Annotated in this window: 242 protein-coding genes, 10 tRNA genes and 1 pseudogene (2 of these 253 cut by a window edge); 98 read left to right on the top strand and 155 right to left on the bottom strand. The window is 51.3% G+C overall.

The genetic code is table 11. From position 1 onward, the window contains the following. Positions 1–772: the 3' portion of a TatD family hydrolase gene (locus IG193_RS06960; protein ID WP_192818460.1), read on the top strand. It extends 62 nt beyond the left edge of the window; the window shows 772 of its 834 coding nt (coding positions 63–834); its start codon lies beyond the left edge, outside the window; it ends in the stop codon at positions 770–772. Further along, positions 735–2,201, top strand: coding sequence for an acetyl-CoA carboxylase biotin carboxylase subunit (locus IG193_RS06955; protein ID WP_192818459.1), 1,467 nt, complete (start codon positions 735–737; stop codon positions 2,199–2,201). The genes IG193_RS06960 and IG193_RS06955 overlap by 38 nt, the downstream gene beginning before the upstream one ends. 3 nt (positions 2,202–2,204) lie before the next feature. Here the strand turns inward: IG193_RS06955 and speE are convergent, their stop codons facing one another. The 3 genes from speE to IG193_RS06940 all read right to left on the bottom strand — a co-directional run bounded on the left by speE (position 2,205) and on the right by IG193_RS06940 (position 4,599). After that, a complete protein-coding gene (gene speE, locus IG193_RS06950; protein WP_192818458.1) occupies positions 2,205–3,125 on the bottom strand; it encodes a polyamine aminopropyltransferase in 921 nt (306 codons plus the stop codon). A gap of 314 nt (positions 3,126–3,439) precedes the next feature. Further along, complete coding sequence (locus tag IG193_RS06945) at positions 3,440–3,667, bottom strand: winged helix-turn-helix domain-containing protein (RefSeq protein WP_192818457.1); 228 nt, start codon at positions 3,665–3,667, stop codon at positions 3,440–3,442. A 17-nt stretch (positions 3,668–3,684) separates the two neighbouring features. Next, positions 3,685–4,599, bottom strand: coding sequence for a metal ABC transporter substrate-binding protein (locus IG193_RS06940; RefSeq protein ID WP_192818456.1), 915 nt, complete (start codon positions 4,597–4,599; stop codon positions 3,685–3,687). A 78-nt stretch (positions 4,600–4,677) separates the two neighbouring features. Here IG193_RS06940 and IG193_RS06935 point away from each other — a divergent pair, with 78 nt between their 5' ends. From IG193_RS06935 to IG193_RS06925, 3 genes are read left to right on the top strand one after another with little or no spacing between them, the layout of a single operon-like run. Beyond that, a complete protein-coding gene (locus IG193_RS06935) occupies positions 4,678–5,445 on the top strand; it encodes a metal ABC transporter ATP-binding protein (RefSeq protein ID WP_192818455.1) in 768 nt (255 codons plus the stop codon). A 9-nt stretch (positions 5,446–5,454) separates the two neighbouring features. Continuing rightward, positions 5,455–6,255 carry a metal ABC transporter permease gene (locus IG193_RS06930; RefSeq protein ID WP_192818454.1) on the top strand — a complete coding sequence of 267 codons (801 nt, stop codon included), beginning with the start codon at positions 5,455–5,457 and terminating at the stop codon, positions 6,253–6,255. Then, the gene (locus IG193_RS06925; RefSeq protein ID WP_192818453.1) at positions 6,252–6,644 is read left to right on the top strand and encodes a CopG family ribbon-helix-helix protein; all 393 of its coding nucleotides are present in this window, start codon (positions 6,252–6,254) and stop codon (positions 6,642–6,644) included. The genes IG193_RS06930 and IG193_RS06925 overlap by 4 nt, the downstream gene beginning before the upstream one ends. Here IG193_RS06925 and IG193_RS06920 read toward each other — a convergent pair. The 3 genes from IG193_RS06920 to IG193_RS06910 are packed head-to-tail and all read right to left on the bottom strand — an operon-like array spanning position 6,625 to position 8,619. Beyond that, a complete protein-coding gene (locus IG193_RS06920; protein ID WP_192818452.1) occupies positions 6,625–7,221 on the bottom strand; it encodes a tRNA(Phe) 7-((3-amino-3-carboxypropyl)-4-demethylwyosine(37)-N(4))-methyltransferase in 597 nt (198 codons plus the stop codon). The genes IG193_RS06925 and IG193_RS06920 overlap by 20 nt on opposite strands. Next, a complete protein-coding gene (locus tag IG193_RS06915; protein ID WP_192818451.1) occupies positions 7,218–7,949 on the bottom strand; it encodes a purine-nucleoside phosphorylase in 732 nt (243 codons plus the stop codon). Before IG193_RS06915 ends, IG193_RS06920 begins: the two co-directional genes overlap by 4 nt. Before the next feature lie 7 nt (positions 7,950–7,956). After that, entirely contained in the window at positions 7,957–8,619 is a 663-nt protein-coding gene (locus IG193_RS06910) for a metallophosphoesterase family protein (protein WP_192818450.1), read from the bottom strand. Positions 8,620–8,723: 104 nt separating this feature from the next. Here IG193_RS06910 and IG193_RS06905 point away from each other — a divergent pair, with 104 nt between their 5' ends. Then, entirely contained in the window at positions 8,724–10,280 is a 1,557-nt protein-coding gene (locus IG193_RS06905; RefSeq protein WP_192818449.1) for a gluzincin family metallopeptidase, read from the top strand. Here IG193_RS06905 and IG193_RS06900 read toward each other — a convergent pair. Continuing rightward, a complete protein-coding gene (locus tag IG193_RS06900; protein WP_192818448.1) occupies positions 10,251–10,490 on the bottom strand; it encodes a ferredoxin in 240 nt (79 codons plus the stop codon). The genes IG193_RS06905 and IG193_RS06900 overlap by 30 nt on opposite strands. 68 nt (positions 10,491–10,558) lie before the next feature. Between IG193_RS06900 and tatC the strand changes: the two genes are divergently transcribed. The 3 genes from tatC to IG193_RS06885 all read left to right on the top strand — a co-directional run bounded on the left by tatC (position 10,559) and on the right by IG193_RS06885 (position 15,320). Then, positions 10,559–11,365 (top strand): twin-arginine translocase subunit TatC, encoded by an 807-nt coding sequence (gene tatC, locus IG193_RS06895; protein WP_192818447.1) that lies wholly within the window; start codon positions 10,559–10,561, stop codon positions 11,363–11,365. A 140-nt stretch (positions 11,366–11,505) separates the two neighbouring features. Next, positions 11,506–14,703 (top strand): isoleucine--tRNA ligase, encoded by a 3,198-nt coding sequence (ileS, locus tag IG193_RS06890; RefSeq protein ID WP_192818446.1) that lies wholly within the window; start codon positions 11,506–11,508, stop codon positions 14,701–14,703. A 38-nt stretch (positions 14,704–14,741) separates the two neighbouring features. Continuing rightward, on the top strand, positions 14,742–15,320 hold the full coding sequence (locus IG193_RS06885) for a hypothetical protein (RefSeq protein WP_192818445.1): 579 nt from the start codon (positions 14,742–14,744) through the stop codon (positions 15,318–15,320). Here the strand turns inward: IG193_RS06885 and IG193_RS06880 are convergent. Together IG193_RS06880 and surE are read right to left on the bottom strand one after the other, a co-directional pair. Then, on the bottom strand, positions 15,274–16,623 hold the full coding sequence (locus IG193_RS06880) for an FAD-dependent oxidoreductase (RefSeq protein WP_192818444.1): 1,350 nt from the start codon (positions 16,621–16,623) through the stop codon (positions 15,274–15,276). The genes IG193_RS06885 and IG193_RS06880 overlap by 47 nt on opposite strands. A 38-nt stretch (positions 16,624–16,661) precedes the next feature. Continuing rightward, positions 16,662–17,417 carry a 5'/3'-nucleotidase SurE gene (gene surE, locus IG193_RS06875; protein WP_192818443.1) on the bottom strand — a complete coding sequence of 252 codons (756 nt, stop codon included), beginning with the start codon at positions 17,415–17,417 and terminating at the stop codon, positions 16,662–16,664. A 146-nt stretch (positions 17,418–17,563) separates the two neighbouring features. Here surE and IG193_RS06870 point away from each other — a divergent pair, with 146 nt between their 5' ends. The 3 genes from IG193_RS06870 to IG193_RS06860 are packed head-to-tail and all read left to right on the top strand — an operon-like array spanning position 17,564 to position 19,387. Then, on the top strand, positions 17,564–18,256 hold the full coding sequence (locus IG193_RS06870; protein WP_192818442.1) for an endonuclease III domain-containing protein: 693 nt from the start codon (positions 17,564–17,566) through the stop codon (positions 18,254–18,256). A gap of 28 nt (positions 18,257–18,284) precedes the next feature. Continuing rightward, positions 18,285–18,800 carry a dCTP deaminase gene (gene dcd, locus IG193_RS06865; protein ID WP_192818441.1) on the top strand — a complete coding sequence of 172 codons (516 nt, stop codon included), beginning with the start codon at positions 18,285–18,287 and terminating at the stop codon, positions 18,798–18,800. Positions 18,801–18,802: 2 nt separating this feature from the next. Then, positions 18,803–19,387, top strand: coding sequence for a DUF429 domain-containing protein (locus tag IG193_RS06860; protein ID WP_192818440.1), 585 nt, complete (start codon positions 18,803–18,805; stop codon positions 19,385–19,387). Here IG193_RS06860 and IG193_RS06855 read toward each other — a convergent pair. Further along, on the bottom strand, positions 19,314–20,507 hold the full coding sequence (locus IG193_RS06855; protein ID WP_192818439.1) for a DUF72 domain-containing protein: 1,194 nt from the start codon (positions 20,505–20,507) through the stop codon (positions 19,314–19,316). The two genes, IG193_RS06860 and IG193_RS06855, sit on opposite strands and share 74 nt — an antisense overlap. A gap of 82 nt (positions 20,508–20,589) precedes the next feature. Between IG193_RS06855 and IG193_RS06850 the strand changes: the two genes are divergently transcribed. From IG193_RS06850 to IG193_RS06835, 4 genes are all read left to right on the top strand, one after another. Further along, positions 20,590–22,170, top strand: a complete 1,581-nt coding sequence (locus tag IG193_RS06850) for a GTP-binding protein (RefSeq protein ID WP_225876067.1) — start codon at positions 20,590–20,592, stop codon at positions 22,168–22,170. 65 nt (positions 22,171–22,235) lie between these two features. Next, positions 22,236–22,760, top strand: coding sequence for an inorganic diphosphatase (ppa, locus tag IG193_RS06845; protein ID WP_192818438.1), 525 nt, complete (start codon positions 22,236–22,238; stop codon positions 22,758–22,760). A gap of 41 nt (positions 22,761–22,801) precedes the next feature. Further along, positions 22,802–24,370 (top strand): DUF5752 family protein, encoded by a 1,569-nt coding sequence (locus IG193_RS06840; protein WP_225876066.1) that lies wholly within the window; start codon positions 22,802–22,804, stop codon positions 24,368–24,370. Then, positions 24,339–24,656 carry a hypothetical protein gene (locus IG193_RS06835; RefSeq protein WP_192818437.1) on the top strand — a complete coding sequence of 106 codons (318 nt, stop codon included), beginning with the start codon at positions 24,339–24,341 and terminating at the stop codon, positions 24,654–24,656. The genes IG193_RS06840 and IG193_RS06835 overlap by 32 nt, the downstream gene beginning before the upstream one ends. On the opposite strand, the gene IG193_RS06830 is transcribed toward IG193_RS06835, so the two are convergent. Together IG193_RS06830 and IG193_RS06825 are read right to left on the bottom strand one after the other, a co-directional pair. Further along, positions 24,633–25,853: a cytochrome c biogenesis CcdA family protein gene (locus IG193_RS06830; protein ID WP_192818436.1), complete on the bottom strand. Its 1,221-nt coding sequence runs from the start codon at positions 25,851–25,853 to the stop codon at positions 24,633–24,635. The two genes, IG193_RS06835 and IG193_RS06830, sit on opposite strands and share 24 nt — an antisense overlap. 11 nt (positions 25,854–25,864) lie before the next feature. Continuing rightward, entirely contained in the window at positions 25,865–27,622 is a 1,758-nt protein-coding gene (locus IG193_RS06825; RefSeq protein WP_192818435.1) for an NEW3 domain-containing protein, read from the bottom strand. Between the two features lie 46 nt (positions 27,623–27,668). Here IG193_RS06825 and IG193_RS06820 point away from each other — a divergent pair, with 46 nt between their 5' ends. Beyond that, the gene (locus IG193_RS06820) at positions 27,669–28,409 is read left to right on the top strand and encodes a DUF72 domain-containing protein (protein ID WP_192818434.1); all 741 of its coding nucleotides are present in this window, start codon (positions 27,669–27,671) and stop codon (positions 28,407–28,409) included. Here the strand turns inward: IG193_RS06820 and IG193_RS06815 are convergent. The 5 genes from IG193_RS06815 to IG193_RS06795 all read right to left on the bottom strand — a co-directional run bounded on the left by IG193_RS06815 (position 28,406) and on the right by IG193_RS06795 (position 35,729). Further along, positions 28,406–29,353, bottom strand: a complete 948-nt coding sequence (locus IG193_RS06815; protein WP_192819761.1) for an ABC transporter ATP-binding protein — start codon at positions 29,351–29,353, stop codon at positions 28,406–28,408. The genes IG193_RS06820 and IG193_RS06815 overlap by 4 nt on opposite strands. A gap of 47 nt (positions 29,354–29,400) precedes the next feature. Next, positions 29,401–30,372, bottom strand: coding sequence for an ABC transporter ATP-binding protein (locus IG193_RS06810; RefSeq protein ID WP_192818433.1), 972 nt, complete (start codon positions 30,370–30,372; stop codon positions 29,401–29,403). A 9-nt stretch (positions 30,373–30,381) separates the two neighbouring features. Further along, entirely contained in the window at positions 30,382–31,812 is a 1,431-nt protein-coding gene (locus tag IG193_RS06805) for an ABC transporter permease (RefSeq protein ID WP_192818432.1), read from the bottom strand. Between the two features lie 7 nt (positions 31,813–31,819). Next, positions 31,820–32,884, bottom strand: coding sequence for an ABC transporter permease (locus IG193_RS06800; protein WP_192818431.1), 1,065 nt, complete (start codon positions 32,882–32,884; stop codon positions 31,820–31,822). A 151-nt stretch (positions 32,885–33,035) separates the two neighbouring features. After that, positions 33,036–35,729 (bottom strand): ABC transporter substrate-binding protein, encoded by a 2,694-nt coding sequence (locus IG193_RS06795; RefSeq protein WP_192818430.1) that lies wholly within the window; start codon positions 35,727–35,729, stop codon positions 33,036–33,038. A gap of 156 nt (positions 35,730–35,885) precedes the next feature. Here IG193_RS06795 and IG193_RS06790 point away from each other — a divergent pair, with 156 nt between their 5' ends. Continuing rightward, positions 35,886–37,340 (top strand): hypothetical protein, encoded by a 1,455-nt coding sequence (locus IG193_RS06790; protein ID WP_192818429.1) that lies wholly within the window; start codon positions 35,886–35,888, stop codon positions 37,338–37,340. Here the strand turns inward: IG193_RS06790 and IG193_RS06785 are convergent. Beyond that, entirely contained in the window at positions 37,273–37,770 is a 498-nt protein-coding gene (locus IG193_RS06785) for a methylated-DNA--[protein]-cysteine S-methyltransferase (RefSeq protein WP_192818428.1), read from the bottom strand. The two genes, IG193_RS06790 and IG193_RS06785, sit on opposite strands and share 68 nt — an antisense overlap. After that, a complete protein-coding gene (locus IG193_RS06780) occupies positions 37,767–37,970 on the bottom strand; it encodes an alpha/beta hydrolase family protein (RefSeq protein ID WP_192818427.1) in 204 nt (67 codons plus the stop codon). The genes IG193_RS06785 and IG193_RS06780 overlap by 4 nt, the downstream gene beginning before the upstream one ends. 65 nt (positions 37,971–38,035) lie before the next feature. On the opposite strand from IG193_RS06780, the gene IG193_RS06775 reads away from it, so the two are divergent. From IG193_RS06775 to IG193_RS06740, 8 genes are all read left to right on the top strand, one after another. After that, positions 38,036–39,181 (top strand): glycosyltransferase, encoded by a 1,146-nt coding sequence (locus tag IG193_RS06775; protein ID WP_192818426.1) that lies wholly within the window; start codon positions 38,036–38,038, stop codon positions 39,179–39,181. An 89-nt stretch (positions 39,182–39,270) separates the two neighbouring features. Beyond that, on the top strand, positions 39,271–39,837 hold the full coding sequence (locus IG193_RS06770) for a hypothetical protein (protein WP_192818425.1): 567 nt from the start codon (positions 39,271–39,273) through the stop codon (positions 39,835–39,837). A 17-nt stretch (positions 39,838–39,854) separates the two neighbouring features. Beyond that, positions 39,855–41,399: an acyl-CoA carboxylase subunit beta gene (locus IG193_RS06765; protein WP_192818424.1), complete on the top strand. Its 1,545-nt coding sequence runs from the start codon at positions 39,855–39,857 to the stop codon at positions 41,397–41,399. Between the two features lie 3 nt (positions 41,400–41,402). Further along, complete coding sequence (locus IG193_RS06760) at positions 41,403–41,570, top strand: hypothetical protein (RefSeq protein WP_192818423.1); 168 nt, start codon at positions 41,403–41,405, stop codon at positions 41,568–41,570. 4 nt (positions 41,571–41,574) lie between these two features. Further along, positions 41,575–41,931, top strand: coding sequence for a biotin/lipoyl-containing protein (locus IG193_RS06755; protein ID WP_192818422.1), 357 nt, complete (start codon positions 41,575–41,577; stop codon positions 41,929–41,931). A 42-nt stretch (positions 41,932–41,973) separates the two neighbouring features. Next, positions 41,974–42,618 (top strand): MBL fold metallo-hydrolase, encoded by a 645-nt coding sequence (locus IG193_RS06750; protein WP_192818421.1) that lies wholly within the window; start codon positions 41,974–41,976, stop codon positions 42,616–42,618. A 36-nt stretch (positions 42,619–42,654) separates the two neighbouring features. After that, the gene (locus IG193_RS06745) at positions 42,655–43,704 is read left to right on the top strand and encodes a phosphoadenosine phosphosulfate reductase domain-containing protein (RefSeq protein WP_225876131.1); all 1,050 of its coding nucleotides are present in this window, start codon (positions 42,655–42,657) and stop codon (positions 43,702–43,704) included. 4 nt (positions 43,705–43,708) lie between these two features. After that, entirely contained in the window at positions 43,709–44,338 is a 630-nt protein-coding gene (locus tag IG193_RS06740) for an endonuclease (protein ID WP_192818419.1), read from the top strand. Here the strand turns inward: IG193_RS06740 and IG193_RS06735 are convergent. Beyond that, positions 44,331–44,750, bottom strand: coding sequence for an Lrp/AsnC family transcriptional regulator (locus tag IG193_RS06735; protein WP_192818418.1), 420 nt, complete (start codon positions 44,748–44,750; stop codon positions 44,331–44,333). The two genes, IG193_RS06740 and IG193_RS06735, sit on opposite strands and share 8 nt — an antisense overlap. A 74-nt stretch (positions 44,751–44,824) precedes the next feature. Then, positions 44,825–45,388, bottom strand: coding sequence for an HD domain-containing protein (locus tag IG193_RS06730; RefSeq protein ID WP_192818417.1), 564 nt, complete (start codon positions 45,386–45,388; stop codon positions 44,825–44,827). A 79-nt stretch (positions 45,389–45,467) separates the two neighbouring features. Here IG193_RS06730 and IG193_RS06725 point away from each other — a divergent pair, with 79 nt between their 5' ends. Both IG193_RS06725 and IG193_RS06720 read left to right on the top strand, forming a co-directional pair. Then, positions 45,468–46,355 carry an ArsA family ATPase gene (locus tag IG193_RS06725; RefSeq protein ID WP_192818416.1) on the top strand — a complete coding sequence of 296 codons (888 nt, stop codon included), beginning with the start codon at positions 45,468–45,470 and terminating at the stop codon, positions 46,353–46,355. A gap of 46 nt (positions 46,356–46,401) precedes the next feature. Beyond that, positions 46,402–49,098 carry a cation-translocating P-type ATPase gene (locus IG193_RS06720; RefSeq protein WP_192818415.1) on the top strand — a complete coding sequence of 899 codons (2,697 nt, stop codon included), beginning with the start codon at positions 46,402–46,404 and terminating at the stop codon, positions 49,096–49,098. A 59-nt stretch (positions 49,099–49,157) separates the two neighbouring features. Here IG193_RS06720 and IG193_RS06715 read toward each other — a convergent pair whose 3' ends face one another. Continuing rightward, positions 49,158–49,583 (bottom strand): MarR family transcriptional regulator, encoded by a 426-nt coding sequence (locus tag IG193_RS06715; RefSeq protein WP_192818414.1) that lies wholly within the window; start codon positions 49,581–49,583, stop codon positions 49,158–49,160. Between the two features lie 137 nt (positions 49,584–49,720). Here IG193_RS06715 and fbp point away from each other — a divergent pair, with 137 nt between their 5' ends. Then, a complete protein-coding gene (fbp, locus tag IG193_RS06710; RefSeq protein WP_192818413.1) occupies positions 49,721–50,827 on the top strand; it encodes a fructose-1,6-bisphosphate aldolase/phosphatase in 1,107 nt (368 codons plus the stop codon). 18 nt (positions 50,828–50,845) lie between these two features. Here fbp and IG193_RS06705 read toward each other — a convergent pair whose 3' ends face one another. After that, on the bottom strand, positions 50,846–52,117 hold the full coding sequence (locus IG193_RS06705) for a Clp1/GlmU family protein (RefSeq protein ID WP_192818412.1): 1,272 nt from the start codon (positions 52,115–52,117) through the stop codon (positions 50,846–50,848). A gap of 44 nt (positions 52,118–52,161) precedes the next feature. Here IG193_RS06705 and IG193_RS06700 point away from each other — a divergent pair, with 44 nt between their 5' ends. Continuing rightward, positions 52,162–52,725, top strand: coding sequence for an ADP-ribose-binding protein (locus IG193_RS06700; RefSeq protein ID WP_192818411.1), 564 nt, complete (start codon positions 52,162–52,164; stop codon positions 52,723–52,725). On the opposite strand, the gene IG193_RS06695 is transcribed toward IG193_RS06700, so the two are convergent. Then, positions 52,707–53,135, bottom strand: a complete 429-nt coding sequence (locus tag IG193_RS06695) for a phosphate-starvation-inducible PsiE family protein (protein WP_192818410.1) — start codon at positions 53,133–53,135, stop codon at positions 52,707–52,709. The genes IG193_RS06700 and IG193_RS06695 overlap by 19 nt on opposite strands. Positions 53,136–53,204: 69 nt before the next feature. Between IG193_RS06695 and IG193_RS06690 the strand changes: the two genes are divergently transcribed. Continuing rightward, positions 53,205–53,822: a molybdenum cofactor guanylyltransferase gene (locus IG193_RS06690; RefSeq protein WP_192818409.1), complete on the top strand. Its 618-nt coding sequence runs from the start codon at positions 53,205–53,207 to the stop codon at positions 53,820–53,822. Here IG193_RS06690 and IG193_RS06685 read toward each other — a convergent pair. Further along, positions 53,802–54,227 carry a Mov34/MPN/PAD-1 family protein gene (locus IG193_RS06685; RefSeq protein ID WP_192818408.1) on the bottom strand — a complete coding sequence of 142 codons (426 nt, stop codon included), beginning with the start codon at positions 54,225–54,227 and terminating at the stop codon, positions 53,802–53,804. The two genes, IG193_RS06690 and IG193_RS06685, sit on opposite strands and share 21 nt — an antisense overlap. A 305-nt stretch (positions 54,228–54,532) precedes the next feature. On the opposite strand from IG193_RS06685, the gene IG193_RS06680 reads away from it, so the two are divergent. The 6 genes from IG193_RS06680 to IG193_RS06655 all read left to right on the top strand — a co-directional run bounded on the left by IG193_RS06680 (position 54,533) and on the right by IG193_RS06655 (position 60,149). After that, positions 54,533–56,383, top strand: coding sequence for an aldehyde ferredoxin oxidoreductase family protein (locus IG193_RS06680; RefSeq protein WP_192818407.1), 1,851 nt, complete (start codon positions 54,533–54,535; stop codon positions 56,381–56,383). 47 nt (positions 56,384–56,430) lie between these two features. After that, positions 56,431–56,703, top strand: coding sequence for a MoaD family protein (locus tag IG193_RS06675; RefSeq protein ID WP_192818406.1), 273 nt, complete (start codon positions 56,431–56,433; stop codon positions 56,701–56,703). Between the two features lies 1 nt (position 56,704). Next, entirely contained in the window at positions 56,705–57,046 is a 342-nt protein-coding gene (locus tag IG193_RS06670) for a winged helix-turn-helix domain-containing protein (RefSeq protein ID WP_192818405.1), read from the top strand. Between the two features lie 102 nt (positions 57,047–57,148). Beyond that, positions 57,149–58,075 (top strand): carbamate kinase, encoded by a 927-nt coding sequence (gene arcC / locus IG193_RS06665; protein WP_192818404.1) that lies wholly within the window; start codon positions 57,149–57,151, stop codon positions 58,073–58,075. Positions 58,076–58,098: 23 nt separating this feature from the next. Continuing rightward, on the top strand, positions 58,099–59,094 hold the full coding sequence (locus IG193_RS06660; RefSeq protein ID WP_192818403.1) for a transglutaminase-like domain-containing protein: 996 nt from the start codon (positions 58,099–58,101) through the stop codon (positions 59,092–59,094). Continuing rightward, on the top strand, positions 59,091–60,149 hold the full coding sequence (locus IG193_RS06655; protein WP_192818402.1) for a hypothetical protein: 1,059 nt from the start codon (positions 59,091–59,093) through the stop codon (positions 60,147–60,149). The genes IG193_RS06660 and IG193_RS06655 overlap by 4 nt, the downstream gene beginning before the upstream one ends. A 3-nt stretch (positions 60,150–60,152) precedes the next feature. Here IG193_RS06655 and IG193_RS06650 read toward each other — a convergent pair whose 3' ends face one another. Together IG193_RS06650 and IG193_RS06645 are read right to left on the bottom strand one after the other, a co-directional pair. Then, positions 60,153–61,487, bottom strand: a complete 1,335-nt coding sequence (locus IG193_RS06650) for a TldD/PmbA family protein (protein ID WP_218042130.1) — start codon at positions 61,485–61,487, stop codon at positions 60,153–60,155. Further along, positions 61,484–62,932, bottom strand: a complete 1,449-nt coding sequence (locus IG193_RS06645) for a TldD/PmbA family protein (RefSeq protein ID WP_192818401.1) — start codon at positions 62,930–62,932, stop codon at positions 61,484–61,486. Before IG193_RS06645 ends, IG193_RS06650 begins: the two co-directional genes overlap by 4 nt. Positions 62,933–63,070: 138 nt before the next feature. On the opposite strand from IG193_RS06645, the gene IG193_RS06640 reads away from it, so the two are divergent. Then, positions 63,071–63,718 (top strand): adenylate kinase, encoded by a 648-nt coding sequence (locus IG193_RS06640; protein WP_192818400.1) that lies wholly within the window; start codon positions 63,071–63,073, stop codon positions 63,716–63,718. Here the strand turns inward: IG193_RS06640 and IG193_RS06635 are convergent. The 5 genes from IG193_RS06635 to IG193_RS06615 are packed head-to-tail and all read right to left on the bottom strand — an operon-like array spanning position 63,702 to position 67,561. Beyond that, a complete protein-coding gene (locus IG193_RS06635) occupies positions 63,702–64,172 on the bottom strand; it encodes a hypothetical protein (protein WP_192818399.1) in 471 nt (156 codons plus the stop codon). The genes IG193_RS06640 and IG193_RS06635 overlap by 17 nt on opposite strands. Then, on the bottom strand, positions 64,165–65,385 hold the full coding sequence (locus IG193_RS06630; RefSeq protein ID WP_192818398.1) for a DUF58 domain-containing protein: 1,221 nt from the start codon (positions 65,383–65,385) through the stop codon (positions 64,165–64,167). The genes IG193_RS06635 and IG193_RS06630 overlap by 8 nt, the downstream gene beginning before the upstream one ends. 4 nt (positions 65,386–65,389) lie before the next feature. Beyond that, entirely contained in the window at positions 65,390–66,337 is a 948-nt protein-coding gene (locus IG193_RS06625; RefSeq protein WP_192818397.1) for an AAA family ATPase, read from the bottom strand. Between the two features lie 34 nt (positions 66,338–66,371). Beyond that, the gene (locus IG193_RS06620) at positions 66,372–66,677 is read right to left on the bottom strand and encodes a hypothetical protein (protein ID WP_192818396.1); all 306 of its coding nucleotides are present in this window, start codon (positions 66,675–66,677) and stop codon (positions 66,372–66,374) included. Then, positions 66,677–67,561 carry a DUF4129 domain-containing protein gene (locus IG193_RS06615; RefSeq protein ID WP_192818395.1) on the bottom strand — a complete coding sequence of 295 codons (885 nt, stop codon included), beginning with the start codon at positions 67,559–67,561 and terminating at the stop codon, positions 66,677–66,679. Before IG193_RS06615 ends, IG193_RS06620 begins: the two co-directional genes overlap by 1 nt. 71 nt (positions 67,562–67,632) lie before the next feature. Between IG193_RS06615 and IG193_RS06610 the strand changes: the two genes are divergently transcribed. Continuing rightward, the gene (locus IG193_RS06610; protein WP_192818394.1) at positions 67,633–67,941 is read left to right on the top strand and encodes a hypothetical protein; all 309 of its coding nucleotides are present in this window, start codon (positions 67,633–67,635) and stop codon (positions 67,939–67,941) included. On the opposite strand, the gene IG193_RS06605 is transcribed toward IG193_RS06610, so the two are convergent. From IG193_RS06605 to IG193_RS06590, 4 genes are all read right to left on the bottom strand, one after another. Then, positions 67,938–68,714 carry a PAC2 family protein gene (locus IG193_RS06605; RefSeq protein WP_192818393.1) on the bottom strand — a complete coding sequence of 259 codons (777 nt, stop codon included), beginning with the start codon at positions 68,712–68,714 and terminating at the stop codon, positions 67,938–67,940. The two genes, IG193_RS06610 and IG193_RS06605, sit on opposite strands and share 4 nt — an antisense overlap. Before the next feature lie 362 nt (positions 68,715–69,076). After that, positions 69,077–69,823, bottom strand: a complete 747-nt coding sequence (locus IG193_RS06600; protein ID WP_192818392.1) for a TatD family hydrolase — start codon at positions 69,821–69,823, stop codon at positions 69,077–69,079. Further along, the gene (locus IG193_RS06595) at positions 69,798–70,667 is read right to left on the bottom strand and encodes an inositol monophosphatase family protein (protein ID WP_192818391.1); all 870 of its coding nucleotides are present in this window, start codon (positions 70,665–70,667) and stop codon (positions 69,798–69,800) included. The genes IG193_RS06600 and IG193_RS06595 overlap by 26 nt, the downstream gene beginning before the upstream one ends. A gap of 6 nt (positions 70,668–70,673) precedes the next feature. Beyond that, positions 70,674–71,177 carry a metallophosphoesterase gene (locus tag IG193_RS06590; protein ID WP_192818390.1) on the bottom strand — a complete coding sequence of 168 codons (504 nt, stop codon included), beginning with the start codon at positions 71,175–71,177 and terminating at the stop codon, positions 70,674–70,676. Between the two features lie 45 nt (positions 71,178–71,222). Here IG193_RS06590 and IG193_RS06585 point away from each other — a divergent pair, with 45 nt between their 5' ends. Further along, complete coding sequence (locus IG193_RS06585; protein WP_192818389.1) at positions 71,223–71,558, top strand: SWIM zinc finger family protein; 336 nt, start codon at positions 71,223–71,225, stop codon at positions 71,556–71,558. Here the strand turns inward: IG193_RS06585 and IG193_RS06580 are convergent. Beyond that, on the bottom strand, positions 71,555–72,649 hold the full coding sequence (locus IG193_RS06580; protein ID WP_192818388.1) for a lysylphosphatidylglycerol synthase transmembrane domain-containing protein: 1,095 nt from the start codon (positions 72,647–72,649) through the stop codon (positions 71,555–71,557). The genes IG193_RS06585 and IG193_RS06580 overlap by 4 nt on opposite strands. A 219-nt stretch (positions 72,650–72,868) precedes the next feature. Continuing rightward, the gene (locus IG193_RS06575; protein ID WP_192818387.1) at positions 72,869–73,042 is read right to left on the bottom strand and encodes a hypothetical protein; all 174 of its coding nucleotides are present in this window, start codon (positions 73,040–73,042) and stop codon (positions 72,869–72,871) included. 68 nt (positions 73,043–73,110) lie between these two features. Here IG193_RS06575 and IG193_RS06570 point away from each other — a divergent pair, with 68 nt between their 5' ends. Then, positions 73,111–74,166, top strand: a complete 1,056-nt coding sequence (locus IG193_RS06570; protein WP_192818386.1) for a glycosyltransferase family 2 protein — start codon at positions 73,111–73,113, stop codon at positions 74,164–74,166. A gap of 118 nt (positions 74,167–74,284) precedes the next feature. Further along, complete coding sequence (locus tag IG193_RS06565) at positions 74,285–74,704, top strand: single stranded DNA-binding domain-containing protein (RefSeq protein WP_192818385.1); 420 nt, start codon at positions 74,285–74,287, stop codon at positions 74,702–74,704. Positions 74,705–74,737: 33 nt separating this feature from the next. Here the strand turns inward: IG193_RS06565 and IG193_RS06560 are convergent, their stop codons facing one another. The 5 genes from IG193_RS06560 to IG193_RS06540 all read right to left on the bottom strand — a co-directional run bounded on the left by IG193_RS06560 (position 74,738) and on the right by IG193_RS06540 (position 80,454). Continuing rightward, a complete protein-coding gene (locus tag IG193_RS06560; RefSeq protein ID WP_192818384.1) occupies positions 74,738–76,087 on the bottom strand; it encodes a glycerate kinase type-2 family protein in 1,350 nt (449 codons plus the stop codon). A 64-nt stretch (positions 76,088–76,151) separates the two neighbouring features. Beyond that, a complete protein-coding gene (locus IG193_RS06555) occupies positions 76,152–77,972 on the bottom strand; it encodes a glycoside hydrolase family 57 protein (RefSeq protein WP_192818383.1) in 1,821 nt (606 codons plus the stop codon). A 45-nt stretch (positions 77,973–78,017) separates the two neighbouring features. Continuing rightward, positions 78,018–78,293 (bottom strand): DNA-binding protein Alba, encoded by a 276-nt coding sequence (gene albA / locus IG193_RS06550; RefSeq protein WP_192818382.1) that lies wholly within the window; start codon positions 78,291–78,293, stop codon positions 78,018–78,020. Positions 78,294–78,354: 61 nt separating this feature from the next. Next, complete coding sequence (locus tag IG193_RS06545) at positions 78,355–80,163, bottom strand: ribosome biogenesis/translation initiation ATPase RLI (protein ID WP_192818381.1); 1,809 nt, start codon at positions 80,161–80,163, stop codon at positions 78,355–78,357. Between the two features lie 15 nt (positions 80,164–80,178). Then, the gene (locus IG193_RS06540) at positions 80,179–80,454 is read right to left on the bottom strand and encodes a DNA-directed RNA polymerase subunit M (RefSeq protein ID WP_192818380.1); all 276 of its coding nucleotides are present in this window, start codon (positions 80,452–80,454) and stop codon (positions 80,179–80,181) included. An 80-nt stretch (positions 80,455–80,534) separates the two neighbouring features. Here IG193_RS06540 and IG193_RS06535 point away from each other — a divergent pair, with 80 nt between their 5' ends. Continuing rightward, positions 80,535–81,131, top strand: coding sequence for a THUMP domain-containing protein (locus IG193_RS06535; RefSeq protein WP_192818379.1), 597 nt, complete (start codon positions 80,535–80,537; stop codon positions 81,129–81,131). On the opposite strand, the gene IG193_RS06530 is transcribed toward IG193_RS06535, so the two are convergent. Further along, entirely contained in the window at positions 81,081–81,614 is a 534-nt protein-coding gene (locus IG193_RS06530; RefSeq protein ID WP_192818378.1) for a hypothetical protein, read from the bottom strand. The two genes, IG193_RS06535 and IG193_RS06530, sit on opposite strands and share 51 nt — an antisense overlap. 44 nt (positions 81,615–81,658) lie before the next feature. On the opposite strand from IG193_RS06530, the gene IG193_RS06525 reads away from it, so the two are divergent. Next, positions 81,659–82,489, top strand: a complete 831-nt coding sequence (locus tag IG193_RS06525; RefSeq protein WP_192818377.1) for an SAM hydrolase/SAM-dependent halogenase family protein — start codon at positions 81,659–81,661, stop codon at positions 82,487–82,489. Positions 82,490–82,495: 6 nt separating this feature from the next. Here IG193_RS06525 and rtcA read toward each other — a convergent pair whose 3' ends face one another. The 9 genes from rtcA to IG193_RS06480 all read right to left on the bottom strand — a co-directional run bounded on the left by rtcA (position 82,496) and on the right by IG193_RS06480 (position 90,538). Further along, complete coding sequence (rtcA, locus tag IG193_RS06520) at positions 82,496–83,545, bottom strand: RNA 3'-terminal phosphate cyclase (protein WP_192818376.1); 1,050 nt, start codon at positions 83,543–83,545, stop codon at positions 82,496–82,498. A gap of 6 nt (positions 83,546–83,551) precedes the next feature. Next, positions 83,552–84,127, bottom strand: a complete 576-nt coding sequence (locus IG193_RS06515; protein ID WP_192818375.1) for a CDP-alcohol phosphatidyltransferase family protein — start codon at positions 84,125–84,127, stop codon at positions 83,552–83,554. A gap of 83 nt (positions 84,128–84,210) precedes the next feature. Continuing rightward, positions 84,211–84,576, bottom strand: coding sequence for a nascent polypeptide-associated complex protein (locus IG193_RS06510; RefSeq protein ID WP_192818374.1), 366 nt, complete (start codon positions 84,574–84,576; stop codon positions 84,211–84,213). A 3-nt stretch (positions 84,577–84,579) separates the two neighbouring features. After that, positions 84,580–85,293 carry a DUF434 domain-containing protein gene (locus tag IG193_RS06505; RefSeq protein WP_192818373.1) on the bottom strand — a complete coding sequence of 238 codons (714 nt, stop codon included), beginning with the start codon at positions 85,291–85,293 and terminating at the stop codon, positions 84,580–84,582. Further along, the gene (gene alaS, locus IG193_RS06500; RefSeq protein ID WP_225876130.1) at positions 85,277–87,985 is read right to left on the bottom strand and encodes an alanine--tRNA ligase; all 2,709 of its coding nucleotides are present in this window, start codon (positions 87,983–87,985) and stop codon (positions 85,277–85,279) included. The genes IG193_RS06505 and alaS overlap by 17 nt, the downstream gene beginning before the upstream one ends. A 45-nt stretch (positions 87,986–88,030) precedes the next feature. Continuing rightward, positions 88,031–88,921, bottom strand: a complete 891-nt coding sequence (locus IG193_RS06495) for a 50S ribosomal protein L10 (protein WP_192818371.1) — start codon at positions 88,919–88,921, stop codon at positions 88,031–88,033. Continuing rightward, complete coding sequence (locus IG193_RS06490) at positions 88,918–89,583, bottom strand: 50S ribosomal protein L1 (RefSeq protein WP_192819759.1); 666 nt, start codon at positions 89,581–89,583, stop codon at positions 88,918–88,920. Before IG193_RS06490 ends, IG193_RS06495 begins: the two co-directional genes overlap by 4 nt. 8 nt (positions 89,584–89,591) lie before the next feature. Then, on the bottom strand, positions 89,592–90,098 hold the full coding sequence (locus IG193_RS06485; protein WP_192818370.1) for a 50S ribosomal protein L11: 507 nt from the start codon (positions 90,096–90,098) through the stop codon (positions 89,592–89,594). Between the two features lie 14 nt (positions 90,099–90,112). Continuing rightward, the gene (locus tag IG193_RS06480) at positions 90,113–90,538 is read right to left on the bottom strand and encodes a 30S ribosomal protein S19 (protein WP_192818369.1); all 426 of its coding nucleotides are present in this window, start codon (positions 90,536–90,538) and stop codon (positions 90,113–90,115) included. A 316-nt stretch (positions 90,539–90,854) separates the two neighbouring features. Here IG193_RS06480 and IG193_RS06475 point away from each other — a divergent pair, with 316 nt between their 5' ends. Continuing rightward, on the top strand, positions 90,855–92,024 hold the full coding sequence (locus tag IG193_RS06475; RefSeq protein WP_192818368.1) for an NAD(P)/FAD-dependent oxidoreductase: 1,170 nt from the start codon (positions 90,855–90,857) through the stop codon (positions 92,022–92,024). Between the two features lie 133 nt (positions 92,025–92,157). Here IG193_RS06475 and IG193_RS06470 read toward each other — a convergent pair whose 3' ends face one another. The 22 genes from IG193_RS06470 to IG193_RS06365 all read right to left on the bottom strand — a co-directional run bounded on the left by IG193_RS06470 (position 92,158) and on the right by IG193_RS06365 (position 107,175). Further along, positions 92,158–92,901, bottom strand: coding sequence for a 50S ribosomal protein L2 (locus tag IG193_RS06470; protein ID WP_192818367.1), 744 nt, complete (start codon positions 92,899–92,901; stop codon positions 92,158–92,160). Next, on the bottom strand, positions 92,902–93,165 hold the full coding sequence (locus IG193_RS06465) for a 50S ribosomal protein L23 (RefSeq protein ID WP_192818366.1): 264 nt from the start codon (positions 93,163–93,165) through the stop codon (positions 92,902–92,904). Then, positions 93,165–93,968 carry a 50S ribosomal protein L4 gene (gene rpl4p, locus IG193_RS06460; protein WP_192818365.1) on the bottom strand — a complete coding sequence of 268 codons (804 nt, stop codon included), beginning with the start codon at positions 93,966–93,968 and terminating at the stop codon, positions 93,165–93,167. Before rpl4p ends, IG193_RS06465 begins: the two co-directional genes overlap by 1 nt. 6 nt (positions 93,969–93,974) lie before the next feature. Beyond that, a complete protein-coding gene (locus tag IG193_RS06455) occupies positions 93,975–94,982 on the bottom strand; it encodes a 50S ribosomal protein L3 (RefSeq protein ID WP_192818364.1) in 1,008 nt (335 codons plus the stop codon). Between the two features lie 85 nt (positions 94,983–95,067). Next, entirely contained in the window at positions 95,068–95,910 is an 843-nt protein-coding gene (locus IG193_RS06450) for a putative RNA uridine N3 methyltransferase (protein WP_192818363.1), read from the bottom strand. 166 nt (positions 95,911–96,076) lie between these two features. Further along, a complete protein-coding gene (locus IG193_RS06445) occupies positions 96,077–96,289 on the bottom strand; it encodes a FaeA/PapI family transcriptional regulator (protein ID WP_192818362.1) in 213 nt (70 codons plus the stop codon). A gap of 121 nt (positions 96,290–96,410) precedes the next feature. After that, positions 96,411–97,853 carry a preprotein translocase subunit SecY gene (gene secY / locus IG193_RS06440; protein ID WP_192818361.1) on the bottom strand — a complete coding sequence of 481 codons (1,443 nt, stop codon included), beginning with the start codon at positions 97,851–97,853 and terminating at the stop codon, positions 96,411–96,413. Then, entirely contained in the window at positions 97,850–98,302 is a 453-nt protein-coding gene (locus IG193_RS06435) for an uL15m family ribosomal protein (protein WP_192818360.1), read from the bottom strand. Before IG193_RS06435 ends, secY begins: the two co-directional genes overlap by 4 nt. Positions 98,303–98,396: 94 nt before the next feature. Next, on the bottom strand, positions 98,397–98,867 hold the full coding sequence (locus IG193_RS06430) for a 50S ribosomal protein L30 (protein WP_192818359.1): 471 nt from the start codon (positions 98,865–98,867) through the stop codon (positions 98,397–98,399). Between the two features lie 5 nt (positions 98,868–98,872). Next, positions 98,873–99,484, bottom strand: coding sequence for a 30S ribosomal protein S5 (locus IG193_RS06425; RefSeq protein WP_225876062.1), 612 nt, complete (start codon positions 99,482–99,484; stop codon positions 98,873–98,875). Between the two features lie 45 nt (positions 99,485–99,529). Then, entirely contained in the window at positions 99,530–100,120 is a 591-nt protein-coding gene (locus IG193_RS06420) for a 50S ribosomal protein L18 (protein WP_192818358.1), read from the bottom strand. Further along, on the bottom strand, positions 100,113–100,559 hold the full coding sequence (locus IG193_RS06415; RefSeq protein WP_192819757.1) for a 50S ribosomal protein L19e: 447 nt from the start codon (positions 100,557–100,559) through the stop codon (positions 100,113–100,115). Before IG193_RS06415 ends, IG193_RS06420 begins: the two co-directional genes overlap by 8 nt. 2 nt (positions 100,560–100,561) lie before the next feature. After that, positions 100,562–101,008, bottom strand: a complete 447-nt coding sequence (locus tag IG193_RS06410; RefSeq protein ID WP_192818357.1) for a 50S ribosomal protein L32e — start codon at positions 101,006–101,008, stop codon at positions 100,562–100,564. A gap of 13 nt (positions 101,009–101,021) precedes the next feature. Beyond that, a complete protein-coding gene (locus IG193_RS06405; RefSeq protein WP_192818356.1) occupies positions 101,022–101,411 on the bottom strand; it encodes a 30S ribosomal protein S8 in 390 nt (129 codons plus the stop codon). Between the two features lie 10 nt (positions 101,412–101,421). Next, a complete protein-coding gene (locus IG193_RS06400; RefSeq protein WP_192818355.1) occupies positions 101,422–101,586 on the bottom strand; it encodes a 30S ribosomal protein S14 in 165 nt (54 codons plus the stop codon). Positions 101,587–101,592: 6 nt separating this feature from the next. Then, the gene (locus tag IG193_RS06395; RefSeq protein WP_225876061.1) at positions 101,593–102,144 is read right to left on the bottom strand and encodes a 50S ribosomal protein L5; all 552 of its coding nucleotides are present in this window, start codon (positions 102,142–102,144) and stop codon (positions 101,593–101,595) included. 5 nt (positions 102,145–102,149) lie between these two features. Then, complete coding sequence (locus IG193_RS06390) at positions 102,150–102,893, bottom strand: 30S ribosomal protein S4e (RefSeq protein WP_192818354.1); 744 nt, start codon at positions 102,891–102,893, stop codon at positions 102,150–102,152. Beyond that, positions 102,890–103,273: a 50S ribosomal protein L24 gene (rplX, locus tag IG193_RS06385; RefSeq protein ID WP_192818353.1), complete on the bottom strand. Its 384-nt coding sequence runs from the start codon at positions 103,271–103,273 to the stop codon at positions 102,890–102,892. The genes IG193_RS06390 and rplX overlap by 4 nt, the downstream gene beginning before the upstream one ends. Positions 103,274–103,344: 71 nt before the next feature. Further along, the gene (locus tag IG193_RS06380; protein ID WP_218042127.1) at positions 103,345–104,625 is read right to left on the bottom strand and encodes a Cdc6/Cdc18 family protein; all 1,281 of its coding nucleotides are present in this window, start codon (positions 104,623–104,625) and stop codon (positions 103,345–103,347) included. Positions 104,626–104,741: 116 nt separating this feature from the next. Then, a complete protein-coding gene (locus tag IG193_RS06375) occupies positions 104,742–105,206 on the bottom strand; it encodes a hypothetical protein (RefSeq protein WP_192818351.1) in 465 nt (154 codons plus the stop codon). Beyond that, positions 105,188–106,300: an o-succinylbenzoate synthase gene (gene menC / locus IG193_RS06370; protein WP_192818350.1), complete on the bottom strand. Its 1,113-nt coding sequence runs from the start codon at positions 106,298–106,300 to the stop codon at positions 105,188–105,190. The genes IG193_RS06375 and menC overlap by 19 nt, the downstream gene beginning before the upstream one ends. Beyond that, entirely contained in the window at positions 106,291–107,175 is an 885-nt protein-coding gene (locus IG193_RS06365; RefSeq protein ID WP_192818349.1) for a GNAT family N-acetyltransferase, read from the bottom strand. Before IG193_RS06365 ends, menC begins: the two co-directional genes overlap by 10 nt. A 122-nt stretch (positions 107,176–107,297) precedes the next feature. Here IG193_RS06365 and IG193_RS06360 point away from each other — a divergent pair. The 6 genes from IG193_RS06360 (at position 107,298) to IG193_RS06335 (ending at position 111,434) form a co-directional block, all read left to right on the top strand. After that, a tRNA-Ser gene (locus tag IG193_RS06360) sits at positions 107,298–107,396 on the top strand. A gap of 327 nt (positions 107,397–107,723) precedes the next feature. Continuing rightward, on the top strand, positions 107,724–108,194 hold the full coding sequence (locus IG193_RS06355) for a 30S ribosomal protein S13 (protein WP_192818348.1): 471 nt from the start codon (positions 107,724–107,726) through the stop codon (positions 108,192–108,194). Between the two features lie 10 nt (positions 108,195–108,204). Then, complete coding sequence (locus IG193_RS06350) at positions 108,205–108,723, top strand: 30S ribosomal protein S4 (RefSeq protein ID WP_192818347.1); 519 nt, start codon at positions 108,205–108,207, stop codon at positions 108,721–108,723. 2 nt (positions 108,724–108,725) lie between these two features. Further along, a complete protein-coding gene (locus IG193_RS06345; protein WP_192818346.1) occupies positions 108,726–109,163 on the top strand; it encodes a 30S ribosomal protein S11 in 438 nt (145 codons plus the stop codon). 151 nt (positions 109,164–109,314) lie between these two features. Next, positions 109,315–110,136, top strand: a complete 822-nt coding sequence (locus tag IG193_RS06340) for a hypothetical protein (protein ID WP_192818345.1) — start codon at positions 109,315–109,317, stop codon at positions 110,134–110,136. 125 nt (positions 110,137–110,261) lie between these two features. Then, positions 110,262–111,434, top strand: coding sequence for a pyridoxal phosphate-dependent aminotransferase (locus IG193_RS06335; RefSeq protein WP_225876060.1), 1,173 nt, complete (start codon positions 110,262–110,264; stop codon positions 111,432–111,434). On the opposite strand, the gene IG193_RS06330 is transcribed toward IG193_RS06335, so the two are convergent. The 6 genes from IG193_RS06330 to IG193_RS06305 are packed head-to-tail and all read right to left on the bottom strand — an operon-like array spanning position 111,431 to position 116,158. Beyond that, a complete protein-coding gene (locus tag IG193_RS06330; RefSeq protein WP_192818343.1) occupies positions 111,431–111,805 on the bottom strand; it encodes a roadblock/LC7 domain-containing protein in 375 nt (124 codons plus the stop codon). The genes IG193_RS06335 and IG193_RS06330 overlap by 4 nt on opposite strands. A 44-nt stretch (positions 111,806–111,849) precedes the next feature. Next, the gene (locus IG193_RS06325; RefSeq protein WP_192818342.1) at positions 111,850–112,401 is read right to left on the bottom strand and encodes a GTP-binding protein; all 552 of its coding nucleotides are present in this window, start codon (positions 112,399–112,401) and stop codon (positions 111,850–111,852) included. After that, the gene (locus IG193_RS06320) at positions 112,364–112,780 is read right to left on the bottom strand and encodes a roadblock/LC7 domain-containing protein (protein WP_192818341.1); all 417 of its coding nucleotides are present in this window, start codon (positions 112,778–112,780) and stop codon (positions 112,364–112,366) included. Before IG193_RS06320 ends, IG193_RS06325 begins: the two co-directional genes overlap by 38 nt. Positions 112,781–112,795: 15 nt before the next feature. Beyond that, on the bottom strand, positions 112,796–113,563 hold the full coding sequence (locus tag IG193_RS06315) for a hypothetical protein (protein WP_192818340.1): 768 nt from the start codon (positions 113,561–113,563) through the stop codon (positions 112,796–112,798). Positions 113,564–113,600: 37 nt separating this feature from the next. Beyond that, positions 113,601–114,779 (bottom strand): HIT domain-containing protein, encoded by a 1,179-nt coding sequence (locus tag IG193_RS06310; protein ID WP_192818339.1) that lies wholly within the window; start codon positions 114,777–114,779, stop codon positions 113,601–113,603. Between the two features lie 5 nt (positions 114,780–114,784). Then, the gene (locus IG193_RS06305) at positions 114,785–116,158 is read right to left on the bottom strand and encodes a hypothetical protein (protein WP_192818338.1); all 1,374 of its coding nucleotides are present in this window, start codon (positions 116,156–116,158) and stop codon (positions 114,785–114,787) included. Between the two features lie 104 nt (positions 116,159–116,262). On the opposite strand from IG193_RS06305, the gene IG193_RS06300 reads away from it, so the two are divergent. The 4 genes from IG193_RS06300 (at position 116,263) to IG193_RS06285 (ending at position 119,493) form a co-directional block, all read left to right on the top strand. Next, the gene (locus IG193_RS06300) at positions 116,263–117,363 is read left to right on the top strand and encodes a M24 family metallopeptidase (protein WP_192818337.1); all 1,101 of its coding nucleotides are present in this window, start codon (positions 116,263–116,265) and stop codon (positions 117,361–117,363) included. 10 nt (positions 117,364–117,373) lie between these two features. Then, positions 117,374–117,967, top strand: coding sequence for an endonuclease dU (locus IG193_RS06295; RefSeq protein WP_192818336.1), 594 nt, complete (start codon positions 117,374–117,376; stop codon positions 117,965–117,967). Positions 117,968–117,997: 30 nt separating this feature from the next. Next, positions 117,998–119,035, top strand: coding sequence for an S-methyl-5-thioribose-1-phosphate isomerase (gene mtnA / locus IG193_RS06290; RefSeq protein WP_192818335.1), 1,038 nt, complete (start codon positions 117,998–118,000; stop codon positions 119,033–119,035). Positions 119,036–119,112: 77 nt separating this feature from the next. Continuing rightward, positions 119,113–119,493: a hypothetical protein gene (locus IG193_RS06285; protein WP_192818334.1), complete on the top strand. Its 381-nt coding sequence runs from the start codon at positions 119,113–119,115 to the stop codon at positions 119,491–119,493. 17 nt (positions 119,494–119,510) lie between these two features. Here the strand turns inward: IG193_RS06285 and IG193_RS06280 are convergent, their stop codons facing one another. From IG193_RS06280 to IG193_RS06265, 4 genes are read right to left on the bottom strand one after another with little or no spacing between them, the layout of a single operon-like run. Then, positions 119,511–120,749, bottom strand: a complete 1,239-nt coding sequence (locus tag IG193_RS06280) for a replication factor C large subunit (RefSeq protein ID WP_192818333.1) — start codon at positions 120,747–120,749, stop codon at positions 119,511–119,513. Continuing rightward, on the bottom strand, positions 120,749–121,738 hold the full coding sequence (locus IG193_RS06275; RefSeq protein ID WP_192818332.1) for a replication factor C small subunit: 990 nt from the start codon (positions 121,736–121,738) through the stop codon (positions 120,749–120,751). The genes IG193_RS06280 and IG193_RS06275 overlap by 1 nt, the downstream gene beginning before the upstream one ends. 51 nt (positions 121,739–121,789) lie before the next feature. Next, on the bottom strand, positions 121,790–122,398 hold the full coding sequence (locus tag IG193_RS06270) for a 30S ribosomal protein S7 (RefSeq protein ID WP_192818331.1): 609 nt from the start codon (positions 122,396–122,398) through the stop codon (positions 121,790–121,792). Between the two features lie 37 nt (positions 122,399–122,435). Continuing rightward, positions 122,436–123,884, bottom strand: a complete 1,449-nt coding sequence (locus IG193_RS06265) for an RtcB family protein (protein ID WP_218042126.1) — start codon at positions 123,882–123,884, stop codon at positions 122,436–122,438. Between the two features lie 72 nt (positions 123,885–123,956). On the opposite strand from IG193_RS06265, the gene IG193_RS06260 reads away from it, so the two are divergent. Beyond that, positions 123,957–124,340 (top strand): HVO_A0114 family putative DNA-binding protein, encoded by a 384-nt coding sequence (locus IG193_RS06260; RefSeq protein ID WP_192818330.1) that lies wholly within the window; start codon positions 123,957–123,959, stop codon positions 124,338–124,340. Here IG193_RS06260 and IG193_RS06255 read toward each other — a convergent pair. Genes IG193_RS06255 through rpsB form a run of 4 tightly spaced genes read right to left on the bottom strand, consistent with a single transcriptional unit; the run spans position 124,337 to position 127,492 of the window. Then, entirely contained in the window at positions 124,337–124,765 is a 429-nt protein-coding gene (locus IG193_RS06255) for an archease (protein WP_192818329.1), read from the bottom strand. The two genes, IG193_RS06260 and IG193_RS06255, sit on opposite strands and share 4 nt — an antisense overlap. Beyond that, complete coding sequence (fni, locus tag IG193_RS06250) at positions 124,752–125,855, bottom strand: type 2 isopentenyl-diphosphate Delta-isomerase (RefSeq protein ID WP_192818328.1); 1,104 nt, start codon at positions 125,853–125,855, stop codon at positions 124,752–124,754. The genes IG193_RS06255 and fni overlap by 14 nt, the downstream gene beginning before the upstream one ends. Positions 125,856–125,864: 9 nt before the next feature. Next, a complete protein-coding gene (amrB, locus tag IG193_RS06245; protein WP_192818327.1) occupies positions 125,865–126,719 on the bottom strand; it encodes an AmmeMemoRadiSam system protein B in 855 nt (284 codons plus the stop codon). Between the two features lie 44 nt (positions 126,720–126,763). Next, the gene (gene rpsB, locus IG193_RS06240) at positions 126,764–127,492 is read right to left on the bottom strand and encodes a 30S ribosomal protein S2 (RefSeq protein WP_192818326.1); all 729 of its coding nucleotides are present in this window, start codon (positions 127,490–127,492) and stop codon (positions 126,764–126,766) included. A 143-nt stretch (positions 127,493–127,635) separates the two neighbouring features. Here rpsB and IG193_RS06235 point away from each other — a divergent pair. Continuing rightward, positions 127,636–127,731: transfer RNA gene (locus IG193_RS06235), tRNA-Val, on the top strand. Positions 127,732–127,854: 123 nt separating this feature from the next. Here the strand turns inward: IG193_RS06235 and IG193_RS06230 are convergent. From IG193_RS06230 to IG193_RS06220, 3 genes are all read right to left on the bottom strand, one after another. Then, positions 127,855–128,022: a hypothetical protein gene (locus tag IG193_RS06230; RefSeq protein ID WP_192818325.1), complete on the bottom strand. Its 168-nt coding sequence runs from the start codon at positions 128,020–128,022 to the stop codon at positions 127,855–127,857. 53 nt (positions 128,023–128,075) lie between these two features. Then, positions 128,076–128,216: a hypothetical protein gene (locus IG193_RS06225; protein ID WP_192818324.1), complete on the bottom strand. Its 141-nt coding sequence runs from the start codon at positions 128,214–128,216 to the stop codon at positions 128,076–128,078. A 186-nt stretch (positions 128,217–128,402) separates the two neighbouring features. After that, positions 128,403–129,050 (bottom strand): hypothetical protein, encoded by a 648-nt coding sequence (locus IG193_RS06220; RefSeq protein WP_192818323.1) that lies wholly within the window; start codon positions 129,048–129,050, stop codon positions 128,403–128,405. Positions 129,051–129,167: 117 nt separating this feature from the next. On the opposite strand from IG193_RS06220, the gene IG193_RS06215 reads away from it, so the two are divergent. Further along, entirely contained in the window at positions 129,168–129,392 is a 225-nt protein-coding gene (locus IG193_RS06215) for a DNA-directed RNA polymerase subunit N (RefSeq protein WP_192819754.1), read from the top strand. On the opposite strand, the gene IG193_RS06210 is transcribed toward IG193_RS06215, so the two are convergent. The 11 genes from IG193_RS06210 to IG193_RS06160 are packed head-to-tail and all read right to left on the bottom strand — an operon-like array spanning position 129,389 to position 140,289. Continuing rightward, complete coding sequence (locus IG193_RS06210) at positions 129,389–129,787, bottom strand: 30S ribosomal protein S9 (protein ID WP_192818322.1); 399 nt, start codon at positions 129,785–129,787, stop codon at positions 129,389–129,391. The two genes, IG193_RS06215 and IG193_RS06210, sit on opposite strands and share 4 nt — an antisense overlap. After that, on the bottom strand, positions 129,784–130,242 hold the full coding sequence (locus IG193_RS06205) for a 50S ribosomal protein L13 (RefSeq protein WP_192818321.1): 459 nt from the start codon (positions 130,240–130,242) through the stop codon (positions 129,784–129,786). Before IG193_RS06205 ends, IG193_RS06210 begins: the two co-directional genes overlap by 4 nt. An 11-nt stretch (positions 130,243–130,253) precedes the next feature. Further along, entirely contained in the window at positions 130,254–130,613 is a 360-nt protein-coding gene (locus IG193_RS06200) for a 50S ribosomal protein L18e (RefSeq protein ID WP_192818320.1), read from the bottom strand. Between the two features lie 33 nt (positions 130,614–130,646). Next, complete coding sequence (locus tag IG193_RS06195) at positions 130,647–131,543, bottom strand: DNA-directed RNA polymerase subunit D (RefSeq protein ID WP_192818319.1); 897 nt, start codon at positions 131,541–131,543, stop codon at positions 130,647–130,649. 4 nt (positions 131,544–131,547) lie between these two features. Beyond that, the gene (locus IG193_RS06190; RefSeq protein ID WP_192818318.1) at positions 131,548–131,991 is read right to left on the bottom strand and encodes a 30S ribosomal protein S12; all 444 of its coding nucleotides are present in this window, start codon (positions 131,989–131,991) and stop codon (positions 131,548–131,550) included. A 50-nt stretch (positions 131,992–132,041) separates the two neighbouring features. Continuing rightward, positions 132,042–132,497, bottom strand: coding sequence for a NusA-like transcription termination signal-binding factor (locus IG193_RS06185; protein WP_192818317.1), 456 nt, complete (start codon positions 132,495–132,497; stop codon positions 132,042–132,044). After that, positions 132,494–132,808 carry a 50S ribosomal protein L30e gene (locus IG193_RS06180; protein WP_192818316.1) on the bottom strand — a complete coding sequence of 105 codons (315 nt, stop codon included), beginning with the start codon at positions 132,806–132,808 and terminating at the stop codon, positions 132,494–132,496. The genes IG193_RS06185 and IG193_RS06180 overlap by 4 nt, the downstream gene beginning before the upstream one ends. Then, positions 132,805–134,022 (bottom strand): DNA-directed RNA polymerase subunit A'', encoded by a 1,218-nt coding sequence (gene rpoA2 / locus IG193_RS06175; RefSeq protein ID WP_192818315.1) that lies wholly within the window; start codon positions 134,020–134,022, stop codon positions 132,805–132,807. Before rpoA2 ends, IG193_RS06180 begins: the two co-directional genes overlap by 4 nt. After that, positions 134,022–136,673, bottom strand: a complete 2,652-nt coding sequence (gene rpoA1, locus IG193_RS06170) for a DNA-directed RNA polymerase subunit A' (protein ID WP_192818314.1) — start codon at positions 136,671–136,673, stop codon at positions 134,022–134,024. The genes rpoA2 and rpoA1 overlap by 1 nt, the downstream gene beginning before the upstream one ends. An 11-nt stretch (positions 136,674–136,684) precedes the next feature. After that, positions 136,685–140,029, bottom strand: coding sequence for a DNA-directed RNA polymerase subunit B (locus IG193_RS06165; protein WP_192819753.1), 3,345 nt, complete (start codon positions 140,027–140,029; stop codon positions 136,685–136,687). A gap of 17 nt (positions 140,030–140,046) precedes the next feature. Beyond that, positions 140,047–140,289, bottom strand: a complete 243-nt coding sequence (locus IG193_RS06160; RefSeq protein ID WP_192818313.1) for a DNA-directed RNA polymerase subunit H — start codon at positions 140,287–140,289, stop codon at positions 140,047–140,049. A gap of 195 nt (positions 140,290–140,484) precedes the next feature. Here IG193_RS06160 and IG193_RS06155 point away from each other — a divergent pair, with 195 nt between their 5' ends. The 5 genes from IG193_RS06155 to IG193_RS06135 all read left to right on the top strand — a co-directional run bounded on the left by IG193_RS06155 (position 140,485) and on the right by IG193_RS06135 (position 143,291). Then, positions 140,485–141,993 (top strand): glycine--tRNA ligase, encoded by a 1,509-nt coding sequence (locus tag IG193_RS06155; protein WP_192818312.1) that lies wholly within the window; start codon positions 140,485–140,487, stop codon positions 141,991–141,993. A gap of 41 nt (positions 141,994–142,034) precedes the next feature. Beyond that, positions 142,035–142,136, top strand: a tRNA-Lys gene (locus tag IG193_RS06150). Between the two features lie 370 nt (positions 142,137–142,506). Beyond that, a tRNA-Val gene (locus IG193_RS06145) sits at positions 142,507–142,606 on the top strand. A gap of 105 nt (positions 142,607–142,711) precedes the next feature. Further along, positions 142,712–142,813, top strand: a tRNA-Thr gene (locus IG193_RS06140). Positions 142,814–142,943: 130 nt separating this feature from the next. Continuing rightward, on the top strand, positions 142,944–143,291 hold the full coding sequence (locus tag IG193_RS06135) for an arcadin 1 (protein WP_192818311.1): 348 nt from the start codon (positions 142,944–142,946) through the stop codon (positions 143,289–143,291). Here the strand turns inward: IG193_RS06135 and IG193_RS06130 are convergent. Further along, positions 143,288–143,572 carry a DNA-directed RNA polymerase subunit K gene (locus IG193_RS06130; protein ID WP_192818310.1) on the bottom strand — a complete coding sequence of 95 codons (285 nt, stop codon included), beginning with the start codon at positions 143,570–143,572 and terminating at the stop codon, positions 143,288–143,290. The two genes, IG193_RS06135 and IG193_RS06130, sit on opposite strands and share 4 nt — an antisense overlap. Positions 143,573–143,634: 62 nt before the next feature. After that, positions 143,635–145,275, bottom strand: coding sequence for a thermosome subunit alpha (thsA, locus tag IG193_RS06125; RefSeq protein WP_192818309.1), 1,641 nt, complete (start codon positions 145,273–145,275; stop codon positions 143,635–143,637). Between the two features lie 77 nt (positions 145,276–145,352). On the opposite strand from thsA, the gene IG193_RS06120 reads away from it, so the two are divergent. The 3 genes and pseudogenes from IG193_RS06120 to rimI all read left to right on the top strand — a co-directional run bounded on the left by IG193_RS06120 (position 145,353) and on the right by rimI (position 147,017). Further along, positions 145,353–145,784: a signal peptidase I gene (locus IG193_RS06120; protein WP_192818308.1), complete on the top strand. Its 432-nt coding sequence runs from the start codon at positions 145,353–145,355 to the stop codon at positions 145,782–145,784. Between the two features lie 103 nt (positions 145,785–145,887). Next, a pseudogene (locus tag IG193_RS09255) lies at positions 145,888–146,477 on the top strand (TATA-box-binding protein). A gap of 78 nt (positions 146,478–146,555) precedes the next feature. Continuing rightward, positions 146,556–147,017 carry a ribosomal protein S18-alanine N-acetyltransferase gene (rimI, locus tag IG193_RS06105; RefSeq protein ID WP_192819752.1) on the top strand — a complete coding sequence of 154 codons (462 nt, stop codon included), beginning with the start codon at positions 146,556–146,558 and terminating at the stop codon, positions 147,015–147,017. Here the strand turns inward: rimI and IG193_RS06100 are convergent. Beyond that, positions 147,014–148,285 carry an ABC transporter substrate-binding protein gene (locus IG193_RS06100; protein ID WP_192818305.1) on the bottom strand — a complete coding sequence of 424 codons (1,272 nt, stop codon included), beginning with the start codon at positions 148,283–148,285 and terminating at the stop codon, positions 147,014–147,016. The two genes, rimI and IG193_RS06100, sit on opposite strands and share 4 nt — an antisense overlap. 173 nt (positions 148,286–148,458) lie before the next feature. Here IG193_RS06100 and IG193_RS06095 point away from each other — a divergent pair, with 173 nt between their 5' ends. The 3 genes from IG193_RS06095 to IG193_RS06085 are packed head-to-tail and all read left to right on the top strand — an operon-like array spanning position 148,459 to position 151,406. Then, positions 148,459–148,614: a 50S ribosomal protein L40e gene (locus IG193_RS06095; protein WP_192818304.1), complete on the top strand. Its 156-nt coding sequence runs from the start codon at positions 148,459–148,461 to the stop codon at positions 148,612–148,614. A gap of 52 nt (positions 148,615–148,666) precedes the next feature. Beyond that, on the top strand, positions 148,667–148,879 hold the full coding sequence (locus tag IG193_RS06090) for a hypothetical protein (protein WP_192818303.1): 213 nt from the start codon (positions 148,667–148,669) through the stop codon (positions 148,877–148,879). Positions 148,880–148,883: 4 nt separating this feature from the next. Further along, on the top strand, positions 148,884–151,406 hold the full coding sequence (locus IG193_RS06085; protein WP_192818302.1) for a DNA-directed DNA polymerase I: 2,523 nt from the start codon (positions 148,884–148,886) through the stop codon (positions 151,404–151,406). Positions 151,407–151,412: 6 nt separating this feature from the next. Here IG193_RS06085 and IG193_RS06080 read toward each other — a convergent pair whose 3' ends face one another. The 4 genes from IG193_RS06080 to IG193_RS06065 all read right to left on the bottom strand — a co-directional run bounded on the left by IG193_RS06080 (position 151,413) and on the right by IG193_RS06065 (position 152,934). After that, on the bottom strand, positions 151,413–151,715 hold the full coding sequence (locus tag IG193_RS06080; protein ID WP_192818301.1) for a hypothetical protein: 303 nt from the start codon (positions 151,713–151,715) through the stop codon (positions 151,413–151,415). A 216-nt stretch (positions 151,716–151,931) separates the two neighbouring features. Then, on the bottom strand, positions 151,932–152,300 hold the full coding sequence (locus IG193_RS06075; protein WP_192818300.1) for a hypothetical protein: 369 nt from the start codon (positions 152,298–152,300) through the stop codon (positions 151,932–151,934). Positions 152,301–152,640: 340 nt separating this feature from the next. Further along, positions 152,641–152,714 (bottom strand) — tRNA-Ile (locus tag IG193_RS06070). A 109-nt stretch (positions 152,715–152,823) separates the two neighbouring features. Continuing rightward, a tRNA-Asp gene (locus IG193_RS06065) sits at positions 152,824–152,934 on the bottom strand. 219 nt (positions 152,935–153,153) lie between these two features. Between IG193_RS06065 and IG193_RS06060 the strand changes: the two genes are divergently transcribed. Then, positions 153,154–153,293 (top strand) — tRNA-Trp (locus IG193_RS06060). Positions 153,294–153,784: 491 nt separating this feature from the next. On the opposite strand, the gene IG193_RS06055 is transcribed toward IG193_RS06060, so the two are convergent. Genes IG193_RS06055 through IG193_RS06040 form a run of 4 tightly spaced genes read right to left on the bottom strand, consistent with a single transcriptional unit; the run spans position 153,785 to position 157,826 of the window. Next, entirely contained in the window at positions 153,785–154,273 is a 489-nt protein-coding gene (locus IG193_RS06055) for a DUF371 domain-containing protein (RefSeq protein ID WP_218042125.1), read from the bottom strand. 4 nt (positions 154,274–154,277) lie between these two features. Continuing rightward, the gene (fen, locus tag IG193_RS06050) at positions 154,278–155,318 is read right to left on the bottom strand and encodes a flap endonuclease-1 (RefSeq protein WP_192818299.1); all 1,041 of its coding nucleotides are present in this window, start codon (positions 155,316–155,318) and stop codon (positions 154,278–154,280) included. Beyond that, on the bottom strand, positions 155,308–155,580 hold the full coding sequence (locus tag IG193_RS06045; protein WP_192818298.1) for a hypothetical protein: 273 nt from the start codon (positions 155,578–155,580) through the stop codon (positions 155,308–155,310). Before IG193_RS06045 ends, fen begins: the two co-directional genes overlap by 11 nt. Before the next feature lie 2 nt (positions 155,581–155,582). Next, on the bottom strand, positions 155,583–157,826 hold the full coding sequence (locus tag IG193_RS06040; protein ID WP_404813128.1) for a CDC48 family AAA ATPase: 2,244 nt from the start codon (positions 157,824–157,826) through the stop codon (positions 155,583–155,585). Between the two features lie 153 nt (positions 157,827–157,979). On the opposite strand from IG193_RS06040, the gene IG193_RS06035 reads away from it, so the two are divergent. Continuing rightward, positions 157,980–158,768 (top strand): peptidylprolyl isomerase, encoded by a 789-nt coding sequence (locus IG193_RS06035; RefSeq protein ID WP_192818296.1) that lies wholly within the window; start codon positions 157,980–157,982, stop codon positions 158,766–158,768. Here IG193_RS06035 and IG193_RS09280 read toward each other — a convergent pair. Continuing rightward, positions 158,686–159,153 carry a UPF0179 family protein gene (locus tag IG193_RS09280; RefSeq protein WP_225876128.1) on the bottom strand — a complete coding sequence of 156 codons (468 nt, stop codon included), beginning with the start codon at positions 159,151–159,153 and terminating at the stop codon, positions 158,686–158,688. The two genes, IG193_RS06035 and IG193_RS09280, sit on opposite strands and share 83 nt — an antisense overlap. Before the next feature lie 66 nt (positions 159,154–159,219). Between IG193_RS09280 and psmB the strand changes: the two genes are divergently transcribed. Then, entirely contained in the window at positions 159,220–159,825 is a 606-nt protein-coding gene (psmB, locus tag IG193_RS06025) for an archaeal proteasome endopeptidase complex subunit beta (protein WP_192818294.1), read from the top strand. Positions 159,826–159,899: 74 nt separating this feature from the next. Then, positions 159,900–161,810 (top strand): beta-CASP ribonuclease aCPSF1, encoded by a 1,911-nt coding sequence (locus IG193_RS06020; protein ID WP_225876127.1) that lies wholly within the window; start codon positions 159,900–159,902, stop codon positions 161,808–161,810. Here the strand turns inward: IG193_RS06020 and IG193_RS06015 are convergent. Both IG193_RS06015 and IG193_RS06010 read right to left on the bottom strand, forming a co-directional pair. Then, positions 161,807–162,310, bottom strand: coding sequence for a PUA domain-containing protein (locus IG193_RS06015; RefSeq protein ID WP_192818292.1), 504 nt, complete (start codon positions 162,308–162,310; stop codon positions 161,807–161,809). The genes IG193_RS06020 and IG193_RS06015 overlap by 4 nt on opposite strands. Continuing rightward, positions 162,261–162,863 carry a hypothetical protein gene (locus IG193_RS06010; protein ID WP_192818291.1) on the bottom strand — a complete coding sequence of 201 codons (603 nt, stop codon included), beginning with the start codon at positions 162,861–162,863 and terminating at the stop codon, positions 162,261–162,263. Before IG193_RS06010 ends, IG193_RS06015 begins: the two co-directional genes overlap by 50 nt. Positions 162,864–162,958: 95 nt before the next feature. Between IG193_RS06010 and IG193_RS06005 the strand changes: the two genes are divergently transcribed. Beyond that, complete coding sequence (locus IG193_RS06005; protein WP_192818290.1) at positions 162,959–163,486, top strand: MogA/MoaB family molybdenum cofactor biosynthesis protein; 528 nt, start codon at positions 162,959–162,961, stop codon at positions 163,484–163,486. Beyond that, entirely contained in the window at positions 163,483–163,935 is a 453-nt protein-coding gene (moaC, locus tag IG193_RS06000; RefSeq protein ID WP_192818289.1) for a cyclic pyranopterin monophosphate synthase MoaC, read from the top strand. The genes IG193_RS06005 and moaC overlap by 4 nt, the downstream gene beginning before the upstream one ends. Here the strand turns inward: moaC and IG193_RS05995 are convergent. Both IG193_RS05995 and IG193_RS05990 read right to left on the bottom strand, forming a co-directional pair. Next, positions 163,922–164,614, bottom strand: a complete 693-nt coding sequence (locus IG193_RS05995) for a molybdenum cofactor biosynthesis protein (RefSeq protein ID WP_192818288.1) — start codon at positions 164,612–164,614, stop codon at positions 163,922–163,924. The two genes, moaC and IG193_RS05995, sit on opposite strands and share 14 nt — an antisense overlap. Before the next feature lie 2 nt (positions 164,615–164,616). Further along, complete coding sequence (locus IG193_RS05990) at positions 164,617–165,843, bottom strand: M20 family metallopeptidase (protein WP_192818287.1); 1,227 nt, start codon at positions 165,841–165,843, stop codon at positions 164,617–164,619. Positions 165,844–165,906: 63 nt separating this feature from the next. Between IG193_RS05990 and IG193_RS05985 the strand changes: the two genes are divergently transcribed. Together IG193_RS05985 and IG193_RS05980 are read left to right on the top strand one after the other, a co-directional pair. After that, complete coding sequence (locus IG193_RS05985; RefSeq protein WP_192818286.1) at positions 165,907–167,172, top strand: DNA double-strand break repair nuclease NurA; 1,266 nt, start codon at positions 165,907–165,909, stop codon at positions 167,170–167,172. A 56-nt stretch (positions 167,173–167,228) separates the two neighbouring features. Then, positions 167,229–168,923, top strand: coding sequence for an ATP-binding protein (locus IG193_RS05980; RefSeq protein ID WP_192818285.1), 1,695 nt, complete (start codon positions 167,229–167,231; stop codon positions 168,921–168,923). On the opposite strand, the gene prs is transcribed toward IG193_RS05980, so the two are convergent. Both prs and IG193_RS05970 read right to left on the bottom strand, forming a co-directional pair. Next, entirely contained in the window at positions 168,903–169,790 is an 888-nt protein-coding gene (gene prs, locus IG193_RS05975; RefSeq protein ID WP_192818284.1) for a ribose-phosphate diphosphokinase, read from the bottom strand. The genes IG193_RS05980 and prs overlap by 21 nt on opposite strands. An 8-nt stretch (positions 169,791–169,798) precedes the next feature. Continuing rightward, positions 169,799–170,470 (bottom strand): VTT domain-containing protein, encoded by a 672-nt coding sequence (locus IG193_RS05970; protein ID WP_192818283.1) that lies wholly within the window; start codon positions 170,468–170,470, stop codon positions 169,799–169,801. Between the two features lie 122 nt (positions 170,471–170,592). On the opposite strand from IG193_RS05970, the gene IG193_RS05965 reads away from it, so the two are divergent. Together IG193_RS05965 and pyk are read left to right on the top strand one after the other, a co-directional pair. Then, on the top strand, positions 170,593–173,706 hold the full coding sequence (locus IG193_RS05965; protein WP_192818282.1) for a DEAD/DEAH box helicase: 3,114 nt from the start codon (positions 170,593–170,595) through the stop codon (positions 173,704–173,706). Between the two features lie 64 nt (positions 173,707–173,770). After that, the gene (gene pyk, locus IG193_RS05960; RefSeq protein WP_192818281.1) at positions 173,771–175,156 is read left to right on the top strand and encodes a pyruvate kinase; all 1,386 of its coding nucleotides are present in this window, start codon (positions 173,771–173,773) and stop codon (positions 175,154–175,156) included. Here pyk and IG193_RS05955 read toward each other — a convergent pair. The 6 genes from IG193_RS05955 to rpiA form a co-directional block, all read right to left on the bottom strand. Next, positions 175,153–175,794, bottom strand: coding sequence for an RNA methyltransferase (locus tag IG193_RS05955; RefSeq protein ID WP_192818280.1), 642 nt, complete (start codon positions 175,792–175,794; stop codon positions 175,153–175,155). The genes pyk and IG193_RS05955 overlap by 4 nt on opposite strands. A gap of 61 nt (positions 175,795–175,855) precedes the next feature. Beyond that, positions 175,856–177,310 carry a tagaturonate epimerase family protein gene (locus tag IG193_RS05950; RefSeq protein ID WP_192818279.1) on the bottom strand — a complete coding sequence of 485 codons (1,455 nt, stop codon included), beginning with the start codon at positions 177,308–177,310 and terminating at the stop codon, positions 175,856–175,858. Positions 177,311–177,340: 30 nt separating this feature from the next. Beyond that, positions 177,341–177,913 (bottom strand): ASCH domain-containing protein, encoded by a 573-nt coding sequence (locus IG193_RS05945; RefSeq protein WP_192818278.1) that lies wholly within the window; start codon positions 177,911–177,913, stop codon positions 177,341–177,343. Beyond that, positions 177,910–180,339 carry a valine--tRNA ligase gene (locus IG193_RS05940; RefSeq protein WP_192818277.1) on the bottom strand — a complete coding sequence of 810 codons (2,430 nt, stop codon included), beginning with the start codon at positions 180,337–180,339 and terminating at the stop codon, positions 177,910–177,912. Before IG193_RS05940 ends, IG193_RS05945 begins: the two co-directional genes overlap by 4 nt. A 56-nt stretch (positions 180,340–180,395) precedes the next feature. Further along, positions 180,396–181,151 (bottom strand): protein disulfide oxidoreductase, encoded by a 756-nt coding sequence (gene pdo / locus IG193_RS05935; RefSeq protein WP_192818276.1) that lies wholly within the window; start codon positions 181,149–181,151, stop codon positions 180,396–180,398. A 38-nt stretch (positions 181,152–181,189) separates the two neighbouring features. After that, positions 181,190–181,879, bottom strand: coding sequence for a ribose 5-phosphate isomerase A (gene rpiA, locus IG193_RS05930; RefSeq protein WP_218042124.1), 690 nt, complete (start codon positions 181,877–181,879; stop codon positions 181,190–181,192). 101 nt (positions 181,880–181,980) lie between these two features. Between rpiA and IG193_RS05925 the strand changes: the two genes are divergently transcribed. Both IG193_RS05925 and IG193_RS05920 read left to right on the top strand, forming a co-directional pair. Then, positions 181,981–182,277: a hypothetical protein gene (locus IG193_RS05925; RefSeq protein ID WP_192818275.1), complete on the top strand. Its 297-nt coding sequence runs from the start codon at positions 181,981–181,983 to the stop codon at positions 182,275–182,277. A 363-nt stretch (positions 182,278–182,640) separates the two neighbouring features. Beyond that, positions 182,641–182,892 (top strand): 50S ribosomal protein L35ae, encoded by a 252-nt coding sequence (locus tag IG193_RS05920; protein ID WP_192818274.1) that lies wholly within the window; start codon positions 182,641–182,643, stop codon positions 182,890–182,892. A 97-nt stretch (positions 182,893–182,989) separates the two neighbouring features. On the opposite strand, the gene IG193_RS05915 is transcribed toward IG193_RS05920, so the two are convergent. From IG193_RS05915 to IG193_RS05905, 3 genes are all read right to left on the bottom strand, one after another. After that, a complete protein-coding gene (locus IG193_RS05915; protein ID WP_192818273.1) occupies positions 182,990–183,343 on the bottom strand; it encodes an ATP synthase subunit C in 354 nt (117 codons plus the stop codon). A 35-nt stretch (positions 183,344–183,378) separates the two neighbouring features. Then, on the bottom strand, positions 183,379–186,207 hold the full coding sequence (locus IG193_RS05910) for a V-type ATPase 116kDa subunit family protein (RefSeq protein WP_192818272.1): 2,829 nt from the start codon (positions 186,205–186,207) through the stop codon (positions 183,379–183,381). Between the two features lie 67 nt (positions 186,208–186,274). After that, the gene (locus IG193_RS05905) at positions 186,275–187,783 is read right to left on the bottom strand and encodes an acetate--CoA ligase family protein (protein ID WP_192818271.1); all 1,509 of its coding nucleotides are present in this window, start codon (positions 187,781–187,783) and stop codon (positions 186,275–186,277) included. Positions 187,784–188,060: 277 nt separating this feature from the next. Here IG193_RS05905 and IG193_RS05900 point away from each other — a divergent pair, with 277 nt between their 5' ends. Continuing rightward, positions 188,061–189,974, top strand: coding sequence for an anaerobic ribonucleoside triphosphate reductase (locus IG193_RS05900; RefSeq protein ID WP_192818270.1), 1,914 nt, complete (start codon positions 188,061–188,063; stop codon positions 189,972–189,974). A gap of 3 nt (positions 189,975–189,977) precedes the next feature. Here IG193_RS05900 and IG193_RS05895 read toward each other — a convergent pair whose 3' ends face one another. Then, positions 189,978–190,814 carry a metallophosphoesterase gene (locus tag IG193_RS05895; protein WP_192818269.1) on the bottom strand — a complete coding sequence of 279 codons (837 nt, stop codon included), beginning with the start codon at positions 190,812–190,814 and terminating at the stop codon, positions 189,978–189,980. Then, positions 190,807–191,073: a hypothetical protein gene (locus IG193_RS05890; protein WP_192818268.1), complete on the bottom strand. Its 267-nt coding sequence runs from the start codon at positions 191,071–191,073 to the stop codon at positions 190,807–190,809. The genes IG193_RS05895 and IG193_RS05890 overlap by 8 nt, the downstream gene beginning before the upstream one ends. Positions 191,074–191,241: 168 nt before the next feature. On the opposite strand from IG193_RS05890, the gene IG193_RS05885 reads away from it, so the two are divergent. After that, positions 191,242–191,592: an EamA family transporter gene (locus IG193_RS05885; RefSeq protein WP_218042123.1), complete on the top strand. Its 351-nt coding sequence runs from the start codon at positions 191,242–191,244 to the stop codon at positions 191,590–191,592. On the opposite strand, the gene IG193_RS05880 is transcribed toward IG193_RS05885, so the two are convergent. Further along, positions 191,584–191,739, bottom strand: a complete 156-nt coding sequence (locus tag IG193_RS05880; RefSeq protein ID WP_192818267.1) for a hypothetical protein — start codon at positions 191,737–191,739, stop codon at positions 191,584–191,586. The genes IG193_RS05885 and IG193_RS05880 overlap by 9 nt on opposite strands. A gap of 32 nt (positions 191,740–191,771) precedes the next feature. Between IG193_RS05880 and thiI the strand changes: the two genes are divergently transcribed. Then, the gene (gene thiI / locus IG193_RS05875; protein WP_192818266.1) at positions 191,772–193,250 is read left to right on the top strand and encodes a tRNA uracil 4-sulfurtransferase ThiI; all 1,479 of its coding nucleotides are present in this window, start codon (positions 191,772–191,774) and stop codon (positions 193,248–193,250) included. Here the strand turns inward: thiI and IG193_RS05870 are convergent. Further along, on the bottom strand, positions 193,207–194,460 hold the full coding sequence (locus tag IG193_RS05870; protein WP_192818265.1) for a M28 family metallopeptidase: 1,254 nt from the start codon (positions 194,458–194,460) through the stop codon (positions 193,207–193,209). The two genes, thiI and IG193_RS05870, sit on opposite strands and share 44 nt — an antisense overlap. A gap of 46 nt (positions 194,461–194,506) precedes the next feature. Here IG193_RS05870 and hypF point away from each other — a divergent pair, with 46 nt between their 5' ends. Further along, positions 194,507–196,783: a carbamoyltransferase HypF gene (hypF, locus tag IG193_RS05865; RefSeq protein WP_192818264.1), complete on the top strand. Its 2,277-nt coding sequence runs from the start codon at positions 194,507–194,509 to the stop codon at positions 196,781–196,783. Between the two features lie 99 nt (positions 196,784–196,882). Here the strand turns inward: hypF and IG193_RS05860 are convergent, their stop codons facing one another. The 5 genes from IG193_RS05860 to IG193_RS05840 all read right to left on the bottom strand — a co-directional run bounded on the left by IG193_RS05860 (position 196,883) and on the right by IG193_RS05840 (position 201,961). Then, positions 196,883–197,785, bottom strand: a complete 903-nt coding sequence (locus tag IG193_RS05860) for a V-type ATPase subunit (protein ID WP_192818263.1) — start codon at positions 197,783–197,785, stop codon at positions 196,883–196,885. A gap of 3 nt (positions 197,786–197,788) precedes the next feature. After that, the gene (locus IG193_RS05855; RefSeq protein WP_192818262.1) at positions 197,789–198,388 is read right to left on the bottom strand and encodes a V-type ATP synthase subunit D; all 600 of its coding nucleotides are present in this window, start codon (positions 198,386–198,388) and stop codon (positions 197,789–197,791) included. 13 nt (positions 198,389–198,401) lie between these two features. Next, the gene (locus IG193_RS05850; RefSeq protein WP_225876055.1) at positions 198,402–199,817 is read right to left on the bottom strand and encodes a V-type ATP synthase subunit B; all 1,416 of its coding nucleotides are present in this window, start codon (positions 199,815–199,817) and stop codon (positions 198,402–198,404) included. Beyond that, positions 199,810–201,612: a V-type ATP synthase subunit A gene (locus tag IG193_RS05845; RefSeq protein ID WP_192818261.1), complete on the bottom strand. Its 1,803-nt coding sequence runs from the start codon at positions 201,610–201,612 to the stop codon at positions 199,810–199,812. The genes IG193_RS05850 and IG193_RS05845 overlap by 8 nt, the downstream gene beginning before the upstream one ends. Before the next feature lie 94 nt (positions 201,613–201,706). Beyond that, on the bottom strand, positions 201,707–201,961 hold the full coding sequence (locus IG193_RS05840) for a histone family protein (protein ID WP_192818260.1): 255 nt from the start codon (positions 201,959–201,961) through the stop codon (positions 201,707–201,709). Between the two features lie 150 nt (positions 201,962–202,111). On the opposite strand from IG193_RS05840, the gene IG193_RS05835 reads away from it, so the two are divergent. The 3 genes from IG193_RS05835 to IG193_RS05825 all read left to right on the top strand — a co-directional run bounded on the left by IG193_RS05835 (position 202,112) and on the right by IG193_RS05825 (position 202,932). Then, on the top strand, positions 202,112–202,381 hold the full coding sequence (locus tag IG193_RS05835) for a 30S ribosomal protein S17e (RefSeq protein ID WP_192818259.1): 270 nt from the start codon (positions 202,112–202,114) through the stop codon (positions 202,379–202,381). Positions 202,382–202,431: 50 nt separating this feature from the next. Continuing rightward, positions 202,432–202,537, top strand: a tRNA-Leu gene (locus IG193_RS05830). Between the two features lie 86 nt (positions 202,538–202,623). After that, positions 202,624–202,932 carry a 50S ribosomal protein L21e gene (locus IG193_RS05825; protein ID WP_192818258.1) on the top strand — a complete coding sequence of 103 codons (309 nt, stop codon included), beginning with the start codon at positions 202,624–202,626 and terminating at the stop codon, positions 202,930–202,932. On the opposite strand, the gene IG193_RS05820 is transcribed toward IG193_RS05825, so the two are convergent. From IG193_RS05820 to IG193_RS05810, 3 genes are read right to left on the bottom strand one after another with little or no spacing between them, the layout of a single operon-like run. Continuing rightward, on the bottom strand, positions 202,929–204,206 hold the full coding sequence (locus IG193_RS05820; RefSeq protein ID WP_192818257.1) for a tRNA pseudouridine(54/55) synthase Pus10: 1,278 nt from the start codon (positions 204,204–204,206) through the stop codon (positions 202,929–202,931). The two genes, IG193_RS05825 and IG193_RS05820, sit on opposite strands and share 4 nt — an antisense overlap. A 14-nt stretch (positions 204,207–204,220) precedes the next feature. After that, a complete protein-coding gene (locus IG193_RS05815) occupies positions 204,221–204,862 on the bottom strand; it encodes a DUF655 domain-containing protein (RefSeq protein ID WP_192818256.1) in 642 nt (213 codons plus the stop codon). A 26-nt stretch (positions 204,863–204,888) separates the two neighbouring features. After that, on the bottom strand, positions 204,889–205,227 hold the full coding sequence (locus IG193_RS05810; RefSeq protein ID WP_192818255.1) for an RNA polymerase Rpb4 family protein: 339 nt from the start codon (positions 205,225–205,227) through the stop codon (positions 204,889–204,891). A gap of 103 nt (positions 205,228–205,330) precedes the next feature. On the opposite strand from IG193_RS05810, the gene IG193_RS05805 reads away from it, so the two are divergent. The 5 genes from IG193_RS05805 (at position 205,331) to IG193_RS05785 (ending at position 209,868) form a co-directional block, all read left to right on the top strand. Beyond that, positions 205,331–205,404 (top strand) — tRNA-Asn (locus IG193_RS05805). Between the two features lie 183 nt (positions 205,405–205,587). Further along, on the top strand, positions 205,588–207,489 hold the full coding sequence (locus IG193_RS05800) for a carboxypeptidase-like regulatory domain-containing protein (protein WP_192818254.1): 1,902 nt from the start codon (positions 205,588–205,590) through the stop codon (positions 207,487–207,489). Between the two features lie 108 nt (positions 207,490–207,597). Then, positions 207,598–208,797, top strand: coding sequence for a M48 family metallopeptidase (locus tag IG193_RS05795; protein WP_192818253.1), 1,200 nt, complete (start codon positions 207,598–207,600; stop codon positions 208,795–208,797). Between the two features lie 78 nt (positions 208,798–208,875). Continuing rightward, on the top strand, positions 208,876–209,211 hold the full coding sequence (locus IG193_RS05790) for a hypothetical protein (RefSeq protein WP_192818252.1): 336 nt from the start codon (positions 208,876–208,878) through the stop codon (positions 209,209–209,211). 33 nt (positions 209,212–209,244) lie between these two features. Beyond that, entirely contained in the window at positions 209,245–209,868 is a 624-nt protein-coding gene (locus IG193_RS05785) for a hypothetical protein (protein ID WP_192818251.1), read from the top strand. On the opposite strand, the gene IG193_RS05780 is transcribed toward IG193_RS05785, so the two are convergent. Genes IG193_RS05780 through IG193_RS05770 form a run of 3 tightly spaced genes read right to left on the bottom strand, consistent with a single transcriptional unit; the run spans position 209,861 to position 211,594 of the window. Further along, a complete protein-coding gene (locus IG193_RS05780) occupies positions 209,861–210,925 on the bottom strand; it encodes a transglutaminase-like domain-containing protein (protein ID WP_192818250.1) in 1,065 nt (354 codons plus the stop codon). The two genes, IG193_RS05785 and IG193_RS05780, sit on opposite strands and share 8 nt — an antisense overlap. 21 nt (positions 210,926–210,946) lie before the next feature. Beyond that, on the bottom strand, positions 210,947–211,231 hold the full coding sequence (locus IG193_RS05775) for a hypothetical protein (protein ID WP_192818249.1): 285 nt from the start codon (positions 211,229–211,231) through the stop codon (positions 210,947–210,949). Between the two features lie 3 nt (positions 211,232–211,234). After that, on the bottom strand, positions 211,235–211,594 hold the full coding sequence (locus tag IG193_RS05770) for a hypothetical protein (RefSeq protein ID WP_192818248.1): 360 nt from the start codon (positions 211,592–211,594) through the stop codon (positions 211,235–211,237). A gap of 61 nt (positions 211,595–211,655) precedes the next feature. On the opposite strand from IG193_RS05770, the gene tgtA reads away from it, so the two are divergent. Beyond that, entirely contained in the window at positions 211,656–213,317 is a 1,662-nt protein-coding gene (tgtA, locus tag IG193_RS05765; protein ID WP_192818247.1) for a tRNA guanosine(15) transglycosylase TgtA, read from the top strand. Here the strand turns inward: tgtA and IG193_RS05760 are convergent. Then, positions 213,283–214,020 (bottom strand): proteasome assembly chaperone family protein, encoded by a 738-nt coding sequence (locus IG193_RS05760; protein ID WP_192818246.1) that lies wholly within the window; start codon positions 214,018–214,020, stop codon positions 213,283–213,285. The genes tgtA and IG193_RS05760 overlap by 35 nt on opposite strands. 167 nt (positions 214,021–214,187) lie before the next feature. Here IG193_RS05760 and IG193_RS05755 point away from each other — a divergent pair, with 167 nt between their 5' ends. Then, positions 214,188–214,580, top strand: a complete 393-nt coding sequence (locus tag IG193_RS05755) for a 30S ribosomal protein S8e (protein ID WP_404813146.1) — start codon at positions 214,188–214,190, stop codon at positions 214,578–214,580. Next, on the top strand, positions 214,577–214,879 hold the full coding sequence (locus IG193_RS05750) for a signal recognition particle subunit SRP19/SEC65 family protein (RefSeq protein WP_192818245.1): 303 nt from the start codon (positions 214,577–214,579) through the stop codon (positions 214,877–214,879). The genes IG193_RS05755 and IG193_RS05750 overlap by 4 nt, the downstream gene beginning before the upstream one ends. Here IG193_RS05750 and gatE read toward each other — a convergent pair. Both gatE and gatD read right to left on the bottom strand, forming a co-directional pair. Continuing rightward, positions 214,866–216,767, bottom strand: coding sequence for a Glu-tRNA(Gln) amidotransferase subunit GatE (gatE, locus tag IG193_RS05745; RefSeq protein ID WP_225876053.1), 1,902 nt, complete (start codon positions 216,765–216,767; stop codon positions 214,866–214,868). The two genes, IG193_RS05750 and gatE, sit on opposite strands and share 14 nt — an antisense overlap. Next, entirely contained in the window at positions 216,767–218,110 is a 1,344-nt protein-coding gene (gene gatD / locus IG193_RS05740) for a Glu-tRNA(Gln) amidotransferase subunit GatD (protein WP_192818244.1), read from the bottom strand. Before gatD ends, gatE begins: the two co-directional genes overlap by 1 nt. A gap of 100 nt (positions 218,111–218,210) precedes the next feature. On the opposite strand from gatD, the gene IG193_RS05735 reads away from it, so the two are divergent. Further along, entirely contained in the window at positions 218,211–218,369 is a 159-nt protein-coding gene (locus IG193_RS05735; protein ID WP_192818243.1) for a 30S ribosomal protein S30e, read from the top strand. Here the strand turns inward: IG193_RS05735 and IG193_RS05730 are convergent. The 3 genes from IG193_RS05730 to IG193_RS05720 are packed head-to-tail and all read right to left on the bottom strand — an operon-like array spanning position 218,346 to position 219,470. After that, on the bottom strand, positions 218,346–218,687 hold the full coding sequence (locus IG193_RS05730) for a ribonuclease III family protein (RefSeq protein WP_225876126.1): 342 nt from the start codon (positions 218,685–218,687) through the stop codon (positions 218,346–218,348). The genes IG193_RS05735 and IG193_RS05730 overlap by 24 nt on opposite strands. 8 nt (positions 218,688–218,695) lie before the next feature. After that, positions 218,696–218,983 carry an RpoL/Rpb11 RNA polymerase subunit family protein gene (locus IG193_RS05725; RefSeq protein WP_192818241.1) on the bottom strand — a complete coding sequence of 96 codons (288 nt, stop codon included), beginning with the start codon at positions 218,981–218,983 and terminating at the stop codon, positions 218,696–218,698. Position 218,984: 1 nt separating this feature from the next. Next, positions 218,985–219,470, bottom strand: a complete 486-nt coding sequence (locus tag IG193_RS05720) for an SAM-dependent methyltransferase (protein ID WP_192818240.1) — start codon at positions 219,468–219,470, stop codon at positions 218,985–218,987. 195 nt (positions 219,471–219,665) lie between these two features. Here IG193_RS05720 and IG193_RS05715 point away from each other — a divergent pair, with 195 nt between their 5' ends. Then, positions 219,666–220,130, top strand: a complete 465-nt coding sequence (locus IG193_RS05715) for an Lrp/AsnC family transcriptional regulator (RefSeq protein ID WP_192818239.1) — start codon at positions 219,666–219,668, stop codon at positions 220,128–220,130. Positions 220,131–220,144: 14 nt separating this feature from the next. Here IG193_RS05715 and IG193_RS05710 read toward each other — a convergent pair whose 3' ends face one another. The 4 genes in view from IG193_RS05710 to IG193_RS05695 are tightly spaced (at most 14 nt apart) and all read right to left on the bottom strand, a layout consistent with a single transcriptional unit that may run on beyond the window. Further along, the gene (locus tag IG193_RS05710; protein ID WP_218042121.1) at positions 220,145–220,864 is read right to left on the bottom strand and encodes a hypothetical protein; all 720 of its coding nucleotides are present in this window, start codon (positions 220,862–220,864) and stop codon (positions 220,145–220,147) included. Beyond that, entirely contained in the window at positions 220,840–222,234 is a 1,395-nt protein-coding gene (gene cca, locus IG193_RS05705; protein ID WP_192818237.1) for a CCA tRNA nucleotidyltransferase, read from the bottom strand. Before cca ends, IG193_RS05710 begins: the two co-directional genes overlap by 25 nt. 14 nt (positions 222,235–222,248) lie before the next feature. Continuing rightward, positions 222,249–222,815, bottom strand: coding sequence for an RNA 2',3'-cyclic phosphodiesterase (thpR, locus tag IG193_RS05700; RefSeq protein WP_192818236.1), 567 nt, complete (start codon positions 222,813–222,815; stop codon positions 222,249–222,251). Further along, positions 222,808–222,901 carry the end of a helix-turn-helix transcriptional regulator gene (locus IG193_RS05695; protein ID WP_192818235.1) on the bottom strand. Its footprint extends 320 nt past the window's final position, so only the last 94 of its 414 coding nucleotides appear in the window; its start codon lies beyond the right edge, outside the window; the stop codon is at positions 222,808–222,810. The genes thpR and IG193_RS05695 overlap by 8 nt, the downstream gene beginning before the upstream one ends.

Raw genomic sequence — 222,901 nt, 5'->3', positions numbered from 1 at the left:
GGACAATGCCGTCACTGTGCTTAATGGCATCGTTACATCTGCTTTCCCCTTCGCCAGGGAGAAAAGACCTGGCTTTGAAGATGCATTTGAGGCTTTAAGCCTAAGCCAGAAGTACCCTGCCTTCGTATTCGTAACCCTAGGACTACACCCCGTGCAAGTTGCCGATATGGACGACGAGGAGATCGAGCTCTACAAGGAGCTTGTCTACCAGCACGCCAATAGAATAGTGGGGATTGGGGAAATAGGCCTCGACAGGTTCTGGGTGAAGAGCGAGGAAGAGTACGCGCGTACGAGGAGGGTTTTCCTCGAAATGCTCGAGGTAGCTGAGAAGATAGGAAAGCCTGTAGTCGTCCATAGCAGGAAAGCAGAAGAAGAGGTTGTTGACATTCTAACAAGCTTTAGCTTAGAGGAAAACGTCCTCATGCATTCATTTACCGGAAACATGACTACGGCCAAGAAGGCATTAGACATGGGGTTCTACTTCTCGGTAAATTACAAGGTGAGGGATACAAAGAACATGAGGAAGATTGCCAGGAGTTTTCCTCTAGAGCACATCCTCACGGAGACCGATGCCCCGTTCCTATCTCCACATGGTGGGGTAAACACCCCTCTAAGCGTGAAAGTCGTTATTGAGGAAATAGCCAGCCTCAGGGGTTCTCAACCCGAAGAGATAGATAAAATAACCACTGAGAACGCTATTAAATTTTACAGGATAGCCCAACAGGGGGTTACACATGGGGGATCTTTTCAGAAAAATACTCGTAGCGAATAGAGGAGAAATCGCTGTTAGAGTTATCAGGACTGCGAGAGACCTGGGAATCAAGACCGTAGCCATCTACAGCGACGCGGACAGAGACGCCTTACACGTAAGGCTTGCCGACGAGAAGGCACGTGTTGGTCCACCAGAGCCAAAACAAAGCTACCTTAACATCAAGGCAATTATACAGGCCGCCTTGAGTCATGGCGCCGAGGCCATTCACCCTGGCTACGGTTTTCTCTCCCAGAACGCCCTCTTTGCGAGAGAGGTTATCGAGAGCGGCCTCGTATGGATAGGCCCACCCCCCTCTGTGCTCGAACTAACAGGCGACAAGCTTGCCTCGAGAAAGTTCTTCGCAGAGAACGGTATTCCAGTAGTCCCCGGGACATTTGAACCCGTTGACCCAGAGAATGCCCCAGATGTAGCTGAGGAACTAGGATACCCCGTTATTGTTAAGCCTGCGGGGGGCGGGGGTGGAATCGGGATGTTTATAGCAAGCACTCCCGGCGACCTTAAAGACAAAATTGAAAAGGCTTCTAAACTGGCGTCATCTTCCTTCGCCAGATACGAGGTTTATCTTGAAAAGTACTTCCCGAGATCTAAACACATTGAGGTGCAAATACTCGGCGACACGCACGGGAAGATTGTACATCTCTTCGAGAGGGAATGCAGCGTTCAGAGAAGGTTCCAAAAAGTCATCGAGGAAGCGCCTTCTCCATCAATTACCCCCGAGGAACGTAAAGAAGTTCTAAGAGTTGCGGTAAAAGCTGCTGAGAGCTGCCGGTATGTGAACGCGGGTACGTTTGAGTTTCTCTTCGACGTCGAGGAGAGGAAGTTCTACCTGCTTGAAGTTAACACGAGGATACAGGTAGAGCATCCCATCACTGAAATGATAACAGGAGTCGATATCGTTGAACAACAGATCCGCATTGCGGCTGGCGAGCATCTAGCCTCTTCTCTGGCAATGCCGAGCATGAACGGCCACGCCATAGAGGCGCGGGTCTACGCTGAAGACCCGTGGAACAGCTTCATGCCTTCCCCCGGAAAGATAACTCAGCTAGTATTGCCAGCCGGGCCGTGGGTGCGTGTAGACAGCGGTGTTTACGAGGGATTTACTGTGCCAGAGTTCTATGACCCACTCCTCATGAAGGTAGTAGCTTGGGGTTCTAGCAGGGAAGCTGCGCGGGCCAGGCTGGTCAGAGCGCTGGAGGAGCTCAAGATTGGCGGGATTAAGACTAACCGCCTGTTTCTGATCAGTATTCTTCAGCATCCAGAGTTCGTTAACAGGACTTATACTACACGTCTACTAGAGGATAAAAGCCTCTACGAGAGAAGAGTCGAGGAGAGCGAAGAACCTGTAAGAGTGGAAGTTGGAAAAACCACCGCCCCCCAGAGGCCTCATAGGGTGAATTATTGGCGCCTGCTTGCAAGGGCCTACTCGTGAGAACTATAGGCTTATCTCAAGTGGATGGCTCATAGTCGAAATCTCTCTGTACTTTCTCATCTTCTCCTCCATGTAGCGGGGGATCTTGAAGAGGAAGTAGTAGTGGTCTAAGTCCAGGAAGCGGAGGTTGAGCTTACCAAGCCTTTCCTCTAGCTCTGCCCTGGGGATAGCTAGAGGATCCCTTGATAGCGAGCCCAGCACAAAACCCCACTCGCTGTAGAAGGCAGGGACGAAGACTTTGTAGGGCCTAGCAACCGGGAATACCGTACTGACGGTGTTATTTATGACGGAGAAGGCACGCAAGTAATACCTTGCTGAGGTCGCTTGCGTCACCATGACCCCTTCTGGGGTTAGGGCCTTCTTTACACTCTCGTAGAACTCTTTTGTATAGAGTAGAACCCCGGGAGTGTCCTTTATTGGGTCGGTAAGGTCTAGAATTATTACGTCGAATTTCTCGTTAGTGTTCTCTATGTATTCCTTCCCGTCCATGAAAACAAGCTCTACCCTCGGGTCGTCGAACGACCCCCGGTGCCACTCGTGAAGGTACTTCTTGGCGAGCTCGACGAGCTCTCTGTCTATGTCGACCATGACGACGCGTTGCACGCTCTCGTGCTTCAAAACCTCCCTTATCGTGGCACCCTCCCCGCCACCTACAACGAGAACGCTCCTAGGGTGAGGGTGTGTTAGCATCGCGGGGTGAACCAGGCTCTCGTGGTAGATGAACTCGTCCTCCTCGCTACTCTGCGCATACCCATCAAGAAAGAGTACAAGGCCGAAGGATCCTGTCCTCGCAATAGTTACTCTCTGATACTTTGTCCTGCCATCATAGATCAGCTCCTCTATGCCGTGCATGTGTGCTTCCATGGAACTTAGCCACTCTATGTACCAGAGAATACCTATGTATTTTGCCTGTGCGTCTTGCATAGGTTAAGGGTAACCAGACGGCTATTTAATCTCTACGGGTTTTTCCCTTCCTACCCCTCTCGAAGCCGTAGTGCCGCCACGGTGCTAGACAACGCTAAGAGAAAACTGTTTCTTCTATGCCGTGTTGAGAGCCGTACTGTACGAGGCCAGCAAAGAAGGAGTTTACGTGTTGCTTAAGCCCGACTTGGGATAAATTCTCGCAGAAGCCCGAGCGAGGAGTCAGGTGTCCTAGCCTACATCACCTATGTCAGCAGTTCCAGCGCTCTTCATCCTCAAAACAGAGAAACTATGGAAGTAAATAAAAACTTCTTTTTTTACGCTTTAATGGCTTCTTTACCTTTGTCTGTTATCCTGTACTTCCCCTCTCCGGCTTTTTCCACAAGGCCCTGGTTTACGAGACCCCGGATTTTGCCTGTGACCTTCCTGACATCGAGGCCTGCCTTCTCTGCTATCTCCTTGCACGAAGCTGGCTGTGTAAATGTTGCCAGGGCTTTTAGTATGTTAATGGCCGTATCGTCCAGTTTCTTTGAACCGCAGGGCATGTTTTCACCGCTTACTTCTATCCAGTTGTAGCTAATTTAGTTAACTCTTGAGATACTTTCAAGATTTTGTTCAGGGTACTTTCAGGGGATGTAGGATGGGGAACCAAGATGTAGGGAACATTGTACTTGGACGCTAACTCGATAGCCTTCTTCGCCAGTGGGGTTTCTGTGGGCCCGGCTATCACCACTAGTCTACACTCGCCGCTTTTGAGGCTGTTCTCTATTCTTGCTATGTCTTCTGGGGTTGCTGGTAAATCATGCTCCTTTATGAGGAGGTACTTGACCCTGACTCCCGCCCACTCGACAGCGTACTGTGCAGTGGGCGATGAGGCAACAGCGCAGAGATCTAACTTCTCAGTATTGGATTCTACGGCAGCAACACTACTTAGTATCTTCTCCAGATTTTGCCTGTACGCCTTAGCACATGCAGGCCTTAGTTTCTCGAGCTGCGCCTCCACGTATGTCATGTACAGCTTGTAGTTCTCGGGGTCGTATAGTGGCCAGTGGTAGTTAGGCTGCCCTGTTGCAGGGTTATTAAGTATCTTGATGCCTGGAATACTTGGTATTTCTACGAGGATTGCTCTTATCTCACCCCTACTAACGAGATCCCTTATCTGTACCTCGAATGGAGCATGTGCCGTGGAGATTATTATGTCGGCTCTCCTCAAGTTGTCGACGCCACTGGGTGTCAGCTGGTACTCGTGGGGGTCAACACCCGGAGGGGTTACGGAGAACACGGAGTCGCCGCTACAGACCAGTAGGTCAAGGTCAGGCTTAAGGGAGTAGAATGTAACTGCAACCACAACCCCCGTTTTCTCTTGAGGCGACCCACCTCGGAGTAGGGAGTACTCCGATAGCAGGGCCACCAGGATGATGACTACTAGTATAGCCGCAGCGGGCAATATTCTCCTGAACACGTGCACGCCTCCCATTGTCATCTCCTATTTTGTGCACTCTAGGATAGAGCCCATATTAGTAAACTATTTATTTGTGCACAATTATTTAAACTTATGGGTGAATTCGTGCACAATGAAGTAGTGCTACAGGTGAGGGATCTTTCGTTTGCGTACAACTCCTCGGAGTATATTTTATCCGGCGAGAATTTCACACTCGAGGGCACAGGTTTAACTACCATACTCGGGCCAAACGGCTCAGGAAAAACGACATTCTTTAAAGTCCTCCTAGGGCTTCTGAAGCCGATTAAAGGTAAAGTCCTCGTAAACGGCGAGGACGTAACGGGCAACCCCTTAGCAGCTGGGCGTCTAATGAGCTATGTACCCCAGATCTCAAACCTTAGATTCAGCTACCCCGTAACTGGGCGTGAGCTCGTAGAGGCGGCGGTTCTCGAAAAGCAGAAGTACAGGGGTCACAAGTGCAGGGATGTTGTCGAGAAGTACATTAAGGCAGTGAAAGCCGAGGAGTTCGTGGATAGGAAGCTGGGCTCGCTGAGTGGCGGGCAGCTACAGCGTATCCTCATCGCTAGAGCCCTGGCCCGGGAAACTCCTATCCTGCTCCTAGACGAGCCCTTCTCTGGTATAGACCCGAGGGGTAGGGAGGAGATAGTCTCGTTTATCCAGAAGCTATCCAGGGAGAAGATGGTGCTCTTAACTACTCATGACCCTGTTCTAACCCTGAACGTGAGCAAGTACGTCATAGTCTTCAATAGGGGTATAAAGGCTATGGGCTCACCACGAGATGTCTTCAGGCTGGACTTGCTTAGAAAAGCCTATGGAGATGGTGTTTTGATTATTGAAAAGTGCTTGCACATTCTAGCGTAGGTGGGGTCTATGTATTTGGATCCTCGCTGGCTTATCCTGATCGCCTCAACGTCCCTTGCTCTCAGCTCTCTGAGCCCGATCATAACCGTGAGGAGGCTCAACTTCTTCGCGTCAGCCTTGCCGCACACCTCTCTACTAGCTATAGCGCTGGGATACCTGTTCTCAACAGTACTAGGTGGAAACCCAACAATCCTGGCTATTTTACTCAGTGTCCCCCTCTCATTTCTGCAAATATACTTAGTTCAGAGAGGAGTAGACGAGGACACAGCAACTTCTGTCTTCGTAGCTTTTACTACGTCGATGAGTATCGCTGTAATCTACTATATACTCACGAAATACTCGGCACAGGTCAGCCTGTGGTCGTACATTCTGGGTGACCCTCTGCTTTCAACGTGGGAAGATATAGCCTATGCACTAGCTGTATCTCTAGGCGTCGCGGTTTCCAGCCTAATACTCTATGACAAAGAGGTACTAGTAGGAGTAGACAGGGACTACGCGATGCTCATAGGCATAAACGTCAAGCTGCACGACTACATTGTTGTGACGCTACTCACAGTCGCGAGTGTCGGGCTCCTCCGGGTAGTTGGTTTCGTGATCGAACACGTAGTCTTACTTCTACCTTCAGCTATAGCTTTAATTCTAGCAAGGAACTCGAGAGAGGCGCTGTGGATAAGCATAGCGGTGTCTACCGCCTCGGGATTAGCCGGCTTGTTACTAGCCGTCAGCTTTGATCTCGCTCCTTCAGCCACCTTTGGGCTCATCCTCTTCATGATATACCTCGCCGCCCTAATCCAGGGTGAGAGAACATGAAAACTTGTAAGATAAGGTTCGGAGTTAGTCTTGAAGCTAAGCTTGCCGAAGATGTTGAAAGGATAGCTGTAGCTATGGGTACGAACAGATCCCACATAGTTAACCTAGCCGTGAGAAAGTTCCTCGATGAGACCTACCACTTCACAGTTCCACATGAGTGTGAGGGCATCATGATAATAAGCTACGAACCTGAGAGAAGTGAGAAGATAGACCCAGAAATCGAGAATAGGAAGGAGGGTATTCACAGTAGGCTACACATCCACACGTCCGAGGGGTTGTGCATAGAGGTTCTCCACGTGAAGGCTCACAGCAACGACATTCTCGAGTTTGAAAGCTCAATGGCCCGCTGTGGGTGTAAAGCGTGCAAGTTCATACCGTGCCACTCCTAGTAAACGCCTCTGCAAGCCTGTTGAGTCTACTCTTCCCCCGCAAGAGTAGCTCATTAGCAGCGCTGACCAAGAGGGGGTACTTCTCAGGGGCAATAACCTCTACGCCTCCCAGTCTCAGCGGAGCCTCAATTTTTTCCATCGACATTACTTCGATAACAATCCGCCTGCCAAGGCCCTGTATGCCGCTGTGCTTAAAGCCTGAATTCCTAGCTGTTACCAGGAGCCGCCTAGCCGAGTTCATGTCGCGGGCCACAACGTGAATGATGGGCGGGTGCACGGAGAGCCACACGCTGTCCTCGTCCGTGGCGTCCATAACCACCCACAGATCCTCTGGCGTGATTGTCCTGTGCCACTTAGCTAAAACCCTCAGTTTACCCTTTTCCCCTGGGTGACGGCCCGCCACAACCTGGATTCTCCCGCTACAGCTACTCGTTGTGTAGTAGTTTGGAGAAGAGTTTATCAAGTCTAGGAGCCACACGATGTCAGCGTCGACTCTCCCCTCCAGCTTGTGGTTCTCCAGCTGGGCCAGGGCTTTCCTCCGCAGGGCATCCCACTTCTCTTCGCGCGGGGCCGTCACTGTGTACCGCTAGTTAGCGCTTCTAGGGCTATTTGAACCATTCTGAGCTCGAGCTCTTCCCTCTGCTCAGTCAATTCCTCGCCTGAAGCCATGTTGTCTACAACCAGCGCTAGAGCCCCCGTCTTGAAGCCTCTATACCTGCCGAGAGCAAAGAGAGTTGCGGACTCCATCTCCAGGACGTCAATGCCCAACGAGCCCCACTCAGGGGCTCTCTTCTCGACAACGTGAAAAGCGTCGTGTGAAAGAGCGACTCCGCGAAGGTACTTTACTCCAAGCCTCTTGGCCGCTCTCTCCAGGCTCAAGACTAGCTCGGGAGTAGCGTACGCGGGAAAGGATACGCCCGGGAAGTATGATCCCAGCGTGCCTCCTGGAGTGTACGCTGAAGCTTCAATTATCACTATTGTTCCGGCGGCCGCCTCCCTTCTAAGGGCACCACACGTTCCGGCTCTAATGATCTCCCTTGCACCGAGCATGAATAACTCTTCAAACACAATGGCCGCGGATGGCGCGCCAATCCCATGCGTAGCTAGGGTTACTCTGACACCGTTGTATTCACCAGTGATTGTGAGGAAGCCTCTGTGCTTGTTGACTATGCGAGGGTTGTCGAGTAGCCTCGACGCCTTTTCGACGCGTTGGGGGTCGCCCGATACGACGACTTTCTCCGCTACGTCACCGGGTCTCGCCAGTATATGGTATGGCCTTTTGGAGAGAGGGTGGTAGTAGCCCATAATAGGTCTAGGAAAAGACTAATCTAAAACGTTTACCGTCATACAGTACGAAGCTGTTGGACGGCCTCCTCCAGTACGGCATGCGGGAGTGCCATGTTGCGCGCCAGGAGCCTGGATTACCAAGCCTCCTCTCGTGATCTAGCCCTGGAATATGCGTGTGCCCCATAAAGAGCCAGCTACTCCTGCCGCACAGTCTCTTCCTTGCCTGCTCCTCGAGGAAGAGGCTCTTTCCAAGAATAGCCATCGTTCTATTCACGAAGTATGCTATAGCGCCGTTCGGAACGACTATGTCACCGTGAGTCAAACAGACCTCTTCACCGCCAAGCCCAATGTTTATCACTCGGGCTACGTGAATGACCGTGCCGCCAAGATTAAACTCCGCCTCACCGAGTATGGGGTCGTGGGAGGATAAGCTCGGAGTGTACAGGACGTACCTTGGCGAATACGTGCTAAAACCCAGTCTAGCCATCTCTAGGGCGAGCGTGGCCGGGTCTACGTCTACGTGAAAATCGTCGAAGAGGTCTCCGAGAATAGCGATGCAGTCGACGTTTTCCTCCTTCGCCGCGCCAAGAACCTCTAAAACTGGGCTACACGGTCTGCCTCTTTTGCAGTGTGTATCGGAGAAGATTAAAGCCCTCCTACACGGCAACGCGAGTTCCTTCCCACCCATTCTACTCCACCTCTAGGAGGCCTTCACTTGTCGACCCCCGCTCCAATCTACTCTAGACAGCTAACCTATTTAACCGCTCGGGGTATAACTACAAAGGGCCTGCTATGAGGGCTGGTTCCGCGCGTCTCTTACCAGTGTCCCTAGCTCTGATTATCGTCTTGGGTACGGTTCTGGCCTCTAGCAGGGCTAGAGGCCAGAGCAACGTACAGGTTAAGGCATTTATAAACGTGGAAGAAAGCGGCAATGCAACAGTCACCCTGGTTTTTAAGTCGCAGGGCGAGGCTTCTCTTTCATTCACGTTACCGAAATTTGAGAAATACACTGTGTGTAACAGTTATGGCAACTTCCAAGTTAAGGACTTGCCATCCTATGCATACTTCTACTACAATTCAACCATAGTACTTACGCCTGGAGCCAATGGAACCTCAATGCTGTACATATGTTACAATTTCCCGTATGCAAGTCTACTCTCGGGTAATCAAGGGTGGTTCATGAGCCCCATGCTCGTCTCGAGTCCTCCCGTACAGGTAGAGGTCTATGTAAGGATACCTAACGTCGAGGTGATCACGCTCGAATTCCCTCGTGTACTTAGCCTCGACAGGAGCGGTTACAGGGTTTACTTACTCACGCCAGGAGAGCGCCAGCTCATACCGGGTAGGGTAGTGATAGAGTATAAAACCACTAAACAGGTACAAACTGTAAACTTCACGAAAATCCGGCTAGCCAAGTTCACGATAGAATCCCCCATATACTACCGCAGTTTATCCGAGAGAATCCTAGAAATCGCGGCCCGGGCTTACGAGCGGCTCCAGGCTATCTCGGGGGTTTCAATGGATCACGTACACTTCAAGCTATATCTCCCGATGGAAAGGCTTGGCGGCATCAGCGCCCTAGGTTTTGTGATGGGTGAAGACATCAACGCTGGCGGCAGGGGACCTATAATGCTAAACCTGGCCCTGATAAGGTACGCGCCCGGCTACCTGGAGACCACCGTGATACATGAAATGATCCACTCATTTCTCGGACGCGCCGGAGTGGAGGCTAATGATCAAACAAGGTGGTTCCACGAGGGGCTGGCACAATACATCTCTATCCTAGTAGCACAGGAGATAGGTATCAACGTCTCAGATTACGCCGGAGAACTATACAATGCTTCTACCGCGCTCTACAAGTACGTCTCCGGCAATTTCTCCTTCATACAGTCCTGGCCCTCAGACCCGAACCTCATCAGCAGCGCCTACCTAGCTAGTTTCTACATTGTGAACAATATTTCATCGACGTTCGACGGCGAGGAGTTCATTAGATCTCTCTTTAATGCCATAAAATCCTATGGGAAGGTAAGAACCAGCGACGACATCGTTAATGTCGTGAACATGGCTGCCGGCAGGAACCTAGCTCCGCTCTTCAGGGCATGGGGTTTTACCGGGGTACGCGACTGGCACGGGCAAGCCGACTCACCTACGACGCCACCTGGAAACAGTGCTCAACGCCAGGCAAAATTCTCGGTTGTCGTGCTCTTCATCGGAATACTCATCGCCTTGATTACCTATACTCTTAACAACCGCGTGCAGAGGGAGCTTGAAGTCGCTAGAAGTAGGAGCGTATTTAGGGAGAAAGAAAGCGACTTAGCTTTACTCGACTTTTGTCACGTGAATTATTGATACAGGGCAGGCTTCAGCCGCGCTCTTAATGCACTCCTCTAGCTCGCCGGGTACCTCGCCCTCTCCAGGGTTGTTGCCGACCCTGTATTTGGCAACAATCTGGCTCTTCCCGTCTTCTTCGTTCATCTCGAAAACTTCGGGGCATAGACTTACACAAGCCATGTCGCTAATGCACTGATCCCGGTCTATTGTTACCTTGAACTTGGGCATCGGCTGGCACCACCCTTTTCTCCATTAAGCTTAATATAAATTTAACTAATAATTGGTGATAGATAGCCGTGTCCGAGCTCCCTGAAAAGCCACTAATGGAACACGTATACGACTTGCTAGATACTGTTAGGAAGGTCTTAGCTATCAACATCGCCTTTATCGTGCTGCTATTAGTTCTACCCGCACCCCACCTCCTACCCGAGAAATACACTCCACTCACCTTCTACATAATGGAGTACATGCGTAAGGTTGTACTCCTCCACGAAGAAAACGTAGTTCTTAAGCCCATAGCCAAGGTGTTTGGAGTCAACTCTTCAAGGGTTATTCTCATTTCTCACGGGTGGTTCGACTCGCTCACAGCTGCAGTCATCACGTCGGCAATGGTGACAATCATAGCCCTTGGGCCAGTATCGCTGTACCTCATCTACAAGTTCGTGGAGCCAGGACTCTACCCGCACGAGAGAAGAATCTTAAAGAAATATCTCGTCGCAATAGCGGTACTTTTCACCGCAGGTGCACTTTACGGCTTCTACGTGGTCGTGCCGCTGACCTTCATGATAGCTCTGTGGATAGCTGATCTAAGCGGCGCCGCGCCGCTCTTCTCCATCCAGGACTTTTACCAGAACATTCTGCTCGGCTCCCTAGCAATAGGTGTATTCTTCATGTTCCCACTTCTCGTTCTCGCACTGGGCAAAATCGGAGTAGTAGACTATACCACTCTTAGGAACAACTGGAGGTACGTCTTGTTCCTAACTCTGGCCCTACTTGCTATCCTAACGCCAGACCCAACGCCTACAAGTGCACTCGCCCTAGGGCTTCCGTTCATAGGGCTCTACTTCCTGTCAATGTGGTTGCTGAGGAAAACAAATAAATAGCTAAGGCTCTCAATGAGTGCTTAGAGGGGTGGGTGAGATGCCCTGCCAAATTCAATAGCTGGTTATAGACCGGCGAGAGGCGCGCCCTTAACCTCGCTACCCAGTAGCCTTATATTAGAGCCCACCCCTGAGGTGGTTGTATGCCTGTAGTTAGACAACTCCCTCAAGAGTTTAACCCTAAGGAGTACGAGTTAGAAATACTCCAGTACTGGTACAGCAACAGGATTTACGACAGAATAAGAGAGAGCTCTAAGGGGAGGAGGAAGTTCTACTTCCTTGACGGCCCCCCGTACGCTTCCAGCGGCGTGCCTCACGTAGGTACGCTCTGGAACAAAGTCCTCAAGGACGCCGTGATAAGGTTCTACAGATCCATAGGCTACGACGCCCACGACCAGCCGGGCTACGACTGTCACGGGTTACCAATAGAGGTTCAGATAGAGAAGAGGCTCGGCTTCAAGTCCAAGAAGGACATCGAAGACTTCGGCGTCGATAGGTTCGTGGAGGAATGTAAGAAGTTCGTCTCAGAGAACATACAGTCCCTAAGCATGCACTTCAGGGATTTTGGCGTCTCCATGGACTGGGAGAGGCCATACAGGACTATGGACGACGAGTACATCGAGGGGGCCTGGTGGCTCGTTAAGAGGGCCCACGAGAAAGGTCTGCTCGACTACGGGTTGAAGGTTGTACACTGGTGCCCCAGGTGCGAGACAACACTGGCTGACTATGAGGTCACAGAGTACACGGAGCTCGAGGATCCGTCGATATACGTGAAGTTCCCGCTGAGTGGAGGCAGGAGGCGGTACATTCTCATATGGACTACCACGCCGTGGACCTTGCCCGCTAACGTTGCAGTAATGGTCAATCCGGACTTAGAGTACGCGTGGATCGACATTGGAGGCGAGGAGATTCTAGTAGCGAAAGAGAGAGTGGAGAAGGTGATGGAGGAAGCAGGAGTAAAAGAGTACAGAATAGTAGAGGTTGTAAGAGGGTCTGAGCTTGAGGGGTTAAAGTACGAACACCCTCTCAAGGACGAGGTCAGCGTCCAGCAGAGGCTCTCCGACGCCCACAAAGTTGTCCTCTCAAGGGAATTCGTAACAGCAGAAGAAGGTACAGGGCTAGTGCACGTGGCGCCTGGCCATGGAGAGGAAGACTTTATAGTCGGAGCGAGGTACTCACTACCCGTTGTCGTTCTCGTAGACGAGAAAGGCAGGCTCACAGAGGAAGCCGGCAGGTACGCCGGGATTTACGTCAGAGAGGCGAATAAGGTCATTATAGAGGACTTAGAGAGAAAGAACTTTTTGCTGCATGCTGGAACTCTGAAACACAGGTACCCCATATGCTGGCGCTGTAAAACGCCTCTTGTCCTCCGCGGGACGAAACAGTGGTTTATCCGCGTGACCCACCTCAAGGACAGAATGCTGGAGGAGACTGAGAGAGTAGACTGGATCCCGAAGTGGGCCGGGTATGCGAGGTTCAGAAACTGGCTCGCAGGGCTCAGAGACTGGATCATATCCAGGCAGAGGTACTGGGGCACGCCTGCGCCAATATGGGTTTGCGAGAACTGCGGCGAGAGGAGCGTTGTGGGATCGAAGGAGGAGCTCGAGGAACTGGCGGGCTCGAAGCTAGACCTCCCAGACTTGCACAGGCCGTGGATTGATGGCGTCACTCTAAAGTGCCCGAAGTGCGGCGGTACTATGAGGAGAGTCCCAGACGTCCTGGACGTGTGGCTCGACTCTGGGGTCGCTTTCTACGCGTCCCTGGGCTACCCTAAGAGCGAGGAGAAGTTCAAAGTCCTGTGGCCCGTGGACCTCGTGATAGAGGGGCATGACCAGATTGCTGGGTGGTTTTTCTCGCTTCTGCGGAGTGGCTTGATAGCATTTGATAGGTCTCCCTATCTGCGCGTGCTCATGCACGGGTTTGCGCTGGACGAGCAGGGAAGAGAGATGCATAAATCACTCGGGAACTACGTTGAGCCGCGACAAGTCCTCGAGTATAAGTACGGTAGCAGAGACGTCTTCCGCTGGTTTGTCTTAAAGAACACGACCTGGGAGGATCTAAGGTTTTCTTGGAGAGGGCTCGAAGAAGTATACTCCGACCTCAACATCTTGTGGAACGTCTACTACTTTGCAAGCCTGTACATGAGCATCGATAAGTTCGACCCCGAGATGTACCCAATAGACAGTCTATTGGACAGGCTCCAGGTAGAAGACCGCTGGCTCCTCTCCCGTTTTGAGAGGTTCCTCCGGGAAACTAGAAAAGCGTTCGAGGAGCTCAACATTTACAGGGCAGCAAGGCTACTAAGAGACTTCGTAGTCGAGGACCTGAGTCACTGGTACATACGCTTAATTAGGCCACGCGTGTGGATCGAGGAAGAGGCAGAGTCTAAGCTTGCTGCATACGCAACTCTAAGCTACGTGTTGAGAAGGCTGCTCGTCGCAGCATCCCCGATCCTCCCCTTCACTATGGAGAAAATATACCTTGAAGTGTTTAAATCCGAGAGAGACCCTCCAAGCATCCACATGTTTTCCTGGCCTGAGGGCCGCGAGGAGTTCATAGACGACAGGCTTGAAAAGCATATGGAAGTTGCCCGCGAGGTAGTCGAGAGAGCGCTCGCAGTGAGAATGCGCAGGGGTATAAAAGTGCGCCAGCCCCTACCAGCTATCTACGTGTTCACTGATGACCCTGAGGTCAGGGACGCCGTAAGCAGGATGGAGCACGTGATAGCCTCACAGGTTAACGTAAAGAAGGTGGCGGTTCACGACCTCTCGTCTCTGAAGAAGTACAAAGCGTTCAAGATTGAACCAGTCTACCGCGTGCTCGGCCCAGCCTTCAAGTCAGCCGCGAATGCTGTCGTTGATGAAGTCATGCGGAGAAGCGAGGAGGTGGCTGCAGCAATAATCGAGAGGGGCTTCGCCGACGTCGAGGTAGGCGGTAACACCTTCCGGGTTACACGTGACATGGTTAATATAGTCGAGACGTGGAGAGAGGGGTTTGACGGCGAGTCTCTCAGCTGGGGGAGCGTAGTGCTAGACCTCGCATTGAGCGAGAGGGAGCTGGCGGAAGGTTTCGCCCGGGACGTCCTTAGGAGAATACAGTTCATGAGGAAACAGCTCGGGCTCGCCGTAAGTGACTACATCGTCACGACAATCTATGCTCCACGCGAATACCTGAGGCTCCTAGGTGAATATGAGGATTTCCTAAGAACGGAATCTCGATCCTCGGCAGTAGTGTATGTGGCAGATGAGAACCAGGTCAGCGGGGATCTAGTACAGGAATGGGACATAGGCGACGTCAACGTTAAAATAGGCATCAGCAGAACATCTACCAGACACTCATAGAATATTTATCGAAGGACTTGAGAGAAACACTTGTAGCTATGAAGAGTGACCGCAGTCTCCGGGGGCTTGCTGTCAAACTGATAATTACCGGCTTCACGCTACTCGCAATCGGGGTAATCCTGGCAGGCAGTGTAAGCTACCAAACGTTGCCCCGCGAGAAGATACCGGTAACAGTGAGACTTCCACTTGACCGTAGCGAGGTTTACCCCCTCCCGAGCGGCCTTTCACAGAAAACGTACTTCAACCTGTCCTACAGGGGAGACAGGTTCGTTGACTTGACCCTAATCTTCTACGACGAAAACTTCCAAGAAGTCGGTAGGTTAATCATTAGAGACGCTGCGAAAAATAACTCGGGCGTACTTTACCTCAGCGCTAGACCCTCCTTCCTGGCCATAAACTCAAGTTGCGGAAAATGCAATTCTACTGTCCGACTCTCACTCTACTTCGCCAGGTACAACCAAGAGGCTGTTAACCTCCAAAGCATAGCCTCGACCCTGCTAGCCGTAGCCGGCTCTGTAACCCTAATAGCCGGGGGATACGTGTATGTTCTATCTGAGAAGAAAGGAGAGGCTAGTGCCCCGAAATCTTCCCAAGAAGAACCCGTGCAGCGACAATAACAGGATCCCAGACGGGGGCAAAGGGGGGCGCATAGGCTAGATCGCTAAAGAAAGCGTCTCTTACAGTGGCCCGCATTGCGACGAGTGTGGCTAAGGTGTTGATTCTCGCCAGAACACCTTCTCCTCCTATAATCTGGGCCCCGAGAAGCTGTCCCGTACTTCTGTCGGCGATGAGCTTCACCGTTATCTGCGACGCGCCGGGGTAGTAGCTAGCCCTAGAGTTAGCCGTTATTGTAACCGAGACAGGGTCAAAGCCCTCCTTCCGGGCCCTCTCCTCGGTTAGACCCGTCCTTGCGACCTCTAGACCGAAAACTTTCGTTATTGCTGTGCCCACAGCCCCGGGGAAGCTCTCCTCAAACCCGGCTAGAGAAGCCCCGGCTACGTACCCCATCTTATTCGCTACTGGTGCCAGCGGGAACCAGTCTGGCTTTCCCGTAACGAGGTTTAGCGCTTCCGCTACATCCCCCGCAGCAAAGACATTTTCATGGCTTGTTCTCATCGAGGCGTCTACGCTCACTGCCCCCGTGGCCCCCTTCTTTACCCCCAACATGTCCGCAAGCGTAGTTTCGGGCGCAACGCCTGTCGCCAAGAATACCGCATCGGCCCTGTACTCCGACTTATCGGTGACAATCTTTTCGACCTTCCCGCTGCCGGCGATCTCCCTTAAAGCCTCATTCAAGTGGAGTTCAACACCGTTCCGGACAAGCTCTTCCTCTACGACACTAGCCATGTCTGGATCTAAAGTTGGCATGACGTGTGGTAACATCTCTACTACGAGGACCTTCTTACCCCTCCTAGCGAGATTATCTGCCACTTCTAGCCCAATATACCCAGCTCCGACTATTGCTATCCTCTCAGCACCGTTCAAAACCTTCTCCGCCTCCTCGCCACTCTCAAGAGTCCTCAAAGTTAACACGCCCTCCAAGTCAGTGCCCGGGACACGCGGGACGCGAGGACGGGCACCCGTGGCTATCAGCAACTTATCCCACTCAAAGGTTTTCTCAGATCCGTCTTTGAAGCGAGCCCTGACGTACCCCTCTCCAGCCTCCACTACCTCGGTCTTAGTGTAGACCTCTAGACCTCTCTCCTCGGTGAAGACACGTAGGGGGTAGTGGACTAGCTCCTCTATGCTGTCTGCGTACCCGCCCAGGTAGTACGGGAGCCCACAGGGCGCGTAGCTAACGTACTTGCTCCTCTCGAAGACGACGACCCTCCAGTTACGCCTGAACCTCTTAACTCGCGAGGCCGCAGTCATTCCGGCAGGCCCTCCGCCCACGACTATAACGTCTGCTCTCTCTGCCATTTCGACCTAGCGATATACCTCTGTCATCTTTTAAACGTTTAGCCCTCCAGGGCTTTTCTCAGCCAGTCAAGAGATCCTGTAGATGCGTAGACTATTGGCGTTAAGGCGGCGTAGCCCTGCTTGACCGCACAAACGTCGCTCCCAGGAGTTGCGCAGCTGTACGCGCTGTCAAGCGTCCACCCGCTCATGTCGCAGAAACCACCACTACAGACGTAAACCTCGTGTTGAGGAGTTGTTTCTAGGACTGTTACCCTGACTCCCTTCAGAGCCCAGGACGGGACATTAAGGTTGAGTAGGTGGGCCTCCCACTTCTCACCTGCAAGCGCCTCGAGTATGCTTATGGCGAGCCTAGCGGCAGTGTAATACGCACTGTAACTTAGTCCTTGATACTCGAACCACTCGCGTGCAACTAGAGAGACGGCCATGCCCTTCAGGCCGCGCGTGACTCCCTCCAGGACAGCCCCCACTGTCCCCGAAGACAACACGTCCCACAGGCCCAGGTTCGGCCCGCTGTTGACACCGCTGACTATGAAGTCGAAGTCTTTCCTGACGGCATCTAGAGTGACCCCGACAGCTGTAGCTGGAGTCGAGTCTACTACTAAGGCTTCGTATCTGTCGAATAGCTCCGTGACAGTGTACCGGGCTTTGAAGGTTATGGACTTGCTGGCCCCGCTCGAGTGATTGCTCGTGGTAGCGATGAATACGTCATGGCCTCTCTCCGACGCGGCGTCGGCGAGAGCTTTCAGCCCAGCACTCACCCCGTCGTCGTTTGCTATTAGTAGTTTAAGCGGCACTCTAACCCCGCAAAGCTTAGACGCGTAACGTTAAAAGCTTTTAATATTAGTTTTTAGAAGATAGCAGGAATCCGAGCCCTGGAAGAGGCCTCTTTTCGCCGAGAAAATACAAACTTGAAAAGCTGCATTGTTCTTTAGAAGGATGTATGGAGGATGGCTTCGAGCTGGGGGACATTATTCTCGAGAGGCTGAGTAGAGCGTATAGAGTCGACCCAGGAGAGTTTGCTGCCTTGAAGGCCGCGCGGGAGGGCAATCCCTTTAAAGTAATAGTTGCGACGATAATTTCCCAGGATACAACGGAAAAGAATACGTTTAGAGCCCTCCAGAGGCTGGAGGAGACTATAGGCGTAGACCAATTTAAGCTCTCCAATGCGTCAGTTGAAGAGGTTGCTTCTGCGATATCTCCCGCAGGCCTCCAGCGGCAAAAGGCAGCAGCCATAGTGTCTGTCGCGAGGCTTCTGGTGGAGAAGTACGGGGGCAGGATGGAGGAGTTGCTAAAGAGAGGAGAAGAGTTTGCCCGGCGAGAACTTAAGAGTTTGAGAGGGGTGGGCGAAAAGACAGTGGATGTACTACTAGCTAACGCTGGTTTTCCGGTAGTTCCAGTAGACACCCACGTGAAGAGAGTGGCTCAGAGGCTCGGAATAACGGGATCCAGGAGCTACCTGGGGGTGAGGAGCGACCTCCACAGGGTCTTTCGGCCTGAGCGCAGGCTAGAGGCCCACCTACTCCTCATAAAACTCGGCAGAGAGGTCTGTAAGGCTAGGAAACCGCAGTGTGGTAGGTGTCCGCTTAGAGACATCTGCAAGTACAACCTAGAAAAAGAAAAACAAGAGATATAGAAATAGGCAACCCGTACATTTCACTGGTATGCTCTCTGGTGCAGAAATTAGAAGCCTTATAGAACGAGGGGAACTAGTGATCAAGCCATTTTCCGATGAGATTATAAGGGAGAATGGGGTTGACCTGCGCATAGGCGAGGAAGTCGCTGTTCTGCTCAACAACCCTGAGCCACTCGACCCCGACAGGCTCAGGGAAGTAAACCTAGCAGACTATTACAAAGTCTTTAGGACAGATAGTTTTATCCTGCAGCCGTACATGAAGGTTCTAGTCACGACTCTCGAGTACGTCAAAATGCCCGAGAACGTTGCAGGGCTCATAGGCGTGCGCAGTACCTTCGCTAGACTGGGGGTCTCTATACCCCCCACTCTTATCGACGCGGGTTTTGAGGGAGAACTTACTATCGAAATCCATGGCGGAGCCTTCCCGATAGTTCTCAGGAAGGGGATGAGGTTTGCACACGTAGCCTTCTTCAAAATCGAGGGGCCTCCCGTGGCTTACAGGGGCAAGTACCAGGGGCAACGGGGAGTGACTCTACCTAGGTAGCTATGCTCTTAGCAGGGGTAGACCTATCGGCTTCCTCTAGAAAACCCACTTATATCTCCCTGTTAGACGAAGACCTTAGAGCCGGTATCCTCTCTGCCTCGGAGGACTCTGAAATCATAGAGGTTCTCCGGGAGGCGAAGCCAAGTATAGTGGGGATAGACGCGCCGTTGAGCCTGCCGCTAAAGGGGGGAGTTAGGGGGTGTGAGAGGATTCTTGCGTCTCTGGGCGTGAGGTTCTTCCCGCCGATGATTCCCTCCATGGCTGCTCTAACGCGTAGAGGAATCAGGCTGCGCTCAGCCCTGGAGGCCCTCGGGTTCGTAGTAATAGAAGTTTACCCCGGTGGGAGCCAGGACTTGTTGTGCATCCCGAGGAAGAAGTCCCTGTCCAGACTAAGGGAGGGGCTTGAGGGCCTGGGTGTAAGGCTTCCCCCGGGGAGGTTGAGCGGCGATGCCTTAGACGCTGTTACTGCCGCTTACACTGTTTTCCTGTACTCGAGTGGTGATTACCTCAGGATTACGTCGGAGGACTGTTCGCTCGTTCTCCCTCTCCCGAGGTGTCTGCCTCGAAGCCCCACTCGTCGATACTAGACACTATGTCGTCCAGGACTTTCAGTGCTGTGTCGCGGGGCACTTTGAGGAAGAACTTCACCATGTGCTTGCAGAACCTCTTGCTCTCCAGCTGTTTCCTCCAGTCTTCGCAATTATGGTATATCCGCCTGTCCCTCATGTTAACCTCGATGACATATTCTTTAACGCGACCAACAATACTGTCCCCTAGCACCTCTACCGAGACGTCACGGTCACTTATCTCGAGCCCCCTTGCAAACCTTTTCTCGCCTGCGAGTGCTCTCAGTATCCCCTCCACGTCGCCCGAAATTACGGCCTTCTTGGCCTCCAGCAGTTTATCGCCGGGTACAGATGAGAAGTACTCGTCCATCCGCTTCAACACCTGCCTCTTTTCCCTGTCTAGCATCCCGAGGAACGCCAACATCTGCAGGGCGTTGTGTGGCGCAAACCCCCTGAAGTGGTTGTTGAAGTATCCGAGGACGAGCTTGACCTGTTCTGCCAGCCTCTGTATCCTGGGCGCCCACTCTCTCAGCTCTTCTGGGGTGTAGTGATAGTAGTACCACGGCCTTTCTCCGCGCCCGTGCCACCTCACGTAGGCGAAGTCGGAGGTCACCACGAGGTCTGGCGGTAGTAGCGGCTCGTCGACTATCGTGTAGGCAATGTTTAGCTCTGTGAGAATTTTAAAAGTGTTCTCGTTGAGCCAGCTTCTATCTCGGAACTCCACGGCGTAGCGGTACCCTTTAGGCAACAATTCGAGGAAGTCCCGGAACCATGGAATTTCTTTCGTGTCCACAGGCGGCAGCTGGATCAGGATTGCACCAAGCTTGCCTGTGCCGCGAACGGGTTCTAGGGACTTGAAGAACAGGTCGAGTTCTTGCTCCACTGCTTTTGGATTTAGAAGCTTCTTATGTGTAACCCCCCTGTACATCTTCAGGGAGAAAACGAAGCCGCTAGGAGCTACGCGGAACAGTTTTTCCATGAACTTGCCGGTGGGGAGCGTGTAGAACGTAGAGTTCACTTCGGCAGTGCTAAACACCCTGACGTACTGGCTGAAGAGGTTTGTTTCTCGCTCGTAAAACGGGCCAACCCAGTCTTCGTAGTCCCACCCGGACGTGCCGATGTAGATGCGCGTGAAAAGCATACCCTGAAGTAGGTTTAGCCACCTGACTAATAAAACCTTAACAGTTAAGGTTACAAATAATAGGTGCTTTTAGGAGGTAGTGTTGAAGAGTGGCGTGGAATTCCCGGCTGAAAGTGACACAGGGCCTGTAGAGTACAAGTCGGCACTCACCAGGGTAAACGATGAAAGAGTCGAGAAGCTCGCGTCTCAGATGAAGTACAGGCTCTTCGAGGGAGGTGGAGAGGCGATATACGTCCTAGGATTAAATGACGACGGCACGGTACGTGGCCTCTCAAAGGACGAGGAGGAGGAGAGCGTTAGGATCCTCGATACTGTAGCTAAGAGGATAGGTGCCTGTATAAGAGTTCTGGATAGGAGAGAAGTCTCGGGAAGGTACGTCGTTAGAGTGCTCGTGAGGCTCTCCAGAGAGGAGAACCCCCCATCGCAAGTCAACATAATAGTCGTTGGGAATGTCGACGCCGGCAAAAGCACGACAGTTGGCACACTCTGCACCGGTATGCTTGACGACGGGAGAGGCAGTAACATGCGTCGAGTAGCCAGGTATGCGCATGAAATCATTACTGGTAGAACCTCCTCAGTCGTAGTTAGAGTAGTCGGCTTCGACATGCTCGGGAGGCCCGTTAACTGGGGAGTTCCCAACCCCCTCGACGAGGCGCAAATCTACCTGTCCGCGAAAAAAGTAGTCTATCTCGTTGACGTGGGAGGGCACGAAAGGTACTTGAGGACGGCTCTGCGCGGCCTCATGTCGAAATTCCCGGACTACGCCATGCTCGTGGTTGCTAGCAATACAGGCCTGCAGGTGATGGGGCGGGAGCACCTCGGGGTCTGCGTGGCTCTCCAGATACCAGTCTTCGTAGTATTCACGAAGATAGACGCCGTCAGCCCAGAGGTGGGGAAACGCTACGTAGACGAGACGCTCGAGGTTCTGAGGAGACTTGGCAAGAAGCCGCTCGTCGTGAAAAGCTCCAGGGACGTCTACGACGTTGCCCCACTCATGGCTTCGGGGCGAGTAGCCCCAGTATTCCTGGTATCCAACACTACTGGTGCTGGCGTAGAGCTCCTCACAGAGTTCATGAACTTACTCCCTCCCAGGAAAAGGTGGAGTGAGCTCGAGAAAAAGCCCCTTCTCGCGTACGTCACCGACATATATAACGTTAGAGGTGTCGGGACAGTGTTAGCAGTAGCTGTCGAGAGGGGCATTATCCGCGAAAACTCCTCCTACTACCTTGGGCCCGTGCGCGACGGTACGTGGAGGAGGATAAAAGTGAAGTCCATACACATAAACCGTGTTCCGTCGTCACTGGCCAGAGCAGGGGAGGAGGCCACACTGGCCGTAGCAGACGTGGAGAGCGGCGACGTCGAGAAGGGCCTCGTGCTCGCTGAAACCCCGCTGTACGCGGTGAGGAGCATAATCGCAGACGTGCTCATCCTCAAGCATCCCACAACTATCCGAAACGGCTACCAGACTGTCCTCCACGTCCACTCGATAAGGACTCCAGTGGAGTTCTCGTGGATGGAGAAAGAGCCCATGCGCACCGGGGACAGGGGGCTCGTGAGGCTCACTTTTATGCTACGTCCATGGTACGTGGAGGAGGGGGAGAAGTTCATACTTAGAGACTCGCGGACGCGCGCTATCGGGACGGTCATAAAGGCGGAATACTGACCCAAGCCTCTTGTTTATCACGAAAGGGTAGCGAATATATACCTCTACGCCCAGTTTTAGGAGGTATGAAGACGTTACCCGCCGGTAAAAACCCTCCTGAAGACATCTACGTTGTCATTGAGATACCGATGCATAGCAACGTGAAGTACGAAGTCGACAAGGAGAGCGGCGTAGTGTTCGTCGACAGAGTTCTATTCACGTCGATGGTGTTCCCATTCAACTACGGGTTTATACCCTCGACGCTCGAGGAGGACGGGGATCCGGTAGACGTCGTACTCTTGAGCCACGATGCCTTCGTACCAGGGAGCGTCGTGCGCGCTAGGCCGATTGCACTGCTGGAAATGGAGGACGAGGCAGGCCCCGACAGCAAGGTCGTAGCCGTCCCGCACGAGAAGATAGACAACAGGTTTAGCAGGATAAGAGACATCGGAGACATCGATGAAGGGGTGAAGGATAGAATCAAGCACTTCTTCGAGCACTATAAAGAGCTAGAGCCCGGCAAGTGGGTCAAAGTTAAAACGTGGCATGGCAGGGAGAAGGCGCTCCAGGTAATAAGCAAGGCTATCGAGCGCTACAAGAGCAAGGTTTAGTGAAACAAGTTTTTATGCTTTATAGCTGTAGTTCTTCTTAGGTGTCGTACATAAAGCACGTAGTGCTGATGTTTGAAGTACACCAGCCCTACCGCCTGGAGAGGAGGGCCCTGAGGAAGCTCACCGATGCTATTCTCGTGCGTGGAAGGCTCGGCGTAGAGGATCTCGAGGGCATCTATTTTGACCACGAGCTCAACCGCGAGGTCTTCGAAAGAGTCGTCAAGAGGTGCTACCTCCCGGCTAACTCAGTCATACTACAGCAGATAGACTTCTTTAAAGACCACGGCAAGAAGTTCAAGGTCGCGTACAGCATGTCCGGCGTCCTCCTCGAGCAGTCTGAAAAGTGGGCCCCAGAGCTCGTAGAGAGCTTTAAACAGCTCGCGGATACGGGTTTAGTCGAGTTTCTGGATCAGACGTACTTCCACAGTCTAAGCTTCCTCGTGGCCGAGGAGGAGTTCGTCGACCAGATCAGAATGCACAGAGAGACTGTCAAAGCCCTCTTTGGCATGTACCCGACTTCTGTCGAGAACACGGAATTTATCTACAACAACTACGTCGGAAGGATATTCGACAGGCTCGGCTATAAAGTAGTTTTAACTGAGGGTGTTGAGCGAGTCCTAATGTGGAGAAGCCCTAACTATGTCTACAAGGCTAAGGGAGCCAGTATCCGAGTACTCATGCGGAACTATAGGCTCTCAGACGATATAGGCTTTAGGTTCGCGAGTGAGTGGTGGAGTGAGTACCCGCTTACGGCTGAAAAGTACTCTGCGTGGCTTGCAGCTACGCCAGGCGACGTGATTCTAGTAGCTATAGACTATGAGACATTTGGAGAGCATTTCCCAGCGGAAACGGGTATCCTTGAGTTCCTGCGCTGGCTACCAGGCGAAGTCCTAAAGTGGGAGAACTTGAGGTTCTCAACTCCAACCGAGGTCGCCGAAAGTGTCCCTCCACGTGACGAGATCGATGTCCCAGAGGGCGAGACTATCTCGTGGGCTGACCTCGAAAGAGACTTGAGCGCGTGGCTGGGTAATTTCATGCAGGACTACGCTTTCGAGAGGCTCAAGGATCTCTGGCTACAGATTAAAGCCCTACAGGACGGCCGGCTGTTGAGGCTTTGGAGGCTTCTTTCTATAAGTGACCACTTCTACTACATGTCTACTAAGGGTGGCGGGCCAGGAGACGTCCACTCCTACTTTAGCCCGTACAAGTCTCCTTTCCAGGCGTACATGTACTACTTGGATGTGCTTTCAGACCTTGAGGCACGGGTACGTTTTGCATTTGTGGAGAATCCAGAGGCAAGGTACAGGTACCTGTGGATGAGGCGTGTTAAAACGGGAGAGGAGTTTGTCTTTTTCTTGTCAGAGGGCAGGCCAACGGACATTGTAGCTTGGAATGTTTTCTCGTTTATAGAGGCTGTTGAGAGGGCCCCGGAAGAGAGCATACGTTTCCACCAGGAGAGGAATGACTTTGCCAAGTGGCTCGAGAGCAGTGTGGGCGAAAAAGTGCTGGCCGAGAGACTAAGCACAATAAAGCCGGAGGGGGCGCACGACTTGAGGGCGGCGATCCTAGGTGTCCTCTATGCGCGCAGGAGGGAGCTATTCGGCTTCTGACGACATAGAGGAGGAGTTTGCATCGCTCGTCCCGAGAAGATCCCAGGGATACCTAAGAGTTTTCGTCTTCTTCGTCAAGAAGTACCTAGAGGATCCTTCACAGGCCTTCAGCGCCTACGCTGTCGAGAAGGAGGTTGCAAGCGTTTCTAGAGCACGACCCATACTCGACTGGCTCGCCAGGAAGGGGTACCTCAAGGTGGTCGAGGCCGGCCCCGTGACCTACTACAGGCTCAACACTGAGAAGAGGATAGTGAGGCTGATACTAGACCTCTTCAAGCAGTCGTAGGCCTGTCAGTACGCGTGATACCTTGGAGGCAGGTATCAGAATGCTCAGGTAAGATACGGGTTGTAGCAGTAATATGAGCACTGGCAGGATGTCCATTGGAACCAGAGGCTGGAGGTCAGTTACAAGATGTAAGAGGATGAACAGTGCTGCGAACAAGTGCTCCCTCTCGCGGCGGCCAGGGCCTGCAATCCAGGAGAAGAGCATCAACAAGTCAAGCGTGACTATGCTCTGTGGAAACACTGCCAGGATAACTGAGTACACGTGAGGTTTTGCCAGAAGAAGTCCTCCAGCAATAACCAGTGCCCTTGATGCAAGCGCTAGAGCGATGTATACTACGGTTGCATAGGGGTGTGGCTGGAAGAGCCTTATAACGTCTGAGACTCCCAGTAACAGTACGCCGGAAGCCAGTAGAGTTGGGGGTAGAGACCCTACTTTCACCCCTAGGCGTAGGAGGCTTGTAAAATAGGCGAGCACGGGTAGTAGTGAGAAGAGCACGAAGTACGGGTAGAGGTGTTGGGCAACGTGGATAGATACTAAGTCGTAGTTCTCCACGCTTAACACCGTGAGCACTCCCAGCGAGATTGTGATCAACCCGGAGAGCGTCTCGTTGTGCCTTACGAAGAAGCTTCGCGAGAGCTTCTTGCCTACTTTCTCCGCGAAAAGCCCTATTAACAGGAAGGGTGTACTAGTGCCTGAAGCATAGACTAGCACTGTAGCCATAGCACTGTTCTGGCTATTCAGGGATCCTAACCACACAAGCGAGAACGCCGCCACGAGAAAAGTTGCGGCACAAGGTGCTGCCACGAGGGAGAAGGTGAAGCCTAGCACGAATGCATTCACGAGAGAAGTCTTCTTGAAACGGGGCTGTACTGAAGGTATGGTAGAGAATAGGACTCTCGCAGGGCTCAGGACAACGACTCCTATACTGATTAAAAGGAGCCCCAGTCCCGTCGCTATACTCGGCAGGCTTGCTACTAGGAAAGACCGCAGGATACCACTACTGTACGTTGCGAGCAACCCATAGAGCACGAAGCTCGCAGTTACCCCAGCCGCGAAGAACAGGCTCGAGAGGAAAACTCTACCCTTGCTAGACCTGGCTACAAAGTTGAGGAAGATTGGTAGAATCGGGAGGAAGCACGGCGTAAAAGCCGTCTCAATACCTAGCAGATACAGCAACACAAGCTGGGCTACATCCATTTACACGTCCCCTAAGCGAACCTCTTCTTGCCGTAGAAGACCAGGAGAAAGCTCACTAGGACGAGCGAACCCATCAGGACTAGAAAACTTACGCTTGTCTCATAGCGGATCCAGACTACAAGCACTCGAGTCGACGAGACTCCATCAGCTTCCACGGTCACCTGGATGTTATAGGCTCCCTCGTGTGCGTCACTGGGAACAAAAACCTGGACGTCAAAGTAGCCGGACTCTCCTGGGAGTAACGACAATTTGTCCGGCTGGATGAAGAGCTTGAAGTTCTGGGGGGCGTAGTCTACTCTTAAAGTCACGGAGTTTAGAGGGTAAGTGCCAGAGTTATTCACGCGAATCTTGTAGAGCGCAATAGAGCCAGGAGCTGTTGCCACCAGGAAATTGTAATTCGCAACTTCCAGGCGTCGAATCCCGGTTATGCTCACTAGTAGAGTCTTCTCAGCTGTACTTGTAGTCCCATTCGCGTATACCTTTACTTCGTAAGTCCCAGGAGTAATATAAGGTGAAGCCTCCACGAGCAGGTTAACCTGCCGGGTCTCGCCCGGCAAAAGGTACAGCGAGCCGGCCGGCTGGCCCGACACCGAGAAGGTTAGTCTGAGTTCTGGCGTGTTCGGTACTGCTCTAAGCAGGATTACTGTGGGCATGTTTCCGTCATTCCGTATGATCACAGGGATACTGCTCGACGATCCTCCTGTAATGTTGAGCCTCGCCGAAGTCAAGGTCATGTTGAGCAAGTCAAATCTGCTCTCAACGGAGATGTCAAGCCTAGCCGTATAGCGGTTTCCCTCATAGTCTGCATAAACGAATACGGGGTAAACTCCTGTCCTAGTTCTCGGAGGTATATAGAGTATCAGGAAGAGCTGCCTGCTTGTACGCGGTTTTAAAGCTACAGTCCCTACGCCGAGGTTATTTGCGTCAACTATCGCGGACACCCACCCCTGGGGGGTGTCTGCCGAGAGCCGGAACTCCGAGTCTACAGGGAACGGGTTAGTTATCTGCATCGGTACCTTGAGTTGGGCTCCAGGGTAGGCCTTTAGGCTCGTGGCAGGGAAGTCAACAATATTCCACTTCCTTGGCTGGACTACAAAGACATAGGTGATTTTTTTAGAAAGGTTGCTCCAGCTTGCTACGACGTTAACTCTTGCATCGCCCGTAGCATTTAGTGGGACGCGAATGTTTAGGAAAACAGTCCGCTCTGAGCCCGCTTCGATAACAATATTTCCCACCTGAAGCCCTCCGGGCAACGCAAAGTACCCAGTCCAGCCTCCCGGCATTTCGAGCGAAAGGCGCACTGTTAGCGGGTCCAGCCCTTTGTTTGTAAGCTTGAGCGTTAAATTTAGGAAATCACCTTGATACATGGAGAACTGTGTTGTCTCGGTGTAGAGGGAAATTGCCGGTTCAAGGACTATTGTACCCAGGCTACCCGCCCTCTCCTGCGTCGCGACTAGCAGGATCTGTTGCGGCGCGTACCCCTTCAGGTAAGCTCTCAGTACGTACGTCCCAGGTGGGATTCTCAGGTTGAAACTACCGTCCTTGTCGGTGGTAGCTAGTGCCACCAGTAGATTGCCGCTGTACACGGCGATTTCAGCCCCCTGTAGGGGGTTCATCTGGGTGTCAGTCACTCTGCCGAAGAAGAGCAGGGACTGGCCGTAGCCCACCTGTGCCGTGAGCACTACTGCTATGAGCGTTGCCTGGAGTAGGCCGCTCAGCGTTTTCCCTGAGAGCCGCATGCCCCTCACATAGTTTACCCCCTTAAACATAATTAACCGTTACTAGCCTGAATAGTGAAAGCTTGAAATATGCGTAATGGTTCTTTTAGCACAGATCCGCTTGAAGCTCTACGTCGGGTCGTCGGGATGGGTCTACAGCTGGAATCCTGACGGGCTCGAATGGTACGCCAGGGAGTCTGGCTTCAACGCCGTGGAGCTTAACATGAGTTTCTACAGCTTCCCGAGGCAGAGCACCGTCGTTAAGTGGCTGGAGGAATCGGGTGGGCTACGCTGGGCCGTGAAAGTCCACAGGAGCATCACGCACATTAGGAGGCTCAACGAGAGAGCTGTGCCTTTGTGGGAGAAGTTCCGTAAGGTATTCGCCCCTTTGGAGGAGAGGATAGACTTCTACCTCTTCCAGCTCCCGCCGAGCGCCACGTTTACGGGCGAGATGAAAGATAGGCTTAGGGCTTTCGCCAGGCTATGCGACAAGATCGCCGTCGAGCCTAGACACGCCTCGTGGTTTCGCGAAGAAGTAGTGGCTTTCTTCCAGGAAAACAGTATTTATTTCGTGACGCCTGACTCTCCTCTATTCGAGGGCCTCCCGAAATTAGGCGCTGTGAACGTTAATGGAGTAGTGTATGTTAGGATGCACGGGCGGCTTGTATGGTACAATTACGGCTACCTGGACGAGGAGCTAGAGGAGGTTGCCAGAAAAGTCGTCGAGGCGGGGCCGGAGAGAGCGTACATCTTCTTTAACAACAACCATGACATGCTGGGCGATGGCAGAAGGATAATTGAGATATTCTCGGAGAAATACGGCGTAAAGCTTGCTTAGGCCAGCCCAGCATAAAGCCAGCACTTAACGAAGTGACCAGGCTCGACTTCAAACTCTGGAGGTACTTCGCGCCTACACCTCTCAGTTGCAAACGGGCATCTGGGTGCGAACCGGCAGCCGGGAGGCGGGTTGATGAGGCTTGGGGGCTCTCCAGCTGGCACTTCTCGGAAGCGCTTCCTGTTCTCGGGGTCAGGGTCTGGAATTGCTGCGAGTAAAGCGCGAGTGTATGGGTGCAGCGGATTCCTCAGGAGGGCCTTTGTGGATCCGCGCTCGATGAGGTGCCCCGCGTACATTATGAATATCTTCTCGCTGAAGTATCTTGTGGTGGAGAGGTCGTGAGTTATATAGATGAAGCTAATCTTCCTCTTCTCTTGTAGCTCTCTCATCAACGTGAGAATCTCGACTCTGACAGAGGCGTCTAGCATCGAGACAGGCTCGTCTGCGACGACGAGGCTAGGCTTGAGTATCAACGCCCTCGCAATAGCGACTCTCTGCAGCTGGCCACCGCTGAGCATGTGAGGGTACTTGAAGGCAAAGTCCTCCACAGGCGTGAGCTTGACTTCTTCGAGGGCCTTGAAGACCATCTCCTGCCTTTCCTCGTTGTCACCGACTTTATGGATTATTAGGGGTTCTTCGAGTATTCTAGAGATGGTCATGAAAGACGGCATGGCACCGTATGGGTCTTGCTGTACAAGCCCTGTCTCCCTCTTGTACCACATGAGATCCTTCTCGTCGAGGTCTGTGATGTCGCGCCCCTTAAACAGTAGCTTACCTCCGGTTGGCTTGTAGAGGCGCAGAATAGTCTTGCCGAGTGTTGTCTTGCCGCTCCCGGACTCGCCAACAACCGATACTGCCTCGCCTACGTCCAAGTCGAAAGTTACGCCGTCGACGGCCTTGAGCGGTATTGGCTCTGCGAACAGTCCTCGACGTATCTCGAACCACATCCTCAGATCCTGAACTCTCAACAAGGTTCTATTCTCGCTCACATAGCTCACCTCTTGCCCTCAACGTAAAGCCAGCACTTAACGAAAGACGCCCCCTTAATATTGTATTGCGGGGGCTCCTCGCGGAGACACCTCTCGTATGCGAAGGGGCACCTCGGGTGGAAGCGGCAACCGGGAGGCGGGTTGATGAGGCTTGGCGGTGCACCCGGTATGAACTCGAGCTTCTTGTCAGTGCGTAGAGTCGGGACACTGGCCATGAGCTTCTCGGAGTACGGGTGCTTGGGTGAGGTGTAGAAGTCATCGGCGTCGGCTAGCTCTACTATCTGGCCGGCGTACATCACTGCTACCCTGTCGGCCAGCTCGCTAGTCAGCGGCACGTCGTGCGTTATGAAGATGTAGCTAATGTTCATTTCCTGCTTAATCCTCTTGAGGAGGTTCATTATGTTCGCCTGTGTTATAACGTCTAGCGCAGAAGTGGGCTCGTCGAGGATGACTACGTCCGGGTGTGTTATGAGCGCCATGGCGATCACGGCCCTCTGCCTCATGCCACCGCTGAGCTCAAACGGGTACCTGTCGAGGAAGCTCTCGTGTATGCCGACTAGCCGTAAGTACTTTTTAGCCTCGGCGAGGGCCTCCTCCCGGCTAAGGCCTTTGTGGACTATGAGGGGCTCTGCGATCTGGAAGCCCACCTTGAGCACGGGGTTCAGGGCGTTCTGCGAGCCCTGGAACACGTAAGATATTTTCTGCCACCTTACTCTCTTCCTGAACTCCTCCTCGCTGAGCCTCATCACGTCCGTCCCGTTGAGCATCACTGTACCCTCAAACTTCTCGACGTTCCTGGGCAGTAGCCTGATTATCGCCCTTGCGAGTGAAGTTTTGCCGCAGCCTGACTCGCCTACAATCGCCAGCGTCTCGCCTTTCCTCAGTTCGAAGCCGACTCCATCAACCGCTTTTACGGTGCCTTTCCTGGTCTTAAAGTAGAGCTTTAAGTCTTTTACACTTAAAACAGTGCCAGCCATCCCCACCACCTACATTTCACGCAACCTCGGGTTAACTATACGGTCTAACGCGAAGCCTAGCAGGGCGAATGCGAGGCCTGTAAGGACGAGGAAAGCAGAGGGCTCGAGTACCCAGTAGAAATAGCCCTTGTAGAGGGCGCCCTGCTCGAAGGCGTCGTTTATGACTTTACCCCACGTTGGGAGTGAGGGGTCGCCTAGCCCCAGGAACGCTAGCGCCGCCTCTAGGAATACATAGCCCGGTACAGCCGAGATTAGTCCTGGGATAACCGGCGGGAGGATCTTCGGTATTATGTACAGGAAAATTATCCTTGTGTTGGACGCGCCGTATACCTTTGCAGCCTCTACGTATGGGTACTCCTTTATTTGCATGACGAGCGCTCTAGTCGACTTAATTCCTGGACCGAATATACTCAGGACTATTACTACGGCCAGGAGAGTCCATATGTTTATCCCGTAGAAGACAGATATGAGGATCAAGAACGGGAGGAAGGGTAGAACCATGTAGATTTCGGTTACCCTCTGGATTATGTTGTCTAGAATGCCGCCGTAATACCCGCTAATAGTTGCGATTATCAGTCCGACGAACGTCGTAACAAGAGACGCTGTAAGGCCAAAGGCGAGGGCTACCGGCGCGCCCCACAGTAGGGCTATTTCAAGTGGCCGTCTTAAGTGGTCTGTACCTGCAATCCCGTAGACAGTGCCGTAGACGACCATCTTACAGTCAATGTCTGATTCCTGGCCGAACAGCGTGGCGTCTATAATTGCCCTGTAAGTACCCTTCTCTACCTCCATTTTCCCAGTTTTCAGGGACTCACGCGTGAACTTCCCGAACAGGAACATCATGTTCGTTATAGCGTCGCTAGGGTCAACCCCGTACTGTTGCCTAACGTAGGAGACAAGAGCTCTCGTGATAGGTTCTGTGACGAAGTAGAGGTTGTATTTCTCGCCGGTAACCGTGAACTCCCCGAGGTCTATACGCTCTCCATTAGGCTTAACCCATATTATTTTCACTATAGGCGCGCCCTGCTCGCGTGTGAAGTTGCTCGTGAAGAACATGTTGAGCTCTGAAGGGAAGTCATCGTACTGGTAGTCGAAGGTGAACTCAATCCTTACTTTCTTCATGTTTGTTCCAACGACTGGGGCTGAGGACTTGGCAACATTTAGTCCTATTTTCCTGGAGTCAAACACCATTGTTTTAGGCAGGTTCTTCCCGACGAAAAACTGTATCCACTCAGGAGGGGCTACCCTAGGATTATCGAGCCACATGCTCTCCCCGCTCCTCCACATCATGATAGCCTTGTCCACCGGTATCGTGGTAACCGTATAGATTGATAGTGCCACTAGGAAGCCGAGTAGGATTATGCCTAGTATGCCGGACTTATAGGTTAAGAGTTCTCTGAGGACACTTCCTACCCTCCCACCAAACCCCCTGGAACTCATGGGCTAGTCACCTGAACTGGACTTTTATCCTGGGGTCAAGCCACCCGTAGATGATGTCCAGTATTAGAACCGTGAACATGAGCAAGTACGCGTAGATTACCGTTATGCCGACTATGACTGGCGTGTCGAAGGAAGAGATGGCGTTGAACGTGACAAGGCCCAGGCCCGGCCACTCGAACACAGTCTCGGTTATTATGGCGCCACCCCACGAGCCTATGAGGGACAAGGCGAAGCTCGTAACTATCGGGGGTAGCGTGGGCCTCAGTATATACCTCGTCTCGATTACTCGTGGCGGCAAGCCCTTAGCCTTTGCGGCCTCGACGTAGTCCTCGGTGGAGAATATCAGGAAGAACGTCCTGTTCCCGTACACCCCCAGGAAGAAGCCAGAGATAATCCATGAGAGCATCGGGAGTATCATGTGCTTCATGACGCTCAACGCGTAGTCCACGGGGTTCTCCGGCGGCGGGACGTCGACGAGGCCTCCAGGTGGCAGTACGTGTAGCCAGGAGTAGAAGATCAGGATCAGGAATATCCCGTAGAACCACCCCGGTATCACGGACGTTGGTGCAAGTGCAACAGTAATCTTGTCTAGAGGGCTACCGTAGTGCCGGGAGAGGTAGAGCCCGATGAACAGGTGCAGGAAGAAGTTTATCACGGTTACCGTCGTAAAGAGCATTACGGTGTTCGGTAGCCTCTCGAGGATGATGTTCTTGACGTACATTGAACCGGAGTCGCTCCTCAGGACGAGGGCGCGGCCGAGGTCTAGAGTTAGCGCGTCCTTCAAGTACACGAGGCTCCTGATCATGAATGGCGTGTCGAGCCCACGCCTCTTTATCTCGAGCTCTACGAGCTGGTCAATGAGCTTCGCTCTCTCCTCCCCGCTTAGACCTTTATACTGCGGGTTCTGGTTTACCATCTGCGCGATGGACATCCTGATGTCTCCAATCACTATCTCGTCGACCTTGCCCCCCATGTTCGCCACGAGAATGGTGGCGTAGATAGCTATTACCACTGTAAGGTAGAGTACTATGAACCTCTTAACAACGAATTTCACGAACCCTAGCGGTATCATCGTGTTCACTTCTACGTTTTGAAGATATCACCCTCAAGTCCTAAAAAACTTTATCATGAATAAGGGCGAGGCGAGGCAGAGAAGTGTTTTATAAAAAATCAGAGAGGGGTTCAGAAAAACCTATATTTTTACCTTTTTCAGGCTGTTAATATTAGGGCTTTACTTGAGTGCCCTCCTTTGGGGCTTCGGTCTTGGGCTTTCTGAGCGCCAACGCAAGGGCGACTATCGCTATTACCAGGCCTATAACGCTGAGCGCTAGGGCAGTGTTCACCGTGGACTCAAGGGATCCGACCCTCGCCGTCAGCGAGCTGACCTTGTTGTTGAGGTCAGTTACGCCTGCCTGCACAGAGCCAATCTTGGCCTCGAGCGAGCTCTTTGTATCTGCCAGGAGCGTCTGGAAGTACGCTATCTGCGGGATCACCGTGAACGGCTTCTCCTGTATCGACGGTATTGCAACGTCCTTGCTCAGCGCGATAACCATTATCCTGTAGCCTCCAGGCATGAGCTTGCCCGTGTCCTCGCTGCTCAGCTTGGCGACCCAGACACCATCTGCCTGTGCAGTGGCAACGCCTTTAGCGTAGACGTTGCCGGCAGCGTCGAGTACAATGTACTTCACGAAGTCGATGCGCTCTGTGGGGTACGGCTTGCCGGCAACGTTGACGTTGATCGTGAACGTTGCCTCAATACCTGGTACGACTGCATCGGGAACCTTGACGCTCAGCTCGGGTATCGGCGGCGCCGCTAGGAAGGCCCACCTGTCAGCCTTGTCGACGTAGTTCCTGTTAGCTTTGAGCACTGCTATGTGGGCGTTGTAGTCGGCCTTGTCGAGGTAGAACGGCCCGTTCCCGACCCAGAAGTGGCCGTGATCCTTGAACCAGCTCTTTAGCGCGTTGTACCTCGCCTTAGCCTCGTCGACGCTAGTGTACTTGGACATGAACTCCTTGAACGGTATGTAGCCCTCGGCGATGGACTCGTCGAGCATCTTGGATAGTATGTCCAGGCTTGGGCCGCCAATGTAGTTCATCCACTCGACGTTCTTAGCCGCAGCCTTGTCAGAGCTAAAGGCGAGCAGGCCCTTCTCCTCGGCCCTGATGCCTATAGCCAGCATGTGCCACGGGTTCCCGGGCCAGCCGGCGAAGCTAGCGACGATGTACTCGGCGTCGAGGTTTGTGTAGTTAACGTAGTACTCGATTACGAGCGGGCTCTGGCTCACAATCCTCCAGCCTTGGAACATCTGCCTCCACTGCTCGAATGGAGGCACAGCCGACTCGTCGTAGAGCGGGCTCGACTTGTCTACTCTGGCAAAGGTTAATGGCCAGCTTATTAGCCAGTCGGCAAGAGTCATCGTAGTGCCGTCGTGGTACTTTATCTTGCCCAGGACGTCGCCGTAGTTCACGACGATCTTGACCTGGGCGTACTTGGCCCCAGCCTCGCCGGACGTCACGACCTTGCCTGTCTTCACGTCGTACGCGTACCAGGCGTCAGGCGGGACTTCAACCTTGTCCACGAATGTGAGCTTCAGCCAGTCGCTGCTGCTCGCCGTGACGAGGCCCTTGACGGCGTAGACCTCCGCGCTCACGACCCTGTTGGCCATGTACAGGCCGTTGTACGGGTTGCCTCTGAAGGCGTAGTCGTTAACAGCCCAAATGAGCACTGAGTCGTAGACCCAGTTCGTGCCGGCGACCGGGTTCCAGGGGTCTACGAGCACTTCGCGCATCCCAGCCTTTATGACTCCACCTGTTTTGCCGACGAAGCGTATAGTCACGGGCCAGAGTGGGTTGTCGAAGCCCGCCGCGAGGTCTGCCGCCGCGTCGACCTCCTTCCTGTAAACCCAGGGGGCTATCTGGTCAACTAGCCACACCCTCACGGAGTCCTTTAGTGCGAGCTCTGCCGCCTTGGCTAGGAGTGAGAGCCTCTCTTCAATGGACTTGTACTCGTTGTTCCACAGCTTCGTACACACCTCGTAGAACACGGGGTCGGGTTTGTACGCCGACCATAGCGGCCCCATTGCCCCGAGCGGGGTGTAGTAGAAGCCGAAGTCCGAGCCCTGGTCTCTCGCTATGAGCGTGTATATCCAGCCGCCCGTGTAGACGTGCCATTTCCCGTCGGCGGGGTTGCCCCTCACCCAGAGTGGGGCTAGGTCTCTGCTCCTGCCGTACTTCCTTGTGACAGTGAAGCCGAGCTTCTCGAGCTGGTCTGCAACGTAGTCACCTATCTGCCTCCGCTGATCCTCCGTCCTTATGAGGAATATTATCTCGACGGGAGAGTCCTTGTAGTACCACTTGCCGTCCTTGTAAGTCGCGCCGAGTTTAACCATCTCCTCGAATATCACCGTCTTGGCTTTCTCGAAGTCGTAGCTGTACTTCGCCTCTAGCAACTTCATGACATCGGCAATTCTGGCGTAGTCCGGGAAGCTTGTGAGCAGCGGCGTCCACTTCGGCGCGGCGAGGCCGCCCATTATCTCGTTTACAATGTAGTTCCTGTCTATGAGCCAGTTCACGGCCTCACGTATCCTGGGGTTGCTGAACGGGTTGAGCTTCCCCGTGGCGGGGAACTCGGGGCCGACGGGGTTGAACGTGAGCTCGAATATGAGGCCGTAGGAGTACTTCATCGCGAGGTTGGGGTCGCCTTTAATCTTCGCCATGAGTGCGGGGTCAGCCCTTATGTCGCTGAAGTATATGTGCATGTCGCCCTTGCTGAGCATGTCTACGACTTTCGCGTAGTCCCTCTCAGCGAAGAAGTCGACCTCGTCTACCCAGGGGCCCTGTGGCTGTGCCTGGAGTAGCGGTAGTAGTGCCGAGAGCGCTACTAGGAGGAGTATTATTAATGCTACCGTGTTTTTCATGCCGGTCGTTAATAGATAAATAGAATAAAATATTTTAACTTTGCGTTGCACGGACAGCTGTTGGCGATAAGCACTTCCTCCCTGATAAATGTAAAGTTTATACTAAAAAATATTTAGATGAAGCATTATATCGGCTCCTGCCCTAGCCGTGTATTGATGAAGGCCAGTACATGCGCGCTCTTGCTGGGGTTTTTGTTAAGTGTCCTAGTTGTGGCTTCGCCGCTCGGAGACATGGGGAGGTACTCCCCTGTTGAGGGGGCGCTTCTCCAGGGTAGCATCTATGCTGGCGGATATGCTGGCTCTGTTTTTAGGCCTAGTCCCGTCGCCTTGATTGTTAACAGCTCGAGGGCTGTAGTTTACACGTGGAATGCTAGTGGCATGGTCGTGTCTGTTAGGGCTTCGGGGAGAGGTGCCATTATGAGCGGGTTTATAAGAGGCGAGGGGGGCGTGTCCGGCCTTGTCTCGGTCTTCCAGGATATCGGGGTTAGAAGTTTTGCCCTCGAGGGGGACGCGGACATTTACGTGGCTGACGGGATTTTAGACAATGGCTCTCTGGTCGTTGCCGGCTACTTCTCGCGCCGCGGCTCCCGAGACCTCGACGTTTTCGTAGCTAGAGTTACTCTCGAGGGGGGCATCGCAGGGGTTAAGTGCTATGGAAGCCCGGACTACCCTGACACGGCCAGGCGCATTATTGCTGGAAGCGATGGTTACTACGTGCTCGGGGAGACATGGGCTTACAACGTCTCGCAGAGTGATGTGCTCCTGCTGAAGCTCGGGCGGGATTTAAGCCTCAAGGATAGTCTTAGTGTGGGGGGTGCAGGCATAGACACAGGGGAGGATCTCGCTATAACGCGGGACGGGGACTACGTCTTCGTGGGGGCTACTGAAGTCGAGGGGGTAAAGCTGGGGTTCGTCACGCGCGTGTCGAGTGTGGGCGGGCTCTTGTGGCTTAGGGGCTACAGAACCCTAGGGGACACATTCTTGAAGAGGCTGTGGCTGGATCCCAGTGCTGGTAGGGTCTACGTCATCGGGTCTGGAACCTTCGAGGAGGGTAGGAGAGAGCCCTTTGTCCTTGTGCTTGACGAGCTGTGGGGCTGGGTCTTCAATGAGAGCCAGTTAGTAGTCGCCAGGACAGAGCCCTTCCTGAGCTTGTCAGGTGATATAAGTGGGGGTAGAGTTATACTCTTCAGGAGCGGTGGAGTCTCGCTTGTAGGGCCGGGTGACAGGGCTACCGACTACGTCTTCGGCCCTACTTCCCTGAATAGGACGCTTGTACTGGACGACACGCCAGAGCTACCTTACTACGCTAAAGCCATCTATGGCTGGAGGGTCTTGAAGGGGGTTGTTTCTAGTAGAGTATGCCCGGAGATAAGCGTCAGGAGGATAGATCCCTCTGTCTCGACCATCAGCATAGAGTATAGAGAGCTTGTAGTCGAGAGGAAGCCCTTTGAGAGGAGGCTCGACGTAGGGCTTGTCATAAGGAGGTTCGTCGAGAGAAATATACCAGTCTTTCTCCTGTTGCCAGTTCTCGTAGCCTTTTTAGCTATTGTTTACTCCACTCTGCGGTCAACACCGTCTGCGAGGAGAGCTGGGACGCCCTCTCCAGGTTGAGGAGGAAAGCCTTTGCAGCGACGCCTAGAGCGTACCCTCCTATCCATCCCGTTGACGACACCACCCTGTGGCACGGAACAAGTATGAGGACGCTGTTCGACTTGAGCACCATTGCTACTGCTCTGGGGCTTGTTGAGAGCTTGAGGGCAATGTCCTTGTACGTGGTCGTCAACCCATACGGGATTTTGAGAACCTCCTCTAAGACCCTCCTCTTGAAGTCTGGCCCTGATAGCACGGGTCTAAATGTAAAATCCTTCCTTGACCCCTCGAAGTACTCGCGCAACTCCTCCTTGAGGGCCAGGGCGTTTTCCCCTAGCCGTAGCCCGACGGGCTTGACCTTTTCTCTAGAGTGTAGGGCTAGCACCTCTCTGCCATCAACTATGAAGCACAGCTCGCCTATAGGCGTGTCTAGACAACCATACTCTTTCACATGTTCCCCCCGAAGTAGATTTTAATCACGTCCCCGACTACCATAACCTTGTACTTAGACTTTAGGGCTTTAATCGCAGCCGTGACTTGATCCCGCGTGAAGCCGTAGGCTTCGAGCTCGCCTATAAGCACTCTACCCACCCCGTTGTAGACGTCGCGCCGAGCTAGGGAGAGTATTATCTCGATAATGTCGCCCTCCAAGCCGTGTCCCACCCTCGCCTGGATATACGCGAAAACGATTTATTAAGGGTAGTTTTTCCGCATGTGTGCCGTCTACTGGGAGGCTTCGTAATGCGCTCGCTGACTTCCAAGAGCTAGTATCCGTAAGTGTTGTGATCCCGTCATATCGTGGGGGCGAGAAACTTGTAAGACTTGTAAGAGCTCTAGCTGAGAGTAGCTACCCGAGGCTTGAGATTATTGTCGTGGTTGACGAGCCGTCAGAGGAGGTTGTCTCTGGGCTAATGGGTATAAAGGGAGTCCATGTCATAGCTAATGGCAAGCGGTTAGGTAAGGTGAACGCTCTAAATACTGCTCTGAGGTTCTCACGTGGAGACATAGTAATATTTCTTGACGATGACGTCGAAATTAGGGATCCTCTTTTCGTCGAGAAAGTTGTCAAGGGAATTAGTGGGTGTGATATAGGTGATATTAAAAAAGTCGTCATCGGGGGTGGCATTCTCGGGCGGATGGTCTACATAGAATACGTCGCCGCGAATTTCGCCAGCAAGCTCATGGCCCGCCTAGCCGGGAGGACGCTAGCAATGAACGGAGCGGCTTTCGTAATGACTAGGAAGGCCCTCGAGGAAGTTGGGTTTTTCAAGCCAGTAATTTCTGAGGACTTCGACTTGGCCATCAGGAGCTTCTTAAGAGGCCATAAGTTCACATATATCGACAGCACAGAAGTCTATAACTATGCCCCGGAGTCGTGGAGCAAGTGGTACAGGCAGAGGAAGAGGTGGGCGGTGGGTTTAGCTGACTGGTTGCAGAGGTACTACATGGAGGGGCTTAAAGCACTAGTCAAAATACCACATGCCGTTGTCCCAGCTCTGCTCCTCCTACTGCCTTCTCTAGTGACTACGGTTACCCCGTTTCTCCTTCACAACCACACGGTCATGAAGGCACTTTACTTGACCTTGCTTTCAATGTCCTCCCTAACCGCACAGTTCGTACCGTTTACGACTATTATTTCGATCAACCTGCAGCTCGTGTATACTGTTCCGGTGCTGGCTTCTCTCCTAGTGTTTTCAGCCTGGCACTGTCTTGCCTCGAAATACGTAGGGGTGAAGTCCTACGCGTACCTGTACCCGCTGTACCTTTTCGTCTACCAACCTCTCTGGTTTACGATACTCCTAGCTGGGTTTATTAGAGTGTTAGCAATGGGCAGGAGAAATGTAGAGGACTGGGTGGTCTAAATTCTATTTTTCGACTATTGTTGAAGTAGAGATCGGCAAGGCTTAAATACCACGTGGAGCATTAGGCTTCTCAGCCGGTGTACAGCTGTATGGCGTTCGTAGTACAGAGAGCATATAGAGCCCTCCTCTCCCCACACCCGCTGGCATCACGTGACAAGTTTGCTCATGCTGTGTCTAATGTGCTCTCGCTTAACAGCCTTACGAGCCCTGCGTTCGAGCTGCGGGGTGGCGAGCTGGAGCTGGCGCTGAGAGAGAAGGCCTTGCTGGCGGTAACCGGGGACGTTGAAATTGTAGCAGATGGGAGGAAGGTAGAGCCTTGGGCCGCGTTCAACGCCAGCGAGAGTGTAAAGGTCAAAGCCAACGCTACTGCCTACGTCTCTGTTAGGGGTCTTAAGGCCACGACTAAACGCAGGCTCCCCTTGAAGAGTGGTATAACCTTTAGCTTTGACGGCCTAGACGGCCTCAACGAGAGGAGCCTGCGGGCCCTGCGCGTCCCCCATACTCTACGCGTGGTTAACGGGGACTGGCTCGAGTCTGTAGCTAGAGTTCAGAGGCACATAGGCATGGTGCTTGAAGCAATAAAGAAGGGGGCCGAGCAGGTTAAAGTTAGGGTTGGCGGGAGAGAGTTCGAAGTATGGGTTCTCGAGCTCTCTTAAGCTAGCCGGTGTCCTAAATGGATAGGAAGATCGGCGAGCTACTTGAGAAGAGAAGGCTGACGGACAGCGTCAGCGAGGAGGCCGCGAGAAAGCTCCGCGAGCAGGGAAGGCTCACGGTTCACGAGAGACTAGGCCTCTTGTTGGATCCCGATTCCTTCGTACCCCTGGGACGTTACGTTCAGCACAGGGCTGTGGGCTTCGGGATGGAGTCGAAGAAGGCCTACGGAGACGGCGTTGTAGCAGGTCTCGGAAGCGTCGACGGGAGGCGTGTGGCAGTGTACGCCCAGGATTTCACCTTTATGGGTGGCAGCGTCGGCGAGATGCACGCCTCAAAGATAGCAAGGATCATCGAGCTCGCAGTGAAACTGGGGATCCCTGTTATAGGTCTCAATGACAGCGGCGGCGCGAGGATCCAGGAGGGCGTTGACTCCCTCAAGGGCTATGGGGAGATTTTCTACAGGAACGTGATGGCGAGCGGGGTTGTCCCGCAGGTCGTCGCCATCATGGGCCCATGTGCAGGGGGGGCTGTGTATAGTCCTGCTCTAGCCGACTTCATTATAATGACCAGGAAGAGTTACATGTTCATAACAGGACCTAAAGTCGTGAAGGCATCAATAGGGGAAGAAATAACGCCGGAGGAGCTTGGGGGAGCAGGAGTCCATGCGTCGAGGAGTGGCGTCGCCCACTTCGTGGCAGAGGACGACCGCGAGGCTATAACCATCATCAAGAGGCTCCTGAGCTACCTCCCGAGCAACAATACAGAGGATCCTCCACTCGTTGAGACAGGTGACGACCCGCTTCGGGAAGACCCTTCCCTCGAGGACATCGTCCCCGACGACCCCGTGAAGCCATATGACGTCAGAGAAGTTATTCTCCGCGTGTTCGATGAGGGGAGCTTCCTCGAAGTCCACCAGCACTTTGCTCAAAACGCGGTCGTGGGTTTCGCGAGGCTCGGCGGGCACGCTGTCTGCGTCGTAGCCAACCAGCCCGCAGTCATGGCCGGGAGCCTTGACATAGACTCCTCCGACAAGATCAGCAGGTTCGTCCAGTTCTGCGACGCGTTCAACTTCCCCATAGTGACCTTCGTCGACGTGCCGGGTTTCCTGCCTGGTAGCTACCAGGAGCACCACGGGGTTATCAGGCATGGGGCCAAGATAATCTACGCCTATGCCGACGCCACTGTTCCCAAGATTACGGTTATCCTCAGGAAGGCGTACGGTGGGGCCTACATAGCCATGGGTAGCAAGCACCTAGGAGCAGACTTCGCGCTGGCATGGCCGACCGCCGAGATAGCCGTGATGGGGCCTGAGGGCGCGATAGAGATAATATACAAGAAAGAGCTGGAGAAAGCTGAAAACCCGGAGGAAATGGCTAAGGTCTTTGTCGAGAAGTACAGGAGCGAGATAGCGAACCCGTACGTGCCCGCAAGCAGGGGGTATGTGGACGACGTAATACTCCCCCGCGAGACGAGGCCGTACCTTTACAGGCTCCTCCTGTTCCTCCTGGACAAGCGCGAGAAGCAACCCAGGCCCCCACGCAAGCACGGAGTACCCCCGGTGTAAGACGTGGAGCCCGGGAAGCGCGCCGTAGTCCTAGCCGCAGTGATAGCCTATATCCATTCTAGGAGGAGGCGGGAGAAGAGCCGGGCGGCAACTCCCGGTTACCCCGTTAGGGCGTGGAGGCTTGCACGGCTCCTGGATGCGGCCGAGGAGGACGTGACGTGCCAGGGGTGAGCGCGTGAGGAAGAAGTTCCTAGTAATCCTGGACGGGGAGGCTTTTGAAGTGGAGGTAGAGGTGGAGGAGGGTAAGAGCTCCCTGGAGACTGTCCTCTCTGTTCTGCAGACAGGCGTCGTCAGAAAAGTCGAGGCGCCTCCGCTCGGCAGGGGCGTCATAACCTCGCCGATAACGGGTAGGGTGTCCAGGGTTGTGGCTAGGAAAGGAGATGCCGTGAAGGCTGGAGACGTGCTTGCAGTCATAGAGGCTATGAAGACCCTCGTGGAAGTGAGGTCGAACGCGAGCGGGAGCGTAGAGGAAGTTTACGTTAAAGAGGGGGATGCCGTGAAGCAGGGAGACCCTCTCTTCAAGATAGCGTAGGGCCAGGGGAAAGCTTATATCCCGTGCCGCCCCCTAACTATTGTGGGATCGGTAACATTCCAGGGGGTTCTCATCGAACACTTGAAACACGCCACCTTTAGGCTGTCTGCTGGAGGAGTCACAGTGTACATCGACCCCTTCGAAGTAGAAAGTTCCCCAGGAGATGGCGACGTAATAGTGTGTACACACGACCACTACGACCACTGTAGCCCGGACGACATCTTGAAAATCGCTAAGAAAGACGCCGTTGTAGTCGCAAGCGTGAATTGTAAAGAAAAGGTTAAGAGGTTGGGGCTCCAGCACCACCTCCTCGAGCCCGGCGGCAAGGTGGAAGTAAAGGGTGTGGTCGTGGAGGCAGTGCCTGCCTACAACGTAGGAAAGAAGTTCCATCCAAGAGAGTACAAAGGCATCGGCGTTATCGTGTCCCTTGAGGGAGTCAGAGTGTACCACGCTGGGGACACTGACTATATACCCGAGATGAAGGGGCTTAGAGGCCGGGTAGACGTCGCCTTGCTCCCTGTCAGCGGAACGTATGTGATGACAGCAGACGAAGCCGTGAAGGCGGCACTTGACATACAACCTAAACTTGCCATCCCGATGCACTACGGGGTAATAGTCGGCTCCCAGAGGGACGCCGAGCACTTCAAGAAGGAGTTGGAGAACAAGGTACAGGTAGCTATAATTTAAGGAGCGGCTTAGCAAAGAAGAGGGTTTTTCTCAGTGATGGAAGCCTACCCAGTAGTGGTTAACGGTTCTGTGGCAGGCTTCATTAGGACGTTCGGGGACTACGTAGAGCTGGTGAAGAGTGGCTCAAGAGACCACTACCTATGGTGGGGTGAGAGGGGGTTTTACGTAAGGGCAAAAAGCCCTTTCTACAACATTGTCTACGAGGACGCGTTTATACCCCGCGTAGAGCACCGGGAAAACTTACTCAGAGAGCGAGTACTGCAGGCTGTCGACAGGCTTAGGGACGCCCTAACGGGGAAGCTTGTTATGGCGGATCTGAGCGGAGGGAAGGACAGCACAGCGCAGCTAATCATTCTCTCAAAGCTCCGCGAGTTCGTAGACTTCAGGCTTGTAGCAGTCTACGTCCACGTCCCCTACCTTGAGCCCCTCGAGAACATAGACTACGCCGAAGCCACCGCCGAAAAGCTGGGAGTAGAGTTCTACTACACAGAGGCCAATAGGAGAATGATGGAGTTCTACCTCCTACGGGAAGGGCTCCCCAGACGTGGAGTTAGGTGGTGCACCTACCTTAAGACGAGGGCTCTAAGAGAGACGCGGAAAAAGCTGGGCGCCGACTTCGAGGCTAAAGGAGACCGCATGCTCGAGAGCGGGAAGAGGATGGGCAAGCTCCAGGCGCTCGCCAAGAGTAGTGGTTTTATACAGGGCCGCACCTTGAACCTCGTATACGACTTCTCGGCTCTAGACACAGCCTGGATAGTGAAAGAGCATGGACTGATTCACCCCCACTACCGCTCGGGGATCCCTAGAGTCTCGTGCCGCTTTTGCCCGTACCGCGGGCTCTACGAGCTCGAAGCCGCTAAGTGGCAGGAGGTTGAGGACATGGGCCTAGTTGAGCACTCAGCCATGCTCATGTACAGGCGCTATTACTCAGGCGTGACAACGTGGGACATGTTCTGGGAGCTCAGCCTCTGGCGCTTTCAGCCCACGCTAGCCAGGATGAGAGTGGGAGAACTGAAGAGTATTGACTACTCAAGGTATATAACAATAGATAAAGTTAAGGCCATGTTTCGTAGCATGTGGGAGTAGTAAGATGGCCTCTAGAAAAGGCTTCTGGACGGAGACACTTGCTTTCTACGTCCTCGAGAGCATGGGCTTCGAGCTCGTATCCTACAGGCACAGGATTGTGAAGGATGGAGTAGAGGTAGCAGAGGTCGACGCGCTCGCACGAAAGAGCGGTGAACTGTACGCGGTTGAAGTGAAGTCGGGGAGGATCTCGACTACGGATATAAGGCAGGCAGTGGCGAACGCACAGCTCTTGGGGGCGAAGCCCCTCATCGTGGCTAGAGGGTTCTCCGACAAGAGCGCCGAGGTCTATGCTAGAGAACTGGGCGTTGAGGTCGTCCTCCTACCCGACTACCTCCACTTCGTATCTACAGAGGAGTTACTCCAGCTCTTAGAGGACGCTCTCATCAGGACTATAGACAGGTTGCTGGACAGAAACATTGAGAGTCTCAGCGAGGAAGAGTTAAGAGTGCTCAGAGAGATAGCGAGTAGTCGCGACGCGGACGAGGCGTGCAGGAGGCTCGGCGTAGACAGCAGGAGTTTCTCGCAGTTGCTAGGCTCGCTCAGGGAGAAGGGCGTCATATCCGGGGGCTCGTTTGAAAAACTCAGGGTGCAGGCGCGTATAGCTCTGATTCTGAGGCGGCTCGTCGCTACTTGATTCTCTCGAGGACTATTGCTGGACAGACCTTTTTAACTCCCTCCATCCCCCCGATCTCCTCAATTATCCTCATTAGATCCGAGCCAGTCCTAGCCCAGACCTCAGCCATTATCATGTGATCCCCTGTTGTCACAAACACAGACACAACGAAGTCGCGTTTCGAGAGCTCGTGGGCCACTGAGAGAACCTTGTCGGGCTCTGTGTCTACGCCTACGAGGGCTACGCCGTTATAGCCTATCTTCTTTGGCTCCACGACGATTGTGTATTTCTTGATTACTCCATCCCTCTCCAGCTTCTGCACTCTCTTTTTTACAGCTACGTCTGTTATTCCGATAATTTTAGCTATTTCGGTGAGGGGTGTACGTGCATTGTCCATTAGTACTCTCAGTATAGTGACGTCTTTGTCGTCCATGGCTAGGTAAGCTACAATACCTGGTAATATAAGGTTTTTGAAAAGTTTGGATTTAGAATCACAGGATTCTGGTTCTAAACTTCTGTACGGAAAGCTTTGTCGACTTCATTGACTATTTCGAGCACGACTGTTTCAAAGCAGGTGCCGCTCGAGAGTTCAACAGCTTTTCTCCGTGAAGTCTCGGCAATTTCTGCTGTTCTCCTGTACCCAGTTCCCATATATCTGAGCGCTTGGAGGTAGGTAGCAATACTGTCTGCCACCCGTGCAATCCTCGACTCAACGGAGACCCCCTCCATCCACTCTTCTAAGAGTCTCTCTATTGAGGCCTCAAGACCCAGCTCTTTCAGCGCCTTCCTCTCAATGCTATTCTTCAAGTCCCCCATGGAGAGGCTCGTGTACCTCGGGATATCACCTAAGAAGCCTTCCAGCAGGTCGTGAACCAGGCCTAGCGCTGCAGCTTTGTGGGGATCCACATCAGAGCACGCGGCCTTGGCCCTTGAAGCTATCACGAACGCTATTATCCCGGCCTCCCAAGAGTGCTGTGAAACAGTCTCGGCTATAGATGCTGGGACACCTCTCATCATCCAGCCTGTGCGGGCTAACCACTTTGCAGACTCCAGGAGGCTCCACGGCTTCACAAGCGAATGTTGTGCTCCGCAGTATTAAGGCTACCGCCCCCGCGAGAAATATATCCACCGATAGACATAACGAGAACGTATGCCTGTGCTTGTTAGTTTCTGGGGTAAGGGGGGTGTTGGCAAGACAACGCTTTCTTCAGCGTTGGCGGCAAAGTTAGCCAGTGAGGGTTATAGAGTTTACCTGCTCTCGACAGACTTTATCCCATCCCTACAGGACGTCTTGGGTGTAGAGCTACAAGGGGGGCCAAGGGAGGTTTGTGATGGACTTATCGCCGAACAACTTACAGAGGAGAAAATTATCCAGCTCTGGAAGGAGAGATTCGGAGAAGAAGTCTACAGGGTGGCTTCCAGCCTATTTCCGGTGGATAGAGAGATCGTAGATTACGTTGCAGGGGCTCCAGGCATAGTAGAGGAGTTCACGCTCTACTATGTCTGGGAGAAGTTCCACAGAGTAGATGCAGACTTCATAGTTTGGGACACTATGGCAACGGGAGGGGGTATAAGAATGCTACGTATCGAGAAGGAATTCTACGAACATCTAGGTGAGGCGGCTAAGCTCTACCTCAAGTTAAAGGGTTTCTTCGACAAAATTAGGACTGGAGAGGCAGAGCCGTTGGAGCTCATCGAGTCTTGGAGGAGGCTAGCGGACAACATAATCAAGTTCCTCCAGTCTGACACTCACAGGGCCCTGCTCGTATCGAGACCACTCCCTGTAGATTTTTCCGTCGTCCGTAGAGTTTACTCTGAACTAAGCTCAATGAGTATTCCCGTGAGAGCAGTAGTGGTAAATATGATGGGCTACTCGCAAACAGAAGACAGAGTACTAGAGATGTTCATCCACGAATTTGAAGGAAGGGCGCCACTAGTCCTCGTGCCCCACGTGTCTCCACCGCCGAGTGAGTGCGAGAAACTAAAATCCCTCATCCCAAGCGACCAGATGAAGAGAGTCCTTAGAGTAATTAAGTGATGATAAAGAATTTGTACTCATGCGTGCTTTTCTGGAGGACTCAAAGATGAATAGAGAGACTCCCTGGCACGCCATCCAGGTAGACGAGGTCTTTAAAGCCCTAAGGACGACGCCGCAGGGGTTAGACGAGGAGGAGGCGGAGAGGCGCCTTAGAACTTATGGGCCGAACAGGATCGAGGAGGAGAAGAAGACTAGCCCGCTGAAGCTCTTTCTGGGCCAGTTTCTCAACCCCCTAACAGGCTTGCTACTCTTTGCAACGTTTCTCTCGCTTGCTATAGGCGAGGCCCTCGACGCTATAGTCATAATCATCCTGGTTCTTGCGGGTGCAGTTATTGGGTTCTATCAAGAGTATAGAGCCGAGCGGGCACTAGAGGCTCTCAAGAAGATGACGTCTCCTCAGGCAACAGTCATCCGCTCGGGTAAGGTAAAGACGATCCGCTCGGAGGAGGTTGTTCCAGGAGATGTGCTTGTACTGAACGCCGGAGACAGGGTCGCCGCCGATGCTAGAATCTTTGAGGCTGTAAACCTCAAGGTTGACGAGTCGATGCTCACTGGCGAGTCCGTCCCTGTTGAGAAGACGGTGGGGGCTCTCAGTGAGGACACGCCTCTCGTCGACAGGACGAACATGGTCTTCTCTGGGACGGTCGTCGTGTACGGAAAGGGCAAGGCAATAGTCGTCGCGACTGGCAGAAATACAGAGCTAGGCAGGATTGCGGAGTCTATCCAAGAAGTTAAAGCCGAGAAAACGCCCCTCGAGAGACAGTTAAGTGCTCTGGGGAGGATGCTCCTCATTCTAATGGTTGTTATCGCCTCTATAGTCTCAGTAGTGGGCATGTCCGTGTGGGGGTACAAGCCACTGCAGATTCTGCTATGGGCTCTCAGCTTGGCTGTAGCCGCAGTACCCGAAGCGCTTCCAGTAGTTGTTACTAGCTCGTTGGCTATAGGCGTCTACAGGATGGCGAAGAGAAATGCCATAGTCAAGAGGTTGCCAGCCGTCGAGACACTGGGCTCTACGACTTACATCTGTAGTGACAAGACAGGTACCATGACTAAGGGAGAGATGACTGCTGTTAAAGTCTGGGTGTACGACGTCACGTTTGAGGTCACGGGAGCCGGCTACGAGCCAACCGGTGAAATTACACTTGGAGGCAGACCGGTAAATGTCGCTCAAGTCAAGCCGCTGGAGCTCCTTCTCCTAAACGCGTATAACAACAACGACTCCGAAGTTATCAACGAGGGAGGGAGGTGGATCATAAAGGGGGACACGACAGAGGGGGCCCTGAAGGTTCTCGCCTTAAAAGCTGGAGTGTCTTCATCCCTGGGCAGATTGGGCGAAATACCCTTCTCGTCTGAGAGAAAGAGAATGAGCACGTTGCACCTTCTAGGCGGGAGAGCAGTAATGTTCGTGAAAGGGGCGCCGGAAGTCCTCGTGCCTCTCTCGTCTAGGATACTGACGCTGGACGGGGAAACGCGTGAGATAACAGAAGAGGTAAGGAGGAGGATACTTGAGGTGAATGATGCGCTCGCAAGGGAGGGTCTCAGGAACATAGCGTTCGCGGCTCGGTTCTTCGATGACGGGAAGAAAGATATTTCGGAGGAGGACGAGAAAGACCTTGTTTTCCTCGGCATAGTAGCCTTAATAGACCCCCCGCGCCCGGAAGTTAAGAACGCGCTAGAAGTCTGCAAGAGGGCTGGAATAAAGGTCTCGATGATCACAGGTGACCATAAACTCACGGCTGTATCCATTGCAAGGCAACTCGGCATGCTCGGAGAGGGGGATCTTGTCGTCACGGGTTCAGAGCTCGAGAAAATGAGTGAGAAAGAGCTTGAGGACAGTGTTGAGAGGATACGGGTCTATGCCCGTGTATCTCCTGAGCACAAGCTCCGGATAGTCCAAGCTTTGAAGAAGAGAGGCCATGTTGTCGCGATGACGGGAGATGGTGTCAATGACGCTCCAGCCTTGAAGGCGGCAGACGTCGGTGTAGCTATGGGCATTACAGGCACTGAAGTAGCGAAGGAGGCGTCGTCCATGGTGTTGGCCGACGACAACTTCGCGACAATAGTGGAAGCCATCAAGCTTGGACGGGAGATCTTTGAGAATATTAGGAAGTACCTCGCGTACCTGCTTTCAGCAAACATCGTGGAGCTAGTGACCCCCCTATTCTCTACCCTGCTAGGGCTCCCCATACCGTTCACGGCTACGCAGATACTCTGGGTCAACCTCGTAACGGACGGCGCGCCAGCGATCGCCCTCAGCCTAGAGCCTGGAGAGCCAGACCTACTAGAGCGTAAGCCGAGGAAGCCCAATTCTCCACTATTCTCCAAGGCAGAAGTCGTGGCGTTTTTCGTAGTTTTCCCCCTCTTGTTCGCGCTCAGCCTAGTCTTGCTCTTCAAGTCGCTCCTGAAGAGTGGACTCCCAGTCATAGAGGCTAGAACCACTCTCTTCACGGCAATGATCCTCGGCGAGCTGGTCTTAGCCTACTTGTTTAGGTCGCTTCGAAGCCCAGCCTACAAGCTTCCACCTTTACGCAACAAGGCTCTTCTACTCACCCTGATTCTCTCGTTTGTCCTGCAAGTACTGGTTCTTTTAATTCCGCCGATCCAAAGCGCATTGGATATTTCTCAGATATCCCTAGAGGACTTCGAGAGAGCGATAGCCATAGTATTGGTAGCAGCTGTCTCGCTTGAGGTTTCGAAGTTCATTGTTTCGAAAAGAGAACAACAAAAGCGACTAGGGGACTAGATAAGAGGGATAGAACTCTACCCTTGCGTTATAACCTGTCTTCTAAAGAGTTTCCAGCATTAGGAGACTCTAAGCTTTGTAATTACCTTTTCGATATAACCGCGCGACCTTAGCCTCTCGACGACGAGCCTCCCGGTACCGAGAGTAATACCTAAGGCTTCACATATCTCTTGAAGAGAGCGCCTGCCGTCACACATCGCGAGAATTAACCACTCAAGTGTATCCAGGTTCTTGGGTTCGGGAGCCTTGCTAGCTGGCACAGGCACCTCCAGCAAAGAGTTAACGATCCCCTTCGCTGGGGCGCTTGACCATTCTACGCGGACTACGTGTCCTTCGGCGTCTACGAAAACTATAGCCTCATGGTCTTCATGGGGGATGAGTATCGCCGCGGTTCTTAGAGGGTTTTTGCGTGCTAGCAAGATTCTCTCCTGGCTTATCTCCACATTAAATTTCCTTGAACACTTGGGGCAAGTGATTTCCGGCATGTACGTTATTAATGGCTTTGATGCAGTAGAAAAAGTTTACAGTTTCTTGCCATAGTGACTGAGCAAGCTATGCCAAGAGTTATCATACAAAATTATTCAGGTACAATTATAAATAAGCCTAGCATAGTGGATCATATATGAAGGTAACAATATCTCTTATTAAGGCAGACATCGGCAGCATCGCAGGACACGTTGTGGTTCATCCAAAACACGAAGAGTTGGCTAGAAAAAAGCTTCAAGAAGCCAAGGAGACAGGTTTAATACTTGACTACTACGTATTCCATGTAGGCGACGACCTTCAACTTCTCATGACTCACCAGAAGGGGGAGGACAGCCCCGAAATTCACAAGCTCGCATGGGACATATTTGTCGAAGCAACGGAGAAGGTTAGTAAGGTATACAAGCTCTATGGTGCGGGTCAAGACCTCTTGAGCGAGTCTTTCTCGGGTAACATAAGGGGCCTCGGCCCTGGAGTTGCAGAAATGGAGTTCGAGGAGAGGAGGAGCGAGCCGGTACTCGTCTTCGCGGCGGACAAGACAGAGCCCGGCGCCTGGAACTTCAAGCTGTACAAGATATTTGCGGATCCCTTCAACACCGCCGGGCTGGTCATCGACCCTGCAATGCACGAGGGCTTCGTATTCGAGGTCGTAGACCTACTAGAGGGGCATGCCGTGAAGCTGAAGGCCCCGGAAGAGGTCTACGACCTCCTCGCGCTCATCGGGACGACCGGCAGGTACGTGATCAGGAAGGTCTGGAGGAAGATAGACAACGAAGTGGCTGCCGCTGCCTCCGTAACTAGGCTTTCGCTGATAGCCGGCAGGTACGTCGGGAAGGACGACCCTGTCTTAATAGTCAGGGCACAGCACGGTCTGCCTGCCACAGGAGAGGTACTCGAGGCTTTCGCGTTCCCCCACCTGGTCTCAGGCTGGATGAGGGGGTCGCACACAGGTCCTCTAATGCCGGTAAGCCTCCGCGACGCGAAGTGCACCCGCTTCGATGGCCCGCCTAGGGTTGTGGGTCTAGGGTTCCAACTACACAATGGCCTGCTCGAGGGGCCTGTCGACTTGTTCGACGACCCGGCTTTTGACCACACGAGGAGGATAGCAGAGGAGATAGCAGACTATATGCGTAGGCATGGTCCCTTCATGCCTCATAGGCTCGGCCCCGAGGAGATGGAGTACACTACTCTTCCACAAGTCTTAGCCAAACTAAAGGAAAGGTTTGTGAAAGTAGCGGTAAAGTAGTGACTATAGTAGTAATATTTAAATAAACCATTTTTCTAACCCTGCCTCCTCTTCAAAGCTACTCGGATTCACCTTCTGGACGCCTAGTAACCAGAGCTTATCACTCAAGCTCTCTACTTGTGTGAGGACGGATATCTGCTTCTCGTGGGGGTTAAAGCTAGTTATGACGCCTATGCCTTCACAGTACTTCTCCCGGCTCATGAAGCCGACAACACTGTGTACAAGCTCAAAACCACTAATTATCCTTGCGTGTCTTACACCAAGGACGTTCTTTGCAAGCTCAACAGCCTGCTGAATGGGCTGCGACAAGACGACAGCTCCTAGGTGGTCGTCCGACCTCTCGGCATACAGTACGCCTACCCCGAGGATGCCCTCGAGTTTTGCCTTCTCGGATGGCGTCAGAGGGAAGCCTGTGAAGGAGAACGCGTACGCCATGTCTATGCTTTCAATGTCGACGCTTTTTACTGTGGCCCTGGACAAGTACTTCGAGTACATCCACCTCCTGTACTCTCTTCTGTCCTCCCTTCTCCTCTCAAAAACTGCACGAGGCCTGGGGACGCGAACCACCCTGAACAACTTCTTCAGTGGGCGCTCTATCTGTGCTAGTGTCCTAGGGTCGCCTACTAAGACTACGAGGTCAGGCTCGGTGAGAAATGCCTTGAAGAGCTTGAGTTCTCTACCCTCGCTGTCCGTAACCCAGCCCGTCGTGTCTATTACTGTGAAGTCGGAGAGCTTTTCGGCCTTCCGGAGTAACAGTGCCACGCCAGTAAGGCTCCTGTGGAGGATCCCCGAGGGAGTGTTAGAGCCTATGAAAAAGGCGTCGTGCATTTCAATGCTTGTCAGCGTGTACACTTGCCTGTCAGTTACGCCTAGCCCTACTGTCCCAGGGGGGCCGATGCTCTTCTGCCCAACATCTGCATCGATCACTGCTACTCTACGTCCTCCACCGGCCAATGCATTTACCAGCAACGTTACAAGAGAAGTCTTGCCGCTGTCGACATCTCCAACAACAATTACTCGCCTCAGCCCCTCCTCAAGTATGGTCTCGGCGAGGCTATACCACTCCCCCGGTGTAGTGTCTCCCTCAAACAGAGAGAAGCTACCCGTCTCCACGTGGAGCTTAGTATTCTCGGTGGCGTGCAGGGGTAAGGATCTTGTAGGCTCGGCAAAAGCTTCGCTCCCAGCGCCGAGTGTAGCGCCAAAAACATGCACAGAGCCCTCGAGTACTCTTACTCTAGCCGGTCCATGTGCTATTAGAGTGTACCCTCTGGATAGGCTTATCTCTGGCATAGCTGCGCCGGTTTTTTATAGCTCCTCAGAGGTTAAAAACTGCTATGGACGCCTGTTTTAGACTCCGTAGGGTTCTCGTTGAGCTTCGAGAAGGTGATATAACCGAGGTGGAGGCCGACGCCATCGTCAATGCCGCCAACAGTTACTTGAAACATGGAGGAGGAGTTGCACTTGCAATTGTCAAGAAGGGCGGTGACATAATACAGCGCGAGAGCGACGAATATGTTGCTAGGAACGGGCCTGTCCCGGAGGGGCAAGTCGCCGTGACTAGTGCCGGCAAGCTGAAAGCTAGATATGTAATCCACGCGGTGGGGCCGAAGTTCGGCGACCCATTGGGAGACGAGAAGCTCTTCAACGCGTTCAAGAACTCTCTCATCAAGGCTGACGAGCTCGGCTTAAAGAGCATAGCTTTCCCAGCGATATCAACTGGGGTTTACGGCTATCCCTACGAGAGGTGTGCCGAGGTTGCCGTGAAGGTGCTTCTGAGCGTCGTTGGCGAGCTTAGGAACATCGAGAGAATAATTTTCTGTCTCTACGGGGCGGAGGCGTATAGGAGCTTCCTAGAAGTCTTCGGGAGGGAGCTGAGGGGCTACACTTCGTCGTGTTGAGAGATCGACGCTCGGCTTCGTAGAGAGATGAACCAGGAGGCAAATAGTGCCAGGAATACGAGGACGTAGAGTACGAGGCGCACGTCCGAGACTATCTTCAACTCCATGGTTATCATCTCGCGGACTATGAATATGAGGGCGGCTTCCAGGACTACTATCACTGATATCTTCTTCTCAACTATGCCCCCGACTAGCGTGCGCATGAGGTCGACTGCTACGATCATGAGGAGGGATTCGTCGAGAAACGTCACGAAGTGCTGCCTGTCGAAAGTAGCCTCACCGGCAAGCTTTGCAGCCTCCATGCCAAGCTTCCAGAGTGAGAATATTACGGCTACTGCTAGAATCACTGTTATTAGAGCCTCGAGTACTACTATAAGGCCGCCCGCAAACCTCGCAACATATCGCTCCATGAGATCTCTAGGGAGGCGGAACGTAAAAAAGCGTTTCTGTCGTATTTATTATTGTAAAAGGTGTAGCTTTTGGAACTCGTCGTACTCGCGGGCGGTGCCGGCAAGAGGCTCGGCGGAGTATACAAGCCTCTAGTGCGCGTCTGCGGAAAGCCACTGATACTCATGTTGCTGGAAGAGGCGTCCAAGTACTTCGGTGAGATCACCATTGTAACGCATAACAGGCAGCAGGCGAGCGCTATCTCCAGTATCCTGGGCACGCTGGGGGGCTCTGTAAAGGTTGTAGAGGATTTGCTAGAGACTCCCTCACCTCTAACTGGCTTGTATACGGCCTCTCGTACTGTGAACAGCGAGACATTTACAGTAGTTCCCGCGGATGCTCCCTTTATAAGGGGTGGGTCGCTGGTAAAGCTCCGCCAGTACCTCACCGACGACTACGACGCCGTAGTGCCCCGGTGGCCTAACGGCTACATAGAGCCACTCATAGCAACCTACAGGCGGGGTGCTGTAAGGGATGTCCTAGGGGGCAACGACTTTCAGAGAGCCCGTGTTGCATGGCTGCTGGAGAGAATCAGGACAAGGTACGTGGATGTGACAGAAGTATCAGCAGACCCACATTACGAATTTTTCAATATAAATACGCTGGAGGATCTTGAGAAGGCAAGAGAACTATGTAACAACAAGCTCTAGTTCACGTAACTCGGACTCATAGACCCACGCTCTGACGCCGGTCTTGGATTTTATGACCCAGACCTCTCCTGGACACTCGGCCATTCTACGCGCGTCCAGCGGCGAGGGAACCGGAGGAGAATTTGCATGAAAGTGTATTAAACCGATGTACTCGAGCCCCTTCAGCCTGGCACCCTGTATAGCTCCGGCCCAGTCCCTAAAATTTATCTTGAATACTCCGTGAACATATGTACCTTCAATCCTCCTCGCCTCCTGGACGCGGTACTCGCCTCCAACCCTAGTGCCGAGCAGTATGGCTATGCACTCCCAGCGGCACTCTTGCTCGAGTTCCTCGAGTATCGAGTTCGGGACAACAACCCTCCTGACGCCGGGGCCATCAAAGTACAAGCTTGGGGAGACTTCCACATCCGCTATTCCGAAGGGGCCCTAATATTCTTTGGTTGAGTCAGCGTACTAATTCCGGGCCTCGTTTACTCCCACTACCTGGAGGGACAAGTGTGTCTTCCTGCCAGGTTTTACGGTATTCGAGGCTTTTACGACGAGTCTCTAGGCTTTAAGTGGCTTTCCCCGTGCTTGAGCAATGTTATGCAATAGCTACAGATAATCTCACTTACATACTCTAATATTTAATTAAATTTTTTCTCGATATTTTTATCTAGAAATTTCGTAAAACATTTTACCGTGGACGGGTATAATATTTTTGACCGCCAATGAAAGGCGGATACATGGGAAAAATTCTCTTCGTGAACCTCACTGATGAGACAATAAGGACAGAACCTGTAGACCCCCAAGTAGCCGAAAAGTATATTGGTGGTAAAGGGTACTCGCTGTACCTGTTCTACTATAGGTACCTAAAAGAGTACATGAAGAAGGGGATCTCCCCGAGAGACATTGACCCCCTCGGCCCCGAGAATGTCCTCGTCTTTGGCACTGGGCCTCTAACAGGTGTAGCCGGAGTACCCTCGCCCGGGAGACACTACGTCATGACGCTTAGATCCCCCTTAACAGGCTCTGTGGGCAGTGCGAACAGTGGCGGCGAGTTTGGAGCGTACATGAAGTTTGCCGGATACGACATGATAGTCGTCGAGGGGGCCTCTGAGAAGCCTGTGTACCTTGAGGTCGTAAACGGGCACGTGGAGATAAAGAATGCCTCGGATCTGTGGGGGAAGAACGTCTTCGACACGACTAGAGTCCTAAAGAACAGGGTTAAAGCCAAGAATGTGAGCGCCGCGTGCATAGGCCCGGCGGGCGAGAACCTCGTCCTCTTCGCGAACATCATGAACGACGAGCACAGGGCTGCCGGCCGTACTGGAGTTGGCGCAGTCATGGGTAGCAAGAAACTTAAGGCTATCGTTGTGGCCGGCGACGAGAAACCCCAGATCGCCAAACCAGACGAATACCGCGAGCTATCCAAGAACCTTATCGAGCGGATCAAGAAGAACCCTGTAACAGGAGAGGGCTTGCCGAAGTACGGGACAGCAATCCTAATCAACATCATAAATCAGGCTGGCATGCTGCCGTACAAGAACTGGCAGTTCGGCTACAACCCCGAAGCAGACAAGATCAGCGGGGAGACCTTGGAGAAGACTTACCTTATTGGGAGGAGGGCGTGCTGGGGCTGCCAGATAAGTTGTGGCCGTGTAACTAAAGTCCCTTCAGGCCCGTACCAGATCCTCTACAGCGAGGGACCTGAGTACGAGTCGACATGGGCTCTCGGCAATTCAACTGGCGTTATGGATCTGGCCGCTATCGTAAAGGCTAACCACCTCTGCGACGAGCTGGGCATAGATACGATTTCAATGGGCTCTACGATAGCCGCCGCGATGGAGCTCTACGAGAAAGGCTACATACCTGAGGAAGACCTCCAAGGCCTAGACTTGAGGTTTGGGAACGCTGCTGCTCTTGTCGAGGCAGTGTGGAGGACGGCGTACAAGGTGGGCTTCGGTGCCAAGCTGGCCCTAGGTAGCAAGAGGCTCGCCGAGCTGTATGGCGCGCCGGAGCTCTCAATGAGCGTGAAGGGCCTGGAGATGCCAGCATACGACCCACGCGGCGCCAAGGGTATAGGCCTGAACTACGCCACAGCGAACAGGGGCGGCTGCCACGTCACGGGTTACACTATCTCCCCGGAGATCCTCGGTATCCCGCAGAAGATTGACCCGCTGACGCCTGAGGGGAAGGCACAGTGGGTAAAGACGTTCCAGGACTTCACGAGCGTGGTTAACTCGGCTGTGAACTGCTTGTTCGTGACCTTCGAGATAGGAGTCAAGGACTACGCGGATCTATTCAACACTGTTGCAGGCTTTAACTTCACGGCGGACGATCTCATGAAGATTGGCGAGAGAATTTATAACCTCGAGCGCTACATAATGTCGCTGTACGGCTTCTCGGCCAAAGACGACACTCTACCGAGGAGGCTGACTCACGAGCCCATGCCGGAAGGCCCTGCGAAAGGCCAAGTCGTTGAGCTCGACAGAATGCTCAAGGAGTACTACCAGCTCCGCGGTTGGGTTGACGGCGTTCCCACAAAAGAGAAACTAAAGGAGCTCGGAATAGAAATTTAAAATCCTTAAAACAAAGTTTTTCTTTCACTTTTTCTACAGTTATAATTGTGGCAAGAGTTAAGATCCTTTTATTCGCCACCCTTCGCGACAAGTATGGTGTCAAAGAGATAGAGGCTGAAACCAGCGGTAGCCTTAGGGAGGCCGTAGAGAGTGCCGCGAAGAAACTTGGAGAAGACTTCGTAAATGAGGTCTTTGAGGACAACAGCTACAGGAACGATAGGATCATCCTAGTGAACGGCAGACACATACAGTTTGTGGGAGAGGCTAGCCTTAAAGACGGGGATGTGATCGCGATATTCCCGCCTTTAGCTGGTGGATGAGTTGCCTAGAATATCTGTTAGAGCTAAGGTTTGGATATCAATAGACGGAGAGCCCTTGCTCGGCGAGGGCGGCTACAGGCTTCTTAAGAAAATCGAGGAAACAAATTCCCTAGTTAAGGCGGCCAAGGAGCTTGGCGTGTCTTACAGCTTTGCGTGGAGGTACATGCACCGCATCGAGAAGCTTGTAGGGAAGAGGGTAGTTGACACGTACAGGGGTGGCACGAGGAAGGGGGGCGCTACTCTAACCGAGGAAGGCAGGCTTCTCATCCGCGTATACGAGGAGGTGCGTGACCAGGTTGATGCAATCATTAAGAAAATTGAGGAAGCCAACCTCCAACTATAACTTTGCCCAGCACGGCCTATGACGAAACATAACTCTGCCTAAAGGTTTTGATTTAAATTTATTTTGAGAATTCTTTATATTAATCCTTAAAGGCTCTCCTCTGTGAAGAAGATTTTAGTCATCGCGCTCGGGGGTAATGCTCTCATTCGTAGAGGGCAGACGGGAACCTTCGAAGAACAAGTCGAAAATGTCAGGCATATTGCCCCCTCAATAGCCCGGCTTACAAGCGAGTACAGGATCGTGCTAACCCACGGGAATGGCCCTCAAGTCGGCAACCTTTACTTGCAGCAGGAGTGCGCGAGAGAGATCCCGGCAATGCCGCTACATGCTTGCGTGGCGATGACTCAGAGCCTGATAGGGTACATGATCCAGACTGCTTTTAGCTTGTGCTGTCCTGGAATCCGCGTCAACGTTATTCCAACGAGGGTTCTCGTAGACCCTGACGACCCCGCGTTCTCCAACCCGTCTAAGCCGATCGGGCCTTACTACCCAGAGAGCAACGTTGAAAACCTCGCGAAGAAAGGGTGGAGGCTTGTATACGTGCAGAGCCGAGGCTGGAGGCGTGTTGTCCCGTCTCCTAAGCCTAGGGGTATTGTCGAGCTCGAGCAGATAAAGGCATCAGTCGAAAACTCTGAAATCACGGTTGCCGTGGGGGGCGGCGGGATCCCGGTCGTAGATAGGGGTAGGGGGCTCGAGGGCGTGGACGCCGTGGTCGACAAGGATCTCGCTTCTTCACTCCTGGCGGTCTTGCTGGACGCAGACCTGTTCGTTATTTTGACAGACGTGGAGGGCGTCTACCGTGAGTACGGGTTCCCAAACCAGGTACTTATCCGCGAGCTGTGCTGCAAGGAAGCCAAGAGGCTCCTCGAGGCCGGTTACTTCCCTCAGGGCAGCATGGGGCCTAAAGTCGAGGCGGCAGTGTTTTTTGCTGAGAAAACGGGTAGGAGAGCCCTGATAGGTAGCCTTGACAGGCTTGAAGAAGTTATTAAGGGGGAGTCTGGTACGGTTGTCCGTAGGTGTGTTTATTAGTAACCGGGGACATACGACTCTTGATGGAGAAAAGTTTAGGGGTTGCTGTCCTCCTCATCCTGTTAGCCGCGGTACTCCAGTTACCGGCCGTTGGCTCGTCCCGCGGCGTGAACACGGGCGTCCAGGTAGCGTACACGGTCAACGGGCGCTTCCTCCTAGTGAACAACAACAACGTTACGGTCAACGATTACGTGTACATCTCTGTTCCCCAGAACACGAGCTTCCAGAAAAGCTTTATTGTAAAGATAGAGCCTACGCCTATAAGGCTCTTGAGAGACGAGGACGGGAATACGTTCGCCGTGGCGCTAATCACGGCTAGTCCGCGGCAGAAAGTCTGGGTTAACGTCACCTACAAGGTTATCGTCACGTCTTACACAATAGACGAGGCTCAGAGCAGGGGCTTGTGGCCGACAGGCGAAATCCTGAGGAGGTACACGAGGTCTACGAGGTACTGGAACATCTATAACGTGACACTGGTAAAAATTGCGTACGACACTGCCTATACCGATACGCCGCTCCAGACTGTTAAGAAGTTGGCTAGCTGGGTTGTCAGCAGGGTCAGGTACACGGTGAATCTGGGGCGGAGCGGTAGCGACCACGCCTTAGTGTATACTGGTAGGGGCTACGCGATAGTGGGGGACTGCGTCGAGGTAGCGGACGTATTCATAACGATGGCCCGCTCGCTCGGGGTTCCAGCGCGCGCCGCTTACGGTTTCCTGTTAAGGAGCTACAGTGAGCACATGTGGCTTAACATGAGCACAGTAGAGTCAGAGGGCGATGCCATACTGGAGCACTGGGGCGGCCACATGTGGCCTCAAGCCTACATCGACCCGTACGGCTGGATTGACGTAGACATGTTAGACGGGATGGCGCCTAACGTCGGGCAGTTCAGCGCCAGGCACGTCATCTTCGGCTTTGAAGAAACAAAGTATTACGGGTCGTCGCTGACGAGTAGCTGTATCCCGAGCTACATGACTCTAAGCTACATAGAGTACTGGTTTAACGGTGAGATCACATGAGAAGACTCCTCCTGTTACTGGTACTCGCTATGGCTTTATCTGCGGGCGTAGCTCTGAGGGCCCAGCCGGCTTACTGGGTAGCGTTGAACTTCAGGGTCACCTTCAACGCAGATGGGACTGCAGTCGTAGACGCCAAGCTACACCCGTTTACCGTCGACGGAAGGAGCCTGCTCGAAAACAAGGAAGTCGAGGCTAGCATCAGGAACCAGACCATGCAGACGCTCAGCTACATACTACTGATGTTCTCCGACAACCCTAGGTTGCTACGCTTCAGCGTCCTAACACAGATGGAGAAGAGGTACGGCGAGTACGTCCTGTGCGACGTAGCTGGGACAGGCAGGATGACGCAGTTCCAGGGGGCCTACGTCTTCTCGGTTAAGGTGTACCTTAACACGAGCAACTACATCAGGGTGCTAAACGACTCTGTATTCGAGGTTAAACTGCGGGACAGCTTCACGAGCACGGATCCCAGGAGCTGGATAGACGTCCTGGAGGTCAGGTTTAACGGCACTGAGCCCCTCGGGGTAAGCTGGGAGCCCCTCTTCGCCCACGGCCCCGCCGTGAGGGAGCGGGATAGACTGCTGTGGATGAACTTCAACGAGCAGGAGGCGCCAGACGTATACACTTTCATCCTCAGAGTACCCGGTTTAAGGTACGTGGGCGAGCCTCCCGAAGTGACTGCTGTGATCTCGGGTGCAACCCTAGAGGACAGTGTTCTCCGGGTGAAGGTCAGCAACACGGGAAGCTCCAGCGGCTACGTGTACGTTTACGTTAGGGGCGGCACCGAGCAAGCCAGAAAGATATACCTGTTCTCTAGAGAGGAAAAAGAAGTAGTGTTCCCCTATGTTGCGTCTCGGGAGGTCACGGTCGAGCTGTACTCCGGGAGCAAGCTACTTGACGCGAAAAACGTTACCGCCGCAGAGACTGCCCAGCTACCGGCCTTTAAACGACTCAACTTGTATGGTGCGGTCGTAGTAGTTATAGCCGTCTTCGTGGCATCCCTCTTTGCATTCATTATCCTCAGGAAGAAGGAGCTGGAGAAAAAGAATACTTAAGGTTTAGGCCGTATGCTTCGATGTCCCAAGGTCTTTTACGAGGAGGTATGGCGTGCGCGTCGGTACGTCCACCTCCCACCAGTACATGTCGTAGGGCGTGTCTCCGAGCGCTACAATGTTTTGGAGTAGTCTTGGAAACGAGTCCGCAATCCTAAGTTTCCTCGCGGCCCCCGCGATTTCCCCGTCCTTTACTATAAATATTGCGTCACGTGTTATTGTGGAGAAAGTTCCCTCCACGTAGTTCTGGAGCCTTGTGTACCAGTTGTTGGTGACAATGAGGCCGTTCTTCATCTCTTCGAGGAGCTCCTCGAACTTGTAGTCGCCGCGCGGGACATTAAGTGCCCATAACCTCGGGAACACTAGCCCCGCGTTACCCGTTGTCTTAGCGCCGAATTTTGTAGCTGTCTTCGTGTTGTGAAGCAACGTCTTAAGTACGCCCTTCTCTATTATCGGCTTGTTGTACGTCGGAACCCCCTCGTCGTCGAACGACGTGGATCCGGGGAGTTCTACAAGGTTTGGGGCGTCCTCGAGCGTGAAAACTTCGGAGGCGACTCTGTCTCCAGGCTGTTTATTCATGAAGATGGAGCTCCCCATGAGGACGCTGTGGGCTAGAGCCATTTCAGCTACGTAGTTTAGCAGGTTGCCGGCGACCATCGGCGAGAGGAGTATATTGTACCTCCCGGGAGGGACGTCTTCCTGAGCCCTGGAGCGGTAGGCGAAGTCCGCAGCAGTTTCGGCGACTTCTTCGATCCTCCTGATGTCAAGCCTTCTAGAGCCCAGGGACCACTGCCCAGAGCCCTCGCCTGCGAATGCCCGTATATACATTTTAATGTATGTCGACTCCTCCTGGAGCTCCGCACTCTTGCTCGTAACCAGCGCTTTTTTGTCGTGTGAGACTTGCAGCATTCCCGCGAAGTAGTCTATTTTGTAGCGGTTTACAGCCTCAACTACAGCTTCCGATATGCCCGAGGGATCACTCACGGCTTCGACAAGTTTTTTGTCTACTAGGCCTTGAAGTGGAGATGGTTTCCCGGGCTCGGGAAGGGGGGCGTAGAGCATGCTTGGCGGCAGCCGCGAGTGCATGTTGTAGAGGTTTTCGAGGATTTTGTAAGCGTCCTCTAGAGAGCTAACGGGAGCGCTTGTCCCGAGGATTCTCTGGTTCTTGGCAACGTAAACGTTTATCTCGAGGGAAGCCCAGTTCTGGACAACGCTAGGCTCACTATTTGCGAACTTGACCATTACACTGTTGCTCGAAGACACGCTCACGGCAACTTCCTCGAAGCCTATTGAAAGGGCCCTCTCCTTAACCTTCCTCCCGATCTCCACTAACTGGCTCATTGCGCGATCACCCTTAACATAACATTACGTATCCTAACGTTTGGGCCTCCGAACCAGACGGGGACGCCCTGCATCGGCTCGCCCTTACCGCAAGTGCCGGCGTAGAACTCCAGGTTTTTGTCGGCCGCGTCAACACTGCTGTAGAATGTCCTCGTCGTGAGCTCCAGGACAGGGTTCCTCACAAGACCTTTCAACTCGCCGTTTTCGATGAGGTAGGCCTCCAGGCCGCCGTACCTCTGACTCCACCGCTCGTCGTCGATGTTCCACTCCATGTAGCTCTTGATGTACACGCCGAACTTGACTCCTTCAAGCAACTCATCGAATGTGTAGTCGCCTGGCTTGAAGTACGTGTTCGCCATCCTGATGATGGGCTCGGACTCGTGGTTCATCGCCCTGGACGCGGCGTTGCTGTTCACCCCGAAGAGCCGGGCTGTCCACCTGTTGTGCAGGAACTCGTTGATCCTGCCTTCCTTGTAGAGGTACCTCGGGCGTGCTGGGACGCCCTCGTCATCGTAGAGGTAAAAGCCGTTGCTGCCCGGTATCGTGGGGTCGTCGATCACCGTGGCGTACTCGCTGCCAATCTTCTCGCCCAGCATATTGGGCTTGATGAAGCTCTTCCCAGCTTGCGCGGCTTCACGGCCGAGTATCCTGTCAGCCTCGCTCGGGTGGCCGCAGCTCTCGTGAACCATTAGCCCTACGATCTCGCTCCCTACTACCACGTCTATGGGTCTGTCCGTGGGCGGCGACTTGGCCTCGAGTATTATCTTCTCGAAAGTCTTAGCGTCACCTGGGAGGTAGCCGATAACGTTCCACTTGCTTAGGAGCTCGTAGCCGCCTGACGCCCCATGCGAGAAGAAGCGCTGAATAGTCCCCTTCGCGGGTAGAGTCACTACAATGTTATATCCTATGGAGAGGCGCGGGATCCTGCTCCTTATGAACGCTCCATCCGTGTTCGCGACTATCTTCTCCTCCGTGCTCTCACCCATCCACGTCGTCAGCGTCGCTACGCGCGCTGCTGAGGTAGACGAGCTAACGTGCTTCCACAGGTCAGACAAGTATGAGACTTTTTCCTCGACTGTAACATTCCCAAAGGGCTTCGCCTCGTTGACCTCGTACGTTACTCTTCCGAGCCTCTCATGGGAGAACTCGATGGGCCTTTTCATCAGCTTGCCGTGGGACCGTGCTTTTTTCACAGCGTCTTCAACTGCCTTTCGAACCCCTTCGTCCGTGAGTAGGTTCGTAGAGGAGAACCCGAGCGCGCCTCCCGCAATTACCCTTACAGCTATCCCTTCCGCAACGGAGGACTCCGCCCCAATGACTTCCCCGTTCCTCGAGAAGATACTACTCCTCGCGTGCCTGTGGTACCTGGCCTCCACGTACTGGGCGCCGAGACTAGACCCTATGTCCAGTGCTTTCAGAACGAGATCTTCGTAGTTCCATGGCATTTTAGTCAAAAAACCATGACTAGTAGGTAAATAAATTTTTAACTGAAAAAGCCCGTGAAGATAGATAGACAGGGATATAAGGCTCCGGCTTAACCAAGCTTTAAAAATATTACGCACCTAGAAAGAGCTGGTGGGAGGATGAAACTTGTATTTATAGGTCCTCCAGGGGTGGGGAAGGGGACGTACGCGCAAGCCGTGAGGGAGAAGTACGGCATCCCGCACATATCTACTGGGGATATTTTCCGGGAAGAGATCAAGAAGGGGAGCGAGCTGGGAGCGCGCGTAAAAGAGTACATGGATAGGGGCCTTCTAGTCCCGGACGACCTCGTAATCGAGGTCGTAAAGAGGAGGTTGCAGGAGGAAGACTGCAAGCGGGGTTTTATACTGGACGGCTTCCCCCGGACACTCCCGCAGGCACTCACACTCGAGGAGTTCGCCAGGCCGGACTTAGTTCTAAACTTTGTTGCCAGAGAAGAAGTCATAATAGAGAGGCTGAGCGGCCGCAGAGTATGCTCTGTGTGCGGGGCAATATACCACGTGAAGTACATGCCTCCCAAGGTTCCAGGGGTCTGCGATAAGTGCGGGGGAGCGCTTATCGTGAGGCGTGACGACCAGCCAGAGGTGGTTAAAGAGAGACTGAGGGTCTTTCGTGAGCAGTTCGCCCCAATCATACAGTTCTACGAGGAAAGGGACAGGCTTGTAACTGTAGACGCAAGCGAGCAGGCTCCAGTAGTAATCCCCAGAGTCCTAGAGATCCTAGAGAAACGCTTCAAGGGCGTTCAGTAGTAGCGTTGTGAACGACGTAGAGGATTACTAAAATTGTCGCGCCGAGCAGTACTGCCGGTATTTTTCGCGGTAATAGATGGAGCCACGGCCAAGCCAAGGGTATCAGTAGCAGGGCAAAGTAGAAGGGCGTATACCAGCCTAGAATGTAGCGCGTACCCGACAGAGCCCCCTTAGTCAGTATCTCCAGCGAGTCCCGCAACAGCAATAGGAGAAGGGCTATGAACATGGCCTGGACTGCGCCTAGCTGGTCAAAAGCCACTAGAGTGACCAGTAGCAGATACATCGCAGAGGCTGAGACCTCTATAACGTCCTCTCTCGACGTCGAGTAGCCTACAGATGCCAGTGCTAGGAGTACGACAAGTGTAGCCTTATAGGCCACGGGGAGCTGTAAGAAGAGTACTGCGAGCACGAAGAGCAGGAGCAATGCGATGGCTAACACGTCTTTCTCACTCATGAGGCTCCACCACTACTACTCTCCTCCCCCTACGCGGGAGTGTCTCTAGAATGCCCTGCATCCATACGTCTGACAGGAGGGCGCTTGCCCGCATGTGCCGAAGCCTCGGGCCGGCGAACGGGTTAACAGCAACGCAGGTCACGCTATAGCCCATTTTCTCGGCCGTGGAGATAATGCTAAGAGCCTCTTCCTCGGTAAAGGGCGAGATCACGATGACGGAAGAGCCTACTGGAGAGAGCACGTGTGATATTCTCTTGAAAACCTCGCTGTAGTCGATTATTTGTCTCGTTGGAAGGTGCTTTACGTCGGCGAGGGCCGATAAAAGCCTAAGTAGATGCCTCTTCCCGGATCCAGGCTTAACCCAGTCTCGGTAGTTCCCGACGACGAGCAGGGAGACTCTATGCCCTGCGGTCAACAGGCTGAAAGCTATAGATGCAGCCAGCCTAACTAAGGAGTCTGTGTAGCTTTCTACCTCTCTGCCAAGGAGTCTCTTACCACTAACGTCCAGGACTAAGAGCACGTTTGTAAGCCTCCCGGACTCAAAGACATTCACCATCCACTTCTGGGTCTTAGCGGTAGCCTTCCAGTTCACGCGGCGTAGAACCTTGTCCTGGGCTTCTCTGACCTCTAGGAAGTCGCCGCCCTCTCCTGGGCTCTTAGAGGCTATTTCGCCTGGCCTCGGAATCGTGTAGAGTGCACTTAAGCTCATCCTGTACCCTTTCACCACGCGAGGGAGGAAGACGACTTCGTCCGGCTCATACGTGAGCACCGGCTCTCTCCAGATGAGGAAAGGGTCGTACGCTTCAATTCGGGTAGGGCCGACAGCATAGTGCCCGCGCTTTGTGGACGTCACCCGGTAAACAAGTTTCTTGAGCTCGCCAGGCTTTAAAATAACTAAACCCTTGTTAGACCCTTCTACGAGTCTCAGGGGCTCTGCCAACTCGTCTTTTATGCCCAGTATCAGTGTTGACTGAGAGGCATTTCCTACCGTGACTTCTACTGAGAACTCCTCGCCCTCTATAAGCCTCGACCGTGAAACTCTCCGTTGCACGACAACTTGTCCTGGGCTGATGGGTGCCTGCCGTCTGCCGAGAACGAGGGGGTATAGTAGGGGTAGAGTGAATATGAGGAGGTTCCACTTCTGGACGGCTATACTGAGAGATAGTATGACAAGCGTAGAGACCAGCGTGGCCCAGCCTTTCGCCGACAACACGCCTCTAGCCCCTTATCTCCTTCGGAACCTCAGTCCTCTCTAAGACACGGTTAATTAGTTCTTCGGCCGTAAAGCCCCTAGCAATGCTCTCTACCTTGAGTACTAACCTGTGCGCGAGAACAGGGACTGCTAGCTCCTTAACGTCATCCGGTATCACGTAGTCTCTACCGCGAATGAAGGCAAGCGCCCTGGACGCTTTCATGAGGGCCTCCGCCCCCCTCGGGCTAACGCCGACTTCGACTTCCTTCAGTTGCCTTGTGTTCGAAACTATCCTGACAATGTATTCTATGACGCTCTCGTCAACGTACACATTTTCAACCTCTCTCTGGAGGGCGAGAACCTCGTCCCGCGACATCACTCTACTTATCTCCGGCCTATCGGCCTTCCGCTCAATGCGCTTCTTCAGGATCAGCTTCTCCTCCTCGAAGCTAGGGTACCCCATCCTAACCTTCATGAGAAAACGGTCAAGCTGGGCCTCTGGCAATGGGTATGTCCCCTCTAGTTCGATCGGGTTTAAAGTAGCAATGACGATGAATGGCTCATCCAGGGATATTGTCGTCCCGTCTATTGTGACCTGCCTCTCCTGCATAGCCTCCAGGAGGGCACTCTGCGTCTTGGGGGGAGCTCTATTGATCTCGTCTGCTAGGAGAATGTTCGTAAAGACGGGGCCCCTCCGGAGCCTGAACTCGCCTGCTTTGGCATCGTACACGTAGCTCCCCGTTATGTCAGAGGGAAGGAGGTCTGGAGTGAACTGGACTCTGCGGAACTCGAGGCCGACAGCCTTCGCGAAGGACGAAGCTAGGAGAGTCTTCGCCATCCCCGGGTAGTCCTCAATCAGGATGTGGCCCTGGGAGAGGAGCGTGACTAGGAGCTTTTCAATAACGCTTCTTTTACCAACGATGGCTTTTTCGAGCTCGGCAAATAGCCTCTCGAAGCGCGTAGAGTCAGACATTTTCTCAACTCTTTGAACTAGAGGTAGTAAATATTTATTGAGTGACTGAGAAAACCCTCCTCCTGAGAGCCTGGAGTGAGGGCTCCTGGCCCTTACCCAATGCTTCCTCGACTTCAAATACGAGCCCCTGGTATTCGTCTCCCTGAGCCCTGCTAGCAGGGCTACGGCTTACACTGCTCACCAGCTTGGCGACTATACGCAGAGTGACTATGGTGGCTAACAACAAGGAGAATACCCACATGAGCCCCCAGGCTATCGGTATGGAGTACAGGTCGTAGGCGCCGGCCGAGCAGAGCATCCCAAGCGATAGTGCTATGAGTATACCTTTTCTTATTGCCATTAAACAGCCCCCAGGAAGTCGATGAGTTCCGTCAGCGCCTTCTCGGCGCGGTTCCGATCCTCCTGGCCCATGGGATGGTTGCTGTAGAGAGCTTTTTCAAAGAGGTACGTCAAGTCTTCTAAAGGCTTCTGGGGAATACCGGGTATCAGGTTAATGGAGAGGTGCATGATTTCACGGGCTGTCATTTCCGCGGATGCCTCGACGTGCTTCCTCCTCAAGGCCTGGCAGAACGAGTTGTAGAGTTCAACTATTGCTCGCCTAACCTCGGCGCTAGACCTTGTCATCTTTAGAGCCCGCCTGGATTCAGCGAGTGCATGCGTAAGAGCCTCCCGGGTTTCCGATGCTGTGTCTTGTGGCCTCTTGGGGTTGTGCACGAGGGCTAAAGCCACAGAGGTAAGTGCAAATGCAATAAGGGCGAGGACTATCCATTGCACGTAGGGGTATACGAGGCTATTCACTGAGGTAGGTGCTGAGGAGAGGGTAGTATTAAAGTACCCGCCAGTGGAGCTGTAAGTTGGAACCGTCGAAGAGTTAGGCTGAAGCACCTGATACTGGGTAACACTTGCTTCCTGGTCGCGGACACCTCTTCTGAATAGAAGAAAGACTGCTAAAAGTATCACCAAGTTGAAGATGAGCGAGTACACAAAATCTGTTTTCCTGGCCTTAGCCCTCCCCCTGCCTCCCTGGAAGAGCTCTCTAAGTACGCCCGCAATCTCGTGCCTGGCTATAAACGTAGTTAATGCGAAGAAAAGCACAAAACCGGTAAAAATCAGGGAGAAAGCGTCCTGCTCACTTACACTTGGCAGGTAGACTTCCCGGGGTTCATGGTACGATGCCGCAAGCACCATAGCCGTGAGTGTTGCCACCAGCAGTACTTCTTTCATCCCCACTAGTAGCTCACTCGTTTCAAAATGCCTCAATAGGTATTTAAACGAAATTACCGTGAGTGGCGTTGATGTATGCGAAGACGTTCCGCTACAGGGTAGAGCCGGAAAAGCTTGGGGAAGTGATTAGCCTCGTTCGCGAGATGGATACTCGCATGCTGTCGTACAACGTAGCATTTAGGAAGTACACCCTAGTACGCGAAAACATGGGGGAGGTTGAGTTCTTGGAAGTATACCTTTTCGATGGCTGGGAAGACTGGCGCAAACTCATGGAGCATACGCGCGGCGACGAGAAGCTCGAGCACGCGTGGCGGGAATTCGAGTCTGTAGTTAAAGGGGTTTTCTCGGAAGATGACTGGGAGGTTGTAGGCTATTTCTAGACGTACCAGCTTGGCAGGCCTTCCTTTTTCTCTTCGGCCCGCTCTATCCTCTCCAGTTCCCTTCGCAACTCCTCCTCTCTTGTCTTCTCCTCCTGTATCAGCCTGTCTAGGCCTTCTAGGCCTATAGTGATCTTCAGAAGGCTCGCGAGGACTCTAACTACTTCCCTGGAAGAGGCGAGGTTTGGCTCTGGAGTATGCGTGCTACCCATTATGACGAAGCCTTCTAACCCCCGTAGCGCCGCAAGTGCAGGGAGGAGGCCGCATGCACCGGTTATTGTACCGCCGGCGCTCTTTTTTAGCCCAAGAGACTCGAGCTCCTGTGCACGGCCGGTGTTGGCGATGGCGTAAACCACCTCCACTGAAGGTGTGTCAGAGCTCGTCCCGCACACGCCGACTACAGTCTTCCCGCCTATCGAGGTGAAGAAGTCTAAGACGCACTCTGCGACGTCGTACTGCGCCCAGTTGACTGGTTGAACCTCGCTTGTCAGGAAGAGTACGTCCCTTTCCTCGCCAGTGTACAGGTAGAACTTGTACGAGGGGGGCCTTAGCACGCCTGCCTGGTCAACGAATACCCCCGCATTCCCAACGGGCAGGAGCAAGCCCGGGCCAATCAGTTCAGCAACTTTCTCAAGTCCAAGCGTGTCGACTATGTAGTCCACCGCGATTTTGCCGACGAGCCCTATTCCTGGCAACCCCTGTACGAGTACCCCCTGTCTCAGCCTCACGTCTTTGTAGATGAATACTTTGTACCCTCTATTTTCAATCGTATACACGTGTTATTCGTTGTTAAATGTGATAAAAAGCTTAAGCCTTTCCTTCTAGCTCCCGCAACAAGCTAGAGCGTTATTCGGGCCTCATCCTCTCTCGGAGTACGAGGCTGGAAAAGAATTTAGCTAGAGGCTAGCACTTTCATCTCGGCGCTGATGAACACCTGCGACACTGAGAGGTGATGATTACCAAACCGCCTGAGCTTCTCCCCAGTGCTCGAACCGTACGCTCTCAGGGGTGTAACACTAAGAAGACGGGGTTCGGGGCCTTTGCGCATGCACTACCGGGGGGAATCCGCAGGGTAAGTTCCCCTCATCCATCGGCACCGGGAGTACTCTTCACCACGATAACATGTTGGGCCGTGTCCTTATACTTTTCTCTCCCAGAGCGCTTTAAAGTTCTCAAATATTACTCTCCTCAACTGGCCTTCGGTTACGTTCTTCAAGCCTGCTATCTCTGCGACGAGCTCTGGGATGAGGAGCGGGTTGAGGTTCAGTCCTCGGTAGTTGTATGGCCCGTCGCTCTCAGTCAGCATGGACTGGAGGGGGGTTGCTAGTACTACTTGCCTGGCCTTCCGCTGTACCTTCAACGAAGCGTTTATGGAGACTAGGAGGCCAGAGGAGATAATTTCCCGTAGGAGGTCTAGAGGCCCGGTGTACCAGTGGAAAATAGCTCTCTTTACACTCCATGCTCTGAGGAGCTGTAGAGTCTCGCGCCATGCCCCTGCTGAATGGATGTTTAAGGGCTTCTCGTATCTCCTAGAGAATTCCAGGAAAGCCTGGAATGCCTTCTCCTGGAGAGGGTACGTGTCAGCTGTAAACTTCAGGTCGAGCCCAACCTCTCCTATACAATCTGCCTCGGGGATCAACTCCTCTATCGCTTCAATTTCTCGCCGCAGGGCTTCTTCGTCCTTGATGTTCCACGGGTGGATCCCCACGCAGGCCTTTATTCCTTCAGGGTGCGAGTCTCTTATCTCCAGTGTCCTAATGGAGGAGTTGTAGTCTTCTGCGACAGCGATTAGAAGCACGCGCGACGAGAGGAAGCGTTCTATCTCCTCCTCCTTGAACTCGTGAAGATGTAGATGTGCATCAACGTAGGGTATCTCGTCGTCCACCGAGCATCTCCTCGAATTCTATATTTAGTGCCTCCCGGAAGACCTCCTCGAGCCGCAAGCCCAGCTTCTCTGTGGATGCAGCTAAAATTGTGAGCCTCTCTCTGAGGGATATCGCCCCGCGTCTATCTAGCCACCCCCTAACCTTTACCCACGCACCGGCTTCGCGCGCGATTAGAAGGGCAGCAGCTATGTCTATGACCCTCATGATCCCCCAGTAGTCTATGTAGGCGTCAGCGCCGCCTGACGCGACGAAGGAGAGCTCTAGGCTTGCGCTCCCCAGGCTTCTGGCGATACCGCCTCTAATCGTTATCGCCAGCGCGTAGGCTTGTGGCAGGAAGAGGGCTTTGGGCGTAGCACCCACAAATACTAGTGCGTTGGCCAGGTCTTCCTGAGAGGTTACCCTTATCTTCCTGCCGTTAAGCCACGCTCCCATGCCTCTTATAGCAGTGAATTCCATGTTCAGGAGAGGAGCGTAGACGGCCCCTGCCACGATGTCGTCTAAAGTCTCTCCCTCCGCTACAGCAATAGATATCGCGAAGAAAGGTAGACCGCGCTTGTAGTTCCTGCTGCCGTCAATGGGGTCTATGATAAAAGTGTACCTGGGAGCACTTCCAAATGACCTTTCGCCCGACTCCTCTGAGACTACCCTCAGTTCTCCAACCCTGGCGCGGAGATACTCTATGACAGCTTTCTCGGAAGCTACGTCGCCCGCGAGAGAGTAGTCGCCTCCCATACCCCTGCCTAGAATGTCACCAGCCGTTCCAAACCTAATAGCCTCGAGCGCGCTCTCAGCGCCCTTTTTCGCTGCCTCTCGGATAACATCGAGCAGCTCCGCGTAGTCCAAGGACCACTACACCTCAACTAGCTCGACAGACATCTTTTCGAGGTCAACAAGTGCGAAAGTTCTGGCCGGTGCAAGGTAACCCGAGAGAGGCCCCGGGTTTACTACAAGAGTCTCTCCGACTTTCCTGACATCTACCCTGTGGGTGTGGCCGTAGACTACAAGGTTGAAGAGCCCGCTCCTGGCTAGAGCCTCGACTAGGCGCTCGGTTCTGTCTGGAGTAAAAGCCCCATGGACTACGGCGATTTCCCGCCCGCTAATATTCAAGAAAAGGGGGGCTTCCTCCAAAATCAACCCGAGGCTATCTGCTGTTTTCTTGAGCAAGAGCTTCTCGCCATCGTTGTTGCCGTAGACAGCATAGAACTTGAAGTCTTTAAACAGTTTTAGCGTGAAGGGGGAGACTATGTCGCCGGCGTGGATTATTGCCTCCACCCTCCCTCTAACTTTCGAGAGGAAGGAGTTGACGGCTTCAAGGTTGTCGTGCGAGTCAGATACTACTGCGATGTAGACCATACAGGCTCAAGGTTAATAAGCAGGATGGGATTAAAACCTACCGTAATGTCTGCTGATAATGCAGTCGAGAATAAAGAGGCTACGACGCGGAGAGAAGTCCCCCTAGACAGGATGATAGCTAGGGCAGCTTGGCTACTAGCCGAGGGGCGTGTAGTGAAGATCAGCCCCTACCTATACTACGTAATGGGTAGAAACGGCAGGCACCTCGTGAAAGTTGAGGGAGGGAGGTTAGTGTGTACATGTAAGGGTTTTCAGGAGAAAGGCATATGTTCGCACGTTATCGCAGTTTCAACGCTGGCTGGCATGAAGGATATCGATAGCTTTCTCAACGAGAGAATTAGCGAGAGAGTCAGGAGAGAGCTCCGGGAGATATACGGCTAGAGTTTTACGAACGGGAACTCTATCCCGTACTCTTTTGCTATCCTATTTATGGTCTCTTTGATCCCTTCGAGGTTCTTCTTCGAGAAAATTTTCCTCGAGTAGTACATTCCTATGGGGTATATGAGCGTAAGCGTGACGATTATTGTCACGCTCCTACCGATTAGTGCAGCTACGACGGCTCTCTCCTTCGGAACCCCGAGAACAAGGTAAAGTGTTATCAGCGCAGCGTCCACGCTCCCAATCATGAAGGGCACTCCTATCGACACCAGCGAGAGCGTTGAGAGAATAGTGTAGCCTGGGGCTATTAGTAGGGGGTTTACATCGATGCCCACGCATTTCAGCGAGAAGTACGGCGTGAGAACCCCGCTTATCCACTGGCCCATTAGGGCTAGGACGGATAGCCACAGGTATAGGTTGTATGGGGAGAAGTCTCTAGAAGTCTCAGAGACATAATCTAGGAACCTGCCTAGATCCCTTATCAAGGTCTGCTTGTTGCCCACTGGGAGCCTGGACACTAGCCTAGCAGAGAGCCTCTTTACTCTCTTAGTGTCGAAGATGAAGAGCGCTATGACGGCTGAGCTTAAAAGCGCGAGCACTACAGCTGAGATGTAGACTGCCAGGTAGTTTGAAAAACCTATGTACACGTTCAAGGCTAATAGGGAGGCGGCGAGTATGAACACAGACAGTGTAATGTTAAGCAGGAAGCGGAAGAAGAGACCATAGCTTATTGCCTCGGCCCACTCGCCGTACTGTTTCAGGAAAACTATCCTCACGATGTCTCCCTCGATGAATGCGCTGGGTAAAAGCAAGTCTACAAGCCATGCAACCATTGTCCCTCCAATGGCGTCTTTTACTGGTACTCTAAACCTCCTGTAGGCTAGTGCCCAGTACGCCAGGGCGTGTGTAAGGTAATATGCTATTTCGAAAAGAACAAGATACAGCAACAAGTGAGGGTCTATTTGAGAGAACGCTTGCAAGAACTCTTCGACGTCGAAACCCCGGGCGATGTAAATAGCGAGAGCCAGTATGAGGAATATCTGTAACAGGAGTAGTGCGTGTCTCCTCATCCAGCTTCTCAGAGATCCCCCCATACTATAAGCACGAGAATTTGAGGAGAACTGTTCCTAATAAAGATACCTAACTGAAACATTTTGCATTCTCGACCCCTAGCGTTTTATCTCCTCAATCTCTTGTACTCAGGCGAACAGCAGCACGCGGTACGCGGACACTGCGGCGGGCTCCCAATGTAGTGCCCGCAGCGTCTCCGCTATGTCCCCGCTGTAGAGGGCCACCGCTGTGAAGAGCCTCTCCTAGTTCTCGTCGACCCACTTGAGTAGCCCGAGCAGCTTGTAGGTCTGGAGGTCGCTGGAGGCCCCTCCCGTCAGCAGTGACAATGAGGAACCAGCCTGCCCCGAGCCCAGAGCCCAGACGAAGAGGGACAGAGCCGAGCAGTGACTAGGGCCCTGCCCGGGGGCGGCCAGCAAAAGAGGGGGCGGTCACAGGCCTAAAGATAAAAAAAGGCCTTATTGTCGATTCTACCGTGAACGATTGCATGAAGAGCGCGAGTACTCCTCCTAGAGTCAGCGTCATCGTCGTGAACTACAAGTCGTACGAGCCGTTGCGGCTCTGTCTGAGGAGTATTCTTGAAAGCGACTACCCTGACTATGAGGTTATAGTCGTTGACTCGCTAACCCAGAACATAGAAAGTAAAGTTAGAGAAGAGTTCAACGACCCTAGGATAAAGGTCATTCATTTCGACACAAACATAGGAGCCTCGGCGTCCCATAATATTGGAGCACTGGCGAGCGACCCTAGGTCAAAGTACCTAATATTCATGGACAACGACGTTATCGTAACACCGAGTGCAATCAGCCAGCTTGTAAAGTCTATGGAGGAAAGACCCCATATCGGCGTCCTGCAGGCGAAAGTTGTCTCGAGGAGCAATAACGGCAGGATGGATCACACGGGTCTAGGACTGGATGTTGCCGGGACTTGGGTGACAACATACGGGCATGTAGCAGAGGCCTTCTCCAGGCCTATGGAGATCTTCGCCGCTTCCTCCGCCTTCATGATGACTAGGCGTGAATTATACTTCGAGGCTCTAGGCTTCGACGACACTTACTTCATCTACGACGACGATACAGACTACAGCTGGAGGGTTAGGCTTCAAGGCTACGCCGTGGCCTACGAGCCGCGCGCCATTGTATACCACGAGGACAAGTTTGAGAACAGGCTCCGCTATGATAAACTCTACTTCGGTTTCCGCAACAGGCTACTGAATGTCTTAAAGAACCTTGAGGCCGGGAACATGATTGTAAGTATAATGTCTATTCTCTTCCTAGCCTACCTGAATATACTAATGCTGTGTTTATCGCTCAGAGGCCGCGAGGCGTATGCCTACCTGAGAGCTACAATGAACATACTTTCAACCATACCCTGGCGCCTTACACAGAGGAAAATTGTTCAGAGACGAAGACGAGTGAGTGATAGAGTGTTCTTCAAGAAGGGACTCCTGCGCAGGGATCTCCTGGGGACTGTGATTATGCTGAGAGCACTCCTAGCCAGGTATTTCGCCGAGAATAGATCCTCTAACGCTAGAGGACAGTGACAAACAAGACGAATTATTAAAAATAACTGGTAGAGGAGGAGTGCGGGAAGAACGACAAGTATATTACAGTGGCAACAAGTAGGAGTGTTGCGCCTAAAAAGGCGACACGAGAGGTATAATGTATAATACGGAGACAAGAGAAGTGAAAATAGCTGATATAACTCCAAGCACTAGAAGGTTCTCGGTAACTTTCAAAATACTGAATGTTGGGGACGAAAAACAGATTACCTCTAGACGCGATGGTTCCGAGCACCGAGTGGCTGATGTTCTTGTTGGGGATGAGACAGGCGTGGCCATACTTACAGCCTGGGATAGTGAAATTGACCAGCTACGCGGAATGGTCGGAGAGACAGTATCGCTCGTAAATGGATACGTATCGCTGTACCAGGGCAAGCTCAGGCTAGGGCTCGGGCGTTTTGGCTCAATAAAACCTTCCAATGAGAAAATCGAGAACGTGAATTCTGAGAATAACATATCCGAAAGAGAATTTGAGGAAGGAAGATTTAGAGGTAGAAGAGGCGGCAGACGCCGCTTCTAGCTTAAAAAATCATTCAAATTAATAATTAATTTTTTACATTTCGTAATCTTCAATAACCGCTACGATGAAGTCATTAACGTTTGTACCAGTATAGCCTGTTTTAATGTGGCCTCCGATAGCTCTAAAGAACTCGTAGCTGTTGTTTTCTACAAGGAACTCTTCGGGTTTCAAGCCCATGGCAACGGCCCTATCATATGTTGACCCACCAACAACTGCTCCTGCAACGTCCGTGGGGCCGTCACGGCCATCACTCCCTATGCAGGCGACAGCAACGCCTCTTAACCCCCTTATACCTATAGCTATGCTCAAAGCGAGCTCCTGGTTTCTCCCACCGATCCCCCTCCCCCTCACGGTGACTGTCGTCTCGCCACCAGCCAGGATAACGAGGGGTGGTGGGAGAGGCTTCCCTGACTTCCTAACCTCTCTCAGTATCGATGCAATAACCTTACCTACTTCGCGGGCCTCGCCCTCCAGCATCGAAGTCAGTATCAGCGGCCTGTAGCCGAGGTTTTGCGCCTTTGTAGCCATCGCCTCTAGGGACTGCATGTTGCTGGCAATTACCCGGTTTACCACTCTGGAGAAGACGGGATCGTCTGGCTTCGGCGTCTCCGGGGCAGCCCCCCTTAACCCCTTCTCTATATACGCCCTGACCGACGCAGGGGCCTCCTCCCAAGCGGAGTATTTCTTAAGGATGTTGTACGCGTCCTGGAACGTTGTTGGGTCTGGGACTGTCGGGCCGGAGGCTATTGTATCCATTCTATCTCCCACGACATCGGATATCATTAGCGCGAGCACCCTAGCTGGCTGGGCGTGCCGGGCTAGCCAGCCCCCCTTGATGCGCGAGAGGTGTTTTCGCACGGCGTTGAGCTCGAATATATCGGCTCCTCTCTTCATGAGTAGTATGCTGAACTCCCCTATTTCGTCTATAGTCACACCTTCAACGGGGTATTCGAGTAAGGCGGAACCCCCTCCTGAGAACAGCGCAATTACGAGATCGTCTTCTCTTAGGTTTGTTAGCGTCTCTAAGACCATGCGTCCCGCTTCAACACTCTTCTGGGAGGCCTTCGGATGAGTTGCCCCGACTATCCTGATTTTCTTTGTAGAGTATTTACCTACAAGCTCCTCGGGGACAGATACTACGCCCCCTGCTATCTTGTCTCCGAGTATCTCTTCTATGGCCTGAGCCATGCCCCCAGAGGCTTTGCCGGCGCCTACGACGTAGACCTCCCCTCTAACGGGTATCTCTGTGCCGTCTCGCAGGACTAGTTTCTCCCCGCTTCGAGTCAAGTAGTTTTTCACGGCGGAGCGCGGTTCGGCAGATCTTATGCCTTCGAGCGCTAGAGTCAGTGCAGTAACGCGGGCCTGATCTTCTCGCTCGTCCACAAGAGATAGAAGAAAAGAGTTAAGAAAAAATGTTTATCGTGATTCCTCGCTACGTGTGTAAATATCACGGAGTGGTTGCTGGGAGCACTATCCTGCCGGCTTTGATGACGACCTGCGTGTTCTCGTGCGATGGCGTGTACACGGGGACTCTCCTGATGGTCTTCGGGTTGAGAGTTACTTGGGCCTCATTCTTGTAGTTCCTGGACTCTACGTGTATCGAGGCAGTCAGCGGGTAGGGGGAGTGGTTCTCCAGCTGGATCACTACGTGATTGCGTGTCCTGCTTACTACGGATACTTTCAAGTACCTTTTGACGAAGTTCTCGGCGATTTCGATGCTCCTCTGTGCCCACTTCTTTACAAACTCGCGTTCCTTTTCTATCTCGCCGTACCAGTAGAAGTCGCTGTCGAAGGCTATTGCGAGGGCCTTTAGAGCCCTGTAGAATTCAGACTCCCTGTCGTTGGACAACTTTGCCGAGGCCTCTCCTAGCACGCTATACAGGGAGGAAACTACGCCTAAGGCCTTGAAAGCCTCCTCCCACACGCTGTCCTTAACGCCTCCAGTCCACTGGGCTTCAGTTAAGTTAATCCACGACCCGTAAGGAACGTATGTGAGAACCCTCGTGGGCTCGTGGTCTTCTAGGTACTTCTCGATCGATGACAGCCTTATGACCTGGCTCTTCTCGATCAGTTCGATTACGCGTTTCAGAAAGTAGGGGGCATACCTCCTGTAGGAGGGCATTATCATCCAGTTCTCGCCGTCCAGGGCTATTACCACAATTCCTCCAGGAGCTCTCTCCCTCCTCTTTGCAAGCTCGATAACGAAACGCCTTGCAGAAATGTCTGCCTCTCGCTCGTCTCTAAAGTCCACGTTAAAGCTCACCCAGTTGCTTAGAGCTAGGTCTCTGAAGAAAACTATAAGGGTGCTCGAGGTCACTGGGTCGCGGAGGATGTACGGCTCGTAGATGGTGCCTTTATCACCCCCTGCTTTCGCGAAATGTTGCTCGCAGAGAATAGTATAGAGAATCCCGTGGCGGTGGTATATGTCGACAAGCTCCATGCTCCAAAACATTTCTGGAGTCCAGAACCCCTTCGGCCTTTTTCCGGTAATCTTTTCCACGATTGAGAGCCCTTGTTCAATCTCCCATGAGATTAGCAGCTTCGCCTCCTCTACTAGACCCTTCTCGTGTGCCTTCCTTAAGATGAAGCCCAGAATTGTGTGCGCATAAACGCTCCCTAGAGGTTCAACTCTCCCCTGAGCGATGAGTTGTCTTATCGTCTCCAGCAGGGTCTCTATCTCCTGCCTCCGCTGGATGACCTCGGGAGGCACTCCTACAGCCCCAGTTACGGCCATTTCCCACTGCTCAAGCAGGGAGGGTGAGAAATGGTCGACGTCGATAAAACTTGGATATTTTTTGTGAAGGGACACGTGTATAGAGTACGGGCCCCCCTCGAAGCCTTCAAAGCGGCCTTCGAAGACGTGCTTGTAGGCCCAGAGATCCTTAAACCTGCCATCTGGGTAGAACTGCGGGGCCTGGTGGTGGTGCCAGACAAACGAGACGTAAACCGGCTCGCCCTTGCCGGCTACGAAGACAGGATATTCGAGGCTTGCTACAGGCCCTTCCCTGGCCTCAAAATAGAAACCTAAAGTGCCTTCACCTGTAGCCCCAGGCACCTTGAGTGTAGCATTGTATGTCTTCTGCGACTGTGGGGGGATTTTCTCGAAGTCGAACACTATGAGTGTTTCCTGTTTGCCGTTTACCCGTAGAGAAATGTAAGGCCTTCCTTCGAGCTCTCGATCTCCTCTGTTCAACAGGGTAAACGAGAGCTCTACTTTCTCATCAGCTAGGAGTACAGCGTTGTCGAAACTGGAGGTTATCTCGAGCATGTAATTCACAGCATGAGAAAAATGGTTAGAAGAGAATATTCGGTCTTACTCTGTCCTTACGAGTTCGATCTCTATTGTCGAAACTGTTCTCTCCTTGCCAGGCTCTCCTACCTTCTCGCTCCCAATCTTTATGTTGCCGTAGCTGACCTTTCCTCCTAGGAACCTCCTGACGAGCTCTGCGGCGTCAACAGCCCTTGAAATAGCACGCCCTCTCGCTTTTAGTATTACGCGCTTGCTGCCGCTTGTGAACTGCGTCACTGCTGCTAGGACGTAGCTGCTCACTGGCTTGTTCCCGACGAAGACTGTTCCTACTTCTGCCATGTCCATCGCCTGTTTTGTTGTTATGCGGGTAACTCTATTTTTGATAAACTTATAAACTTTTTTATTCTCTGTCCTCTTTCTCCTCTACTACTACGTAGTAGTACTCTTTCAAGACTTCTCTCTGGTATCTATCGAGCCAGGAACCCGGCTTGTTTATCCTAGGTCTCCTAGTCTCGGGATCCCTCCTAAACGTAATGCCCATGTCCTTGAGGAACATGTTCATGCCTTTCCTCATGTCACAAGGAGATGAGGCTTCACCCCTAATCCCCGGTTGGCCCCTAAACACCATTATTGTCATCGCGAGGAAGTCGATAGCTACGATGTCGTGCTCAACGACTATTGTCGCCACGCCCTTCTCGGCGGTGAGACGCTTTACGACTTTTGCAACAGCGTACCTCTGCTCTACGTCCAGGTACGCCATCGGTTCGTCTAGGAGGTATAGGTCAGCGTCCTTTCCTAGAGCTGACACGATGAGGACTCTTTGAAGCTCGCCGCCGCTGAGATCGCCCATGTTGTGGTCAAGTAGGTTGTGCACGCGGAGCGGCTTGAGCAGTTCGGCCTGAACGAAAGTTGAGGAAGTGTCGACGCTGGAGGCCTGGAGGAACTGCCTGACTGTCCCGTCGAAACTGATCTCACCCAGGAACTGGGGCTTGTAGCTGAACCTGATGTCTTGCAGCCTCTCAATCCAACCCTCGTCTGGGTCGAGCTCGCCAGCGATCATCCTGACAAAGGTAGTCTTCCCAATACCATTGGGGCCCAGAACTCCTACGACTTCCCCTCTGTGTACTGCACCTTCCTCGACTTGCAGTGAAAAACCATCTAGCCTCTTAGACAGGTTACTCCACCTAACCATAATGCTTTCAGTAGGCCACTCCACAGACGGTGGCTTTTCATGGAACTCTACCCTATAGTCCCTGAACCTCACGTTCTCCTCGCGAATATAGCCTTCAATATACGTGTTTATCCCGGCTCTAGCGCCCTTTACTACGCCTACAACTCCGTAGACGCCGGGCTCACCGTATATTATCGATACCAGGTCGCTAACGTAGTCCAGGACTGCGAGGTCGTGCTCAACAACGATGATGTATCTCCCCGGAGCCACTTGGCTACGGATCAAGTTGGCTACGCGGAGCCTCTCGCGAACATCTAGGTAACTTGATGGTTCATCGAGTAGGTAGGCACTAGCATCCTTCGAGAATGTTGCCGCGATTGCCACTTTTTGCAACTCTCCTCCGCTCAAGTGCTTTAAAGGCCTGTCCCTTACTTGCGAGAGCCCGAGGTAGTCGATCAGCTCTCCCGCGATGCCTCTCTCGTCTACTTTTTTAAGTGCCTCTTCCACAGTTATGGAGTACTTTCTCAGCGCGTCTATGGCCTGGGGCTTAAACGATACTCTTAGCTTGCCGTCTGCTATTTTCTCGAAGTAGGGCTGAAGCTCGGATCCCTTGAAGAAGTCTATAATTTCGTCCCAGCTGGGGGGAGACTCGTACCTCCCGAGGTTCGGCTTTATAACTCCTGCGAGTATTTTAAGCGAGGTAGACTTCCCGACGCCGTTGCTACCGAGAATGCCCAGCGACCTGCTCTCCCTGGGTATTGGGAGCCTGAAGAGCTCGAAGGCGTTTGGGCCATAGCGGTGCACAAGGCTCTTTGAGAGCTTTTCTGGGAGGTTGACTATAGAGATTGCCGAGTACGGGCACTTCTTGATGCAGATCCCGCACCCTACACACAGTTCCTCTGATATTCTGGCTTTATTCTCTGACTCATCTATCCAGACACACTTAGACCCAGCTCTGTTTACTGGGCAGAACCGGACACACTCCAGGTTACACTTACTCGGCTTGCAGAGTGCCTTATCGACTACGGCAACTCTCATCCTCTACCCCGGTTCTTATTCCTCGGAAGACCCTTCCTGCTCTTCGAGCGTCTCTAAGAAGACCTCGTACATCTCCCGCAACTGGTCACGCTCCCCCTCGTCCGCTCTAGCGCTTTTAACATCGAAGACCGAGACTTTAGTCTTCTTTTCCTCAGAGACACTCTCACGTGTCAAGTAGCCTTTCACGTCTTTTGCCTTCATCTCGTACCCACAGTTCGGGCATACTAGGTAGACCTCGTTCTGCCTCTTCTTGGGAACCATCAGCGTGCCGCACTTAGGGCAGAACTCCATCTATCACCACCAAATGTAGACTAGGGGTATCGCTAATGAAATATATTAATGTTGCTGGAGTATAGCTAGGAAAAGCCCCTATGCTAGACGAATTCAACCTGGTTGTGGCAACTTACAGGCAGCGCGAGAACGACTGCATAAGCGAGCTCTGGTTCTTCGCTAGTGAAATAGGGGACAAGTCCCTTGATGCCAGCAAGACTGGTCTCCCCTCTCTCGTTGTCGCAAAGACGAGCCTTGACCCAGAAGTATTCACCGAGAAGATGAGAGAGAAAGTCCTAAACAACCCGTGGTTTTTCAGGTATATTTTGAAGATTACGCCTGTGCACGTCACTGTCCCCGCGACCGTGGAAGAGATAGAGAGAGCAGCGCTGAGTCTTGCCACAGCGAAAATCTCGCCATCTGAGACGTACAAGGTAGACGTCCACATAAGGCTCTCTGAGCTAAGACGCGAGGAAATAATCGATGCAATTGCCAGCCATCTCCAGAATAAAGTAAGCCTCGAGGAGCCTGACAAGGTCATCGTTGTAGAAGTCATAGGCGATAGGGCTGGAGTGGGAGTTGTGAAGCCCTCGAGCATAATTTCCATTGAGAAGCTCAGGAGAGAGGCGCGCAAGCTCCGAGGGCGCTCACAGAGTGAGGGTGAGGAGGGTAGCCCTAGCCCTGAGAACTCTCACTAGCAACTCCCTCTCCGGAGGCACTCCCAGGTAGGCCGAGTAGCGTTCGACCCAGCAGTCTTCGTTGAATCCCTCTTCCACAAGTCCAAGCTCTTTCTTAAACACCTCGAGAGTATTTAAGACATAATCCCGGCCTCTACTGCTCATACATATATAGCCTATATTTTCGCCCTCTCCGCTCGCAAAAAACTCCGTAGCTTCCCTGATATTCCTCACCCCTAGGATGAAGATCAGTAACTCGTGCACTAGGTTCTTAGATATCATCTTACCGCTACTGTAGTTCCTCAGAGAGTGGAGCAGAGAAGAGACAATTACTCGTTTATCAGGGATCTTACAACAATCCCGCAGAAGCACAAGCCACGGGTCACTTCCTGCGTTTCTCCTAGCCCAGTCCACTGCGGCTTGGAACTCCCCGGCGTCCACGCTCTTCAGGCACCCGTAAACTACCCTGTACTCTTTGCCGTTAAACACGACCGAGAGCTCCACAAACACTTTAAGACCAACCCCGGGATAAAAAGGTGTGGAGCAATATGGGTGAATTAGCTAGCCCCGTAAACCTAGTGGCCTTCATGTCGGATTTTGGGAGTAAAGACTACTATACTGGAGCAGTTAAAGCCGTCATCAAGCGTGTATGCCCTAGGGCTGAGGTAATCGACATCACTCACGAAGTAGACCCCTGGTCAACACTCGAGGCAGACTACCTCCTTTCCTGCTGCTTTGACGACTTCCCCCCTGGGGCAATCTTCCTGGCAGTCGTAGACCCCGGCGTCGGAACCGGGAGAAGGCCTATAATCGTGAGGACAAGCAGATACTGGCTCGTGGGGCCGGATAATGGCGTCTTCTCAAGCGTTATCGAAAAAGATGGGCTTGTTAAGGCCTGGACTATATCCCGTGTTCCGTACCAGTTGAAAAGCTCCTACACTTTCCACGGTAGAGATATTTTTGCGCCCGTAGCAGCATACCTGGCCTGTGGCGGCAACGTGGAGGATATTGGCTTACCTCTCGACAAGCTTGTACGCTTGGACAAGCCTGAGACAACACTCAAGGATGGAAGGCTCCTAGGGTACGTCGCTCACATCGACAGGTTCGGCAACGTAGCAACGAGCATAGACACCGCTCTCCTCTCAAAAGCCGGCATAAGCTATGGCTCAGAGCTGGAAGTTTTGGTAGGGGAGAGTAGCTTTAGGGTAAAGTTCGTGAAAACCTTCGGAGACGCTGGAGAAGGCGAGCTTGTAGCTCTCGTGAATAGTTGCAAGGTTCTTGAATTTGCAGTAAATAAAGGCAGAGCCTCAGAGTATATAGCCGCCAAGATCGGGCACCGCGTAGAAATTGTATTGCCTGGCATGCACTCACGGTTTTAAATCTGTCTACGGCACAAAGCCGACTCCCCTCACTCTGACCTTAATGCCATCGGGGTATTTGTCAACTCTGTACTCAGAGCCAAGAATTTGCCTACACAACTCAAGAGCCGTTTCGAGGTGTAGCGTTGACTCAGAGGTCTCGAAGTACGATTCTCCACTAGCCAGGGACATGTAAATTACGAGGTTGTCGGCGGCGTGTGGATCTACAGGGACTCTCAACCTTAAGCTTTTGAGTAAGCCTTCCGCGGCTTCTGCTCCGACTTTTTCGGCAGGTTTACCCTTTTCGCCTAGAGAGTCCCCGCCAACAACGCCTTCGCCTACTCTGGCCCAGAGCACTATGCCTGTCCCCCTCCCAACCGAGGGCGTGTCGCAATCGTGCACTATTTGCCCAACAGGATAGCCCGAGCGCTCTAAGACAGCCTTAGCCGAGCTAGCCTGCCTGACAGCAATCTCGCAAGGCAGGTTCCCGACGTACGATACCCCCTGAACTGAACTGATATCCTCGCTCTTCTCGAGTCTTAGCGGTTGGAGGGGGTATGAGGGTTCAACTGCTACCTGTACTACGCCTCCGCCCTCTGGGTAGAAGCCGTGCCTCACTAGCCGCGAGGAGGTCTTTACGCCGGCTTTCCCGAAAAGCGGCAGTAGCACTCTTTCAAAATAGTGATATGGGGGGCTCCATCTCACGCTAGTTCCTCCCCTAACCTCTAGCCTGAGCTTCTCGCGTGCAGCCGCCAGAACAGGGAGCGTTGCTTGCAGGAAGAGGATAACAGATCCTGCGGTGCCGATATCAACTGTATATGTGCCTCCTTCGAGCCGTTTCCTCGTCGGTCGGAACACTATCTCTGTGGATCCGACTCGGAGGCCGTCGACTTGGGCTTTTACGAGCTGGGCTATGAACTTCACGGCCGACAGGTGCTGGGGCCTCAAGCCTGGGTTACCCCTCTTGGCTCTAATGTTGTATACCCTCACCTCCTCGCCGAGTAGCGCCGCGAGAGCAACGCTGTACCTTAGTAGCTGCCCTCCACCCTCGCCGAACGAACCGTCGATCTCTATCAAGCGTCGTCACCTCCCTTGAAGCCGTCTGTGAACGTGTAGTACTCGCTGTATAACTGTTATCGCTATGAGCACTAGCAACAACATGAAAAGAGCTCTAGAGAGAGCTATGCTGAATGGGTAGGACAGTAAGATCAACAGCGTGATTATAAGCCTTTCTGCTCGCTCAGCGATGCCTACACCCGACATCTGAACGCCCAGCGCTTCGGCTCGGGATCTTGTATAACTCACGAGGAAAGCACCGGTCACCGAGGCTACGAGCTCGTCTGCAGACGCTATGCCGTATAGATAGAGGAGGTAGAGGGATATTGTATCTTCTACTCTGTCGACCGTCGAGTCCAGGAAGGCGCCGAAAGGCGTAACTTTGTTCAGCGAGCGGGCAATGTACCCGTCAATCCCGTCAGAGAGAAACATTATGAGAAGGAGTAGTAGCATAGTGGGGTATGACTTGTGGAAGTACAAAGCCAGGACTCCAAACAGCAGACCGGAGACTGTGACCAAATTAGAGTCGATGCGAGCATATGCGATGGGCTTCGCCAAGACGGAGAACACGACCTGAAGTCTGTCCTTAATCTTATTCAACATACATTTACAAATAGATCGTCTCTGAATATTTCAACTTTAGCTGCAGAAGTGGAGTGTGAGACATTATGAAAAACATAAGCCCGCTACATGCCATGTTTTTTAGCAGATATCAGCAGGATGGCCTTCGCGAGGTCGCCTTTGCTCTCCAGGAGAGCCTGACGGGCTTCCTCCGGCGTTGCACCTGTCTGCGCTACGACGAGTTGTACGTCCTCCTCTGATATCTCTATGGGTGCTTGAGCTGGAGAAGTACCGGCCTCTTCTTCGCTACCAGAGATTTGGTATATTCTCCCACCACCCTTTATCTCTAGAACTTGTACTACGGGGTTTCTTATCACGATGACTTTGTCTTTGAGCTTCAGCATGACCTCTTCGACTCCAGGGAGGTCGCGCAGGCTTAGACCCATCCTTTCAAGTATCCTGCGCTGCTCCCGCGGGCTTAGTCTCTTCATGCGCTACCTTATCTCTATGACTGAGGTCGGTGATATAACTTTTCCTAGCGCTCCTGCCAGGTCGAAGAGTGTGTTTACACGGTCGGCTATGACAGAGTCGCTCGAGGCTACGGGGATACCGGCCTGCGCTTGCTCGATTATTGTCTTGTCAGCCTTGTTGGAAAGCAGGACGGTACATTTGAGGGACAGAAGATCGCACAGCTCTCTCAGGGTGCTAGCAAAGTGTCTCGACCAGCTTATCTGTGAGTCCAGCACGATAATAAGCTCGCCCTTGAGTAGCATGCCTGCAAACCTAAGCAAGAGGTAGAGAGATGAGACGTAGAGTGGGCAGAAGGTAACTCTTCTATTCGTAGCGGCTAGATCACGTACTAGCCCGTCTGTGGACACCACGAGGGTGTCTCCAACGAGCGCCGAAGCTACCGTACTTATCTGGTTAAAGCCGTCTACGATTAGCTTGCCGTGTTTTTGGAGGGCGTCCTCCTTTATTAGCTTCCTCCTGCGGAGGTCGTTTACCGTGGAGGGGAAGACGCTGCGGTAAAGGAGGAGCCTCTCCACTCTTGAGAGTTCGTACCTTGACGTTACGATGTCTAGGACAAGCCTCCTGTTATAGCCCCGGTCGAGCAGGTAGTAGAAGTCTCTTATAGCCTCAGACAGTTCGGGCCTTGGAGATACCAGGATTGGAGAGATCTCCCTACACTCCTCAATCGCTGAAAACATCCTCGATGGCCTTTCTAATGTTTGCAGTGTCAGCGATACGGCCCTGGAATAGATCCTCGACGCCTCCGCCCTTCCCGCCTAGCTTTTCGCTGAGCCTCCTGCCTATTTCTCTCGCGTCGTAGTTCGCAAGGGCCTTTTCGCCAACTTTTATCGCGACCCTACCCTCCCTGTTGTACGCGACTATCACGGCATTTGCCTTCTGCTTTCCTAGGGTCGTTGCCACCTCGCGTGGCTCCATGTCGGCGCTGTCGATGAGGTAGACCTCTATCTCACCTTTCTTGAGCACTGGTGTTGCAACCTGGAGAAAAGACCCTGTGAGCATCTGCTCTCTGAGTTTCTTCACTTCTTTCTCGAGCTTGTCCACGCTGTCTACGAGCTCCGACACCTTCTGGACAAGGGTGTCTTCAGGGGCCTGTACTAGCTCTCTGAGTGACGATATTAGGGTGTCAAGGTTCTGGACGTGCTTGAGTGCTTGCTCGCCGGCCTTGAATACTACTCTTATAACCCCGTCCTGTATCTTCTCGAAGCTTATGATTTTTATGAGGCCTATTTCTCCCGTTCTGTCAACGTGCGTTCCCCCACAGGCCTCTGCGTCCCAGCCCTCAACTTCGACAACCCTAAGGACTTTCTCGGGAACAGCGCCGCCCTGGTATAGCGTGAAGCCGTACTTCTGTTCAGCCTCTGTTCTGCCTACAAACTGCTTCTTAACAGGCCTGTTCTCCCACACTACTCGATTAGCGACGAGTTCTATCTCTCTGGCTTGTTCCTGCGTTATTGGCTTGTGATGCGTGAAGTCAAACCTCACGTACTCCTCTGTCTTTAGGGCGCCTGCCTGCCACACGTGTCTGCCTAAAACCCTCCTTAACGCCCCCAATACAACGTGGGTTGCCGTGTGGTGCCGCATGAGGTTGAGGCGCCGGTTCATGTCCACAGTACCCTTCACGGTAGTTCCCGGCGGTGGTATTTCCCCTGAGCACTCGTGCAGTATTACGTCTCCGACTTTCATGACGTAGACGACTTTACAGCGACCGCCGTTGAACTCGAGGTAGCCCGTATCAGCGAGCTGTCCGCCGCCCTCCGGGTAGAACGCTGTCTGGTCGAGCACTACGTACTTACCCTCAACCACGCCTAGAACCCTAGCTGTGAACTCGTAGAGCTTTTCATCCTCATAATACAGTTTCCGCGTTGGAGGGAAGTTCTGTACAAGTAGGGGGTCAGCTTTCAACCTTATAGCTTCTCTGGGGGCCTGCGAGGCCTTACTCTTGATTTCAGCGAGTTTCGAGTAGAAGCCCATCGTATTGACTGCTAGCCCGTACTGGGACGCCTTCTCTTCTAGTAGCTCAGGCGGAATGCCGTACGAGTCATACAGTCTTACTAGGGTATCTCCTGAGATCTCCTTGAGACCCTTGCTTAAGCTGTCCCGGACAATTTCATCGATTATTTTCTCGCCTCTTCTCACAGTTTCCCTGAACTTCTCCTCCTCGTAGTCAATAATGTCCAGTATCTCGCCTCGAACCTCAAGGTACTCGGGAAAGTCGCTCTTCCACCTTTCTATCTGCCTGGCAACGATTTCGCTGAGTTTGATTTCAAGCCCCATCTTCCACAAGTACCTTAGACTTCTTCTTATTAGGAGGCGCGCAAGGTACCCAGCGCCTGTGTTGCTCGGTACGATGCCGTCACCTATCATCCACATGAGAGAGCGGGTGTGGTCGGCTACGGCGTAAATAGCCTCGTACGGCTCTAGGTACCTCCTCAACTCCTCTAAGCCCATGCCAAGTGAGAGGGCTATACTCGAGAGGGTCTCGTAGGCCTCCAGGGGCTTCTTGTAATCCAGCCTTCCGCTCTGTCTGGCAACCGCGCTCATAATTTCGTCCTGAGGCTTCTCTAGGCCACTCTGAATCCTCAGGTACTCAACTATGTCCGGGAAAACTGCCTCGTAGACGTTGTACTTGCCCGTTAGGAGCCAGAATATTCTCTCAAGGCCGTATCCCGTGTCTACAATCCTGTTGCTGAGCGGTACTAAGTCGCCGCTCTCCGTTGTCCTGTAGTGCATGAACACGAGCGTCGCGACCTCTAGTCCCCGAACCAAGACCTCGTAGTCCTCTCCGGCATTCCCGCCCCCACTCCACATGTCGTATATGAAGGTTATTTCCTCAGGCTTAATCCCGTAAACCTTCGTGAACAGCTCGTAGGCAAACTCTACTGTCTCATTCGCCCAGTAGATGTTGACTCCCGGGAAATTGAAGGCGTGGTGGGCCATCATCTCGAAGCCTGTGAGGTGCCTGCTCGTCTTCCCAACATTGTCGACGTCGGTTAGCCTTATACTCGGCTGAGAGATAACAAGGGGGTTTGCAGGGGGCTGGACGAGCCCTTCAGTAACCCATGGCTGGAAATCGTAGATTGAGGCACCTACGAGGTACACGTCGTCCCGCCATCTAGCTACTACGGGGTACCTCTTTACCGGGGTATGCCCCCTCTTCTCGAAGAACTCTATAAACATTCTACGGACTTGAGACACCGACTCGACGCTTGCCCCAACCTTCTCGCCGATGAACGAGTAGGTCTCGCATGGTTGATCTCCACAAGTCTCCCTGTTAGGGTCTAGGGTCCAGAAGGTGCGCCCACAGACTGGGCACTTCTTCTTTATCCAGCCGTTTTCCACGAAGAATGGCAGGTTGACAAAGTCCTCCATCCTGCTCACAAAAGCAGGAGGGATCGACAATATTTAGTTTATGCTTTAGAAGCTCGGGTTCTTGGACTTAACTAGATTGTATATGGCGAGGGCAGCGCTGTGGGCCCTGGCTAAGGTGTATGGGAGAGTGCTCTTGTCAGGTATGCCTGCCTCCACAGCTACAGCCATGGCCTGTAGGTACGCCTTCGCGACCAGCATGCTTACTATCTGAGGTACGGGGAGCGCCGCGTTGAAGGCCAGATTGAAGGCTTGGGAATACGCCACTCTTAATTTCTCAATGGCGAGGTTTGGGTCGAGCTCGACGTCTTCAGGCTTGACTACTCTGCCGTCGATGACGATAAGCTTTATGTTAAGCTTGCTCTCTATGGGCTTCATCCCCAGTTTGTTCAACAGGTCGGCGAGCTCAGGCGTGACTACGTCTCCCGGCTTGGCCACCACCGTGTCCTTAGTCACCCATATGCTACCCTCCTGTACCCGTATCGGGATGTTGAGCTTGTTGAAGAGGCTAATAGCGGGCCCGGGAGTGATTCCGGTATTACCGGCTGGTATGAGTATCTCCCTTGTAGCTACATCCCCGGGGCGTGCCTCGCGAAGAATTTTCTGCTTGTCCAAGAAGAGTATTACCTCGAAGGGGTTCTCGTTTGTGAAGATTACAGCGTTTTGCCCTTTCAGGGCATCCTTGAACTGATCCGAGTATTTGCCTACCTCTTTAAGTGCAATTAGGAAGAGAGTGTTTTTTATAACCTTTAGAGCTGACCCCTTCTGGTAGAGTAGCCTTCGGCTTCCCTTGATGACTGACGATGGTAACCCTGTTGTCCCTGCCAGCATGAAGTACCTGTAGTTTCGGAGGTATTCCTTGAGTTCTTCTACAAGTCTCGCCTTGCGTGCTCTTGCAGGGCTCATTTTACTGGTCTGCAACACTACAGTTTGGCTCACTTTGCACCACCCGTTTTCTCGAGTTTTACTGGTCTACCCATTGTGAGCTTGAAATATATCCTATCGATGTTGTAGTGCGTGAATTTCTTCAGCAACTCGTCTAACACGGCTTTCGCGTTAGCCGCCAGGTGCTCAACAGGTTGGTCTTCAACGCCGATCCTGCACATTACAACGGGGTCATCCTTGATCCTTATTCTAACGGATTTTTTGAACCTGTCTATTAGAGGGGCTACCGGCACGTTGGGGGGTATTGGTTGAGGCATTTTGCCACGGGGGCCTAGATACCTACCTAGGGTACGCCCGACTTGAACCATGAGATCCGTCTGGGCCAAGAAGAAGTCATATTTCTTCGCCAGTTTCTTGATAGCCTTCTTATCGCCTGAAAGTTTCTGGAGCTCATCCCTGTCTATCACCAGGTCTGCTCCCGCTTCCCTGGCCTTCAAGGCCACATCCCCGGTCGCTATCACGACAACCCCGGCGAGCTTAGATGGAGGGGGATACGGCAGAGTCACTACAGTGTTTATCCTGTTCTCTGGCTTCTTTAAGTCAACGTCTCTCAACGTGATTATCATCTCGACACTCTGCTTGAAACGCCTCTTTCTGGGAGACGCTTCAAGGGCCTTCTTAATTGCTGCTGGAAAGCTGTTAACGATACTTGTAATCGCAACGCTCACGAGGCTTCACCCTCATGTTTACTTATGATGCCGTCGTACAAGCCCTCCTCAACATCCTGTATAAATTGCTTTGGAGGCTTTCCATCAATAGTTACACCCATGCTCTGACATGTTCCAGCAACAGTTTTGACCGCTGCTTTGAGCGTTTTCACACCCATATCCTTCATCTTGATCTTGGCAATTTTAATTACCTGCTCGACCGTGAGGTTCCCAACCCACTCTTTAGTTGACTGACGCGCTCCTTTTTCGATCTTGAGCTCTTTAACGATCAATGCAGCAGTGGTAGGGGTTCCAACTTCAACCTCAAATGTTTTCCTCTCCGTGTCTACTATAACTTTTACAGGGACACGCATTCCCGCGTACTCCTGCGTAAGCTCGTTGATCTTCTTGACGACTTGCATTACGTTTAGGCCTAAGGGGCCTAGGGCCGGGCCTATTGGCGGTCCAGCCGTTGCTTTGCCTCCCTCTACGAGAAAGTTAAATGTTTTAATATTTTGAGACATGGGAAAAACCACCTTTACTTCAAGGCCACAAACATCGAGGATCTTGTAGCTTTAAGCCCGGGTTCTCCATGTTCGACTTTCTTCGTCGTTGGGGCAAACTCGCCGAGGAAGTGGCCTATGCGCTCAGGGGTTATCTCCACCGGGACAAACTCCTTGCCGTTGTGGACTTGAATCACCAAGCCCACCATTTCCGGGAGTATCACGAAGTCCCGGAGGTGAGTCTTGATAACGGGCTGTTTCTTGCCTTCTTTTAAGAGTTTTCTCGCACGCCTTATTTTTTCGAGTAGCTTTAAGTGTTCCTCGCTAGTACCCTTTATCAATGTCCTAGTGACGCTCCTGCGCTGTCTTGAAGGCAGTAGCTCGACGAATTTCTCTAGGGGTAGCTGGGCCAGGTCTTCAAAGCTATACCCCCGGTAGGTAAACTTGCTCGATGACTCCATTAATTGCACCTGCCTCTCTTACCTCCTCTCAAATTTAAGCTTTTTTCCACCGATGCTGTTTCGACCCTATCTGGTGCTCTTCGGTTATTCACGGTTTACTGCACAGTGTCCTATAAGGGAACATCACGATACCTTTACTGTAGAGTAGTAAGAGCTACGGGCATTGAGAGCCCACTACAGGGCCTGAGCTGCTTTGATCTGTATAGCCCCGAGCTTGGAGATCTATAAGACTGTAAGGCATCCTCTTCCAGTCTATAGTAACAACAAGGTTTACTTAAGAGAGTATATGATTATCGAATAATTGACACTTCTTGGTATGGCTAAGAAGGTAGTAGTAATTGGAGGAGGGTTTGGCGGTTTTTACGCTATAAAAACGCTCAAGCAGGCAGGGGAGCCGAGTTCTTTCGAAGTAACATTAATAGATAAAAACGACAGGTTCGTTTACCTGCCTTCGCTGCCGTACCTACTCTCGGGTAGGAAGACTGTTGAAGATATAACAGAGCCTTTCGAAAGGATTAGTAGGCGCCTCGGGATAACTTTCGTCAGAGGTGAGGTGGAAGGGGTATCGTTGAAAAACAAGCAAGTACTCATAAAGGGCGGTGGAGCCGTAGAGTTCGACTACTTAATTCTCTCGGCGGGAGCACAGACGGAATATTACGGCATACCGGGAGCTGAGAACACAGTTCCATCTTGGCGACTAGAAGACTACATCGAGCTGAAGAAGCAGGTTGAAAGAAACCCAGAAGGACAAGTGTGCATTGCCGGCGGCGGGCTCACGGGAGTTGAGGTTGCAGGCGAGCTTGCTGAGAAACTTGGGAAGGGTAAAGTCGTGCTCGTAGAGAAGATGCCTCACCTTCTTCCCACTCTTAACAGCCCAAAGGCCAGTGAAGTTGTTGAGAACTTCCTGCGTACAAGCGGAGTCAGGGTAATTAAGGGCGACGGTGTTAAGGGGGTGAATGACAACAGACTTATCTTGGAGAGCGGTAGCAGTCTCGACTGTGCTGTTATCGTCTGGGCTGTAGGCGTCAGAGCCTCCAACATCAGCTTTGACGTGCCGGTAGAGGTAAAGGGGAGGGGCTGGCTAGTCGTAAATTCGAAGTTACAGTTGAAGGGCTTCGAAGATGTTTATGCAGTTGGCGATATCAACCACTTCGACTACAACAGTGATTCTGTAATGAAAATGGCAGAGGAAGCAATACTCCAGGGCAAGACCGCTGCCAAGAACATACTCAGGCAGTTGGACGGAAAAGACCCCGCCTACGAGCACAAGCCGATATTTCTGGCTTCCAGGCCGAAGACTCTCTGCTCTGTCGGTTTTAACAAGGCTATAATGGTTTGGGAGAACAAAATCCTCTTTGGGAGGACGCCGTACATAAGCAAGATGTTCATAGAGAGTATAGTCATGCGGGACGTAAAGGGCAAGATCGGAGGAGGAGTAGCCACAACCCTAGAAAGCAAGATTCTTAGAGCTATCAGCAGAACCTAGGACTGTCCCGCAGTCCAAGCAGGCCAAACAAGACTAGAAGAGACAACTCGCTCCCGGTTTATGCCACGTAAAAACTCCTTACTCTAGGCATATTCAAAAGTAGAAGTACACAGGGATTATAAGGGCCTCCTGCTTACTTAGATGTTTTACTCGCTCCCTTCTTCCTCCCTGTTCTGCGCGCGGCAATGTGGCCAACCTTCCTCCCTGGAGGCGCATTGCGTGGTGCAGGTGTTAACCCCTTCGGGTGATGCCCGCCGCCGGCAGGGTGTGCGTACGCTGACATGGCCTTGCCTCTTACAGTCGGGTACTTGAAGGATTTGGCACGAGACCAGTGATATTTCTTGCCTGCCTTGAGGAACGGCTTCTCGGTGCGTCCGCCTGCAGCAACCATACCGACTGTTGCGCGTGCATTGCTGTCCACTTCTTTAACCTTCTTCGAGGGGAGCTGTATGAGAGTCTTGCCGTTGGAGTGCGCCAGGATTAAAGCATAGGCCCCGCTACTCCGCGCAAGCTTGCCGCCGTCACCGGGGCGTATTTCGACATTCGAGATTATTGTCCCCTCAGGGGCACTCCCCACTTCTATGATGCTTCCAAGCACGATAGGAGCCTTAGCCCCGTAGTAGATTTTTTGGCCTACGGCTAGACCCTCAGGTGGGATCATCACCATCTCTCTGCCGTCCTCGAACTGGACGATGGCAAGAGGAGTTCCCCTACCCGGCTCGTGAACGAGCTCCTTAACGTAGCCAACAAGCACCTTATTCTTGAACTCCTCGGCGTTGTACTCGAGGTACCGCGCTGGAGCAACACGCTTCCACCCTGGGTTTCTGAAGACAGACCCACCACGGCCCCTACGCTGGACTAAAATTCTCTTACCCATTTAGACCACACCCATGCGTGTTGCAATGTCTGAGGCTGAATACTCCTTTGCTAGCCGCACATAAGCTTTTTTGTTACCGTCAGTAGTGTTTAGCGTTCTAACTTTCTCGACTTTTACGTTGAACATCCTCTCAACCTCCTCCTTTATCTGCTTCTTCGTGGCACGCCTATCGACAATAAAGGTTAGAGTGTTCGCCTCTTCTATTAGCCGTAAAGTCTTCTCGGTTAAATGAGGTCTAATAATAACGCTTGTAGGCACGCCCATTAATATCTCACCTCTACGTCTTTAAGCCTCTCTTCTAGAATCCTTAGAGCCTCCAGGGTATAAATGGTAAGCCGCCCTGGCACGCCGCCAGGGGCTAGGTGCGATACAGTGAGGTTTCGGGCGCTCACGACCTCAACGCCTGGCATGTTCCTAGCAGCCTTGGACAACTCCCTAGAATTGCTCGCAACGATTAAAACACTTTTAGGCTTCTTGTACTTGCGGCCACGCATTTTGCCTTTGCCTGCCCTAACTCTGACTCTCTCTGCTGCGCGTTCTACGTCACCCCATACTCCAAGCTTCTTGAAGATCTCGCGTAGCTGAGACGCCTTGTTTACTTTCTCTATCTCGTCGACGACAACTATGGGCAACTGCTTCTCCGGGACTACGTGGCCTCGGCGCACCACGAGCTCCCTTATTGCAGTTGCCGCTAGAGCCGATGCAAGTGCGAGCTTCTTCTCCTTCTTGTTAATGTTCTCCTTCAGTTTCTTCTCAACTTTAGGCGGGTGGACACGCCTGCCTTTGACCGCCTGGGGTACTCTGGCTGCCCTCATCCCACCCTTTATTCTGGCAACGCGAGCAATTCCATGGCCAACGCCAAGGCTTTCGGCAGTAGTTCTCAAGCCGGCTAGGGGATCCGTCCCCTTAGGCTGTAGTTTCGAGGTAAAGATTGCTAGGAAAGCGCGCCTGATCAGGTCAACGCGTACTGGGCTGTAGAAGAAGCTCGGTAACTGCGCTTTGCTCGCCTCGTTTCCATCCAGGCCGTAGACGGGAACTTCCCTCAAGACGAGTTCGGTGCTACTCATCTATAGTCACCCTACAGCTTGGGGCCACGGCTGGGTACTTACGTATACTACTTTTGGCGCCTCAACTGCCCTGTGCAGTCTTATGGGTATTCTGAGTTTCACGAGCCTCTTTATAGCACCTGGGACGCTTCCCTCAATTAGTATAAATTTTGTCCTGATCAGGCCGTAGTGTGGCCAGCCACCCGGCGGGTTAATGTTCTCAGAGCTTATGTCGCCTATCTTGAGAACGCGCTTATTATACTCTGTTCTCTGGTGGAAGCCTGTTTGGCCGGGGAAGGGTGTATAGAACATTATTGCTGGGCCTTGGGGACCCACGCTCCCTATCCTCCTGTGACCCTTGCGGTGCTTGTGCCAGCGAGGCATTTCTTTTACGCCGAACCTCTTTATTACACCCTGGAACCCTTTACCCTTGGTCACGGCTATTACATCAGTGTAGTCGCCTTCTTTGAACACTTCCGTGATGTCTATCTCTTTACCCAAGCGCTCAAGCGCGAAATTAAGCGCTTCAGACGGCGGCCCGCCAACAGCTATTTCGAAGACCTCAGGCTTCTTCTTTCCGAGACCAGTAACACGAGGCTGGGTAGCGACAATCAACCGCACTTCCTTAACTTTACCCCGGATTTCCTCTATCTTCCTCTTCTGCTCTTCGAAGTAGTTTTCCTTCCCTGGGACGGTAAAAACTCTCTGTAGCTCCTCGGGGAGCTTCGGAGCCCATACTTCACCTATAGCCTTCAAGCCGTAAAAACTCGAAGCATATACTCTGACGCCTACTACTCGCAATGGAGGAACCTCCAAGACGGTTGCGGGGTATACTCTCTCCTGTCCGTAGAACGGGCTGTTCTTATTCATCTCGATACCTACTACGTGAACCATCCCGACTTTATAGCCTGCAAAGCCTAGGGGCATGACTTTATCAATTTTGGGCCAGCGGCGAACCCTGGCCACGATGCTACGGGCTCTTTTCCTTGGGTAGTATGCGCGTGACCCTCTACGAGGCTTATGACCTTTAGCCATTTGTCTCCACCGTTACTCCTAAGATGCACCGCTTCCGTTTTATTACGCTAGGCTTATTAAATTTACTCTAAAAGAGGGGGGCTACCTATGGAAGGGCTATATTTAGGAGCGAAAGCGTTGCCAGTACAGCTTCTTCAGTTCTGACCGTACGGGTACCCTGACAGGGAATAGTGTTCAAAATGAAGTCCGCTAGATCTTCGAGCTTCGTGCCGTGCTCCTTCGCTATCTCGTGTAGCCCTTTGTTCCAGCTCCCGAATAGTATCAGTAGCCCGTCAAGCCCCTTATTCTTCACATCTGTGACAAGCGAGCTTAAAACCTCTAAATTCACTACTTCGCCGCGGCGTGAAGTTGCGATCACCAGGTACTTGTTCCTCCTGTAATGCTCTACCAGTGATACCATGTCCTCGAAACACAGTACCCTAAAACCCCAGTACAGCTCGACGTCATCCGTAGAGACTAAAACCCAGGAGCCCCTCTCCTTCTTCAGAGTTACTCTACTCCCGGTTTTCCTCTCTCCATCCACTTCAACTAATGCATCTAAACCAATATCTACCAGCAATCTCCCCCTCTTCCTAGCTACTACGACACCCTCTCTAAGCCCGTAGTCTTCATGCCTTAATTGATGAGAAGGTATTGCGAGTGGAGGAACCAAGCCAATATACTTCAGAGCGGGGCTCCTAGGAACAAGTCTTCTCCTGAGATACTGTGGAGTCTCGATAGCTTCGAGAACCTCCTTAATAGCACTGCACGGATGCCCATCATGCAGGTAAATAGCCACCTCCTCAACTCTGAAGATCGCCAGCGCTCGTGCTAGTTGTGCTATGTGGAACGTCCGTGCGGGTTCACGTAGATTGGAGAAATTCGAAGATGGTAAGGCAACAACCCTCTTGTATTCTGGTTTAGGAGGAGGGTAGGTGCAAGTACCCATTACTTATCCTACTTCTCTGACTCTTTTTCCTTTGCTTTAGCAACCTGGGCTTTCTCTCTGGTGAGTTCCTTCTTCTTCTCCATGAAGAGAGACGTTCTCTGCCGCCCTCCCATTTTCTACACCCATGTGCCTAATTATTCAGTAGTATTTAAAGACATTTCCAGGACTACTCTACAGCAACCCAGTACGCCATTTTCCCTCTTCTCTCCTCTTTAACTTTCCCCTCCCGTAACAGAAGCCTCAAGACATAGAAGACCTGGCTATGGGAGAGCCCTAAATCCTTCACTATTTCAACAGTGGGTATAGGACCGTGCTTCTTCAGGTAGTCGTGTATGAGCTTTTTCCTCTCAATTATCTTGTCCGTGACCTTCCTCGGCATTTTATTTCACCAGATTTCATTGTTTATCCGCGTATTAAAACTTTATTTTGTCAAACGATTGATTGATTTTGTATTCATCGTTTTACAAACAGAATTAAATGTAAGTTTATTAAAATGAGCTCTACTCGCCTAGCAAGCGTGAAAGCGCCGGGTACATCTCTAAAGCGCGCTCGCTTGCCAGTATTGAATAGTACTGTATTGTTATACCGACGAGCAGTAAGATCCCAGTGCCCCCTCCCATGACTCTTAGTAGGTCGCTTGTTACGGCGATTAGGCCTATCAGTATGCTGCTAAGAATGGTCAGGCTCCATATATAGCGCCTGAGCACATTTGCTATGATTTTCTCGCTCTTTCTGAACCCGGGTATATGGAGTTGAGCCTTGACGAGCTGCTCAGCCTGGCTCTCGGGATCCATGCCAGAGGTTACTATCCAGGCAACGCCAAAGAGAACTGCGAAAGAAATGTAGAGTAAAGCGTATACTGCCACGTGTACTGGGTCGTAGAAAACCGAGAATATGGATCTAGGCGGAGTGATGTAGTAGACTAGACTGCCTGGTAACGGAACTGGGCCGTTTTGTGTGTAGTTAAACTTGGCGATAACGTTGAGATAGGGGTTCGTGTTTCCTGGATTCAACCTAGGCCAGAGTGCTTGTGTTATCATTACTATGTTGGCATAGAGTGCGCCAACTAGTATCACGGGCATTACAGACACGTACAGGAGCTTTAGGGGTATCCGCGTACGCATGCCACTAAACCTCGCGCTGGATACCGGTATTGTGACTTTGGTGCTCTCAAGATATGCTAGGAATAGTAGTAGTGCAACCATTGAGGCAAAACCTACTAGATCTGGATAGCCTGTGGGTCTGAGTATTGCATAGTGTAGCAGGGTGGCATTCCCCGTCGTGACAAAGTTAACGACTCCCACTATTAGAGACGGGAAGAGGCCGTAGTAGAGTCCATCGGCGAGTGGCCCTATTGGGCTAAATAGTTCCCAGAATATTTGCTGTGCTACCCCGGCGGCTATGAAGAGACTTACTGCGCTCCCAACCCCCCACCCCTTCTCAAGCATGTCATTCATTAAAATTACGAATATGCTCGCAACAAACAGCTGAATGAACACTAGGGCTTGCTGTGTAGGAGTAAGGAATCCGTAAACACCGCCGTAGATATACGCGAAGGCTTCAAGCGCAGCGAAAAGTATAGCCGTGAGCTTTTGAAGGCCAGCAAAGGTTCTCCTTCCCTCTCTGCTCGTTAGATCTATGTTCACAATCTTGCTACCTACTAGTAACTCCCAGATAATTCCAGAAGTAACTATCGGCCCTATACCAAGTTCTATTAGTGTGCCTCTCTTGGAGGCCATTACTATGCGTAAGAACTCAAGCGCCCCGATAGTTCCCTGAGTCTGCCTGGGTATGCCATAGAGCGGAACCTGCCCCATCAGGAAGTATGCAATTAACACCAGTCCAGTCCAGAAGAGCCTCTCCCCGAGGCTCGGCTTCCTAGAGGGTCGTTCCACCTCTGGGAGTATCCTGAAGAGTACCGATAAACGGTCGTAGACGCTCAATTGGCTTCACCAGGTCTTATGACTTTACCCCCGGCTGCAACGATCTTGGCTACCGCTTGCTCAGTCGCTTTGTGAACAGACACCACTATCTTCTTAGTCACCCTTCCTCTCCCTGTAAGCTTGTTCACGCCTAGGAGCGCAAGATCAATGTAGAAGCCGTCTTCGCTTTTAGTGGCAAGACCTAGCTCTACCAGCTTGTCTATCTTTTCGTCTAACTCACCTACATTCAGGGATGAGTACCTTGTAACCAGAGATGGGTGGCGGGTGAAGCCGTGCTTACCGTACCAGTCTGGAGCATTCTTTAGGATCCAGCTCCACTTGTGCTTGTGGTAGCCAACACGGCCACGCCCTCCTTTTCTCCCGCTTCTCCTGTGTTGGGCCACACGACCCCAACCGTGTGTCCTGCTACCCCGGTAGTACTTGCTCTTCTTTTCGCGGCGTCTAACCAACTCGACACACCTTGATGGATTTTATAAGAGCCTTTTTTAAGCCTATCTCTACATGCTCAGGGTGCAGTAGATGGAAAACCTGTTCCTAGAGCACCTACAACATTCTAAGTATGAGGTCGTTTACAGCCTCTCCTCTGTAGCCTGCCTCTCCTCCAGCTTTAAAGTTCTTTTTTATTGTCCCTTTAAAGCCGCCAGAGGGTGGGCGGAGACGGAAGACAGGTTTAAGCCCAGGCACCTCGTCCAACTTTACCCTGCCTTCGAGGAGTGCGTCTGCAAGCGCCTCGAAGCTCTCATATCCAATACTCTTAAGGTATTCAAGCGTTAGCCTTTTATTCCCAGCAATTCTTCCTCGCTTCTTGAGCAATTCCACTAAGACGTCTCTTCTTATCTCGCCGTACGTGACTGCGCTGTTAAGGGTCTTCTCAAGCATGCCTCTAATGGACGGAGTGTCGGGCACGAGTGTTGCGTGATAGGTTTTGTGCAGCCTCAGAAGCCCTAGCGCCTTTTCCTCCTCAGGTGCTCGATCAGGTCGTCCTCTCAACCTTATGACAAACAACAAGGCCATACGTCTCACCAGTTGTCAGGCGAATGGAACTTATACGTTTGTTTTAATGCCTCGTATACAGCCTTAGCCATGTTGTGTGTAGTACGAGTTTCCCCAAAAGATCTGGACCACACATCGCTTATCCCGGCTAGTCTAAGCACTGTTTTAGCTACGTCAGAGGCTACAATACCGACTCCCTTTGGAGCTGGTAAAAGTACAACACGCACACTGCCACTTTTACCTTCAACCTTAAAGGGCACGCTATGCAGTTCTCCGCACAAGCACTCCCAGCTACCACAGCCTCTTCTAACGGGAATTATGTTTAGTTTAGCTCTCTTTACAGCCTTGTCTATAGCTGTACCTATATGTCTCGACTTACCCATGCCTACTCCTATATAGCCGTTTTCGTTCCCGACAGCCACAGTCACTTGGTACTGGCTTACTTCACCCGAGTCTGTCTGCCTCTGAACGAAATTAACGTTTAGAACTTCGAATTTGAGGTCTGGAAGCAGGGTGTCTATGATCTCGACTTCCCTTATGGGGAGATTTCTGGCAAATATTTCATCTATCGACCTTATTTTACCCTCTGCTACCATTCTCCCAACTTGAGTTCTGGGAACCCAGTTGCCAATCGACACTAGAGTCACCTCTAGACACCTATATTGGATGCATTAAATACCTTTTCATGAAAAAGCCCTTAGGATGTTCTCTCTTACTTCCTCGAAGTGTCTAGGTAGATCTTCAGGACTAAGACCCTTCGCGAGGTACTCTGAGAAACGCCTGTGATATTCTTCAGGATCCTGTTCCCGGAGTAGTCTTGAGTATAGAGCTATATGTTCACCCTTTATTCTATCGTCTCCTGGGAAAATCTCTTCACTTGCCGGAACGCTAAGGCCTGCATCGATAGCTCCCTTAGCTGCCGCGAAAACTCTACCCCCTCTTGTCGGTCTGTGCAACCCTATATCTAGCACTGCCTCGTTTACGCCATTCTTCTTGGCCTTCAAAGCAGCAAGCATGCCGAGCAGGTATACAGCCGGCGTGTTCTTTAATCCCCCCTTCCAGCCATATTTTAGTAATTCTCTTGAGTGCGCGGAAGCCAGAGTTATGTCTCCCCTAGGATCAGCCTTTATGACCTGGACAATCGCGGTTCGTGAGAGAATCCTGACGACAAGCCGGGGCTTCCTGGAAAGTATGAGCTTCCTCCTTTTGTAGTAATTTGTTTTACCTTCTCGACGCCGCTTTAGCGGAACCTTGTATGTTGATCCTCTAGCCACTCTGGTTCACCTTTATTAGCTTGTGTTCAGAAAGGTACAACTTGAGGTGTGCCACGCTTCTAAACACTCCGCCCTTTATTAACTTGTAAACTCTCCAGAAATTTTTGCTGTCAATCAACCCTTTGCTCTTCAGGGCTTTGAGGAATCTTCTCTGAGCTCTCACCCTTGCTATCCACACTCTCTTCTCATCGACTCTTGGACCTTTCCTACTCCCTGGACCCCTACCCCTTTTCTTTTTAAGCCTTCTAAGCCTATGCCTGCCACGGGACGGTGTGGATGGTGGTAGGGCTTTTATTATACCTTCTTTGATTAGCCGCCTAACATCCTCTCGGCTTATGGCGGCAGCTACGTCGTCTAAGCGCGTAGGGTCGACCCAAATCCTGCTCTCCCCAACGCCGAGCACCTCTGATGCAAGCCTGCGGGCTACACTTACATCCATCACTACGCACCCCCTGCATTAAGTATGCGGATACCCTTTTCCTCCGCCTTTTTAATTATTTCGATTCTCTTACGCCTAGCAACAGTTGACGCAATTCTAACGGCCTGCCTGGAGGGGTCTATTTTCTCGAGCTCTTCTACCGTGTGCACGATAACCTCTTCGAACCCAGAGGGGTGCAGGCCGCGCACCACAGCTGGACCACGATAGCCAACCTTCACAAGTGGCGGGAAACCTTTTCGCTGCAACCTTATCTTGTTGTCGAGGCTTCGCCTAGGGCTACGCCAGCTATCCTTAAGTCTTTTCAGCCTCCACGAGTTCATGCGTATGAACCTGGGCCTTAGGCTGTTAATCTCTGCACGGAGTTTAAGCATCTTCCGTTCTTCAGGGGAAAGGGCTGGCTTTACCTTCTTTGTTTCTCTCTCAGCACCAGGCTGTTTCTCCTCGCTCATTTCCTAACCCCCTTCAGTACACATAGGCGAGTAGCACTCCGCCTAGACCCCTGCTCTGTGCCTCGCGGTGGTTCATCACGCCCTGTGGCGTTGAGATAATAAGTATGCCGACGTCCCTGGAGGGCAGGAACTGTTGCTCCCACTTTACGTATTCATCCTTCTTGACGGAGAACCTCGGCTTAATGGCGCCGCATTTGTTTATCCTACCATGTAGCTTCACAACTATTTTTCCGCCTCTCCCGTCGTTAACGAACTCGAAGTCCTCGATGTAACCACTCTGTTTCATGACGTTGAGTACACGTGCTATTAGTTTCGAGGCAGGGTATACGACGCACTCGCGGTGACCCTTGACCTCGTTATTGTAGATCGTCGCCATAGCATTAGCAAGTGTATCCATCATCATTGTAAACCACCTACGAGTACTTCTTGAACCCTATTTCTTCGGCCACCTCGCGGAAGCACCTGCGGCAGAGGTTTAAGCCGTATATTCTGATGACCGCTTCGTGAGTCCCGCACCTGATACACCTCCTACTACCTTTCCCGTACTTGCGCTTTTTTGGAGGGTGAAGCTTGGCCATAACTAACTACCCACCTCTTTTTGCCCTAATAACCTGCACTCCTAAAACTTTTTCTAAGTATGCTATCGTCTCCTCCCTAGTAACTCGGTGCCTATAACCGATCTTTGATCTCTTTCTTCTCCTCCGCGCTATGCGATAGCCAGGCCTCTCGAGTGCAACTATCACGTCAAAACCGAATATTCCTACTTCTGGATCGTACTTCACGCCGGGCAGGAGTATGTGTTCCTTGACACCAAAAGCGAAGTTGCCGTGCTTATCGATGCTCCTCTCATTTATCTTGTAGTCGACTGCTGCAAGCGCCCGTTTCAGGAAATTTATTGCTTTTTCTCCTCGAAGTGTGACCATGACAGCAATGTTTTCACCCTTCTTGACTCCAAACTCTTTGATAGACCTCCTAGCACGTCGTAACGACGGCTTCTGGCCTGTTAATTCCTCAAGGAGCTTTGCCGCTTTAGCAAGCCTTTCTCCGCTCTCGCCAACACCTATGTTGACTACAACCTTACCTATAAAGATCCTACGCATCAGATGGCCAGCCTCCATGACGGGGACACCCTTCATACGCATCACCCAATAGTCACTAGAGGCTTTTCGGTGCCTACAGGAAGAATGTACTCAAGCTTGGTTCTTGCCGTCTCTCCTTGATCATTCTTTAAGACCACGAGTGCGTCTTTGCGCTTAAATACCTGTTGTATGGATTCAATCCTACCGACAAAACCCACGTGGCGCCCATCGGTTACGGCTGCGAGCACGCCTTCCCTGAGTGGAACGTGTTGAACGATAGACTGTTTAGGAATGGTTATTAGTAGAGAGTCAAATGTCCTCACGTTAAGGCCCCCTTCACCTGGCTTGGGTAGTAGGATGTTTCTCCCATCGTGGAGCGTGAGCTGGATACTGCCCCCTCTTACTGACTGTTTTCGAATGACTTTTAACAGCTTGTAGCCAGCTTCTTCCTGTGGTATTTCAACAAGTTTCAGCTTCTTTATAGCGTCAGGCACTACTCGGTAAAACTTTCCTTCAGGGATAACATGAATAATATCCATGAGGCCTACCGGGAACTTGTAGTCTGTAATGACACGCCCATCTATCGAGATCTTTCTCTCGTTCAGGATTCGACGGGCTTCCCTCATTGAAGTTGCGTAGCCCAGGATATCCCGCACTACTATGCCGAGCGGTATGCTCTTGAAGAGGGGGTGCGGGCCGGGGCTCGGCTTAACGGTCCACGCGTGCTCCTTCCTGCTTATAGGCCAGAAGGGGGGCGCGATGGATCTTCTCAGATGTCTGAGCGAGCTCCTAATCTTACGCGTCATTGCCCACCACCGACTTTACGTTTCTCAACAAGCTCCCTTCTACGTTTATCCGATAAATCTAGCTCCACGACAATGACCTTAGATGGATGGATTGGATAAGGAACCTCTGTTCCGTCAGCCTTGCGCAACACAGCCCCCTCAACGTATATACGTTCTCTCTTGGTGTTGACCCCTGTGACTCTCCCTTCATGCCCCTTAAAAGAGCCGCGAACGATGAGTACTTTGTCCCCTTTCCTCACCCGTATCCTCTTTATGCCAAGCTTTTCCTGGAGCTCTTTTGAGAGAGGCGCTACTATCCTCTTAGACCTAACATGGAGCGGGGCATTGTACACTTCCCTCTTTCTCACCTTTGAGGGTTTCGATGAGACGGCACGTTGCATACTATCCCAGCTAGCTTATCAAGATGTGTTTATAAACTTTCTCAAACAGAACGCAATTAGGGCGACTCCAGCTAGTGCGCGCTTCTGAGCTCTTCCTCTATCGACTCTTGTAGAACCTTCTTGAGGACGTCTAGCGGTACCCTGTTTATTCCTAAGTACTCGACCTCAGGTACCTGGGGTAGTGCTATTTGGGTTGTTCTGCCTTTCCCGTCCATGCTACTGACCCGCGTGTCGATCAATCCCTTGTTCTTCAACACTTGAACCCTCTCCCAGATGCTTGTGTGTTTCAGCGGCTTAATGCCGTAGTTGTTGCAGAGGTCTTCGTATTCAAATTCCACGTCCCCGATACTCACGTAGGCTTTATCTCTCTCCATAAGTAGGATGTTCGTTATTGCTAGGAGTAAAATCTTCTCGTGCAATTGGAGTTTCTCGATTTCTTCCTCGTCGAATGGTGTGGGCAATATACCCTGGTTGAGAACTTCGCGCACATCCTCTGGGAGAACAACTCCCCGACCTAAGTTCTCTGCCCTCAAAGCCGCGTAGTATAGAGTCTTTAGAGCCATTCGGGCGTCCCCCCAACCCCCTCGTTGATGATCGTACCCAAAGGTATTCGCGATCATCTCAATTACTTCGCTACCGACAGCCCCAGGCCTCATAGCTCCTTCCTTCTCTACCCGATACCAGAGAATATCGGCCAATTGTTTAGAGCTGTAAGGGTTAAAGCGTATAACAGTAGACGAAAGAGAGCTCCTTACACCTACATTGGATATACTCTCAGTACTCACCTGGAAGTCCCGGAAAATTACAATTAGCCCTATTCCCACATTTACATCGCTTAGGAGTTCCCCCACCCTAGTCAAGACGTATAGAACTTCCTCGCCTTCCTTCTGCCGAACAAGCATATCAGCCTCGTCGACTACGAGAACAAGGTTTGACCCACTCCTGGAGAGAGTTTGGAACGTGTACGCGATTACCTCGTGTGTGGAGAACCCCTTCCGCGGGAAACGCAGGCCGACATCCTCCCCGATCTTCCTGAAAACCGAGAACTTGGATCTAAGCTCGTATGCATTAACGTAACTCGTCGTAAGCGGGGGAAATTTACCCAAAGAGGCATGTTCGCTAAGCGACAAGAGTATTCTCTTTGCGACAGCAGTCTTCCCGGTTCCCGTGGGCCCGTCATAAATAACCGTCTTGGTTAGGCCCTTCTCCCCCCGTATTATCGGGTAGAAATGCTTGAGAGTCTCTTTAACCTCGCTCTCCCTGTGCGGCAAGAAAACCGGAACATACTCGCTACTCATCTTTCTGTGATCCAATACGATTCTGGATAGTGGTGAATGCCCTGGGCCATGCATAGCGTCCTCCGGTTACAGTAGAACACACTCATCGCCCAGAATTAAGCGTTACTTTTTCCCGATTCCTCCTGTATGTTTACGCGCCTCATCAGCACAACATTTTATAAAACTAGGGATCAGAATACCTTGAGAGTTAAAACAAGTATACCGTTGAAAAACTCTATGTACGCGTCAGCACTCCCTCCAGTGCACTCCTGGAGACACTCCCGTATCAGATAGTAGTATTCTTGGCGCCAGCCCTCACGGGACCTTAACCTAACAGAGACCTTTCTGAACCTAATATTGCTCCCACACATCCTCGAGCAAAGCCTTTTAAGGCCTTCCTCAAGGTTAGGCTTTGCTTCTTCACTTAGGAGAACATAGCGCGCTGAAACCAAGTTTCTTACTGGGAATCTCCCCAAGATCCTGCTAACGGCATTCAGGTCTAGAGTCGTTTTTATACAGATCCTGTTGTTAACAGTGCTGTAGTCAACGCTATTATCGTATGGGAAGAGTAGATCCAGTAGATCGCGCAAGACTGCCCTCTCATGGCCCCTTGCGGCCGAGACTATGAGCCTGCAACCTACTTTGCCATGCTCCATTTTTCTCTGCTCATCTTCTCAATACTGTCAATTAAAACTTCAACTCCCAGTCCTGGGCGGCTTGGGACTTCAATCGTCCCTCTAGCTGTTAGGATCCATGGGGGCTCAACTATGTCCTCTTCCCAGTACCTGTCACTTGCCGAAATATCATTTGGGTAGTTTACAGCCGCATGAGAAGCGAGAGCCACAAGGAAGGCTCTACCTATACCAGTCTCGAGCATCCCTCCTATCCACGCTCCAAGTCCTAGTTTCGGTGCAGCCTCAAGGATTTCCCTTGCAGCTATGACGCCCCCCACGCGCGAGGGCTTTACGTTTACAATCTCTAGAGAGCCAAGCATCCACCCGACTACTAAGTCTTGTAGCGATTTAATGCTCTCGTCCAGGCAGATCGGCGTTGAAATCTTTCGGGAGAGTATACTGTGCGCCAGGAGGTCGTCCCAGGCTAGTGGTTGCTCGATCATCAGTAACCCGTGCTTGTCTAGTTCCCGGAAGAGCCTGATGTCCCTAAGCGAGTAGGCGCCGTTTGCGTCGACTTGAAGTGGGATATCCCCAAATTCTCTCTTAATGGCTTCGACAGGCTTGAGGTCAAACCCGGGCTCTATCTTTATCTTTATGCGCTGGTAGCCTTCTTCCACCCTTCTTCTCACTTCACTTAGGAGTTCATCGATAGTGGGTTTTATCCCAATACTGACTCCTGACACTATTTCTCTCCTGTCGCCACCGAGAAGATCCGCGATAGGAACTCTCCTGAGACGGGCAAATAGATCTACTAGGGCTTCTTCAACCGCTGTTTTCGCCATGGGATAGCCTCTCACGCGTGATACGATTCTCTGAAAGTCCTCGGGTCTTTGGATCTCAGACTCGAGGAGCAAGGGGATGATGAATTTCCTCAATACTAGTAGAGAGACATCGTATGTCTCGTAGCTGTACCACGGGCCCCACTCTGCGACAAGTTCTCCCCAGCCCTCCTCTCCGCCTTTCTCCTCGACTCTGACTAAGACGACTGGACGTGCGAGGAGAGAGCCGAAACTGGTTCTAAACTCTCCTTTAAGCTTCATTTCGAGGAAATACACGTCAACTTTCCTTATCTCCAAGGGTACTCACCTCTAAGTATCTCTTCAAGAGGGCTCCTGGCGAGTAAGTAGAAGTTATGTCTCTCCCCCTCCTCTACGAGAGGTACATGCTCCACTACTATGTACCCATTCCTTAAGAGGTTTTGGATAGCTTCGCGGAACATGATCTTCCACTTTAGGGCACACTCGAAACACTTAGCCCTGAGAGCATTTATGTCTCCGGGGAACTCGAGGAGGACGAGATCCTTCGAGAAGTCCTGGAGAATCTTGAGCGGGGTAATTATGCCCTCCCTCTTTTCCGTGGCTATAAACGGGTATGCTACATCCTTTACCTCGTCGTATGTCGGGGGCCTGTCTCTCCCGCTTATCCGACCCTCTACTCTCTTGCTCGTTATCCACCACTCAACCTTGAAGCGGTCTGTGGGTAGCCCAATGTTTATTCCATCTGTTATTTCTCCATAGTAGTTCTCGTAGAACTTTCTGGAGATAACTCCAAGCTTGCCGAAGTTGAAGCGTGCATTCAAGCCTTGGTGTGGGTCGAAAGTCCAGACGACAAGATTGTAGCCACGCTTCATGCTCCACTCTCTTTGATGGAGCTTTAGCTCAAACGCAATGTTCTTGCCGCGGTACTCCTTGAGGACGCCTAGCATGTGCGAGTAGTGGTAGTACCCGTACTCTCGGTCGTAGCCTATGAAGCCCAGTACAAAACCTACAACGCGCCCATTGTGTATCGCGACCTCGAGAAAACCTCCATTGTCCACTATTGCCTTCATCACGTGAGGGGGCACAGCCTCTGTGTAGTCCGGCATCGACCACGCGTCCTTCATGACGTCCATAATTTGTCTAAAAAGGGAGGGGTCTGAGGGTACTACGAACTGGATACCTCCGTTGCTCATCCAGTTGTACTCTTCGAAAACTCTAAATTAAAAGGATATTGCCTCCTGCGTTGGATGGGAAAAGGGAAGTCAAGCCCTGACGATGTCTTTATATCTCTATTTGAGACTTTTCCAGCTGAGAGGCCGGGGTGGCCGAGTGGACCAAGGCGGCGGACTTGAGTCTATCCCAGGAAATCCGTTGCCCTCCTGAGGGTGCCCGGGTTCGAATCCCGGCCCCGGCGCTCAATTTGCTTTTAGCCGATCACTGTTTTCGTAGAAAGAGCTGATGGGGTGGGGCAGCGTTCCTCTAAAGCTCTTCGAGCTTGTTATCCTCTTGCCTACTAGAAAGCCGACCTCTTTGGCGAGCTCTTCTAGCGCAGTAACAGGCCCCATGGCTTTCCCGACTCTCAGGCTCGCTCTATCCAGGGCTTGTAGGAAAACGAGGTGCCATTGTGTGTAGCGAAAAGGCTCCAACTAGCGAGAATGATGGATGCGGGCTATGAGGATTTTTAGAGGGTGGTGATGGCGAAAAAGATATTTATTTCTGCCTTCTTTACCGCACAGGTCATATGTCTAGTGAGTTCCGGTACATTGTAAGGGTTGCAGGAGTAGACTTGCCGGGTGATAAAGCCCTAGCTTATGCTCTAGCTGACATAAAGGGAGTGGGCGTAAACACGGCCTATGCAGTTTTAAGGAAACTGGGTTTTGATCCCCACAGATTACTCGGCACTCTCACAGAGGAGGAGGTCGAGAAGATTTCCAATGCGCTAAAAAACGTTGAGGCGCTAGGTTTGCCCGACTGGATGCTCAACAGGAGGAGAGACCCTATCACAGGCGCTAGCAGCCACTTAATAACCTCTGATCTTCTGCTGACAGTTAGAGGCGACATAGAAGCCATGAAGAAGATTAAGAGCTACAAGGGCATTAGACACATGTTGGGTCTAAAGGTTAGAGGACAGAGGACGAGAACAACAGGCAGAACAGGCTTGACAGTAGGAGTAAGGAAGGGGGCTTCGAAAAAACAGCAAGAGAAGAAATAGGGGTGGTCAAATGGGCGATCCTAAGAAGCCGAGGAGAAAGTGGCAGGGACCGGGGCACCCGTGGAGGAAGGAAGTCCTAGAGGAGGAAATGCGCCTCTTAGGTGAGTACGGCTTAAGGAATAAACACGAGTTGTGGATTGCCAAGTCGTTACTTAGGGAGATTAGGGCTAGGGCAAGGAAGCTGTTGGCCTTACCCGAGGAGCAACGCCTCCCCCTTGAAAAGCCCCTAGTAGCACGTTTGTACAGGATGGGGCTGCTCCCCAGCGAGGATGCCTCACTTGACGATATCCTAAGCTTGAACGTACGACACGTGCTGGAGAGAAGGCTACAAACAATAGTATACAGAAAGGGCCTGGCGTCCAGCATCTACCATGCTAGGCAACTGATAACGCACGGCCACATAGCAATCGGCGGTAGGAGAGCCAGGAGCCCTGGGTATTTAGTGCCGCGAGACGAGGAAGAACTTATAGGCTTCTACCCCTTATCGCCCTACGCTAGACGTGTTGAACAAGTTAAGTCTGGTGAGTAAGTATGGCGGAAGCTGAGAAGGAGCAGAAACCAAAGGAGCAGAGAGAAGCGAAGCACAGAAGCGATGTTGGCATTGCTTGGATCTACGCTAGCTACAACAACACAATTATTCACATCACAGACATCTCCGGATCGGAGACAATAGCCATAGCATCCGGGGGGCAGGTCGCAAAGGCCGATAGGGACAAGCCCTCCCCCTGGGCAGCCATGCAGGCAGCAATGAAAGCCGCGAAAATCGCACTAGACAAGGGTATAAGGGTTGTACACGTCAAGGTAAAGGCTCCTGGAGGTTATGGTGCAAAAACTCCAGGCCCTGGAGCGGGGCCCGCAATCCGAGCTCTAGTGCGTGCTGGACTCATTGTTGACCGTATTGAGGACGTCACCCCGCTGCCGACGGACACTATTAGAAAACCGGGTGGGCGTAGAGGAAGAAGAGTGTAAGGAGCTCAGACCGGAAACCTTTTCTTCACTCATCAGAGCTGCAATGGTTCATCATGTCCACTTTTTCAGAAGCACGATACTAGAAATTCTTTTTGGTGGCACAGCGCTATACTATTTAGTAAGCATGGCTTAAGAATTAGGTGGAGTAGGCTTGCCGTGGCTTGGGATAAGAGCTGAGTGCACAGCTGAGGAGGAGTTTGAGCGGTACCTCAAGGAGTACGGCTACAGTTTCACGAAGAAGTTCGAAATAGAGGTTTTAGTGGGGGGTACGTGGGAAAAATTTAAGGTGTATGAGGTTCTCGGCTTCGTCGAGAGCGCTGCGGAGATACTGGCAGAGGCCTTTAACTGTCCTGCTCTAGAGAGCGGGCCTCATCTGGTTTTAGGCGAGGTCTCAGCTAAGCTCTGGGACGAGGCAGTGAAGATAGCCCTACCTGATGGGAAATCCTACGTAGTGCCTGTTTACACGTATGATGGATTTCTCGACCTAAGAATGCCTACATCTAAGGTGAGAGGACTAAAGGGGCAGATCATTGTAGGAGGAAGAGTCTTTGAGCTACCCCTTGGCGAGGAGGACTTTCAGCGGATAATGTTACTAGATAAACGCGTGCGGGAAAAACTCGAGAAAGCAATAGCAATATACGGGTATGAGAAAGTCATCGATAGAAAACTCCTTGAGAAGCTTAAAGAGGAAAAAGCAGGAAGAAGTAGGGAGCAGACTGTAACATACGAAGTGGACTGGGATGCGGGAACAGTGTTGTGCATAGTTGATGGTAAGCTAACCTCTATGAACCTAACAAGGTTCGCGGTACTGCTGGCCCAACGGGAGCTGTACGGTGAGCTCGAGAAGTTTGTATCCATGCTAGACCCTGACATGCGTAGAGAAATAAAAGAGGCCCTAGAAGAGTTCTTTAATATTTTCAAAGGCTCACTGAAGTCTCCTGAAGAGCTGAAGAAAATTCTAGAGAAAATATAACATTGTCTATTTTCATGCTTCCAAAATGCAGGGTAGTATTTAAAGTATTGCTAGAAATCGATAAATATATGAGAAGGAATAATTAACTTGCAATGCCTCGGTTGGCTACCCGCACTCAAACAATAGTGAGTTCCCCGATAAGGAGAATAGCTGCCTTGCTTGACGAGGCAAGGCGTAAAGGAGATATAATAAGCTTTGGCGGGGGGGCACCGAGCCTACCTCCCCCGCAGGAAGTTGTCGAGTATATTGCGGAGGCCCTTAAACGCTACCCTCAGAAGACTGTGGCTTACGGGAGCACGCGTGGAATGATCGAGCTTAGAGAACTAATCTCGCAGGACTTGAAAAAATACTGGGGTGTATCGTACGATCCTCATGAGGAGATAATGATCGTCAACGGTGGAACAGAGGGAATATACCTGGCTCTTGGAGCCATTCTAGAGCCGGGAGACGAGGTTATCCTAATAGACCCGACGTATGTTGGTTATAGTGAGCCTATCCGGCTGTTCGGAGGACGCGTGAGGTATGTCCCCGTGCGCGTGGAAGAGGGATACCAGCCAAAAATCGAAGACTTGGAAAAAGTCGTCTCCCCCCTGACAAAGGCTTTCATCCTCCTATCCCCCGATAACCCTACTGGGCGAATAGTAACCGATAAATTCGTAAGTGACCTGGTAAGACTTGCCAAGGAGCACGATTTCTGGATCATTTTCGACGCAGTGTACAAACACATCACGTACGGCCGTCAAACGCCTTGGGTCGACGCCTACCCTGGTGCAAGGGAGAGAACGATAACTATCCACAGCTTTAGCAAGGAGGCCTCCATTCCAGGGTTTAGGCTGGGCTACGTGACCGGCCCACCCGAGGTAATAGAGGCGATGGAGAAGATTAAGCAGTATGTTTCGTTGGCGCCCGATACTCCCGGGCAGATAGCAATGATAAAGTTCTACGAGAACGGGATAAAGGAGCGCTATCTAAACGAAGTAGTTATACCTACGTATAGGAGGCGCCGAGATTTCATGTACAAAGCAATCCAGGAGTACCTGCCTGAGGCTAAGACAACGCTCCCAGAGGGGGCTTTCTACTTTTTCGTTGATCTAAGACCATACCTAGAGGCCATGGGTAGAGACGATGAAGAGTTCGCCAACCGCTTGCTCTATAGGAAGAGCGTCGTAGTGATACCTGGCAAGTATTTCGGTGAGATGGGTAAAGGGCATGTTAGAATGACTTTTGTCAGCGAGAGCGAGGAGAGAATAGAGGAAGGACTTAAGAGGATGAATGCCTACATTACTAGCTATCTCTAAGATATTCTCGCTTCCAAAATCTTCTTCTTTATTTCCTTAAGCGTATAAAGAAGTACTCCCAGTCGCGTGTCTCTACTGAATAGAACTGCCATGTAGCCTACTTCACCGAGTTTAACGTATATTATACCGGAGCCGTCAGGAGCATAAACAGCGATCCAGTCTGCCTCACCCTTCCCCAACTCTGTACTGGCTCTGTTACCCACTTCACTCAAAACTGCCGTCAAGGCAGCGACCTTCTCCTCTAAATCCTTGTCAGACAGGCTACTTAAGAGAGGTAGGCCATCGCTCGTGGCAACAACGAACCCTTCGAATCCTGCGACTTTTGTAACCGGCTCTATAAGTCTCCTCAATGCTTCGAGGTTTAGGCTCATTCAAACCACGATGATTTCCTAGCTTTAACAAGGATATATTCTTTTCATTTAAAAAAAGGTTGATCCGTGGATTCTCTCACGATTTCTACTATACGTTTTAACACCGTCAGGGCAGATGACCTATCATGTGTAACCAGCGGCATGACGCTCCCGGGACTAATCCCGAAGAGCTGGGCCACGATGCTGGGCTTTACACTATTTGGGAGGTCTTGCTTGCTCACGGCCACGACATGCGGGTAGTCTCCTAGACTCTTCATATACTCGTAAACTGCACGTGACCGCAATACGTGGAGCATAGACGTACCATCTACGATGAATATGTAACCATGCATGCCCGCCGAGAGAACCCTCCACATGAACTGTAAACGCGTCTGGCCAGGTGTACCAAAAAGGTACACATCTACACCATCTACGTTTGTCTTGCCATAGTCGAAGGCTATAGTCGTGTACTGTTTTACTTGTGACTCATATAGCGTAGATACAGGAACTTCCGTCGTCAATAAACTGCTAGTTGCAACGGTTTTTACAAAAGTTGTCTTCCCACTGGCATAGGGACCGCTAACGAGTATTTTTAGGTAGTTTCTTCGCGTCGACATAGCCGACACCGGCCATCCTTACGACGTCGTCCTCGTACTTCCTCAGGACGAGATGTATCAGTCCTAGGTTGGGGCGTGGCGTTGTCGAGAGCGCAATGAAGGAGCCGTTAACGGATGATATGATGACATGGCCTCCATTCTCAAACTCCACGTCGACGCGCTTAACGCGACTACCGAAAATGTCCCCGAGAGCGTCGAGGGATCCCAGCGCCGCGGCGGAGGCCACTGCCAGGAACTCGGCTTGAGACTGGTCGGGGGCTATGAAAGACACGGGTATTCCGTCCCGCCACGCAAACACTATCGACATGATTGCATCGTGCGTCTCCTTGATTATTTTCCCAAGGACACCTCGAATTTCGGTCTCCTTGTCCAGACTCATAGGTTCACCAATATTTTATTGTGACTTTGAAACAACACTCCTAAAATATCTATTTATCGTTTCTTTTATCGCCTCAAGCTTAGCCTCATCAATGCTTACACTGTCTTCGATTTCCAGTATGCCGTAGATAGAGAGGTCTTTCACGTCCCCAAGATAGAACACTTCAAGCCTCCTATCCCCCCTTATAAGTGAGACCCTCGGCGTACCAGAAATCCTTAACACTTCAAGCATCTTAGGGGGTTCCTCGCTAGGTTGGCCATAGCTCTTTACAACATACCCCTGCGACGTGATTATTCCAGCATACCTCACCTCGGGGAAGTGGAGTACAATCTCATTCAGATCCTTTATGGTTGCTGCCTCCACTTTCGCAAGTTGGGAGGGCCTGGGGTAAGAAACTGTACGTGCTGTCTCTCTCAACTCTCTGACCCCTCTCCTCTCGAGTACCGTTACTCTGCTTTCAAGGCTTGTTAAACGGGAATCTACACGCATCAAGCTCTCCTGTAAACTCTTCACTGAAGCACTAAGCTCGGCTACACTCGAGGATAGACCTCCTTGCGAGTCCTCTAGTTTCTCGGCTTTTTCCTCCAAGTGGCTAAGCTTCTCTAGAACCTCTCGAGGTGTACCGCCGTGTTGTATCATGCGGATAATGTATATGAAGGATATGAGGACGCCTATAGAGATGCCGAGTGAGAGAAAGGAGAGATAAATCAGTGGAGCCAGATAATCCCCCATGACCTGGGCTGGCGACAACAGGGCCTGTAGGTGACTTAACATGAGCGACACTAAATAAAAGAGCAGTGAGCCTGATAATTATTTTTTGTCAACCAATAGCCCCGCGGATAATCCTCGCAGCTTCCTCTGGCGCCACTCTAGCGACGCGTACCGAATCTAGGATCTCTATGCCTCCAATTCTCTCGAAAGGTATAAAGTCGATGAAAAGGTGGAAGAACGAGTTATACCCGAAGGGGTTGCTATAAATCAGTAGATATCTGTCTCTAATAATGCCTACCTTGTCCATTGCCTGCGAGACTGTAATAATAGTGTCTACAAGGCCCTGGATTTCGCTTTCGTCGAGATCGGTTATCCTCTCTAGGTGACGCTTCGGCGCAATCCTGACGTGGAAATTACGGCGAGGAGCAGAGGTGGCCCACGCTATCCAGGTATTGTTTTCGTAAACAATCCTCCCGTCATGCCGAGACGAGCAAAGGTGACACTTGCTTTTCGAGTAATCGAAGGCTTGTAAGAGGTTCTCCATGAAGGTGCCATGCCCGTCCTCGTTCAAGTCAATATACGTCTGGGCGTGTAGGCGTGGCTGGCTGCCTCCGGCCATCTTCCCAATATTAAAGAAGACATACACGGGTAATAGTCTGTGCCCGTGTTTCTGGGCCTCTACTACGCTTGACTTAATAGCCTGTATGAGCGACTTGAAGACACAAGCTAACGAATCCGGTGGCGCCTCGCTGAACGTCTCGTAGTACGCGTCAACTGGGAATGTCACTAGGTTTATGCCGCGCGCTATCCTAGTGTGCTTGTCTTCTAGTTTTGAGCGTAGATACCCCTCTAATTCAGGATCCAGGACTCTCACCATAGCGGGGAACCTATTTACTATCGTGGCAGCCTTAGTATTTGAGATCTCGACAGCAATAGGCTCTACACTGAAGACAGAGTCATAGGGTTTATCATCAAGCGCCACGAAAATTGCGTAGTCTTTCCCGGAGATTATGTCCTTGAAAACATCTCTAGGCTTACTATCACTGTCCTCGCCAGGTCTTAAGCCCCGGATGGGACTTATATACGAGAAGTGCCCTTTCCACTTACCTATCGGCACGAGACGCCCAGAGGCATCAGGCAGTACTATAGGCGCAGAAGATAGAGGATCCCATCGTTTACGCGGTACTAGGTGAAGCTTGTCAGGTGAGAAGTTATAGCGTGTTATGATGCCCCAGTGCATGAAGGGTATCTCCTCCAGTTTTAGGTACATTTTACTCGACTGGAGCACTGCTTTCACCTTGCAAAGCCTACAATCTCGTAAGTTACATATATTTTTTCTAGAGTTTGTATAAATTCCTCGTTTAATTCTGGCTCTACCCTACTCATCACAGAGTCAAAGGCTTTCCTGGCACTTACACCCTGTTTTATAAGCTCGTCTATTTCCTTTGAGAGATTATACAGCGTAACCCGACTTATACGCTTGAGTTTCTCCAAGTACGGTTGCACCAGTTCTCTAATTGTTTCTGCATCAAAACCCGTCAGCTTTGAGAGCATGGATAGAGCTGTCTTCTCGTCCAGTATACGGATATAGACGACAATAGTCTCATTGGGTGGAAGGCTTAGGAGTTTCTCTAGACCTAACTCGTGGAAGAAAACAACACTGGCAGCACACTTCTTTCCTCCAAGAACATGCTTCACAAATAATTTCTCCTCGTCTTCGCTGAGACCCAGTATGACGATTTTCCTGCCGGGAGGGAGTGTTTCGCATAGTAGCTTCAGCTCCCTTGCGGTTGTTGCCACGTCGGTGAACAACACCGAGTAATCACTCCTGATTTCTTCGCGGCCTCTCTTCTTGAGTAAGTTTCTCAGGGCGAGTACACGAGGATATAGACTCACAGACGCCTGCTCAGCGACATGGAATAGGCTACTGGTTCCCACAGATAAAACGAGTCCAACAACGTCACTTGGCATCAGCCCCCCGATTAATGGTGTAGTGCTTAAGAGGACAGTTTGAGGGGCAATGAGTGAAAACATGTTTTTTCCCTCGAACAGCGATACAGCGGCTAGCGATGAAACTAGCACTATTGCCTCCGCAAGTAGCTTAGTATCGCTAAAAAGTCTGTTCGCGAAAGTAGAGTAGAAAAGTGCAGCCCGGCTAATTTCATTTCCCGTGGCTTGGAAACCTCCGGGTAGGAGTAGCAGAGGTATTCTTGTCTCGTATTCTTTTAAAAGCAAGAAGGAAATGACGAAGAGGTTAGCTACGAGGCTTACGCCGGTAAAAACAGCTTCTCTGGGTTTTTCTTTAAAGGCCAGGTAATACAGCATGCCGAGAACTACTCCAGTTACCTGAGGGTAGATTACTATTAAGGGTGTTAGCACTAGGAGGACTAGAGATGATGCCCAGCTGTGAACGTTCTTCAGGAGTATAAATAACAGGAATGGTAAAAGAGCAAGAAGTAGGAAGAGTTCTTCTAAGCGGTAGAGCTCTAGGAAAAATATTAGGACGAATATCGGTGCACCAAGAGAGGGTACGACTAACGCAGAGACCGCTGGGACAATGTAGAGCATTAGGCTACTAGCGTTGTTGAGAAATAGCTCAGAGTACATTACCGATACAACAAAGGTACTCGTAGTAGCGAGCAGGCGATCCCTTATCTTTGCGCCCATTACTCAAACATAGTGTCGAACGCACACCTCCTAAAAGCATTGTCGCTCCTAGGTTATCAGTACAAAGCAAAACAATATATTTCGCATTAGGAGCATGAACTCACGTGGAACCATTTAAGAGCCATGTTGAAAGGCTACTAGGCATACTCTCTAACAAGAACCTTAAAGCGGCTCTCATCTTCTCACCGGCTAACATTTACTACTTCGCTGGAACGGATGCACCGAGCCTAGCGATAGTCCTAGACAGAGGGGATGTTCTGTTACTTTCAAGCAGACTTGAATACCTGAGGGCTGTCGAGGAGCACGTTATTGGCGATGTTTACGCCTTCTCTCGTCAGACGGATGTCGCAGAATACGAGAAAGTGATTAGAGGAGACTTGTACGATGTCATCGGAAAACTCCTAGAGGGACTACCCCCCGAGAAAATTGGCATCGGCGGCGCGGGGCTTGAAACAAAGAAAAAGCTCGCCGAGAAACTTGGAGCAGAGCCTGTTGATATTACGCGGGATGTTGTAGCCCTTAGGAGACAGAAGGACAAAGTCGAGCTCGCTATAATTAGGGAGGCGGCCTGGCTTGCTGAGCAAGCCATGAGAAGGGCAATTGACGCTCTTGACCGCGGAGTGACAGAGCTTGACGTCGTCACAGCAGTGCTCGTAACCCTCCTCAGAGGTGGAGCGCGCCCCTCGTTCGACCCAATAGTCGCATTCGGAGAACATGCTGCACAGCCACACGCAAAGCCGACGCAACGCGCACTGAAAGAGGGAGATGTCGTCAAGATAGACCTTGGGGCAAGAGTCAAAGGCTATTGTAGCGATATAACGCGGACTCTGATCTTTGGCAAACCCTCTCAGAAGCAAGAAAGGATATTAAAAGCTGTCGTGAGAGCGCAGGAACGCGCGATGGAAAGTATCCAGGCAGGTAAGGCTGCTAGGGATGTCTATTTCATTGCGTACAAGGCGCTCCAGGAGGAGGGACTACACCTCTACTTCAACCACGGCCTCGGGCATGGGGTAGGCATTGAAGTCCACGAAGAGCCGTACTTGAATTCTGAGAGCGAGGCTTTACTGCTCCCAGGCGACGTCGTAACCGTCGAGCCCGGAGTCTACATGGCTGGGTATCTGGGAGTAAGAGTAGAGGACATGATCCTGGTCGAGGAGGGCGGCGCAGAGCTACTGACATATTTCCCTAGGGATTACCTTATCTAGGGCTACGGCCTTGCAGTTCACGAAGCCTGCATTCCGCGTACTAGGAATGGCCGAATGCTTTAACAAGAAACTGAGGAAGTCCATATTGGCAGCTGTATCATACAGGAGGGATGGAATAGTAGACGGAGTTTATCTCACATGGTTGACTGTAGGCGGACTCGACGCAACAGAGAAGATAGTTGAACTCGTAAGAAACACGGGTAGGCAAGACATCAACGCTGTAATGTTGAACGGATGTATAATAAGCTGGTTTAACATCGTAGACATAAAAACTCTTTACAGAGAACTGGGCATACCAGTCGTGTGTCTAAGCTACGAGGAATCGAGCGGCCTCGAGAAATTCTTGGAGAAGTACTTTCCAGGCGATGAGGGGCGCCTAAAGATGTACTCTAATCTTGGCGAGCGCCGACTTGTGTACATAAGCAGCTCTAGGAGCTATGTGTACGCGCGGTACGAGGGCATCGGAGAAGAGGATCTCAGAGAGTTGCTCAACGCTGTTACTAAGCATGGAAAAGTCCCAGAGCCACTGCGCATAGCACAGAGTATCGCTAGAGCCATTTATTTGTTCCTCGAGGAGAACGATCCTTCATTCCTCCAAAAATAATTTATCTTTTATGCCGTAGAGATATAACTTATGCTAAAACTCCCGAGAACTATTGAGTGGAGAGACGGCGTTGTCCGCTTAATAAACCAAAAGGAGCTGCCAGAGAACTTAGTCTATATAGAGACGACCGACTGGAGACGCTTGGCCAGGGCAATTAAAGATATGGAGATTCGAGGGGCTCCAGCCATAGGTGTGGCAGCTGCCTTCTCTATGGCACTTTTCGCCTGGCATTTTAACGGGGACTCTCTTGAGAGCTTCTTAAAGGAATTAGCATATGTGGCAGAGGAAGTGAAGAGAACGCGCCCCACAGCAGTGAACCTCTTCTGGGCCGTTGAGAGGGTGCTCAGTAGAGCTAAAAGCACTACAAGCATTGAAGAGGCCAGGCGTATCGTCATCGAAGAAGCTTTGAAAATACAGAAGGAGGATGAGGAGGCTAACAGAAGGATTGGAGAGATAGGCGCCGATCTAATCGAAGACGGGGATACCATTATAACTGTTTGTAATGCAGGCTCGCTGGCGACTAGTTACTGGGGGACGGCGACAGCCCCGATGTATGTAGCGAAAGAAAGGGGGAAGAACTTCCGGGTAATAGCACTTGAAACCAGACCCTACCTCCAAGGGGCCCGGCTAACAGCGTGGGAGCTCGCCCAAGCAGGCATCGACGTCTATGTCGCCACCGACAACAGTATCGGTATCCTTGCCATGAAGGAGAAGATTAACCTCGCGATAGTCGGTGCTGATAGGATTACTAAGACAGGTTGGGTTGCAAACAAGCTGGGAACATACTTGCTAGCGCTGGTTTCACGCGTCCACAATATACCGTTCTATGTAGCAGCGCCAACCAGTTCTTTTGACCTTAAATCGGTGGGGCCCAACGACTTCGAGATCGAGAGGAGAGATCCCAGCGAAGTCCTGTACATAAAGGGCTATAGGATTGCCCCCGAAGAGGTTACAGCAATATACTATGCGTTCGACCTGACCCCTCCGCAGCTGGTCACCGGTATCATCACCGAGAAAGGCCTGATCTACCCTCCCTTCGAGAAGAGTATCCCCCGACTTCTCGCTTAAAAACTTAATCCTTTCTACTTTCATGAAATGCGTGGGTCTTTTTAGTCGCATCGAGATGTCAGAGTTGATGAGTGATAATGACAGCGAAACTCATACGGCTTAAGCGCCTGATAGATCTCATACATGTGTTAAATGTTAGTCAGATACCACTGGTACACCACTATCAACTGAACAGCACACACGTCTACTTTGTACCTGTAACGCTTGGAGGAGAGCCTAGCGTCATATATTACTACGAGACGGCGCAGCCCCTCCAAGGGGGCTATATCCTGTTTAACAACTTTACAGGTGAGGTCTTGGTCTCGAATGCCTGGGCATCGGACAGTAAATACTCAATAATTCCGATAATTGAAGTGGAGCACCAGAGCTTCTTCTCCGAGAAAGAACTACTCAGTGAGATAATAAGACATAGACGCTTGAACAAAAAGGAGAAGCTTGAGAGCGCTGTAATCAAATAGTTCTAGCAACAGGCGCGCTAAGTCTCCAGAATGTACTTCGCCGTTTCTTCATTTATCCCGAGTGAGGCGAGGATTCTCCTTGCCTGCTCTGGGTTATACGAGTTTATGAGCCTTATATACGGGAGGAACTCTGTCCTGAATGTAGATGTAGACACGTGGAGCAGCCTGGCAGCATTACGTGTTGCTTCCACGAACTTTTCACGCTTAGTTTTTATCCTTGAGAGTATTCTGAGTTTCTCGGGAAAACTGTACTTCACGAACTTGAAAGGAGGCCTCTCTCGCGCGCTGGCCACTCCAGCTGTCATCAGCTCTAAAGCGTAGGGCAAGAGTGCCCAGATCTGCTCGCGCTTCATCCTACTAAGATAAATATCTGCCATGGACAGGGCATCGTAAGCGTCAGCAATCGCCCTATAGCTTGGCGTATACTGGGCGACGATGTTTTCGCTAAGCCATTGGATGAGCATTTCGTAGTCGAGTGAGGGTAACCGCGTAACAGATAGAGCTTGTTCCGGGGTCTTAGCTGTTAGGACGGTTCTCACAACTTCAAACATGTTCTCCTGTTCAGCCCTTTCACCCAGGATTTGGAGGTCTGCGAGGCTTATGGTCTTGCGTCCCATGGCAATCGTCTGCAAGTCGTTTATTGCAGCGCGAAGATCCCCCTTAGCATTATCTGCGATAGCAGACAGTACATCACGGTCACAGTGTACTCCCTCACGAGAGCATATGTCCTCTAATACCCTGATTACATCGCGTTTTCCGATTTTCTTAAATTCTATTAGCTTGCAGGCTTCACGCAGATCCTTTAGCTTAGGATCCCAGGGATCATTTGCTGTGAGAACTACCGGATACCTGGACTTACTTATCAGCTCTATGATAGCGTCCATCCCCCCCACGTCTTCACGTGTCCATACACCGTCGACTTCGTCGATGAGTATGATTTTGCCTGAGTACCCGTAGATGGAGCCCGTCTGTATGGCAGGGAAGACTCGGCTCTGTATGGCTTCCCTGGATCTAACATCGCTGGCGTTTATTTCAATGAGCTCCCAGTTGTACTCCGACGCCGTAGCATAGACGATGCTAGTTTTACCGCATCCAGGCGGGCCGTAAAGCAGAACTGCCTTGTGCGAGGGTTTTCCGCGGATCCATGAGTTTAGCCATGCAACATATTCCTTCTTGGCCTCCTCGTTCCCGACCACATCTTGTATACGTCTAGGCCTATACTTTTCGGCCCAAGGAATGAACCTCGCTGAGGACATTACTTCCCGCCTGGGGGTTGCCTCTGGGCTAGTAAGGCGAGTTTTGACAGGAGAGCCATGAGCTGTATCTCGTCGTCTGACCCCTCAACGATGCGATAATTAGCCTCAGCTACTAGGGATACTAGCTCTGCTAGAGTCGCTGTATCCAGCCTGACTGTTTTCCTCACTGAGAAGATCTCCCTGTGTATGAAGCGGACTATATCGATGCCCGATAAGCCGTAATTGTAGAGCAGGGCTCTAAGCTTTTCTCGGGCCCCTACGAGATCCCCTTTCAGTGCACTCTGAATCATTTCTTCAACTTCCCTGGGCCTGATTTTTCCCAGTGCCTCGTATACCACTTCTGCAGTAACATTTCTTTTTATAGCCGAGGCTGCCTGAAGAGTATTTATCGCTTTCCTCAAATCACCCTGCGCCTCTTCCCAAATAACGTCCAGTGCTTCCTCGCTGACGTCAACTCCTTCCTGTGAGGCGATCCACTTAAGCCTCTCGATCGCCGCGCCCTTCGGCAACGGTTGAAAGCGGAAAACTGCACAACGGGACTGTATCGGTTCAATTATCTTGGAGACGTAATTCGCAATTAGTATAAAGCGTGTATTCTTACTGAAAAGCTCCATCGTCCTCCTGAGGGCTTGTTGCGCATCGCCTGTCATGTTATCTGCTTCGTCCAAGATCACGAGCTTGAATGGGACATCCCCGATGGGTAGCGTCCTGGCGTAATCCTTTATACGGCTCCTTATCACGTCTATTCCACGTTCGTCGCTAGCGTTCAGTTCGAGAGTGTTGTCACGCCAGTGGTCACCGTAGAGGTCATGTGCCAAGGCTAGAGCCGCTGTAGTCTTACCGGTACCAGGGGGGCCTGCAAAGAGTAGATGCGGGAGGCTCTTTGTCCTGACGAATTCCTTGAGACGCCGCACTATTTCCTCCTGGTCAGCTATCTCATCAAGAGAACGGGGCCTGTATTTTTCGACCCATACCTCGACGTCTGACATGTACACCACAGAATGGGAGAGTAACTGGGAATTAAAGCTAATGGGCAAAATTTACCGCGACGCTAGAGCAATCCTCTCTATTTCTTCCTTCTTCCTCAGCGCATAGCTGTTCGAGTCGCCGTATGCAGCGGCAACGATTTCGTCTGCCAGGCACTCCTCGATAGTCTTGGGGTTATTGAAAGAGCAGGCGCGTGCTCCTTCAGTTATAAATCTAAGGGCCAGATCGACACGCCTTTGGGGCGATACGTCTACTGACACGTGGTAGAGAATCCCGCCGTATATAACTCGTGTAGTTTCCTCTCTTGGGGACGCGTTTTCAATTGCCCAAACTAGGACTTGGACAGGGTTCTTCCCTGTTTTGAGCTCGATGATCTCGAATGCTCTCTTCACAATGTTGAGCGCAAGTATTTTCTTGCCGGCATTCCTCCCAGGCCTCATTAACTCGTTTGCGATTCTCTCCACTATTGATACGTTTGCCTTTCCGAAGCGCTTCTTAGCATGTCTCCCTTCTGAGTGCGGGACAAGCACCGGCTTTAGCGAGATATACCTACGTAGGCTTTGGTCTCTGATTTCTACGTCTAAGAGACTCCACTTGCCAAACAGTTTTATTTCCTCTCCACTCAGAGTCTTCAGCACAGTGGCTCTAGCCTCCTCCGACATACCACTACTCTAACAGCATACAGTATAAATTGTTTTCTTACCCTTTGACAACCGCTATCGGAACCATTCTCACGATTTTCTTTGCTATGCCGACGGCATCGGCCACGAGCACAACTCTGTCCACGTCTTTATATGCGTCTGGAGCTTCTTCGGCAACAACGGCCAGGCTTGCTGCTCTCACCACAATGCCCCTGCTCTCAAGCTCGTTCTTTATCTCCTGCCCTCTAACGCTACGCCTCGCCTCGGCTCTGCTCTGCACCCTGCCCGCGCCGTGCGGCGAAGATCCAAACGTCAGCTCCATGGCCTTCTGCGTCCCGACCAGTATATAGCTGGCCGTGCCCATCGAGCCCGGTATAAGCACGGGCTGTCCAATGCTCTTGTAGTCTGACGGTATGTCTGGATGGCCTGGCGGGAAGCTACGCGTAGCCCCCTTCCTGTGTACGTATACTTTTACCCGCTTCCCATCTATTAAATGTTCCTCTAATTTTGCAATGTTATGGGCCACGTCGTAAATTACACGTAAATCTATAGTGTCTGGATCTTTCTTGAAAACAGAGCGGAAGCTTTCTCTTACCCAGTGAGTGATGACCTGCCTATTGGTCCATGCAAAATTCGCTGCCGCCTTCATTGCGGCGAAGTACCTCTGTGCTTCTTCACTTGTAGCCGGAACAGAGACTAGCTCTCGGTCGGGCAACGGCATCTTGTACTTGTGAACGAGCCTCTCCATAATCTTGAGGTAGTCGCTGGCGACTTGGTGTCCAAGGCCTCTACTCCCCGTGTGAATCATTACAGTTACCTGGCCCTCCCTCTCAATACCAAGGACTTTGGCTATTTGGGGATCATATATCTTATCTACCTTCTGAATCTCTAGGAAGTGATTCCCGCTCCCAAGCGTGCCGAGCTGATTCCTACCTCTCTGTTTAGCTTCCCTTGACACAGCATTGGCGTCTGCGCCTTCCATCCTCCCGCCTTCCTCGATGTGCTCGACGTCTTCCTTCCAGCCGTATCCACGAGAAATTGCCCACTCGACACCTTCCTCGAGAACTCTATCAAGCTCGCTGAAGCTCAGCTCGAGCCCGCTAGTGCTTCCAAGTCCTGAGGGGATCTTCCTGAACAGTGTTTCAGCGAGTTCTCGCAGTTTAGGCCTAACCTCAGACTCCATAAGGCTTGTCCGAAGCACCCTTACTCCGCAGTTTATGTCGTAGCCGACACCCCCCGGACTGAGGACTCCTTCCTCGGCGTCGAAGGCTGCTACGCCACCTATCGGGAAACCATATCCTTGGTGCCCGTCTGGGAGTACAATAGAATACTTGTATATTCCTGGCAGGAAAGCAACATTGGCTACTTGCTCTAGAGTCAGATCCTCCTTCATTTTAGCTAGCAGGACTTCATCAGCAATTACTAAGCCTGGCACTCTCATTCCTGGTTTGTACTTTTCCGGTATCTCCCATAGATACTCTGTAATTCTTCTCAATGGAGGAGCCATATGTACTCGCTTATCACATATCTCTTCATGCTCAAAAACTTTATTATACTTGTAGGATAATTTTCTCATGAAATGATAAAGGTCTTTATTGAGAGAGCACTGACACCAGAAGACCTCATAGAAGCAAGGAGAATAGCAAGGCTTAGGAAGGCTTACCTGGAGTATGAGGAAGAGGGAGAAGAGCCACCAATGTGGATTCGCGAGGAGGTGCCGCTTGAGGTGGCACGTAGGCTACTAAGCGATAAAATAGTTGAGATTGTAGAGGTTTTGTCGTCGAAGAAAGAATATAACATCACGAAGCTGGCTGAAGCCGTACACAGGTCGCCTCCAAACATCCATAGAGACCTTGTCTTCCTCAAGAAGCACAGGCTCCTGACGTTCATCGACAGGGGACGTGAGAAGATCCCTGTGCTACTCTTCAAGAGAGTAGTCATCGAGGTGCAGAGCCACAGCTAAATGTCCACTACGTATTGGAGATACCACTTGCCGTCCTGGATCCAGATCTTCATCAAGTGGTAGGTAGCGGCCTTTATAAGGACTCTCGACTCGTGTTTCTCCATGTTGAATTTTTCTCCGGCCAAGACCGCTTCCACTCTCTTGTTATTCTCATCCTCTGTGTATGTGAGCCCTTCAACTCTTGAGGCAATGAAGGCTTCCTCATCGAACAGTACTACTAAACTCTCGATGAGATTGTAGAGCATGCTCTCTAGATCGAATCCCTCTGCTCTGACTGTCTTACGCTCTACGGAAGTGACCTTGCTGGTATCTGTCATGACCTCATAGAAGCCCAGTATCGCATATGACAAAGCTTCTTCGAGGGTATCTCCCCAGGCTTTTACAAGGACGTCAGCTGTATGCGGGAGGATCTCAAACCCCCCCATACTCCCACCCTGGAACCCGCAGTCCTCTCTGCTTCACCCAGTGTAGGAGATCCCCAAAGATGACTATTGGGGCGCTCCGCAACTCGTTGAGGTTAGAACTTCCAGTTAGGAAGAGAGTGACCCGGAGCTCTTTAATTACCTGTTCGAGATATTTTTCAGCCCTTGAAAGCCCCCCTTCGTACAGCTCCTTAAGTATAGGTCTTGCTATTCCGGCGAAGTCTGCTCCGAGCCTCAAAGCCTTTGCCGCGTCAACGCCACTTCTAATACCACCAGTTGCTATCAGTAGCTTGTCTGGGAAAATTTCCCTAACTTCGAGAATACTGGCCGCGGTCGGAACCCCCCAGTCCGCAAACGTGCTCGCCACTTTCTCCAGGAGATCTCTACCGTAGAAGCGCGACCTCAGACCTTCGATCACCGCGAAGGACGTTCCTCCAGCTCCTCCGACGTCTATGCCTTCAATTCCAATTCCACGTAATTTGCTAGCAGACTCCCTCGAGAGGCCTTCTCCGGTCTGTTTGATTATAACCGGCACAGGGGACTCCTTTACGAATTCTCCTAACTTCCTTACGAAGTCCCTGAAGTCTGGTTCCCCTTCTGGCTGTAAGACTTCTTGTAGCGGGTTTATGTGCACGGCGATAGCATCCGCTTGTATCATCTCTACCAGGTACAGGATTTCCTCCCTACTCACTCCGGCAGCGACTTGGCTCTGGCCTATATTCGCTATTACTGGGACGTCCGGGGCGTTTTCCCGCACTACCGAGAATGTACGCGCAAGCGAGCGGTCTTCAAGTGCCGCTCTCTGGCTACCCACGCCTATTGGTATTTTGAATTTTTGGGCTAGCCTGGCTAGTGATTCGTTTATAGCCTTTGCAAGATCGGTTCCTCCTGTCATGCCGCTAATGACTATGGGTGCTTCAACAGCATGCCCCAGGAAGCTCGCTGAGATATCGACATCGCTCAGCGATGTTTCCAGTATCGACTGGTGGACAAACCTCAGGTATTCGAACCAAGGGGAAGTTCTCGAAGAGACATCCTCCTTGACTGAAAGTACTATGTGGTTGTCTTTGCGTGAGGTCGTCCTGAACTCCACACAAACCCCCTACTTTGCAAAGGAGATAGAGGCGTATGCCACGACTTCGCTCTTATCGCCTGTTATGTCGCCGCTATCGGCGTATTTCAAGAGGCTAACTTTCGTAAAGCCCGTGAGCCTTGCAACCTCCATCAGCGTCATAACGGGGCCGTAGCCGCACATAGATATGTCCTCCTCAATTATAGCATTGTACAGTCCGTCTACGTCAAGCATTTTTATCTTCTCGATTGCCAGACTGTCCTTCCTGCTAGCAACCCTCGCGTCCACATAGTGGCTCATGTCGGAGCTGGCAACCACGTAGAATTTTACGCTATGTTCCTGCATCACGCTTACTATTGCCCTAGCCACCCTCCTTGCACCCTCGGGCGTTTGAAGCATCATCGAGATAGGTATAAGCTTGAAGTCACTCCCGAAAATGAACTGAAGGAACGGAACCTGAACTTCTATGGAGTGCTCATACATATGAGCGGCTAGGTCGAAACGCAGGAGCGGCTCCCGTGAAGCCATTTCCTTCTCGAGCTCAACATCGAGCTCTACGTCCCCTAGAGGTGTCGTCCAGACCTCATTCTCGTCAAACGCCACTGGAGCCCCCAGGGCGTGGTGGTTTGGCCCTAAGACCACAACGACTTCTGGCTTGCCAGCCTCTGCCAGTGCAAGGTAACCGTGTGCGGCAACATGACCCGAGTAAATGTAGCCAGCGTGTGGCGATACAACGCCGATTAGGTTACCGGTGAAAGATGGTGGTTGGGGCGGAAGCTTTCCGGGCCCTAACACATGGAGGAATGTTTTGGTTATCGCATCTCGTAGAGCTTCCAGTTCTTTGGGATAAAAGTAGCCTGCGTGTGCTGGGTACCTCTTGGACATAATACGCCAATCTGTTAGCCTATATGCGTGGATAAAAACTTTCGCTAGACTACTTCTCCAGTTGTTAGTATCTTCGCCTCGAAGTCGGACAGGGGGACAGGGAGCTCGCCATTGGGAGGTAAATCTCCGCGGGCCCTGAGAACCTCTCTCGCCAACAGCCAGTAAACTAGGGCTAGGGCCTTTCTACCTCTATTGTTCGTTGGGATTATGAGGTCGACGTTAGTGATCGGCGAGTCGCTGTCACACAAGGCTACTACGGGTATTCCTACTTTCCCGGCTTCGATTATAGCCTGCTCGTCGACGCGGGGATCCGTCACCATCAGTAAATCAGCCTCGGTATAGTGTGCCAAGGCAGGGTTTGTGAAAGTTCCAGGTAAAACCCTCCCGAGAATGGGCTTACAGCCTACGAGCCCGCAGAACTTCCTGACAGGCCTAAAGCCGTACTGCCTGCCAGATACAGCGACAACCCGGCTCGGTTCGTAACGAGCTATGAAGCGAGCAGCTATTCTAATCCTCTCGTCGGTCTTCTTGACGTCGAGTAGATAAAGGCCGTCAGGCCTAGCGGCATAGATGTAGGGCTCCATAAACTTGCTCTTCATCCTTGTGCCGATACGAATGCCTGCCGTCAAGTACATCTCTAGCGGTATGAGTAGCTCGCCTTCCACGGTCTTCAGCTCGTCCAAGCTCACCGTAACGTTCACCCCGTGAGACAGACTAAGACTCAACTCTTTCAATATTTTTAAATATTTCTCTTTGAAGAACTCCAGTCGCATAGTGGCCCAGGAAAAACCTAGTCCTGAAGTAGTGACCTGTCAAAGGATAGATCTCAGCAGAGAGCTCGGGCCTGAAATTCGAGCCTCTAACCAGCTTAGAGCAAAAACTTTTATAACATTACCATGTATCAGCATGAATGTTAGGGCCCGTCGTCTAGCGGCTAGGATGCCACCCTGACAAGGCGGCACACGCCGCCTGAGAACGGTGGAGGTCCCGGGTTCAATTCCCGGCGGGCCCATTTTTGTGTATTTTAACCGGATAACCGCTTTTAAACTCCGCATCACTCATAGATTCCTCTCTCCTCAACGCATCTCTCCACCTACCTCCTCGCTTTTCCAGGCAGACTCCGTGTTCACTGGCTCTACTTTTTCCTCCTTCTAGTCAATACAGTGACGATGAATACCGCTCTGATGCGTCTCGGGGAATCTACGTAGACTCGACCCTCCCCTCTGCCCATAACCTTGTCCTTAGAGTAGTCTACACTCTCAAAGTCGTCAAAGACATCCTGGATTAGAAATCCTAAGAACATGTCTCTTAAAGCCAACCTTACACAGCTCCCCTCGTCGTACCAGTCGCTCCCCCCTATGAAGTAGCTGTGGGGGTCTCAGCCACCACATAGCACCGCTTCTTCCACTCCGCAACTACTCTCTTTGGGGAATCCGTGAGTACGAGGCTTGAAGTCAAGTTGCTTCCACTCGCGTCTCCACTCCACCCAGTGAACACGTGCTTTCCCCCTTCCCAAGTTGCATTACCCTCCATGTCCGTGAAGCCAGTAGCGGAGGCAGGTTCCTGGCTTCATATCCTGATTAGATTCATATTTTGCTTATTTTAGCTGTTTATTTAATAACTGCCTCTTGCTTGATTTTTTGTAAAATAGAGTTTTGACTCTGATGGTCTACAGCAGTTATCTCAGAAGGGTATGTCGTAAGTGTACATAACGGTGCGCCCTTGCTTGTCCAGTGCGAGAGTGTTGGATCTGTTGGCGACGAGGAATACAGGTTTCACGTGGAGGTTAGTGCTCAGAATCCTATTGAATACCCTCTCGTTGAATACCTCGCCACAACTATACAATATTAGCGCTTTACTCCCTCTTCCTGAGTGCTCGTAATTCAGTGCTTCAGTAAGGATTGCAGCAGATAGAGCATCTTCCGGGCATTCTACGTTGTGCTGCCGGTTCTCGTTATCGCATGTAAGCCTTCTAGAGAATAGGAGAGCATTGAGTATGCTTTCTCTACTAGCACTCCATTGCTCTGATGAAAGTACAAGGTATTTCGATATCAGACCCCCAAGCGTCTCGATATCCTTATCGAGCAGTGCGTGGGAGAAGGGGTCAAGCTTCCTGAGGAGCCTCCTTAAGGCGTGAAGAAGACTGGTTTCTGAGACACAACAGCCTTGACAGAGCCCTCTCGAGAAGACATACATGGTTAAGCCACGCGAGGAGGCTATTCTCGTTATCGCCCGGATTATTTCTCCCTCGTATCCAGGAGTGGTTCTAATGACGATTGGCCTAGTGAGCTGTAACTCGTTTACTAGAGAAGCCTCATCGAGCCTAGCCACGCTATACTCAAGCAGTACCTAAATATCTAGCTTTCGGGAGCATTAAGAAAATACATTTAAATAGGCGAATTAGTGAAACTTCTAGCTCAGCGTGTATGGATAGAGGGTGTTAGAGGAATGATATTTCCCATCAGGTGCTTCACGTGCGGTAGTTTAATTGGTGATAAATGGCATGAGTTCGCAACTAGAGTTCAGAGCGGAGAAGACCCCGAAAAAGTTCTCAATGAGCTAGGTATTAGACGCTACTGCTGCCGGAGAATGTTTCTCTCCCATGTTGATCTCGTTGACAAGATATTGGAGTACGGGACTATAGAGGAACTGTACCTACCCTATAAGCCCTAGCGGTAGCTCTTCTGTCTCTTCGCGCGTGCAGATCTTCCATGCGGTTTTTTCGGCTCTGCCTGCCTCGGATCCTCTACAAGCAGGTGTCTATCATAGGCGAGGTATAGTTTTTTCAGCTCCTCGCTCCCGCTCCACTCCAGTATAGCCCTGGCTATGGCTGTTCTGATAGCTGAGGCTTGCCCCATGATGCCTCCCCCTCTGGCCTCAGCATGAATGTCTATGTTCTTTACGAGGTCGCCGGCAAGGAGTATTGGCTCCATTATCTTCAGTCTCACAACTTCAGGCTCTAATATCTCTAGAGGCACGCCGTTGATGAATACCCTGCCCTTGCCCTCCTTAACTACAACTCTAGCCCTCGCCGTCTTCCTGCGCGCAGACGCTAAAACAACCTTCATCTCTCGCCACCCTCGAGAACTCTATTCGATAATCTGGTATAGATGTCTCCAAGCGTGAGGTAGGACACGAAGGGGTTCTTGAACAGTGCTTCATCTATCCTTGTTAATTGTGCATTGCGGTACTCTTCGGGCACACCTACGAAAACTTTGAGCCTTTTTAATGCTTCACGCCCTCTAGGCTTATCGCGAGGTAGCATTCCGCGAACCATTCTCTTGAACAACCTATCTGGCGTTCTGTGGTATTTCGGCCCTCTCTTCTCAGGGTTGTAGTATGTCCTCCATTCGACCCATCTCTTGAGATGATGGGCAATTATAGACTCCGACTTGCCTGTTACAACTATTTTTTCAGCGTTGACTACAACGATACTCTCGCCACGCAGAAGCCTCTTTGCGACTACGCTTGCGAGTCTACCTGCAACATGCCCAGTTCCATCAATTACAACAACGTTGCTCAACACCCTCACCCCTATGTGATCATCTTCACATTACTCCCAGAGGGGTTTCTCCTGAGAAGCTCCTCAATGGTTATTGCCTCCCCGACTTTCCTTATTTTCTCATACGCACTACGCGAGAAACGCCAGGCGGCAACGGTAACCTTACGGGACAGGGTACCACTCCCCAAAACCTTCCCTGGAACAACTATCACGTCGCCATCCCTAGCATGCCTGTTAATCCTGCTAAGGTTGACTTCTACCCGCTTCCTGGTAGGTCTTGAGAGGCGCTCGGCAATGTCTCGCCATACTGGTGCCTTGAACTCCCTGCTATACTTCTTCAGAGTGTGTATCAGACGCCTCAGGTAGATGTTCGTAGACATCGTCTGCCGCATACTTGAAACCCCGCTCTACATCCCAAGCTTCGGTTAAAAACTTTGCCCAGAGCCTTCTCTGAGTGAAGGTGCAAGGTAGGCATTGACAGCCTCCGATACTTTAGAGTGAAACTTTTCCAGCTTCCCGATGAGAACGTCTAAGGCCACATCAACTATTCTACTCGGAGGCAAGCCCCCCAGTGATTCTATAGTCATTATGATCGTGGAGGGGTCGCCCTTCACGTCAACAACTTCTGGAAACTTCTCGGCGCACTCGCGGCAGAGGGAGCAGGAATTCTCGTTGATTACTACCAATTTACCGTCCCTGTACCCGAAAACTCTCCGAGGGCAAGTGTTGACCAACTTGGTAGCTAAATCCTCCGGAATCTCTCTCTTCAGAATATTTACCACAGGTTTGTATTTGTACCCGATTGCGGATACAGGTTGCCACTTAGCGTGTTCTCTGCCGACACCCATTCTGGCAATTGCCGTTAAGGAGAGACGCTGTCCCTTGGCAAGCTTGATAATTGGTATGTACTTTGAGGTGGGTTCTATGGCCAAGCCTTCTTTAAAGGGAATAACGCCCTCAATGCCTTCAAAGCGCAGGTGCCCGCTCATAACAGTTTTGGGTCGCTCTATAGCTTCTTCTGACAATGAGAAAATTACCTGGCAGTCGTTGCCATGATTCTCGTAGCAGTCTCTCAGAGCGTCGTAGAGTTCATTGTCGACCCTAAGCGGGATCAGGCCTAGCCTGTGTGCTATCATCTCGTCCCAGAATGCACTTGTATTCGCCGCAAAGATGACTTCATCAATAGCGAGTGTAGGGACTTCGGAAAGAATGGCTCTCCGGATGCTGTTAGCGAGTGCTGGAGTTACACCCTCAAAGACCAGAGTGAGTGTATTCCCCTTGCTCTCCAAGACAATGACGCGTGGGGCAGAGGGAGAGGTCATATACCTACCTCGTAGGCTTCTGCTTCCGCCCTCGCAGTATTTCCTTCAGAGAGACGCCATTTACTTTAATTACTTTCCACCTTACACCCGGCAAATCTCCGTAAGCTCTTCCCTCGGGCCCGCCTATCCCCTCGATGACTACCTCGTCGTGCTCGTTGACGAACAGCAAGGCACCGTCACCGGGGAGGAAGGCGGTGACGACTTTACCATTTTTAATTAACTGTACTCTTACACATTTCCTCACAGCACTATTTGGCTGTCTACTTTCAATCCCGACTTTCTCTATCACTATCCCCCTCGCCATGGGGGCGCCTTCTAGCGGGTCAACTTTCTTCTTCAGCTGCAGTACTCTTCGCTTGTACTCTAAGTCACTCCACCGGAATTTTTTCCTCTTTAGTTCAAGCTTTCTTGCAGCAAACATGCCTCTAGGTGACTTACTCCCAGGCATACTCCCTCACGTATTGTAAATCCCTATTTAAAAACTTTTAGGCTTGGCCATCAAGACTCAAAGTTAACTATCCGAAGGTCTGTCACACCAAAATACCGGGATAGTAGGAGCTTCGCCCTAGCGGCATTCCTACCGTTCCTACCTATGGCGAGCCCGATCTGATCGCGCGGAACAGAAGCGACCACGACTTTTCTGCCCCCCTCGTTCTTAACGGACACATCTACGACTCTTGCAGGGTACAGAGTGTTCCTTGTTAGCTCCTCAATGCTCTGACCGTCCTCGACTATCTCGACGTCGCGTTTAAACATCTCCCTTAGTATGCGCACTTTCGTGCCACTTCTACCTACAGCGAGGCCTGCAAGGCCCTTATCCACAACAAAGATTAACCTATTAAATTGAGGATCTAGAATACAGTCCTTGGGGGGAATGTTTGTTACCTGCTCAAAGAGGCTCATCATTTGAAGTTCTTCGTTGGTAAGCCTTCTGTTGCTTGTACTTGAGCTCATGTGGCTCCCTGTGCGTACAGCAAGATGTTACTTTCACCGGGGTCGATTATCGCTATTGAGGATACGAGGAAAGGCTTGTTGCAAGCAGCGCCAAGCTCGCGACTACTCCCATTGAAGACATAGACGGGTATTTGAGCCAGAGAAGCGTAATATTTTATTTCCTCCGAGATGACTGCTGGGGCATTCCGCGCCAGTACTACCAGTTTGGCTCTGCCGCTTACTACTGCCTTCAAAGTGCTCCGATACCCTAGCGTGGCCTTCCCAGTTTTCAGGGCTGTCTGCAACTCTCTCACGAAATCAGCACTACTCATTTATTTCCACCCTCATCCTTACTAAATTCTGAGTACCTCATTTTAAGCTTAACAGCTCCAGTGCCAATCGGGATAGGCTTGCTTTCAATTATAACGTTTTCTATTACTCCTTTGAGCTCGTCCACCTCCCCTCTCATGGCCGCCTCGACGAGGTTCTTGACCGTGACTTCGAAGCTTGCACGCGCCAGTATGCTTCCCTTTTCTCCGGCTACACCGTGGCGCCCTACTTGGCGTACCTTCCCGGTGTACGTCATGGCGTCGGCGACCATTAGGATGTGGCGATAGTCGACGTCTAGGCCGTGCTCGTCTAGAACTTTCTTTATCTCGTTTATTATCGCGGCACGGGCAGCCTCTATTCCGAGAACTTCGTATATCTCGATAACATTGTTTGTCCTCGTTCTCCTGGCGTCAACCCCTTCAAGTGAAAGGACGGCCTGGAAGTTGCTTCCCTCCGTTAGAATGACGTATTCTTTTAAGCTTCCATTCTCGTCCCTAATGGGCTTGACTATAGCATGCCTTATGCCTTTTATGCCTTTAACCCTCAAGTTGAGGACTCTATCATACATACGCCGGAATTTGATGAGATCCTCTAGCCCCGTGTAGAATGTTATCGTATACCCGTCCTCCGAGACTTCAATTCTGCCCTTCTTGCCTTTTACCTTGCTTAGAGCCTTTACAACGTCATCAACAGTAACATCCCTGTTCTCTAGCATTTCCGGGTCGAGTTCTAGGATGATGCTTTTCTCATAGTAATCCATTACAATACTCTTGCAAAGAGTCTCTACGGTTGTCAGCTCTATTTCCCTCGCAAGCCGTAGCGCCTCTTGTTCATTCTTGGCTATCTCAGGTTCAAGGTATATCTCCATAAGAGGAGTAGAGGGTTCTCGTCGTAGATCTACTATCTCGATCAGCCTCGGTAGCCCTAGTGTAACATTGAGTTCTCGGACACCGGCGAAGTGGAAAGTTCTTAGAGTCATCTGCGTAGCAGGCTCTCCAATGGATTGGGCAGCAACCATCCCAACTGCTTCTCCAGGGGCAACAAGGCTCGAAAGGTACCTCCTAATGGCCTCTTGTATAACGGCAAGAGCCTCTTCACGGCTAAGCCCATACTGTCTTATCTTCTCGAACAGCTCCCGGCGTAACGAGTATGGGAGGGTGTCGTGGTATTTCTCGATCTCGCTCCAAAGCTCATCCTCAGATATAGGCTCCCTCACTACACTTCACCCCTGAGTGCGACCACCCTCTTAACTAGTTTTTCAACATCAACGGGCTTGCCGTGATCACTCCTGGCCGGGTCTACTCCGTCCTCTCCATACCGGAATTGAATCACTATCCCCTCACTGTTGCGTACTGTTCCGTCGTACGCCACGTAAAAGTCCTGTATCGCACTCTGCAGGCGCCTGTACATGTATCCGCTCTGGGCAGTCCTAACGGCAGTATCTACTAGACCCTCCCTACCAGATATCGCGTGGAAGAAGAACTCTACCGGTGAAAGCCCCTTCCTAAAGCTGCTGTACACATAACCTTTAGAGAGAGGCGATAGATCACCCTTATCGAAGTACGGGAGCGTCCGCTCGGTATACCCGCGTTCTATCCTTTTACCCCTAACCGATTGTTGCCCTACGGTTGCAGCCATCTGTGTGAGGTTTAGCATGCTACCTCTCGCCCCAGTTTTTGCCATTATGACTGCATGGTTCTTCATTCCTAGAAATGCTCCAGCTACCTCGCCTGCTCTACTTCTAGCCTCAGCTAGCACGTTCATTATCAGATCCTCAAGCGTCTCTTTCCTAGTTTTCCCTGGCATGGGTTGCAGCTCGCCTCTTCTGTACTGTTCTATTAGATTAAGAACCCTTTCCTCCGCGTCTTGCAAGACCTTCCTAATCTCGCTCTCTGCTTCAAGTGGTATCTCGACGCTATCTACACCCATCGTAAAACCGTGCATGTCTAGGTAGACAACAAACATCTTGAAGAGCCCATCCATGAGCTCCTTAGCTTTCTCAACACCGTACTCGCGGACAATCTCATGAAGCACGGTTCCGTGTTTTTCTGCTCCTACAGCCTGTTTGTCAAAGACACCTAGCAGTAATTTGCCCTTTTTTATCAGTATGAAGCCATCATTCTCGCAATACTCTTGATCACATTTACCCGATGCTGGAGCCACAGTAGCTCTACCGATATAGTCCATGTCGCTTGGAAGGAAGAGACTTACAAGTTGCTTTCCCGTCCAGTAAGGGCCAGGCTTTAGGATGGCCGGCTCGGGTAGTGGCCCTTTATAGTTAGCACTGTACAAGAGTAATAACGCCTTGTGCTTGTCGAAAATGGCGTCCTTCCTGGTTAAGAGGTATGCTCCGGTTATGTAGTCGTGTATTGCACCTACTATTGGGGCACCGTATCTAGGCGTCATTATGTGCTCCTGCACCAGCATTAGGGTTCGCGCTTCTGCTTGCGCCTCCTCGTTCTGTGGGACGTGCAAGTTCATCTCGTCGCCATCGAAGTCAGCGTTGTATGGAATCGTCACCAAGAGGTTTAGCCTGAAGGTCTTATAGGGTAGAACTTTTACGACGTGCGCCATTATCGACATTCTGTGTAGAGACGGCTGTCTGTTGAACAGGACAATGTCGCCATCTTGTAGGTGCCTCTCGACAATATAGCCTGGCTTCAGCGACTGCGCGATCTCCTCCCTATATTTAGCGTAACGTAGGTCTATCCTTGACCCATCGGGCCGGATTATGTAGTTGGCCCCGGGCCAAGTCTCCGGGCCATTTATTACAAGTTTCTTCAACTTCTCGATGTTCCACGGAGTGACTTTCTCGGGAACAGTGAGTATTTTCGCGATCTCTATTGGGACGCCTACCTCGTTTATACTGAGGTTCGGGTCTGGAGATATAACCGTCCTCGCTGAGAAGTCTACGCGCTTGCCCGCTAGACTGCCTCTAAAGCGGCCCTCCTTCCCCTTCAGTCTCTGCGCCAGTGTCCTTAGCGGGCGTCCAGATCTATGCTTAGCTGGGGGGTTCGCGGGCAATTCGTTGTTGAAATACGTTGCAACGTGGTACTGCAGGAGTCCCCAGAGATCTTCGATGATTAGGGGTGGAGAGCCGGTTTCAATGCTCTCCTTTAACCTCTGGTTAACCCGCACGATGTCTACAAGCTTGTGAGTAAGATCGTCTTCAGATCTATCTCCCGACTCAAGAGTTATTGAGGGCCTGACAGACGGGGGGACAACTGGTAGGACTCTTAAGACCATCCATTCGGGTCTCGCTTCCTTTGGGTCTAGCCCCAGGATCTCTAGGTCTTCGTCGGGGATCCTCTCGAGACGTTCTCTTACTTCCAGAGGTGTAAGTTTGATTAAGCCGCCTTCTCGCTCTTCGTAAAACGTGTAGGGCTTCTCTAGCTTAATCTTGTACTGGACTCTACCGCAGTGAGGGCACTTCTGCGCTTTTGCCGCTTCCTTCATTACGGCCTGCGCGTACTTATACCTCAGCGAGGGCCAGTGTTTTGCAACAGTATTCATTCTCTTCTTCCAAATCTCTATTTTCTCCTGGGGTATCTTTACTCTGCCACAGTGCCTGCACGTAGCCTTTAAAATGCTGGCTATATACGGTGCAAACTCCGGGTGAATAACTGGCCTGGCTAGTTCTATGTAGCCGAAGTGTCCAGGGCAATTGACGGCTCTGTTCCCACAAGTCTGGCATACTGTACCTGGTTCAATCGACCCCAATCTTCTATCCATTAGTCCTCCAGGTATCGGAAAACCCTCCTCGTCGTACAACTCGGAAGTTTCAATACGCATTACAGCGAGCTTCCTAATTAGGTCAGGTGATAGTATACCGAATTTTACTCCAGCCACAACTTTAGATGCGCTCATCTACCACCACCTCATGCCGTTATTTTATCCTTGAGAATGAGGCGAACCGCTATCCCTAAACCCGTTAGCTCTTGGAGAAGAAGCTTGAACGCGTATGAAACTTCAACTGGGTGTAGCCTCCCCTTTTCACCGCAGACTGGGCACACAGGCATATTCCTCCTAGCATCATACCATCCCACGAAGCCACAGTTTTCGCAAACCCATATGGTAGTCCTGTCAGAACTCTCTAGAAGGCGCTCACGCAACAATAGTGCGGCTCCATGACCCACCAGGCAGTCCTTCTCCATTTCACCAAACCTAAGACCACCTTCACGGGCTCTACCCTCTGTGGGTTGCCTGGTTAGTATCTGAACCCTACCACGTGCACGCGCATGCATTTTGTCTGCTACTAGGTGGTGTAACTTCTCGTAGAATACTACTCCTATAAATATCTCGGCTTCCAACTTCTCGCCAGTTACTCCATTATACAGGACTTCTTTCCCGTCGCTCCTGAAACCATAGCTCCTCAAAATCTCTCGTATCTCGTCAAGGCTTGGAGCCTCAAAGGCTGTTGCATCAATGCGCCTACCCGAGAGAGCTGCAGCCTTTCCAGTTATCGTCTCTAGTAATTGGCCAACAGTCATCCGTGAAGGTATAGCATGCGGGTTTATTATGAGGTCGGGCGTAATCCCATCCTCGGTGAAGGGCATGTCTTCCTGGGAGACTAGAAGACCTACCACGCCCTTCTGCCCATGCCTCGAAGCGAATTTATCGCCTATCTCAGTGGGTCTCAAATCCCTTACTCTTACTTTCACGAGCTTCACGCCCTCAGGGCTCTCCATTATCAACACTCGATCTACTATCCCCCGTTCACCATGCCTCAGAGTAATCGAAGTGTCCTTCCTCTTGGTTAGAATTCTAGGCTCATATGTTCCGGTGTAGAATCTCGGTGGGCTTGTCCTACCTATTACCACCTGTCCGCCTTTGAGTTCGCTCTCCACGTGTGCAATGCCATCCAATTCATCGAGAGCATCGTAGGCTTCGATGGGTTTAAGGTCTAAGAGCTCTTGCTCAGGTTTAGGTTTCTCAAACCTATCCTCCATACCGCCGGGATATCTACGTTCATCAGCCTCGTATGTGCGGAAGAATACCGAGCGCGTCATCCCGCGCTCTACAGCTGCCTTGTTTATTATCACAGCGTCTTGGATGTTATAACCTCCGCCTGTTAGAACAGCTACAACCATGTTCGTTCCGTAGGGCAGGTTGTCTATTGGTAGCAGGTCATAAATCTTGGTCTTTACTAGTGGTTTCTGGGGATAATACATTACATGCATTCTAGGATCCATACGAAGCCTGTAGTTTAGGGCAGGTATCCCGAGAGACTGTTTAGCCATAGCCGCTTGGTATGAGTTCCTGGGAGACTGGTTGTACTCAATGAATGGTATGGTCATTGCTATAACCCCTAGGATGGCTGCAGGGTGTATTTCGAGGTGTGTATGTCTAGGAGTTAACTTTTCTGGGGAATCTGCTATTAACGCGTTCTCCTCTTCTTCTGCATCTAAGTATTCTACAATACCGTTCTGGATCAGGTCGCTCCACGTCCAAATACCTTCGCGAAGCATCCTTATATGCTGTGGCCTGAGCTTGGGCTCCCCATTCTCCACAACAATAAGCGGCCTCCTAATCCTCCCAGCATCACAGTTCACATAAACCTCCTGTATATCCCCTCTCTTGTAAATCGCCACATTTATCTCGTGACTAATTCTCCCCTGTCTCCTCAGATTCCTCAGGGTTGATACGAGTAAATCGCCATCCTCCACGAAACCAATTAGCCGCCCGTTAAGGTACACGCGCGCTCCCTTGACGTTTACACCCAAGGCTCTCTCCAGTGGGACGACATTTAGCCGGGAAACTAAGAGGTCATAAACCTCTTTTTCATCGTAGCCGTTTGAGAGAGTGGCCAGAAGGGCTAAATTCTTTACAAGGCCACAGTTCTGTCCCTCAGGCGACTCTACTGGACATAGCCTGCCCCACTGCGTGGGGTGCAGTTCACGTGCTTCAAAGTGGGGCTGGGTTCTAGAGAGAGGCGACACGACTCTCCTCAGATGGGAGAGTGTCGAGAGGTAGTTTGTTCTGTCGAGAATCTGGCTGACGCCTGTCCTCCCGCCAACCCAATTGCCGGTGGCTAGGGCGTGTTTCAGCTTGTCTGTAATTATGTCCGGCCTAACAATACTTATCAAGTTTATCTCGCGACCCTTCGTCATGTGACGTTCTAGAGAGTACGTCATCTCGCGTACAAGCTGTCTAAACGCAGCTCTAAAGACCTGTGCTATGAGCTCTCCAGCATGGCGTAACCGCTTATTAGCAAGATGGTCTTTATCATCTGGCTCTCTGAGGCCTAGCTTCAATTCTAGCAGTCTGGAAACCATTTGCCCTACAAAGTAAGCCTTTGCTAGGCGTGCAGATTTCGTGCGCCCAATATGCGGGAGGAAGTTCTCGTCCAGTACCTGCTCGGCTCGTGCAATCCTCACATCTTTGGGCTGGCCTATAGCCACACGTGATCCGATGTAGTCTAGTGCCTCCTCTACTGTTGGTGCAATCTTTGACTGCTCGAGTATTACCGGGAAAAACTCGCGCTGAACTTCTTCGTTGTTACTTATAGCATATACAATGTCTCTGTCTTTTTGAAGTCCGAGGGCTCTCATTAGAACAACTACTGGAATCCTTTGAGGGACTTGTGGAAAACTAACGTAAATCATGCCATCCTTTGTTCTCTCAACGCTGACCGGCACTCTATACCCTGCAGCAACAGAGAAAACCTTTGCTGTATGTGTAACAGAGCTACTGGCACCGCCATGGTCTACTAAAACCCTGTTCACAGATAGATCCTCCTGCATTACTATAACTCTCTCAGAGCCGTTGATAATGAAGTACCCACCGGGGTCGTGGGGGTCTTCGCCAAGCTTAATCAAATCCTCCTCAGAGGTTATGCGGGAGAGAACGCACTTGCTACTCCGAACCATGATAGGCAACATTCCAATGAAAACTTTCTCTGTCTTCCTTTCCTCTCCGTCTACGTACAGCGTCATGTTTAGGTATAGCGGTGCAGCATACGTGATATTCCGCAGTCGGGCAATCATTGGAGTTAATGTTATTTCAGACCCGTCAGCTTCCTTGAAGACTGGCTCGCCCACCTCGATTTTGCCGAACCTTATCTCGACGCCGTATGCATCGAGTTTTATACCTCCGGCTTCGTTTACTATCTCCTGTAAACCTCTTTCTAGGAAGATATTGAAGGAGTCTAGGTGTTGCCTCACTAGCCCAAGTTCTTTTACATATGCTTCCACGAGCTCCCAGCGATCCTCATGGCTTAACATTGCTTTCGCCACCGGGATCACCCGGGAACAACTAGACGTAGAGCTACAGCCTCACCTGCAGTCGGGCTCTTCCTTATAACCATTATTACATCTCCGGGTTTAGCTCCCAGAGCTTTAGCGACAGGATCTGTAGAATAGATCCAGGGTAGTTCAGTTTTGCGGAGCCCAATTATTCTGAGTAGTTTTTTGGCTTCATCCCGCGAGAGTAGGATGTGCTTCGGTACGAGTTCATGTTCTAGAACATTAAATTTACGAGGCATAACAACTCACTTTTAGACTAAAAACAAGCCTTGAAGCCTCCTTTTTAAATATTTCGTATGGGAGTAATGCCCTTAGGAACCTATTATTAGCTGTGGGTACAATCCTCCCGAATGGGGTTAGAGTATAGCTAGGGGAGACATGTTTTTAGCAATCTTTTTCTACCAGCCCCTCTCAAGGGCTTAGAGGTGGATGGCGTGGTGAGTTCAGGGCAGGCACCGAGGGAGGTCACGCTTGACGACATTACCGAGTTGTGCGCCAGGAGGGGGTTCTTCTTCCAGACAGGTAAAATCTATGGTGGGCTCGCCGGTTTCTACGATTATGGCCCCCTAGGCGTTGAGCTGATGAAGAATGTACTTGACGACTGGTGGTGGTACTTCGTAGAAAGAAGGGAGGACATGTACGGGATTAGCGGTAGTATAATCACTCACCCCAAAGTGTGGGAGGCTAGTGGGCACGTCGATAGCTTTATCGACTTTATAGTGACGTGCCAGAAGTGTGGAGCTGAGTACAGGGCTGACCACCTGCTCGAAGACAGGGGGATAAAGATAACCCAGTACACACCAGAGGAATTGAAAAACCTCATCCGCGTAAATAACATCCGCTGTCCAGCCTGTGGTGGAGAGCTCAGCGACCCAAAGGCTTTCAACTTAATGTTCTCGTCGACCCTAGGTCCCAAGAAAGACGTCCCGTTCACGGTCTACCTCAGACCCGAAACTGCACAGCTGATATTTGTGAACTTCAAGAACATAGTTTTCAGCATGGGCGCAACGCTCCCATTTGGCGTGGCCCAGTACGGGAAAGCCTTCAGGAACGAGATCTCGCCGCGAAACTTCCTTTTCAGGCTGCGCGAGTTTATACAAATGGAGATCGAGTACTTTGTAAACCCAAAGAAACTCAACGAGTGCCCCTATTTTGACGAAGTGAAGAATGTTGAGATTAGTCTCCTCTCTGCAGAGGATCAGGAGAGGGGTGTCGAGCAAGCCAGGAGAGTTAGGATAGAGGATGCTGTTGAGACGGGTCTCATAGGCTCCAAGTGGCACGCATACTGGGTTGCAGAGTCTCTTAGATGGCTCTGGCGTATTGGTTTATCACCGGAGAAGCTAAGAGTAAGAGAGCATGTGAAAACAGAGCTAGCACACTATGCCAAGCAAACATTCGACATTGAGTACTATTTTCCGTATATGGGCTGGAAGGAAATAGAGGGGATTTCAAATAGGAGTGACTACGACCTGCAGAGGCACCAGGAGTTTAGCGGGGAGCCTCTACACATTATAGACAGTGGAGAGAAAATTGTCCCCTATGTTATTGAGCCTTCTTTTGGTCTAGAGAGAATAATACTTGCTATTTTGACTGAAGCATTCACGGTAGAGAAAAATAGAATTTACCTTAGTCTTAAACCGCGGATAGCCCCCTACAAAGTTGCTATCTTCCCGTTAGTCAAGCGAGACGGACTGGACAGGCTGGCCAGAGAAATCTACAATGAAATTAGAGAGCATATAAGAGCCTACTACGATGATGATGGTAGCATTGGAAAGCGTTACGCTAAAGCAGACGAGATAGGTGTCCCGTTTTGCGTGACTGTTGACGGGCAAAGCCTCCAGGACAGCACAGTAACCGTACGCTACCGCGACACAAGACAGCAAGTTAGAGTTCATAGAGAAGACCTCCTTGATTTTCTCTTAAAAGAAATACGCTCCAATTAGAGAAAAGTTAATATCCAAATCTGCAGTTGCTAGAAAGCAGCGGGCCGGTAGCTCAGCCAGGAAGAGCGACGGTTTGCCTAGCTCTGCTAGGTGGGTCGAGGCTTTTAACCCGTAGGTCCCGGGTTCAAATCCCGGCCGGCCCGTGTTTTTATTTTTCATAAAAGAAGATCTATGACGTTCTGCTCTACGCGTTCGATGGAAGCCATGACACTCTTCTTTTATTTTTTCAAAAGCCGAACTCTTCGGCGAAGTTTTCTAGCAAAGCGCCTGGCTCCTCGATATAAAGCCCTGCATGTTTATGGTTTTCTGCTCGAGACAAACCTCACCTTGTTCTTGGGTTTCCTGCCCATTAGCCTTATTTCAAACTCATCCTGTAAGCCTTAGAAAGCGTTTTAACGCTGGGTATTAAGGGCATATTTGATGATGAATGACTTGCCGTCTGAGTAGTACTGCTATGAGGAGCGGCAGTCAGTCTGAAAAAGGCTTTTATTCTTGAGTTTCTGTATAGAGGCAGGGCCCGTCGTCTAGCGGTTAGGATGTCGCCCTCACAAGACTAATATACTGAGCCGCCTGAGAGCGGCGGAGGTCCCGGGTTCGAATCCCGGCGGGCCCATATTCTCTCCCACTTTAACTGGCTAGCTGTGTTTAGTCGGCGTGCCTGCAGGGTGGGGGCATTCTAGCGAAAAACTGATAAATGCCTAGTGCTGTGTTTTCTCCAGCCCCGGTAGCTCAGACTGGTGGAGCGTCGGCCTTGTAAGGCTTAGAGTAACAGGGGGTTCGAGAAAGCCGAAGGTCCCGGGTTCAAATCCCGGCCGGGGCTTAACTCTTTCTATTCTTAGCTAATCAACATATTGACTCTGTGCCCTGCCTCTACACTTACAGTGGAGAGGGGTGGCGCCTCTCTTCTTCTATGCGGAAATGCTTAATAATTAGGGCTATACTGAGTACTCGTGTCTTCGACTAGTGTTCACTTCAAAGCAAAAGTAACGCTTATCCAGACTATTGATGCTCCGTTCGGGGAGAGAATGGTGAAAATAGAGTTGACGGAGGAAAGGGAAGTTCCCGAGCCTATTTTCATCCGATCCACAGACAGCGAAATAAGCAGAGAAATAGCACCAATTATCTCGCAGATCATGAAAATGCTTCCCGGCGCCTCGCCTGGAGTATTGAGAGTGCCAAGAGTGACTATAATGCTGTCCGAGGACGAGTGGGAAAAATTCGTTACAAAGCCGAGTATTGGCGATTTCTTCGAAGTTATAATTACGAACGAAAGAATAGAATTGAAGGGAGAGGGCTAGGGAGGGTTCAACTTTAAATACTTTATCGGTATCTCCTGGAACCTGCCCTCCGGCGTCCACCTGACGATTATTATGGGCAACACACCCATTTCTAACTCTTTTTCTGCTATTCTAATAGAGTCCAGATTCTCCACCCCCTCTAGGGGGATAAGCACTGGTGCACCCAGCGAAATCTGCAGAGCTCTAATGCCTACTATTCGAGCTTTTTCAAAACGTGTCAGCCACGGTGGGCCGATTTTTACCTGAAACTGTCTCTGTCGTAGTACATTATTACCAGACATAAACGGGTAAAACAAGAGAAAGAGTATTTAAATTTTTTTAGAACGACTCAATCAACTCATTTCTAGTCAAATTCCGATTCTCCTTTTTCTCCTTTCTCTTTACCTTTCTCCTTACCCTTTGGAGGCTGTGCCGCAATGATGTCGTCTATTCTCAGGATCATTATTGCAGCTTCTGTAGCAGACTTGAGCACCTGTTTCTTGACGATAGCAGGCTCTATGATCCCAGCTTTGAGCATGTCCTCTATTTTACCGGTGTACGCATTGATGCCAGCCCACTTCTCGCCCTTAGAGTGTAGACGCTTGAGGTCTGCAAGTATGTCTATGGGCTCTACGCCCGAGTTTTGCGCTAATATGGCAACGAGGTTCTCTAAAGCCTCCGCGTACTTCATTACGGCAAGTTGCTCCTTGCTTGGCAACGTCCTAGCGAAATCTCTTAGCCTCATTGCAAGCTCGATCTCGACGGCGCCGCCTCCAGCTACAATCTTTGGCTCCTGGATTACATTTCTTATTACGCTCAATCCGTCGTGTATTGCTCTCTCGGCCTCGTCAACTATGTGCTCAGCGCCGCCTCTCACTAGTATTGTCACGCTCTTGGGGTTGGGGCAGCCCTCGACGAACACCATCTTCTCGTCTGCTACTTTCCTCTCCTCCACGAGCTCCGCCGTGCCCAGTGCCTCGGGCGTGACGTCCTCGACTCTAGTCAGTATCTTCGCGCCAGTAGCCCTGGCGAGCTTCTCCATGTCGCTCTTCTTCACCCTCCTAACAGCCAGAATACCAGCCTTAGCCAAGTAGTACTGGGCAACGTCGTCAATACCCTTCTGGCAGAAGACAACATTAGCACCACTCTCCTTAATCTTCTCCACTTTCTTGCGGAGTATTTCAGCCTCCTGATCCAGGAACATCTTCAGCTGTTCGGGTGTTGTAACGTTTATTTTAGCAGTCCACTCTGGCTTCTCTATCTCCAGTGGGGCGTCTAGCAGGGCGATCTTCGCTTTCTCAACCCTCTTGGGCATAGCGGGGTGGACAACCTCCTTGTCGAGCACTATGCCTTTCACTAGGATAGTCTCGGTTATGCTCTCGCCCTTCTTCTTCTCTACCTTGATGTCGTCGAGGCTGAGCTTGTAGCTCCCATCTCTCTTCTCTACGACTTGAAGAGCGGCGTCTACCATGATCTTCGAGAGGAACTCCCTGAATTCCGCAACTACTTTACTCGAAAGAGCTGTTTGGGCAATCTTCTCGAGCACGCTCCTGTCGAGGGGGTCAACTTTCTCAGCAACCTCGTCTATTATCCTTGTAGCCTCTACGAGGGCTTTCTCGAATCCCTCAGTGATCACTGCTGGGTGCACATCCTCGTCGAGAAGCTCTTCCGCCGCGCTTAAAAGCTGTCCTGCCAGAACAACTACGCTCGTTGTGCCATCTCCAACTTCGTCATCCTGAGCCTTTGCCACCTCCACGAGCATTTTCGCCGCAGGGTGCTGGACTTCCATTTCTTTTAGTATTGTAGCCCCGTCACCCGTTATTGTAGCATTGCCGAAAGAATCTACTAGTAGCTTGTCCATCCCTCTAGGCCCTAGCGAGCTCGCTAGAGCTTCAGCTATCACTCTAGCAGCGTAGATGTTGGCCTTGCGGGCATCCCTACCCGTGGTTCTCTGTGTACCCTCCTTTAGTATTAGAACGGGAATTTGAGCCGTTGGCTGGGCCATTAAACTCACCCTCTAGCGTCTCAAGAAAAACATCGCTTCTATAAAAACTTTGCTTTAGGGAAGAAATAAATAACCAAGTGAGGTATCTTGAGCCCGTGCAGGGAGAAGGTAAAGAGAGAGTTATTCGGGAAAACGCTACGCTCATCATAGCACTACTTGCTACAGTGATGTTCATTTTCTCCCTGAACTACTTACTCAGAACGCAGGTTCCCCTAGCCGTGGTATCGAGTTGGTCCATGGAGCCGACTCTCCACGTAGGAGACATCGTCATAGTAGTCGGTTCAGAGTCGTACTCTGTAGGCGACATCGTGGTATACGAGTCTCCTTCCGGCCTAATTGTTCACAGAATAGTTGGAATAGTAGGAGATGCTTACGTAACAAAGGGCGATGCGAATCCTTTTCCTGATAGCACCCACCCGTCACTTACATCCATCAAGGGTAAAGTTGTGTTCGTAATACCGTATATTGGTGCTATCAAACTTGCTTTTGAGAGTTTGGTTAGAGGGTAGAGCACTCTCGGGCTAATTCACGTGCGTTCTCAGGCTAGTTATAAACTAAGCATTTATATACCCAATAACAGTATTTATAAGGCTGGAAAACGGGGTGGTTACAATTACAAAACAGCCTGTATATGAAATACAGAACGTCGTAGCCTCGGTTACTCTGAACCAGCGGCTAGACCTAGAGAGGATAGCAGAACGCATACCCCATGCAGAATATAGCCCGGAACATCCCAGGTCTCCGGACCTGGGATCCGAGAGTTCCCGGGGCTAGTGCTACGGCTAAATAGGCCTAAGACAGCTACACTGATATTCTCTAGCGGAAAGATGGTGTGCACTGGTGCGAAATCTGAAGCCGAGGTCAGAAAAGCTGTGGGCAGTATAATTAAGCTCCTAAAGCAGCATGGCATCGAGATCAAGAACGAGCCCATCGTGGAAGTACAGAATATTGTTGCTAGTGCGAATCTGAGAGTAGGCGTGGATCTTGAGAGAGCAGCTTTCCTGCTCGAAAATGCGATGTACGAGCCAGAGCAATTCCCAGGCTTAATATACAGGATGTCGGAGCCAAAAGTCGTCTTGTTAATTTTCAGCAGTGGGAAAGTAGTGTGCACTGGTGCCAAGAAAGAAGAAGAAGTCAAGGAGGCTGTCGAGAAGATCTACAACATCCTTAAAGAACGGGGAGTCCTCCTAGAAGAGGAGTAGCCTGAGCAACAAAGATAAGAAAACCTTTTGTTTCTCTGAAGTCGGGGGTGCACTCATACGGCAACGAAGGAGTATGTAATCAGGGAGGCACGCTACGAGGATTTGAGCGATGTTATAAAAATAAACAAGGAGGTCTTACCGGAAAACTACCCAGCATTTTACTTTGAGTTACACCTGAAGAACTTCGGCAGAGCTTTCCTAGTAGCAGAGATAAACGGTAAAGTCGTCGGATACATCATGTGTAGAGTAGAGTACGATACGCTGTACACTAATCCTAATAGAGTTGGAAAGCGAGGACACATAATCTCGATAGCAGTCCTCCCCTATGCTCAAGGGAAAGGTATTGGGACAGAACTTATGACGAGAGCCCTAGAAAGCATGAAGAAGTACTACGGGGCAGAAGAATACTATCTTGAAGTGCGTGTTAGCAACGAAGTTGCCCTCAGGCTCTACAAAAAACTCGGATTTAGTGTTGTTAAAGTCCTACCCGGATATTATCTCGACGGTGAAGACGCATACTTGATGGCCAGGCCCGCCTAAACTCTTGTAATCGTATCGGTCTGTGAACTATAGACTGCGATTTGTGTCCAATTATACCCCGCCGGGGTCTTAATTACAGCCCATATTGCGTAGTCTCCTGCTGCTCTGTCTCCTGTTTGGTCTAGTGCTGTGTTCCCTGTTACTCCGTAGTAGTGCTGGGCGATTGTCGGGAGTGCCCTGGCTATCGCCTCGCCGCTGTACTGGCCTGTAGCCATCACAGACAAGGCTATAAGCCAGGCAGCGTCGTAGGCGTTCATTGCGTAGGAGTGGGGATATTCCTTGAATCTAGACTTGAACTTTTCAATGAATTGTAACTGTTGTGGGTTACTTGCTGGTTGGAAAATTGTGCAAGGAAGTCCTCCCAAGGCTACTAGTTGCTCGCCAACCTGGTCTGATAGCTTTGTTGACAAGGCCACGCCGTCTGTCCCGAACCACTTGAGCTTTGACAGTGTTGGGTTTTGTGCTGCGGCCTGTACTACTCTTATGCCGTCGTCCTCGAAGCTTATGAGTACTACTGCTGTCGCCGGGCCTAGCTTCGAGGCTATGTCCGCGAGCCTGGCTACTTCGCCTGAGACGTCCTGGGCGTTGGGGTCGTAGGCTACGCCCTCCACTCTGCCCCCGAGCTCCCTGAACCTGGCGGAGAACGCGTCGAACAGCCCCTTGCCCCAGGCGTCGTTCCTGTATATCACGGCCGCGCCCCTAAAGCCGCTGTCGAAGACGAGCCTAGCAAGAGCACGCCCCTGGTAAGCGTCGTTAGGCACAACACGGAAAATATAGTCGCCGGCAATGGAGAGCGAGATTGCCGTAGAGCCTACACTAACCACCACTATCTTGTTCGCGTCTGCAAACTGCTTGACTTGGCTCACCTCACTACTCGCTTCAAGACCAGTCACGGCCTGTACTCCTTGTGCTGCTAGTGCCTGTATTTTCGCCCTGGCCTGCTCGGGGTTTGTGCCAGTGTCCTCTACGACGAGCCTGAACCTGAAGGGCGACCCAACTTGCTCGGCGAAGGCGTTTATGTCCTCAACAGCGAGCTCGAGAGCACGCTGGTCTCTCTTCCCATATGATTCCAAGTCCCCCGTAAGTTCCACTAAGGCCCCAATAGGTACTGTGACTGTCTTCTGAGGGGCTACCTTTTGTTGGGACGGTATAGAGAGGAAATACCCTAGAGAGACTCCTACGAGAAGGCCGACGAGAAAAACAGCCACTAGCCTTATACTGTCTCTCTGTACTATGCTCTTGGCGTTGTTTCTTTGCTTTGCTGTCACGAGGCGATTTGGACAGTGCCTTTTTTAAAGGTGGTGATACTTTTGCTTTCTAGCAGGATGCACAGTCAGGCGCAGGTAAATTAACATTTTAGTAAAACTTATAGTGAGGCAAGCACGCTTCTCAAGCAAAAAGGTTATAACTGTTTAGCTCATTCCGGTGACCTGGGGTATCTATGCCTATTAGAGACCCTGAGAAACTCCAGCTAGCTCTGGATCACCACTTTAAGGTAAAGATATGTAGAAAATGTAATGCGCGCAATCCCTGGGAAGCTGAAAGGTGTCGCAGGTGTCACAGCCGCGACCTTAGGCCTAAGCGGTACAAGAAGTAGAACGTTTTCTATTTATTTCTCCGGGTGCTTATATTCAAATTAGTGCAGTAGTATGGGGCGCGTTAGCAAAGGGGTAAAATGCTCCGTAGAGGGTTGCGATAGAGACGCTGTAAGATCAATATCGCTTGAAAACTTTAAGAAGAGCAACTCCCCCTTTAAGCTGAAGGAGGGCTCTAAGAGAGTATACCTCTGTAAGGAGCACTACAAGGAGTACAAGCGGAACTACAGGAAGAGCGCGTGGAAAGTGGAGCGGTTCAGCTGGTGAGACTGTGCTGTACCTATTCTCTGTTAGGTATTCCGGAGCAGAAGGAAGAGCCGTAATGTACTTCTACGACGATGAGGGCGGAACATTGAGGGCTGTTCCTGACCACAGCGGGCATAAACCCTACCTTCTGACAGAACTTCCACCAGAAGAACTCCTAGAGAAGTACCCCGAGGTAGTGCGACACCCGGGCTTTAATAAACTCGACGTAGTCGAAAAGTACGACGCGCTAAGCGACCGCTGGGTTAAGATGACAAAGGTAGAGGCTCTAGACCCATTGTCAATCGGGGGGTCTCCTAAAAGCATCCGCGAGGTATTAAGAGGGCACACTTGGGAGTCAAAGATCAAGTATCACCACTGCTACATCTACGACAGGCAATTGATTCCAGGCATGCCCTACGTGCTGACAAACGGAGAGCCTAAGCCCGTTGAAGTAGAGGTTCCAGAGAGTATTAGGAGGCTTGTCAAGAGTCTGAGCGAGGACAAGATCCAAGAGGAGGAAATGCTCGAGTGGGCCAGGTTGCTGAATGCTCCGATACCCAAGATCCGGAGGATAGCTATAGACATCGAAGTCGAGTCTGAAGCTTTTAGAGTTCCCAGCCCTAAACTGGCAGAGGACAGGGTCATTGCAGTTTCCTACTACTCTTCCGACGGTAAGAGAGGGGTTCTGCTTCTGAGGAGGCGGAGTGAAGATGAGGAAAAATCCATAAACATCCCAGGTGCAGAAGTCAGGTTCTTCGACAATGAAAAGGATCTCCTACACGCTGTATTCACTCTCCTCGACAGCTACCCCGTCGTCCTGACATTTAACGGCGACAATTTCGACCTCCCCTATTTATACAGTAGGGCATTAAAGCTGGGTTTTAAGAAAGAGAACGTGCCTATAGTATGGAGTGAAAAAGCCGAGTATGCAGAGCTCCGCAACTCAATACACATCGACCTCTACAAATTCTTCACCAACAAGTCGATGAAGGTGTATGCTTTCGGGAACAAGTACAGGGAAGGGCAAACCCTCGACGAAATAGCTCTAGCACTCCTGGGCAAAGGTAAAGTTAAGCATGAGGATACGATCCCGGAGATGAGTTATGAGAAGCTAGCCGAGTATAGCTTCCGGGACGCTGAGCTAACGTACGAGCTTACAGCGTTCAGCGACGACTTGGTAATGAAGCTGATAATCCTGATGATGAGAATTTCAAAGCTACCGATGGAAGACCTAACACGGCACAATATTTCTGCCTGGATACGCAACATGTTTTATTTTGAACACAGGCAGAGGGGATGGCTCATACCTAACCCCGAAGAGATAATCCAACAAAAGGGAGAGACTTCAACGAAAGCCATCATTAAGGGCAAAAAGTACCTCGGAGCCATAGTCATAGACCCCATACCCGGCGTGTACTTCAACGTTTTAGTCGTAGATTTCGCCAGCCTGTACCCGAGCGTGATCAAAACAGGTAACCTAAGTTACGAGACGGTTCGGTGCCCCCACGAGGAATGCAAGAAGAACATTGTGCCCGGAACGACCCACTGGGTCTGTACGAGGAAAAAAGGCATGATGTCATCACTCATTGGCATCCTTAGAGACCTACGTGTATATGTATACAAGAAGGTAGCCAAAGAGAGCAAGGACGATGAAGAAAAACAACAATACGAGGTGATCCAGTCAGCGCTAAAAGTATTCCTGAATGCAAGCTACGGCGTATTCGGCTCAGAGGCCTTCCCGCTCTACTGCCCACCAGTAGCTGAGAGCACTACAGCGCTAGGCAGGTACGCAATTTTGAAAACCATGCGTAGAGCCGTAGATCTAGGGATACCAGTCCTTTACGGGGACACAGATAGCCTCTTCCTGTGGAACCCCACGCAAGAACAACTCGAGAAACTCCTCCAGTCTATCCTGGATGAGTTGAGAATAGACCTCAGCATAGACAAGGAGTACAAATGGGTTGTATTCAGCGAGAGGAAGAAGAACTACCTGGGGGCTCTCAAGGACGGAAGAGTAGACGTTAAAGGCCTTGTAGGGAAGAAGAGGAATACTCCAGACTTTATAAAGAACCTGTTTACAGACATTACATCCGCTCTCTCCCAGGCCGAGAACATTACGTCCTTCGAGGAGAGCATCGAGAAGATAAGAGAAGATATAAAGAGAGCAATAAGACTCCTAAAGGAAGGAGAGATACCACTAGACCAGTTAGCCTTCAACGTTGTTCTTACCAAAGACTTAGAGGAGTACAACAAGACAACACCGCAGCACAAGAAAGCCGCCCAGCAGCTCCTAATGGAGTACCGGAAACTGTACGGTAGCGTACCAATGAGCGTCACCAGGGGAAGCCTTGTCAGCTACATAAAAACTAGGGACAAGCAGGGCGTGAAGCACTTGCAACTAGCGAGAATCGATGAAGTAGATGTTGAGAAGTATTTGGAAGTCATGAAGACAACACTGGAGCAAGTCCTAGACGCGCTAGAAATCAGCTTCGATGAGCTACTGGGAGTCTCGCCAATAGACGAGTTCCTCAGACCCCAACAGAAATAGCAGAAACTATCCTAAAGCCTCCTCAATTTTCCTCCGCGCGGACTCAAAGTCCGGTTGTGTACCAACTACTGGAACCTTCGTCAGCACGTGTTTAACCCGCCCATCATCGTACAATATAAAGACTTGTGGGATATCTGCTCCCCCAAGCTCGTCCTTCTCTCCATACTTGGTTAGGAAAACGTAATCTTCCTCTCTCTCTTCGAATTCTAACCCCCTGGTTGCGGCTACTTCCTGGCATATCTTCTTTAACTTGTCGTTAAAACTAGCCCAGGACGCGCCGACAAACACTATTTTCACAGGTTTTCCCATTTTTTGTTCACCACAACGCAGGAACTATTGCCTCAACCTCTATTTATACCCTCTGTTAACCCCTGTCTTACTAGCCTCACTGTTTCAGTGAGAACGCGGGGGCAAACCCTCTGACGTTAACACAGGCAGCGTCGTCGCGGCCGCTCGGAAAGCGGCTGTAGTCGGTTCGGGCTCGAAAAGCGAGCTCTCTCATGTGTTGAGTAATGCGAGAAAACCTTACTCCTCTTCTTTCAGCACGTCACTGATGCTTTTTACCTCCCCGCCCTTCTTGTACACAATCTTTGTCTCGAGCCTAATTGGGAGACCAATTTCACTAAACACCCAGTAGACTGTCTCTGCATCCATTCCACCCCGGAGACGACCCAAGTAGTACAGTCTTCCAAGCTTCTCACCCACTTTCCTGGCAGTTTCACCGTACTGTTTGATCGCCTTTTCAAACATGAGCTTACCATCCTCTGTTAAATGCTCCATGAAAAGCGCGTAGTAGTCTGGCTCAGCTCTTTTGACCTCCTTCTCTAGCATTTTCCTCTGTATTTCTAGCAGCATTCTCCTCTTAATCATCTCAAGGTCAGCATCACTGCCCATATGTACCCTACCCCATTCTCTGAATAAAGAATTTAATTGTTTACGCCTATATCTATACAGGCCGGGTGGCAACGAGGTCGCCGCTCGAGGCGCTTGCGGGCACGCTATGAAAAGCGGCAACCCACACCCGGCACACTAGCCCCACTTCTGGCACTCCTCCTTCCTGCCCATCTACACGGCCGTAACCACCATCGTTGGTTACATGATTCTCGTGCTGGTGACTTTAACGGCAGAGATCATAGGTAATAACCACTGGGCTGTCCCGCCACATGTGTAAAGAAGGTACACAGCAATAGACTTTTTTACAAAAAACGTCCCGGTTAAAATTGGTAAAAAAAAGTGGGCCGGCCGGGATTTGAACCCGGGACCCCCCGGTTATCAGCCGGATGCTCTACCTGGCTGAGCCACCGGCCCCTGTCATACCTCCAGACTAGACCGGGAATATAACTTTTGCGCAATTTAAAATTATTCGCTCCACAATGCTTCACAAAAAACGGCCAGCCGGTTGAAATACGCAAAAATACGCCCCGGCCGGGATTCGAACCCGGGATCTGCGGCTCTCTGTCGAGACTTAGCCCGTCGACAGGCCGCCACTCCAGGACTAGGTCTTCCTGGGCCACTAGACGACCGGGGCTCTAGTGATGATTCCATGGGGGTGCTTAAAAAGTTTTGGCTCTGGACAATATGCGTAATAGGGCCGGCTTCCCGTGAACTCTTGTTTCCATTTTTGTTGTACTAGAGGGCTACTCTTGGCGATTTTCGGCTCAGAGTCAGGCGAGATGTGAAGAGCGGGAGACGGCAGTTATGCCTAGAGAAAGATTTATGTTGACTTTTAACTCTTCAGTAGTGAAGAGGGCCGGTAGCTCAGCAAGGTAGAGCGGCGGTCGATTAAAGGTAGGCCGAGGCTCCAGACCCGTAGTCGTAGTGTGCGCGCCCTCGCCGTAGGGCGTCGCTGCTCGGCGGAAGTCCGGGGTTCAAGTCCCCGCCGGCCCATAATTTTTTCATTTTAACCGGGTAACCGTTTTTTGAAAAATGGGCTTGTTAGCCTGCGTCAGTTCTAGATGTCTAGTGAGAAGGAGCGGCCTTCCCCCGCCGTGGAGTCCGTCCTCTTAGAGAGCCTGTCACGAGCTCAAAACGTTCAGCTTTCAGGAGAGTGTATCTAGCCTGAGCTCGCCGCCGACGTTGGTGGCATTAGCCACCTGGCCCTTCACGGAAGGCGTGTAGGTGGGCGGGGCTTGTACCGCAGGCGTACGGGTTACTTAGCCTGCTGAGACACATTGAGGGCCAGGAGGGGCTCCTCGCTACAACACTACTCTACACTGGTGGCACAGATGACACGCTACGGGCACTGCGCTGGAAAAACCACACTGTGCCAGCTCCCTCTACAGGAGGCTCCTGTCTGCGTGAACTGCAGGATATCGAGAGTTTCCAGGGTTCAGATTCCCGCTTGCTATTCTTGAATACTCTAGTTCCTAGAAGGGCATTTAGGTGCCTTCAATTATGTGTTTTAGGATTGTTTCATTTGGATAGCGCTGGGACGTTGTTGTGAAAATAACTCTGAGTCGAGTGCTGGTGTTTTTGAGTCCCTCTACGAGATCCCGCCTGATGTCCCTAGCGGCCTTACTAGAATGGATGGCTATAGTCCTGCCATCGATGTAGCCACTCTTCCTTATGACTAGTGAGCGAGAGTCTGTAAAGAGAAGGCCAGGCGACCCTTTGGCAGTAAAGTAGTCGAAGAGTCCTGTGCCCGGTATGAGCAGTATTACTACGAGTAGGTGCCCCCTGTGTAGAGAGTCTTTGAGCTCCTCCGATAACTCGCTAGCGGACTTTGTTGCCGAGACGCCTAGTATGCAGTCTCCCCGTGGCGTAAGTGATTTGTCCTTCGTTATCTCGAGAGTAGATCTGTGCGTAGCCCTTATGTTTGGGTGCCCATAGGCTTCTAGCTCGTCTGTCGCAACAATGCCATCGATCAAGAGGCTAGAACCCGAACCAGCTTTCTAATGACGCCTGTTTGAAGAATGTCTTGTAAGCCTTCTCTAGCCTCTCGAGGGCGTTTTCCACCCTGTTTATAGAGAACTGGTGTTCGTCGACTAGGAACTTTATCACCTTCTCTTTGTCCGGCTCCCTCCACTGTAGCGAATAGTTCTCCGTAACCTCGGGCTCGAGGAAAAGTTGCATGATCACGTCTGGAGGAGTTTCGAACTCCCAGGGTATAGCCTTGAAGACTTTTACAGGGTCGCCGAGCTCCTTGACGAGCTTTAGTGCTTTCTTAACGCCATAGCCCTTGACACCTCCAGGGTTGTAATCTGTACCTACTAGTATGCCTATGACTACTAGCTGTTCACGTGTTATGCCGTGAAAAGACAATAGTTCCTCGAGTTCGACAACTTCAGGCTTCACCTCCACGTATACTTCCTTTCTCGGCAACTTCCTCTTCCCTGTAATCGCTAGATTGCGGACAAGCCTAACTGACCCAAAGAGAAGCGAGTCGTAATCCTGGCTTCCCGACGCCCACACATCGCCTCTCCGCGTCATGAACGCGGCTTGAGCCTCACCCTCGCTGGGTGCCTGAACAAAGGGTATACCCATGTATGTTAAGAGCTTTTTAGCGTCTTCTACCATAGAACTCGTAAGCCGACTTGTCTGCTGGGCGTATATGCGGGCTTCTTCTAAATCGCCCCTCTCAAGGGCTTCTAGGTACCTCTTTTCAGCCTCGGCTTTCACCTGCTGCCGCCTCTCAAGTTCTCTGAGCTTTACTTCTGGCGGTTTACCGTCAAAGACATAGACAGGTCTAATGCCATTCTCTACGTAATTGATTGTCCTATAGAAGAGCCCATTAAGGTGGCTGGTGATGTTCCCCTGGGCGTCCATGAGTGGAGTTCCATCTTTCTGCCTGATCGTCGCTAGAAACTGGTAGAGGCTGTTGTAAGCATCTATAGCTACAGCCTTGCCCGTAAGCAAGTTTAGCTCGACTTCCCTAGCAACCGGTTCAACGAGCTCCTTTATGTCAACCCCCACCTCCTTCACCCTGGTGCTGCTTTTCCCGCAAGTTTCCCTGGATTAATTGCACCGCCCTCAAACCCTTCTTAATGTAAGACACTCTTACGAACCCACGTATCTCAAGAATCAGGAGTATTCTGTTGAATTCTTTAAAAGTAAATTCTAAACCATTCTTGGATTCTAACGACCTGGCAATACTTTCGTAGAGTTCTTTTTCGTTAGCCTGACCACCTCTTCGCTGCAGCTCATCTAAGATGAGAGGAATAACCCTGCTCATCACTGTCACACGTAGAACCCTGTCACAGTTAGTTGCTGTTTCGAAACCCTCCTCGCCCTCTCGTTCCAGGACTCGTAGAACTTTATGATGTCTGGCGTAAGAGACGGACGAACCTTCTTTAAAGCTTCCTCGAAGTGTCTCATGTAGACCTTCGTAGTATTGACGTCCTCCCTCAGAGCTATAAGCCCAGCTTCGCGCACCAAGACTTCAATGTCTGCTCCCGTGTATCCTTCTGTCCTCCTCGCTAGTTCTGCTAGGTCTACGTCTTCTGCTAGCGGCATCCTCCTCGTGTGCACTCTGAATATCTCGAGCCTGGCCTTCTCGTCGGGTGGCGGGACGTAGATGAGCCTGTCGAACCTCCCGGGCCTGAGGAGCGCGGGGTCGATTATGTCCGGCCTGTTCGTAGCAGCAACAACGACAACACCCTCAAGCCTCTCAAGGCCATCCATCTCAGTTAAAAGCTGGCTGACGACGCGTTCTGTCACTCCAGAATCTGATGAAACAAGGCCTCTCATTGGTGCCAGGGCATCTATCTCATCGATAAATATAACGCTTGGAGCCACCTGCCTTGCCTTTCTAAAGAGCTCTCTTATCGCTCTCTCGCTCTCGCCGACCCACTTGCTGAAGATCTCAGGCCCTTTTATGCTAACAAAGTTTGCCTCGCTCTCCGTGGCAACAGCCTTGGCGAGCAGAGTCTTGCCAGTACCCGGAGGGCCGTAGAGCAAGATGCCCTTAGGCGGGTCTATGCCAAGCCTCCCAAAAGACTCTGGGTATTTAAGAGGCCACTCGACGGCCTCGCGCAGCTGCTGCTTAACGTCCTCAAGCCCACCTATGTCGTCCCACCTCACACTAGGTACTTCGACTTCTATCTCCCTTAAAGCGCTCGGGGTAATCTCCCTGTAGGCGTTGAGGAAGTCTTCCATCTCAACCTCGATTGTCTCTAGAACCTCTAGCGGTATCTCTTCCTTCTCCAGGTCTATCCTAGGCAAGACTCTTCGCAAAGCCTTCATAGCCGCCTCTCGGCATAGAGCTGCAAGGTCTGCCCCAACGTAGCCATGAGTCATTTCTGCAAGCTTCTCGAGGTCAACGTTCTTAGCGAGCGGCATACTGCGGGTGTGAACCTTGAGAATCTCAAGCCTCCCGCGCTTGTCAGGTATCCCGATCTCAATTTCCCTGTCGAATCTCCCAGGACGCCTTAGAGCAGGGTCAAGCGCGTTGGGCCTGTTTGTGGCGCCGATAACAATTACATCCCCCCTGGCCTCTAAGCCGTCCATTAGTGCTAGGAGCTGTGCTACTACTCTCTTCTCGACTTCGCCTGTGACTTCCTCCCTCTTCGGGGCTATGGCGTCTATCTCGTCGATGAATATGATGGCCGGGGCGTGCTCCTTTGCTTCCTCGAATATCTCGCGGAGCCTCTGCTCGCTCTCGCCGTAGAACTTGCTCATTATCTCAGGGCCATTTATGGCAATGAAGTAGGCATCGGTCTCGTTGGCGACAGCCTTGGCGAGCAGAGTCTTGCCAGTACCCGGAGGGCCGTAGAGCAAGATGCCCTTAGGCGGGTCTATGCCAAGCCTCTTGAAGAGCTCGGGGTGCTTGAGTGGGAGCTCTACCATCTCCCTGATCTTCTGCTTTGCCTCCTCAAGGTCGCCTATGTCGTCGTAGGTTACTCGAGGTATCCTGCCAACGTCTACTGGCCTTTCAAGGATCTTGAGCTGCGTCTTCTCAGTAACCACCACAACGCCTTTTGGCTTTATGCTGACAACGTTGAAGTGAATCACCTGCCCAAGTACAGGAATCTGTATGATGTCCCCCTCTATGATAGGCCTGTCTAGGAGCCTCTTCTTGACGTACGCGACAAAGTTTTCGTCAACAGCTAATGTCATTGACACTGGCGCTAACCTAACCGTCAGAGCAGGTTTTACTTCGGCTTTTCTGACTTTCACCCTGTCCCCTATGCTCACACCGGCGTTCTTCCTAGTCCATCCATCCATGCGAATAATACCCTTCCCCTTGTCTTCAGCATAGCCTGGCCATGCAATAGCAACAGTCTTCCTCTTACCCTCGATCTCCACTACGTCGCCAGCACTTATGCCCAGAGCCTCCATGGCGTCTTCATCTATCCTAACTCTGCCCCTCCCCGCCTCGTGTTGGCGGACTTCGTAGACTTTCAACTCAATCTCGTTTGGCTTCTCCTCGCTACTCACGCAACACCACCAAAAGTAGCTACATCCACTAACACAAAAGGGCATATAAAAACTCTGTCACTTGCCTTGCATCCTATCCTGATCTGGGGTTACTGGATAACTGCAGTCTTGGACTTTCACACAGAGTTGCTGTAGCGGCGCATAGGCTTGGAGAGCAAAGCTTATAGCCTATGAACAGCATACCCCCTGAGTCAGGATATGAGCTCGGAGGATAAACGATTCGTCCTAGTTAACTACACAATAAGCATACTGGATGAAAGTGGCGAGAAAATCATAGAGACCACGTTCGAAAACGTCGCCAAAGAACACAATCTTCAAACACAGGGCGTTTTCGAGCCAGAGCTTGTAATAATTGGAGAAGGCCTTCTCTTCAAACCCGTCGAAGAGGCACTGAGAGAGTTGAAAGAAGGTGAGTCTAAAGAGGTTATTCTCGAGCCGTCTCAGGCTTTCGGCGAGAGAGACCCAAAGAACATTAGAGTAATACCGGCACGCGAGTTTACCCGACAGGGAGTTGTACCGAGAGTTGGTGAAGAAATTGAGGTTGGAGGGCAGAGAGGGAGGATTATAAGAGTTGGAGGGGGTCGCGTAACTGTAGATTTCAACCATCCATTTGCCGGGAAGAAGGTGAAGACTTTTCTAAAACTGGAAAAGGTAATTGTGAGCGACGAGGAGAAGATTAAAGAGCTTTTCCATAGGTGGTTTAGAGGAATTCCGCGAGAACAAATAAGTGCCGAGGTAAAGGATGGTGAGGCTACTATAAGCGTCCCAGCTGTAGCTTTACTCCACGAAAACTCTTATCACCTCATAAACGCGTTTATAAGAGACGTCGAGAAGTATCTCCCTCGTATAACGTCTATAAATCTGGTCTTCGGGTTCAGGATAGAACGGAGTCAGGCAAGGGAATCTACTCAGACCGGTGCCCAGCCTTCCTCCCAAGAAACTTCTGCTTCGCAAGAAGCCAAAGCCGAGGGTGAGGGGGGTCAATAAACTCTACTTCGACGACTGACAGCTCGTTCCCTACTTTCTCGATCTCCCTGAGTATTCTTACGCGCTCTCTTTCTTCGACGAAAACAGGGTTACATCCCTCTACTTCTTTGTCGCAGTCAGGCTTCTGATAGTACACAACAGCTCCAGGCATCACATACCTAGAATTCATCACCAACCGGGCCGGCAATTCTTCAACTTCGACAGTAACTAGGTCTTCGGAAAGTGCGGGGCAATGCACAACGTGCTTCCTGAAGCCAATTACCCTATAGCTCACGAGTGGTCGCAAGTTCCCAAGACAGGCATTGAAATACGGACATTCCAGGCATCGAGAAGTGATAAGAGGCTGGAACACTGTGCCAGGTTTAGCGAATAGAGGTGTAACCATTGAGACTGTGCGACGAGGCATAGTGCTCTTTTTATACCTCATTGAACCCTTTATTTTTGCATTATTATGCTCGGAGGAAAACTTCCAGTAGGCGCCCTCAAGGGGACAACTACTGTCGGGATAGCTGGGTCAGACTTCGTCGTGCTAGCAGCTGACAGGCGGGCCACTAGCGGGTACTTCATAGCTAGCAAGCAAGTTTGGAAGATTCACGAAATAGACTCGCATGTAGCCGCAACAATCGCGGGTGCAGTAGGCGATGCCCAGCAATTGGTTGATCGGCTACGGGCAGAGGCAAGGTACTATAGAGCTACGAATGGTGAGGGCATAACCATAAGAAGCCTGGCCACCCTCGCCTCCCTGATACTCTTCAGCTACCGTCCGATTCTAGTCGTCCAGATGCTCATTGGCGGTATTGACTCTGAGGGGCCCTCACTCTACTCGATTGACTGGCTGGGAACAGTTACTCGTGAAAAGTTCTCAGCTACAGGCTCCGGCTCTCCCTTCGCAGTATCCATGCTTGAACACGAATACCGCGATAACCTGTCGCTAGACGAGGCTGTCCAGCTTGCAGTAAAAGCGGTAAGGATAGCTCTCTCGCGAGACCCCGGTAGTGGCGAAGGAGTGGACGTTGCAACCATCACACGTAGTGGTATTAACTTCCGCCGCATATAGAAAAGAATTTAAATACGCAGAGATCTTTGAGAATGCATGTCTGTTCTTCTTAAGGGTGAAGGTTTTTGGAGAGTGTGACGTCTATAGCTAGAGAAGTTCGAGAGGCAATATTCAGCAATCTCCCGCCCAATGCGGAAATAACAAAGATAGACTTCGAAGGGCCGAAAATAGCCATTTACACCAGGAGGCCGCAGATTTTCCTGGAGAACGACGGTGAGCTGATAAAGAGGATTGCAAAGACCATAAGGAAGAGAGTAATTGTAAGAGGAGACGAGACATCCAGATTGGACGAAAAGACAGCCAGCGAAATAATAAACTCCTTGATACCAAAGGAGACCGGACTTAAAAACATCTACTTCAACGAGTCGATAGGCGAGGTAGAAATAGAGCTCCTCTACCCGGAGAGAGTCGAGCAGGCGATTCTAACTAGGATATTCGTCGAGACACTGTGGTACCCGCGGGTTTTACGCAGACCTCCAGTAGTGAGCAGGAGCGTCCGCGAAATACGAGAAATATACCACGCCGAAGTTGAAAATAGGAGAAGGTTTCTGAGGGATCTAGGCGACAGGGTGTACCGTAAACCTATCTTCAAGACGGATCGTGTGAGGATAGCCGCTCTGGGAGCCTTCCAGGAAGTGGGGAGAAGTGCCATTCTCGTTCAAACGCCAGAGACCAACATACTCCTGGATGCGGGCCTGAAACCAACAGGTAACTCTGATGAGCTGCCGATGTTCGACCTCCCAGAGTTTGACGTAGACTCGCTGGACGCAGTCGTAGTAACACACGCACACCTAGACCACATCGGCGCCCTGCCTCTACTATTCAAGTATGGATACAAGGGACCCGTGTACATGACTGAGCCTACGTTGCACCTGGCTAAACTTCTCTTTGAGGATTATATCAAAGTCTCTGAGAAGGAGGGAAAACCCCTATTGTTCTCGACGCGTGAAATATCTTCAGTCATCTTACACACATACACTCTAAACTACGGGGAAGTTACAGACATCGCGCCTGAGGTAAGATTAACGCTCTATAGGGCTGGGCACATACTGGGGTCAGCACTAGTCCACCTTCACATAGGTGAAGGGCTGATAAACTTAGTCTACACGGGCGACTTGAAGTTTGCGCGAACAATGCTTCTAGATCCAGCACATACGAAGTTTCCGAGAGCCGAGGTTCTTATCGTGGAGTCAACCTACGGCAGTAAAAACGATATTTTACCCAGCGAAGAAGAAGCGCGCCTCGAGCTAGCCAAAATAATCCTCGAGACCATTGAGAAGAAAGGCATCGTGCTAATACCAGTCCTAGCTGTCGGGAGAGCGCAAGAAGTCTTGCTAGCAATACTGGATCTTATTAGGAACAAGATTATACCTCCTGTCCCAATATTCATCGAAGGCATGATAGACGAAGTTTCTGCCGTCCACATGACTTTCCCAGAATACCTGTCACTAACTGTTAGGAACCAAGTATACAATGACCAGAACCCCTTCACCTCCGAAAACATTCACGTCTACCGGGGCGAGAACAAAGAAGAAGTTACAAGCACGAGGCCTGCCATAGTGTTGGCGACTTCCGGTATGCTCACAGGTGGCCCTGTACTCGAGTACTTAAAAATACTAGCTGATGACCCTAACAGTAGCCTTGTATTCGTAAGCTACCAGGTTGAGGGGACGCTTGGCAGAAAAATACTCCAAGGCCTGAGAAAACTAACGTTCTCCAATGAGGGGGGCAAGACGATCACAAAAGACTTGAAGATGGGCGTGTACAGGGTCGAAGGCTTTTCAGGCCACAGTGATAGGAGGCAGCTAGAAGCCTTTCTGAGGAGGATGGAGCCCACACCCCGTACTGTGATTTTAAACCACGGGGAGAAGAATAAGATAGAGGAATTCCGATCCTATCTCTTGAGTGACTGGTTCAGGAAGAAGACGCGTCTAAGCTTCAACGTGCTAGCCCCGCAAAACGCTGAAAGTGTGAGAATTGTCTAGCGGGAAGATAGTTCCCAAATTTCGTCGCCTAAGTAGTGCAATGTCCTGATTGCTTTACCCTTCTGCGAACTTTCCACTTCTTCTTTTGACATCAAGCTGACACCTATGGCGATAACCCTTCCTTTATCCAGTTCTCTCACTATGACTTTCTCCCCAACGTGGAAATAGCCCTCGATGGCTTTTATGCCTGGAACCATCACGTCAGCTCCGTTTAGAATCCGCGGCACAGCCCCCTGGTCGACAAGCACAGAGGGATAGTTAGGGACGACGCCCCTCTTGTAGATAAGGTACAGGCTGGGTATTAGGCCTACGTTCTCGAACCTCGCCAGTGCAACTACTCCATCAGCGAAAAAGAGATCTGTTAAGCCAGCATACTTCACCTTTGCCACCTCTACGTCTTCACTAGAGTCAATAATCTTCGCTATCTCAGCTCCTACTTCCCTCACTGCTTCATCTACCAGTGCCTTCTTGTCTTTCTTGCTCAACTTGTATCTCGTCACTATCTTCAGCTTCTGGGAGTTCACGTAGGACACCCTCTACAGTGTAATATGATATGACACCCTCCTTATCAACTATTGCTATCACGAGTTCCCTATCGCTCTCAAGAGCCCTACGAAACATTTCCTCGAACTCCTTGAAGCTTATCTTCGAGCCCTCTTTCACGACCCTGATGAGATACCTTTTGACTTTATCCTTTCTCTTCCAGTCAAGAAGGAATTCAAGAGCGTCCACACCCGGGAGAGCCACCAGGGCGCGGTTCCTCAAATCTGAGTAGACATTAAGCCTCACCCAGAATTCTCTGTCTCTCTCGCCTCCAATCGAAACTATAGAGTTGAAGTCCAGCATCCTGCCCGACTCATCCTCTATTACGAGGAGCCCCCTATAGGCAAGGTAGGCCGCTTCGAGAAGCGTTAATCTGATGCACTCTTTTTCTCGAAAGCCGTAACCTCTCTCGCTGAGAAAAGAAACCGCTTCTTCACTACAGACAGTTACATGACCTCCTCCCAGCTTGCCTTTAAAGGCCTCTCTTACAACCTGGCCCTCAGATTCCACAAGTGTACACTAGCCGACTTGCCAGTATAAAATATTTCCCAAGATATACCGAGGCCAATGTTAATATAGCTAGGCAACATGGAACGCTTACTGGTATGAGCGAGCAGCACAAGAAAGAAGCCTTGAAAACAGTAAAATTCGCGTTCGTTACAGTTAGTACCTCGAGGTACGGTGCCCTGCGGAGAGGAGAGGAAGTGAACGACATCTCCTTCCGAAAAGCCAGAGAAATTATAGAGAAATCGGGCCACATCCTAACCCGCTACATTCTCGTCCCAGATAGCCCGCGTCTAATCCTTTCAGCTATCGATGCCCTGCTGGACGAGCACGACGTCGACGCAATAATTGTTAGTGGAGGAACAGGTCCTACACCAGACGATTTGACCGTTCAGACTCTAAGGCCTTTGTTTGAGAAAGAGCTAGAGGGCTTCGGGGACTTATTCAGGCTTGTGAGTAGTAAGGAGGTTGGCTCCTCGAGCTACCTCTCCAATGCAACTGCAGGGATAATAGCCGGTAAAGTAGTCTTCTGCCTGCCCGGGTCTCCTGGTGCCGTTGAAAAAGCTCTCAGGGAGCTGATTATACCTGAAGTAGGCCACATTTTAAGCCTAGCGAGGAGAGTCATATGAGTGGAGAAGTAAGGGTGAGTATGGTTGACATTACCGAGAAGCCTGTAGTCTACAGAGAAGCTACGGCTAGGGGCTTTATACGTCTCAGAAAGGAGACCGTCAACGCCATACGTGAGGGGAAGGTTCCTAAAGGGGACGTACTTAATGTAGCGCGTATAGCGGCAGTACAGGCAGTAAAGAGAACCTGGGATTTACTTCCTCTATGCCACCCCATCCCCATAACATCGGTGAGTGTGGACTTTAACGTTAGAGAAGATGGCGTCGAGGTAACTGTCACTGTGAAAGCCACATCTAAAACCGGTGTCGAGATGGAGGCTTTAACAGGTGCTTCTATCGCGCTCCTAACAGTGTGGGATATGGTGAAAGCATTAGAGAAAGACGAGAGAGGGCAATATCCCTACACGTCGATCCAGGAGATAAAAGTTGTGGAGAAAATTAAGAGAGCCTAGGAACCCTCTTCCTGTCCCCTATAATCCAGTACTCGCCATCCTCTCTTCGCTCCAGCTTCCACACGTAGGCCTCGTGTTTTACCCGCTCAAGAACCTCTCTCAAGGCTTCAAGCGCCTCTCTTCTCCCCTCGGCTGCAACGCCTATAAATAGCACAGGTTCGCCCGGCTTTGCAGGCCCCCTCTTGTGGTATATCGCCGTGTAGAGTAGCATATGCTTCTGTGACTCCTCCTCACCTATTTTTGCGAGAGTAGATGTCGATAGAGGTTCTAGAGTCTCGTAGTGGAGCTCATTGACAATCTTTCCGTCAACGACTCCCTTGACTCTCCCAATGAATATGGCGACTGCCCCGGCTTTATCGTCTAAAGCTTTCAACATGCCGTCTAATAGTGCAATCGGATCCACTCTGTCGACGAACGCGAAGTGAGACCCCCCGGAAATTGGGGGCATAATGATAACCTCGTCTCCCTCGCGTACGCTATCGTTTGGCTCCGCGACTTTGGAGTTTACAAGCACTACGAACTCGCCACTGCTGATGTATTCCTTGAGGCGCGGGTACTTCTCCGAGATGATGGACAAAACTCTACTTAGCGTGTTCTCGGCTTCTGGAACCTCGAGAACATCGTCACTATGCCCTACGATATCGCGGAAAAGAGAGATAAACTTTACCTTTACCTGCATGGCTACGTCACGAGGAGGTTGAGCATGAACCGCTTGAACATTTCTAAGTCTTCGACGTAGACAAACTCGCCCTCAGAGTGGATATTAGTCCCCTCCCTTATGGTTCCAAAGGCTACCACGTCCATCCCGTAGAAGTCGAAATGCGTGCCGTCGTTGCCACCAAGCTCAGCGACAACGCTGGGCTCGCCTTTAAATCCGACATCCCTGTACGCCCTCTTTGCGGCCTCCACGACTTCTCTCACGAAGAGCTCGTTCTTCGCAAACCATCCCGGCTGGCCTGTAATTACTTCGACAGAGGCATTGACTCCGAGCTTCGCGACAGCGGATGAGAAGAAGGCATAGAACTCGCCTAAAGCCTCGTCTACCCTCTCCTCTGGTATTAGTCTCATGTCGAATCCAGCCCAAGCCTCACCCGGAATCCTGTTGTGCTTCTCTGGCTCAGTCTCCGGGAGCTTGAGAACAGTTATTGTAAAGCGACCCCATACACACGGTACAGGGCTACCGGGAGGAGATGGGAGCTTTGAGACTTTCTTACTCCTAATAGACTTGTACTCCTGTAACTCCCATAAGAGCTTTAGAAGGTCTTCAACAGCGTTACGTGCCCCGTGGGGATATCCAGCGTGGCCAGACTTGCCCTTTACCTTAATCCACCCGTGGATTACGCCGCTAGCACCCACCGAAACGTATTCAGAGCCCGAGTCAACTATTATCACGCGATCCCACCTGAGACCCTGCTCGAGTAAGGCTTTAACACCTGTTCCCCCCACTTCTTCGTCTCCCGTTACAACGAGCATAGGATTGTAGCGGAGTCTATCCTCGGAGCCCTTGAGAGCAATAAGGCCTGCCAGAGCCGCCGCGATAGCCGACTTATCGTCGGCCGCTCCTCTGCCATAGACCTTGCCGTCTTTCACGACCGGCTCGTACGGATCCATCTGCTGGCCGTCAACGATCCAGGGACCTTTAGCTGGGACAACGTCATAGTGAGTTACGAAGGCCAGCGAGGGCTTGTTTTTTGGAGCGCCAGGAAGGCTAATGATGAGCGTGGGTATCTCTCCGCCGAGCAGGTCAACTCTCTGGACGGAGAGCCCGTTGTCTAAAGACGCACCCTGTATGAGCTCAACGACTTCCCTGTAGTTCTTCCGAGTTATAACGTTACCCTGGTAGCCTGACTCGCTAGGAATCCTCACCAAGTCGGTCAAGAACTTGACCATGTCGAACTTTTCCGCCATCCTTTTTCTGAGCGTAGAAAGAGGGAAATATACTTTTGGTTACACTACATCTCAGGTGAAATAATGCTAGGCCTAGAGAAGACCCGTCTACTACGCGAGATTGAGGAGATAGTATTAAGAGCTAAGAGGGAACTCGAGGAGCCGGGTACTATCACTAGCAGTAGACAATTGAACTCGTCTTGGTTCATAGATGGAAGCTATGCAATAAGCGAGAGACAGGGGTCATTCGTATCTGCACTTTCGGTCGCGTCTCTGGGTGTTGTCTCGAAGAAGCTTGTAGAAGGCTTGCCGGGAGCAAAACACCCCCTGCTCCACATCCTCATACCGAAGTTCTACGGTGAAACCAGAGCATCGTCCATCATGGGCTCTCTTGAGCTCATTGAGGGAATAAGAGCGTTGAGAAGAAATATAGAGGCTGTCGTGTTCGACGGGAGCTACCTTGCGTCCTTGCTATCAGGTTACGGACCACTGTATGATAGCATCGCGCAACTACAGTCCAGGCTGAAGAATCACCAGATAGTGCTCCGGGAGATTCTCGAGGGAGAGAATGTCGACGAGACAATTAACAGTGCTACCGACGCGTTCATTGAGAAAGCTTGTAAAGAGGCAGAGTTGTCAAAACTCTACAAGATAGCGCATGCATTCTTGCAGAGTATATACGACTTCGCCGACTCGATATACTCATCTCTTGTACAGCACGGCGTAGACATGTACGTAGACAAGCAGCTCCTGATAGACTTCAGCACGGCCTTCGTTGAGAATAACCTATACCTGCGACTCCTAGCCAAACTCCTCTTATCAGCAGAGGAGAACAATGCCACTCCAGTGTGGGTAGCAAAGGAGACGGCGAGCCGCTTCCTATCGGACAAATTGAACGTGAGGAGTTGGCTCAACGATACAGTCCTGCTCGAGTGGGTCTGGCATAACAGGGAAAAAGTGTACCTCGTCCTAGACGAGAGCTCCCGGTTGAAGTCGCTAAAGCCTGTAACTCCACCTCAAGTGCCAGTAGCGTCGCAAGACACCATCGAGCATGCCTACAGGTTCAGCAGGTTTACTGTCGTGTACTTCAAGCTGTCGAAGTTCGGGCCTGTTCTGCAGATGACGTTCCCCTCTGACCTCGTGGCTAGGGACGTGCTGGAAGACGTGCTGGCGACGATGTCTGCGTTTGCAGACGAAAGAAGCGGATACCCGAAGCCTCTTAGCCTGGTACACCACAAGGCCTTGATACAACAGGGCCTCGTAGACGTTCTCGCCACCAGGCTCTGGCAGAACTCGAGTGGAGTATTCAGAGCTATTCTGTCTCCACTGGGACGCGAGTTCGTTCTCTAGAACCGGCAAAGACTGATTTATTAGCGCAACGCCTTTTAAACGTGGGCTGACGCTTGATGGAGGAAATTGGGAAAATTGTCAACGTCTTCGGGCGGAACATACTACGAATAGCCGTCCCAGACACGGCTTTCGAGAAAATTTCCAGGCCGGGAACATACGTCATCTTCCGCTCCTCTAGCGGGATCCAGCACCTGGCGCTCGTTACGGGCTACCTCTTAGTAGATGAACTCTACAAGAGGGGTCGGGTTCTTGAAGAGCTTGAGGGTTATGAGGATATAACTGTGATACGGAACGAGGTAACGGCAGTGGTGGTCGGGTACATCCGCGAGGGGAAGATATTCAAGGGGGTTGAAAGCCTCCCAGCCCCTGGCGAGAGAGTCTTCCTAGCAGACCCGGAGCGACTCAAGCTCCTCCTATCAGCATACGATGTCGATGTCGGGACACTAGCCTCGACTTCCGACGTCAACTTTACTATCGACTTGAACATGCTCGCGTCTAGGCACTTCGCTGTTCTCGCGATGACAGGCTCTGGGAAGTCAAATACCGTTGCGGTGGTAGTCTCGAGGATACTTGAAAAATACCCAAACCCGCGGATCGTGCTCATAGACACGCATAGCGAATATATTCCACTAGCCAAAGTCTTCAAGGAAAGAGTACGAGTATTTTCTCCTGGTGGCCGCCTCTCGGAACTAGTAAAGCTAAGGTACGGGATTGAGCCCATTCCGCTGGAGGTGCCGATGTGGACTCTTGGCTTCGAGGAGATAGCAGAGCTCTTGAAGCTCGACAGCCGTGCAACGAAGCAGTTACTCTACCTCCGCGAAGCCTTGCTATCGGTTCGCCGCGAGAGATGGCCCCACGCCGCTCCCGACGACCCTATATACTTCAAGGCTAGGCAACTCGTGGAGAGGATCGGATCAAAGGGAGGGCGTGACGATTCCGCGATTGACCTTAAGCTTAAGCTTTCGAGCCTCCTCGACGACCCTGATCTCTCCTTCATAACATCTCCTGTTATGAGCGAGAAGATATATGAGAAAACTTCGGGAGCAGAACCGGAGAGGAGCGGGCGTGCCTACACGCAACTCTACAAGAGCCTCTTCGGCGAAGGGCTGAACATTATAGCACTTGGGGGTCTGCCGAGCGAGGTCCAGGTGACAACCGTAGCAACGATTCTTCGTGCATTGTGGAGAGTCGTATCAGCACACGTGCAGGCCGGGAGCGTGCTCCCGACCCTCGTAATAGTAGAGGAGGCGCATGTCTACGCCCCCAAGGACCGCGATGTCCCGTCGCGCCAGATACTTGAGAAGATCGCTAAAGAGGGGAGGAAGTTCGGAGTAGGGCTCGGAATAGTAAGCCAGAGACCGAGGGAGCTGAGCCAGACGCTACTAGCGCAATGCGGCACACTAATCGCGCTGAGAACTACGAACCCCGAGGATCAGCGCCACATAATGCTCAGCGTGGAGGACATAATTGGAGAATTAATACAGGGGCTTGCCAGTCTAACGGTGGGGCAAGCACTCATTTCCGGGGCAGCCGCTCCCGTCCCTGCAATTATTAATGTGCACAGCTTTACTCGCATTTACTCGGCCGAGCTTGGAGGCAAGGATGTGGATTGGTCTAAGGCATGGGCAGAGAGCCCCGAGTTTATCGACATTTCAAGACTACTTTTCGCTCACAGAGAGAGAAGTATAGAGAACACCGGGCCCGGAGAGGCCCGGGACAGGGCGGCGAAGCTAGAGAACTTCCTCCAATAGGAGCCTTAACTCGTCGACAACTGCAGGCGTGACTGAGACTTTAGACACCGGGGAAGGTACGGTGTCTGTTGCAACGACCTCGCTTACACCTGAGAACAATAACAAGTCGAGGGCCCCCTTGACCATCACAGCGTGCGTACAGGCAGCGTAGATACTCCGGGCCCCCTGTGCAAGTACAGTTTTAGCTGCTAGAGCCATTGTTCCGCCGGTGCTAATAATATCGTCTACGATCAGGACATCTCTACCTGCTACGCTGAGTGTCTTAGTTGAAACCTTGACCTCCCCTGTTACGCGGTCGCGCTCCTTAACCAGATGGTCGTAGTCTGCTCCGAGGTGCTCAGCGACCCTCCTTGCCCTCTCTAAGGCACCTGCGTCAGGAGCAAGGACTAGAGGGTCTGAGAGCCTGCCCCTAAAGTAATCTGCTATTAGCCTGTCAACGAGGACGTTACGGTAGGGCCTGCTCCAGTACTCCGCTAGAACAGACGGTTTGTGCATGTCGACTACCAGGAGCCCGTCTAGTCCAAGGTTTTTGAGGGTTTCCAAGACTATCTTCACGCTGATCGGTTCCCCCTCGAGGAACCTCTTATCCTGCCTGGCGTAAGCCATGTAGGGTACTACCCCTACTATGACGTCCTGGGTCATGTGCCTCAGGGCCTCAATAGCCATGAAAAACTCGAATATCCTTTTATCAGGATTGGGGTACAGTGATGCGACAAGCACCGCTGGGCCCTCGGGTTTTTGAGGTACTCTGATGTAGCTCTCCCCGTCGGGAAAGAGCTTGTATTCGAGCTGGACGAGTTTATCCCCTACCGCCCTGGCTATGCCGGCTGCAATACCGTAAGAATTCTCGAAGGAGTACACAGTCACGTGTGCTTTTAGCTTCGCGTCTTCTTATTTGTTTTTCGCGAGAAGAAAACTGCAGCAAGCCCCTTACTCTTAACCTCGTCCACCAAGCCCTTGACCCCCCTCTCACCGAGCGTTACCAAGACCCCCTCCCAGTCAATCAGCGAGATTACCACCATTACAACGATAAACAGGACTATTGAGGCTGTAAGTTCAATCCAGAATTCTCCTCCAGTAATTTCAGCTACAGCCATGCCCGTGTAGGCCGTCAGTATGCTAATTACGACCTTACCTGCAGTAACTCCTATGAAGAATTTCAGAGGGTTATACCCCATTAGCCCCAAGAGTACTATTATCACGTCGTCTGGACTAGGGGTAGCTGCAAAAAGAAAAACAGCTATTGCGCCCCACATGCCTAGCATTGAAGACAGCCTGGAGTATCTTTTACGGGTATCCTCGCTGAGAACAATGTGCGAAACACCGCGGCTGGTAAAATAAATCAAGAGCTTGCCAAAGCCTGCCCCTACTCCGCTGACAAGGCCTAGGAGTATGGGGTTGCACCCTGGTATTAGCGCGGCGTAGAGGTACACTGCGACCAGGTACGGAATTGGAATAAACGGGATTAGGTTACCGAGGACTGAAATTACAAATACGCCAAGGTAGCCCCCGACACCGCTAGCTATCCTTAACAGCCAGTCTATCATCGGATACATAACCTGAAAGTTGCCAGGGGTATAATGAGTGTTGCGATGTTCCCCTCCTGCTCTACCGGGGAATGGTATTTTTAGCTGGGGATTCGTGGAACAATAGAAGGAGGGCGCATGTAATGATCGACACAGGCGAAGTCTTGAAAAGGCTTGGAGTAGAGTTTTACAGCTTCGCGGAGGGGGGTGTTGAACCCGAAACAGCAAACATTACCTTCGGCGAGATCCTCGGAGGCCTCCCGGGGACGCCGAGACTCTCCTACCTTGCATCAAAAAGGCTTTACCGGCACCAGTACGAGGCTTTCGTGGAGTTGTGCAACGGGAAAAATGTGGTGCTACGTTCTGGAACTGGTAGCGGGAAGACTGAGGCATGGTGGCTCTATGTGGCCAAGGAGAAAAAGAAGGCGCTCGCCATCTACCCTACGCTTGCCTTGTCCTATGACCAGCTGTCGAGGCTCGAGGAGTACTCCGCAGGCGTCGGTATGAGAGTGTTCCCCGTTGACTCGACCACTAGGCTCAGGAAAACCGGCAAGAGCTTCGGGCAACTTAAGAACGAGGTAGCAGGCTCCGACATCGTCGTCACGAATCCCGCCTTCCTCCTAATGGACGTGAAGAGAATTGCTGTTAAGCCTTCAACAAGCCTGCTCTTGGGCTTCCTAAGCAAGATGGATCTGTTGGTCGTGGACGAAATCGACTTCTACAGCCCTAGGGAGCTATCGCTCCTACTCTCACTCATCCGGATACTCTCCGAGATCAGAGGGGGTCTCCAGACCGCCGTCCTGACAGCCACTCTTTCAAATCCAGAGGACATGTGCGCCGTACTCAAGGAGTACACAGGTAGGGAGTGTAGCATCATAGACGGAAAACCGTTCAAGCGTCCAGATAGGGTGTTCATCGTGCTCGGAAAGAACCTACGAGAGGAGTGGCTTAAGCTTAGAGTATACAGAGACGTGGTGGAGAGGCTTAGCAGTGGGAAGGAGATAGCACGGGCTCTAGACGACTTTGACGAGTTTAAGAAGAACTACTTTAAAGTCCTGGAGGTTCTCCAGTCGCTCGGGCTAGAAGTCTACCCGGCCCGGCTCGACCCTGTTGACGTCCTGCGAGAGTACGTGAACGATGAGTACGCTACGCTTGTATTTACGAGGAGTATAAACAAAGCAGAGGAAACTTACAGGAAGCTTACGAGCTCGCTCCCAGAGAATAAGAGGAGCCTTGTGGCCCCGCACCACCACTTGGTGAGCAAAGAAAGGCGCCAGGAAATCGAGAAGCTCATGAGAGAGGGCCATGTGAAGGTTGTGATTTCGCCTCGAACTCTCACGCAAGGGATTGACATAGGCGTCGTCGCGAGAGTCGTGCATATAGGGCTCCCCGATGACGTGCGCGAGTTCCACCAGCGGAACGGGAGAAAGGGGAGGAGGGCTACAATACCATACACGGAAACCGTGATATTCCCCGGGTCGAGGTGGGATCGAGAGCTCCTCACGAGGGGAGTTGAGGTCTTGAGGAAATGGATCGAGAGCCCCGTTGAAATAACACTGTTGAACAGGGATAATAAGTACGGGTTACTCTTCTACGCTTTGTACAAGGTAAAGTCCGGAGGCAGGCTTTCGAGAGACGAAGCAGAGTTCCTGGAGAAGCTAGGGCTATTCAAGCAGGGCTCCCTGACCAGGAGGGGCGAGAATGCGTGGTACTACATCAACTTCTATGAGTATGCACCTCCCTTTGGCGTTAAGCGGGTATTCGTCGGCGAGGAAGGCGAAACCTACCTGGAGGATATATCGTTCTCAGACCTCGTTGAAAAGTTCCAGGTGGGCAGTATAGACTACTCCGTGGATGGAATAGTCACGGCGATCCAGCGGGGCGGGGAGACAGGTAGGTCTGTGAGGAGAATCGTAGTACAGCCGCTCAACGAGCACGTGTTGCTCAAGAACGACTCTCTCGCGTACGTCTTAGAGGAATACCGTAAGGTTAAGGCCAAGTGGGGGGAGCGCGCCAGCGTCTTTCAAGATTACTTGAGAGGGCGCCTCCTAACAGAGGTGGTAAGCAACGTCATACCGCCGACCAGCGGGTTCGGAATGTACCATAAGTACCCTTACAAGACCGTGTGGATTGTTGAGAGAGAGCACGGCCGGCCCGTTGAGACAGAGGTCGGATCGATAGTTGTGAAGGATAGGCGAGTCATAGAAGTCCCAGCCCTCACTGCCGGGAAGTACCAGGACTACACCTACGGGAAATTCGTCGAGCTCGACCACAGTGAGGACATGAGGAGGATCAGACTTGGCCTCGCCTTCCTAATGGTCTTCCTGCGCGAAGCGTACAGGCTCCCTCTCTTCACTTTCTCGTACTCGCTCTCAACTCTCGGAGGGCGCAAGTCACTGGTGCTCTGGGAGGAGGAGTGTGCGGGTCTCCTCGAGAAACTCGCCTGGGAGAGGATATACCAGGAGTTGGAGGCCTACACTCCAAGCGAGGTCGCAGAGGTCTTATTACTCACGCGTGACGAAGAGGCCCATATCGAGTGGATAAGCCTTGGGGCCAGGTGGAGCCTCGCCAAAGACCTGGCCCGTCGTGTCATCGAGTACATACTCACATCGGATAAGCTCGTGCTCACATTTAAGAACAGAAAGTTCTACGTGCCTAAGCCTGGTCGCCACCTCAAGCTGGCATCCCTTGACGTCCTTCTAGTACCACTGGACGACAAAGGCGATATAATATACGGCTACATAGCCTTGTTTGACGGAGAAGAAGTGGTCATAGAAAAAGTAGTGAGGGAGTTCTATAGGGTGGGCTCCACGGGAGAGGTTCATCGTAGGCTTGAAAAACTGCTGAACGCTGGCTTTAAAGTCCTTGTCTTCGGGCTCGAGCGCATACGGGAGGAGATGCACTCACTGAACCTCACGTACCAGGCAGCACTACTCAGCGGCTTGATACACATGAGGCTTGTCGAGGACGTCAAGAGTAAGGCTACAGAGGCTCTCGGCCTTGAGGTCGCAGGCCTCGAGAACGTCCTTTCAAGCCTCCCAGAGAGCGAGAGACAGTTTATTGGAGTCACTGAGGCTGTAAGTCTCTCCGACGTGGAACGGGAACTAATAAACATCCAGAAGAAGCTTGGCGAGAGGCTCTATAGAGACCACGATAAAGCCTCGAGCTTTCTGGACTCCGTAGCGAGGAAGTACGTCGAGGCCACCTCGCGACTCATCTACCTCCTAGGACTCGTGAGTGGCTCTGGGCTCCCGTAATCTGAGAGATGTAAAGGGGCCGCAACCTATATACTGAGAGTTAACTTTGCTGTATAGTGGTCTGATGTCTACGCGTAAGACCAAGATCATAGCAACCCTCGGGCCGTCCTCCTGGGATGATACTACGCTGAAGAGGCTGTTCTGGGAGGGGGTCGAGGGCTTCAGGTTTAACTTCTCCCATGCCGACTACTCGACCTTTAAGGAAATAGCCAGGAAGATAAGGAGTCTTGAGACACCCAGCCGCCCGGTAACGCTCATAGCGGACTTACAGGGGCCTGTTGTACGCCTCGGGGAGTTCGAGCCCCTATATGTCAAGGCAGGTGATAAAGTCATTTTCTCGTACGGCGAAACGGGAAAGGGCATACCCGTGCCCGCTCGCGTTCTATTTGAGACGGCTACTGCTGGAGACTTTCTCTACGTCGAGGGTGGCAGGCTGGCCTTTCGCGTGGAAGAGAAACACGGAGAGTATATCACTGCCGAGGCGTTAATGGACGGGGAGCTCAGGCCCCGCAAAACTGTAGCCATTAAAGGCAAGGAGTACCCACTACCCTCCCTCACAGAAAAGGACGTCAATGACGTGAAGTTTGCCGTCGAGAACGGCTTCGACGCTATAGCCTTGAGCTTCGTTAGAAGCGAGGAGGACTTGAGGAGACTCAGAGAATTATTGTTTGACCTTAAGGCAGAGGATATCAAGATAGTCGCCAAGATCGAGACTAGGAGTGCGGTGGAGAGACTCGACTCTATACTGGCGCTTGCAGACATGGTGCTCGTAGCAAGGGGCGATCTCGCCAACTTCTACAACCTAGAGGAGATTTATAGGGTTCAGGAGGAGATACTCAGGAAGGCCAGGGCGAGGGGTAAACCCAGCATTGTGGCGACGCAGCTCCTAGAATCCATGGTGAATAACCCGGTTCCGACGCGCTCCGAGGTTGTCGACGTAATCACAGCGGTGAAAATGGACGCCGACGCGCTTATGCTGGCAGGTGAGACAGCAGCCGGGAAGTACCCCGTAGAGGCTGTAATCTGGTTGAAGAGAATAATAGCCGAGGCAGAGAGACTTGAAGGTGACACGCAGGCTAGCTACGAGCCAGAGGATCTCTTCGAGGCTATAGCTAAGGGAGTCACGCTCCTCTCTAACATCATAGGCAGTAAGATCCTGGCCTTCTCCGAGAGGGGGAGCACGGCGCGGAGGCTCGCGAAGTTCAGGCCGGGAGGGGAGGTAGTTGTTTACACAAACTTCCCACCAACTGCACGTTACATAAACCTGTTAAAGGGGATTAGGGCAGTCTATGATCCCACGCTCAACAAGAACTCCCCGAACTTATTCACGGAGCTCCTAGACAGGGCTCTGAAGGCAGGTCTCGTGAGCGTGGGCGACATTGTCGTCTTCACAGCCGGCAGGCGGAGGGGGTCGACCGACCTCATATCTGTTGAGCGCGTCGGCGGCTAGCACACTGAGGGTAGCTTCCCCTCTCTCGTAGCCCTTGCCTCGTCTTCTTCGAGTTCCTCCAGAATGTACCTGACTTCCTCCTCAGATATTACGACAGAGCCTCTTTCAACGGGATACGAGTAGGGCAAGTATACTTCGACGTCGCCGTGCTTCAGCCGGAGACCGTTCCTAACGCTGAGTTCCTCAAGGGTAGCCCCCCTCGAAACCTTATATGCAACGTATATAGCTCCGTCTATCGTGAACTGTCCCCGGCCAATACTGCGCTCCAAGCATCTCCCTGTCAACTTCTCCGTCAACTCCCTCCTGGTTCGACCGCGTGGTGGATGGTCGCCCATTATACCTCCAACGACGACCAGCGTTCTCCCGGTGAAGTCCCGGGGGCTTAGGGGCTGAGACGCCGATGGATCGAGGACTAGTGTGTTGAATTCCTTACTAAGCTCCTCACCTAGTGACACAATACTCATCCGTTCTACGCGTGAAGCTATGCTGGCGAGCACTTCTGCTTCACACTCGCGCCTAACGTTGAACACCCAGAGCCTATCCCTCCCTACTATCCGCGAAGCGTGGGCGAGCTCGATGAACATCCACTTGCTCACGAACGGCTCCAGGATCTCTACGGCGAAAAACGTCTCAGTCATAGGCATCAGCTGGGTTCGACTCTTCACCTATCTGCCCTTACAAGGGTCATCATTGTAATATCTATCTCTTATTCCGGGTTAAATATTTGTGTGCCTGCACTAGAGCCGCATTACCGGAGAAGCCGAGGCTCTTGATGAGCTGCGACGTCAGTCTTGAAAGTTCCCTGTCAACAGTCACCCTGAACTCAGGCTCCTCCTGGTAGAGTTCTATTATTCCGTCGCGGATGTACCTCCTGCCGTCCCTCCTCAGGCTCAGAGCTATGAAGGAGTAGTGGCGGAAAAGGGGCGTGTCAACGAGGCGCTTGCCCCGAGACTGGCTAAGCCTCAGGTGCTCTTCATATAAGCTCTCGAGAGTTCTGTCATATAGCTCCCCTCTGCTCTGAACTTGGCGCTCGAGGAAGGAAAGAATATCCTCATACATCTCCTCAAAAAACCTCCTGACACGCGGAGAGCTATGTGCAGACATTAAGTGCACGAGGAGCTCGAAGTACACGCCGGAGACCTTGTACTTGAAAAGCCCCTCGGTGGCCTCCCTAATAGCATTGTGTACTCCTGGGCCCTTCATCGAGAAGGGCGAGCTTCCGCTACCGCTGTGAAAGGAGAGGAGTATCCCGAAGAGGCTCGAGATTTTCGAATATGTTTTTACGCGGCTATAAAGCCCTTCCAGGTCACCTTCATAGTCCTCCCTCTTCTTGAAGCCCACGTTCGGGGCAATGAAGTCTACAGGTATGCCTCGGGACGTTACCTCCTGAAGGACGAAGAAGAGCTCCCTAGGGTCTGTGGTTTTAGGGGTCTCGTCGAAGGCTATCTCAACCCCAAACTCCCAGGGCACTTCCTCCTTAATGATCCTGTAAACACGCTCTACAGCCTCAATGCTTCTATACAGCTTGAGAGCAACCCTCTTCGCGTCCAGCTCGCTGAACTTCAGCCGAAAGCCTTCGAGATCTACGTCTACACTAGTGTAGCGGCCTACTATGCTGCTATCGCCGATATAGTCCCTGAATAGGGTGTCCACCTCTTCGTCGCTTAGCTCGTCAGCACCGTAGTCTATCAAGTCGCATGTATCGATCGTGAAGAAATTGATACTGCGAGTCTCCGCCGCTTCTCTAATCTCGTCCCGGATATACTGTAGAGCTTTTGAAAGATCATCGCTCGACAGAGTTCTCTGAGGCCCTCCCCCTACTATCCGCCTAACAGCTTCAGTGCTGGATACTGTGACTGAAACGTGGTCGGCCTCCACCTCTATAGCTACGCCTTTCTCCCTAGCTCTGGCCACACTGAGCTCAATGTACTTTCTAATAGACGTTCCCGTGTGACCCCTAGTAATCTCATAAGTGCCCGGAGGGGCATTTATCACATACTCTGGAGCAGTCTCGCGGTGGTAAGAAAGCATTACGCCGCCAATGCTCTCCTCTTGCTTGAACCCCTCCAGGATGCCCTCGAGGAAGATCTCTGGGATTCTAACACCTACAGACAGGTGAGGCATCTTCCCAAGGTAGTCAGGTATTCTGGACATTACACTCAAGTAGTGATTAAGGTCGGCGTTTTATGCTCTCCGCTTGACAAGGCCTCTCTCCTCGAGGCGCCTAGCAACCTCGCGCAGAACGCCTCTAACAACGGGCCTCAGCTTTATGTCGCCGAGCTTATATGCTGCCCTGCGGATGCTCCCCTCTCTTGCTACGAGGATCAGAATATTCCTTTCATCCCCGTCCAGCTCCAAATGTTGAAGCGCAATTTTAGCGACTTCCCGTGGCGTTTCAGCGTAGGGCCAGGCTTCTAGGTGCTCGTCGACAAAGCTCTCGAACTTCTCGGTGAGCTCGAACGTGACGAGGTAAACGTAGCTCTTTTCTCCCAGGTATTGGTAGTGTTCGCGCAGGGCCTTTGTCAGCTCTTCTGCGCTGTTAAAGCCGTCCAGTCTCGCGATCTCGTCAGTAATCTCTCCGAGCCTCAGCCTACGCACCTCCTTTATTACCGCCTTCCCGATTATCTTCCCGCCGGCATGTATTAGGATGACGTCTCCGGGTTTCACGCCTGGAGAGGTTGCCCTTATCGTGGCTGTTTTCCTGCCACTGAGTATCAGCGGTATATACTTCTTGGAGAACATTAAACGCTTGATCATTTCTCAATATCGAGGGCTATGTCGGGGTATTCTGGAACTTTGCGCGAACCATTAGTACCCCTGTGAATCACGACGCTGTCTGCTCTAAGAGTCCCCTTCAGGTCTTCGGCGAACATCGGAAGAATCTCGTAGTACTTCTCAGAGTGAAGGTGTATTGCCTTGATTGGGGCCCCAAGGGCTATGCGGGCGTCGTGCTTTGCCCTCCTGGCCTCTGCTATTGTGGCAATTATCATGTCTCCTATCCTAGCCCTCTCGCTGTCAAACACAATCTTCTCGGGCCAGGGAGCTGTTGTTATACTCTCGTATTTCTCGTGCGGCCTGTATATGACGTCGTATATTTCCTCGCTTATATGTGGGGTGAACACGGAGAGTACGTTAAGAGAATAGAGAAGTACCTTGTACGATACATAGAGTGCGCCTGGATCGCCTCTTGCTAAGCGGTACTTTATCGCCTCAAGGTAGTGGTCGCAGAACTTATGCCACATAGTGTCGACTATTAGCTGAGATGCTCTTTGGAAGTCAAAACTCTCGAGAGCGTCTCTGGCACCCTCAATCATGCTTGACGCTTCGCGGAGCATCCAGTGATCCACCTCGGTCAGACTCCTCGCGTGATCCTCTGAGGGTTTGTAGTCCCTGAGATGTGGATGTAGTAGTCTTGCGGCATTCCAGATCTTTACGAGGAAGCGGTGGGCGAAGTCCACGCCCTCCCACGAGAACCTTACATCCTGCCCTGTCGAGGCTGCCGTGGCAACCCAGAGCCTAAAGCTATCTGCTCCGTACTTCTCCAGAACTTCATTCACAGCGACGTAGTTTCCGTAGCTCTTGTGCATCATTCTCCCATCAGTGCCCCTAACCATCCCGTTTATCAGAGCAGTCTTAAACTGGGGCTTGTTGAAGAGGGCTATGCCTCGGAGTATCAGGTAGTAGTCCCATGTCCTTATTATGTCGTAGCCGTTGGGTTGGAGGTCTGCTGGGAATAGCCTCTCGTCGAAGTTATCGGGCCACCCGGCATGCACCGCAGCTGTTATGCTAGAGTCCATCCAAGTGTCCATCACATCTTTCTCGCCCACCAGGTTCGTAGAACCGCACTTCGGGCACTTCTCGATCGGCGGTTTGTCGAACCTGGGGTCTATCGGCAGGTGCTCTGGGTCTACAACTATCTCGTGGCCGCAGTCCTTACAGTAGTAGACGGGTATCGGCGTGGCGAAAAGTCTCTGGCGGGAGATGACCCAGTCCCAGTCAAGGCTTAACACCCAGTTCTCCAGGCGCTTGTACATATAAGGCGGAACCCAGCGGATTTTAACACCTTCCTCTAGTACAGGTTTATTAAGCGCGCTAGACTTGACAAACCACTGCTTCTTCGGTATGATCTCCACCGGCGTGTGGCACCTCCAGCACGTTCCAATACTGGTCCTGATGCTCTCGACTTTTACTAGTAGGTTTTTACTCTTGAGAGCCTCGACGACCTTCCTCCTAGCCTCCTCGACTGGTAGTCCCTTGAGAGGCCCTGCATTCTCGTTCATTAACCCGTTCTCAGTGATAGAGATTATGACCGGGAGGGAGTACTTCTTCTGCCACTTCACGTCTGTCTTGTCGCCATACGTGCATATCATGACGGCTCCTGTGCCGAAATTGGGGTCTACAGCCTCGTCTGCAATAATCGGGACTTCCCTCTCATAGATTGGCACAACTGCGTGCATGCCCACGATTTTCTCGTAGCGCGGGTCTTTGGGGTTCACGGCCACTGCCACGCATGACGGAAGGAGCTCCGGGCGTGTAGATGCAATGATCAGATCCTCGCCTGTCTCCTTGACCTTGAACTTAAAATAGTAGAGGGGGCGATCTTTCTCAACGTACTCAACCTCAGCTTCTGCTATCGCGGTCTCGCAGCGGGGACACCATATCACGGGATGCTCAGCCCTATATATGAGCCCCTTCCTGTACATTTCTACGAAACTGAGTTGTGTCCGGCGCCAGTAGTCAGGATCCATCGTCATGTACTCGGTTGACCAGTCGATGCTCAAGCCCAGGCCCTTCAGGGCCCTTCTCATCGAGTCGATCCATTCGAGAGTATACTTCTTGCATAGGGCAATGAACTCTAGTGGCTCAAACTCGCTCTTCCGTTTACCAGTTATCTTCTCAACTCTAACCTCTGTTGGCAGACCATGGCAGTCCCAGCCTTGCGGGAAGAAGACGTTATAACCCTGCTTTCTCTTGTACCTGGCGACAAAGTCAATGTACGAGAAGTTCAAAGCATTCCCAACATGGAGCTCGCCGCTCGGGTATGGAGGAGGAGTGTCTATGCTGTATGTGGGCCTAGTCTTGTCGTGCTTGTCGAACCTGTAGATGCCTCTCTCCTCCCAGTATTTCTGCCACTTCCTCTCGATAGCCTTGAAGTCGTATACTTTGGGAAGAGTACCCTCCATAATATCGTATACCCAACAGAGGATAAAATAAAAACTTAATCCCAAGCGAGCTGTTGCTAATGGTGATGGTGGTGTTCGTGTTCCTCAACCTCTGACACCGTCTCTTCAATCCCGATTCCAGCTATGGCCTCCCGGAGCTCTTGCGGTAGTTCTATACTGTAGGCCTCCAGTATTTTCGCAACAAAGTAGGGGTCTGGAGCCGCTCCCTCAAACTCTACCCTGTCTTCGCCGTTGACCTGTATAACGTTCTTCGGCACAGCGTAAACCCCGTACATGTCGGCTAGGTCGCTGAACTCTAGGGCTTCTATCATGTCACCGTATATGTTCTTGTTGACCATTGCGAACCTATGCGAAGCCCTCACGGCTAGGGGGCAGTAGGGGCACGTGGGGGTGACGAATATCATTATTCTCGTCGGACTAACGACGTATTTATTTAACAGTTCAGCTAGCTTAGGATCTATCTCGAGTTTACCTGTCGAGGCGTCCAGTATGTCCTCCACAAAAGCCCCGAACTCGTAGCCTGCGGGTATGCCGAAATACCTTATGTTCCATTCGTCAACCCCGTGAATTAGTATTGCGGGGAACATGGGGATGTTATATTTCCTGGCTTCGGGGTCTCTGCTCGAATACTTCTCAATCTTCACCTTCCCGTTAGATGTCTTATTCACTAACTCTAGGATCTGCTCTGTGTCGTCACAGTACATGCACTCTGCCTCAGGGTCTCTAAAGTACCTTATGATGACTGGGTTCTTGAGCCCAGCAAACATCCTGGTGAGCTCGCTCACTAATTCTTCATCGTATTCAACCGGCATAGTACTTCCTAGCCTCTATTCGTGTTAGGTTTTTAAGCTTATTGGATTATGTGAACGCCGTCCCTTGCCCCAACGTATATTCTCGAAGGCCTCTTTATCGCGAACACGCCGTTTGCTACCACGCCCGGAAGCGTCATGAGCTCTCTTTCCAGGTTCTCTGGAAGGAGGACGTCCGAAAAGACAGCGTCCACCAGGAAATTTCCGTTATCGGAGACCACTGGGCCTATTTTGCCTTTGTCCGCAACTCTCAGCGTCGCAGATTTAACCCCCTCAAAGTTCCTCAGCTCGGCTAGAACCTGGCTGACGGAAAACGGGTGCACTTCTAGTGGGACTGCCACGTCACTGGGTGTACTTTTAAGCTTGCCTTCGTCTACGAGTATCACGTACTCCTTAGAGTAGTAGTCTACTATCTTCTCCCTGAAGAGCGCGCCGCCTATGCCCTTGACAACCCACTTACCCGGGAAGACGGCATCTGCACCGTCAAAAGCTATGGCTGGTTTCTCTTCGAGTAGAGGTCTCTCGAGCAAGCCTAGCTTCGAGGCCAGGAAGCTCGTATCATACGACGTTGACACAAAATATACTTCCAGGCCTTCTCTCCTAACTCTCTCGGCCAGTTTCTCTACAAAGAGCCTAATGGTAGTCCCGCTCCCGAGCCCTATAAGCATCCCATCTTTGACGAGCTTTAAGGCCTCCTCTACGGCCTTCAGCCTTAATGCTGTAATGTCCACAAGAGTTATGACTAAACAGGGTGTATTTAACAGTCCCCCTGCTCTGGTATAGAGGGCAGGCCAGTTTTCTAAACGTTTTTTAAATATTAGAACCTCTCATAATGTTGGCTGTGGAAGACGGCATTCCCAACTGGGCTTTGATGGAGGAGGAGATACTCGTTGTGGAGGACGAAAAGAACGTCTACTTCAACTTCCCCTACTCTCTCTACAAGAAGACAATCGAGAAGGAGCTAGCCAGACTATCACCGACTGTTAAGGTGAAGGATGATCCCTTGGGCGGCAAGAGGGCACTGATTATCCTCGACAAGCAAGCAGGCTCAGAGGTCAAAGCGTGGCTCTCACTCGCAATGAAACAATTGGGAAATAAGTACTTCGTGACAGAGCTCGAGATAATCTAGCATGGAAAACATAAAAGTCACGATTTCACGGTAGGGATAATGAACAGGGAAGAGTGCTCTATAATATGTGATGAGATCGTTGAAGAGTGCAACGCCCGTTGTAACAACTTGACCTCTGAGTGCATCGAGAACTGCGAAGCTCAGGAGCAGGCCGCATGCGCTGAGGCATGTGAAGAGTGCTGTAGCAGGAGCGCAGACGCCTGTAACCGTATATGCAACGCTATTGAGGCAAGATGCCACGACATATGCGAGGCAACGGTTTAGCATTAGGCCTCCAACCTCAGGATTCTCTTTTCTGACCCTTATTCCTGGCGTAAAATTTTTCCTCTATAACAAGTAATACTTGGTTTACGGTGAGGCCCGGTGAGGGGTTGGATACTCTCGTTCAGGCTTGGGAGAAAGCGGTACTATCCGAGGCAAGTAATAATAGAGGTGGAGAACCCCGTGAACCTGCACCAGTTGATAGGAAGGAAGGTTGTCTGGGTGCATCCTAAGGGGAAGAAGTTCATCGGGAAAATAGTGAGAAAGCATGGGAATAGGGGTACACGGTTCATCGCGTACTTTAGGAGGCAGCTCCCGGGCATTGCCTTGGGATCAGAGGTAAATATTGTCTAGTTCTCATTTCCTGAACCCTTGCCCGTTGGAGAGAGAACGATGCTGTGCTGCAGGACAAAGAGTAATTAAGTATTAAATTTACTTTTTATTGTGTCTGTTAGATCCTGCCTAGTATTAGTATGGCTAGGAGTAGGCCGTAGACCGCTATACCCTCGGCTAAGCCGCCCATTATAAGCATCCACGTTGTTAGCTCCGGTTTCTCGGCGGCAGCGGCAAACCCCGCGGTGGCAACTCCTCTCAAGGCTATACCAGAGGCCAGGGTAGACCCAGCAACGGCTATGGCACCCGCTAGTAGAGCTATGGCGCCTGGTAGATCCAGTGCGCGTGCTTCTGCTGCTGGTGAAGCTGGCTGGAGAATTCTTGTTGCCGCGGAAGCTAGGACAGATATTGACGCCAGGAGCATTGCAACGTTAGCTGCAAGCAGTACAATCAGCACTTTTTTTCCCTTCATAACGACACCACCTTTTTTAATCGTATATAAAAATATTATCTCCTCCCTGACACCTCAACTGCCTGAACTACCGGCTTAAACTCTATGCCCTCTCCCTTGAAGAATTTCGTCGAGAACTCGTAGTAGGTTAGCCTCATTGCTTGAATGCCTACGGCTAGAGCCTCTATTGCTAGAACCAAGAGGTTTGCCACCAGGTAGCTCGCTGCCCAGCCGGCAAAGTGCGCCATGTTCTCACCTAGTATTCCAAAAGCTTCGTGAGCCATAGCAAAGGCGGCGAGACGTATATAGGAGAGAGAGTTGGCTGGGAACGCTATTATCATCTCAATGACCTCTGACATTGCATGCATGAACTTTTCTCTGTGCCCGGTGGATCTCGCCTCGTAGAAGCCGAAGCCCAAAACTGCGATCAGCGACCCTACGATAAGCCACAGAAGCAAGGAAGCGTCGGGCGAACTTAGAGCTCCGAAGTTAAAGCCGCTAGAAGCCAGCTTGTAGGCTATTATGACGCCTGATGAATAGAATAAAATACCCATGCCCCCCATCCCGCTGAACAGCGCACCAGCGATGTCGCCGAACCTTACGAGGTTGATGACGTTGAGCGTCATTGCGAGTAATAGTTGCGCTACTCCAAACCACAGTGCTACCGAGATTATACCGTACACATCGTGGATAGGACTGATAACCGGGCTACTGAGCTGTATTAAGAAGAACATGAAGCCGTAAAGAGCCCCGAAGAACGTGCTGGAAATCCCGGCGAGCGTGGCCAGTGCTCCGAGGGTACTCGCGCCTTCACGGCTGATTCCCAGTAGGGGGTATTTCGTCTTGAGCAGCCACAAGCCAAAGAGCATTAGCAGTAAGCCCTGGCCAATGTCGCCGAACATCATGCCGTACATTATCGTGAAGAGGGCGGTAAATATCAGTGTGGGATCTACCTCCCAGTATGCAGGCGTGCCTCGCATCAAGGTGAGTTTATACAGGTATCTCCGTAGACCCTTCGCCTCTATGAAGGTAGGAGCTCTCTCCTTTCTCGGAATTTTTTCAAGCTTAAAGTAAAGTATTCGAGGAACACGTCGTAGGAGTTCCTGTTCTAAAACCTCGCTGTACCTTGCAGGTACGTACCCTTCAGCTATTGTTATCCTCCTGCTCCTAAAGACTCTGACCTCGCTGAGCAGGGGCTGTGCACGGTACATAGCCTCTAGAGTCTGCTCATACGAGACGTACTCCTCTATCTTCCTCAGAATGTCTCGAATAATCACTAGCTGCATGTCAATCTTCTGCATCATCTCCTCGGAGGGCAGCTCGAGGATGTTCCTAACCTCCTCGCTTAAGTGCTTGAGGTCTTCAACTACACCGTCGACGCTACTGATAAGGTTCCTGAGGAATGTAAACCTCTCCTCTTGGGGTAGCGGCCTGGGAGGTGTAACTTCAAATGCCTCCCTAAATAGGCGCGCAAGTTCGGCTATGTTCCTATCGCCAAGCTGGTCGGCGACCCTCTCCAAGCTAACCTCGTAGTGCATCAGTCCAGCCACAATGACTTTAGCTATGATCGAGTTCCTGATAGCCCGCTTCCGTCTATCTACATCCTGTGCCAGGTCGCTTAGCTCGCCAGCGCTGCCATCAGATGTGAATACAAGTGCTCCATACCGGGATTTCATCACGTTAGCTAGGCTCTCAGCGATGACTTCAGGTGCTACTAGAACGCACCCGAAGCCCCAGCCCACTTCTCCCGTGGTGACTATAGCCGCTCCATACACTTTGCTTGTGTCCTCGGTGCAGAAGCTCTGCAAATCCTCCTCCCCATAGGCAATGAGGAGTTTTCCGCTGGCCTCTAGAGGTCTCGATGAAGCCCTGTTCAATAGCTCTTTAACACCGAGGTACTTGTAGAAAACTAGGATATCTTCTAGGAGCTGCTGCGCATTTCTCTTCAAAGGAGGAGACGACAATATCCTTTCAAGGTCGCGTTGAGGTAATATGTCCTCCTTCATGATTGACTGAACAAAGGAGCAGTACTCCTTGCTAAGGCCTATTCTAGTGAGCTGGAAGGAATTTTCCTTGCATACCTTGTATGCTAACTTAAGTGAAGCTATGGTGTAAAGTACCTCCCTGACGAGCTCCTTTTTCTGGCGAAGCTCTCTAACTGCCCGGTAGGCGTTGCCTATTATCTCTTGCCGCGAGGCTTTCTCAAATTCGACAGCGTCCCGGAGAACCCCTGCCACCTCTATGAGTAGGCTGTGTAGTTCTTTCCTTACACTCAGCTCCTCTTCATCTATCCTTTTGAGCACGGTTTCAGGTTTGTCAAAGAACCAGGGAGGCAGCTCAAACTTCTTTGCGTATACAGACTTTAACTCATTGACTTTCGCCTCTAGTTCACGCTTGTATATCGTGAGCAACGCGTGTTCAAACCCGGAGATCCTTGCCCGGCGGATGATTGCTCCCAGTGAAAGCAGTGATGTTGTCGCATCAACCAGGTTTTCGTCCAAAACGATAAGTAAATCTGTTCGGAGGCCTAGTTTCTCTCTTCCTATGTCTTCAGGCGACACGCCTACCTCATATAGCCGCTCTGCGAGCCTCTTCAGTTTCTGCAAGTGTTTGTATTCCTCTACTTTTTCCTCTACTTTCCTTAGCAATATGTCGTCAGGCCTTAAGACCTTTCTCGAGACCTCGAGTGCTTCGTCGATGTTTAGTACCTGCGGCGTGATTTTGCCCTCGAGGACGTCAACCAAGAGGGGCGGCAGGATGCTCCTGGCCTCAAAAGGTGTCTCTAAGTGAACATTCCCAACAACTGCTAGGGCGTCTAGAAGGCTAACCTCGTGCTCTGAGGGAACGGCTACTCTGAATCTCTGAATGGCTTCTGGCGTTATCAATTCGTATCACGGTTTTAGTCCAGGCTAGTAATATAAAATTGTTGGGGTATATAAAAAATGATACATATTACTTGTAGTTAACATATTTCCGCCTCTTTCTCTCTAGGAACTCTTCCATGTACCTCGAGAACACTCCCTTTTTCCTCAAGAACTCCCCGTACTTGTACAAAGCCCAGAGAGCTTTAACTGCTCTCTCGGGGGTTGGGTACGATGGTATACCGTTCATGTCGAATTCCTCCCGCTCTAAGACTGCCATCTCACTCCAACCTGTATCAACGGCAACGAGAGGCTTAGAGTAGTTGCTTGCCAGCTCGGAGATTTTCCGCGCTAAGTCTAGAGGATCCGGAATACCCGGAACCTGGTGGAGAGCGAGCACAGCAATAGCGTCGATCTCGTCGCTCTCCAGCAGTACCCTCGTTGCCTCCACGAACATTTCGCTCGTAGCAGAGCCAGTAAGGTCTACAGGGTTTGATACTTGCGAGAACTCCGGAAGAACACCCCTCCTCCTGAGGTCTTCAAGTTTATCACGGGCTTCCCCGGTCAACTCTGGGACTTGTAGTCCAAGAGTCTCAGCCATGTCCGTGGCCATGACTCCAGCGCCACCGCCATCAGTTACGATGGCAACCCTGGATCCGGAGGGTGGTGGCTGGCTTACAAAAGCCTTTGCGAAGTCGAAGAGTTCTTCAATATCGTGGGCCCGTATAACTCCAGCTCTCCTGAAGGCAGCCTCGTATACTTCGTCTACCCCGGCGAGGGAGGCCGTGTGGGAAGCGGCGGCGCGCCTTCCAGCCTGCGTACGCCCGGCTTTTAGGGCTACAATTGGTTTGCTTTGGGCCACTCTCTCGGCAACTCCAATGAACTCTCTCCCTCTCTTTATACTCTCAAGGTAGAGGAGGATAACCCATGTATTAGCATCCCCCTCGAGCTCTTGGAGAAGGTCTACTTCGTCCACGTCAGCCTTGTTCCCGACACTGAAAAAGTACGACAGCCCGATTTTCTCGCCAGACATGTAGTCCAGGGCAGCTGTTCCAACAGCCCCGCTTTGAGAAATTAGAGCCACATGACCCTTTGGGGGCCTGGGTGTGCTCAGGACTTCACGCCCATCTCTCAGCTTCTTGTAGTAAGGCAGGAATATCGTGTCGACACCACTCCACGGCGAGAATACACCTATACAGTTGGGCCCCAACACCCTGACGCCGCCTCTACTGGCCTCTCGTACAAGCTCCTCCTCCAAGTCATGCCTACCTATCTCACTGAACCCCGAGGAAATAACTACTGCGGCTTTTACTCCTCTCTCGCCGAGTTCCCGTACAACCTGCGGGACTATCCTAGCTGGGACGACTACCACGGCAAGGTCGACTTCGGGTGGGAGGTCTTTCACGCTCTTGTAGACTTTTACGCCTAGAATAGCGTCTGCGTTTGGATTGACAGGGTAAACAGGGGCCTTGAGAATCCCCCTGTTGTAGTTCTCGAGTAGGTGTTTCAGTATTATGTGACCGGGTTTATCCTCTTCGCGTGATGCGCCAATAACAGCTACCCCTTTAGGCTCAAAGAGTGGTTTTAAACTGCTAGTCATGCTTCCTGCATCCAGTGTATACACTGGCATATGTTAAAAAATATTTACTTCTAGCACGTGAAATAAATCAATTATTGAGAAAGATAACACCCTCTACAAACGTGTAATAGAACAAAATCTGAATTACACATAGCAATTTAACCAATGACAAGTGCATTATTTGGTGTAATTAATATTACAAAAGATGTAAATAGAAAATAAACAAAAAAGATCACTTTCACAGTGCTCGCAATTCCGATTATAAGCTTCTTCGATGCTCTCCTCAGGTAGACTATCTATGGCTACCCCTCTGTCAGCAAAACAAGAAAACGAGATAAAAGCACTTGAGAGAAAGTATCTCGCAGATCTCGACTGGGAGAAACACGAGAACGCTAACCACAACGTGAGCTACAGTAATTTTAGAAACTATATTTTTGAGAAACTCGTTGAGACCCCTCAGGTGCTAAAGAGCTACCTCCCGCCTACTGCAGTTGAACAGCACTTCAGGGGCGATATACATATACACAAGCTCCCTGATAGCCTTTGGATACCTTACTGTGCCGGGTGGAGTTTCAAAAGGATCCTCCAGCTTGGGCTTAAAACGCCAACCATCATATCTGCCCCAGCTAGGCACTTTGACACAGCAGTAGCACACCTTGTAAACTTCTTCTTTATGGGAGCGCAGGAGTGGACAGGCGCTCAGGCAGTAAGCGCGTTTGACCTGTACGTTGCGCCCTTTGTGGAGCATGATAAACTGGACTTCACTAGGGTGAAGCAGACCCTGCAGGGCATGCTCTTCGAGCTTAACTACCCGGCTAGAGCGGGGTACCAGAGCCCCTTCACGAACATAACTCTGGTGTTCGACACGAGCAAAGACATGCTTGAGGGGGAGGCACTAGTAGGCGGCAAGCGTGTAGGTAAACTCGGGGACTACGTAGAGGAGGCAATTATTGTCGGCAGGGCTCTCTTCCAGCTCTACTCTGAAGGAGATGCCGTAGGCCAGCCTTTCACATTCCCCATACCAACGCTGATGCTTACGAAGAACTTCGACTGGAATGGCAGGAGATGGGGTGAGCTCTCAGACCTAATATTCGAGACTCTTGCCAAGAAGGGTTCGGCGTACCTACTGAACGGGTACTCGAGCAACGTTGAGGCACTTTACGCTATGTGTTGCAGGCTCACTATAGACGTTAACCATGTTGTTTCAAAGAGCAACGGCGTGTTTACGCTCCGGCTTGACAGGGCCTCACAGGAGGATGCTCTGGAGAGGTTCCTGAAGTCTAGAGAGAACTCCAGGACTTACGGCATATGGGCCCTACCAGACGCGACTGGTAGCATTGGAGTCGTGACGCTCAATTTACCTAGGCTAGCTTACCTCAGCAGAGGAGAGTGGGGCTCCTTTGAGGAGTTGCTGACGTCGCTTTTGGAGAGCACGAGGAAAGTCCTGCTTGCGTGGCGCGAGAGATACAAGGAGACGCTTGGAGCTGGGCTTATGCCTCTCACGAAAACGTACCTTGGCCACTTCAACCACCACTTTAACACTATCGGAGTGATAGGTCTCCCAGAGGCGGCAGCTAACTTCATGAGGAATCCGAAACTCTGGTTTGAAGGTTCTCGGAGGGAGATGGCAGATGCCATAAGCATCGAGAAGAGAATGGTCTCGCTGATAAGGAGGTACGCCGAGGAGTTTGAGGAGAGAGATGGATACCTCTATAATGTCGAGGAGGTTCCAGGTGAAAGTACAGGCTATAAACTGGCTAAACTAGACATGGAGATGTTCAGGGAGGATTACAGGCGGGGCGAACTACTTATACCGTCTGACGGCCAGAGCCCATTCTACAGCAACAGCGTAGTACCCTACTATGCTGACGTGCCCATATACCAGAGGGCAGTTTGGGAGGGAGAAGTACAGCAGGAATTCACTGGGGGTGTAATGATGCACCTGTTCCTGCACGAGCAGCCGGATCCCAAAGCCCTCAAGAACCTTATCTACCGCATAGTAACGAACACTAAAGTAGTCTACTTCAGCATAACTCCTACGATAACAGTCTGTAAGAAGTGTGGCAGGAGTGTTACAGGCTACCTTGATGCATGCCCTCACTGCGGGAGCAGTAACCTCGAGCACTGGAGCCGCATTGTAGGTTACTACCGCCCAGTGAGCAACTGGAACCCGGGCAAGAAGGCAGAGTTCAAACTGAGGGTAACCTACTAGTCCTCAGAGTAGAGGCTCAACCTCTATTTTCTCTCTCCTGATTCTCGCGGCAAAAGGCCTCTCTATGGGGTAGAAGCTACAGCTAAATATGCTTAAGAGTTTTCCGTTAAAGAACCACTTAAACCCCTCTGGGAAAGGCTCGTGCGCCCTAATTATCATCTCGAGGTTATTGATCCGCAGGAACTCTTTCACGGGCTTCCAGCCGTAGAGGTAGATCCCCCACCCCCTGAAGCTCGGAGCGAATTCCTCGACATCTTCGCTTGGATCATTCCACAACATTTGGAGTGCGATATCGTCTAAGAATTCCTGACCCTTCGGGATGCTCTTGACCTGTGATAGTGAATAGAGACCTTTCGCTATTCCACCGTGAACAGCGAAGATTCTCTGATTGACTACGGCCGCTAGGCTCAGAAACGTATAGAGGTTCTTAAATTCCCCGTAGACGACTCGTCCGTACGTACTCTCGACCCGGGAGTAAAAGCCGTACTCCATGTTCATCTCCTCCGATTCGTGGTTACCCCTGAGTAGGAACACTCTATCAGGTGAGGAAACTTTAGCCAGTAGGAGTAGCTCTATGTTCTCAATTTGGTAGGGACCCCTGTCGACATAGTCCCCGAGAAAAAGTTTTATCTCGGCGTCACTCTGTAGAGCACTAGCCGTAACGTCGATATCCCCGTGGGTATCTCCGACAACCAGGATATCGTCACCGTCGATCTCCAGGAGCTGCCCTTCAGACCTTAAGACATTCCTGGCGTCGTCAATGAGCTCTAGGAGAATACTCTCCTCGAGGGGCTTGCGTTCGCGCAGAAAATCCTGGAAAACCCTCGTGTAGTCAGGCATTCCTACCAGCTCCCCCTAGGGGGAGCCCCCTGCAGTACACAACGCCCCGCACTCTTCGCACAAAGTTCGGGCAAGCATAGCATTGAAGAAAAGATACTTGACTCTTGAGAACGGGGCATTCTACAGCCTCTTTTTTCATGCCACTTATCATCTTCTTCGAGAGGGCCTTCTCTAGTTGCTCTACGAGAGATTTGTCGACGCGCATTGCTCTCTCGAGCTTTACAACCTGCACCTCGTACTTGTAGTCTCTTGAGGCCATACACGCATATCTCAGCATCACCCTTAAATTCGTGACTGTCCGGTTTCTGGCCTTACCTCAAAGAATATTTTTGTGTGTTTGATGTACGAAGCATATGAGCGACCTTGCATGGTTTATTTATGCCCTATTAGACGCGCTTTTTGCGGCTCTTGCGACAATTTCGCAAAAATGGGGCTTTCCAAGGTAGACCCCGTGATTGCTACTGGTCTACGCTCTGTGATAATGATAGTGTTTACAGTTTCACTGATGTTGCTTATGAAGGATAGAGCTCTGATCACGAGCCTAACCTCCAAGGAGGTCTTGTTCATAGTTCTAAGTGGTGTGGCAGGCGCCCTCTCATGGCTACTCTACTTCGTGGCTTTGCAGTACGGTAAAGCTGTAAACGTAGCCGTTGTGGATAGATCCAGTATACTTTTCATCGTCGTCCTCGCCGCCCTCGTTCTAGGCGAGGAGATAACCCTTAAAAAGGCTATAGCTGCGGGCCTAGTGCTAATCGCACTGATACTTATTTCAGTGTGAGCCGCCTCGAACAATGATTCTTTTTAGCTCCCTCCTCCTCCGCCAGTAATGGTACTCTATTGCTATGATCACTATTAGAACCACGAGGGCTATGAACCCGATGATAAGAGCTATGAAGTCCATAACGCCTAATACTATCTCTGCCACATTTACTGTACTGGAAGAGGTGGTATAATACTGTGACTTTGAAGACCGTCATACTCATCCGTCCTGGAGAACTGACTGTGAAAGGCCACAGAGCCAGGGAACGCTTTGAGAAACTCCTGGTTAGGAATATTAAAGATGCTCTGAGCTCGGAGGGGATCCAGGCAGAGGTCAAGAGAGGCTTTGGGCGCTTCTACGTTTACGGGCCTCCCGAGTCAGTGAATGTCCTGCGCAGAGTTTTCGGGATAAGATCCATGTCCATAGCCGCGGAGGTCGAGTTTACAAGCTTGGAAGACCTTATTGCCAAGAGTGAGGAGTACTTCAGGGACATAGTAGCTGGTAGAAACTTTGCTGTGAGAGCTAGGCGAGCCGGGGAGCACCCCTTCACTTCGATGGATGTGAACAGGCTTCTAGGCGAGAGATTACTGAAGTATGCTAGAAAAGTAGATCTAGAAAACCCCGAGGTCGAAGTCTACGTTGAGATCAGGGGTAACAGAGCGTACTTCTTCACAGGAATTGTAGAAGCGTATGGTGGTCTCCCTGTAGGAAGCGAGGGGAGAGTTATCGCGCTCGTCTCGGGAGGCTTCGACTCATTAGTAGCGGCGTGGATGGCACTGAAGAGGGGTTCCGAGGTAGAGTTTCTTTACCTCAACCTGGGCGGGGCTGTCTCGAAGTACTATGTGGCTAGGGCGGTGAAGACGCTGGCTGACAGGTGGTGTTTTGGCTACTATCCTAGGCTATTCATTGTAGACTTCACGGATTTTATTAGGGAGTTAAGGGCAAAGGTCAGGCCAGATCTCCTCGGGGTTATACTCAAGAGGTACATGTACAGAGCGGCGAGCTACTTTGCCCGGAAGGTGGACGCCGGTGGTATAGTTACCGGAGAGAACCTGGGCCAAGTTTCCTCCCAGACGCTAGCTAACTTGAATGTAATAGACAAGGCATCGGAATTTGTTGTACTTAGGCCTGTTATCTGCTTAGACAAGGACGAGATCGTGAAGATCGCCAGAGAAATAGGAACCTATGATGTCTCTAGCACCGTGAAAGAGATCTGCGGTATCTACTCCATACATCCTCGAACATCTGCGAGCCTCGAAGAGGTAATACAAGAGGAGGAGAAAATCGACGAGAGCATTTTCCTGAAAGCCATAGAAAATGCTGAAGTACTGGATATTCGGAGGGTAAAGATAGAGGAAGTCTGGGACAAAACCTATGAGGAGCTCGATATCGAGCAGATACCCCCTGGGGCTGTGGTACTAGACGTGAGGCCGGCCGAAAAGTTCAGACTAGAGCACATCCCGGGTAGCATAAACGTGGATTCCTGGTATCTCGAGGAGGCTATAGCCAAGATAGGGCGCGATAAGACGTATATAGTAGTTTGTGACGAGGGCGGGTTGAGTAGGGAAGTGGCCTACACTCTCAGGAAAATGGGAATCAGTGCTTATAGCCTAAAGGGTGGGATAAGAGCGTTCAAGCGGAAGCTTTCTCATCTACAAGGGCAAGACGCTTCTTGAAATATTCCTCGGCCTTCTTCTTGATCTCTTCTGGGATCTCCCTGTCAAATGGTAACTCCTCGGAGTTCAGGAGATCCACGAGGAACTTCAGCGCGAACTCGCCTATTACCTTGAAGGCTACGGGGTGCAGGTGCTCGGCGTTGTCTCTTTCCGTGTGAATATCGGCTCCGCTCCCACTCGAGCGGTAGAAGTTGACCGCAGGAACGCCCCCCTTCCAAACGAACGACGTAGAATCACTACTCATGACGTCCTCAGAGATGCTAAGGTTCACTCCCACCTCTTTGGCTTTAAACTCAACGTAGTTTCTCAGAGTTTTAGAGCCACTCACGATAGCCGCGGAGAAGCCCAGGGCTCCCCCGTGGACGTCGAGGTTCACGACTAGAACGACGTTCTTTAATTCGTCCTTGTGCCTGTCGATGTATGCAAGGGAGCCTCTAAGGCCAAGCTCTTCGGCGCCAAAGAGGACGAACCTAACGCTTCTCTTCAACCTCTGGTCAGAGAGGCTCTTTGCCAGGGTGAGGAGCAGAGCGACTCCCCCTGCATTATCTGTTGCTCCGGGGACTCCTAGCACACTATCATAATGTGCTGTTACAAGGACAATTTCATCGGGGTATTTATAGCCGCTCCTCTCAGCGTAGATGTTGTAGCTTGTCACGTCTCTGTAGGCTTGCTCAAGAGCAAGAAATACCCTCTCTGCGTCGAGAAGCCTAACAGCATCTCTGTAGCTTACATACACAGCAGGAAGACTCCCGTATCTCTCCCTCCACTCCCAGGGAACAGCGACTCTACTCAGAGTCCGGTAAGGTGTACTCTCGGCTACAATGAGCCCGGATGCTCTTTTCGCCAGGAGCTTCCAGTTCTCTGCAGAGGGCCTCCCGACAGCAAGCCCAATCCAGCCACCCTCCTCCGGTAATAGCATTTTGTCCGAGTTCTCTATGTATGCTAACCTCCCCTCGACGCCGCTTGTCTCCCCGCTGAACCCTATGGGGCTAGCCTGAATCTCTGCTCTGAACGGACTTGTTACGTGGAGCTCTAATCTGCGAATCTCGTAGACTTTCACGTTAAACTCTTCAAGTGTAGGAATATACCCATGCTCGGTGAATTCTTCTGATATAATTTTCCTGGCCTCTTCCTCACCTCTCGATCCTGTGAAGCGGTGCTCCCTAGCGAGTTTCAGTGTTAACTTGTAGGCATACGTCGGGTCAAACATTGACTTACTTATTTTTTAACCCCTTTTTAATACTCTTTCTAGGCAAATGCCTAGGAAGGCGCTTAGGCTCCGCGTGGCTGGCATAGTCCAGGGGGTGGGCTTTAGACCACATGTTTACAGGTTAGCGAGAAGGCTAGGCCTAGCTGGTTATGTGGTTAACCTCGGGGGCTCTGAGGTCGAGATATGGGTTGAAGGCGATGCGCAGGCCGTGGACTCTTTTCCAGAGATTTTGCGGCGAGAAACACCTCCGTCAGCAGAAATAGAGGAGATCATTGTCGAAGAGGTTGAGCCTGAAGATTTTGAGAAGTTTGAGATTAGGAAGAGCGGTAGGGAGCTTACTAAGATCTCCATGATTCCGCCCGACTTCGGCATGTGCGAGGACTGCAAGCGGGAGATCCTAGACCCCTCTTCGAGGTGGTACCGCTATCCCTTCCACAGCTGTGCTTGGTGCGGGCCCCGCTTCACGGTAATTAGAAGCATCCCATATGACCGTGAGAATACATCGATGAGCGCGTTCCCTCTCTGCGCGAAGTGCCGGAGCGAGTACTCTGACCCGGGGGACACTAGGCGTTTTCACATACAGGGTATCTCGTGCCCAGACTGCGGCCCGCAAGTTTACCTCCTAGATGCTGGAGGATCCCCTATACGTGTAAAGGATCCAATCTCCGAAGCTGCCAGGCTCATAGATGAGGGATATATTGTGGCCGTGAAGGGCATAGGGGGGTTCCACCTCGCGGCACGCGCCTCCGACAGCGAAGTAGTCCTGGAGTTGAGGAGGAGGAAGAGGCGGGGGCGCAAGCCGTTTGCCGTTATGGCGCTCGACCTGGAGGTGGCGAGGAAAATAGCGGTCGTAGACCGCCTAGCCGAAGAGATCCTACTAAGTCCTGCCAGGCCTATAGTAATACTCCCGAGAAGAGAGGCTGTTTCGCCTGAGGTGGCTCCAGGCCTTAAGACAGTTGGGGTAATGCTTGCGTATACGCCGCTTCATTACCTACTCCTAGCCAGTACAGAGGATCGTTTCGCAGTGATGACGAGCGGGAACGAGAGCGGAGAACCGATAATAAAGGATAATGACGAGGCTTTGAAGAAGCTGTGCAACGTCGCCGACTACTTCCTAGTGCACAACCGCGAGATAGTGAACAGGGTGGACGACAGCGTCATTAGGTTCTCCGACGACGAACCTGTTCTCCTGCGTAGGTCGAGAGGCTATGCCCCAAGGTGGATCAAGTCTAGTAAGAGGTTTGCCAGGCCTGTAGTGGCGCTAGGCGCAATGCTAAATAATACTGGGGCGGTCGGCCTCGAGGAGTACGTAATTCCCACACAGCACATAGGAGACTTAGAGAATGTTGAGACGCTTCGTTTCTTAGAAGAATCCCTAATGTTTCTCGTGAGAACCTACTCTATACCACTACGAGAGGCTACCGTCGCCGTCGACAAACACCCCCACTTCCTGAACAGGGTACTTGCACGAGAGTTAGTAGAAGAGTATGGATCTGAACTCGTGGAAGTCCAGCACCACGTCGCGCATTTGAGCGCATCTCTCCTAGAGTACGGGGCGAGCGAGGGCTATGGTATCGCCATAGACGGAGTAGGCTACGGTGACGACGGGATGATCTGGGGAGGGGAGGTGCTTTATTTGGGAGAAGACGGGGGCTACCAGCGCCTTGGGAGGCTCGAGTACCTTCCGACGCCTGGCGGAGACAGGGCCACCATATATCCTGCAAGAATAGTCATAGGCGTGCTGGCTGAAACTCTTAGAAGTGAAGAGGTCATAAGTCTTGTCGCCAGGTTGGGCCTCGACAGGCAACTTCCAGGGGGACTACGGGAGGCCTATGTTGCGATGAAGCAGGCCACTTGGGGCGCGAAGTGTTCGAGCGTTGGCCGCTTTTTAGACGCTGTTTCGTCCCTGCTCCACGTGTCCTGGGAGAGGACTTATGAGGGGGAGCCGGCAATAATGCTTGAAGAGTTTAGTTGGGGGGGCAACCTGATAAGCTACAAATTCGAGCACAGCGGCTCAGTGATACATACAAGAGATTTCTTCTACGATTACATCCTGAACGGGCGCTTCGTAGAGGCGAGACCCCAAGACATAGCCTACACTGTGCAGTACGAGTTAGGGAGGTCTCTGGCAGAGGTTTCGCGTGAGCAGGGTGCCAGGAGAGTGTACGTGACTGGAGGGGCGGCAGTCAATACGGTGATACTAAAGGGGATAAAATCGGTCATTGGGCGTGAGAACGTCATCCTGCCGAAGAAGCTGCCACCCGGTGACGGCGGCGTATCTGCGGGGCAAGTCTACTACGTGAAACTGAAGGGGCAAGCTTAATTATTGTCCCCGGTGTTAGGAAAAACGCGATGATGACTTGAACCCGATTCGAGTAAAGTAGTGACTGGGGCCGTCGCTACTGAGCTAGTCATTGAGTAACTAAGGAAGGCCGGCTAATACGAGGTTCCTTTGGATGACTTCTTCCGGCAATCCTACTTCTTTGCCGACAACTAGTTTTTCTAGGTTGTTCGCCTCTGTAAGTGCTAGGAGATTGAAGTAGTATACGTATGCCACGCCCGTTGAGTACTTCACAGCCACGAGCTGCCTGGCTCTAGACACAAGGTTCTTTTGGACTTGTACGATCAACTCTGTAAGCTTGAGGGTTTTCCATTCCTCTGGTAGCTGAGGTATTGGGGCCCTGAGAGATTTAGAGTAGTTCTGGAGGAGCCTGGTGAGTATTTCTGGCCTAAGAACTTGCGACCACAAGAGTAGTTTTGCCTCGAACTCCTCCCTCACAATGTTCCTCAGATCCTCCCTCTCTTCCCTGCTGATTGCTAAACTATCAGCAACCCCAAACAGATAGTTGTAATAAAGTATGTCTAGAAGGGCCTCCCGCTCTGCTTCTAGCCCGCTCACGAAACTCGGAGTGCCGGGAGCCTGGTACGGTGTTTTCGAGAGTTCTTCCCACAGGCTTCCTTCTGTTCTGATCTGCATCAGCCTTGCGGGACCTATGTGGCGTCCATAGGGGTAATAGATAACTGGGCGTTGTGCACCAAGTATATACCTAAAGTGTATCTTGGCGTTTTCGATCTCAAGCCTGTCGAGTAGCGCATACACTATTTGCCCCAGCGCGCGGTCAGACGCCGCCAGTATCTCCATCCTCGAGACGTAGACCCTGTATATTTTCTCCAGGACTTGCTCTAGGGAGTCGCGTTCTGATATGAGCGAGTAGTCCTTGAATTCTGGTAGCTTCTTCTCGCCGCGCAATATAGCTTCATAGTCCTGTACCCGCAGGAGCCTGGACTTTAACCCGTGTGCCCTAACGGCAATATATGCCTCCACTAGCTAGCCACCTCCCAGGAGCTTCACTCTGACGAAGTCCTCCAGCTCCTCTTCAATAACCCTTTCTTCAATTCTCCTGAGGACGTCTGTAAGCGCGGGGATTAGGTTCTTCTCCAGGCTATTCACGACCCTATTAATGTACAGTAGCTGGTCGCTTATCCTCTCCACGGCTAGCTCTTTATTAGCGACATCAATCATCACTTTAACAGCGTTCCACAAGCGTTCGATAGCCTCTCTATAGTCTGGATCCGTTATCTGCGAAAAATCTGGGTCTTGGACTATCCTGGCTTGAGGTACTGGTATCCCCTGGTAACTCATAATAATGCTAGTTATTTTTGGTGGATGCACGAGCGAGGCTGTTGACCTGAAGTCGTGTTCACCACGTGCCATTCTCATGACTGCTGCCCTACGGGCTGCCTCTATAAACTCATGCTCTGCCTTGGGCCTTTTCTGCAGCTCGTCCATTATACTTAGGAGCTCTTTAGCCAGCTGATCCCTCCTCATCTGCAAGACATCCTTACCTCTCCTCACAAGCTCCAGTCTCCTCCGCAACAGCTGTAAGGTTCCTCTCGAGGCAGGGAGAAAAGCGAGCTCGCTTAACATCCCTTCTCAGCCCTCAGCTCCTGTAGGCAGGGTGGTACTTCTCGATGATGCGCCGTGGTATTCTGACGAGCTCCTCCTCTGGTAATATTGAGAGGACTTTCCACCCTCTGTCTAGTGTCTCTTCTACACTCCTGTTTTCGTAGAATGACTGGTTTACGAAGTAGTTCTCGAACTCCTCTGCGAACTTCAGGAATCTTCTCATCTTCTCGCTGAGACCAATTTCGCCGATTATTCTCGCCAGATCCCGCGCCCTCACACCTCTAGAGTAAGCATCGTAAAGCTGGTCTGCCAGATACCTGTGATCCTCCCTAGTCTTACCCTCACCTATTCCGGCCTTCATCAGCCTGCTCAGGCTGGGTAGTACGTTCACGGGCGGATAGATGCCCTGGGCGTAGAGCTCCTGGCTTAGGAAGATCTGCCCCTCAGTTATGTAACCTGTTAGATCTGGAATAGGGTGCCTGAGGTCGCCTCCCGGCATCGTCAGTATCGGGAAGAGCGTAATGCTGCCCTTCTTTCCCTTAATTATACCTGCCCGCTCGTATATTGTCGCGAGGTCGCTGTACATGTATCCAGGGTAGCCCATCCTACCCGGGATCTCACCCCTTGCTGAGCTAACTTCGCGCAGAGCCTCACAGTAGTTGGTCATATCTGACATTATCACTAGGACATGCATGTCGAGTTCAAAAGCCAGGTACTCTGCCACCGTGAGCGCGATGCGTGGAGTCATGAGGCGCTCGACAGCTGGGTCATCGGCTAAGTTGAGAACTGCTACGAGCCTCTCTATAGCTCCAGTCTCGCGGAACTGCTCCATGAAAAACTCGGCTTCTGTCTTCCTCAGACCTATACCTGCAAAGACAACAGCAAACTTCTCCCCCTCACCCCTAACAGTTGCCTGCCTTGCAACTTGTGCGGCTAGTAGGTTGTGCGGGAGCCCTGACACGCTGAATATTGGGAGTTTTTGCCCCCTAACTAGGCTAAACAGACCATCGATTACGGACACACCGGTTTGAATGAAGTCGTGAGGGTACTCTCTGGCAACCGGGTTTATAGGCTCTCCTGTTATCTCTCTGAGCTCGCCTGTCATAATGGGGGGTAGCCCGTCGATAGGCTCGAATCTGCCGTTGAAAATCCTGCCCAGGACGTCTTCTGAAACTCTAATCTTGAAAGTAGAGCCAGTGAATTTCACGAATATGTCTGTTTCGAGCCCTTCGCGATCCCCGAGAACTTGAACTATTGCACTACCTATGCTAGTTTCAAGGACTCTCCCGAACCTCTCACGGTTGTCTTTACCGTATATTCTTACAACTTCATCGTACGCGGCGTTTTCAATTCCGTCTACGACAAGCAGGCTACCTCGTATTTCCCTGATTCCTCGGTAGATTTTCCCCGGATAGTGGTTAACAATGTTCCTAAGCACCCTCTCAGACACTAGCCACCACCCCAGACTGTATCTGGACGCCGTGGCGTTGCGCGACCTCATCCAGTCTAGCCATCATACGGTTGTAGAGTTCTTTTACGGCCTCTAACCCCCTCTCGTCCTCCTTTACTCGCATCATCTCGTATACCTCTGGCAACCGCGTAATCTCTTCTATGGATACCCTCTTTTTAATCAATTCGTAGGCCTTGTCGAAGAAATCTATCATCATTTTAAGTAGCCAGTACTGTTTTTCGGGCTTGCAGAACACGTCCTCTCCTGACAGGGCCGTCTGCCTCAGGAAGCCCTCCTTTATTATCTCCGATGTAAGAAGTATCAGTCGCTGGTCATCCGGTAGAGCCCCCTCGCCGACCACAGACGCTATCGCCTCGATTTCGCTGGCCACGGTCATTAGCCGCAGGGCCCTCCTCCTGTACTGCGGGAACTCAGGAGAGACGTTCTTAACCCACCACCTCTCGACTATGTCCGCGTACTGACTAAAGCTCTTCAACCAGTTGATGGCCGGGAAGTGTCTCCTGTAGGCTAGATCTGTATCCAGGGCCCACATGACTCCTACAAACCTAAGCGTGTGGATTGTCACGGGCTCGTTGTAGTCGCCTCCTGGTGGAGAAACGGCTCCAAGAACTGTCACTGACCCGCTTCTCTCAGGTGACCCTAGAGCCTTCACGCGTCCACCGCGCTCGTAGAACTCTGCTATCTTGTCAGGCAGATAGGCGGGGTAGCCCCTCTCCACTGGCAGTTCTCCAAGTCTACCAGCTATTTCGCGTAGCGCTTCCGCCCACCTGCTCGTAGAGTCTGCTATTAGTGTTACGTCGTAGCCCTGATCCCTGTAGTACTCTGCGAGGGTTATGCCCATGTATATTGATGCCTCTCTTGCCGAGACAGGCATATTAGACGTGTTAGCGATAACGATTGACCTCTCGATTATCGGCCGCCCGGATTTCGGGTCAACGAGCCTTGGGAACTCCATAAGCATTTCAGCTATCTCGTTCCCACGCTCTCCGCACCCAATGTATATGACTATCTGCGAGTCACTGTACATTGAAACCTTGTGTAGCGTCACGGTCTTCCCAGTACCGAACCCACCTGGAATCGCGCCAGCACCCCCTTTGGCTATTGGGAAGAACGTGTCTATAACCCGTTGCCCTACGAGAAGCGGTACTTCGCTGGTCAATCTCTCCTTGTACGGCCTTGCCTGCCTTACAGGCCACTCCTGCTTCATTGTGAGCTCGTAGGTTCTGCCGTCTGCCTCAACGACAGCAATAGTATCTTCAACAGTATAATCACCTTCAGGAGCGATTTCCCTGAGCCGTCCTTCAACGCCTATTGGTACCATAATCCTGTGCTCGATGAGAGGGGTTTCCTGTACTGTGCCAATTATGTCTCCAGGGCTTACCTTTATCCCTCTCTCAACCCTTGGAACGAAGTGCCACTTCTTTTCCCTTGGGAGGGGGTTTACTTTTACGCCCCTCTTAACGAAGGGTCCTACTAGTTCACGTATACTCTCCAGAGGCCTCTGGACGCCGTCATACACGCTGGACATAAGACCCGGGCCAAGCTCCGCGACTAATAACTTACCTGTGCCCACTACAGGCTCTCTGGGCCGGAGGCCACTCGTGTCTTCGTATACCTGGGCTGCAAAGTAATCCTGTGCGACCCTGACAACCTCGCCTAGAAGGCCCTCGTTGCCTACGTATACTACTTCTCCGAGTTTTATGTCGTTGATACCCTTGCCTATTATGACTGGCCCTGAAATCTTAGCTATGTAGCCCTTCCTGTTGCCGGACATGGTTTTATTCAACGCTGAATTGTAAATAAGCCACATTAATGTTTTGCCTTTAGGAATACTCAAAAACAGGAATACAAGGGCGGGGTAAAAGGAGCTAGAGTAAGATCCGGGAGCACAGTATCCTCTGTAGCCTACTTATAGCAAATTTTACATCTTCCTCGTTCACCGTCTTGCGTTCAGCGTGCTTAGAGGCGTCAACAGCCTCACGGGCAATTTCCCGGGCGATCTTCTCTAGGAAGTCTCTCAGGAGTATAGTTGCTTCCTCGCTGACGCGCTCTGCCCCTTCCTGGTGCAATATCCTGTCGATAGGGGCGAGCGGTATTTCGTAGTCTTTTTTCTTTGCAGACATACACTACCCCCCGTAGGATTACAAAACTAAATATTAAAAGATTTTCACTGTATTTACGGAAAGAGATTTCTTCCAGCCCTTTCCTTCCTTAGCGTGAAAACCGCGAGGAAATATATTTAAGTGCGGTGTAGAGGTATTCGGGGGAATTACATGGGTAATGTTAGAACGAAACTCGTTAAGAGAACGGCTAAGATGCTCATAGAGAAGTTTGGTGACAGCTTTACAACGGATTTTGAGTATAACAAGCAGAAAGTAGCAGAGCTGATAGACGTCCCCTCAAAAAAACTACGAAACCTCATAGCAGGCTACGCTACGAGGCAAGTAAAGAGGAAGAAGATTATCGAGGCACAAATCAGCTTGAGGCAAGAGATACCGACAACAGACGAAGAGGAGTACATTAGACAGATAGAGGGCGTGTGAGGCACCTGCAAGAAAAAATATTTTACCCGAGAAAATAACTATCTAAGAGGGCGGGGGTGCCCGAGCTAGGACAAAGGGGGCGGACTTAGGATCTCTTGAATGGGATAAGACCTCCGCTGGCGTCGGCCTGCCCGGGTTCGAATCCCGGCCCCCGCACTCGAGCATTTTCCTTCTGGGAATACTGCTAGGAAAGCAGAGAAAATATTATAAACCGTATTGAAGTGGTGTGAAGGGGTTAGTCGATGAGGCATTCACACGGCTATAGGAATCGTAGCAGGAAGGTATTCCGGCACACGCCGCGTACTAGGGGCTATGGGGGGTTGAGCCGTCTAATGTACGAGTACAAGGTGGGAGACTACGTGATTATTGACGTGAACCCAACATTCATCGAGACTGCGCCGCATAGGAGATACCAGGGGAAAGTTGGTAAGGTGATTGAGCGGAGAGGAAGAGCCTACGTCCTAGAAGTCCGCGTTGGAGGGAAAATTAAGAAGATTGTAGCAACGCCGGAGCACCTAGTTCCAGCAGCCCAGCCCGGGGGCGCTACCTAGTCAACGTCCAGGACGTCTAACTCGATGTTTTCAACGCTCTTCCCCAACACGCCGGCTATGCTCGGATTTGTCCTACCCTGATCCCCGTGAATGAACTCTTTAATATAGAAACCGCCCTGTGCTTCGATCACGAGCTCTACTTCGCGCTCTGAAACCCTCTTCGCCTCAACTCTGTAAACTACCTTTCGTCGTAGCTTGTCTACCCTCCTGTGGAGTACTCTGAAGGGTGTTCTCTGCTCAACGACAGCAACGTTGAACACTGTGTTTAGCTTGCTGATGTCCTCTTCGGTGATGGGAGTAGAGAAGGTGACGAGAGCCCTGTAAACTTTCCTGGCGACCTCGGCGAGCCCCTTCAGCTTCTTTATGCTGTCTCTATCGCAGTAGCTCAGCCCGTGCACCTCGATAAGGCCCCTAGCCTCCATGTTTATTTTCTTCTCTAGTTCTGCGAGGTCTATGCTGCGCTTCTTCGGCCTCTTTATCTCTAGGACAAAGGGCCTTCCTCTGCCTAGAGTGCGCACGTCGATGTCTTCCCGCCCACCAGCATGGAATTTCGCACCAAAGGCCTCGAAGAGTGTTATGGCAGGCCTGGAGACCAGCTCCTCTATGGAGGTCTTGAACTTTATTCTGTCATCTGTATAGGGCCAGGGGTTCTGCGGTAGGCCTCTTACCAGTTTCCTGTACCGCCCACATATAAAGACAGGTCTGGGGTGAACCTCGACTCTACCGTTCCCGATGTCTATGATTATGAGTACTTCGGATTTCTCTGCGCCATAGACTTTCCCGGATATCTTGGAGAAAATCTTTCCAACTTCTCTACTAACCTCGTTCTTCAACGACTCTGCATCCTTTAGCTCAAATAGGCGCCAGATATCCTCTTCCCGTTTTACCATCTGGTAGGGCAAGCGGACTCCAAGCTGGAACGTTGAGAACTCGTACTCTGACGTTGCCTCGAGTATGCGTAGGGCGAGCTCTTCGTACCTCGAAGAGATCCCCCCACATATATAGCATTTAGACACAGGGGGGACTTCCAGTGACAGGCTTGCCAGGACACTCCTGGCGGGCTCAAACCCGCTTTCAGCCAGGGCCCTCAGAAGCCTTTCGTCGAACTCGCGAGGTGAGCTCCTATAGGCTTCTAAGAAGAGCAGAGTTTTTATAGACCGCCCTCTCTCGGCGTTGCTGACACCGTGTCCTCGAAGGCCGAAAAGTCGTCCGAGGCACGAGTCGCAGAGGCTGTAACCGTTCTCCAATATTTGACGCGCTTTCTCGACTATCATGACAAAAACCTGCGTCAGAAACTCTGCCTGAAGCGCTCTCTGCCTTCTCTCCTCTGGAGTGCCTCGCCGGAGCGTGTGGGGCCGTATGGTGGGTTCACGAAAATGTAGTGTGCCTGTGGCTCGGCGAGTTCCTCTAGGATCCTGTTCACAACGAGTTCTAGGGGTTTAATCCCTACCCTCTTCTCAATGTCCGTGAACGATTCGAAGGGTTTCCGGCTACGTTCCTCGAGAATCTTCCAAAGAGTCTTTTTTCCAACACCCTTAAGCAGTTCCAATTGGTGAGCCTTCTTTGACAATGGCTGTGACTTATTGAAGAAGTCGACAAATACTTTCTCCCGGCTCACCACGATACTTGTAATGACTTCCCTCAATATAGCCTTGGCATTACCCGTGAGATCGTCATACCTGAGCATTCTTAGGAAGTGAAAGATTCTAGCTTCAACTCCTGCAGCCAGGTCTACTCTCTCCCCTATTTTCACGCTCGGCATGATGCTGCTCTCTGGTCTCAACTCCATGAGGAGAAACCTCTCTTCCCCTATACTTTGAACCAGAGGGTAGGGAATGCCCCGTACTGGATCCCCGTAAGGTAGGACATCTAAGACGTACGCGTGATTCTCGGGCGGCTTAGGAGGTTTTCGAAACTCGCGGCTAGCCACGCTTAACACCACGACCCAGGAGCCTACTACTTGTTAACAAGCTCGATTATTTTTCTGTAGTCATCATCAGAGTATACCTTATTTAGGGGAGCAAGAATGAGGCGTACTTCACCCTGATCCCTTGGCTTAATATTCACAAGCTGAACTGCTATACTCTCTGGCAAGTCGAAAGTTCTTACAAGCTCCTCCACTATCTGGCGAGACTTAGCTGGTTCTTCGATTTTCGCAAACTTCCTAGCGTACTCTAACGTATAACGCTCAAAGTTTGTGAGCTCGCGTTTACTCTCGATTTTCTCAAGTATGTCCCGCACTTCAGCTAGAGTTAAGTTTCTCTCGGAGAGCACTTTAGGCACTGGAAACTCCACCTACATTTTTCTCGTTAAAACTAATTAATATCTTTTCTGCAAATTACTGTCTTCTACAAAAGAAAAAATTTTATTTATCTCCAACCCCTCCTGATTGAATAGCGCCGGGGTAGCTCAGCCAGGTGGAGCGCCCGGCTGTTAACCGGGCGGTCCCGGGTTCGAATCCCGGCCCCGGCGCTCTTTACGGGTTTTAACAGATTGGCCGCTTTTTGTAAAGGGAGTTTACCGTAAAGGTGCCTTGTTTTTATGTGCGTGGTTGGAGCCGTAGAGTGGGGCGAGGACGAGCGTAATACGCTCGTATCGCTACAAAGACCGTTCGAATCCCAAATTTTTGGGGTGCAGGAGTGATTGTTGAACTTTATGAAAAGGATAGTCTGCATGGCACTATTACTGACGCTAGTCGGCTACATTACAGCCCTCACGCTTGCAGGACAGAGCACTCCAGCCTACTACGCGAGGATAGATTACATGCTTAAAACAGATGAGCCTGTCGAGCTAGACTTTGGGAGCAAGAGTGTTATAACCCTCTCTAGTACAGCTACACCTCCAGGCTATGTTCTCGAGAGCTTTGTAGTAGTGTTCGACGGCAAAGCGCCGGCGCAACTAGTCCCCGTGAAGTACGATAAGGTAAGCCAGAGTATGGGTAGGCTGACGTCCATAACTTCGTATACTGGAGAGGTTACTATTGGAGCTAACGGTTTTAACGGCACTGTGAAGGCCAGGCTTATAACTGTATTCAGGAGGACTGTCTGGATCCCCCTACAGGACAACATAACAATCGATACCAGCGAGTTCAAGGACACTGGGCTGAGCGTCGCAGTGAGAGTCTCGATTGATAACTACGCCCCCTATGCTGTAAAGTCCGTCGTCGACCCCTTTGGGAACGAGCTAACGAGTCCCAGCGTCCAGTCTAATATTCCTGCTGGGGCATTCAAGGCTGACCCCAAACACGTCGAGATAGATGCTTCAGCTATCGGGTTCGGGAAATATACTATAGCACTTACGCGGGGCGAGGAGTACAAACTGCCCAGCTCTTTTCTAGTGGTAGAAGACCGCTTCACTGAGACGACGATCCCGGCAAAGACGTCGAAGAGCTACTCTATGAGAAGCAAGGCCGGGTGGAGCCCGCTGGGCTTCATCGTTGTGCTGTACTCAGTCTCCCCAGGACCTCTGTCCAGCAATGTTATGGTTGAGGGGGGCCTGGTAGACTTAGCTTTTGAAAGAAGCGAGGAATTTGAAGTTCGAGGAGCCTCGCTCATGATACCGCCGCTCCTCATGCACTACTGGATAAAAGCCTTCCTCGTCTACGGGTCTAGTGTGAAGATAACGAACAACGAGGGGCACGACATCCAGGCAATGATAATCCCCGCGTACTACAAAGAGATAGGGACGTGGACACCTAAGGGCCTCATAACTACCGTGTCGAAGAGAGATGTCGCTGATGCGTACGCTGCCTACATAGTAGTTCAAGTCCCATCTATAGCCACTATAACCTCGGTCACAGTCCCCGGTGGCCAGAAGATTGAGGGTGTTGAGAACTACACTTCGAGCTGGCTCAGCACGTGGAGAACTATTGTGCTTGAGAAGAACGAAGCCGCGGTTCAGGTAAAGAACGGTGACAGCGTCGAGGAGGGAGACTACGTATTCACAATAGTATGGAAGCCCATTAAGATGGTATTCAGGGACATGAAGGGCAACCCTGTACCCGGCGTCCAGGTTAGCATGTCTGGTCCACTGAGCATCAACGCTGTAAGCGGGGCCGACGGTGTGGCTACGCTGAACGTGTACGCACCTGGAGTATACACGGTCTCTGCGAGGTTCAAGGGTGCGACCCTAGCATACTTTACCATAGGAACGCTAATGGACACGGAGTTCAACATAGAGTGTAAAGTGTATAGTCTTACTGTCAACGCTAAGAACGCTCTAGGGGGGCCCGTAACTGGTGCTATAGTCACTGTGAACAACGGAAACTACTCGCAAAGCCTTGAGACGGATTCATCGGGTAGCGTTGTGTTCACCCAACTTCCGAGAGGAACCTACACTGTCACAGTGCAGTACAAGAGGATTACAACTACAGCAAAGGTGGCTCTCGATGGTGACCAGAGCATAGACATCAACACGGGTATATTATTCGACCTACCATTCATAGGTCCAGTAACAGCCACAGAGGTTGCGGCTGTATCGGCGGCTACAGCGTTAACTACCGCACTCTTCTTCAGACCCAGGAGAGAGAAGGATGTTGCCGAGATAGAGATAAGCTAGACATGCCCGGAGACCAAGATGAGTAAACGCGAGGAGAAATGTAAATTTCTCTTTATTCCACTCATCTGTTTTGGGGATTATTTTTCCTCTGAGAATTTTCTAGAGCTCTTGAAGAGAATAGGCTATACTCCTGAAAGAGTCTACGAGAACGAGTTTCTCGTAAAAAAACAGGAGGCAGAAATATCCGTGAAGTACATCGGGGGAGTTGTGCAAGCGTGTGCAAGTGACGACCAAGCAGTTAGGGACTTCGCGAGAGAACTGGCGAACTATGCCTCCTCTGCGTGTAACGCTAGCCCGGAGGTCGTGCTCCTGCTAACAGACGGGAAGCAACTAGATACTAACCCAGATGTTTTCGGCGAAGCCCTCTTTCAAAGACTTAGGAGTTATTCTCTGGCGTTTTTCGTCGCGGTCACGATGTTTTTACCCGTAATTCTCTCGACACTAGGCTTTAGAGACGTGCTTGGGGTTAGCGTTACCACTATTTTGTTCACTTTCCTAATACTGCTCTTAGCGCCAGTCCTCTACTCCAGGTTTAATTGCCTAGAAGTGCCGACGTGTTGTAAAAGGGTTTTCCTCCTGCGTATTGCGGTAGACGAGATAAAAAGGGAGGATATACTCTCATTGGCTGTAGCTAAACACATCCTGGCGAAGAAGAACAAGCCTTTAATGCTCAACGACGCTGAACGTGTACTCAGAGACGTCGGGGTTGAACCCAGAGACATTAGACTCAAGGAAGTAGACCTCGACTCGATACTGTCCCGACTCAGCAGAAAATACGGCTTTAGAGTTAATGTATGTATTACTCCGTCGCCCCGCAGAAACGCTTACACGCTAGGTCTGTTCCGCATGGTCTCACGGGTATACGTTACAGCGGGATTACTCCTGGATTCGAGCCCCCGAGAGCTCGAAGCTATACTTGCCCACGAGCTCGCACACCTAAAGCATAGAGACTCCTTTAAACTATTCACGGCAGCCAGTGTAGAATGCGCCGCCAGAGCATTTCTGCTATCCGTATTCCAGCCCCCCCTCATACTCCTGGCAGGATACTCTATTCTTCTCTTCTTCTTATTCTCAAAACTTCTACAGCACATGGAGCTTGAGGCAGACGCTGAAGCCTCGAGAGCCACGTCAGTCGAGGACTTTGTCAGCGCACTCGTAAGGTTTGAGTACCCGGAGCTCGTCAAATCGGGTTCGCGTGTTGAAAAGAGATTTGCAGCAACCTTCTCTGCCCACCCACCTGCCAGCGTCCGAATATGGGCTCTTCTCTCGAGGAGCAGGGCATATAGAGGCGGTGAAATTCAAAGGTAATACTTTGGTATGCAAGCAGGAAGCACATGCAAGCGTTTTTGCTTGTTATTTTAGGGAGAGGCTGGGATTATCGGTTGTATGCGGACTCACGTGATTAAAGCACTTGAAATTGTTGAAGACTTGCTAGCCAGCAACGAGTTAAACGATGGGCAGAGAAAAGCCCTCCTCCAAGTCCAGAAACACTTGCTGGACGCGCTAGATTCTGTGGTTGACGTTAAAAGCAAGGTTCGTGACATAGCCTATACACTCCAGGAATTAGCAGATACTCTCGGCTTGGAGGTAAAGCTCTCGTCTCCGAGGCTCGTCCTGGACGATGAGGACATACTGCAGGCTATAGCCGAGAGCACGATAACAGACATAGAGGTAGAGGGGGAGAAGGCCGTAGTAAAACGTATTGTAGCGGCACAACATTAAATACTTGAGTACACCAGCTTTACGTGAGGGAGCTTGCCGGTACAGGGTAAACGCTCGAAACAGAGGTATGTAGATCCCGTAGACGCTGAGTTCAACAAGAAAAAGAAGACAGCAATACTGGTCACTGTTTCTATTGCTGCAGCATGGATAGCCATATCTCTAATCTTGCAAATCTTTGCTCCTAGTCTTGTGCCTTTCTCGGCAAGCATCTGCGGTGCAATTGCTGTACTAAGCCTGTTCTATGCAGTGTACAGGCTTGAGGAGGCATACGCGTATAAGCTCTACGCGAGAGTGAGCGCGCTGATACAGCAGGGAGCGCCTGCTCTACGGGCAGGAAGTAGGCAAGAAGCCCCTACTGGAATTGTAGCAGTTCAACCCACCGTAATACGACCAGCACAACCACGCATCCAGCCTAGGCCCCAGCAACCAATACAGGCCGAACAGGTACAGCCCCCTATCATGCCCGCCAGAAGGTGGCCTGGAACCGCAACACCTGCTCAGCCCGCACACTTAGACGTACAGCCGCGAGTTATGGAGCCGCAACCCTCCCCATTCGCCGAAAGACAAGAGTCCAAGAGATGCCCCAACTGCGGCCGCGAATTGCCCTACGGAGACCTGCACGTGATATGCCCGTTCTGCGGTACGCCTCTCAAGTAGACCTCTCTTTGTTAAGGATGAGAGCCCCTGCAAGTAGAATCGCCAGGAAGAGTAGAGTGTTGTCGTTGAGTACCGCACTCCCGCGCACGACTCTGAGTACTAACTCGACTTTTTCTGCCCCTGTAGGCGCGTAGACCGCCAAAAGGTCATTTGGATCCCTGTTCTTTATCCAGGCCACCACTATCACTGAATCCAGCTGGTTTACGGCAGATCCCCTAGCTAATTCCGAGAGGCTACTTTGGGTGTTGGCAGTGAGGTCTACAGGGAAAATTGCTCCAGACGAATTTACAACAGTGAATATGTGGGGCTCCGCTCCTACCAATACGTAACGCCACTTACCGTACTCTATAGCAAAGCTCTCCTCAGGGACATACACATATGCGTATGCTAGATAGGAGTCTATCCCCCTGACTCTCAGCAGGGCTGTGTACAAAGCATGGATGTCACCACAAGCGCCCTCCGCCCTTGCAAGCGTTTCCGCCGGGCACCTGACGCCGCCACTTATATTTAGGGAATATTTAATGTTCCTACGCACCCAGTCGGCCGCCCTCAAGACAAAGTCCCTGTTCGAGGGAGAGCCCGAGCCTATGCTACTCGCAAGGCTTACAACATCCGAGAATTTCTTCCCAGAGGCGTTACAGCGCCAAAACACAGAGCTAGCAGTTTTATCCATTAAAGCTCTGCTCGCAGCAACAGTCTCTGGAAGATCGGCTACACGGCGGAAGGGGGACTTCAAAACTTCTACTTCCTGTACGAGGGTAATATTTATCCTCCCGGAGTACTGGAGGTCGCCCGGATACGCGTACAAGTTCCCGTCTGCATCTCTACTGAGAGTAAACCCCCTTTCCTTCGAGTTTACGTATAAGGTTATGCGCGAGGAATTCTGCCAGCCCGGGATATCTGGAGCAATGAGGAATATCCTTGAGAAAACTTCCCGGTCGACTGTGCCGCGTCCTTCTACAACTAGGCTTGTTACCACCACGTACTTAGTGGCCTGTATAGACTGTAGAACTAGCAGGACGCCTGCAAATACCGTGAAAACGTTTCTTAAACGCATCCTTGGGCCTCCCCATTACAGTTACAGGCGGATCGTCTGCAGAAGCTCCTCTAAGCTCCTAAAGGTGTGTTGTTTATCTGCGAGCTTCAGGGTTACTGCCTTAACCTTGAAGGCCCCAAATAACTCGGCAGGTTTTTTTGCGCCGAAAGCCTTAGCCCACGAGATAACATTCCCGCCGGAGTCAACCGCCCTAAACATCTTGTTTATCCTAAGCCTGTAACTCGTATCCTGGAAAGAAACGTCTATTACAGCATTGTTCGCCCGGGCCCACTCTAGTAGCCTCTCAAGCAACTTCACGTCAACCATTTCCTAATCCCGTCCCCGCTGGAACCTCAGTTTAACGTAGACTTTGTCTCCCACGTTGTTGAAGCCCGTAGCAACGCTTATGGGAATTACTATTTGGAGGCCTCCAGCGGATATATAGAGCCTGTTTTGAGATTCCTGTCTCAGGTAGACCTCCCCACTCAACACAATATCCCAGCCTTCAAAGTCGGAGGCGGATTTCTCCACGCCGATCTCGATACCGCTACCTGGAAGTGGGTTAATCCCAACTTCTTTCAACACCTTTAATGGGATCTCTACTTCAAAAACTCCGCTTTCACCCTCTATCCGTAGGCGGGCCACATCGGCGTACGAGAGCATTTCAACACCTGTAACTCTCCCCTGCATAAACATCTGTTAATTCCCCAGGGTAGAATACTATAATAAGGTTTTTTGTGGTAAGGGTTGTGTGACATGGTCTGAGGTCTTCGAGGTAGACGAGATTGACTTAATGGGACGCAGAGGTAAGCTCTATACGCGCAGGGGCGTTGTGGAGACCCCGACGCTGACCCCCGTAATAAATCCTGGGAAGCAGATCATTCCTCCAAAAGAGATAAGAGAAATAGGTTTCCCAATGTTAATCACTAATTCATACATCATCAAGCGAAACTACGGAGACCTGGCGAAAGAACTCACCGTCCACGGTATACTTGGTGTCGACGGACCTGTATACACTGACTCAGGAGCCTACCAACTACTGGTGTACGGGAAGGTCGAGGTAGATCCCCTGGAAATCTTCACGTACCAAATCGAGATAGGCTCCGACGTCGGGGTAATACTGGATATTCCCACTAGGCGAGACACCCCCTATCACCAGGCCAGGATAGAGGTAGAAGAAACGCTGAGGAGGCTACGGGAAGCTGTCAAAGTAGATAGAAAAGGCATGCTTCTCGTTGCTCCAATACAGGGTGGAGTCTACACAGATCTCGTAGCATATTCAGCGTCCCAAGCATCCCGAGAGCCTGCTGACCTTTTCGCTGTAGGTGGCCCCACGCAGTTCATGGAGGAGTACGATTACAAAGAACTAGTTAAACTCGTGATGACTGCCAGGTTAAACCTGCCTTGGGGTGCTCCTCTGCATTTGTTTGGTGCCGGCCACCCGATAATAATGCCTTTGGCCGTTGCCATGGGTGTTGATTTGTTCGACTCAGCCTCCTATGCGCTATATGCTCGCGATGACCGGTTGATTACACCACGCGGTACACTAAGGCTGGAAGAAGTCGAAGAGCTACCCTGTGTGTGCCCTGTGTGTTCTAAGTATAGCGCCAGGGAACTTAAGGGGCTCCCGAAGCAGGAGCGTGTAAGGCTAATAGCCCAACATAACCTCTATGTAATTCACCTAGAGTTAAAGAGGATAAAACAGGCGATCCACGAAGGAAGGCTTTGGGATCTTGTCGAGGAGAAGACCAGGGGTCACCCCTCACTCATGGAGGCATTCAAGTTGTACGTCAAGTACGCTGAATTTATTGCTAAAGTCCACCCCGTGACAAGACCTAGGATACAGGGTGTCTTCTTCTATGACAGCTTCAGTAGGTACAGGCCTGAAGTTGTAAGGCATGTCAATAGACTAAAATCAAGGTATAGGGGTAAAAGCGAGATTCTGCTACTCTTTGAGGAGACTCCTCACAAACCATTTACAAGGTTCGGGCTGATAAAGGAGCTTTTAAACGACAGGCCAGAAATTATCAACGAGTGCGACATAGCTGTACTCTCGCGAGCCTTCTCGATAATACCTATCGAGCTCGACGGCTTGTATCCTCTGTCACAGTATGAGGCTAGCAGCGCTGTACTCGAGGGGACTGCAAACGAAATCAAGGAAGATGTCGTGTGGTTCGCGCTAAACAAGGGGTACAGGGGGGTAGTTCTAGTCTACTACTCACTGCCCAGGGAGTTCGTCCTCGGGCTCCTGAGGAGGTTATCCGGAGAACAAATCATAGCACTACATCTCAAATTGCGCGACTACTATGTTGCACTTCAAGAGCACGTAAAAACCAGCGAAGAGATACTGAGGGCTGTCAAAGCCATCAAGGAGCTGGTCACACGTGGTATTGAGGGGGTTCCCTCTCTCTAGCCACTTGCTTGATCTTCTTTTCGAGCTCCTCAAGCTCACGTTCAATTAGAGTGCCTTCCTCTACGAGCTCCTCGACACTCACATTCTCTCCAGAGAGTTCACTATATGCCTTTAGAGCCTCCGCCGCGGCCTTCGGGTCGGGTCTGTCTGGCGCGGCATACGGCAGTATTGCCACAGCGGGCAGTTCGCGTGATTCGAATATAGAGAGAATTATCGCGAGGGGGCCTACCACACCCAGACCCTCGTCCATGAGCTTGAACCTTCCGCTCGAAAACAGGTTCCTGTGTCTTTCGTAGAAAGCTGTAGTTGGTGCTAGCCTAACGCTGTCATCTTCCTTGAACCTGTTATCGAGACCGCCGAAGAGTACAGCCTCGACAACACCTCCTTCGAGGGCAGTCTCGGCTACGGCCATAGTCACGAGACTTGTATCCCTGTTGCTCAAGGGCACATTTGGCAGAAAGTAAAGAGTTTCTCCGGCAACATAGAGCTCGTAGGGCGTCCTTATCCCATTTTTAACAGAGACGAAGGGCTGCATGTATGGCGATATAACGTGTCCAACCCTCGCTGCCCCGGTCTTTTCAACGAGGTGCCTCACTGAGATCCAGCCCACGTGGCCTACCCCGTGAAAACCAGTAACGAGCCTTGATGCCCTGAACTCTCTGTTCAATACTACCTGGAGGTTCCCCAGCGAAATTATCCTCATATACCTCGCTGAAACAGAAAACGCGAGAGTAACGTATAACCTTTTCTGAGCACCCGCCCTCCAGGGGTAACCTCCTTGTAAGCGCCGTGCGAAGCATCGTACCTGGTGCTACCCCCAGGCTGAAAAGGCTTAAAAGGGGTCAGAGTAATGTGACTGGGGAGATAGGCATGGGTGTTTACCACGGAAACGACCTCAGGAAAATAACTGGAGGTATGAAAGGCCGCCACGTGAAAGTAAAGAGGAAGTACCTTACTGGACGCCATCCTTTAAACCCCACTCTCGGAGAAAAGACAGAGGCGAAGATAGTGCGTGTAAGAGGCGGGAATGTAAAGGTCAAGATTAAAACTGCGAGCGAAGCCAATGTTTATATTCCGAGTCAAAAGAAAACCGTTAAAGCAAAAGTGCTAAAAGTCATAGATAACCCCTCCAACAGGGATCTTGCTAAGAGAGGGGTAGTAACGCGTGGGGCAATAATCCAAACAGAGGTAGGTAAAGCCGTAGTTACTTCAAGGCCTGGTCAAGATGGAGTAGTTAACGCCGTTCTCGTTGAAGGCTCATGAAGCGTAGAAACGGTAAAATAATTTGGACAGTCTACTTCGATTCGACCAAGCCGCGGGATAAAGGTAGACGTGTTCCAAAGAGCCTCTCCGTCGAAAAGCCCCGCGTGGAAGAGTTGGCGCTGGCCGCTGAAAAAGCGGGGTATAAGGACGTCGCCATAGACAGGAACGCGAAATTCCCTGCTTACTGGTACGATAGCGAGGGGAGAATCTTCGTAAAAACAACTGAGAAGAAGAGCATAGTGATTAGGAAGATTGCAGAAAAACTTGTGGAGCTGAGGAGGAGTGCTAAGAAGAAATAGCTTCGAGGAGCTTTTTCCTGACGACCTCCGCGACTGTTTTCCCATCGATTCTTCCTCTAACTCTCTCCATGACTAAACCCATTATCGGGCTGAAGGCCTTCTCGCCCTTTTCTTCTACCAACTGCTTCCGCTCTGAGATTATTTGGCTGACGAGCTCCTCGAGTTCGCTTATAGTCAGGCTCTGTAGAGACAGCTTGCTAAGTATGCTCTCTACGCTGAGCTCGGGGTTTTCCGCTATAGCCTTTAAAACATCTGGAATAGCCTCTTTGGCTATTTTCCCGCTGGCAACGGCTTTGAACACGCCGAATAGGTGATCCTCTTCAATGTTCTCAATATTCACGCCCTCCCGTCTGAGGTTTCTCAGAGTGTTTGTTAAGACTGATGCAACAAGCACCGGTGAAGCGCCAGTTTTCGTTACGAGTTCTTCGAAGAGAAAAAGGTGCTCGGAGTTGAAGAGCTGCTGCGCTAGATCTTCAGAGAGTTTGTACTTGTTCTTAAGCCTCTCAAGAGTCTTCTCGGGGGGTTCTGGCAGTTCTCTCTCGAGCCTGGCTAACAGGCTCCCGTCGACCTTAATGGGTCTCACATCTGTCTCAGGATACATTCTGGCCTTCCCGGGCCTAGGCCTCATAAACCTCGTAGTACCGTCGGGATTAGCCGCTCGAGTTTCTTCCGGGACACCGTGGAACGCTTCAATAATTCTGGAATGAACAGCTTCCAGGGCTTTCAGCGCTTTCTCCTTTTCGTCGAAAACTAGTACGAAGGCATCATTCTCCTCAGTCCCCAGAAGTCTCTTCACTTCTTCGACCTCCTCCATTGATATACCGTACGCTGGCAACTCGTCACTATGGAATATTCCGCCGACCCTAGCCCAGTAACGCGCACGGTCAGCAAGTTCGGCGCCAAAGCGTCTACCAGGCTGTAGTTCTACTCCTAGTATTCCCTTAAACCCCTTTAGTTTTAATGCCAGGGCTACGCCCCCCTTTTCAATTGCACTCCTGGCAACCCTTGACTTTGTATTCCTGAATACGACAGTCACGTCTACTGGAGAGAATAGTATGTCCTCTTCTTTTAAGCCCCTTCTCTTAAGCTCGTCCCTTATCTCAAGGAGCCTCTGTTGCCTCCTAGCCTCATTCTTAACGACAAGAGGTATCAGGTCAAGGTACTGCACGCCTTTAATTTCAACTTTAGCTCCACCTTCTATTGAGATATTTAAATCCTGCCTTATGGTTCCCAACCCCCTCTTAACACGTCCCATTGACCTAAGCAGTAGTCCTATATAGTGTGCCACCTCTCTCGCTTCCTCCGGGGACTCTATCACAGGCCCTGTCGCTACTTCGATTAGGGGTATCCCGAGCCTATCTAACCGGTAGGTTACTGACCTCCTCGTAGGATCTTCATCAACCTTCCTGGCCGCGTCCTCCTCAAGGCATATTGTCTCTATGGGAATCTCTTTCCCGCGCACATTCACGCGCCCCCCGATGGCGATGAGCATCGTTCTCTGGAACCCTGTCGTGTTAGAGCCGTCGATAACTATCTTTCTCATAACGTGTATCTCGTCCACGACATGAGCTTTGACTATCAACGCGAATTTCAAAGCCAGTTCTATGGCCTCTCTGTTAGGCTGGTGGGGGGGCTCCTCGTCCATCTCAACAAGGCACACGTTTTCGTTGTAACCCTCGTAAATGAAGTGTAGACCTTTCTCGAACTCGAAGAGGGCCGCAGGGTCTAGCTCGCCTATCTCGCTGCGTGCGAGGCGTAGCCTGCGCATGAAACTGTAATCAGCCTGATCCTTCCTTATTACGGTTGGACAGGAGCAGAAAAGCTTTTCCTTAGTGTCGAGCATCTGGTGTATTTCCAATCCACATTTGATCTTTGGCAAGCTGTCCACTACCACCACCCCATAGCTCCCGGGTAGTGTCTATACTCATCTCTCTCAGAGAGTTCATAGGCAATATTAGTCTTGAAAAGTTTCTGAGCTTCCTCAATGTCACTTGTTTGTCCGAGAACCCAGCTCAGCTTGACGTACGCAACTTCGGGCAACATGTTCCCAGCAGGGATTGCGCCGGCCTTTAGGAGCTCGACTCCTGTCCTATAGACATTTAAATTCACCGAGCCCCAGAGGCATTGGGACGAAATTACGACTATTATCCCGTCTCTAACCAAGGAACCTATTGTAGGTACAAGATTACTGTTTATATGCCCGAGCCCCGTCCCCTCGATTACTAATCCAGTGTAGCCTTTCTCTCGATAAAATTCGAGAAGTGAGGGATCCATTCCGGGATAAAATTTCACCAACGCTACTTTAGGACTGAAGTCGGGGTAAATTTCTACCGAGTCAGAACGAGTCTTGTACTCGCTTTGTAGCATCTTCACCTCTCTAGTAAAAGGATCTACCCTGGCTAGAGGCAAGCTATTTATGCTCATAAAAGCGTCCCTCCTACTTGTATGCATTTTTCTCGCCCTGACGCCGCGGTGAACAAGAAGTATGTCGTCGTTCACAGACCCGTGCATTGCTATGACCGACTCCGCGAAAGGAGCCTTAACCGCTGTAAGAGCTGCCCCGACGACGTTAAGGGCAGAGTCGCTCGAGGGCCTATCTGACGACCTCTGAGCGCCCGTGAAGACGATTGAACCTGGTGCCTGGTGCACAGCGAATGCTATAGCAGACGCCGAGTAGTGCATTGTGTCAGTCCCGTGCGCGACAACTATCCCAGACGGGGCTTTCAGCTTGTACACTTCTCCTATTTTCCTGGCTATCGTGGACCAGTGCTGCGGGGTCATATCTTCGCTGAAGATGTTGAAGAGAGTTTCGCTCGTTACGACGGCAATATCCTCCAGTTCCGGGATCATCGAGTATAGCTCCTCTGCGGAGAAATAGGGGTAGACAGCACCTGTAACGTAATCGACCCTTGAAGCTATAGTACCACCAGTTCCTATAAAGTACACGCTCTCCCCAGAAGCCCTTAAGCTGTGGGTTTTCTCTGTTAGGGGTTGTGCCCTGGCGCCCTTCTCAAGTAATTTTATCTCGAGTATACGCTCAGCCGCTATGCCGACATTATATCCGTTGTCAAGCTTAAGAACAAGAGAGCCTTGATCCCCCACCTGTGGGCGTGGCAGGATTATACCTCTCAGCATCACTCCGTCTCTCAATCGTACTAGCACCATATCAAAAATGCCCACGCCGGAGCTAGCGAGCAGGTCTCTCAACTTCTGGCTGTACCCACTCTCCATGGCTACCCGCTTCTAATGGAGACGCAAGAATAAAAAGGCTTAGGGTTGAGAAAAACATTTATATACCTTGTGGTGCGGGATATCACCTAGGGTTTGACGTATGCCGTCCCACGGTAGCCTTACAAAGGCTGGGAAAGTTAGAAATGCTACCCCGAAAATCCCTCCAAAGCCTAAGAAAAACCTCACCCCACGGAGGCGGAACTTTAGGAACTACAAACGTAGGGTCTTGTATGCCTCAGCCTCTCAAACAGCTGTTTAGGACGTAGTCTACGAGAAATGCCAAAGCTTTTTCCAAAGCATCTCCCTTGGACAGCCGGTTATAAATGAGTTCCACTGCAAACTCGCTAGAGAGGCACTTTCTAATCCAAGCGTAGCCTAAAAGCGCTTCTACGCTCTCTGCCGGATCACAATGGTATGGCAAGGCAGTCGTAGACAGTTTTGAAAGCCTATAGGCCTCCCTAAGAGTCTGGCGCGGAACTTTTTCTCCCTGGGCTCTCCCCGACGCCAGAGATAAAGCAGCAGAGACTACAAAGTTCACTAAGGCGTCGCCGAGACGGGCGAGCTCCTTGCTAGCCAGTACCTTTGTTAGCTCACTTGGGCTCGTAGCTGTTCACGTAGAGCCGCGAGTTTGTTCCTAAGGGAGTCTGTAGCGGCACGAAGCGCTTCTAGGGGTGTAACCGTACCGTCAGTACTGATTAGTAGGTGTGCTACTCCAAGCAGGGGATGGTCTACCCTGTAACTCGCCATAACGTGAGGGTTCTTGTTTAACTCATCTACGAGCATGTTGAGAAGCGTGTGCCCCTCGCCCGAGATTTTGACCTCGAGTAGATCCTTAGACAAGCTCTCGACGACGACCGTGACTTCTTCTGGCATACTACACCCCCCTCTTACTTTCTCCGACAATATAATAATAGATTTTATGCGTCCTCCCGCCCTCCTCTACCGTGACACTCTTGACAGGCTTCCACCCGGTCACCTCGAAATCATGGGAAACAACGCGCGTTGTCGGCTTGAGCTCCCGCTCAAGTTTTGGTCTAAGACGCTCGTTGACAGAAGTCAACAAGTACAGGAAAACTACATCCGCCGGAGGAAAACTCACATCATAGAAGCTACCGTGTATTAGTAGCACCTTGTCCTGCACTCCGGCAGCCACGATGTTCCTCATGGCAGTCTCTAGGAGATCTTTCCTTATCTCTATGCCTACTCCTCTTGCACCAAATTCCTTTGTGGCTATAACCAACGAGCGCCCATCTCCACAGCCGGGATCCAAGACAAGTTCGCCGGGCTTAAGCTCGGCGATTTGGAAAGCTCTCTTTATGACTTCTACCGGACTTGGGACAAACGGTACAGTTATACTCACAGCATTAAGGAAAGAGATTCACAGATAAAAAACTATTTGCAAGGAGGCTAAGCCGGATCGGGCTCATCCCTCGTCTGCCCCATTAAATGCAAAGCATAGCCAAGGAAATGCCTGTGTAAAGACAGGCCTTTTAAGCCAGAGTATGTTTGTAAAAGCGATGAAAAGGATATATTTTACATTTGTCTTTTATTCAGTGTGAGTTCAAAAATACTAACCGAGAAACAGATTGAGTTGTTGAAGTATCTGTTCAAAAAGAGCAAGCCTCTGAGGGTATTCACAGTAACGGAGACGCAGAACAGGATTGCAAAAGACCTTGGCATATCTAGGCAGGCTTTAAACGCACATCTAAAGAAATTGCGGGAACTCGGATTCCTGCGAACGGGAAGAGGGTTCCTAGACTTAACGGATAAATCACTGCAAGTACTCGGAAAGCAGAGCGGGGAGGCTATAATCACCTTAAAGATAGAGCCTACAAAAAGGTTACAAATTTACTCTGCTCTTCGTGACCTACCCGTTGAGAAGGTCTATAGGGTTACGGGAGAAATTGATGTCATCGTCCACGTCTCGCAGTCAATACTGGACGATATTCTAAACAAGATTAATACGCTTGATGGCGTACGTGAGACCAGAACCTACGTTGTGATAGAGACAGTAAAGTAGCCAGGGGCTAAAGATCAGAGACCAAGAATGCCCAGCACTTCATCAATCCCTGCCTCTCCTCTCTTGTACATCCTTAGAGTTGATATTATTCTCTCGCGCTCTGGGTTGAGGGATAGTTTATCGATAATAAGCCTCGACGTCGCAGACATCTCGTTAAGGAGAAAGCTAAGGAATTGCGGAATATTAGAGCGAGACCTCCCCCTCGACGCAGACTCGAAGTCAAGTATGACTGGAACCCCGTCCTTCCTAACAAGCACGTGGTCTTTAAATCTCGAGAGCTCGTTGTGGGCCACACCAAGTATATCAAGTATCCATAGCTGCTCTAGAACGAGCCGGAGTGTTTTCTCTAACTCCTCTCGAGAGGAAAGCCTTGCCCATTCTTCTAGGGACATTCCATCTACATAATCCCACACGAGGAAGTTCCTAGAATAAGCCCTCAGACGGGGGCCAATATTGTGGCTGTTAACGAGGCTCAGTACGCGTGCCTCGTTCAACAGAGTTTCACGTGAGGCATCTACTCTCCGTATTTTCACAGCGACTTGAAGGCCTCCTGCAAAGACCGCTTTCGCGACAATACCCACTGTGCCCTTGCCTAACACTCTCCTGCCATGTATGTCTACACGGCCCTCCTCTAGAAAGCGTCTAATGCCCAGTAATAGCGCCTCCGTGACCCTCCTAGCGAAGGCGTTCCTGTCAAAGGAAGGATATGCTATGACGGGGAGCCACCTAAACATCTCCTCAAACATATAATCCAAGGCTCGTACCCCGCTAATGCCTTGAGTAGCATGTACTTCTTATCCTGTGCAAGCCCCTCTAGGAAGGAGGGGGCGTCATGTATTTCCCACTCAAACCCCCTATAGACCCTCAACACCTCTTTTACTGTGTCAATTGCCCTGCGAATTTTTCTAGGCGCCACAACTACTGCTCTGTCGCCCTCAACGAAAGGGGCTGGCAGATTCGATGCCCACTTACTGAGGAAATTTATAATGTTCTTATGCCAGACGGGTGGGCCTATTTTCTTCTCGTAAATTGGGAGCTCGAGTGCCTCGAGCTGGAAAACTAATAGATGTTCATCTTCCAATTTGAGGTAGAGTTTCCTCAACACTTTAAAATTGTACCTTTGTAACGTATTCGTAACGGAGTCAAGTACCCTGCTAATCTTCCCAGCTAGCGCATCCTGGACGAGAGGAGGGTGATCCCTTAATCGTAAGATAAGGGTATCTCCGTCTGGAGTATATTCTACTTCTTCTTCCAAGTCTTCTAAAATACAGCAGAGAATTTCCGGCTTATATGTGAATGTGTTTGCGAATGCTATAAGCTTCGAGAGTTGCTCTACTCCTACTGCCGCCGCGGCATTACGGCGTGGATCAACGGGGTCGAGTACAACTAGGGGCGCAGAGCCTCGTAGCTTCTGCGCGCTTTCCGGGATAACGACTCTCCACGGAACCCACTTAGCAACAGCCCGTAAGAGGGGGGTGAGGCCTCCAAAGTGTATGATAAGGACTTCTGAGAGGTAGCCGGAGAATCCCTTAACCTCTGCCTCAGCGCCGTAGATATTGAGGCGGCGGAGTAGGGCCTTAAATATGCGGATATCCCTCTTGAGGCCTGGATTCTTCCGCAGTTGGGAGACAACATAGTCCGTGTGGAAGGGTGTTCTATCCACTGCAGACTTCATCTCTTCCGGCTTTTCTACCTTGTAAGCTGGTACTAACTCGAGTTCTACTCCCCGGTATTTAACTACGAAATAGGGATGAGCGGCAAAGCGTGTCTCGAGCTCTGCTCCGAGCCTATCCGCGAGCTGGGCGCTTAGAGCCTCGGTGATTTTGCGTAGATCTTCAACGCCTACTCTCTCGTCGAACAAGATAAATATGTCGATATCTACGTCCTCGGGTAACCACGTGTCCCTGGCAAAGGATCCATGTATCGAAACCTCATGAATTATATTTTGAAGCTCCCTTGACTCGATTATCTTATGTAGAGTCCCAATAGCCTGGTCTGCAACTTTTGAGATTTTTTCTCTCTGCTCCTCAGAGGGTTCGAGTCTTGAGAAGTACTTTAAAAGGCATTCAGGATAGTTGCCCTCTACGCACCCTGCGCTAGTCATTAGAGGTAGCACACCTATGTTAACTGGTACACGGCAAGATCTGTGTATATAGATCCTCGGGGCGTGAGAGTGCTCTTTACTAGGTAGAATCTCGTCACATCCTGCTCGCCGAACAGTGTCGCGGAATTCCCTTCAATTATTCTCCTGGCTTCGCCGTTAAGCGGGGCTTTTACCCGCGCAATTGTTAGATGCGGTATAAACTCTTCTCGCTCAACTCTAACTCCTGTCGCGAGTATAGCCTGGGAGACTTTGTGGGCGAGCTGAGACAGCTCCTCTGCACCCCTCTTCACGCCGATCCAGACAACCCTAGGATTCTTGAGGCTTGGAAAAGCCCCAACACCCTCTAGCTCCATCACGAATGGGCTAGCCCTCACTTCACGCAGTTTAACCTTAATGCTTTGAACCTTCTCCTGTGGTATTTCTCCTATGAATTGTAAGGTTATGTGCAGGTTTTCGGCCTCTACGAACTTAGCCTTTAATCCAGCCCTTTCTAGTTCCTCCTGGAAAACCTTAATCTTCGCTACTACTTCAGGCCTGTCTACCTTTACGGCTACAAAGACCCTCAGTATGCGCTCACTCATTAGCGAGCCACCTCTTCAGGGTCGGACAGTTATGGAAGTCGACTTCACCGCTCGCACATTTCGCGAGACTTGGGCAGTAGAAGCAC

The organism is Infirmifilum lucidum (genome assembly GCF_014876775.1).
Lineage (GTDB): Archaea > Thermoproteota > Thermoprotei > Thermofilales > Thermofilaceae > Thermofilum > Thermofilum lucidum.
This window is presented reverse-complemented; position numbering and strand designations above follow the sequence as displayed.

What these genes read in the sequence shown, in the direction of transcription:
- IG193_RS06795 (WP_192818430.1), bottom strand. Translation starts at nt 35,729, where the DNA reads ATGAAAAACACGGTAGCATTAATAATACTCCTCCTAGTAGCGCTCTCG.
- IG193_RS06180 (WP_192818316.1), bottom strand. Translation starts at nt 132,808, where the DNA reads ATGAGTAGTGCTGATTTCGTGAGAGAGTTGCAGACAGCCCTGAAAACT.
- IG193_RS06855 (WP_192818439.1), bottom strand. Translation starts at nt 20,507, where the DNA reads ATGCTTTTCACGCGCATCTACATCGGCACGTCCGGGTGGGACTACGAA.
- amrB (WP_192818327.1), bottom strand. Translation starts at nt 126,719, where the DNA reads ATGTCCAAGAGGTACCCAGCACACGCAGGCTACTTTTATCCCAAAGAA.
- IG193_RS06430 (WP_192818359.1), bottom strand. Translation starts at nt 98,867, where the DNA reads ATGGCCTTGTTGTTTGTCATAAGGTTGAGAGGACGACCTGATCGAGCA.
- IG193_RS06415 (WP_192819757.1), bottom strand. Translation starts at nt 100,559, where the DNA reads ATGGATGTAAGTGTAGCCCGCAGGCTTGCATCAGAGGTGCTCGGCGTT.
- IG193_RS05820 (WP_192818257.1), bottom strand. Translation starts at nt 204,206, where the DNA reads ATGATAGTCGAGAAAGCGCGTCAAATATTGGAGAACGGTTACAGCCTC.
- IG193_RS06505 (WP_192818373.1), bottom strand. Translation starts at nt 85,293, where the DNA reads ATGTTTTCAGCGATTGAGGAGTGTAGGGAGATCTCTCCAATCCTGGTA.
- IG193_RS05735 (WP_192818243.1), top strand. Translation starts at nt 218,211, where the DNA reads ATGCCGTCCCACGGTAGCCTTACAAAGGCTGGGAAAGTTAGAAATGCT.
- IG193_RS06260 (WP_192818330.1), top strand. Translation starts at nt 123,957, where the DNA reads ATGATAAAGGTCTTTATTGAGAGAGCACTGACACCAGAAGACCTCATA.
- IG193_RS06450 (WP_192818363.1), bottom strand. Translation starts at nt 95,910, where the DNA reads ATGGGTACTTGCACCTACCCTCCTCCTAAACCAGAATACAAGAGGGTT.
- rpsB (WP_192818326.1), bottom strand. Translation starts at nt 127,492, where the DNA reads ATGCGACTGGAGTTCTTCAAAGAGAAATATTTAAAAATATTGAAAGAG.
- IG193_RS06645 (WP_192818401.1), bottom strand. Translation starts at nt 62,932, where the DNA reads ATGCCATGGAACTACGAAGATCTCGTTCTGAAAGCACTGGACATAGGG.
- cca (WP_192818237.1), bottom strand. Translation starts at nt 222,234, where the DNA reads ATGACTAGCGCAGGGTGCGTAGAGGGCAACTATCCTGAATGCCTTTTA.
- pyk (WP_192818281.1), top strand. Translation starts at nt 173,771, where the DNA reads ATGTCTACGCGTAAGACCAAGATCATAGCAACCCTCGGGCCGTCCTCC.
- dcd (WP_192818441.1), top strand. Translation starts at nt 18,285, where the DNA reads ATGCTCTCTGGTGCAGAAATTAGAAGCCTTATAGAACGAGGGGAACTA.
- IG193_RS05725 (WP_192818241.1), bottom strand. Translation starts at nt 218,983, where the DNA reads ATGCCAGAAGAAGTCACGGTCGTCGTCGAGAGCTTGTCTAAGGATCTA.
- IG193_RS06830 (WP_192818436.1), bottom strand. Translation starts at nt 25,853, where the DNA reads ATGGATGTAGCCCAGCTTGTGTTGCTGTATCTGCTAGGTATTGAGACG.
- IG193_RS06590 (WP_192818390.1), bottom strand. Translation starts at nt 71,177, where the DNA reads ATGGTCTACATCGCAGTAGTATCTGACTCGCACGACAACCTTGAAGCC.
- IG193_RS06915 (WP_192818451.1), bottom strand. Translation starts at nt 7,949, where the DNA reads ATGGGCTACTACCACCCTCTCTCCAAAAGGCCATACCATATACTGGCG.
- ppa (WP_192818438.1), top strand. Translation starts at nt 22,236, where the DNA reads ATGAAGACGTTACCCGCCGGTAAAAACCCTCCTGAAGACATCTACGTT.
- IG193_RS06800 (WP_192818431.1), bottom strand. Translation starts at nt 32,884, where the DNA reads ATGATACCGCTAGGGTTCGTGAAATTCGTTGTTAAGAGGTTCATAGTA.
- albA (WP_192818382.1), bottom strand. Translation starts at nt 78,293, where the DNA reads ATGGCAGAAGTAGGAACAGTCTTCGTCGGGAACAAGCCAGTGAGCAGC.
- IG193_RS05755 (WP_404813146.1), top strand. Translation starts at nt 214,188, where the DNA reads ATGGGTGTTTACCACGGAAACGACCTCAGGAAAATAACTGGAGGTATG.
- IG193_RS05900 (WP_192818270.1), top strand. Translation starts at nt 188,061, where the DNA reads ATGGCTACCCCTCTGTCAGCAAAACAAGAAAACGAGATAAAAGCACTT.
- IG193_RS06480 (WP_192818369.1), bottom strand. Translation starts at nt 90,538, where the DNA reads ATGGAGTCATCGAGCAAGTTTACCTACCGGGGGTATAGCTTTGAAGAC.
- IG193_RS06080 (WP_192818301.1), bottom strand. Translation starts at nt 151,715, where the DNA reads ATGGGAAAACCTGTGAAAATAGTGTTTGTCGGCGCGTCCTGGGCTAGT.
- IG193_RS06475 (WP_192818368.1), top strand. Translation starts at nt 90,855, where the DNA reads ATGGCTAAGAAGGTAGTAGTAATTGGAGGAGGGTTTGGCGGTTTTTAC.
- IG193_RS06640 (WP_192818400.1), top strand. Translation starts at nt 63,071, where the DNA reads ATGAAACTTGTATTTATAGGTCCTCCAGGGGTGGGGAAGGGGACGTAC.
- IG193_RS06035 (WP_192818296.1), top strand. Translation starts at nt 157,980, where the DNA reads ATGAGCTCGGAGGATAAACGATTCGTCCTAGTTAACTACACAATAAGC.
- IG193_RS05980 (WP_192818285.1), top strand. Translation starts at nt 167,229, where the DNA reads ATGGAGGAAATTGGGAAAATTGTCAACGTCTTCGGGCGGAACATACTA.
- IG193_RS06395 (WP_225876061.1), bottom strand. Translation starts at nt 102,144, where the DNA reads ATGAAGGGTGTCCCCGTCATGGAGGCTGGCCATCTGATGCGTAGGATC.
- IG193_RS06190 (WP_192818318.1), bottom strand. Translation starts at nt 131,991, where the DNA reads ATGCCTGGGAGTAAGTCACCTAGAGGCATGTTTGCTGCAAGAAAGCTT.
- IG193_RS06090 (WP_192818303.1), top strand. Translation starts at nt 148,667, where the DNA reads ATGGGGCGCGTTAGCAAAGGGGTAAAATGCTCCGTAGAGGGTTGCGAT.
- IG193_RS06485 (WP_192818370.1), bottom strand. Translation starts at nt 90,098, where the DNA reads ATGTCTCAAAATATTAAAACATTTAACTTTCTCGTAGAGGGAGGCAAA.
- IG193_RS06765 (WP_192818424.1), top strand. Translation starts at nt 39,855, where the DNA reads ATGGATAGGAAGATCGGCGAGCTACTTGAGAAGAGAAGGCTGACGGAC.
- IG193_RS06345 (WP_192818346.1), top strand. Translation starts at nt 108,726, where the DNA reads ATGGCGGAAGCTGAGAAGGAGCAGAAACCAAAGGAGCAGAGAGAAGCG.
- IG193_RS05790 (WP_192818252.1), top strand. Translation starts at nt 208,876, where the DNA reads ATGCGGACTCACGTGATTAAAGCACTTGAAATTGTTGAAGACTTGCTA.
- IG193_RS05970 (WP_192818283.1), bottom strand. Translation starts at nt 170,470, where the DNA reads ATGATAGACTGGCTGTTAAGGATAGCTAGCGGTGTCGGGGGCTACCTT.
- psmB (WP_192818294.1), top strand. Translation starts at nt 159,220, where the DNA reads ATGCTCGGAGGAAAACTTCCAGTAGGCGCCCTCAAGGGGACAACTACT.
- IG193_RS06350 (WP_192818347.1), top strand. Translation starts at nt 108,205, where the DNA reads ATGGGCGATCCTAAGAAGCCGAGGAGAAAGTGGCAGGGACCGGGGCAC.
- IG193_RS06230 (WP_192818325.1), bottom strand. Translation starts at nt 128,022, where the DNA reads ATGTTCTTAGGATTTCTAATCCAGGATGTCTTTGACGACTTTGAGAGT.
- IG193_RS05770 (WP_192818248.1), bottom strand. Translation starts at nt 211,594, where the DNA reads ATGCAGGGGAGAGTTACAGGTGTTGAAATGCTCTCGTACGCCGATGTG.
- IG193_RS06720 (WP_192818415.1), top strand. Translation starts at nt 46,402, where the DNA reads ATGAATAGAGAGACTCCCTGGCACGCCATCCAGGTAGACGAGGTCTTT.
- IG193_RS06380 (WP_218042127.1), bottom strand. Translation starts at nt 104,625, where the DNA reads ATGCATGGCCCAGGGCATTCACCACTATCCAGAATCGTATTGGATCAC.
- IG193_RS06400 (WP_192818355.1), bottom strand. Translation starts at nt 101,586, where the DNA reads ATGGCCAAGCTTCACCCTCCAAAAAAGCGCAAGTACGGGAAAGGTAGT.
- IG193_RS05965 (WP_192818282.1), top strand. Translation starts at nt 170,593, where the DNA reads ATGATCGACACAGGCGAAGTCTTGAAAAGGCTTGGAGTAGAGTTTTAC.
- IG193_RS06870 (WP_192818442.1), top strand. Translation starts at nt 17,564, where the DNA reads ATGGAGGATGGCTTCGAGCTGGGGGACATTATTCTCGAGAGGCTGAGT.
- IG193_RS06525 (WP_192818377.1), top strand. Translation starts at nt 81,659, where the DNA reads ATGGGTGAATTAGCTAGCCCCGTAAACCTAGTGGCCTTCATGTCGGAT.
- IG193_RS06275 (WP_192818332.1), bottom strand. Translation starts at nt 121,738, where the DNA reads ATGTCAGACGTCGAGGTATGGGTCGAAAAATACAGGCCCCGTTCTCTT.
- IG193_RS06650 (WP_218042130.1), bottom strand. Translation starts at nt 61,487, where the DNA reads ATGAGCCAGTTAGTGGAGATCGGGAGGAAGGTTAAGGAGAGGGCCCTT.
- IG193_RS05750 (WP_192818245.1), top strand. Translation starts at nt 214,577, where the DNA reads ATGAAGCGTAGAAACGGTAAAATAATTTGGACAGTCTACTTCGATTCG.
- alaS (WP_225876130.1), bottom strand. Translation starts at nt 87,985, where the DNA reads ATGGAGGACTTTGTCAACCTGCCATTCTTCGTGGAAAACGGCTGGATA.
- IG193_RS05825 (WP_192818258.1), top strand. Translation starts at nt 202,624, where the DNA reads ATGAGGCATTCACACGGCTATAGGAATCGTAGCAGGAAGGTATTCCGG.
- IG193_RS06330 (WP_192818343.1), bottom strand. Translation starts at nt 111,805, where the DNA reads ATGAGCCTAAACCTCGAAGCATTGAGGAGACTTATAGAGCCGGTTACA.
- gatD (WP_192818244.1), bottom strand. Translation starts at nt 218,110, where the DNA reads ATGGAGAGTGGGTACAGCCAGAAGTTGAGAGACCTGCTCGCTAGCTCC.
- IG193_RS06535 (WP_192818379.1), top strand. Translation starts at nt 80,535, where the DNA reads ATGCTAGACGAATTCAACCTGGTTGTGGCAACTTACAGGCAGCGCGAG.
- IG193_RS05890 (WP_192818268.1), bottom strand. Translation starts at nt 191,073, where the DNA reads ATGGCCTCAAGAGACTACAAGTACGAGGTGCAGGTTGTAAAGCTCGAG.
- IG193_RS06735 (WP_192818418.1), bottom strand. Translation starts at nt 44,750, where the DNA reads ATGGACGACAAAGACGTCACTATACTGAGAGTACTAATGGACAATGCA.
- mtnA (WP_192818335.1), top strand. Translation starts at nt 117,998, where the DNA reads ATGCTAAAACTCCCGAGAACTATTGAGTGGAGAGACGGCGTTGTCCGC.
- IG193_RS06355 (WP_192818348.1), top strand. Translation starts at nt 107,724, where the DNA reads ATGTCTAGTGAGTTCCGGTACATTGTAAGGGTTGCAGGAGTAGACTTG.
- IG193_RS06215 (WP_192819754.1), top strand. Translation starts at nt 129,168, where the DNA reads ATGATATTTCCCATCAGGTGCTTCACGTGCGGTAGTTTAATTGGTGAT.
- IG193_RS06445 (WP_192818362.1), bottom strand. Translation starts at nt 96,289, where the DNA reads ATGCCGAGGAAGGTCACGGACAAGATAATTGAGAGGAAAAAGCTCATA.
- IG193_RS09280 (WP_225876128.1), bottom strand. Translation starts at nt 159,153, where the DNA reads ATGGTTACACCTCTATTCGCTAAACCTGGCACAGTGTTCCAGCCTCTT.
- rplX (WP_192818353.1), bottom strand. Translation starts at nt 103,273, where the DNA reads ATGCAACGTGCCGTCTCATCGAAACCCTCAAAGGTGAGAAAGAGGGAA.
- rpoA1 (WP_192818314.1), bottom strand. Translation starts at nt 136,673, where the DNA reads ATGAGCGCATCTAAAGTTGTGGCTGGAGTAAAATTCGGTATACTATCA.
- IG193_RS06285 (WP_192818334.1), top strand. Translation starts at nt 119,113, where the DNA reads ATGACAGCGAAACTCATACGGCTTAAGCGCCTGATAGATCTCATACAT.
- IG193_RS06880 (WP_192818444.1), bottom strand. Translation starts at nt 16,623, where the DNA reads ATGGCAGAGAGAGCAGACGTTATAGTCGTGGGCGGAGGGCCTGCCGGA.
- IG193_RS06680 (WP_192818407.1), top strand. Translation starts at nt 54,533, where the DNA reads ATGAAAGGCGGATACATGGGAAAAATTCTCTTCGTGAACCTCACTGAT.
- IG193_RS05905 (WP_192818271.1), bottom strand. Translation starts at nt 187,783, where the DNA reads ATGACTAGCAGTTTAAAACCACTCTTTGAGCCTAAAGGGGTAGCTGTT.
- IG193_RS06940 (WP_192818456.1), bottom strand. Translation starts at nt 4,599, where the DNA reads ATGGGAGGCGTGCACGTGTTCAGGAGAATATTGCCCGCTGCGGCTATA.
- IG193_RS06715 (WP_192818414.1), bottom strand. Translation starts at nt 49,583, where the DNA reads ATGCCGGAAATCACTTGCCCCAAGTGTTCAAGGAAATTTAATGTGGAG.
- IG193_RS05780 (WP_192818250.1), bottom strand. Translation starts at nt 210,925, where the DNA reads ATGCGTTTAAGAAACGTTTTCACGGTATTTGCAGGCGTCCTGCTAGTT.
- moaC (WP_192818289.1), top strand. Translation starts at nt 163,483, where the DNA reads ATGAGTGGAGAAGTAAGGGTGAGTATGGTTGACATTACCGAGAAGCCT.
- IG193_RS05840 (WP_192818260.1), bottom strand. Translation starts at nt 201,961, where the DNA reads ATGTCTGCAAAGAAAAAAGACTACGAAATACCGCTCGCCCCTATCGAC.
- IG193_RS06540 (WP_192818380.1), bottom strand. Translation starts at nt 80,454, where the DNA reads ATGGAGTTCTGCCCTAAGTGCGGCACGCTGATGGTTCCCAAGAAGAGG.
- IG193_RS06570 (WP_192818386.1), top strand. Translation starts at nt 73,111, where the DNA reads ATGAAGAGCGCGAGTACTCCTCCTAGAGTCAGCGTCATCGTCGTGAAC.
- IG193_RS05945 (WP_192818278.1), bottom strand. Translation starts at nt 177,913, where the DNA reads ATGATCAAGCGTTTAATGTTCTCCAAGAAGTATATACCGCTGATACTC.
- speE (WP_192818458.1), bottom strand. Translation starts at nt 3,125, where the DNA reads ATGCAAGACGCACAGGCAAAATACATAGGTATTCTCTGGTACATAGAG.
- IG193_RS05895 (WP_192818269.1), bottom strand. Translation starts at nt 190,814, where the DNA reads ATGCCTGACTACACGAGGGTTTTCCAGGATTTTCTGCGCGAACGCAAG.
- IG193_RS05855 (WP_192818262.1), bottom strand. Translation starts at nt 198,388, where the DNA reads ATGTTAAGCGAGCTCGCTTTTCTCCCTGCCTCGAGAGGAACCTTACAG.
- IG193_RS05845 (WP_192818261.1), bottom strand. Translation starts at nt 201,612, where the DNA reads ATGTCCGGCAACAGGAAGGGCTACATAGCTAAGATTTCAGGGCCAGTC.
- IG193_RS06375 (WP_192818351.1), bottom strand. Translation starts at nt 105,206, where the DNA reads ATGGAGCATGGCAAAGTAGGTTGCAGGCTCATAGTCTCGGCCGCAAGG.
- IG193_RS06265 (WP_218042126.1), bottom strand. Translation starts at nt 123,884, where the DNA reads ATGGCTCCTCCATTGAGAAGAATTACAGAGTATCTATGGGAGATACCG.
- IG193_RS06405 (WP_192818356.1), bottom strand. Translation starts at nt 101,411, where the DNA reads ATGATGATGGATACACTTGCTAATGCTATGGCGACGATCTACAATAAC.
- IG193_RS06270 (WP_192818331.1), bottom strand. Translation starts at nt 122,398, where the DNA reads ATGTCGGAGGAGGCTAGAGCCACTGTGCTGAAGACTCTGAGTGGAGAG.
- IG193_RS06280 (WP_192818333.1), bottom strand. Translation starts at nt 120,749, where the DNA reads ATGTCCTCAGCGAGGTTCATTCCTTGGGCCGAAAAGTATAGGCCTAGA.
- IG193_RS06195 (WP_192818319.1), bottom strand. Translation starts at nt 131,543, where the DNA reads ATGACCTCTCCCTCTGCCCCACGCGTCATTGTCTTGGAGAGCAAGGGG.
- IG193_RS06325 (WP_192818342.1), bottom strand. Translation starts at nt 112,401, where the DNA reads ATGTCGACGCGAAGAAACTACCTAAAAATACTCGTTAGCGGTCCCTAT.
- IG193_RS06390 (WP_192818354.1), bottom strand. Translation starts at nt 102,893, where the DNA reads ATGACGCGTAAGATTAGGAGCTCGCTCAGACATCTGAGAAGATCCATC.
- ileS (WP_192818446.1), top strand. Translation starts at nt 11,506, where the DNA reads ATGCCTGTAGTTAGACAACTCCCTCAAGAGTTTAACCCTAAGGAGTAC.
- IG193_RS06745 (WP_225876131.1), top strand. Translation starts at nt 42,655, where the DNA reads ATGGAAGCCTACCCAGTAGTGGTTAACGGTTCTGTGGCAGGCTTCATT.
- IG193_RS05955 (WP_192818280.1), bottom strand. Translation starts at nt 175,794, where the DNA reads ATGACTGAGACGTTTTTCGCCGTAGAGATCCTGGAGCCGTTCGTGAGC.
- IG193_RS06900 (WP_192818448.1), bottom strand. Translation starts at nt 10,490, where the DNA reads ATGCCCAAGTTCAAGGTAACAATAGACCGGGATCAGTGCATTAGCGAC.
- rpl4p (WP_192818365.1), bottom strand. Translation starts at nt 93,968, where the DNA reads ATGAGTAGCACCGAACTCGTCTTGAGGGAAGTTCCCGTCTACGGCCTG.
- IG193_RS06810 (WP_192818433.1), bottom strand. Translation starts at nt 30,372, where the DNA reads ATGGCTGGCACTGTTTTAAGTGTAAAAGACTTAAAGCTCTACTTTAAG.
- IG193_RS06610 (WP_192818394.1), top strand. Translation starts at nt 67,633, where the DNA reads ATGTATGCGAAGACGTTCCGCTACAGGGTAGAGCCGGAAAAGCTTGGG.
- IG193_RS05995 (WP_192818288.1), bottom strand. Translation starts at nt 164,614, where the DNA reads ATGCAGGTAAAGGTAAAGTTTATCTCTCTTTTCCGCGATATCGTAGGG.
- IG193_RS06305 (WP_192818338.1), bottom strand. Translation starts at nt 116,158, where the DNA reads ATGGGCGCAAAGATAAGGGATCGCCTGCTCGCTACTACGAGTACCTTT.
- IG193_RS06465 (WP_192818366.1), bottom strand. Translation starts at nt 93,165, where the DNA reads ATGGGCGTGCCTACAAGCGTTATTATTAGACCTCATTTAACCGAGAAG.
- IG193_RS06925 (WP_192818453.1), top strand. Translation starts at nt 6,252, where the DNA reads ATGAAAACTTGTAAGATAAGGTTCGGAGTTAGTCTTGAAGCTAAGCTT.
- IG193_RS06255 (WP_192818329.1), bottom strand. Translation starts at nt 124,765, where the DNA reads ATGGGGGGGTTTGAGATCCTCCCGCATACAGCTGACGTCCTTGTAAAA.
- IG193_RS06165 (WP_192819753.1), bottom strand. Translation starts at nt 140,029, where the DNA reads ATGTTAAGCCATGAGGATCGCTGGGAGCTCGTGGAAGCATATGTAAAA.
- IG193_RS06555 (WP_192818383.1), bottom strand. Translation starts at nt 77,972, where the DNA reads ATGCTCGAGATAACCTCCAGTTTCGACAACGCTGTACTCCTAGCTGAT.
- IG193_RS06565 (WP_192818385.1), top strand. Translation starts at nt 74,285, where the DNA reads ATGTATAATACGGAGACAAGAGAAGTGAAAATAGCTGATATAACTCCA.
- IG193_RS05870 (WP_192818265.1), bottom strand. Translation starts at nt 194,460, where the DNA reads ATGTTTGACCCGACGTATGCCTACAAGTTAACACTGAAACTCGCTAGG.
- IG193_RS06075 (WP_192818300.1), bottom strand. Translation starts at nt 152,300, where the DNA reads ATGGGCAGTGATGCTGACCTTGAGATGATTAAGAGGAGAATGCTGCTA.
- IG193_RS06410 (WP_192818357.1), bottom strand. Translation starts at nt 101,008, where the DNA reads ATGAGCGAGGAGAAACAGCCTGGTGCTGAGAGAGAAACAAAGAAGGTA.
- IG193_RS06655 (WP_192818402.1), top strand. Translation starts at nt 59,091, where the DNA reads ATGAGAAGACTCCTCCTGTTACTGGTACTCGCTATGGCTTTATCTGCG.
- IG193_RS06825 (WP_192818435.1), bottom strand. Translation starts at nt 27,622, where the DNA reads ATGTTTAAGGGGGTAAACTATGTGAGGGGCATGCGGCTCTCAGGGAAA.
- IG193_RS06770 (WP_192818425.1), top strand. Translation starts at nt 39,271, where the DNA reads ATGGCGTTCGTAGTACAGAGAGCATATAGAGCCCTCCTCTCCCCACAC.
- IG193_RS05950 (WP_192818279.1), bottom strand. Translation starts at nt 177,310, where the DNA reads ATGTCCAGAATACCTGACTACCTTGGGAAGATGCCTCACCTGTCTGTA.
- IG193_RS06005 (WP_192818290.1), top strand. Translation starts at nt 162,959, where the DNA reads ATGAGCGAGCAGCACAAGAAAGAAGCCTTGAAAACAGTAAAATTCGCG.
- IG193_RS06820 (WP_192818434.1), top strand. Translation starts at nt 27,669, where the DNA reads ATGGTTCTTTTAGCACAGATCCGCTTGAAGCTCTACGTCGGGTCGTCG.
- IG193_RS06620 (WP_192818396.1), bottom strand. Translation starts at nt 66,677, where the DNA reads ATGGCAATAAGAAAAGGTATACTCATAGCACTATCGCTTGGGATGCTC.
- IG193_RS06580 (WP_192818388.1), bottom strand. Translation starts at nt 72,649, where the DNA reads ATGGGGGGATCTCTGAGAAGCTGGATGAGGAGACACGCACTACTCCTG.
- IG193_RS06660 (WP_192818403.1), top strand. Translation starts at nt 58,099, where the DNA reads ATGGAGAAAAGTTTAGGGGTTGCTGTCCTCCTCATCCTGTTAGCCGCG.
- IG193_RS06860 (WP_192818440.1), top strand. Translation starts at nt 18,803, where the DNA reads ATGCTCTTAGCAGGGGTAGACCTATCGGCTTCCTCTAGAAAACCCACT.
- IG193_RS06210 (WP_192818322.1), bottom strand. Translation starts at nt 129,787, where the DNA reads ATGAAGGTTGTTTTAGCGTCTGCGCGCAGGAAGACGGCGAGGGCTAGA.
- IG193_RS05710 (WP_218042121.1), bottom strand. Translation starts at nt 220,864, where the DNA reads ATGTTTAGGTGGCTCCCCGTCATAGCATATCCTTCCTTTGACAGGAAC.
- IG193_RS06815 (WP_192819761.1), bottom strand. Translation starts at nt 29,353, where the DNA reads ATGTGGTTCGAGATACGTCGAGGACTGTTCGCAGAGCCAATACCGCTC.
- IG193_RS06185 (WP_192818317.1), bottom strand. Translation starts at nt 132,497, where the DNA reads ATGAGCTCAAGTACAAGCAACAGAAGGCTTACCAACGAAGAACTTCAA.
- IG193_RS06885 (WP_192818445.1), top strand. Translation starts at nt 14,742, where the DNA reads ATGAAGAGTGACCGCAGTCTCCGGGGGCTTGCTGTCAAACTGATAATT.
- IG193_RS06835 (WP_192818437.1), top strand. Translation starts at nt 24,339, where the DNA reads ATGCGCGCAGGAGGGAGCTATTCGGCTTCTGACGACATAGAGGAGGAG.
- IG193_RS06910 (WP_192818450.1), bottom strand. Translation starts at nt 8,619, where the DNA reads ATGGGTGGGAAGGAACTCGCGTTGCCGTGTAGGAGGGCTTTAATCTTC.
- IG193_RS05925 (WP_192818275.1), top strand. Translation starts at nt 181,981, where the DNA reads ATGTTGGCTGTGGAAGACGGCATTCCCAACTGGGCTTTGATGGAGGAG.
- IG193_RS06705 (WP_192818412.1), bottom strand. Translation starts at nt 52,117, where the DNA reads ATGCCAGAGATAAGCCTATCCAGAGGGTACACTCTAATAGCACATGGA.
- thsA (WP_192818309.1), bottom strand. Translation starts at nt 145,275, where the DNA reads ATGGCCCAGCCAACGGCTCAAATTCCCGTTCTAATACTAAAGGAGGGT.
- IG193_RS06635 (WP_192818399.1), bottom strand. Translation starts at nt 64,172, where the DNA reads ATGAGTGAGAAAGACGTGTTAGCCATCGCATTGCTCCTGCTCTTCGTG.
- IG193_RS06515 (WP_192818375.1), bottom strand. Translation starts at nt 84,127, where the DNA reads ATGTTGAATAAGATTAAGGACAGACTTCAGGTCGTGTTCTCCGTCTTG.
- IG193_RS06930 (WP_192818454.1), top strand. Translation starts at nt 5,455, where the DNA reads ATGTATTTGGATCCTCGCTGGCTTATCCTGATCGCCTCAACGTCCCTT.
- hypF (WP_192818264.1), top strand. Translation starts at nt 194,507, where the DNA reads ATGCCTAGGAAGGCGCTTAGGCTCCGCGTGGCTGGCATAGTCCAGGGG.
- IG193_RS06585 (WP_192818389.1), top strand. Translation starts at nt 71,223, where the DNA reads ATGTCTGCTGATAATGCAGTCGAGAATAAAGAGGCTACGACGCGGAGA.
- IG193_RS06905 (WP_192818449.1), top strand. Translation starts at nt 8,724, where the DNA reads ATGAGGGCTGGTTCCGCGCGTCTCTTACCAGTGTCCCTAGCTCTGATT.
- IG193_RS06955 (WP_192818459.1), top strand. Translation starts at nt 735, where the DNA reads ATGGGGGATCTTTTCAGAAAAATACTCGTAGCGAATAGAGGAGAAATC.
- fbp (WP_192818413.1), top strand. Translation starts at nt 49,721, where the DNA reads ATGAAGGTAACAATATCTCTTATTAAGGCAGACATCGGCAGCATCGCA.
- IG193_RS05800 (WP_192818254.1), top strand. Translation starts at nt 205,588, where the DNA reads ATGAAAAGGATAGTCTGCATGGCACTATTACTGACGCTAGTCGGCTAC.
- IG193_RS05835 (WP_192818259.1), top strand. Translation starts at nt 202,112, where the DNA reads ATGGGTAATGTTAGAACGAAACTCGTTAAGAGAACGGCTAAGATGCTC.
- IG193_RS06805 (WP_192818432.1), bottom strand. Translation starts at nt 31,812, where the DNA reads ATGAGTTCCAGGGGGTTTGGTGGGAGGGTAGGAAGTGTCCTCAGAGAA.
- IG193_RS06615 (WP_192818395.1), bottom strand. Translation starts at nt 67,561, where the DNA reads ATGAAAGAAGTACTGCTGGTGGCAACACTCACGGCTATGGTGCTTGCG.
- IG193_RS06945 (WP_192818457.1), bottom strand. Translation starts at nt 3,667, where the DNA reads ATGCCCTGCGGTTCAAAGAAACTGGACGATACGGCCATTAACATACTA.
- IG193_RS06935 (WP_192818455.1), top strand. Translation starts at nt 4,678, where the DNA reads ATGGGTGAATTCGTGCACAATGAAGTAGTGCTACAGGTGAGGGATCTT.
- IG193_RS06470 (WP_192818367.1), bottom strand. Translation starts at nt 92,901, where the DNA reads ATGGGTAAGAGAATTTTAGTCCAGCGTAGGGGCCGTGGTGGGTCTGTC.
- IG193_RS06625 (WP_192818397.1), bottom strand. Translation starts at nt 66,337, where the DNA reads ATGTCTGACTCTACGCGCTTCGAGAGGCTATTTGCCGAGCTCGAAAAA.
- IG193_RS05990 (WP_192818287.1), bottom strand. Translation starts at nt 165,843, where the DNA reads ATGGCGGAAAAGTTCGACATGGTCAAGTTCTTGACCGACTTGGTGAGG.
- IG193_RS05915 (WP_192818273.1), bottom strand. Translation starts at nt 183,343, where the DNA reads ATGAAGGGAAAAAAAGTGCTGATTGTACTGCTTGCAGCTAACGTTGCA.
- IG193_RS06130 (WP_192818310.1), bottom strand. Translation starts at nt 143,572, where the DNA reads ATGTCTGGTAATAATGTACTACGACAGAGACAGTTTCAGGTAAAAATC.
- IG193_RS05885 (WP_218042123.1), top strand. Translation starts at nt 191,242, where the DNA reads ATGGGGCTTTCCAAGGTAGACCCCGTGATTGCTACTGGTCTACGCTCT.
- IG193_RS06200 (WP_192818320.1), bottom strand. Translation starts at nt 130,613, where the DNA reads ATGCGGCAGACGATGTCTACGAACATCTACCTGAGGCGTCTGATACAC.
- IG193_RS06320 (WP_192818341.1), bottom strand. Translation starts at nt 112,780, where the DNA reads ATGAGTCTGGACAAGGAGACCGAAATTCGAGGTGTCCTTGGGAAAATA.
- IG193_RS06790 (WP_192818429.1), top strand. Translation starts at nt 35,886, where the DNA reads ATGAAGGCCAGTACATGCGCGCTCTTGCTGGGGTTTTTGTTAAGTGTC.
- IG193_RS06725 (WP_192818416.1), top strand. Translation starts at nt 45,468, where the DNA reads ATGCCTGTGCTTGTTAGTTTCTGGGGTAAGGGGGGTGTTGGCAAGACA.
- thpR (WP_192818236.1), bottom strand. Translation starts at nt 222,815, where the DNA reads ATGAGTGAGCGCATACTGAGGGTCTTTGTAGCCGTAAAGGTAGACAGG.
- IG193_RS05940 (WP_192818277.1), bottom strand. Translation starts at nt 180,339, where the DNA reads ATGGAGGGTACTCTTCCCAAAGTATACGACTTCAAGGCTATCGAGAGG.
- IG193_RS06095 (WP_192818304.1), top strand. Translation starts at nt 148,459, where the DNA reads ATGCCTATTAGAGACCCTGAGAAACTCCAGCTAGCTCTGGATCACCAC.
- IG193_RS06545 (WP_192818381.1), bottom strand. Translation starts at nt 80,163, where the DNA reads ATGAGAGTTGCCGTAGTCGATAAGGCACTCTGCAAGCCGAGTAAGTGT.
- IG193_RS06160 (WP_192818313.1), bottom strand. Translation starts at nt 140,289, where the DNA reads ATGCCTCGTAAATTTAATGTTCTAGAACATGAACTCGTACCGAAGCAC.
- IG193_RS06040 (WP_404813128.1), bottom strand. Translation starts at nt 157,826, where the DNA reads ATGCCCTTTTGTGTTAGTGGATGTAGCTACTTTTGGTGGTGTTGCGTG.
- IG193_RS05760 (WP_192818246.1), bottom strand. Translation starts at nt 214,020, where the DNA reads ATGAGGATAATTTCGCTGGGGAACCTCCAGGTAGTATTGAACAGAGAG.
- IG193_RS06740 (WP_192818419.1), top strand. Translation starts at nt 43,709, where the DNA reads ATGGCCTCTAGAAAAGGCTTCTGGACGGAGACACTTGCTTTCTACGTC.
- IG193_RS06695 (WP_192818410.1), bottom strand. Translation starts at nt 53,135, where the DNA reads ATGGAGCGATATGTTGCGAGGTTTGCGGGCGGCCTTATAGTAGTACTC.
- IG193_RS05985 (WP_192818286.1), top strand. Translation starts at nt 165,907, where the DNA reads ATGCTAGGCCTAGAGAAGACCCGTCTACTACGCGAGATTGAGGAGATA.
- IG193_RS05775 (WP_192818249.1), bottom strand. Translation starts at nt 211,231, where the DNA reads ATGGTTGACGTGAAGTTGCTTGAGAGGCTACTAGAGTGGGCCCGGGCG.
- IG193_RS06365 (WP_192818349.1), bottom strand. Translation starts at nt 107,175, where the DNA reads ATGAGCAACGGAGGTATCCAGTTCGTAGTACCCTCAGACCCCTCCCTT.
- IG193_RS06510 (WP_192818374.1), bottom strand. Translation starts at nt 84,576, where the DNA reads ATGAAGAGACTAAGCCCGCGGGAGCAGCGCAGGATACTTGAAAGGATG.
- pdo (WP_192818276.1), bottom strand. Translation starts at nt 181,151, where the DNA reads ATGCCGGTTGAATACGATGAAGAATTAGTGAGCGAGCTCACCAGGATG.
- IG193_RS06700 (WP_192818411.1), top strand. Translation starts at nt 52,162, where the DNA reads ATGGACGCCTGTTTTAGACTCCGTAGGGTTCTCGTTGAGCTTCGAGAA.
- IG193_RS06455 (WP_192818364.1), bottom strand. Translation starts at nt 94,982, where the DNA reads ATGGCTAAAGGTCATAAGCCTCGTAGAGGGTCACGCGCATACTACCCA.